The following is a 230,686-nucleotide window of genomic DNA, read 5'->3' on the forward strand; positions in this document are numbered from 1 at the left end:
CGTTTTTACTGCGTCAATGGATGCGGCGGAGTTCCGCCTTCATTGACGGCACTCGGTAGCATGGCAAGCCGCTCTCATGGTCTTGTCATCTACTAACAAATAACAAGATCAAGGCTAGCTCCGTGTCCTGTCACGAGCACTCAAATAACGACAAGGGGAATGATTGTGAATAAATCTCAACTGATCGATAAAATTGCCGAAGGTGCCGATATTACCAAGGCATCTGCTGGTCGTGCGCTGGATGCCGTGGTCGAGGCGATTACCGAATCATTGAAAGAGGGTGATCAGGTTTCACTGGTCGGTTTTGGCACCTTTGCCGTGCGCGAGCGCGCCGCCCGTACCGGCCGTAACCCTCAAACCGGTGCGGCCATTGAAATTGCCGCCGCCAAAACCCCCGCGTTTAAAGCCGGTAAAGCGCTGAAAGACGCTGTAAACTAAGTCATACTGGCTGCTGGAACTTGACTCCAGTCCAGGTCATGATCCGAACAAGGCGCATCTCAAGGTGCGCTTTTTTTCGGATGAGGCGGCAAGCCGTCTATCGGGAGTAACTAACATCCATGTTTTTTGACAAACTTCGAGCCGGTACTCAAGGCACCACCTCCAAGGTGATCCTGGGGTTGATTATTGTATCTTTTGCCCTGGCGGGTGTCGGCAGCTATGTAAACCGGCCTGTACCTGAGGTTGCGGCCGTGGTCAATGGGGACGAAATCAACCTGCAGTCCCTGGAAAACGCCTATCGCAACGAGCGCGCACGTCTGGAAAATCAACTGGGTCCCCAGTTCAGCCAGTTATTAGGCGATCCCCAGTATGTTGAACAAATTCGCCGCTCCGTGCTGGAGCAGCTGGTAGAGCAGCGGTTGATCGATCAAAAGGTACAGGAACTGGGCCTGCGCGCCAGCGATGAGCAGGTACGCAATGCCATTCGCAGCCTGCCCGAGTTCCAGCAAGACGGCGTGTTCAATAATGAACGCTATTTGCAGTTGCTGGCCCGTAGCGGTCTCAGCGCCGAGCAGTTGCGCGACAGCGTACGCCAGGACCTGAGCCGGCAAATGCTGGTGAATACGGTTTTGGGCTCCAGCTTTACCCTGGAGCAGGAAGCCGGCTGGCTGGACCGGCTGAGCCGCCAGCAGCGGGATGGCGAATATGTGCGCCTGCCCCTGGCCAGCTTCATCGATCAGGTTGAACCCAGTGACGCCGAGATTGAAGCCTACTACCAGCAAAATCCCGGTCAGTTCCAGCGGCCCGAGCAGGTCAAGCTTAACTATCTGATGCTGGATGCCTCTGCCTTTTCGACCGATGATATCAGTGAGCAGGAAGTTCGGGATTATTATCAGGCCAACCAGGCCAGCTATACTCAACCCGAGCAGCGCAGGGTCGCCCATATTATGGTGAACAAGGGCGAAGAGGCCGAGCAGAAACTTCAGGATATCGCCGACCGTCTGGCTGCGGGCGAAAGCTTTGCTGAACTGGCCAAAGCGGAATCGGATGACGTCTTTTCAGGCGCCAAGGGCGGCGAACTGGAGTGGATGACTCCCGGCACCATGGATTCGGCGTTTGACAGCGCTGCCTTTGCCCTGGCCAGGGTCGGTGATGTTTCCGGGATCGTGGAAAGCGAGTTTGGTCTGCACCTGATCAGCCTGCTGGAGGTGCGACCTGCCGTGATCAAACCATTGGATGAGGTCAGTGCCGACATCGCCAGGCGACTGGCTCAGGACAAGGCGGCCGACGCCTTCTATGCCCGGGAGCAGAAACTGGCCGAGCTGGCCTTTGAGTTCCCGGATTCACTGGATATGGCGGCCCAGGAGCTGGGCCTTGAGATAGTGTCCACCGACTATTTCTCGGCACAGGATGCCCCGGCCGCCATCAATCATCCCCAGTTGCTTCAGGAGGCGTTCGGCGAGCGCCTGCGAGAGCAGGGCGGTAATTCCGACCTGATTTCCCTGGGCCAGAACAAGGCGGCAGTCATCCATGTCATCGACCGGCGACCGGCTGCGGTACGCGAGCTGGCCGAGGTGCGTGAACAGGTTAGGAGCAGGGTGGCGGCCAGCCAGGCTGCTCAGTTGACCCTGGACGCGGCTATCACCTTGCAACAGGCCTGGTCCGAAGGCAAGCAGGCAGAGTTGCTGGCTCAGTATCAGCTCGAGCCCAGCGTACTGACTGGGGTTACCCGTGATGATAGCGAGCTGGAACCGGGCCTGTTGAACGCCCTCTTTGCCATGGCGACTCCGGCCGCAGCGCCCAGCCTGAGTACCGTTGAGTTATCCAATGGCGACCAGGTAGTGATCCGGCTTGACAAGGTGACCACGCCGGAGGCCGTGTCAGAGAATATGGAGCAAATCCGCCAGGGCCAGAGTGACCTGCTTGCCGACCGTGAATACCGTAGCATGCTGGAATCCCTCAAGGCCGGCGCCGACATCGAGTATCGACAGCTGCCACAAACTGATGGCTTCTGAAAAAAGGCGCTTCGGCGCCTTTTTATCGTTATATGGCCCTTGCCCATGTCAAAGATATGATGATCAAGCCACCTAAAGACACTTGGGATGTTGCATCCCTGTATTCAATTTGATAATAAAGTGTGCCCCCAATGGCGTGGTGCCGTTTTACGCTTAATCTACAAGCATGACCCCAGATGGTGGCAGGTTTTATCCACGGGCATCTTTCGCTATGATGCCCAACTCGGGTAAAGTGTTATAAGCCGATAAGGCGACAGCAGTCGGAGAAATCTTTTGATTAACGTATTCCTGGTTGATGACCATGAGTTAGTGCGCACAGGGATCCGACGCATACTGGAAGATGTCAAAGGGATGAAGGTGGTTGGCGAGGCCAAAAGCGGTGAAGATGCCGTGCAATGGTGTCGCGAACAGCACCCGGATGTCATCCTGATGGACATGAATATGCCGGGCATTGGCGGCTTGGAAGCTACCCGCAAAATTTTGCGTTTCAACCCGGATGTGAAAATTATCGTATTGACCATACACACCGAAAATCCGTTTCCGACCAAGGTGATGCAAGCCGGTGCGGCCGGTTACCTGACCAAGGGGGCCGGACCGGAGGAGATGATCAATGCGATCAGGCTGGTTAACAGCGGGCAGCGCTATATTTCCCCGGAAATTGCCCAGCGGATGGCCCTGAGCCAGTTTTCCAATGAAGAAAATCCATTCAAGCAGCTGTCTGAACGGGAGCTGCAGATCATGCTAATGATCACCAAGGGCCAGCGGGTGACCGATATTTCGGAACAGCTTAATCTGAGTCCGAAGACGGTTAACAGCTATCGTTACCGCCTGTTCAGCAAGCTCAATATCAACGGCGATGTCGAGCTGACCCACCTTGCCATCCGTTATGGCATGCTGGATTCAGAAAAAATATAGCGGCGATGAGCCAGTCTTTTGATGCAAAAGCCTTTCTCAAGGTCGTGACTGAACAACCCGGCATTTACCGTATGTACGACAACGCCGGGGTTGTTATCTATGTCGGCAAGGCCAAAAACCTCAAGAAGCGACTTTCCTCCTATTTTCGTGCCCAGGTCAGCGGAGCAAAAACGCGGGCGCTGGTACGCCAGATCTGCGATGTACAGGTGACGGTGACCCATACCGAAACCGAAGCGCTGATCCTCGAACACAACCTGATCAAGCAGTATCTGCCCAGATACAATGTGTTGCTGCGGGATGACAAGTCTTATCCCTATATCATCATCACCGAGCATGCGCACCCCCGGATCGGTATCCACCGAGGCCCACGTAAGGCCAAAGGCGAGTATTATGGGCCTTATCCCAATGGTGCCGCGGTGCGTGAAAGCCTGCACCTGATGCAAAAGCTGTTTCCGGTACGTCAGTGCGAAGACGGTTATTATGCCAACCGCTCCCGGCCCTGCCTGATGTACCAGCTCAAGCGTTGTGCCGGACCCTGCGTCAAGGGGCTGGTCAGCGAGCAGGAGTACCGTCATCAGGTGATGCTGGCCCGATTGTTCCTGCAGGGCAAGAACCAGCAGATATTGCAGGATCTGGCCGACAGCATGGAACAGGCCAGCCAGGAGCTGCGCTTTGAAGATGCGGCCCGCTTCCGGGATCAATTGCAGGCGCTGAGGCGGGTGCAGGAACAGCAGTCGGTGAGCGGTAACCTGCAGGACGATCTGGATGTGGTGGGGCTGGCTTGCGAGCGTAGCCTGGCCTGCGTACATGTGCTCTTTATTCGTCAGGGCAAGGTGCTGGGCAGCCGGAGTTATTTCCCCAAGATACCACCGGACACCGACGCGCAGGAGGTGCTGCAGAGCTTCCTGCTGCAGTTTTACCTATCTGATGCCGGTGGGCGGCAGGTACCGGGAGAGGTATTGCTCGACCGCAGCCTGGACGATGAAGTCGTTTTAAGCGACACCCTGAGCCAGCATCAAGGGCGCAAGGTGCGCCTGCGTAGCCGTACCCGGGCCGAGCGTGCCCGCTTCATCAAGCTGGCGCATACCAATGCCGAAACGGCGCTGGCCAGCCGGTTGGCCCATAAGAGTACCCTCAGGCAGCGTCTGAGCCAGTTGGAGGAGCTGTTGGAGCTCCGCCCCATTGTACGTATGGAATGTTTCGATATCTCCCATACCATGGGTGAGAAGACGGTCGCTTCCTGTGTGGTGTTCAACAGCGATGGCCCTCAGAAGAGCGAATATCGCCGCTATAACATTGCCGGCATTACCCCGGGAGATGATTATGCCGCCATGGAGCAGGCCCTGAGCCGGCGTTTCCATCAGGCGGATCCGGACAAGCTGCCCGATGTGCTGTTTATCGACGGCGGCCTGGGCCAGTTGGCCCGGGCAGAGGCGGTCATTGCCGAGCAATTGGCGGGACAGCCCAAACAGCCGCTGCTGGTGGGGGTTGCCAAGGGAGTGACCCGCAAGCCTGGGCTGGAAACCCTGATCATGGGCGGCAGCCATGAAGAACGGCATTTACCGGCCGATATGCCGGCACTACACTTAATACAACATATCCGGGACGAGTCCCACCGTTTTGCCATTACCGGCCACCGGGCGCAAAGAGGAAAGGTGCGTAACACCAGCACCCTGGAAGTCATTCCGGGGGTCGGGCCCAAGCGGCGACAGGCCCTGCTCAAGTATCTGGGAGGCCTGCAGGAAGTTAACCGGGCAAGTGTCGATGAATTAGCCAAGGTTCCGGGGATCAGCCGCGAGTTGGCAGAAAAAATACATGATGCATTGCATCACTGAGTTCCATCATGCACCATGTGGCCGCATGCTCCTATGGTTTGATAACAATGATAAATATTCCAAACTCACTGACTTATTTCCGTATCCTGTTAATTCCTGTTTTTATTATTCTGTTCTACCTGCCGTTTGAATGGTCCTATTTTTGGGCGGCGCTGGTATTTACCATTGCAGCGATAACGGACTGGTTCGACGGTTTTTTGGCACGTCAGCTGGATCAAACCACACAGTTTGGCGCCTTCCTGGATCCGGTTGCCGACAAGGTGATGGTGGCGGCGGCCCTGGTGCTGATCACCGAAGACTACAGCAGCATATTGGTGACGGTTCCGGCAATGATCATGATCGCCCGGGAAATCATCATTTCCGCCTTGCGGGAATGGATGGCTGAATTAGGCAAGCGTTCCCGGGTGGCGGTGAGCTGGATAGGCAAATGGAAAGCGACCATACAGATGCTGGCCCTGATCGGCCTTATTTGGCAGCAGAGCATTTACATGATCTGGGGTAGCTACCTGCTGCTCTATGTGGCTACCGGCCTCACCCTGGTTTCGGCCTATGACTATCTGCGGGCTGCCTGGTCGGATCTGACCAGCGAGGGCTAACTTTTATCGATAAAATAGCTCTTTACGCATAAAAAATGTGCGAACAGCCCGAAAAAGCAATATTAAGGTTGACTGACAGGCTCTGCCCATTAAAATGCTTGCCATCTGGAAGCACTTCTTCATGGCGCGTTAGCAAAGCGGTTATGCAGCGGATTGCAAATCCGTTTAGTCCGGTTCGACTCCGGAACGCGCCTCCAGATCACTTCAGTCTGCCCGGATGGTGAAATCGGTAGACACAAGGGATTTAAAATCCCTCGCTGGTAACAGCGTGCCGGTTCAAGTCCGGCTCCGGGCACCATTTAGAATCGACACCTTATCTTCATCCCCATTTTTTGAATCTATCGGTACAACCGACCTTGGTTGATATCACGCTGTATTCTTGCCATTAGTACTCCCCTGAATAGGGATTATTCCGCCTGCTTCATTGCAGCCTGCGGTGGGGTACTGTCGTGTGATTTCTTTTATCTTTTACGGACAAGGAAATCATGCTGTCTTCTAGACTGCCCTGAAATTGAGACATCATATTCTGATTTACAGCCATGTACAGGGTGGAAGATCATGGATGCACTTCGGGTGTTTCGTTGGCGTTGTGTGTTGTTGATGGTATTAAGCATGCCAACAAAGACGGCCGTGGCGGGCCGTCTGCGATGGTTGGGAGTCAATGCCTAAACGATGTCCGGTACCTTGAAAATACGGTGGAAGGCCTCAGCATGTGCAGTATGTGCCTGCTGCTTCTGATGGAAGGCTTTCACCACATCTTCCCGTTTGCAACTACCCTCCCTTAGCGATTGGACTTTTTGATCGTAGTTGTCGCTGGCTTCTCGCAGCTTTTTTCTTTTGTCATGCAGTTCATCCCAGGTCTCGTTAGTTAAATCCACGAATTCTGTCATCCTGTTTCTCCTTCGATGCCGGGACCCTGAAGTCTAGTACAAAAAACAGGACGGGGTTGGGAAGCTACCTTTTTGCGTTGATTAAAAATTCTGCTTTACCTTAAGCCTTTTTTTTTTTATGGTCTTTCCCCAAATTAAAATAACCAAAATCCCATGGCCATCACACAGACAATAACAATCCTTGCCTGTTCTGATTGTTTGATCAAATCCACAGATCTCACCGTTAGTCCTTATTCTCGATGATAGTGTCTTTTATTGAGCAAGCCGTGTTGCTGCTGGCCCTGTGCTGGCTGCTGACCTATAACGTCAGGCTATGGGATGGCCGTCCATGGGCCAGGCGATTGGTTTCCGGGCTCTTGTATGGTTCCATGACCATTGTGTGCATGTGGAATTCTTATGCTATGGCCCCGGGTGTACTGCTGGATGCCCGTGATGTGGTGCTGGCCATGGCCGGGTTATTTGGCGGGCCTGTGGTCGGCGTCATGGCCGGGCTGATGGCGGCGGCCTATCGCTGGTGGCTGGGAGGCGTCGGGGCGCCACCAGGCATACTCCTTATGGCCTGGGCCTCCGGGGCCGGGCTTGTGCTGCGCTATCTCATAGGGCAGGGCTGGCTGAAGCTGAATATCCGCTCATTGTTGCTGTTGAGCCTGGTGATCTATGGCGGTGAACAGCTGTCATACTTATCTCTGCCCGCAGAAATCTGGCTGCAGTCCCGGTCTGTTGTTGTGCCCTTGATGCTGGTGGCGCTGATAGTGCTGCTTGGATTGGTGCTGCAGGATGCTCAAAATCACCGACAGATGGAGTTGACGCTCTCTACCAGTGAAGCCCGCCTGCGGGCCATTACCGGTGCCATTCCCGATCAGTTGTTGGTCATCGACGATGAAGGCTATTACCTGGAGGTGGCTTCGGCAGCGCCGGCCTCCCGGCCAGAGGAGTCGGTGCGTCATCGAGGTCGGCGGGTGCAGGATCTGCTGGTTACGGCGGAGGCCGAGCGGGTCATGGCGTTTATCCGTGACACCCTGGCCAGGAATACCCCCCATTCCATCGTCTATCGGCTGGATGGCCCCGGAGGGGGAAGGGTATGTGAAGGGCACGCCCAGACACTCCACGGTTTGCCCAAGGGGCAGTCGGCGGTGGTGATGATAGTGCGTGATATCACCGAGCGAGTGAAGGCTGAAACCGAACTGCGGGTGGCGGCGGCGGCCTTTGACAGTTCTCAGGGCATGCTGATCACGGATGCCGATAATCGTATCCTGCGGGTGAATCGTCAGTTTACTGAAATAACCGGTTATACGGCCGCAGAGGTGCTGGGCTCAACGCCCGGTATGCTGAGCTCGGGTCGACATACGCCGGCGTTTTACCAGCAGATGTGGAACTGTATCCAAGGCACCGGTAACTGGCAGGGTGAAATCTATAACAAACGCAAGTCCGGTGAAGTCTACCCCCAGTGGTTGACGATCAGCTCGGTAAAAAACAAACAGGGCCAGGTGAGTCATTATGTGGCCGCCATCAGCGATATCAGTCAGCGCAAGGCGGATGAACAGCAGATTAACAGGCTGGCATTCTACGATGTGCTCACCGGCCTGGCTAATCGTCGCCTGCTGGCGGAACGCCTGAAACAGGGGCAGACGAGTGGCCGTCACCAGGTTTCCGGTGCACTGATCTATATTGATCTGGATAATTTCAAGGACATCAATGATCTGTGGGGACACGGTGCAGGCGATCAAACCCTGTTGCAGGTCGCGCAGCGGTTAAGCAATGCGGTACGGGAAACCGATACGGTGGCCCGTCTGGGAGGAGATGAGTTTGCCGTTTTGTTGACCGACTGGCCGCATCAGCCTGGAGGTGAGGAAGGCCGGCTTGAGCAGATGGCTGGTCGCCTGCTGGATACCCTGTTACAACCCTATGTCTTCGAGCAAAACAGTCTGCACCTCAGTGCCAGCCTGGGACTGGTGCTGTTCGACAGTGACCCGCCGCCGCTGGAGGAGTTGTTGCAGCGGGCCGAGCTTGCCATGTACCAGGCCAAGGCGGAGGGAAAGAGCCGTCTGTGTTCTTTTGATGCCGATATGCAGGCCGCGGTAACCCGGCGTTTGCAGCTGGAGAAAGATGTTATTCGCGGACTGGAGCTAAACGAATTTGGCATTTATCTGCAGGCACAGGTGAGCGAACATCAGGGAGTGAGCGGTGCCGAGGCCTTGGTGCGTTGGTACCACCCCGAACGGGGACTGCTGGCACCGGGGGCCTTTATCGAAGTGGCGGAGTCGGCCGGCCTGATGGGGCGGATAGACAGTCGGGTATTGCTGTTGGCTTGCGAGCAGCTGGCGGTGTGGTCGAGACAGCCCGCACTGGCCGAGCTGACGCTGTCGGTGAACCTCAGTGCCTCGGAGCTGTATCGGCCCGGCTTTGTCGAGGAGGTGCTGGATGTACTGGCTCAAACCGGCGCCAACCCGGCACGGTTGAAGCTGGAGTTGACCGAATCCATGCTGCTGAACGATATGCCGACCGCCATCGCCCGGATGACGATGCTCAAGGACAGGGGCGTGCGTTTCGCGGTGGATGATTTCGGCACCGGTTATTCTTCCCTGCTCTATTTGCAACAGCTGCCGTTGGATCAACTGAAGATTGATCAGTCTTTTGTGCGGGCTTTGCCGGACGATCACAACAGCCTGGAGATTGTCCGTACCATCATAGCGCTGGCTCGCTCTCTGGGAATGGAAGTGATTGCGGAAGGGGTGGAAACCCAGGCCCAGCGACAGACTCTGCTGGCCAGCGGTTGCCATTTGTATCAGGGATACCTGTTTGCCCGACCCGAGCCGGCCCAGCTGCTGGAGCAGATGATCGACGCCGATCAGGGGCGGTGCCTGCCCATTTTCGAGCCGGATAATGAAACCGGTTTGCCAGGCTTGGCATAGGCGATGACGGGCGCGTCAGAGCAGGATTTTTTTCCGGGCAGATTCCAACGGTCGCCGAGTCGGGCTATCATTTCAGTAACTTATATTTTGGGCCTGTTATTATCTATGCGTCTGTTTTTCGGTGTGTCTGCTGCCACCTTGCTTTTTGCCGGTTTACTTAGTCCTGCCTCGGCCGAGCGCCTTTCCTCCAACTATGATTACCACAATGCCATCGACCGGGTTGTGGCCTCCTATGGCCCGTTGGCCGAGGTGCGCATGAAGCCCTATTTTATGGGGGCCGGGGTCACTTATCCCCCCCTGGAGGCGGTGCTGCTGGCAACCAAGGAAGAAAAAGCACTGGAATTGTGGGGCCGTAATGCCGGCGGTGATTTCAAGTTCATCCGCAGCTACCCCATTCGCAAGACCAGTGGTGGGCCCGGGCCCAAGTTGCGGGAAGGGGACAAGCAAATCCCCGAAGGCATCTACAAGATCACCGATCTCAATCCCCACAGCCAGTTTCATTTATCCATGAAGCTGAATTATCCCAATAGCTACGATCTGATGCGGGCGGCAAAAGAGGGCCGCAGTCGACCCGGATCCAATATTTTTATTCATGGCAAGGCCGAGTCGGTTGGCTGTTTGGCCGTGGGCGATTTGGCCATTGAAGAGCTGTTTGTGCTGGTCAATACCATCGGCCTGGAGCAGGTATCGGTAGTGATAGCACCGCATGACCCCCGTAGCAGGCCGATGGACGGTATCGCGCCCGAATTGCCCTGGTGGGCGCCGGAGCTGTACGCGCAGATCAGGCAGGAGTTCGAACGCTTTCCTAAAAACGATATTTAATCCACTAGGGCTTCACCCCAAGCGACTTCAGCTTGCTGTACAGGGTGGTACGGCTCACCTTTAGCCTGCGGGCGGCGGCACTGACATTGCCGTTACATTCCGCCAGGGTCTGCGCTATCAGCTGCTCGCCCTGGGTTTTCAAATCCCTGGGGGCGGGGTCCGGGCCATCAAAGGCCGGTAGCTCGGGTAAATGGGCCGGGCCTATCCGGCCGTCATCGGCCAGAACCGCGGCCACTTCCAAAACCTGCTTCAGTTGGCGGATATTGCCCGGCCAAGGGTAATCACAGAGTATCGCCATGGCGGCATCATCCAGCGTGCTTGCCTCCCCCCCTTGCTGCTCGGCCAGCAGCGCCATTACCAGTTGTTTGATGTCATCACGGCTGTATTCCCGCAGTGGTGGCAAGGTCAGGGTAAAGCCATTGATCCGGAAATAGAGATCCTGGCGGAAGCGGCCTTCGCCGACCATGGTGGTCAGCTCTCGGTGGCTGGCGGCGATCAGTTGGAAGTCGACCGGCTCCGGAACATGGCTGCCAAGCGGGGTGACGCTCTTTTCCTGCAACACCCGCAGCAGTCGGGTTTGCGCGGCGAGCGGCAGTTCACCGATTTCATCGAGAAATAGAATGCCGCCGTGGGCGGCGCGCACATAGCCGGGCCGTCCCTGCTTGCTGCCGCCGGTAAAGGCACCGGGCAGATAACCGAACAGCTCGGCTTCCAGCAGTTCGGAAGGCAGGGCGCCGCAGTTAATGGCAACCAGCGGAGCCTGGGCCCGGCTGCTTTGCCGGTGCAGGCGGCGAACCAGGTAGTCTTTGCCGGTGCCGGTCTCGCCCTGGATCAGCAGGGGGATCTGGCGGTCCATCAACTTGAGTGCCTTGCTCTCCAGGGCCGAGCTGGCCAGGGCCGGGGAGCGGGGGGGCCTCCGGCTGCCGGGCTGGCGGCTGAGCAGGGCCATACCCTGGCCGACGGGGGTGAGCTCTCCTTGTTTCAGGCCGGTCAGCATGGCGGGAATATCCAGTTCGTGTAACCAGTTGCGGGCGCTGCGGTTAGCGCCCAGCAACTGTCCGTCTTCGCGCAGGGCGATAATGCCGGACCAGGGCTGCTGCAGGCTACCCGCATCGGGCGCCAGGTTCAGGATCCAGTGGGTATCGTCGTGATTCATCACCAGCGCATTTTCTATCGATAGTGCCATCAGCCGGGCGGTCAGCAGCATATCCTGGCAGTGTTCACCGGCCTCGCTGGAAATATCGATGACCCCCAGCAGTTCGCCGTCGGGTGACAGTACCGGGCTGGCGCTGCAACTGATGCCATGGTTGGCGGCCAGAAAATGCTGCTGACCCAGTATGCTTATTTCCTGCTGCTCTTTCAGGGCGGTGCCGATGGCGTTGGTGCCCATGCTCTGTTCGTGCCAGCTGGCACCGCTGGCCAGGGCCACCTTTTGGGCCTTGTTGCCGAAACGGGGATCGCCGGCGGTAAAGAGGATGGTGCCCTCGGCGTCGGCGAAGATCAGCCGGCAGTGGCGGCCGTGTTGCAACTGTTCGAACAGTGGCAGGCTATTGCCGAGGTAGCGCAGCAAGAGGGCATGCTGTTGTTGCTTGTACTGCAGATCCTGTCGAGACAGGCAGCGGGGATCGCATTGCCCGCCGTGGCTCAAGCCATAATCCCGGCTCCGTTGCCATGAACGTTCCAGTAAATGCAGATCCTGAGGCTGATAAAGCGCAGTGGTAATGGCCATGGTTGATACCTGTTAAAAAACTGAACACCTGTACCGAACACCCTGACCGGTTTGTGGACAGGGGCGGTGCCAACCGGAGAAATTTTTCCCTTAGGTTAGTCTTTTGATGCCATTAATGTAACGGTTTTTTAACCTTTTCATCTTGATCTACAGCAACTGGCACCGGCCTTGCATTTGTCTATTGGCACGCGCTGATCAGCGCATACGTCAGTAAGCTATGTATCTGCAAGGAGAGCCCTATGATTTATCAGCAACCAGGTCAAGCCGGCGCCGTGGTTAATTTCAAGGCCCGCTATCAGAACTTTATCGGTGGTCAGTGGTGTGAGCCGGTGAATGGCCGCTATATGGAAAACGTCTCGCCGGTCAACGGCGCGGTATTCTGTGAAATGCCCCGTTCCGATGCCCGGGATATCGACCTGGCAGTGCAGGCGGCACAACAGGCGTTCGTGGGCTGGAGTAAAACATCAGTGGCCGAGCGCGCTAATCTGATGTTGCGTATCGCCGACCGTATCGAGCAGAACCGCGAGCTGCTGGCAGTGGCGGAAACCTGGGACAACGGCAAGGCGGTGCGCGAGACCCTGGCCGCCGATATTCCGCTGGTGGTGGATCACTTCCGTTATTTTGCCGGCGCCATACGCGCCCAGGAAGGCAGTGCCGCCGAGCTGGACGCCACCACCGCCGCCTATCACTTCCATGAGCCGGTGGGGGTGGTCGGGCAGATCATTCCCTGGAACTTTCCGCTGCTGATGGCGGCGTGGAAGCTGGCACCGGTACTGGCCTCAGGCTGCTGTACCGTACTCAAACCGGCCGAACAGACCCCGGCTTCTATCCTGGTGATGATGGAACTTATCGGCGATCTGCTGCCGCCCGGGGTGATCAACGTGGTCAACGGCCTGGGCAAGGAAGCGGGGGAGGCCATTCTGCGCCACCCGGGCATCGCCAAGCTGGCCTTTACCGGCTCGACCCCGGTCGGCCAGCACGTGCTGAAGGCGGCTGCCGAGCGGCTGATCCCCTCCACCGTGGAGCTGGGCGGCAAGTCTCCCAATATCTTCTTTGAAGACGTAATGCGTTATGAGCCGGAGTTTGTCGACAAGTGTATCGAAGGCATGCTGCTCACCTTCTTCAACCAGGGCGAAGTCTGTACCTGTCCGTCTCGTGCCCTGGTACAGGAAAGCATCTTCGATGAATTCATGGAGCGGGTGCTGGTGCGCGGCCGCGAGATCAGGCAGGGCAACCCGCTGGATACCGAAACCCAGGTGGGTGCCCAGGCCTCCCGTGAGCAATTCGACAAGATCCTCGGCTATATGACCATCGGTCGGGAAGAAGGCGCGCAGATGCTGCTGGGTGGCCAGGCCAACCGTATCGACGGGTTGGAAAACGGCTTCTATATTCAGCCGACCATCTTCCAGGGGGATAACAGAATGCGGGTATTCCAGGAAGAAATCTTCGGTCCGGCGGTGGGGGTGACCCGCTTCAGGGATGAAGCCGAAGCGCTGGCCATCGCCAACGATACCGAGTTTGGCCTGGGAGCCGGGGTCTGGACCCGTGACGTCAATCGGGCCTATCGCATGGCGCGGGGCATACAGGCCGGCCGAATCTGGATGAACTGTTACCATGCCTATCCGGCTCATGCCGCCTTCGGCGGTTACAAGAAGTCGGGAATCGGCCGCGAAACCCACAAGATGATGCTGGATCACTACCAGCTGACCAAGAACCTGCTGGTCAGCTACGACAGTAACCCGCTGGGCTTTTTCTGATAGTGACTGGCGCCGTTAGTGTCCATATCTGACGGTTAAGATGGAGTCAGGATGGGCTAATCTCACGGCAACACGCAGCAAGTACATCCTTGTATGCTCGACGACGGCATCCCTGCCGTCGACGGTTGCCTTTAGTGATTACCTCATCCCTCTTATCTGGCTGACAAGGTATTGGCAGCTAAATAACTGATACCAATACCGCTACATTTCGCGACAGCGATCAGGCGCCGATAAGCAGACCCTCCGCGCCAGGGCCGGAAAATGCTCCTGCCGTTCCGGCATTCCCGCCATCCATGGCGGTCAGTGGCGCGGCGGAGCCCCCAGGGATGGGGTCATGGCGAGTCTGCATTCGGGCCTGATCTCTGTAGCACCATTAGGAACAGTTATTTAGCCTCCAAAAGTACGGTTACCCGGCCGTAAAGGAGAGGACGGCCGATTATTGACCCTCTAAAAAATGAAGGAAGCATCATGACGACAGCAACATTTTATATGCCACCGGTAAATGTGATCGGCGCCGGTGCGGTGGAGCAGGCGGTGGCCGATCTCCGTCAGTCCGGTTTTCGCCATGCCCTTATCGTCACCGACAAGCCGCTGGTGGAGTTGGGTTATGCCGGCCAGCTGCAACAGGCCCTGGCCGCACAGGATATGCAGGCCAGCATTTTCGACCAGGTGCAGGCCAACCCGACCACCGGCAATGTCAGCGCCGGACTGGCGGTATTGCAGCAGAACCGGTGTGACTTTGTGATCTCCTTAGGGGGCGGCTCGCCCCACGACTGTGCCAAGGGTATTGCCCTGGTGGCCAGCAACGGCGGCGATATCCGCGATTACGAAGGGGTGGACAAGTCTGCCCGGCCCCAGCTGCCGCTGGTGGCCATCAACACCACTGCCGGTACTGCCTCGGAGATCACCCGCTTCTGCATCATTACCGACGAAAACACCCATATCAAGATGGCCATCGTCGACAAGCATGTTACCCCCATCATGTCGGTCAACGATCCGCAACTGATGAAAAACATGCCCAGGTCATTGACGGCGGCCACCGGCATGGATGCCCTGACCCACGCGGTAGAAGCCTATGTGTCTACCGCCGCCAACCCCATTACCGATGCCTGTGCATTGCAGGCCATTACCCTGATCGGCAACTATCTGGCCAAGGCGGTAACGGACGGTAGCGACATGGAGGCCCGCAACCAGATGGCCTATGCCCAGCTGCTGGCGGGCATGGCATTCAATAATGCGTCTCTGGGTTACGTGCATGCCATGGCGCACCAGCTGGGCGGCTTCTACGACCTGCCGCACGGGGTGTGCAATGCCATCCTGCTGCCCCATGTGCAGCGTTTCAATGCCGGTGCCGCCAGTGCCCGGTTAAAGGATATTGCTGCCGCCCTGGGCCAGGACGTGGATTATCTGAGTGATGAAGATGGGGCTGCGTGCTGTATCCAGGCGATCGTTGCCCTGGCGGAGAAGGTGGGTATTCCTGCCGGTCTGGCCGGTTTGGGGGTGAAGGAGGAGGATTTCCCGGTACTGGCCACCAACGCCATGAAGGATGCCTGCGGTCTGACCAACCCGATCCAGCCCAGCCATGAGCAGGTGGTGGCTATCTTCAAAGCCGCCTATTAAATAGCCGGGACTCCCCGTTTAAGTCGTCATGCCGGTCCGTTACGCTGGCCGGCATGACGGCGTCGGGGTCTACGGTATGTTTGTCAATGCCCCAGGATCTGGCTGAGGAACAGCTTGGTACGCTCGGATTGTGGATGATGGAAGAAGGTTTCGGGATCGTTTTCCTCGATAACCTGACCTTCGTCCATAAAAATGACCCTGTCCGCCACCGTGCGGGCGAAGCCCATTTCGTGGGTGACGCACAGCATGGTCATGCCTTCTTCCGCCAGCTCGATCATGACATCCAGTACTTCCTTGATCATCTCCGGATCCAGCGCCGAGGTGGGCTCGTCGAACAGCATGATCTCCGGGTTCATGCACAGGCTGCGGGCAATGGCGACCCGCTGCTGCTGACCACCGGACAGCTGTCCCGGATATTTCTTGGCCTGCTCCTGGATCTTGACCCGGGTCAGCAGCTTCATGGCGATTTCTTCCGCCTCCTTGCGTGGTGTCTTGCGCACCCAGATCAGTGCCAGGGTACAGTTTTCCAATACGGTCAGGTGGGGAAACAGGTTGAAGTGCTGAAAGACCATGCCCACTTCCCGGCGTATGGTTTCTATGTTCTTGACGTCATTGGTCAAGGGCGTGCCACGGATAATGATATCGCCCTGCTGATGTTCTTCCAGTCGGTTGAGGCAGCGGATCAGGGTCGATTTGCCCGAGCCTGAAGGGCCGCAGATAACGATACGTTCGCCTTTGGTCACCGTCAGGTCGATATCGCGCAACACATGGAAGTCACCGTACCACTTGTTGACCTTGTGCATGGCGACCATGGTTTCGTGTTTTTCTTGTTCCATTACTTCACTCCTGCTGCCTTCATGCTACCCCTGCCGGGTGAAAAATAACTGTCTGATCAGGTTAACCCAGTCAGCTACGACCGGGCGCGTGATAACCAGAGGGTTGGCGATACTCATATCGCTTACTCAGCGTTTCTTATGGCCGGTATAGAGCTTCTGTTCCAGGTGCTGGCTGTATTTGGACATGCCGAAACAGAATACCCAGAACACCAGACCGGCAAACACATAACCCTCGGTGGAGTAGCCCAGCCAATTGGGGTCTGACAGTCCTGCCTGTACTATTGCCAACAGATCGAACAGGCCGATGATCAGCACCAGGCTGGTGTCCTTGAACAGGGCGATAAAGGTATTCACAATCCCCGGGATCATCATTTTCATCGCCTGAGGCAGGACGATCAGCCCCATCATCTTCCAGTAATTCAGGCCGAGCGCTTCGGCCGCTTCGTACTGGCCCTTGGGAATGGCTTGCAGGCCACCGCGAACCACCTCGGCCATATAGGCAGACTGGAAGAAAATGATGCCGATCATGGCCCTGACCAGCTTGTCGAGGGTCAGTTCCTCGGGGACAAACAGGGGCAGCATCACCGATGACATAAACAGCACAGTGATCAGTGGTACCCCGCGCCAGAACTCGATAAACACTACCGACAGGCTGCGTACGATCGGCATATGGGAGCGGCGGCCCAATGCCAGGACGGTACCGAACGGCAGGGCGGCGACAATGCCCACCACTGCCAGGATCAGCGTCAGGGTCAGGCCGCCCCATTGATGGGTCGATACTATGGCTAAGCCGAAGTAGCCCCCGTAAAGCAGCATAAAGGCGATAAAGGGGAATACCAATACCACGAAGGGGGCGATCCAGCGTTTAGCCGGAGCACTGGGCCAGGCCAGCCAGGCCAGTTGCCCGACAAACAACACAAAGGTCAGGTTGATGCGCCACAGTTCTTCGGTGGGGTAAAAACCGTAGGTAAACTGCTGCAGGCGGTTGGCGATAAATACCCAGCAGGCACCGCCGCTGGTGCAGGCGCTGCGGTCGGCGCCGCTCCAGTCTGCCTTGAGCAGGGCCCAGTCGATGACGGGCACCAGCAGCAGATACAGGATATAAAGCCCGGCCAGGGTCACCAGGCTGTTGAGCGGTCCGGAGAACAGGTTGGCTCGCAGCCAGCCGACCAGGCCGGTACTGGCGAGTGGCGCTTCCCGCGCCGGGATCAGTGAGTCCTTGAACATCTTATCTCTCCACCAGGGCCATACGGGCATTGAACCAGTTCATAAACCAGGATACCGACAAGCTGATGCTCAGGTAGACCAGCATGGTGATGGCGATGACCTCTATCGCCTGGCCGGTCTGGTTGAGGGTGGTACCGGCAAACACCGAGACCAGGTCCGGATAACCGATGGCGGTGGCCAGGGAGGAGTTTTTGGTCAGGTTCAGATACTGGCTGGTCAGCGGGGGGATGATCACCCGCATTGCCTGAGGGATCACCACCAGCCTCAGGGTCAGGCTGTCCTTGATCCCCAGGGCATGAGCTGCCTCGGTCTGGCCATGAGATACGGCCTGGATACCCGAGCGTACAATTTCGGCGATAAAGGCGGCGGTATAGATGCTCAGTGACAGCCAGAGTGCCAGAAACTCGGGGATTACCGTCATGCCGCCGCGGAAGTTAAATCCCCTAAGTTCGGGGTAATGCCATTCCAGCGGCCGGCCCAGGGCAAAAAAGGTCAGCGCCGGCAGTGCGATTATCAGCAGCAGGGATAGCCAGTAGGCCGGGAACCGCTGGCCGGTTGCTTCCTGGCGGCGATGGTTAAAGCGAACCAGCCAGACCGAGGCGGCGATGGCGACGATCAACGCCAGCCAGATAAAATGAAACCCCGCGCCGGGAATGGGCTCGGGCAGATACAGGCCGCGCACATTCAGGAAGAAGGTGTCATTGATATTGAGGCTGTCTCTGGGGCCGGGCAGGGTACGCAGCACCGCGAAATACCAGAAAAACATCTGCAGCAGCAGGGGAAGATTACGGAATACTTCTACATAGGCTGAGGCGAATTTGGCGATCAGCCAGTTGGGTGACAGGCGAGCCACCCCCAGGATAAAGCCCAGAATGGTAGCGAAAATAATGCCGAAGAAAGACACCAGCAGGGTGTTGAGCAGGCCGACGACAAAGGTGCGGCCATAGGTATCGGTTTCACTGTAGGGGATCAGCGACTGGGCGATGGCGAAGCCGGAGGTATCATTCAGAAAACCGAAACCGGTGGTGATGCCCCGGGTAGCCAGGTTGCTTAGGGTATTATCGACGATGACCCAGATGCACCAGGCCACCAGGGCCAGCAGTATCAGCTGGAATATCAGTGCCCGTTTGGCAGGATCACGCCAGAAGCGGACTTGATGAGCATGTGGGGTTGAGGACATAGGCCGCAATCCTCGCAATCAGGGATAAGGAGGGGACTGTGCCGGGCACAGTCCCCGGGCGGTTAACGGACGGGAGGTGCGTACTGCAGCCCGCCTTCGGTCCACAGCGCGTTCAGACCCCGTTCAATCTTCAGGGGTGAACCCTGGCCGACGTTGGCCTCGAACACTTCACCGTAGTTACCTACCTGTTTGATGATGCGGTAGGCCCAGTCCTTGCTCAGCCCCATGCCCTTGCCGAAATCGGCATCGTTACCCAGCAGGCGACGGATATCCGGGTTGTCCGACTTGAGCATCTCGTCGACATTGCCCTGGTTAATGCCCAGCTCCTCGGCGTTGACCATGGCAAAATGGGTCCATTTGACCACGTTGAACCATTGGTCGTCGCCCTGACGTACCACAGGTCCCAGGGGCTCCTTGGAGATGACTTCCGGCAGCGCCATGGCGTCGTCGGGGTTGGAAAGTTTGGTACGCAGGGCATAGAGCTGGGACAGATCCGAAGTCAGCACGTCACAGCGACCCGCCTCCAGGCCCTGTACCGTCTGATCCGAGGTATCGAACACCACGGCCGTATAGCTGATGCCATTCTTGCGGAAATAGTCGGCCACGTTCAGCTCGGTGGTGGTGCCCGATTGGATACAGATGGCGGCGCCATCCAGTTCCTTGGCGCTGGTGACGCCCAGCTTCTTGCTGATAAGGAAGCCCTGGCCGTCGTAATAGTTGACGCCGGTGAAGTTCACGCCCAGATCCGTATCCCGGCTGGAGGTCCAGGTGGTATTGCGGGACAGCACATCGATCTCGCCGGATTGCAGGGCGGTGAGACGCTCCTTGGCATTGAGGGGGATAAACTGCACCTTGTCGGGATCGTTGAAGACGGCGGCCGAAACGGCCCGGCACAGATCCACATCCAGTCCCCGCCATGCGCCCTTGTCATCCGGGTTGGAGAAACCGGCCAGACCGCTGTTGACGCCGCATTTGAGTTCGCCCCGCTCCTTTACGGTATCCAGGGTGGCGGCCTGTGCCTGCTGGGCCAGGCCTAATGCCAGGGTAGTGGCGATAAAGAGGGAGGTTTTTCCTGTTCTTGTCATACGTCACTTCCTTTTGTAGATCTTGGTCGTTTTATTCGATTAAGGCATATGAACCTCCGATGCCCCTATAGAGTATTAGCATAAGTCAAAGGCTAAGGTGTTAAAAAGCCGAAAAATTTTGAGAAGGGTCGTAAAATGGCGACCAGAGCGCAGTGGACTCAAACAGTTACTGTTGTCCGGAATGCTCAGTCGCTGCCGGTGGGGCTTCCCGCAGAGGGGCTCGCCTGTCACTGACATAGCAGTGGCTTCCCTGCATCAGCTTGGCCTGCCGTTTGGCATGGCCGGTGAGGGGCGCAATATCGTCGTGGTTATGACAGTGGCGGCCGTCCGGGTGGACCACGCCGATGGCAATGCCCAGCAGCGGATAAAAGGTCTGCTCGCCATGGCGGGAGCGAGCCTCTATGCCCTGCCGCAACCTGTCTTCGGCGGAGTAAAAGTCGAGGATACCCGCGTCAAAGCGCCGGATGATGATTTCGCACTGAGCTTGCCAGTCACTATGGGCGTCCAGCACGGCGACAAAGTCATCACCGCCCACATGACCGATAAACTGGCCGGCATCGACCAGCACTTCCTGCAGCAGCCGGGCAACCCACTGGATGACCTTGTCGCCCTGGGCATAGCCGTAGACATCATTGTAGGGCTTGAAGTGATTGAGATCGAAATAGGCCACATAGAAGTCTTTGCCTTGCTGCAGTGCCTCGTCGATCTCCCGGTAGATAGGTACATTGCCCGGCAGCAGGGTTAGCGGATTGGCATAGCGGGCATGCAGCAAACGTAGTTCGGTCACCGAGCGCAGCAGGTCGCGCACCGATGCCAGGCCGTAATAACGGCCCTGGCGGGTGATGATAAAATGCTGCTGTCCAGACATGTCGTCATCATCGGTGATCAGGTTGCTGACTCGCTCCAGGGCAGTCTGCCAGTCGACCACCAGGGGGTTGGTATCCATCGCCTGGCGGACGGATTTGTTGGCATAGAGCGCCCGTCCATAGGAACCGGAGTACAGCTCCATGATGTGCTCCCGGCGCACCATGCCCACCGGCAGTCCGTGATCGAGTACCGGCAGGGAATACAGTTTGCTGTTGGCCAGCAGTATCTCGAACACCCGGTGCACCGGCGTATTGATATCCACGGTATGGCCAGGGCGAGCCAGGGTGGCGATAGTTTCCTTGTGGCGGCACAGGCTGGGAGCCTGGCCGGGCGGTGAGTTGGCCTCGGCGACAGGCGTGGATTGCGGTCGGCCCAGATAAAAACCCTGGCAGTTGTGAATGCCCATGCTTTGCAGCTGTTTCATCTCTTCACCGGTTTCTATGCCTTCGGCAATGAGTCGGGACCGCATGCCACGCGCCAGGGTGATCATGCTTTGTACAAATTCCCGCTTGATGGGGTCCTGATCAAGCTTGTCGATAAAATAACGGTCAATCTTCACGAAATCGGGCTGAACCTCCGACCACAGCTTGAGCCCGGAATAGCCGGTCCCGAGATCGTCGATGGCGATCAGGAAGCCGCCTTCCCGATAGCGCTGCACCGCCTGCTGCAGGTCTGCCGGATTATGTATCGGATACTGTTCGGACAGCTCAATCACGATATTTCGGGGGGAAATATCCAGCTTCTCGGCCAGGCGTAGGGTGCAGCCCCTGGGGTGCTGCCGGTCCAGCAGTACATTGGGATTGACGTTGAGAAACAGGTAACCATCCATGTCCATCCGGCGGTAGGCACGCATGGCGGCTTCACGGCAGGCCAGATCCAGCTCCGACAGCATGCCGATACGCTTGGCTTCGGCGAACAGATCGCAGGGAAACTCCAGCGGGTGGCCGGCGGGGCCGCGGATCAGTGCCTCATGACCGATCACCTTGCCCTGGCGCGTATCGACAATGGGCTGGAACAGAGGATGCAGTCGCCCCTGAACAATCAGGGATGCGAGCGAGTCGGTCAGGAAGGCAAAGGCAGTCATAAGTCACCATTTTCATTAAGGTAACTTTAAGTCTATGCCTGCCATATGAATTAATCGTGACAGTGTCACAGTTCCCAGTTGAGGGTGGACCAGTTGCGCTCCCGGGCAATGCGTCCCAGGTGGTCGCCCGGATTGATGGCGAACGGGGTGTCGACAAATTCGAGCAGCGGCAAATCATTGAGCGAGTCGCTGTAGCCGTAGCTGTGGGAAGGGCTGAGGGCCTGTTGCTCCAGCCACTCCTGCAGTCGTACCAGCTTGCCTTCCTGGTAGCTGTATACACCGCGGGTACGGCCGTTATAGACGCCGTCGCAACAGTCGAGCATGATGCCGATGGCATGATTAACGCCCAGGGCCCGAGCTATGGGTTTGACCAGGTGCTCGCCGGTGGCGGAAATAATCACGATTTCGTGATTCTGGGACTGGTGCCAGGCCAGCCGTGCCCGGGCGTCCGGGTAGACCAGCGGCAGTATGTCCTGACGGATAAATTCGTCGACCAGGGGGGCCAGATCCTGTTGTTGCCAGTGACGGATGGGAGCCAGGGTCAGCGCCATATAGGCATCCATATCCATGCGTCCCTGGTAATAGGCAGTCATCAGGGTGCGTTCCTGCTCGAGTATGCCGGCCGGGGCCAGCTTGCGCCGCACAAGAAATTCCAGCCACAGGCTGGCGGTGTCACCGGCAACCAGGGTTTCATCCAGATCAAAAATAGCCAGTTTCATCAGGCAACTTCCTTTAGTTCGGTGCGGTTGAATACCAGTTCCAGCGGGCTGCCGGCCGGCAGCAGGGCATCGGCTCCCCGGTTCAGCCGGTCCACCGTCAGCTGGCAGCCGGCGGCCTGGATACGGTAGCGGATCACATTGCCCAGCAGCTGGTGACCGGTGACCATGGCCGGTACCGGTGACGTCATGGCGGGGCCGTAGTCCCGGCCGGATTCACGAATATAGATGGACTCGGGACGAACGGCCAGCCTGCCATTGATAGTGAGCCCCAGTAACCGGCGGGCCTGCTCGGGGGTGAGCAGATTATAGTTGCCCATAAAGCCGGCAACAAAGTCGTTGGCGGGGCGGGTATAGACCGCTTCGGCGGTACCGGCCTGGACAATCTGGCCCTGGTTCATAACAAAGACCCGATCCGACATTGTCAACGCTTCTTCCTGATCGTGGGTCACGAAGACGGTGGTCAGGTTCAGCTGTTGCTGAATGGTGCGGATCTGCTCGCGCAGATGTTTGCGGATGGGCGCATCCAGTGCCGACAGCGGTTCGTCCAGCAGCAGGATACGTGGCCGTACCACCAGCGCCCGGGCCAGGGCGACGCGCTGGCGCTGGCCACCGGACAGGCTGGCGGGGTAATAGCTCTCTCGGCCATCCAGTCCGACCAGCTCTACCGACTCGGCCACCCGGCGTTTGATGTCATTGACATCGAGTCGTTGCATCTTCAGGCCGAAGGCGATGTTGTCGGCGACCGTAAGATTGGGAAACAGCGCATAGCTCTGAAACACCATGCCGATGCCCCGTTTCTGCGGTTTAAGCCAGGTGATGTCTTCCCCGGCCACCCGTATCTGCCCCTGGTCCGGGGTGGTCAGTCCCGCCAGGCTGCGCAGCAGGGTGGACTTGCCGCAGCCCGAGGGGCCGAGCAGGGTAATGAATTCGCCTTGGCGAATGTCGAAACTGATATTTTTGAATACCGGGGTGTCGTTAAAGGACTTGGTCAGGTTGGCGACTTCCAGATAATGCATCAGGCGCTCCGTTTTTGCAGGTGCAGGGCGAACCAGGTCGCCAGGCCGATAAAGAGGAAATAGGACATCACCATGGCACTGGTAAAGTGGCCGCTGTTGGTGCGTTGACTGTACAGGTAAACCTGCAGGGTTTCGAAGCGGGTGCCCACCAGCATGTTGGCAAACACGAATTCTCCGAACAGGAAAGAAAAAGACAGAAACAGCGCGGCCAGCAGGCCGTTTTTGATATTGGGCAACACCAGCTGCAGAAAGGCACGCGTGGTGCCGGTGCCCAGCAGGTGGGCCGCGTCCATCAGATCCGGTAGATTGATGGCCTCCAGGTTGTTGGCCAGCGCCCGGTACATGAAGGGCAGACTGATGGTGAAGTAGCAGAAGATCAAAATCCAGGGGCCGCCGACCAGGGGCAGGGGACCGCCCGCATAGAGCTGCAGCAGTCCGACCGAGGAGACCACGGGCGGGACCGCGAACGGCAGCAGTATCACTATGTTCATCACGCCTTTCAGCCGAGGGAAGTAGTAGAACACCACAAAAAGGGTCGGCAGTATCAGCAGCAGACTGAACAGCAGGGCGGCCAGGCACACCAGCAGTGAGCGACCGAAAGCGGCCAGGAAACGGCTGTCCGACCAGAGCGTCAGGTACCAGTCCAGGGTAAAGCCGCTGGGCAGGATATGGGCGCCCCACTGGGCTGCCAGTGAATACACCAGGGTGATGACAATGGGAGCGGCGAGCAGCAAAACCAGCCCGGCGACCGTCAGCTGCGCCAGCAGGGGTGCTTGGGGTTGCTTATTCATAACGACTCCGGGTAATGATCCACTGGTTGACGGCGGTAACCACAAATAACAGCAGCATCAGCAACAGCGACAGGGCGGCCGCCAGCTGGGGCTCGAGGAAAATGTCACCGGCCACCAGGGCGGATATCTGTATGGTGACCAGGTTATAATTGCTGGTCATAAGCGCAAAGGTACTGGCGTAGGCACCCAGGGCGTTGGCCAGCAGGATAATAAAGGTGCCCAGTAATGCGGGTGTCAGTACCGGCAATACCACCCGCAGCCAGTATTGCCAGGGCCGGGCCCCGAGCAGGGCGGCGGCCTCGCGCCAGTCTTTCTGAATGCCGTCGAAGGCCGGATAGAGCAGCAGTATGGCCAACGGGATCTGGAAATAGGTATAGAGGATGATCAGTCCGCCGCGGGAGTAGAGGTTGAACCCCTCGATCAGACCGGCGTCACGCAGCAGCAGGGTGACGGCGCCGTTCATGCCGAGCAGCACGATAAAGGCAAAGGCCAGTGGCACCCCGGAAAAGTTGCTGGCCATGGTGGTAAACGCCACCACCGCATCCTGTACCTTGCCCGGTACCTGACGCAGCGCCGCGGTACCCATCAGCGCAATCAGCAGGCCCAGCAGGCTGGACCAGAGCGCCAGATCGATGCTGTTACCGAAGGATTGACGATAGAAGGGCGAGTCGAGGATCTCGTTAAAATTGGCCAGACTCCAGTCACCGTCGGCCTGAAAGCTGTTGATCAGCACCCAGAAGATAGGCGCCAGCTGAAACAGGCCGAACACCACTACAAAGGGCAGCAGCCATAGCAGCGGCAAACTGCGCCGCCAGGCAGCGGGTCTGGTCGCGCCGCAATTAACTCCGGGAGACGCAGGCAGGATCCTGCCTGCGCCAGCGCGATGCTTCATGGTGACGGTCTCTGTCATGCCAGCAGCCCCTCGCATTCGCTTTTCTCGTGCGCAGTCCCCAGCAGACTGGCGATGGTGCCGCATAGATCAAGCTGCCGGGGTCGGGCCTGGGCGTCATGGCTGAAGGCATGGCCTGCCACAAACAGCGGTATGTCCCGTTCTTCCGGCAGAATGCCGCTGTGACTGTTATCCCGGTTCATGCCGTGATCACTGGTGATCAGCACCTGATATCCTTCATCCAGCCAGCGTGGCAGGTAATCAGCCAGCAGCAGATCGAAACGCCGGGCGCTGTTGCGGTACTGGCGCGAGTCCAGGCCGAACTTGTGGCCGGCATCATCGGTGTTCATGGGGTGGATCAGCAAAAAGTCCGGGTCGAACCGGGTTCTGAGGATCTCCGCGTCCTGCAGCAGGTGGCAGTCCGGGTAGTGGTCCTGAGAGTAGAACAGCCCGTACTGGATTGGCAGTTCCGGATCCAGGGTGAAGCGATCCCGCACCGGTTCATAGGGGGCCCGGTTATACAGTTCGCTGACCCAGTGATAGGCTGCCGCCGCCGTGGTCAACCCCGCCCGGCGTGCCAGATTGAATATGCTCTGCTGGTTGCTCAGCCGTGCCATGTCGTTGTTCAGTATGCCGCTGTCCACCGGCCGGGTGCCGGTGAGAATGCACTCGTAAAGGGGGCGGGACACTGCCGGCAATTCGCACTGCATCTTGTAGCCGGTCAGGCGACCGGCTTCGTTCAGACCCTGAAGGTAGCCCAGGCAGTCCCGGGCAACCTCGTAGGCCAGGCCGTCTATCACGACCAGTATGACCTTGTTCATAACTTACCTCTGCTGGTGGATCAGCACGGCTGACTGCCACTGGCGGGAAAGGGTGCGGGTGCTCTTCTCCCAGGCATCATGGTCGGCAATGGGACGTGCTGCGGCATACATGTCGTTGGGCAGCAGCTTTTCCTGTACATCGGCGGGCAAGGTGACGGTGCTGCGGATGGGGCGGGCATAGCCCCGGGCCAGGTTGATTTGGCCCGCATCGCTCAGTATGTATTCCCGGGCCAGCTTGGCGGCATTGGGGTGTTTGGCATATTTGTTGATGATGGTGGCGTAGCCGGAGATCAGCGAGCCGTCACTGGGGATCACCACGGTGAAGCGGTCACGGTCGATTTGATCCCGATAGTTGAGTGCATTGAAATCCCACAGTATTGCCATTTCCACTTCGCCTTTCTCCAGGTTGGCGATATTCGGGTCGACCGGTGACAGGCGGTCCTGCCTGGCCAGCTCGGCAAACAGATTCAGGGCCGGTTTAATATTGGACTCGTTCCCGCCCCGGGCGAAGGCGGCCGCCAGCAAGGCGCTGTTGGCCTGGGCGGCAACACCGACATCACCGACGGTGACCTGATAGTCCCCGTCCAGCAGTTCCTGCCAGGAGGTCGGCGTCTTTTTTACCAGCTCGTTGTTGACGATAAAGGCGATGGTACCGGTGTAGCCCAACATCCAGTGGCCGTCCTTGTCCTTGGCCCAGTCGGGGATCTCGTCCCAGGTGGTGGGCTTGTAGGGCTGGGTGACCCCCTGGCGCACGGCGATGGGACCGAAGGCGGCACCCACGTCACCGATATCGGCGGTGGCATTGTCTTTTTCGGCAGCGAACTTGGCGATTTCCTGGGCGGAGCTCATATCGGTATCCTGGTGATGGATGCCATATATTGCATCCAGATCCCGCCAGGTATCCTTCCAATTGGCCCAGCTGTCGGGCATGCCGACACTGTATACCTTGCCTTCAGCGCGGGCCTTGCTTTCCAGCTCGCTGAGTTCGGTGGCCAGCACCGGGGTGGTGCCGAGGGCCAGGGCAAGCAGGCTTGAGGTTTTCAGTATGCTTTTCATCGGTTCCAATCCTCTGGACTAGGTCAGGTTCGGGGTCGATGTTAGAGGGGTATTGTGTCAGTTTTAAGGCGGTTTTATGGCGATCTTATGTATAAGTGTTTATTTTTTATACATAACCAGGGTCATTTTGCTGTCATAAACCAGTGCAAAGCTAGGATGAATGTTTATTGGACTAGACCAAAAGAGATGGGCGAACAAAGGACAACTCAAAGTGCAACCATTATCCATACCCTGCGGCAACAACTGGCCAGCCAGGCGTTGGTGCCCGGCAACAAGCTGCCGGCGGAGCGGGAGCTGGCAGACTTGTTTGCTACCACCCGGATCACGGTGAAGGAGGCGCTGCATACCCTGGAAGCGGAAGGGCTGATTTATCGGGAAGAGCGACGTGGCTGGTTTGTATCCCGGCCCCGGTTGGTCTATAACCCGGCCAGCCGCTCCCATTTTCATACCCTGGTGGCGGCCCAGAACCGGGTCGCCAGCACCCGGGTGCTGGGTTGCGAAACCGTATTGGCCCCCGCCGAATTGGTACCCGAGATGGCGTTGGCGCCACTCAGCCGGCTGACCCGTATCCGCCGGGTGCGCAGCATCGATCAGCGGCCGGTACTGTACGTCGAGCACTACCTTATCCCCGACTATTTCCCGGCTATTGCCGATCAGGATCTGAGCCAGTCACTGACCAGACTGTATGAAATTCAATATGGATTGCACTACGGCCGTTCCCGGTTTGATATCTGTCCCACTGCCGCCTGTGGTGAGGCGGCGCGGACGCTCAGCCTGGCCGAAGGCAGCCCGGTGCTGGCGGTGACCCGGGTCAACTATGATCAGCATGGCCGCATTATCGACTGTGATCGGGAGATATGGCGTCATGATGCGGTACGTATCCGCATCGACAGCCATCAACGGAATTCCGGTAGCCCTGGCTCACGATCAGGGTCCTGACGGGCCTTGGGCCAGCTCGCCGGTCAGCAGCCTGGCCAGCGGCTGCCGGCTGCGGAACAGGTTGGTCCGGCGGCCTTCCCGGGTCAGGTAGATATGTCCGTCCGCCCCCAGGGCGACGCCCTCGAACTGTCCTCCTTCGTCGAGGATGAAATGACGGCCCTGCCGCTCGATGACGTGTCCGTCCCGCACCGGGTACAGCCAGAGATAGGCCCGCCGGTCCAGCCAGTTGCGGCCATAGCCCAGCAGTATCAGGGTCTGGCTGTCGGCGTCATAGTCGGCGGCGGTGACCAGCATGCGGGTATTCAGCCGCTGTTGCTCGGCCAGCGGCGCGGACGGCGTGGTCGGATCCAACTTATAGAGGGCGGTCTGCTCATCCAGCCAGCGTTTGGTCAGCAACCAGAGCTCGCCGTTGACCCAGGTCAGGGCTTCGGCATCAAAGTTGTGTTGATGCTGAGCGGGCATGAAACTGAGCTGCTCGGCATAGCGTACCGGCAGTATGCGGGAGAGGCTGGCCCCTCGCGTCTCGGCATCGAGCTGATAGATCACCAGATTCTGCCGATGGCCGCCATTGTTGCCGATATCGGCCAGATAGAAGGTGTCGCCGGCAAGCGTGATATCCTCCCAGTCGCGATTGTACACACCGGCCAGCGGCCATACCGCCAGGATCTGACCGGCCGCATCCAGCCTGAATAATTCCTCCTCGTTGCCGCTGTCGTTATGGCTGATAAAGCCGTCCCGCCAGGCGATCAGTCCCGAGGTCTCCGCCAGGCGGCCGGGAAAATCGGCGACCGGTAACAAGGCCAGGCGCGGGCTGTCGGCGGATGCGCAGCCGGACAGTAATATCAATGTCAGCAGTAGCGGAATGAGGTGCAATGGGTATCCTTTGGTTGAATCAGGTATGGGTGACGTAAAGACAGTACTTGCGTGGCGCGTACATGGTTGTCATTTCTGCGCGGTTTGGCAATACAATGGCTGTCCTTTTCTTCGCTTATTATCGATGCTATTCGGAGCATAACAATGGTTTTTAAGGACTGGTCGATATCGGCTGTCACCGCCGGTTTCCTGGCGGTGCTGATCTCCTACTCGGGGCCGCTGATCATCTTTTTCCAGGTGGCGCAGAGTGCCAATATAAACCATGAGATGATGGTGTCCTGGGTATGGGCCATTTCGATCGGTGCGGCGGTGTCGGGCATACTGTTGAGCTGGTGGCTGAAGGTACCGGTGGTGACCGCTTGGTCCGTGCCCGGTTCGGCATTGTTGATCAGCATGTTTCCCGACCTCAGCCTGAATCAGGCGGTGGGCGCCTATATCACGGCGGGACTGATCATTTTCCTGATCGGCATCTCCGGCTACTTCGATAAGTTGATGAGAGCGATACCCAAGGGGATTGCCTGCGGCATGATGGCGGGGATCCTGTTCCAGTTCGGCGTGGGGGCTTTTCAGGCGGTGGAGTCGATGCCGGCGCTGACTTTCATGATGATAGCCGCCTACCTGCTGCTGAAACGGCTGTGTCCTCGCTACTGCATGATATTGGTAATGCTGGTGGGGGTGATCCTGACCATGGGACTGGAGGGGGTCGATCTGAGCGGGTTTGAGTGGAGCCTGGCCGAGCCGGTGTTTATTCGCCCGGAATGGAGTTGGCATACCACCCTGAGTCTGGCCATCCCGCTGGTGCTGGTGAGCATGACGGGACAGTTTCTGCCCGGCATGGCAATTTTGCGCAGTTCGGGCTATCACACCAGGGCCACGCCCATCATAGTGGTGACTGGTGTCATGTCGATGGTGGTGGCGATGTTTGGCGGTATCACCATAGTGATTGCCGCCATTACCGCCGCCCTGTGCACCGGCAGGGAGGCTCATGAATCGCCGGATAAACGCTATGTGGCGGGCATCGCCAATGGCCTGTTTTATCTGCTGGGCGGCTGCTTTGGCGGCAGCATCATATTGCTGTTCACCGCCTTGCCGAAAGAGTTTGTGGCAATCCTGGCGGGATTGGCTCTGATCGGTGCCATCACCAGCAATGTGATGGGTGCCATCAATGACGCTGATCATCGGGAGGCGGCCATGGTGACCTTCCTGGCGACCGCCTCGGGCATGAGCTTCTGGGGGCTGGGGTCGGCGTTCTGGGGAGTGGTGCTGGGGGGCGCGACCTACCTGGTATTGCACAAGGTATACCGGTTGCCGGCCCGGGCCAGCCGCGGCTCGGCGCAGGTGGCGGACTCGTCTAAGGCACCAGACGACGGCGAGCCGAAAGATGTCTGATGCCTTCCAGCACCAGTAGTCCCATCGCCAGCCAGGTGGGGATATAGGTCAGCCACTCGTGGGGGGCTATGCTCTCGCCCAGCAGCAGGGCAACGCCTACCAGCAGCACCGGCTCCACATACCCGAGCAGGCCGAACAGGCTGAACACCAACATGCGGCTGGCCAGGGTATAGCAGACCAGTGCTGCGGCACTCAGTGCGCCCAGAACCAGGATCAGCGGATACAGCGTGGGCTGGGCCTGCAGGGTAACGCCGGGCGCGCTGGCCGCCACAAACCAGCCGGCGGCGGGCAGCATCAGCAGCATGTCCATCCAGAGCCCGCCCAGGTGGTTGTTGCCCAGCTGGCGCCGCAAGACAAAATAGAGCGGGTAACCGATGGCAACCACCAGGGTTTCCCAGGAAAATCCTCCTGCCCGGTATAGTTCATGCGTTACACCCAGGGTGGCACAGGCGACAGCCAGCCGCTGCAGTCCCGTTAACCGGTCCCGATAAAACAGCCTGCCGACCAGCACGATGACCAGCGGCATCAGAAAGTAGCCAAGGGACACCTGCAAGGCCCGACCGGCCAGCGGCGCCCACATAAACAGCCAGAGCTGAATGCCCAGCAAGGCGGATGATGCCAGCAGCCCGGCCAGCAATGCCGGGCGGGCGAGCAGTCGTTGTATCAGCTCCCTGGCCGCCTGCCAGTCACCGCTGTAGAGCATAAACAGGCTCAGGCAGGGAAAAGTCAGCAGCATGCGCCAGCCATACACGGCTTCGCCGTCGAGTGGCGCGAGCAGGCTGGTATAATAGTACAGCAGTGCAAACAGCAGGGAAGATAACAACGACAGCAACAGACCGCGGGACAAGGTTGGCTCCGTATGGGTGAGAAAGGGAAGGGTGCGCGCAAGTATAGGGCGGGTCCCTATAGAAATATATCGTGCTTAAGGTTTATTTAGGTTTTTAATGTCTGGTCAAACCGGTAGTAGCAGTGAAATAAACGGGTGAGTCGTGACGGAATTGACAGCCAATGCCGGTCGGCTATTGAAACCATTCGGGGATGGCGCTGATCAGGGTCTCGTGCATGCGTCGGGTATGGGAGCCGTACCAGTAGATGCGCCGGCAATTCGGGCAGCGGCGCACCTGTCCCGGCAGCATCCGGATCGATTCCGGCACCAGGGTGGCGGCTTCTTCGGCGGTAGCGGTACGCAACGGTTGGTTGCACAACAGGCAGCGGCTGAACAGCTCGGCAGGGGGATGCAACTGACAGGCGTCAATCACCTCCCGTAGTTGCAGCAGTGGCGCCTCGGCGACGAGCAGCAGGGGATGGTGGGGGCGAAGAAAGCGCACCAGGTGGTGATCCCGGGTGAGCAGCACCCGCTGTTCGGCATCGGCCAACGCGACCAGTTCTTTATCTTCGCCGGCGGGATCATAGAGGGTGTCGAAACCCAGTACCCGCAGCCAGCGGGCGAGCCGGCCCAACATGGCATCGGCGAGAAAGCGGGGAGTCGCGCCGGCCTCGTCCATGGCACGCTAGCGGGAGGAAGGATCGGCCGGTTTGACGGGCTGGAAAGTATGGAACAGACACCAGTAGCAATAGATCGCAAGACCTGCGGTGATCATGCCCCAGAGCTGGGCGCCGGACAGCCATTCATACAATGACCAGGCCAGGCAGAACAGGGTAACGGCAATACGCCGCCATAACGGCTGGAAAAAAATCAGATCCTTTTCTTTCATGGTGGTGGTTCTCCAGTACACACTCAATGGCAGTTAACCATCATTCAGTCCTGCTGTCGAATGTGTGTTTCACTTTTGTGATCTTTGAAAAGGAACTTGGGATGATCCCACACAACCTGGGTCATGACATACCGCCGTTACTGCCCGAAGAACTGATCCAAACCCTGGCCGGCAATGACCAGGTTCGTATTGAGCGTATCGTCTCCCGTGGCCATGCTTCGCCCGAAGGCTTTTGGTACGATCAGGATGAGCATGAATTTGTACTGCTGGTGCAAGGGGAAGCCGAGTTGGAGCTGCGGTCACCGGCAGCGCGGATCCGTCTGCAGGCAGGAGACTATCTGCTGCTTTCCGCCCATCGCCAACACAGGGTGAGCTGGACCCACCCCGGGCAGGACACTGTCTGGTTGGCGGTGTTTTATCCGCCGGCCGCCGCGGCCGGCGGAACCATGGCCCCCTAACGCAATCGCTGCAGCAAGGACTCCGTCGGATAGCCGTCGGCAGTCAATCCCAGGGACCGCTGGAAACGGCGGATGGCGCCGATGGAATTGGGACCAATCACGCCGTCGGCACCCTGGGTATCGAAACCGCGTTCAGTCAGGCGGCGCTGCAACTCGATCTTTTCGCTCCGGCTCAGTGCCCGCTCGTTCCTCGGCCAGGGGTGCAGGAATTCCCTGCCTCCGGCAATCCGATCGGCCAGATGGCCGACGCCCATGGCGTAGGAGGTGGCGTTGTTATAGCGGCGGATTACCTTGAAATTTTGGAAGATGGCAAAGGCCGGCCCCTGAGCGCCTGCCGGCACCAGGATGGCGGCCTCACCATGGTCGGGCAGAGCCCGGCCGTCGATGGTGGTAATGCCTTGGCTGCGCCAATAGGCTACCGGTTTCAGGTTGTTTTGATCTGCGTCCGAATAGTCGAAGCCGACCGGCAGCCTGACCTCGATTCCCCAGGGGGCTCCCTGTTGCCAGCCGAACCTTGCCAGGTAATAGGCGGTAGAGGCCAGGGCATCTGTGGGATCATCGGACCAGATGTCGCGCCGGCCGTCGCCGGTAAAGTCCTGGGCATATTGCAGATAGCTGGTGGGCATAAATTGCGTATGGCCCATGGCGCCGGCCCAGGAGCCGCGCATCCGCTCCACCCTGGTATCGCCGGATTGCAGTATTTTCAAGGCGGCGATCAGCTGTTCTTCGGCAAAGGCCCGGCGCCGGCCCTCATAGGCAAGGGTAGCCAGACCTTCGATAGTACTGGTGTTGCCGCGATAGGAGCCGTAATTGGTTTCCATGCCCCAGATTGCCAGCAGCACCTCGGCATCCACCCGATAACGCTGCTCGATGGCGGCCAGGGTGGTGCCCAGCTCGCGTAACTTCTGGCGTCCTGTTGTCACTCTGCTCTGGGAAACGGCGGAGTCCAGGTATTCCCAGATGGGTTTGGTAAACTCCGCCTGGCGACCGTCCAGACGCATGACTTCCTGATTGAGCCGCACATTGGCAAAGGCCTGGTCGAATACCTGTGGATTGATGCCGGCGGCCATGGCCTTGGCCCGGAAGCCGTTGCGCCACTGGGCGAAGGCGGCCGCGGTGGCGGGTGGAACAGGAGACAGACTGGGTGTTGGTCTGCTTGTTGAAGAGGGAAACTCGGCTTGGTTGTTGCTGCCATTGTGACTGGCACAACCGCCAATGAGGCCAGTCAGCAAAAATGCCCCAATATAGATAGGTTTCACGGTTTCTCCTGGCTCCGCTAGATATGTGCGGCAGCATATCCTATGGCAGTAAAAAATAAAGCCATATATCACTGAGTCCTGTTTCGGGAGATGGGTTAGCTACCAAAAGCAGCGAGCAGGGCGCATACTTCTTCATCGCTGACCTGGGGAAACTGTCGATACCACTGGCCCACCGAGTGAAAGCTGGCCGGGGTGATTAAGCAGACGAAATCGTCTACCTTTGCGGCGATGCGTTGGGCCGCCTCATGGGAGCCTACCGGAACCGCCACTACCAGGCGCCGGGGATGCAGCGAGTGCAGTGCCGAGACCGCCGCCGCCATGGTCGCCCCGGTGGCCAGACCATCATCAACCACAATCACCGTATGGTCGGCGACCTCAAGCGGTTGTGCCTGGCCGCGATAGGCTTTTTCCCGGCGGGCCAGTTCGGCGCTTTCCCGCTGGACCACCATCTGTATTTGTGCCGGCGTGATGTCACTGCTGCGCAGCAACTGATGGTTGAGCACCTGGGCGCCACCCGATGCAATGGCCCCCATGGCCAGCTCCGGGTGGTAGGGGAAGCCGAGTTTACGTACCAGCAGCACATCAAGCGGGGCATGGAGGGCCAGGGCTATTTCGTATGCAATAGGTACACCGCCGCGGGGCAGCCCCAATACCATTAATCGGGGCTGGTCCTGGTATGCGGCCAAGGCGCTGGCCAGGGCCTTGCCCGCCGCGCGTCTGTGCTCGAAGTGATGGTCCACAGTGTGTCCCTCTCAACTGGTGTGCGGTACCGACAAGCCGGCTTACCGTCGACTCTCCCATGATTTAACAGTAGCATCTGTTTATAATGCCCGTTTGCCCCGAGGCCGTTGTTGGGGGCGAGTCATCGATTTCAGTCAGGAGCATACCCTGTGAAGTGTCCATCTTGTCAGCAAGTTTTTCGGCCGTCCCAGGTGGTCGACTCCAGGGCCCATGGTGTGGACGTGCGTTTTGGCTGCCCTCATTGTCGGGCCAGGCTGGCGGTAAACGGGCGGGCAACCCGGATCAAGCTGATGGGCTTCGTGCTGATGATGGCGGGCTCGGGCGTCATGTTGTGGGCGCCCGAGCGCTCCTGGATATTCGGCTCCATGGTTTGTATCGCGGGGGCCGTGATGGCGTTCAGTGCCCGCCGCCGGGAACTAAGGCTGCAGTGGCTGGACAGACCCGGCAGCCGGGATAAAGGGTAACCCCTTGGGAAAACGGGCGAGGGTGCGACAATACCCTTGCTTCGGATATGGACCCTCTGGTCCATCGTTCAGGAGTAAAGCCTGTGTATCTGATACGGGACTATCATGAAACGGATTTAAGCCGCCTGGCACTGATCTACCGTGATGCGGTTGTTGCCCAGGGTGGCATGGGCTATAGCAGCGGGCAGGTGGCGGCATGGTCTGAGTTTCCCTGTCGATATGCCGATGAATTCCGGACCATGGTCGAGCGGGGCTATACCCGGGTGGTCTGCCGGCGGCAGACGCCGGTGGCCTTTGCCACCCTGTATCCTGACCATCACCTGGCGCTGCTGTATGTGCTGGCCGAACATAGCCGTCGGGGCCTGGCAGGCCGGTTATGTGCCGACATGCAACAAGAAGCCCAACGTCGGGGGGCTGTGAGGCTGACGACTGACGCCAGCCTGCTGTCCAGGCCGGTGTTTGAACGATGCGGATTCCAGGTGATGGAGCGGCAGGAGGTGACCCGGGATGGGCAGGTCTTTACCCGGTTTGCGATGGCCAAGCTGTTGAGGCTTCCTTAATTCGCGGCCATTAACTCTGGCATTACCCACCACACTTATTTTACCCCGACCGCTTATCTTGCTGGTGCCATCTGGCCATTTATTCCAAAATAGTGGCCACAGGGACAAGCCCGTTTATTTTTGGCGTAGAGGAGATCATCAGTGGCCAAGCCGAAAGACACCTATTATCTAACCGCCCATTGCACCGGCAGCCTGGGCACTGTCGATGTGGTGACCCGTTACCTGCGAGAGCAGGGCTGTTATGTGGTAGAAATGCAGACCTTTGATGATGTGGTCAGCAAGCACTTTTTTATCCGGGTCGAATTCAGGCCACCCGGGGAGCAGACCTTCGATGAAAGCAGCTTTAGGTCCGGCTTTGAATCGCGGGCCGGGACCTTCGCCATGCAATGGCAGCTGACCGCCACCAGCTACCGACCCAATGTGGTAATCATGGTTTCGAAATTCGATCATTGCCTGAACGACTTGCTATATCGCTATCGCACCGGACAGCTGGCCATCGAAATTCCCGCCATTATCTCCAACCACCCGGATCTGCAACGGCTGGCCGACTGGCACCATATTCCCTATTATCACCTGCCGGTAAGCGCCGACAACCGGGCCGAGCAGGAAGCCCAGGTGCTCAATGTGATAGATGAGTGCGAGGCGGATCTGGTGGTGCTGGCGCGCTATATGCAGGTGTTGAGTCCGGAAATGTGCGATACCCTCAACGGCAAGGCCATTAACATTCACCACTCTTTACTGCCCGGCTTCAAGGGGGCTAAACCCTATCACCAGGCTTATGACAAAGGGGTCAAGCTGGTCGGCGCCACCGCGCACTATATCAATAACGATTTGGATGAAGGCCCGATCATTACCCAGGGCGTCGAGGTGGTGGATCATAGCCATTATCCGGAGCAGTTGACCGCCAAGGGGCGGGACATCGAGTGCATTACCCTGGCGCGGGCGGTGCAATACCATATCGAGCAGCGGGTCTTCCTGCATAACGGCAAGACAGTGGTATTTACCAGTTAATCTCCCTACGTTGTTAACAATACTTTTTACCTGGCCGTCGGGCGCTGATATAAGCCCGGCGCGTTTTGTCGTGCCAAGATGATCCCATGGAGTGAATCAATGAAAAGAAATATCCTGGCCTGCAGTTTGGCATTGGCCCTCGCCGCCTGCGCCGGCACCGAGCCCGAGCAGCCTTTCACCCTGACAGTGGCGCATATCAACGACACCCACTCTCACTTCGATGCCACCCCGGGCGAGCTCCGCGTTGAGGGGCAGAACCTGTTTACCCGCTTCGGCGGTCATCCCCGGCTCTTGGCCCAGGCCAATCAATTGCGTCGGCAGGCCGAGGCCAGCGATCAAGGTCTGTTGTTCCTGCATGGTGGTGATGCCTGGCAGGGTACGGGCTATTTCAAACTCAACAATGGCACCATGAATGCGGATGTGCTGAGTCGTATGGAGCTGGACGCGATGGCCCTGGGGAACCATGAGTTCGATCTGGATAATGCCCGGCTGGCGGCCTTTATCGAACAGGTGAGTTTCCCCGTGCTGGCGGCCAACCTGGATGCCAGCGAGGACCCGCACCTGGCCAGCCAGGAAAACCTCAAACCCTATGTGCTCTACGCCTTCAGTGGTGTGGAAAAGCGCCGTATAGATAGCCTGGAAGAGGCGGATGACGATCCTGTGGTCGCGGTCATGGGTCTGGTGCTGGAAGATATGCCCGACATTTCTCCTCATGTCGGGGCATTGCGTTTCGAACGGGAAGTGGCGAGTGCTCAAAAAACCGTGGATACGCTGCAGGCCATGGGGGTCGATAAAATCGTCGCCCTCACTCACCTGGGCCTGGAACGGGATCAGAGACTGGCGCAAGAGGTGAACGGCATCGATCTGATCGTCGGTGGTCACTCCCATACCCTGATGGGGGACTTCAGTAACCTGGGGCTGGCCCGTGACGAACCCTATGCCAGGCAGTTCACCAACCCGGACGGTCAGGGTAAAACCTGTGTGGTGCAGGCCGGTCAATATGCCCAAGCCATGGGGCGGGTCGATATCACCTTTGACGGGCAGGGTCGGCTGGCAGCCTGTGGCGGGCAAAACACCCTGTTGTCGGATAACCGGTTTTATGACGATATCCGCCGGCAACAGCAAGACCGGCTCGATAAGCAGGCCGAAGGGCGGGTGCGCAATTTTGTAATGGCTCAGCCCAATATCGCCTTGGTGGAAGAGGATGCCGCCTTGCGTGAACATATAGACGGTCAATATCGACCCGCATTGGAGCAGGCCTATGGCGCCGTGATCGGCCAGGTGCCCGCCGCCCTGCAGCATGTACGCCTGCCCGGTGAAAAAGGCAGTGACCGTCATGGCTCAGATGTCGCTCCCCTGGTGGCGGCCAGCCAGCTGTATTGGGTGAATCGGCCCGAGGTACAGGCACTGACCGGCCGTCATATCGATTTTGCCCTGGTCGGCGCCGGCAGCGTGCGCAACAGCCTGGAGCAGGGAGAGTTCAGGGAGGGTAATGCCAGCCTGGAATTGCTGCCGTTTGCCAATGCCCTGAGTGTATTGTCGCTGACCGGTCAGCAAGTCGCGGCCCTGCTGATCGATGTGGTGAACCAGAGCCTGCCGGAAGGCGCCCATACCGGTAAGTTTCCTTACAGCAGTGGCCTGCGTTACCAATTCAACGAAACCCAGCCGGGTAAGGGCTATATCGGTCAGCTGGAATATCTCGCGGACGGCCAATGGCAGCGCATTCAGCCGAACAAGCTCTATCATGTGGTGATGAGCAGCTACAGCGCCTCGGGCAATGACGGCTGGGAAGCCCTGTTCCGGGCCCAGGAGATATTGTCCGACCGCCTGGATCTGGCCTACGTCAACAAGCGGTTGACCCTCTTCCCTGTGGCGCGCTTGAGCAAGACCGCGGAGGGCAAGGTGCAGGTGCATTATGCCAACGGTGCCCTGGACTGCAGTGCCGACGGCGTACGTTGTAATACCGACGCCCAGGCCTTTATCGATTATGTCCGCGATCAGCGCCCGGTGCTGACTCCGCTTGCCGAGCCTACCGTTACCCTCAACCGGTTGTAAGGTGCGCCCCATCGGGCGCCGTTAAAAACGGGAGCAGAGCCGGTAGCGCCTATTCGCGGTACCGGCTCAAGTTTATCAAGTACCGCGAATTTTACCCGCAGGGAAAGCCCCGCTGCGTGCCTGTTCGGTAAGGTTCTGGGTACCACATGTAGTTTATTGCGATGCCATCTGCTATTTTTTTTCTTTTGCAATAGAGCACTTACCACGAGTTGGATTCATTCGAAACCTATTGATTGTAAAGGCTTTCTTGAAAGCTTTAATGGCTTTATTATCCGTTTTCCCGATAGATGTTAGACTGACTTTGAGACTCTTTTGAGTTTTCATCATTTAGGAGCAATTATGACCAGATGGGCTATTTTTACGGAACACCGGGCTGTGGTTGGCAGAACAGCCGAATGGTGCCGGCAAGCCAATATCCGGTTCGCCTCCCTGTTTATTCTCCTCTTTAGTTTGTTTGGTCTGGTTTCGTCACCGAGGGCCGCCGAACTGGCCGTCCCCACGGGCCCGGTAGTGTTCTCCGTTACCGGCCAAATCCAAGTGCGTAATGCCGGTGATCAGGCCGACTTTGACTATCAGCTGCTGCAGAGCCTGCCGCAAAATGAGATTCGTACGGGTACCCCTTGGACCGATGGCGAGCATGTCTACCGCGGGGTCCTGCTCAGCGATTTGCTGGCGCGGGTGGGGGCCCGGGGCAAGATCATGCGGGCCAACGCACTCAATGACTACCATGTGGACATTCCTCTTCAGGGGCTGCGTCACTATCCCGTGCTGTTGGCCACCCATCAGGACGGTAAAAAGATGCGCATCCGGGATAAGGGCCCGGTGTGGATAATCCTGCCGCTCAAGGATTATCCCGAACTCAACACCAAAAGGCACCACGAAACTATGGTGTGGCAACTGCGCAGCCTGGATATCCGCTAAATCATGACACACCTCAAGCTGGTGCTGCTGCTTGTTATCTCGCTTGTTTTCGGGGCGAGCTCCATCTATAGCTATAACCGTGATATCGAGGTGGTGCGCTTTGTTTCGGGCACCGTCAAGGGGATTGGCTGGGCTTCCTCAGAGCTTGAAATGGAACTGCTCAAGTTTGACCATGCCCTGGAGCAGCTGGCCTCGGGCGCGGCCGGCGTTGATAACCTGCAGCTGCGTTTCGAATTGTTGTGGAGCCGTATCGATGTCCTGCAAGAGGGGAAAGAAAGTGCTCCCCTGCGTGAGCGGCCCGAGGCCAAGGCACTGTTGGATGCGTTGGAGGTACTGCTGATCCGGCTGGACGAGCGGGTATTCTCCCTGCAGGGCGGTGATATCGAGGGCATCAGGGCGATCCAGCGGGAGCTGGCGACCTTTCGTCAGCAGGCCCGACAATTCAATGTCAGCAGCTTCTCGGGAAGCGATCCCTGGCGCCAGCTTGACGTCACCCATAACCTCAGGGTTCATTCCCTGGGCTACCTGGGTGGTCTGTTGTTGAGTGGTGGGCTGATGTTGTTCCTGCTGTTCCGGGAAAATCGCCGCAACCTCCACCTGGCTTATCACGATGCGTTGACCGGCCTGCCCAATCGGGCGCATTTCTACCAGCAGATGGAACAGGCCATCGACAGGACCAAGCGGGAAAAGGGCAAGCTCGCCGTGCATATGATTGATCTCAATAATTTCAAGGAGATCAATGACGGGCTCGGCCATGAAACCGGGGATCAGCTCCTGTGTATCGTGGCTGAACGGCTGCATCGTTGTGTGAATAATACCGGTACCATAGCCCGTATCGGTGGTGACGAGTTTATCGTTATCCAGGAGCGGGTGAGCGGCCCCGATGATGCGCTGCAGATGGCACTGCGCCTGCGACATGCCCTGAGTCGGGAAGCAGAGATGAAAGGTGCCCACTTGACGCCCTTTGCCAGCATAGGTACCAGCCTCTATCCCGATCACGGCCAGGAAGTGGTCGGCCTGCTCGGTCATGCGGATACGGCCATGTATTATGCAAAGACCGTCAAGAATGGCTCGGCCCGACTGTTTACCACGGATATGGATGAACAGCGCTTGCGTCGCCAGAGGATGGCGGTGGCGTTGAAAAGGGCCCTGGAGTCCGACCAGTTGTGTCTGCATTACCAGCCTATCTTCAGGCTGGATTCACTTGAAGTCGAGTCGGTTGAGGCCTTGTTACGCTGGCAGCCATCGGATTATGGCCGAGTCAATCCGTTGGAGGTCATCCAGGTGGCCGAGCAGCATGGTCTGGCTCAACAGTTGAACGAATGGGTGTTGAATACGGCCTGCCGGCAGCTGGCCTATTGGCATGAGGCGGGATTTAGCCAGCTCAAGGTGAATGTCAATATCAGCCCCAATATCTTTGCCGGCGGCCAGCTGGCCAGTACGGTGGCGAGTACCCTGGCGGCGACCGGGGTACCGGCCGACAGCCTGGTATTGGAAATCACCGAGGATACCAGCCTGTGGGACACCTCCAGTTCCCTGGAGACCCTGGCATCATTGCGTGAACTCGGGGTGGGCATCGCCCTGGATGACTTCGGAACCGGCTATTCTTCTTTCAGTCATTTGCGGCAGTTGCCGATCAACAAACTGAAGATAGACAAATCCTTTGTGCAGGATTTGCCGACCGACCCCAAGGCCGTCAGCCTGGTGAAAACCATCATCGAGTTGGCTCATAACCTGGGAATGAAGGTGACCGCCGAGGGCATAGAAGAGGAAAGCCACCTCCGCATCCTCAAGCAGTTGGGCTGTGATCTGGCCCAGGGCTATTTTTTAACCCGTCCGGCGGCCGCCATTCTGATGACCCAGTATCTGAAGGCCCGGCCCTTGATTCTGCCGCCAGCCGATCGGGACAACCAGATGCGCTAATGCCTGGCTCCGCCTCCGGCAAGGAGGCGGCGGCTGTTGGCCGTTTTCCTCCGCTATCCGTATTTTCATTCCCCTCCTTATATTCCCTGCGGTCGCGCCTCCCACAAGGCCTCCTGCAGGGATGGTCATCAAATATTCGAGTGGGCTCGCCTTGTTTGTCGACAGATATTGCTTGTATTCCCATTTTTCCTGCTACTTTAAAGTTAAGCTGTTTTTTTTGTCGACAAATTGCATGGCTGTCTTGAGTGAAGATCTCACCCCCAGGCTGGTGGAAGCCGTCGTCAACGGCGAACTGACACCGGGTACCAAGCTGTCTGAGCCCGAGCTGGCGCGCCGCTTCGAGGTGGGACGGGGATCTGTGCGCGAGGCACTGCTACGGCTGGAAGGGCTGGGCCTGGTGGAGCGTCTGCCCCGCCAGGGTGCGCGGGTGGTATCACTGACGCCCGAGGGGTTGACCGAGCTGTTTGCGATCCGGGAGGCCCTGGAAGGTATGGCCTGCCGACTGGCGGCCGCGGCCATTACCCCGACCGAGGCCGATGCGTTGACCTGTCTGCTGGACCAGCATCAGCACTATGTCGACAGCCAGGATAGTTATCAGCGTCAGCAAGGGGAGGAGGATTTCCACTATTTGCTGTTCAGGGCCAGCCACAATCACATGCTGGTCACCCTGTTGGGCGATGAGCTTTACCAATTGCTGCGCATGTACCGCCATCGCCTGTCTTGCCGCCATTCGGATCCCCGGCAGGCGCTGCTCGAACATCACCAGATCCTCAATGCAGTATTACAGGGGGATGGCGAGTTGGCGGAGCTGCTGATGCGCCGGCACGTGGCCCGCAGCCGCCGGCACCTGCTGGCGCAATTTCAGGAGGAAAGGCAATGAAGCACAGTTTGTTTCAGGCACTGAAAGACCCCCGGCCGCTGCCCATCGTCGGGGCCATCAATGCCTACAGCGCCATGCAGGCCGAGCAGGCGGGGCACCGGGCCCTGTACCTGTCCGGTGCCGGAGTGGCCAATGCCTCTTTCGGCCTGCCGGATCTGGGCATGACCAGCCTGAGCGAGGTGCTGGAAGATGCCCGGCGGATCACCGGGGCCTGTGACCTGCCTTTACTGGTGGATGTGGATACAGGGTTCGGCGGTGCCTTCAATATCGGACGTACGGTCAAGGAAATGGAGCGGGCCGGCGTCGCCGCCATCCATATTGAAGATCAGGTAGCCCAGAAACGCTGCGGCCACAGGCCCAACAAGGCGATTGTCACCCAGGCGGAGATGGTGGACAGGATAAAGGCGGCGGTGGATGCCAGAATCGATCCCCAATTTGCCATCATGGCGCGTACCGATGCATTGGCGGTGGAGGGCATGGCCAGCGCGGTGGCGCGGGCCCAGGCCTGTGTCGAGGCCGGTGCCGATATGATCTTCCCGGAGGCAATGGAAAGCCTGGAGCAATACCGCAGCTTTTGTGATGCGGTCAAGGTGCCGGTACTCGCCAATATTACCGAATTCGGCAGGACCCCGCTGTTCAGCCAGCGGGAACTAGCCGCCGTCGGGGTGGCCATGGTGCTCTATCCGCTGTCGGCCTTTCGCGCCATGAGCCGGGCCGCCGACACCGTCTATCGCCATATTCTGAGCGAAGGCGAGCAGAGCGGTCTGCTCGCGCAGATGCAAACCCGTGAGCAGCTCTATCAGACCCTCGACTATCATTGCTATGAAGCCAAGTTGGATGCCCTGTTTGCCCAAGGAGGAAAAGATGAGTAATTCAGAAGGACTGCGCGGCCAGACTGCCGGTCAGACTGCGCTTTGCACCGTCGCCCAGAGTGGCTCGGGTCTGACCTATCGCGGCTACGACATAGAAGATCTGGCGGCCAAAGCCCAGTTTGAAGAAGTGGCGTTTCTGCTGTTGAAAGGCAATTTGCCCAATCAGGGTGAACTGGCTTCATTTAAATCCCGGTTGCGGGCCAATCGGGGCCTGCCGGCGGCGCTGCGCACCGTATTGGAGCAAATCCCGGCCTCTGCCCATCCGATGGACGTACTGCGTACCGGCTGTTCCATGCTTGGCAACCTGGAAACCGAGCTGAAATTCAGCGAGCAGCAGGACGCGGCCGAACGCCTGCTGGCGCTGCTGCCGGCCATCCTCTGCTATTGGTATCGCTACACCCACGACGGCCTGCGTATCGAGACCGCGCTCGATGACGACAGCATCGGTGGCCACTTCCTGCATATGTTGCGTGGCAAGACCCCCCCCGAACTGGATGTTAAGGTGATGCACTGCTCATTGGTGCTTTACGCCGAGCACGAGTTCAATGCTTCTACCTTCTCCTCCCGGGTATGCGCCTCTACCCTGACCGACCTGCATTCGGCGGTGACCGCCGCCATCGGCACCCTGCGAGGACCCCTGCACGGCGGTGCCAACGAAGCGGCCATGGCCATGATAGAGCGGTGGAGCACTCCCGAGCAGGCCGAGGCCGAATTGCTGGAGATGCTCAAGCGGAAGGAAAAGGTCATGGGCTTTGGTCACGCGGTCTACAAGGTAAAGGATCCGCGCAATGCCCTGATCAAGGAGTGGGCCAGGCAGTTGGCTCAGGCGGCAGGTGATCGTGTGCTCTACCCGGTGTCGGAGCGGGTGGAAGAGGTGATGTGGCGGGAGAAAAAGCTGTTTGCCAACGCCGACTTCTATCACGCCTGCGCCTATCACTTTATGGGCATCCCCACCAAGCTGTTTACGCCGCTCTTTGTGATGAGCCGGGTTACCGGTTGGTCGGCGCATATCATGGAGCAGCGGGATCATAATCGCATCATCCGCCCCCGGGCCGATTACGTGGGGCCGGGTCATCAGGACTGGTTGCCGATAGAAAAGCGCTAGGATCAGTGATTGGGGAGCCGGGATGGGTGATTGAGAGCTCGAATGCCAACTCCCCATTCCCTGATCCCAGTTCAAATTAAGAGGATACCAAGTTGAGCGCCAATTTCGATCTTAACCAGAGACCCGAGCCGGATCCCCTGCTGGTGGCCATCGCCGACTATGTGGTCAACTCCGATATCGCCTCCACCGAGGCCTACAATACCGCCCGCAACTGCCTGATGGATACCCTCGGCTGCGGCCTGCTGGCCCTGCGTTTCCCCGAATGCACCAAGCATCTGGGCCCCCTGGTGCCGGGTACTTGGGTGGAGCACGGTGCCCGGGTGCCCGGTACGTCTCACGAGCTGGATCCGATGACCGCGGCCTTCAATATTGGCTGTATCATCCGCTGGCTGGATTTTAACGACACCTGGCTGGCGGCAGAGTGGGGACATCCTTCCGACAACCTGGGCGGCATCCTGGCGACGGCCGATTACCTGAGCCGGGTCGCGGTGGCCCAGGGCAGGGCGCCGCTGACCATGAAGGAGGTGCTGACCGCCATGATCAAGGCCCATGAAATCCAGGGGGTGTTGGCGCTGGAAAACAGCTTCAACCGGGTGGGCCTGGATCACGTGCTGCTGGTACGGGTGGCATCTACCGCCGTAGTGACCCGCCTGCTCGGTGGCGGCCGCGAGCAGATTGTCGATGCCCTGTCCCAGGCCTGGGTAGATGGTTGCGCCTTGCGCACCTACCGCCATGCTCCCAACGCCGGTTCGCGTAAATCCTGGGCTGCGGGGGATGCCACCGCCCGGGCCGTGCGGCTGGCGATGATCACCATGAAAGGGGAAATGGGCCTGCCCTCGGTGCTCAGTGCACCCAAATGGGGTTTTTACGATGTGCTGTTCAAGGGGAAGGCATTCCAGGTCAAGCAGCCCCTGGCCAGCTATGTGATGGAAAACGTGCTGTTTAAAATCAGCTTCCCGGCCGAGTTCCACGCCCAGACTGCGGTCGAATGCGCCGTGAGTCTCCATCCGCAGGTGAAAGACCGCATCGACGACATAGACCGCATCCAGATAACCACGCATGAGTCGGCTATCCGAATCATCTCCAAGGTGGGGGCGCTGGCCAATCCCGCCGACCGGGATCACTGCCTGCAGTATATGGTCGCCGTGCCCTTGCTCTATGGAGATTTGGTGGCCGAGTATTACGAGGACAGTTTCCATCTGGGAGATGCCCGCATTGACTGGTTGCGCGACAAGATGGAAGTGGTGGAAGACGCCCGTTACAGTACCGAATACCTGCAGGCAGACAAGCGCGCCATTGCCAACGCCATACAGATCTTCTTCAAGGACGGCACCAGTACCGAGAAAGTCGAGGTGGAATATCCCATCGGTCATCGGCGCCGTCGAGACGAGGGTATTCCCGTGCTGGAACGCAAGTTTATGCGCAACCTGCAGACCCGCTTCCCGGAAGGGCGTTGCCGGCAGATCCTGGATTTATGTCTCGATCAGCAGCGCCTGGAAGCCACTCCGGTCAATGCATTTATGGAACTATTCGTGATTAACTGAGGCGTTGCCCTGTTCGCCAGCCGGTATCCCGGGAGCATGATGGTTCTGGCCCGGGGTACTTGCATGCTTAGCCGTTTTCCCCCCGACTGGGCTCCGTATTGCTCCTTTCCCTCCATTGCCTGTCCGCCTGACATCCACCGTTAAGGCAAGAAAGCCCCGATTTTGCTGAATCCAGCTATCGCTGGTGGTTAATTATTATCTTGTTGATTTACAAATAAATTAAATTGGTTTTTGGCCATTTCAGGCAATAGGTTGATGAGTGTGGTTTTGTGATGTCCATCACAAAATTATTTATTGAGAACAAAACCAATAACATTGTTAACGATAATAAAGTATGTTTGTTTACATTAATTTGTTATTTTGTTTTATTAATTCTGGTTTTTTCACAACAACCTTGGCGATTTGTCAAGCGAGCCTACGGTTCGCTAACAATTGTCGCAGCACACCAACAGGGAGATGTAACCCATGGCTGCACATGAAATGAACAACCCCGAGCTGATGCCATCTACGGACAAGGACAGGGATATCAATATCTGGGATTTCACCATGCTCTGGGCGGGGATGACCATCAACATGGGCGCCTTTACCATGGGCGCCCAGCTCTACCCGGGGCTGTCACCCTGGACCATTATCGGCGCCATACTGGTTGCTTATGCCATTGTCACCAGCATACTGATCCTGGCCGGGGATATCGGTATCCGCTACGGCATTCCCTTCACCGTCTATATCCGCTCCTGCTTTGGCTATCAGGGGGCGAAAATACCCGCAGCCTTCCGTGCCATTCCCGCCTGTTTCTGGTTCGGCTTCCAGACCTGGGTAGCGGCCGTGGCCATCGGCAAGGTGCTGGAGATGTGGATTGGCTATTCCAACACCACCATCCTTATCCTGATCTTCGGGGTCCTGCAGGTGGTCAATGCCATTTACGGCATGAAGGCCATGGCCAAGTTCGACTGGGTTGCCATCCCGGCGCTGACCATACTGATAGGCCTGGTTACCTTCTGGTTGCTGAAAACCAACGATGCCACCATAGGTGATGTGCTGGCCGCACCCTCCCTGGATAACGGCTCCTTCTGGTTTGCGGTGATGGCGATAGCCGGCATCTGGATCACCATGGGCCTGAACAGCCCGGATATGACCCGCAAGCTGGAACGTTCACGGGATCACAGCAGCAACAATTTCTTTATCCGCAATCGCAAGCCGTTTTTCGCCCAGATTACCGGTCTTATCATCATCGGTTCCGGTATCCTGATGGTGGGCATGATCGGCGGTATCCTTACCGGCACCTGGGATCCCATCGAGATCGTGACCAACTCCATGAGCTCGCCCATTGTGCTGATACTGAGCATGCTGACCATTGCCTTTGCCCAGTGGTCCACCAATACCGCGGCCAACCTGATGCCGTCCGCACTGATCTTGATGAATGTCTTCCCCCGGCTGAATTTCGCCCAAGGGGTGGCCATCTCCGGGGCCATCGGTCTGCTGATGATGCCTTGGGTGTTTGCCGATAACCTGCTGTGGTTCAGCGTGATCACCTCGGGCCTGCTGGGACCGGTTGCCGGTATCATGCTGGCGGATTTCTATCTGCTGCGTCGCGGTCAGCTGAACGTCAATGACTTCTATGACCCCAAGGGGCCGTTCGTCTACCAGAACAACTTCAACCTGCGTGCCTTCCTGGTGTACGGCGTGTCTTTCCTGGCCAGCGTCATCTTTATGGATCTGGCGTTTTTTGTCGGCCTGACGGTGAGCGTGGTGGGTTACACCTTGTTGATGAAGCCCATCGCCAAGCCGGCCGTGGAAGCCGAGCTGAAAGCCGAAGTGTAATTTAGTAGAGCGTAAGTCCGTAAGTTTTGACCCCTATACTCGGTATAGGGGTCTTTTTTTTGAGCCTTATCCATGGGGATGGGGTGAACAAGGCCCATATGACATGGGCCTGACGGGAAACGTCGGGGGCTGGCCGCGAGCTAACGGCGGCAGAACAGGTTGATCCGGCCTGCAGCTGGCGAAAGTGGGAATGGAGCCTGCTCAAGTCGGGGGAAATAGGATGCGTGCACCACGTTGGTGTGTTTACTTCCCGGGGGTGCACCATAATGGAGTGTATTGCCCTTGTTGATGCACCACATTGGTGAAAGGTTGTTCCCGTCGTTTTATTCATCCTTTATTTGTGGGTTGTGTTTTTTTCAGTTAATTGATTTTAAAGGTTATTTTATCTTTGGCGCTAATTTTGCTTCTGATTGTGTACCTGTATGACAACAACGATATCGATTATGACTCCCACTGCAGAGCCTGCTCTTGCAACGCATGGCTACGGGCCGGATCGCGAGTGGCGGGCACGCCTGCATCTTGGGCTGGTGCCGAAAGCTGGCAAGACCCGGCTCAAGGAGCTGGATTTTGCTGGCCCCTTGCGTATTCAGCGGCCTTTCTATCCTGAAGGGGGCGTCTGCCACCTCTATGTGCTGCATCCGCCAGGCGGTCTGGTCTCAGGTGATCGGTTGGCGATCCGCGTCCGGGCGAGTGTCGGCAGCCAGAGCCTGCTGACCACTCCCTCCGCCGGCAAGATCTATGGCCGCGACAGCGACGGAGTGGCCCAGGGCCAGTCGGTGCAGTTGCAGCTGAGTGATAACGCCGAATGCGAATGGCTGCCCCAGGAGACCATAGTGTATCGCGGTGCCAATGCGGTACTGGATACCAGTATCGAGCTCTGCGCGGGCGCCCGTTTTATCGGCTGGGATCTTGTCTGTCTGGGCCGGCCCGCCGGCCAAGAAGTCTTTGACGAGGGCAGCCTGAGTCAGACCATCCTCCTGTGGCGCGATGGCCGCCTGCTGCTTAATGAACGGCTGCAGCTGACGGGGGAGAGCCCGCTGCGCCGTAGCCGCGTGGGGCTGAATGGCGGTTGTGTTGTCGGCACCCTGCTTGCAGTGGGGCCCGGACTCGACGAGTCACTGATTACCCGACTAAGAGAGACATTGCCCAGCCCCGATTTTACCGTCACCGAGCGATTGGGCGTGCTGCTGGTGCGCTATCTGGGCGACGATATGAATGCTTGCCGAGACGGTATGTGGCGGGCCTGGGCCTTGATCCGACCAGTGCTGCTGGCGAGGCCAGCCTGCATTCCCCGTATCTGGTTGACCTGAGGAGAGAAAGATGGAGTTGAGTCCGAGAGAAAAGGACAAGTTGCTGCTGTTCACCGCCGCCCTGTTGGCCGAGCGCCGGCTGGCCCGGGGCCTGAAGCTGAATTATCCCGAATCGGTCGCCTATCTATCGGCGGCTATCATGGAAGGCGCCCGCGACGGTCGCACTGTGGCCGAATTGATGGGCAGCGGCCGCAGCTGGCTGACCCGGGAGCAGGTGATGGACGGCGTGGCCGAGATGATCAGGGAAGTGCAGGTGGAAGCCACCTTTCCCGACGGCACCAAGCTGGTCACTTTGCACGATCCCATTCAATAGGAGGCGGCATGATTCCGGGAGAAATTCAACTGGCCGCGGGCGATATCGAGCTCAACGTCGGCCGTGATCGGCGCACCCTGGTGGTGGCCAATACCGGCGATCGGCCCATCCAGGTGGGCTCGCACTACCACTTTGCCGAAGTCAATCCGGCGCTCAGCCTGGACAGGGAGCAGGCGCTCGGCTTTCGGCTGGATATTGCCGCCGGCACCGCCGTGCGCTTCGAACCGGGCCAACGCCGCACCGTGCAACTGGTGGCGCTGGGTGGCCTGCGCCGAGTATATGGTTTCCGGGGCGAGGTGATGGGCCCCTTGGGAGAGCAGAATGACTAATATGAGTCGTGCCGCCTATGCGGATATGTTCGGCCCTACCACCGGCGATCGGGTCCGGTTGGCGGACACTGAGCTGTGGATCCAGGTGGAGCAGGATTTCACCCGCTACGGCGAAGAGGTGAAATTCGGCGGCGGCAAGGTGATCCGTGACGGCATGGGCCAGAGTCAGCTGGGCGAGGCCGATACCCTGGATACGGTGGTAACCAATGCTCTTATTCTCGATCACTGGGGCATCGTCAAGGCCGATGTCGGCATCAAGGGCGGTCGCATTGTTGCCATCGGCAAGGCCGGCAATCCGGATATACAGGACGGCGTCACCATCAATATCGGCGCCAACACCGAAGTGATCGCCGGCGAGGGCATGATCCTCACCGCCGGCGGGGTGGACTCCCATATTCATTACATCTGTCCGCAACAGGCCGAAGAAGCCATCTGCTCCGGTATTACCACCATGATCGGCGGTGGCACCGGGCCGGCAACCGGCAGCAAGGCCACCACTTGCACCCCGGGCGCCTGGCATATTGCCCGCATGCTGCAGGCCACCGACCAGCTGCCGATGAACTTCGGCTTTCTTGGCAAGGGCAACGCCAGTCTGCCCGGGCCGTTGCGGGAGCAGCTGGAGGCCGGCGCCATGGGGCTCAAGCTGCACGAGGACTGGGGCACCACTCCGGCGGCCATCGACTGCTGCCTGTCGGTGGCGGAAGAGTACGATGTGCAAATTGCCATTCATACTGACACCCTCAACGAATCGGGCTTTGTGGAAGATACCCTGGCGGCGTTCAAGGGGCGCACCATTCATACCTATCACACTGAAGGCGCCGGCGGTGGCCATGCGCCGGATATTCTCAAGGCTTGTAGCTTGCCCAATGTGCTGCCTTCGTCCACCAACCCGACCCGACCCTATACGGTCAATACAGTGGATGAACATCTGGATATGCTGATGGTGTGCCATCACCTGGATCCCAATATTCCCGAAGACGTGGCCTTTGCAGACTCCCGTATCCGCAAGGAAACCATTGCCGCCGAGGATATTCTACAGGACTTGGGGGTGATTTCGATGATCTCCTCCGACAGCCAGGCCATGGGCCGGGTTGGTGAGGTGGTGTGTCGCACCTGGCAGACCGCCCACAAGATGAAACAGCAGCGCGGTTTGCTACCGGAAGACCAGGATCTGGGGTGCGATAACTTCCGCGCCAGGCGTTATATCGCCAAATACACCATTAACCCGGCAATTACCCACGGTATCGCTCACGAGGTGGGCTCGCTGGAAGTGGGCAAGCTGGCCGATCTGGTGCTGTGGAACCCTGCCTTTTTCGGCATTAAACCTGCCTTGATCCTCAAGGGCGGCGCCATCGCCTATGCGCCCATGGGGGATATCAACGGCTCCATCCCCACACCGCAGCCGGTGCACTATCGGCCCATGTTCGGTGCCCTGGGCAAGGCCGCTGCAGCCACCAGCCTGACCTTTGTCAGCCAAGCGGCCTTGCAGCGGGATCTGGCCAGCGAGCTGGGGCTGAGCCGAAAATTGGTGGCCTGCAGCAATACCCGCAACATCCGCAAGCAGGAGATGATCCATAACGGCGCCACGCCTGAGCTGGACGTCGACGCCCAGACCTACGAGGTACGCTGTGATGGGGAACTGCTGAGCTGCGAGCCGGCCGAGGTACTGCCACTGGCCCAGTTGTATATGTTGTTTTAACCGGCGAGATAGCGGCCATGTCAGGAGATAACTAAGCCGACCCTTCTGTGCCAGGGGGCCGCAGAAGGGCCCCATGGAAAGGATGGGATTAAGGCGAGCCGGCGTGTTGCTCCTGCCATGGCCTGATTGGCCAACGTGTAACCGGAGTTCAAGAATGTTGAAAATTACCCATAATTTGGGGCAAAGCGCTCAGTCGGCCGAAGACAAGCTGACGCTGACCTTTGAAGTACGGCAGAAGGGGCGTTTTAAAACCGTCAGCGATAATGGTACCGAACTGGGCGTTTTTTTGGAGCGGGGGCAGGTGCTGGCCCAGGGTGACAAGCTGCAAAGCGAAAATGGCCGGGTTTTCGAGGTGGTGGCCCGACCTGAGCCGGTGATCACCGCCCATGCCAGCGACTGGCCCACTTTTGCCCGTGCCTGTTATCACCTGGGCAATCGCCATGTCACTCTGCAGCTGGGCGAGTGCTGGCTCAGGTTCCAGCCCGACCATGTGCTGGAGCACCTGGCGGAGCACCTGGGTCTGCGCCTGGTAGCAAGTGAAGCCCCTTTTCATCCCGAATCCGGTGCCTATCAGGGGCAACATGAGCACAATCATGGACACGACCATGACCACTGACGGCGGCCAGTTGCTGGCGCTTCTGCATCTGTCCAGCCCGGCGCTGCCGATTGGGACTTTTGCCTATTCCAGCGGCCTGGAGTCGGCGATTGAACTGGGCTGGGTCGAGGATGAAGCCGGCTTGCAGCACTGGCTGAGCGGCATGCTGCAGGGGTTGGCCTATCTGGATGTGCCGGTGCTGCTGCGGCTGGCTGATGCCGGAGAGCGGCAAGACAGTGGGCAGCTCGGTTACTGGAGCGATTTTCTGCGCGCCAGCCGGGAAACCCGCGAGCTGCTGTTTGAAGACGAGCAGCAGGCCTCAGCGCTGACTCGTCTGCTCAAGGGGCAGGGGCTGGATGTATCCGCCCTGCCGCCCGAGCCGGCCTTTATGGCGGTATACAGCCTGGCTGCCCGCCACTGGGGCCTGGACCCGCACTGGTCGGCGCTGGGCTGGCTGTGGGGTTGGCTGGAAAACCAGCTGGCGGTGGCCAGCAAGACCCTACCACTGGGCCAGACCGCGGCCCAGCGGCTGCTGTTGACGCTGAAGCCGGCGCTGGTCGAAAGCCTGAAGCTGGCGGAAACCCTGAATGATGCTCAGCTGGGATTGAGCCTGCCCGGACAGGTTCACGCCAGTTGCTTGCATGAAACCCAATATTCCCGTTTATTTCGGAGTTGATGATGACAACACAATGTTTACGCGTGGGCGTTGGCGGCCCTGTGGGCTCGGGCAAGACCGCCCTGTTGCGCCAGCTGTGCCTGGCGCTACGCCAGCACTACAGCCTGGCGGTGGTGACCAACGATATCTATACCAAGGAAGACGCCGAGTTCCTGCTGCGTCATCAGGCGCTGAGCGAAGACAGGATCATGGGCGTGGAAACCGGCGGTTGTCCCCATACTGCCATCCGTGAAGATGCTTCCATGAACCTGGCGGCCATCGATACCCTGCAGGCGCGGCATCCGGATCTGGAGCTGGTGCTGGTGGAAAGCGGCGGCGACAACCTGTCGGCCACCTTCAGCCCCGAGCTATCGGATCTAACCCTCTATGTGATCGATGTCTGCGCCGGTGACAAGATCCCCCGCAAGGGCGGCCCGGGCATCACCAAATCGGACCTGCTGATCATTAACAAGACCGATCTGGCACCCATGGTCAACGCCTCGCTGGAGGTAATGGACCGAGACGCCAAACGGATGCGCGGCGACCGTCCCTTTGTGTTCAGCAACCTGATGCGCGGCGATGGCCTGCAGGACATTATTCACTTTATTCAGCGTGAGGGCATGTTGCGGTCCTTGCCTAACGATTTTGCCATTGAAGGAAAACAAGCATGAAAAGAGTACTGATTGCCTTGGCGGCTTTGGCCCCGGCCCTGGCCTTTGCCCATCCGGGAGCGGAAGCCCATGGCCTGAGCGCAGGGTTCAGCCATCCGTTGCTGGGCTGGGATCACCTGCTGGCCATGGTGGGGGTGGGCATGCTGGCGGTGGCGGGCCAGGATCGTCCGGCCTGGCAGCTGCCGCTGGCGTTTGTCGGCTTTATGCTGGTCGGCGCCTTGCTGGGCCTGAGCGGTCTGGCTATCGGCGGCCTGGAGGGGGGCATCATGCTGTCCCTGGTGGTAACGGGGCTGATGCTGAGCATCGGTCGGGCGCCTCGGCTCCTTATGGCCGCGGGACTTTGCGGCCTGTTCGGCCTGTTGCACGGTAATGCCCATGGCCTGGAGCTGCCCGCCTCGGCGTCGGCCCCTGGTTACTTTGCCGGCTTTGTGCTGGCGACGGGCCTGTTGCATGGCACTGGCTGGCTGGCCGCCGGCAGATGGCATGCCAGCTTGGTCCGGATTGCCGGCGTGGGCATGACCGGCGCCGGGATATTGGCCGCCATCTAAACCGTTATCGTCAGTGTGCCGCCGGAAGCCGGACGTCCTTCCCCTGGCTTCCGGCTTGATACCAGCTTCCGCCCGGCAGCGCTGCCGGTAATTGCCAAAGGCTTCTTTTGAGTCGATAATTTCAGGCACATTAATCGATACAGTAGATCCTTCTATGCTAGACAAATATTTTCACCTGAAAGAGCTAGGCACCAATGTGCGCCAGGAAGTTGTGGCCGGTATCACTACCTTCCTGACCATGGCCTATATCATCTTCGTCAACCCGGCGATCCTGGCCGAGGCGGGTATGGATCATGGTGCCGTGTTTGTGGCCACCTGTCTGGCGGCGGCTATCGGCTGCCTGATCATGGGCCTGCTCGCCAACTACCCCATCGCCCTGGCGCCGGGCATGGGCCTGAACGCCTTCTTTACCTATACGGTGGTGCTGACCGACGGCTACAGCTGGCAGGCAGCACTGGGAGCGGTGTTTTTCTCCGGCTGTATCTTTGTGCTGCTCAGCCTGCTCAAGGTACGAGAATGGATTATCAATTCCATCCCCAATCCGTTGAAGATCGGCATTGCAGCCGGTATCGGCCTGTTTCTTGCTCTTATCGGCCTTAAAAATGCCGGTATTATTGTCGATCATCCGGCTACCCTGGTGGCGTTGGGTGATATTACCAGCCTGCCGGTAGGGCTGGCCGTATTGGGTTTTTTCCTGATCATCGGTATGGCGGCGCGCAATATGCACGGCGCCGTCATGATCGGTATCCTAATCATCACCGGGTTGGGCATCGCCTTTGGTGACATACAGTATCAGGGTATCGTCTCGGCTCCGCCTTCCATCGCCCCCACCTTTATGCAACTGGATATCGCCGGAGCCTTTAACCTGGCCATGCTGTCGGTGATCTTTGCCTTCCTGTTTGTCGATCTGTTCGATACCTCAGGCACCCTGATCGCGGTGGCACAGCGTGCCAGATTGCTGGATGAACAAGGTCGCCTGCCCCGTTTGAGCAAGGCCCTGCTGGCCGACAGCACCGCCTCCATCACCGGCTCCATGCTGGGCACCTCGACCACCACTTCCTATGTGGAAAGCGCTGCCGGCGTGGCGGCGGGAGGGCGTAGCGGGCTTACCGCCGTGGTGACCGGCCTGCTGTTTGTCGCCGCCCTGCTGATTTCGCCCCTGGCGGCTATGGTGCCACCCTATGCGACTGCCGGCGCTCTGGTATATGTGGCGGTGTTGATGATGTCCCAGCTCAGCCACCTGCACTGGGATGATATTACCGAAGCGGTGCCCGCCGTGGTGGTGGTGGCCATGATGCCGTTCACCTTCTCTATCGCCAACGGCATCGCCCTGGGCTTTATCAGCTATGTAGCGGTCAAGCTGTTGTCGGGTCGGGCCGGTGAGATCAGTACCACCGTCTGGGCGATGGCAGTGCTGTTTGTATTGAAGTTTGCTTTCGGGATCTAAGGCAGCCGGGAGAGAGTGGGAGGCCGACCCCGGTGAGGGGGTGGCCACAGGCCATCAGGCACCCGACCTGTCTTCAAAGCTGTGGGAAGGTTGAGGCGATTGGCTCAGGCCATTGAATACCATGCGGATATTATCGCGACGGGGTCGACGCTCCCACAGAGGTCGCTGCTCCTGCGGTAAGCTCGCAATCCGGCAGATGCCCTGGTGGGAGGCGCGACCCCGCGGCGATATGGCCATCAGGCCATCAAGTCTCTTCAACTGTTTTCAGGCAGGTTGTGACAAGGTCGCCGCTCCCTCATTAACAAAAAAGCCCCGAATGTCGGGGCTTTTTAGTGCATAACCGTCTGCAGATCAGAATTCGGCGTTGCGCGGGGTACGGGGGAAGGGGATCACATCCCGTACGTTGCCCATGCCGGTAACATAGGCCACCAGGCGTTCAAAGCCCAGGCCAAAGCCGGAGTGGGGCACAGTGCCGTAACGACGCAGATCCCGGTACCACCAGTAGTCTTCCTTGTTCAGGCCGACTTCATCCAGGCGTGCATCCAGTACATCCAGTATTTCTTCCCGCTGGGAACCACCGATGATCTCGCCGATACCAGGCGCCAGTACATCCATGGCCGCCACGGTTTTGCCGTCCGGATTCAATTTCATGTAGAAGGCTTTGATGTCTTTCGGGTAGTTCTTGACCACCACCGGCGCCTTGAAGTGTTCTTCCGCCAGGTAGCGCTCGTGTTCGGAAGACAGATCTATGCCCCATTCCACCGGGAATTCGAATTTCCGGCCGGAGTTTTTCAGGATCTCCACCGCATCGGTGTAATCGACCTGGGCAAAGTCCTTGGTGACAAAGTCCTGCAGACGGGTAATGGCCTCCTTGTCGATGCGCTCGGCGAAGAAGCTCATATCATCCATGCGTTCGTTCAGAACCGCCTGGAATACATATTTGAGCAGATCTTCGGCCAGGGCGGCGATATCGTTTAGATCGGCAAAGGCCACTTCCGGCTCTATCATCCAGAATTCCGCCAGATGGCGGCTGGTGTTGGAATTTTCGGCGCGGAAGGTGGGACCGAAGGTGTAAATCTTGCTCAAGGCACTGGCGTAGGTTTCGCCATTCAATTGGCCGGATACGGTCAGGAAGGCTTCTTTACCGAAGAAGTCTTCGCCGAAATCAACATCGCCCTGTTCGGTGCGCGGCAGGTTTTGCAGATCCAGGGTGGATACCCGGAACATTTCACCGGCGCCTTCACAGTCGGAGGCGGTGACGATCGGGGTGGCGACCCACACATAGCCCCGCTCATGGAAGAAGCGGTGCACCGCCTGAGCCAGACAGTTACGCACCCGGGTGACGGCACCCATGACGTTGGTGCGCGGACGCAGATGGGCATATTCGCGCAGGTACTCTATGGTATGGCGCTTGGCGGCCATGGGGTAGGTATCAGGATCGTCGACCCAGCCGACCACCTTGACTTCGGTGGCCTGCAGCTCGAAGCTTTGCCCCTTGCCCTGGGATTCGGCCAGGGTGCCGGTGACTTCTACCGAGCAGCCGGTGGTCAGACGAACAACCTCTGACTGGTAATTCGCCACTTCGTTGGGAACCACGGCCTGCAGCGGATTAAAGCAGCTGCCGTCGTGTACGGCCAAAAACGAAATGCCCGCCTTGGAATCACGGCGGGTGCGAATCCACCCCTTAATGGTCAGGGTGCTGCCTGTGGCATGCTTGCCCGCAAGCACGTCTGCAACGGATGCATGGGTCATCTTGATAACGCTCTCCAGCTTTTGATGAAATCGGCACTTGGCCGATCCGGCTATTTACATAGGGGATCTAATGTTACCTGCGTACCGTCAGGACTCAAGTAAAAGATGCCCGGGAAATGTCGTGCCAGGCCCGACCTGGAAGCCAGTCTGTCAATCAAGATTCCCCGCACTTTTTCAGATCCCGACCATAATTACACCAGCACCATGCCCAGGGAGGGGAGATGATGTTGCGTTTGATTATCATATTGCTTGGCCTGCTTTGTCTGCCGGTCCGGGCCGGGGGAGCGCTGTTATGGCATGATAACGGCGAGCTCAACCGTGCCGGGCAAACCCTGACTCAGCTGCTGTTGCCCGAGGCGTCGGAATTTGCGGTGCTCAGCATAGAAGAAAAAGACCGCTGGCTAACCCGGGAATGGCGGCAAGTACTTAGCAGGCGCCAGCAGTTTTTCCAGCTGCCCCTGGCTGCCGAATGGAGTCTGGCAGGTTTTGATCGGGCGCGAGCCAATGGTGAGTTGGCCGGTTATATGGCCCGGCAGGTGCCCGCTTATCCAGGCTATCAAAAGCTGAAACAGCATTACCTTGCCTTGGATAAAGCCCGATCTTATACCCGGTTGCCGCCGGGGCCCGAGGTGCGGCCCGGTGAGCGGGACAGGGCCATACCTGCGTTGCGCCAGCGGCTGGTCGAGCTGGGCTATCGGCTGCCCAAGCCCAGGGGCAGGGCGGATGCGTTGGATCGCAACTTAAGCGAGGTACTGATTAAGGTTCAGCAGGCCCATGATCTGCAAGACAATGGCTGGCTGAATGACGAAACCCGGGCCATTTTAGGTCGTACACCGGCGATGGCCCGGGGCGAGATCAGGCAGAATCTGCGTCGCTGGCTGCTGTTGCCGCCTGAACCTGCCGCCCGCTATCTGCTGGTCAATATTCCTGCCTACCGACTCACTCTATATAACGGTCGGCAGCCTGATCTGAGCATGAAGGTGATCGTCGGTCGCCCGGACTGGCCGACCCCCGAGCTGGCGACGAAAATCAATGCCCTCAAGGTCAATCCCGACTGGACCCCCACCGACAACATAGTGCGGGAAGACTTGCTGCCGGCCCAGCGTCGGGACAGAGGATTTTTAACCCGTAATGGCTTCAGTGCTGTCGTTCCACAGGGAGAAGGCTGGGTGAAGGTGAATCCGGCACACGCGGATCTCGGCCAGCAGGGGGTTCGCCTGGTGCAGGCACCGGGGCCCGGTAATGCCCTGGGCCGACTCAAGTTTGAAATGCCCAATCGTTTTGATGTGTATCTGCACGATACTCCGGATAAGAGCCTGTTCGGTCAAACTGGTCGGGCACTCAGTCATGGTTGCATCCGCCTGGCGGAGCCGGAGAGGCTGGCCGAAAGCCTGGGCTGGCGGGTGCCCGAATACAAACAGACCCGCATCCTGCCGGCCAACGGCGATCTTCCCGTATATCTGGTGTATTTCACCACCTGGGTCAATGGTGAAGACAGGCTGGTGTTTTCGCCGGATATCTATCGAAAAAATGCCGGTGTTTGATTTTGAATTGTATGTATAGAGGAGCTATATCTTATTGAGGCTGCAACCGAGCAGGATCGATACGGACGTTACCAACAGAATTGGCGCGTTTATTACTTAATGAATATGGCCTGATCACGGTGGAATAGGCAGTACCGGGGCACTGGTGTCGGTCACCCAGGTAGGTGCCTTTGTGGACCAGGGAAATAATGTGGGGGAAAGTATCAGTACCCTGTGCCAGGTTGTAAAAAATGACGGCACTCCCTGTTCTTAACTAACCGTCATGAGACTGAATCCGGGCTGATAATACCGCCGTGTGGGCAGATTTATCGTTGCGGGAGAGCCGCTTCCTCAGGGAGGCGGTTTTTGTAGGAGGCCGGATCTCGAGGCGATAAAGGGGGATGCTTCAGATAATAACTGAGGCATGCTAAAAACAACCCAATATTAAATATAAATGGGGGTGTTAATTCCTTCCCGTTTTATTTTTGATGTCTTATTTATAAGACATAAATTCGAAAGAATTTTGCCCGTTTTAAGCCGTATCTGTCGAAAATCTGCGCCTATAAAACCGGTTGTTGTCGTTGATCAAAGCGGTGCTGGCGTTTATACCTAATGTGTAGCAAATAAAAAAATTGGGCCCCGGGGGAATCTCGGATTAAGGATAACCATATAATCGAGCGGACAGGAGGAAAGCCGGATATATGAGTGTTAATCAGCCGAGTTGGCTGTTTCATTCGGGATGTACCCGATAGCAATAAAAAATGAATCAAATATCAATCGAATTGATTCGGTTAAAATAGTCCAAGATGGAACGAGGATATTATTATGTTGATTGTAAAAGAAATGTTTCGCCTGCTGAACGATGAAGAGGGTCTGACCACGGTGGAATATGCGGTAGCCGGTGCCTTGGTAGCTGCGGCAGTGGTGACTGCGTTTACTAACTTGGGGGATAATGTAGGTGAAACCATTACCGGCCTTTGTACCGTTTTAGATAATGGTCAAACTAGTGCAAGTATGGCTAATACAACGGGTTGCTGATAATTGCATACGTTATATTATTTTAAAATTATATAAGGGCAGCTTGTCTGCCCTATTATCTCACCCTAAAACTATGGTGACGCTATGGAACAGCTACCATTGTTTTCCCTGCTCTTGGCCGCCTCCTGGCTGGACCTGACTACCCACAAGATCCCCAACTGGCTGACCCTGCCCTTTATCCTGCTGGCGTTGATTTATCATGGCATTCTCGGAGAAGGCTGGCCGTTTGCACTGACCGGACTGGTCTATGCCTTAATCCTGTTGTTTCCGCTGTTTTTCTTTCGCCTGCTGGCCGGTGGTGACGTCAAGCTGGCGCTGGGTATCGGTGCCTTCCTCGGCTGGAAGTTGTTTCTCGAAGCCCTGCTCTATGGGCTGGTGATCGGCCTGCCGTTGGTACTGGTTTTCGCTTTTTATAAAGTAGGCTGGAATGGCTTCAAACAGACCTTTATGCGCTATGGTTATATTTTGGGCACCAAAAAATACCTGGCGCCGGCGGAGGGCGAGATGGCCGGGCTCAAGGTGCCTTATGGCCCGGCCTTGAGCCTGGGGGCGCTACTTACCGTAGCGCTTAACCACTTCAATCTGTTTACCCTGGTGTAGGAGACCCTTATGTGGCTACCCAAACCCAAGACCCTGGCCGACACCGGTCTGTCCCGTGAACTGCTGCACCGGCTGATATTACGTCATATCCAGGAAGACGGCCCCCAGAGCCTGGCGGCCCTCACCAACAAATTGTGCCTGCGCGGCAGCATAGTGGATCCCCTGTTGCAGGAGTTGAAATCCCTGCAGCTGCTGGAGGTACGTGCCACCGGGCGGGCGGAGGACGCGATCCGCTATGCACTGACCAACAAGGGTCAGTACGAGGCCCAGGAGGTGTCCGCCCGGGATGGCTACATAGGCCCGGCTCCGATCACCCTGGAGGAATACAGCCGGCTGGTGATGAACCAGTCGCTGGGGGAACGTAGCGTGACCCGGGAGCGCTTGCTGGAGGCACTGGATGATCTGGTGGTTTCCGACGAATTAATCGGTACCCTGGGTCCGGCGCTCAACTCCCGACGCCCCCTGTTGATTTATGGCCATGCGGGCACAGGTAAAACCTATCTATGCCGACGGCTCAACCATATTTTTGAAGAAAACATACTGGTACCCTATGCAATAGCGGTACAGAACACCATTATCCCGGTATTTGATCCTCAGTATCATTGGCGAACCGAGCTCAAGGATCCGGAAATAGACGGGCGTTATCTCGCCTGTCGCCGTCCCCTGGTGATGGCCGGCGGTGAACTGCAGCTGGATATGCTGGAGGTACGCTTCGACCGGCAATCCCGGCAATACAGCGCACCCCTGCAATTAAAGGCCAATAACGGTGTCTTGTTGATAGACGATCTGGGACGGCAGGCCTTCGCCGCCGATGAACTGTTCAATCGCTGGATAGTGCCGATGGAAGAACGGCGAGACTTTTTATCCCTGGCCAATGGGCTGCACTTTGATATTCCCTTCGAACAGATACTGGTGTTTTCCACCAACCTGGATCCCGAGTCTATCGCCGACGAGGCATTCCTGCGTCGCCTTGGCTATAAAATTCATCTGCAGGCCATGCCCTTGGAACTTTATAAAAAGATCTGGCATGCCAATCTGGAAAAATACCGCTTGATCGATGCCGAGCAGTTATTCGGCTTTATGGTTGAAGAGCTGCATATGAAAAGCGGCAAGCCGCTGATTGCCTGTTATCCCAGGGATATATTGGGTATTGCCCGGGATATCATGCATTTTAATAACCAAGGCAACCGGCCGCTAACCCGGGAAATTTTACGGCAGGCCTGGAACATGTATTGCGTACACTGACTATACTGACCATACAGAATTTACAATAACAATCAAACCAAGGATTAGGTTATGAAAACACGTACCCTGTTACTCTTTGCGCTGTCGATTATTTTTGGCCTTGGGGCAGCCTGGATGGCCAACAATTGGCTGACCGAGCAAAGCGCAGCCAAGGTGACAACCGGCCCTGTCGGCGCCACCCAGGTGGTGGTGGCGGCGGTGGATCTGGTGCCCGGCACCCAAATCGACCCCCTTCACCTTCAGCTCAAGGAAATCGACTCCCGTCTGGTATCTCCCGGCTCCCTGACCAGCCTGGATCAGGCCCAGGGCATGGTAGCCAAAAACAACCTGTATCGTGGCGATGTGCTGCGCATGGAGCGACTCGCTCCCCTGGGGGAGGGCAGTACATTGTCGGTGTTGCTGGATCCGGGCATGCGGGCGGTGACAGTAAGGGTTAACGACGTGATCGGGGTGGCGGGCTTCCTGCTGCCGGGCAACCGGGTTGATATTCTTTTTACCGATAACAACATGACCCGGACGGTACTGAAAAACCTCAAGGTACTGGCGGTGGATCAGACTCAGCATACCGATGAAAACCGGCCCAAGCTGGTGCGAGCAGTCACTCTGGAGGTCGACCCGGAGCAGGCCGAGAAACTGGTCAATGCCAGCTCCAACGGTCGCATTCAGCTGGCCCTGCGCAACCCGGCCGATACCCAGGACCATGAGGCTCCGGCAACGGTTGCCGTGACAACCAGCAGTCCGGAGGGAGAAGCTGAACCCAAACCCAGGGCCAGGCCGCGTCAGTCTTCGGTGGATCTCATCAAGGGCACCAGCCAACAACAAGTACCAATAAAAAGCTGATCACACGGAGGTGATTATGAATATTCTGCGCTCAGGATTGATGGGGCTGATGCTGCTGGCCGTGCCACTGGCCGGTCAGGCGGGGGGCAGCCTGCAGCAACCAGGCAATGAGGTGCTCCTGCCCATTCACAAATCCCGCTCATTGATGCTGGACAGGCCCGCCAGCCGGGTGTCGGTAGCCAACCCGGCCATTGCCGATGTGCTGGTGCTGCAAGACAAGGAGCTGTACCTGGTCGGCAAGTCGTTGGGCCATACCAACCTGATGGTCTGGGATCTGAACGACCAGCTGATGGATGTGATGGATATCGAGGTCAGCCATGATCTGCAGGGACTGAAAGAGCGGCTCTATCGTTTTTTACCCTCCGAGCCGATCCAGGTGCATACCTCCCAGGGACAGCTGGTGGTCAGCGGCGAAGTATCGGATCTCGACAAGCTCAATTCCGCCTATGAACTGGCTCGGGGTTATGTGGTGGCCGCAGAAGGGGGCGTGGCCCGCTCCGAGGTGCTCAACATGATGAGCGTCGGCGGGGGACAGCAGGTGATGCTGGAGGTCACCGTCGCCGAGGTAGCACGGGACACCGCCCGCAACTGGGACTCCGCCTTTGCACTGAGCGAGCCATCCGGCAACTGGAGCTTCGATCTGCTGCGCGATAGCGTGCCTGCGCTGGCCATTAATGGCACCAACACCCTAGTGGGCAGCTTCGCCAGTGCCGATACGGTGTTTAATGTGGCGCTGGATCTGGCCAAGACCCGCGGCCTGGCCCGGGTGCTGGCCGAGCCCAGGATCACCGCCATCAGCGGTCAGTCGGCGGAATTCCTGTCCGGTGGCGAGTTCCCGGTGCCGGTACCGAATGAAGATGGTATCGCAGTGGAGTTCAAGGAGTTCGGTGTGGGGCTCAAGTTCACGCCTGTGGTACTCAACAGCGGCAAGATCAACCTCAACCTCAATGTGGCCGTTAGCGAACCCAGCATCGCCAACACCACCGAAATCCCCATCTTCGGCAATATCACCGCCCTCAACAAGCGCAGTGCCAGTACCACGGTCGAGCTGGGAGACGGCCAGACCATCGGCATCGCCGGCCTGCTCAGTGAAGATGTCCGTGAATCGGTCAGCCAGCTGCCTTTTGCCGGTGATATTCCGGTATTGGGCAATCTCTTTACCAGCCGTGACTATATCAAGGGAGAAACCGAATTGGTGATCATGGTTACCCCACGCCTGGTGCGCCCCTTCGACAGGCAGCATGTCACCCTGCCCACCGACGGCTTTATCGAGCCGACCGATATGGAATTTTACCTGCTAGGGAAGATGTCTGAACGCAGTCGGGAGCAGCAAGACTCGAGCGCGAATATGGCGCAACAAACCCCTGCCAATACCGGCACCAACCCCGCAGTGAGTGGGGAAGGTGGTATGGAACAAACCTATGGCCAGTCCTTATAGGAGGCGACTATGAAAAGCGCACTGACTCTTTTGCTTGCCGCCGGCCTGCTGGCGGGGTGTGCCAACGAGCGGCACTATGATTTCGCCATGGGCGAGTCCGTCGATGAAATCAATGAACTGCAGATCATGGATCCGGATGCACCTGCGCGTAACGACGGCAAGATAGCCGCCCTGACCCTGAACGGTAATTATGGCGTACCCCTCTACGGTACATACGTGAAGGGGGCCGAGGCACCGGCCGAGGGCAAGACCCAGGTCACCCTTAACTTTGGTAATTAACGCAAGGAGATGAAGATGAACAGGACGCTATCTCACCCAAGGCAAAGCGGCGCCGTGCTCGTCCTGGTGACGGTAGCGCTCTTCGTCTTGCTGGCGTTTACCGCGCTGGCCCTCGACGGCGGCTATCTGGTGCTGAACAAGACCCGGATACAGGATGCGGTGGATTCGGCAGCGCTGAGCGGGGCCGAAACACTCGACAAGGGCGGAAGTCATGATGATGCCCGGCAGGCAGTGGAGGCGACGCTGGCTGCTATTTTATCCGGAGATGGATTCAGCAGGGTTAATATCGATACCGACAACCTGGCGGCGGCGGTGACGGTTGAGTTTTCCCACACTGTATATAATGCGGCCGGAGACAAATTTGAATTTACGCCCACCAATGATGCGGCCGCTCACTATATCCGGGTCACCTTACCCACGGTGCCGGTGGATCAGTTTTTTTCACAGTTGCTTATCGATGTCTGGCAGGTGGGGGCCTCGGCGGTCGCCGGCGCCAGTCCCACTATCCAGGATCCTTGCCAGATTATTCCGTTGATGATGTGCGTCAACGATGCCAACCCGCCGGATCCGGATTACCTGCCCGATGATTATGATTATGGGTTTACCCCTTCCAGTAACAGTGAACGGGGGGATGTGGTGGTCATCAAGGTGCCAACCAATAATACACCGGTTGGGCCGGGGAACTTCCTGGCGGTGGATCTGGGGGTGCCTGGTGCAGATGGTTACCGGGATGGTTTGGCGGGTGCCCTGACCGATGCTTCCTGCATTGCCAAAGGCGATGAGATAACGACAAAAACCGGGAACATGATAGGGCCCACCACGTCAGGCTTGAATACGCGTTTTGGCAAGTACAAGAGCCCGATGAGTGAACCGCTGGATGCCCCTTCCTCCGCCGGTTCTGATGCATTTTATGCGGATTGTGCCGTTCCTAATCTGACCCCGATCAAGTTCCAGTCATCGGACTTTTCATCCACCGATGGCAGCACAGTGTTGAACGATGCTGCCCTGCTGAGCAACCTGCAAAGCTATCCCGACTATGTGAATGAATACAGCAACTATTCAACGGCACCCAATACCCAGCATTGCATGCCGAAACGGCGCATGGTCAAGGTGCCGGTTGGTGACTGCAGTGGCATCAACCAGGGTAAAACGAAAGTCCCTTCCATGGGCACCGCCTGTATGTACCTGATTCAGGAGGTGACGGGTAAGGGGACCGACCAGTTTATAGTTGCCGAGTTTGTTAAAAACTGTACCGCCGAGGGCGTGGGCAACAGTAATTTAAATAATGGCCCCTATCGGTTGGTTCTGTATAAAAATGAAATGGGAGGCGATTCGTAATGATGCGCTTATCCAGTCAAAGAGGGCTGGCCGCCGTTGAGGCGACCATAGTCCTGCCGGTTATGTTGCTGCTGATGATGGCCATTGGCGAGTTTGGCCGCCTGCTCTATGAATACAATACCTTGACCAAGGCGGTCAGGGCAGGCGCACGAACTGCCAGCGTCAGCCCTAACCCGGGGAATTTTGATGTCAGCCTGGTACAGGACAAAACCAGGAACATGATCCTCTATGGTCAGGAAACCGTCGGCACCAAAACCGTCCTGCCAGGCCTGAAGGCCGAAGACATCAATGTTTCTCCAGTTTTGATAGATGGTGAGACCTATGTACAAATCCATGTCAGTTACGATTGGCAGCCGATGTTTGGCGATACATTTAATACTTTTTTCGGGAACACCATTTCATTAAATTTCCCATTGGAAACCAGCATGACCATGAGGGCATTATTATGAATAATCGCCCCCTTAAGTTGCAAAAAGGCACCACGACCGTGGAGTTCGCCATAGTGGGGGCCGTGGTATTTTTAACCATGTTCGCGGTGATGGAAGCCGGCCGATTGCTTTATACCTGGGGCGTGCTCAATGAAGTGTCTCGCCGTGCGGCCCGACTGGCAACGGTCTGCCTGGTTGATGATGTACAAAGTGGCGTGGTGGCGGGTCAGGTTACACAACAATTGGGGGGATCCTTGCCGGGCTTTGTGCCGGCGAACCTGGCTTTCGAATATCTCGATGCCACGGGTAACGCCCTGGCCGCACCGGCGGGTGCGGATTTTAACAGTATCCGTTATGTACGCAGCCTGATAGTCAATTATCAATACCAGATGATATTGCCGTTAACGGTGGATTTGTCCATGTTGGCACCGGATTTCGCCAGTACCTTACGAGCAGAAAGCCTGGGTGTAACCAAATCCGGAGACATTTCATGTGACACCGGAGGAGCCTGATTTATGACAGATATCAAGATAGTCGAACTTGAAAGAGAAGCAACTTATCCGGCTCCCGTGCTTGCCTGCCCCTTGCAGCTGGATGTAATGGATCCTGAGGGGCGGCTCTGGCCCTTGCTCAAGGTGCGACTGCATTCCAGTCAGCTGCAGCTGAAGCGGCTAAACGAGCAGGATCCCCTGCCCAAGAGTGAGCGGCATGTACTGCTGCTGGTTGATAACCCGCTGATGTCTCCGGTATATGAAGAGCTGGAGCGCAAGGTACCGGGAAAACGGCCGCTGATTTTCGTGGGTGATGTCAAAAATACCCAGCTGGTGCGTCGCGCCATGCGCATAGGGGCGGTGGATTTCCTGCCCTACGACTGCGATCCGAGTGAGCTGTGGTCGGCCCTGGGCCGTATTGCCACGCAGTTGAACGCCAGTGCCGAGCTGGCGCCGGTGACTGTGGTGGTCAATGGCAAGTCCGGCTCGGGGGTCAGTTTTATCTGCGCCAACCTGGGCCATGCCTTGAGCAAGCAACGCAAGGTGGCGCTGCTGGATGCCAATTTGCAATATGGCTCGTTAACCGACTACCTCAATATCAAGGATAAACAGGGCAGCCTGGCAGACGCCATGGCCCGGGCGACCGAGCTGGACAGCATGGCGCTGGCGGGTATGGTCAGTCAGGCGAGAGAACAGCTGGATGTACTGCCTTCCAGCTCAGTACCCTTGAGTGAAGAACGGCCGGTCTCTGCCAAGCAGTGTGCCCAGCTGCTGCATCTGGTGCGCAGTCAGTATGGCCTTGTGCTGGTAGATATGTCGCGAGGGCCCGAAAGCTGGAACCTGCCGATACTGGAAAGCGCCGAGCATGTGCTGGTGGTGATGCAGCAGAGTCTGTCGGGTCTGCGGGAGACCATCTATCTGCTTAAACAGCTCAGGCACGAGCTGGGGATTGGCAAGAACAAGATCATCCTGTTGATCAACCGTTATGACAAGAAAAAAGACGTGTCCATAAAGGAAATAGAAAAAGCCACCGAGATCAAGCAGATAGTAACACTTGCCAATGATTTCGCCCTGGCCGAAACCTGTACCGATCTGGGTCAGCTGGTGGTTGAGGTGAAAAGCAATCACAAGCTGGTGGCCATGTTCGAGAGCATTACAACCAGCCTGCTTGCCAAGCCAGGGGCACAGGAAGCAAATAAACCGGGACTATTTAAAAGGTTGCTGGGCAGGCATTCATAAAGGAAATATATCGGCCCGAGGGCACGATCTGCGGCCTGGAGACTCAGGCTCTGAAAAATAATGATAGTGATGGATATCTACCATCACCAAGGGGGTCAAGGATGAACCTGGAAGACTATATTCTCAGCCAAGAAGAAGAGACTCACAAACAGCGGCTGCACAACAAGTTGATGGATATGCTGGACCTGCCCATGTTGCAGACCGTATCCAATGCCGAGGCAGGTGAGCAGATCGAGCGTTTGTGTCTGCAGTTGATGCAGGACTCGCCGACGCCGCTTTCGCTGGAATCCCGCCAGAAAATTATCCGGCAGATCCTTGATGAAGTGCTGGGTCATGGGCCATTGGAGCCGCTGCTGGCCGATCCGAGCGTGGCCGATATCATGGTCAATGGTTGCAACAGTATTTATATAGAGCGACGGGGGCGAATAGAGAAGGTGCCGCTTACCTTTCGGGACGACAGCCACCTGATGGGTACCATAGAGCGGATCGTATCCAGTGTGGGCCGGCGCATAGATGAACTGTCACCCATGGTGGATGCCCGCTTGAAGGACGGCTCCCGAGTCAATGCCATTATCCCGCCGTTGGCCCTGAATGGACCGACCGTCTCCATCCGGCGCTTTACCGTGGAAAAACTGGCCATCGACACCCTGATCGACTTCGGCACCATTACTCCGGCTATCGCCGAGGTGATGGAGGCGGTGGTCAAGGGCAAGCTCAATATACTGATCTCCGGCGGTACCGGCACGGGTAAGACCACCTTCCTGAATATACTCTCGGGTTTTATTCCCGCCAACCAGCGCATCATCACTATAGAAGATTCCGCCGAACTGCAACTGCAGCAGCCTCATGTGGTTCAGCTGGAAAGCCGGCCCGCCAACATAGAAGGCAGGGGAGAGATCAGCCAACGGGATCTGGTGAAAAACACCCTGCGGATGCGTCCTGACCGCATCGTGGTCGGGGAGGTCAGGGGCGCCGAGGCCTTCGACATGCTGACCGCCATGAACACCGGCCACGAAGGCTCGCTGACTACCATCCATGCCAATACGCCCCGGGATGCCCTGGGCCGGCTGGAGAACATGGTGGCCATGACCGGCTTTGATATTCCGATAAAAAATATTCGCTCCCAGGTGGCCTCGGCACTGGATTTGATCATTCAGCTGGAACGACAGGAGGACGGTCGCCGGCGGCTGGTCAGCATGCAGGAGGTGCATGGCATGGAAGGTGAGACCATCACCATGTCGGAAATCTTTACCTTCGAGCGTACCGGTGTCGATAGTGAGGGCAATGTACTGGGCAGGCACAGGCCCACCGGGGTCATGCCCAATTTCTATGACCGCCTGGCCCGCCGTGGCATGGTGCTGCCTCGTAGCCTGTTCGGCGGCGATGATCTGCACAGCGGTATCCTCTAGGAGGCCATATGTCCATCAATACCCTTATTTTTCTCGCCCTGGTCGGACTGGCGGCGGTGACCCTGAGCCTGGCACTGTTTGTTCCGGTCACCCATCCCCGGCTGAATCGTTCTGCCCTGCTCAAACGACGGGTCAAGGCCCTGGCGGACGAAAGCCGGGAACAGGGGCAGGCGTCCATTTTTCGTACCAAGAAGCTGGATGCGCTGTCGCCGCTGATGCGGCAGATAGAAACCCTGCCCGTCATGGAACGGGTGGCCTTTGCCCTCGAACTGGCCGGCTCCAGGCTATACGCGCACCAGCTGGTATTTCTGGTCGGCCTGGTTACCCTGGCATTGACCCTGGGCAGCTGGCTGCTCTGGCATAATTGGGTACTCAGCCTGATGCTGCTGCTATTGCCCGGCTTAGTTACCCACTTCAAGCTGCGGCGTGATTATTATCAGCGGTTGTCTCTCTACGAGCAGCAGCTGCCCGAGGCGCTGGACGTGATGAAGCGGGGCCTGCAGGCGGGCTATTCCTTTGCCGACACCATCAAGCTTATCAGCGAGCAGATGCCCAACCCCATCGGCCGGGAATTTGCCCTGGTGTTTGCGGATATCAACTATCGCAAGGATGTACGCAAGGCGATGACCAGCCTGCTGGAGCGGGTGCCCAGCGTCTCCAATATGGCGCTGATAAGCGCGGTGCAGGTGCAGCGGGAAACCGGCGGTAACCTGGTGGAGAATATCGACAAGCTGTCGCGCATCATCCGTGATCGTTTCAAGTTCAATCGCCAGCTCAGGACCCTGTCGGCGGAGGGGCGTATGTCCGCCTGGGTGTTGGTGCTGACCCCCTTTGCGCTGTTCGCTCTGATCTACCTGACCACGCCCAGCTATGTGGCCGAGCTGTTCGGCACCGAGGAAGGCCATAAGCTGCTTATCTACGGCGCGGTGGGCATGGTGCTGGGTACCTGGTGGATAAGCAAAATCATCAAGATAGAGGTGTGATATGAACGGCTTGATGGAAATGTTCGAGGCAAGCCTTGCCGACCCGCAGATGCGGCAGTGGCTCTTGATAGGGGTGGTGGGCCTGTCGGCCATCACCCTGTTCTGGGGGCTGACCCTGGTGGCCGGTGGGGTGCGTAACCCTTATCGCAAACAGCTCAAAGGTATACAGGAGGCCGAGGCCGACCAGAATACCCTGGAGCAACGGCTGGTGGTGGCCAAGCACAATAACAAGGGGGCGTTCAGTGGCCATCGCATCCGCACCCTGTTGGTACATGCGGGGTTTCAGAAGGAAACCGCCTACCATGTTTTTACCGGCATCCGTCTGCTGGTGGTTATCGCGGCCCTGGTTGGCAGCTTCTTGTTTCTGACCCGCCTGAGCACCCTGCAATTCAAGTTTGTGTTATTGCTGATGGTGGCAATCGGCTACATCGCCTATGTATTGCCCGTATTCGTGGTTGAGCGGCTGGCCAATAATCGTATGAACAAGATGAAGATGGCCATGCCGGACGCGCTCGATTTGCTGGTGGTCTGCACCGAGGCGGGTATGGGGTTCAAGGCGGCATTGCAACGGGTGGCCCAGGAAATCAATCTAAGCCATGAGTCGCTCTCTGAGGAGCTGACCCTGGTTTCCGCCAAGCTCAGGGCTGGCCTGAGCATGCAGCAGGCGTTTGATGAATTTATTTTGCGCACCGGCCTGGAAGACTTCCGCAGCCTGAATGTGGCCATCAACCAGAGTATTCAGCTGGGGACCAGTATTGCCGAAACCCTGAGGGTGTTTGCCGACGAGTATCGCATCAAGCGCAAACAGGAGGCGGAGGAGCTGGCTGCCAAGATCGGCACCAAGTTGATTTTCCCCCTGGTTACCCTGATCTGGCCGTCCTTCTTTATCGTTGCGGTCGGGCCGGCACTGATCAAGGTATTCAGGGTGTTTGGGGGTTAACCACAGCCAAGGCTGTCTTGAGGATAAACAATGAAAAAAACAACCATTGCGCTAATGATACTGCTGTTGACCGGTTGTGCCGCCAGCTCTTCTCAGGACGGCGATATGGCCGGCGGCAAGACCCCGGGGGCAGGGATAATCCGGGCCACCAATGCCGATGAGGCGCGGATGCTGATCTCTCAGGCCCAGACCTCGGGCAACCCGGATTCCATCATCTATGCCTATAATCAGGCGCTGGCCTTCACCGAGTTTGACAAGAGTGATATTTACCTGAGCATTGCCGGTCTTGAGCGGCAGCGCAACAACAACGGTAAGGCCGAGCAGACTTATCGCCAGGCCCTGAGTCACAACCCGAAACGTCAGGATGTGCGCGAGGCACTGGGGCTGCTGCTGGTGGATATGAAACGCCATGATGAAGCCGAGCAGATCTTTAACGAGATAGTGGCGGCGGACAGGCTCCGTCTTGGTCAGAATGCCGCTGTCAACCCTGCCCATTGTGTGACTGATGCCCAGTCTCCCTGGCGCAGTTACAATGCCCTGGGCCTGCTGGCGGACATTATCGAAAAAGGCAGCGAGGCCCGGCACTTTTATCAGTGCGCCCTGACCATAGCCCCCGGCTCGGCCATGGTCTACAGCAATCTGGGGTTTTCCTATTACCTGGACGGTGAATACCCCCAGGCAGAGCGGGCCCTTACCCGGGCGGTGAATCAACAACCCGACTATCAGCGGGCCTGGAGCAACCTGGGGCTGTTGTATTTCAGGTGGGGCCGTCAGCAGGAGGCACTGCAGGCCCTGCGCAAGGTTATGACCCAGGCCGAGGCGCTCAATGATATGGGCTATATTGCCATGATGGAGGGGGAATATACCCTGGCCAGCGGCCTGTTCCAGCGCGCCATCGATTCTTCGCCCAGCTATTATCCCAGGGCGGTAGAAAACCTGGAGCAGGCAAAGACCATGTCTGAGATCAGCAAGCGGTAATGGGAGGCGCGACCCCGCAGCGATAGGGCCGCCAGGCCATCGGGCTTTTCATCTGCCTGCCGGCCTGGTGGGAGGCGCGACTCCGCAGCGATAGGGCCGCCAGGCCATCTGACATTTCATCTGCCTGCCGGCCTTGTGGGAGGCGTGACCCCGCGGCGATAGGGCCGCCAGGCATCGCCGCCCTACAAAGGGCGTCGAGCCCATTATCCCACCACCTGACACATGGCACGGGTCAGCTTGCTCAGCTCGTCGGGCTGGATGATATAGGGGGGCATGATATACAGCAGCTTGCCGAACGGGCGGATCCACACCCCCAGCTCCACCAGCCGTTTCTGTACCTCGGCGACATCGAGTGGCTCGTGCAGCTCAATCACCCCGATGGCGCCCAGCACCCGCACATCGTTTACCCTTGGCAGATCACGGGCCGGAGCCAGCTCTCGTTTAAGCTGAGCTTCGATGGCGGCGATCCGCTGCTGCCAGGGAGAGGCCAATAACAGTTCCAGGCTGGCCTTGGCCACGGCACAGGCCAGCGGATTGGCCATAAAGGTGGGGCCGTGCATCAGTACGCCGGCAGGGCCGTTACAGATGGTATCGGCCACCTTACGGCTGGTGATGGTGGCTGCCATGGTCATGTAGCCGCCGGTCAGCGCCTTGCCGATACAGATGATATCCGGACTGATGCCGGCCCATTCACAGGCGAACAGCTTGCCGGTACGGCCGAAGCCGGTGGCGATCTCATCGGCAATCAACAGCACATCATATTTATCGCACAGCGCCCGGGCCCCTTTAAGGTAGTCGGGATGATAAAGGCGCATGCCGCCGGCGCCTTGCACAATAGGCTCCAGGATCAGCGCCGCCAGCTCGTGATGATGTTCGGCCAGCACGGTTTCCAGTGCGTTCAGCTCGGTGGCATCGAAGGGGCCTTCAAACGGGCTTTGGGGAGCGGGCACAAAGAGATGCTCGGGTAAAAAGCCCTTGTACAGGCTGTGCATGCCGCCGTTAGGATCACATACGCTCATGGCGCCGAAGGTATCGCCGTGATAGCCCCGGCTCAGGGAGGCGAAACGGGTCTTGGGCTGGCCCCGGCCGTGCCAGTACTGGATGGCCATCTTCAGCGACACCTCTACCGATACCGAGCCCGAGTCCGCCAGGAAGAAACGATCCAGTCCTGCCGGCAGCACCCCGGCCAGCGCCTGGCACAGTTCAACCGCGGGAGCATGGGTCAGGCCGCCGAACATCACATGAGACATTTTGCCCAGCTGTTCGCCGGCTGCCCGGTTCAGTTCGGGCACGTTATAGCCGTGCAGGCAGGCCCACCAGGATGACATGCCGTCGACCAGGCGGCGGCCGTCCTCCAGTTGCAGATAGACTCCATCGGCCCGCTCAACCGGGTAGCAGGGCAGGGGCTTGGTGAGGGAGGTATAGGGGTGCCAGAGGTGGTCGAGATCAAATTGCGCGTTTAGTTGATTCATTTTTAGTCAGATGTAAACCGTTGATATTTTTTGTTGTTGACAGGATAACGCCCGTCCTTACACTAGCCAAGCAAAACACCTCTTCATTTTAAGGACATTGGGGACACCATGAGCCGCCAACACTGGACCCGCGAGCAGGTACTCGCCTTATTTGAACGCCCCTTCTTCGATTTGCTGTTTGAAGCCCAGCAGGTGCACAGGGCCAACTTCGATGCCAACGAAGTGCAGGTCAGCACCCTGCTGTCGATCAAGACCGGCGCTTGCCCGGAAGACTGCAAATATTGCCCTCAGAGCGCCCGCTACAACACGGGCCTGGAAACCGAGCGGTTGATGGAAATGGAAAAGGTGCTGGAGCGGGCGCGGGAAGCCAAGGCCAATGGCTCCAGCCGATTCTGCATGGGCGCGGCCTGGCGAAACCCCAAGGAGCGGGACATGCCCTATCTGGTCAAGATGGTGGAAGAGGTCAAATCCTTGGGTATGGAAACCTGCATGACCCTGGGGATGCTGTCGGGCGAGCAGGCCGATCGCCTGGCCGACGCGGGACTGGATTACTACAACCACAACCTGGACACCAGCCCGGAATATTACGGCGACATCATCACCACCCGCACCTATGCGGATCGTCTGAACACCCTGGAAAACGTGCGTAACTCCGGCATGAAAGTCTGCTCCGGCGGCATTGTGGGTCTGGGCGAAAGCCCGGAAGACAGGGCCGGCCTGCTGCTGGCGCTGGCCAACCTGCCACGTCAGCCCGAGAGCGTGCCCATCAACATGCTGGTGAAGGTGAAGGGCACTCCGATGGAAAACCAGGAAGATCTCGATGAATTCGACTTTATCCGCACCATCGCCGTAGCTCGTATCCTGATGCCCCAGAGCCATGTGCGTCTGTCAGCCGGGCGGGAAAAGATGAACGATCAGATGCAGGCCCTGTGTTTTATGGCCGGCGCTAACTCCATCTTCTACGGCTGCAAGCTGTTGACCACCCCCAATCCGGATGAAAACAGCGATATGCAGCTGTTCAAGCGGTTGGGTGTGCGACCGAGCGGTGCCAGCCAGAAGCCGGACCAGATGGCCGAAATTGAGCTGCACGAACAGATTGCCGCTCATAATGAGCCCAAGCCTCTGTATTACGAAGTCTGAAAAAGTTGGAAGCTGTTCGGCGTTGTGTGAAATGACGGTTTTTAATCTGCAGGCAGCAACTGGCCTGCAGTGCTCACATGACATACATACGGCTCTTGGCTGCTTCCAGCTTATAGCTTGAGGAAAACATGCCTTTTAACCTGAGTTTGGCCAACCGTGAGGCGGCGGGACTGAAGCGCCGGCTGGCCACTGTTGACAAGGTGGCCGGGCGCCTGCTGTATGCCGACCAAGGGGCATATCTCAACTTCGCCGGCAACGATTACCTGGGCCTGAGTCAGGCGCCCGAACTGCGTCTGGCTGCCGATGATGCGGCCCGGGAATATGGCGTGGGCGCGGTTGCGTCTCCCCTGGTGGTGGGCCATCACGCGATTCACCGTGCATTGGAAGCCGAGCTGGCCGACTGGCTGGGGCTGGAAGCCGTGCTGTTGTTCAGCTCGGGGTTTTCGGCCAACCAGGCCGTTATCAAGGCCCTGCTTACCAGGGAGCATCTGTGCTGGCAAGACAAGCTCAATCATGCCTCCCTACAGGAGGCTGGTCTGCTCAGCCCGGCCCGGATGCAGCGTTTTGCGCATAACGATATGGCGTCCCTTACCGCCAGGCTTAAGCCGCAGTCCGGGCTGATTATTTCCGAAGGAGTGTTCAGCATGGACGGTGATCTGGGCAACTGGCCCGAGTTGGTTGCCCTTGCCGAGCAGAGTCAAAACTGGTTGATGATCGATGACGCCCACGGTCTGGGCGTATTGGGTCGGGAGGGGCGGGGCACCCTCAGCCACTTGGGTCTCGAGGCGAGCCAGGTGCAGATCATGATGGGTACCTTCGGCAAGGCCCTGGGGGTTAGCGGAGCCTTTGTTGGCGGCAGCCGGGCCTTGATCGACTATCTGCAAAATTACGGCCGCAGCTATGTCTACAGCACCCACCTGCCGCCCCCTCAGGCGGCAGCCATACTGGCGGCGGTGCGGCTGGCCCGCCATGCCGACGACAAGCGGGCCCACCTGGCCGAATTGGTCGAGTGCTTCCGCCAGGGAGTGGCCTCCCTGCCCTGCGAACTGTTGCCCTCGATCACCGCCATCCAGCCGTTGGTGATCGGTGAAGAAAACCGCACCCTGGCACTTGCGGACAGGCTGAAAGCCCTCGGGATCTGGGTCGGTGCGATACGGCCACCAACCGTGCCCCAAGGCTCGGCCCGACTGCGCATAACCTTAAGTGCCGCCCATCAGCGCGCCGACATCGATACCCTGGTGTCCGCCTTGCAGGCCAGCCTATGACCGCCGGAATGGAACAAGTGATAGACAAGGCCCGGGTGGCCGCCGCCTTCGGGCGGGCCGCGCGCAGCTATGAGCAGCATAATGGCCTGCAACGCGTCAGCGGCGAGGCGCTGCTGGCACTGCTGCCCCAAGCCCGGCAGCAGTGCGGGTTGGATCTGGGTTGCGGCAGCGGTTTTTTTCTGCCGATCCTGAGGCCCAAGGTCGAGCAGTTGCTGGCGCTGGATCTGTCGGCTGACATGCTTGAGCAGGCACAAAAGAAGGCCGATATCGTACCCATATGTGCCGATATGGATTCGCTCCCTCTGGTGCCGAACAGCCTGGACTGGATCTTTGCCAACCTCTGTCTGCAATGGAGCGCCGATCCGGCCGCCTGGCTGCAGGGCTGGAGCGAGCGGCTCAAGCCCGGCGGCGTACTGGTGTTCTCGACCTTGCTGGACGGCAGCCTGCAGGAGCTGGCCCAGGCCTGGCGGGCGGTCGATGATCATCCTCATATCAACCGCTTCACCACCCGCGAGCGGCTGCAGGAGCTGCTTGATAACTGCGGCCGGCAGGCCCGGCTGACGGTCGCCGAGGTGCCGCTCAGCTATACCCGGGTAAAGGATTTGCTGCTGGATCTCAAGGGCATAGGCGCCAACCAGGTGAATGGCGAGCGCCGTACCGGCCTGCTGGGCAAGGCCGGTTGGCAACGACTGAATCTTGCCTATCCTAAGAACACGGCTGGCCAATATGTGGCCAGTTACCGACTGGCGTATGGAGTAATATATGGCTAAGGCATTTTTTGTGACCGGCACGGATACCGAAGTCGGCAAGACCCTGGTGACCACGGCACTGATGCGTGCCGCCAAAGAGGTAGGCAAAAAGGTGGTGGGCTACAAGCCGGTGGCCTCCGGTTGTGAGCTGGTGGGCGGTGAGCTGCGCAACAGCGACGCCAACGCCATGCAGCGGGAAGCCTCTATTCCGCTGCCTTATTCGATGGTCAATCCCTATGCCTTTGCGCCGGCCATCGCCCCCCATATTGCCGCCCGGCTGGCCAATGAAAGCATACAAACCGGCCACATCAGCCAGGGCCTGGCGCGGCTGAAGGAAACCGCCGCCGACTGGATTCTGGTTGAGGGCGCGGGCGGTTGGCGGTTGCCGCTCGATGAGCAGCATTTCCTCTCGGACTGGGTCAAACGGGAACATCTGCCGGTGATCCTGGTGGTGGGCGCCAAGTTGGGCTGCATCAACCACGCCCTGCTGACCATTGAAGCCATCCGCCGCGACGGCCTGTCACTGGCCGGCTGGGTACTGAATCGGGTCGATCCGGACATGATGCACTTTCAGGAAAACGCCGACACCCTGAAACACCTGATCTCGGCCCCCTTCCTCGGTGAGCTGCCCTGGCTCAGCGAAGAGGAAATTGACTACCCCGAGAGTTTCCTCGATATCGCCGCGTTGTTGTAGGAGTGGCGACCTCAGTGGGAGGGGCGACCCCGCCGCGATAATCAGTGGCAGGGTACATCGCCCGAGACCCGCTTCCACTATCGCCCCGGGGGCGAGGCTCTTATGCTCCCCCCCTTCTGGCTGCTCTGTACCACAGCGATAACCACAGGTGCCTTCAATAATTCATTCAACCGATCTTGAAATCTGGCCATTCGGACATATTATGTCGACAGACTTTTATCGTTAAGGAAGGCTTATGAAACGCATTCTGCTGTTTATCGCCACCAACCTGGCCGTGGTTTTGGTACTGGGTGTGGTACTGAATATTGTATTTTCCGTGTTGGGTATCGATCGCAGCAGCATTACCGGCCTGCTGGTATTTTGCGCCGTGTTTGGCTTTGGTGGCGCGACCATCTCGCTGTTTATGTCCAAGTGGATGGCCAAGCGTGCCTATGGCGTGCAGGTGATCGAGCAGCCCCGTAACGAAATGGAACACTGGCTGGTCACTACCGTGGCTCGTCAGGCGCAACAGGCCGGCATCGGCATGCCCGAAGTCGGTGTGTACCAGTCTAACGACATGAATGCCTTCGCAACCGGCGCACGCCGCAACGACTCGCTGGTGGCGGTGAGCACCGGCCTGATGTACAGCATGAGCCGCGACGAGGCCGAGGCCGTGCTGGCCCATGAAATCAGCCATGTGGCCAATGGCGACATGGTCACCCTGACCCTGGTGCAGGGCGTGGTCAACACCTTTGTGATGTTCTTCGCCCGTATCGTGGCCAACCTGATCAGCAGTTTCCTCAGCCGTGACGAGGAAGAAGAAGGCGGTGGCATGGGCGGTATTGCCTATTTTGTTACTGTTATGGTGCTGGAGCTGGTATTCGGCATGCTGGCCTCGGTTATTGTGATGTGGTTCAGCCGCCAGCGCGAATACCGCGCCGATGAAGGCTCGGCCCGCCTGGTGGGTAAAGAGAAAATGATCGCCGCCCTCGAGCGCCTGCGCCGTGGTCCGGAAAGCGAGCTGGAAGGTTCGCTCGCCGCCTTCGGCATCAACGGCAAGCAGCACAGCGAGCTGTTCATGAGCCACCCGCCGCTGGAAAAACGCATCCAGGCCCTGCGCGAACTCCGTTAATCCCTCTGTAGTTTGGTCTTTTAACCCCGGCTTGCCGGGGTTTTTTTATGCCGGCAGTAGCCGTCGATCTTTGTGGACCCCTGAGGACGCGCCTCCGACAGGGTCATCTGCCGGGTCTTGTGCTTGTAATGGTGCGTCGATCTTGGTGGGAGGGGCGACCTCGCCGCGATAATCAGTGGCACGGTTCATCGCCCGATACCCGCTTTCACTATCGCTTCGGGGGCGGGCCTCCCGCATGAAAAGTCGACCCCGCTGCGAAAATCTTAGCTACAGGCTCATCAAAATTTGGGGGAGTGGCGCTTTGCCAGCTAGGGTAGGGGAAAGAACCCAACCCAAGGAATAAACTGATGACCCATGTAGTGGTGCTGAGAGGACCGGAACAACCCCTGCTGCCCGGGCTGGACGGCCTGGAGCAGCAAGCCAGGGTGACCCTGGCCACCGACCAGCAGACCCTGCAAACCAGCCTGCCCGAGGCCGATATCCTGCTGGTGACCGACTTTCGCACCGAGCTGCTGGAACGCGCATGGCCCGACCGACCGAAGCTTAAATGGGTGCATGCCACCAGTGCCGGTGTCGACCGGCTGTGTTTTCCGGCCCTGCGTGACAGCAATATCGTGCTGACCAATGCCAGGGGCAATTTCGAGCGCGGCATTGCCGAGTATGTGCTGGGCGCCATATTGATGTTTGCCAAAGACACCCTCACCAACCTGCGCCTGCAGCAAAGCCGCAGCTGGCAACACAGAGAAACGGAAAGCCTGATCGGTAAACAGGTGCTGGTGATGGGGGCCGGCGCCATCGGCGCCGAGGTGGCCCGAATGCTGGGCGCCATGGGTATGCGAGTTACCGGCGTGGCCCGCAGCGCGCGGGTACAACCTCCTTTTGCCCGGGTGTGCGCCCAGGATGATTTGCCGGCACTGTTGCCCCAAGCGGATTATGTGGTAGTGACGGCTCCGCTCACCCCCCGGACCCGGGGTCTGTTTGACCGCACCGCCTTCAGGGCAATGGCTCCCCACGCGCGCTTTATCAATGTTGGTCGCGGGCCGATAGTGGTCACCGACGATCTGCTGCATGCCCTGCAGGCGGAGGAGATTGCCGGTGCCGCCCTCGATGTGTTCGACACCGAACCACTGCCGCCGGAGCATCCCCTGTGGACCCAGCCCAATGTGATGATTTCCGCCCATATGGCGGGAGACGTGGTGGGCTGGGAACGACGGCTGGGCGAGCAGTTTATGGTCAACTTCACCCGTTTCGAGCGGGGTGAGCGGTTACTCAATGAGGTGGACAAGAACAGCGGATTTATTCCCGGCGGGAGGTAAACGATGAACCCAGTGCTGACCCTGAGTGCCCTTGAACTGAACGGTTTGTATCAAGGCCGTGAATTGTCGCCGGTGGAGGCGGCCTCCGCCATGCTGGCTCAGATTGCTCGGCATAACGAGGCGGTGAATGCCTATTGTCTGGTTGACGAGCAGACCACACTGGCCCTGGCACGGGAGTCGGAGCAGCGTTACCGGCAAGGCCGACCGCTCGGCCCGCTGGACGGCGTGCCGGTGGCGGTGAAAGACGTGTTCCTGACGCCCATGTGGCCAACCCGTAAAGGCTCGCACACCATCAGGCCTGACAGCACCCTCAACAAGTCCGCACCGGCGATCAGTGCGCTGATGAGCCAGGGATATGTGCCGCTGGGCAAGACCACCACCCCGGAATTCGGCTGGAAGGGAGTAACCGACAGCCCGCTGTGCGGCGCCACCAACAACCCTTGGGATATCACCAGGACCGCCGGTGGCTCCAGTGGCGGTAGTGCCGCCGCCGTGGCATTGGGTATGGGGCCGCTGGCGCTCGGCACGGATGCGGGTGGCTCCATACGCATACCTGCCGGTTTTTGCGGCATTGTCGGTTTCAAGCCCAGCTATGGCGAAGTACCGCACTGGCCACCCAGCCCTTTTGGTACCCTGGCCCATGCCGGCCCCATGACCCGCACCGTGGCCGACTGTGCGCTGATGATGAATGCGCTGACCCGTGCCGACAGCCGCGATGCCCTGGCCGCCCCCCGGCGCAATATCGATTATCTGTCCGGGCTGGACAAACCGATCAGCGGCCTGCGCATTGCCTTCAGCCCCAACCTGGGCTACGTGGAGGTAGCCCCGGACATTGCCCGGGCCACGGCCCAGGCCGCGGTGCTGTTGCAAGAACTGGGTGCCGAGGTGATTGAAATGGATCCCGGCTTCGGGGATCCCCTGGCGGCCTTCAGCCATCTGTTTTACGGCGGGGCCGCCAATGCCCTGCGGGATCTGGGCCCCAAGGCACGGGCACAGATGGACCCGGCGCTGGTGGAGGTGGTCAGCAAGGCCGAACGCTGCACCATGCTCGATTATCTGGGCGCCATGAATGAACGCATGGCCCTGAGTGAGCGGATGTCGCGCTTCTACGACAAGTACGACCTGCTGCTGACGCCCTGCCTGCCGATTACCGCCTTCGACACCAACCGGGAGGTGCCGGTGGACTGGCCCGCTACCCGCTGGCCGACCTGGACCCCCTTTACCTACCCCTTCAACCTGACCGGCCAGCCGGCAATCTCCGTACCCTCGGGGCTGGCGGCCGACGGACTGCCGATGGCCATTCAGCTGGTCGGTGCCCGCTTCGATGATGCCCGGGTACTGCAGGTAGCCCATGCTTACCAGCAGGCGCTTGGGCTGACGCTGCGCCCGCCCATGCTGGAGTTGGGTTAAGCAGCCGTCATCAGCGGCAATGGCTTGCAGGGCCTGTGTATTGGGTTCGCCTTGACCACAGAAGGAGGTATGATGAGCACCCTGGACGATAAGGATTTCTACGAAAGCGAAGATCCCATCTGGAATCCGGCGCTGCATACCATCCCGGTGCCCGGCATCCGCAAGATGGTTAACCTGGCGGCCAGCATGGACGACGTGATCCACCTGTCCATCGGTCAGCCCAACCTGCCCACGCCGCCCCATATCCTCGATGCTGCCAGTCGGGCGCTGTATGCGGGTCAGACCGGCTACACCATGGACGCCGGCCTGCCGGAGCTGCTGGAAGCCCTGGCCAATTACTATGGCAGGCGATATCAGCGGCCGCTAAGCCCGGAAAATATCCTGGTGACCACGGGCGCCACCGAAGCCCTGTATCTGGCCCTGACCGCCACCTCGGCGCCGGGACGGCAGTTTATCGTGCCCGATCCGGCCTTTATGCTTTATGCCCCGCTTATCCGCATGAACGGCGGTGTGGTGCATCATGTGCCGCTGCGCCCCGAGCTGGGCTATCAGCTGGATCCCCAGGAAGTGATCGATGCCATGGACATCAATACCTATGCGATCGTGCTCAACTCTCCCGGCAACCCCACCGGCACCGTCTATCCCCGGGAAACCGTCGAGGCCATAGTCGAGGAAGCGGCCTATCGCGGTATCTACGTGATCAGCGACGAAGTATACGACCACCTGATTTATGACGGTCTGACCTATCCCAGCGTCTTGTCCTGCTGCAGCGATCTGGATCACGTGATGGTGGTGAGCAGTTTCTCCAAAACCTACAGCATGGCCGGCATGCGGATTGGCTGGCTGATGGCCAGCCAGGGCGCCATCAAGAAATTGCGTCGTTACCATATGTTTACCACCACGGTCGCCAATACCCCCTTTCAATGGGCAGGGGTGGCGGCATTAAACGGCAGCAGCGACTTTATCGATAATATGGTGGCCGAATACAGCAAACGCCGGAACAGGTTAATTGAATGGATCGACCAGGCGCCTTATTTAACGGGTTACCGTCCCCAGGGCGCCTTTTATTTATTTCCCGGCCTGCCTGAAGGCGTAAATGCCGCCAATGTAGCGTTGAGAATGCTCAAGGAAATCGGCGTCTGCACCATTCCCGGCGACGCCTTCGGCAATGCCATGCCCAATGCCCTGCGCATCAGCTATTCCACGACCATCGCCCAACTGGACCAAGCCTTTGAGCGGATGATCCCCTGGCTGGAAAAACAGGACTGGGAGTGAACGTGGATGTCTTGTGATTAATTTCGCACCCATTGTAGAAGGCCCGACCCCGGGATGATTCATCGTGGTGGGGCCGCCATTTCCAAAGGAAGTCAAGATGCCGGCAGGCATAAAAATGGCCAGGCTGATGGCTGTGACTGCTGCTTGAGTCCGATGGCGCAGCAGGGGTCCGTGCACTAATCTGAAATGACTGACTGGTAGTGGAAGGAGCTCACTATGCGTACGTTAATTTCTGCCCTTGTTGCGCTTGTCTTGCTGGGCGCCAGCGGGACGGCACTGGCCCATAATTGCCCGAATGAGATGAAGGCCATAGACGCCAGGCTGGCCGACGATCCCATGCTTTCTGCCGAAGATATGGAAAAAGTAATCGAGCTGCGCGCCGAGGGTGAGGCCCTGCATAACGCCGGCAAGCATGACGAGTCGATGGCGGTACTGGGTGAGGCCAAGGCCATCCTGGATATCTAAGTCATGGGGTTGGTATTAAAACACCTCCACAGCTGATCGCAGTGGAGGTGTCGTGGGGGGGTTCGCTGTGGGAGGCCCGTCTCCGGGGGGATAAGCCACTCGTTCATCGCATCTTGGTCTTCAGGTAATCGCGGCGAGGTCGCCCCTCCCACAGCAAGCCCAAAGCCCGGCAGATTATCCTGTAGAAGGCCCGACCTCGGAGCGATAGTGGAAACCGACTTCGAACAATGAACCGTGCCATAGGTAATCGCGGCGAGGTCGCCCCTCCCACAAAGAACGATGCACCCACAAAAATTGCCTCTACCTCAGGGACCGCTGTCAGCGGCTGAGTTCGCCGCGCAGGCTCTGGCCCATCAGCCGGCGTATTTCCTCCGGCGGCAGGTTTTTGCTCAGCAGGTAATGCAGCTTGGTCAGGGCGGCTTCGGTGGTCATGTCATAGCCGGAGATCACCCCGGCACGGGCCAGCGCGTGGCCGGTGGCGTAGCCTTCCATATTGACGGTGCCGCGCAGACACTGGGTCAGGTTGACGATGATCACCCCCCGCGCGGAGGCCTGTTTGAGCAGGTCGAGCATGGCGTCGTTTTGTGGCGCGTTACCCACCCCGAAGGAGAGCAGGATCAGGGCCTTCACCGGCTGTTGCAGGATATTGGCGAGCACCTCGGCGGCAATACCCGGATACAGGGTCACCACGCCGATGGGTTGGGGCGTGATGGGGCTGACTTGCAGGGCCTTGCCTTCGGCCCGACCCAGGGCGCCGGCCTGCAGCTGGATATGAATGCCGGCATTGAGCAGGGGCGGAAAATTGGGGGAGTCGAAGGCATTGAAACCGTCCGCATGGACCTTGCTGGCCCGGTTGCCGCGGTACAGCTGGTTGTTGAAGAACAGCGTGACCTCGTGGATGGGGTAGTGGGCGGCAATATAGAGGGCGTTGAGCAGGTTGGGCCGGCCATCGGAGCGTAGTTCGGCCAGGGGGATCTGGGAGCCGGTGATGATCACTGGTTTTTCCAGATCTTCCAGCATAAAAGACAGCGCCGAGGCGGTGAAGGCCATGGTGTCCGTACCGTGCAGCACCACAAAGCCGTCGTATTGCTCGTAGTTGGCACGGATGTCGTCGGCGATACGCTGCCAGTCGGCCGGTGACATATCGGCGGAGTCGATCAGCGGGCTGTATTCGTGGATATGGTAGTCGGGCATTTCCGGGCGCCGGAGCTCAGCGGTGTGAGCCAGGCAATCGGTCATAAAGCCGGCCACCGGCACATAGCCCTTGCTGGACTTCTGCATGCCGATGGTGCCGCCGGTATAGGCGATATAGACTGCCTTTTTACTCATCTATGTTTCCTGGTGGCCTCCCACGCCGGGCGTGGGAGGCGGTGAAAGGTTACAGGCCCTGGCATTCCACACAAAGCACATACTGGCCCTTGATATCGTCCAGTTGGCTGATCATATTCAATTCCTGCTCAAGCCGGTTACCGGCCGCTTGCAGGGGCGCCGGCAGCCAGGCGGCGAGGGCGTCGCTCAGGCTGAGCGGGCTGTCCAGGAACAGCTCTTCCAGCAGTAGATCCTTGGCAGATGGTGCCAGACGCACCGGCTTGACCCGGTAACTGGGCAACTCGGCCAGGGTGGCGGCGCCTTGTAGGGCATCGTCCAGATAACCGAGCTCATCCACCAGGCCAAGACGCTGGGCGTCCCGGCCGGTCCACACATGGCCCTGGGCGGCGGCTTCCACCTGCTCGGGGCTCAGGCTCCGGCCCTCGGCAACCAGGCCGACAAACTGGTTGTAGGTGTGCTCCACGCCCAGCTGGATCAGCTCCTTGGTATGTTCGGGCAGGCCCGTGGTCAGGCCACCGCCGACAAAATCCGTGGTGCCCACCCCATCGGTATTCAGGCCGAGCTTTTCAAAGGCTTCTTCAAAGGTGAGGAACAGGCCGAAGACACCGATGGAGCCGGTGAGGGTGGTCGGGGCGGCGTAGATGCGATCGGCATCGGCGGCAATCCAGTAGCCACCGGAAGCCGCGGTGCTGCCCATCGATACCACCAGCGGTTTGCCGCTTTCCTTGAAGCGCAGCAGGGCGGTGCGGATCTGCTCGGCAGAGAAGGCACTGCCGCCGGGGCTGTCGATGCGCAGCACCAGCGCACGGATGTCCGCATCCAGCCGGGCTTCGTTGATCAGTTTGCTCAGGTGTTCATCGCTGATGGTGTTGCTGGCGGGCTCGCCGCTCATGATGGCGCCGCTGGCGGTGATGATGCCGACGGCAGGGGTGCTGTTCTGGGTTTTTTTGGCGCGGTCCAGGTAGGCGTCGATTTCCACGCTGGAGTAGTGATTCAGCTCGCTGTCCCAGCCCACGGTTTCGGCCACGGTTTGCAGCATTTCATTGCGGCTGGCAAGGCGGTCGACCAGTTCCAGGGATTCGGCATATCTGGCCGGATCGCCGTTAACCGCATGAAAACGGGCCAGCAGCTGCTCCTTGCCGGGAGCGATATGGTCATGGGGGATATTGCGCAACCTGGCCACCTGATCCTGGTAGTGTTGCCACAGCTGGTTGAGCCAGCGCAGGGTATCTTCCCGGCTCTCTTTTGACATGTCGTCCCGCAGATAGGGTTCGACAAAGGATTTATAGGTGCCGACCCGGAAGACATGGGGGGTGATGTTGAAGCGTTCGAAGGCCGACTTATAGTGCAGCCGATAGACACCCATGCCCTGAATGGTGACGGCGCCGGCCGGATTGAGCAGAACCTCGTCCGCGTGAACGGCCAGGTAATACTGGCCCTGGGTGTAGTAGTCGGCGATGGCATATACCGGCTTGCCGGAGGTTTTAAAGTGTTCGATGGCGGCGCCGACTTCATCCAGCTTGGTCAGGCTGGACTCGGTCATGTTTTGCAGCCGCAGCACCACGGCGCCGATACGCGGGTCCGTGCGGGCCAGCTCCAGCGCCTCTTTGATCCGGCTCAGGCTGGTCGGCGGCGGTGTGGTATCGCCGCTCAGCCATTTCTGCATCAGCCGACGGGTGTTGGGAATATCGTCCTGTTCCAGTATCGGGCCGGTGAGGGCGAGGGTCAGGGCGGCGTGCTCGGGCAGGGGCACTGCTTCTTCCTTGCCGGTGAAGATCAGGATAACAAACACCAGCATCAGTAGAAAAAGCAGGTTGATAATCAACATACGAATGGCATTCAGCACCCGACCCAGGGTACGGAAAAACCATTTAATGGCAGACCACATAACAACGCCCTAATTAAGAATATTTGGTTATTCAAAACATTATGGCCTTGTCGGCGGAACAATGCCATGGTGAAGGCCCGGTGCCATGTAAACAATTGTTTGAAAATGGTGTTTTAATCCATTAGCCTGAAGCCGTCATTGGTTTTCAGTTTCGGCGGAGGAAGCATGAGCCCTTATCCCCACTTACTGGCGCCCCTGGATCTGGGCTTTACCCGGTTGAAGAACCGGGTGCTGATGGGATCCATGCATACCGGGTTGGAAGAAGAGCCGGGAGGGTTTGAGAAGCTGGCCGCATTTTATGGGGAGCGGGCCCGGGGCGGGGTCGGCTTGATCATCACCGGCGGCATCGCCCCCAATTTCCGGGGGCGGCTGATGGCGCATTCCGCCCAGCTCAGTTTTCCCTGGCAACTGGCCAGACATCGGCTGGTGACGGAAGCGGTGCACCGGGAAGGCGGTAAGATCGCCTTGCAGATACTGCACGCCGGTCGCTATGCCTATCACCCGTTTTTGCAGGCCCCGTCCGCCGAACAGGCCCGTATCAGCCCTTTCAAACCACAGGTGATGAGTGATCGCCAGATCCAGGGCTGCATTGCAGATTTTGCCCATACCGCCGAGCTGGCCCGGCAGGCGGGCTATGACGGGGTGGAGATCATGGGCTCGGAAGGCTATCTGCTCAATCAGTTTATCTGTGCCCGCACCAACCACCGGCAGGATGGCTGGGGCGGCAGCTTCGAACGACGCATTCGTTTCCCGTTGGAGATAGTGCGGGCGGTGCGGGCGGCGACCGGCCCCGACTTTATCATTATTTTTCGGCTGTCGATGCTGGATCTGGTCGAGCAGGGCTCCAGCCTGGACGAAGTGATCGCCCTGGGCCAGGCCCTGGAGCGCGAAGGCGTTAACCTGATCAACACCGGCATCGGCTGGCATGAGGCGCCGGTGCCCACCATCGCCAGTAGTGTGCCGCGGGCGGCCTTCAGCTGGGTCACGGCCCGGGTGCGTGCTGCGCTGATGGTGCCGCTGATCGCCACCAACCGTATCAATACCCCTGATGTGGCGGAGCAGATACTGGCGCAGGGCGAAGCGGATCTGGTATGTATGGCGCGGCCCTTCCTGGCGGATGCGGAGTTCGTCAACAAGGCGGCGGCGGATCAGGGGAGGCTGATCAACACCTGTATCGCCTGCAACCAGGCCTGCCTGGATCAGGTGTTCAAGGGGCAGCGGGCCAGCTGTCTGGTCAACCCGCGCGCCTGTTATGAAACCGAACTGAATTTTGTGCCCACCAGTAGCCCCCGGCGGCTGGCGGTGGTCGGTGCCGGCCCGGCGGGGTTGAGTTTTGCATGCCATGCTGCCGAACGGGGCCATAGGGTGACCCTGTTTGAGCGTGCTGCCGAGATCGGCGGTCAGTTCAACTACGCCAAGCAGATCCCGGGCAAGGAAGAGTTTTATGAGACCTTGCGCTATTTTCACCATCGTTTGCTCCGTGCCGGGGTAAGGCTGCGGCTGAATACCGAGGCGACCCCGGCGTTGCTGGGCGAAGACTTCGATGAAGTGGTGCTGGCCACTGGTATTCGGCCACGCACACCGGAGATTGCCGGTATCGATCATCCCAAGGTGCTCGGCTACCTGGATGTGCTGGCGCGCCATGCTCCCGTGGGCAGGCGGGTTGCGATCGTGGGCGCGGGCGGCATCGGTTTTGATATGGCCGAATATCTGGTGGCGGAGGCGGGCCAGTCCCGGGCCGACTGGCTGGCGCAATGGGGCATAGATGGCCAATATCAACAGGCCGGCGCTCTGATGGCAAGGCCATCCATTGAACCCAAACGGCAGTTGTGGCTGTTGCAGCGTACGCCGGGCACCCCGGGCAGGCGGCTGGGCAAAACGACCGGCTGGATCCATAAGGCCAGCTTGCGACAGCATAGGGTGACCATGTGGGGTGGGGTGGTTTATCAGCGCATCGACGACCACGGGCTGCATATCGAGAAAGACGGTGAGTCCCTGTGCCTGGCGGTGGACAATGTGATCATCTGTGCCGGTCAGCAGCCGGAGCGGCGACTGCAGGCGGGCCTGGAGGCCCGGGGCCTGCCGGTGCACCTGATCGGTGGTGCCGACTTGGCGGTCGAGTTGGATGCCAGACGGGCCATTCGTCAGGGGGCCGAGCTGGCGGCCGGGATTTGACCCTGTGGGCAATAGCTGAATGAGGGTTATTTTCATTTGGCCTTGTGCTAAGGTATCGCCATCGTTGTTAGGAGATCCCGATGGACGCACTCGAATTACTGCTGAATCGTCATTCTTGCCCCCGCCTGGCCGAGCCGGCACCGGCGGGTAAGGCACTTGATGCCATCTTCGACGCGGGCCTGCGCGCGCCGGATCATGGTGCCCTGATGCCCTGGGAATTTATCGTGTTTGCCGGCGAGCAGCGTGATGCCCTCGGGCAAATTCTTGCCCAGGCGGCGCAAAGGCGTGGCGATGCGGAAGATAAGGTAGAAAAAGCCCGCCTGGCACCACTGCGGGCCCCCCTGGTTATCGCTGTGGCCGCCAAGGTCAAACCCAGCGACAAGGTGCCGCCCCTGGAGCAGCACTTGTCCGCCGGCTGTGCGCTGATGGCGATGCAGATGGCGGCCCAGGCCCAGGGTTTTAACGGCATGTGGCGTTCCGGCTGGTTTATCTTCGATCAGTACGTTCATCAGCAGCTCGGCCTGCAGGGCGAAGACCAGCTGGTTGGCTTCCTGTATCTGGGCACCCCCATGGTGGAAGTCCGCAAGCTGCCGGAGCGGGATCCCGCCCAGTTTGTGCGTTACTTCGGGCAGTAATTCCGCCGGAGACCCGACTCGGGGCGATATGGCCAAAAGGCCATTGATACCTGCGGATATTATCGCGGCGAGCTCGCCCCTCCTACAAGGGTCTGTAGGCAGGTGAAGAGCCCGATGGCCTGGCGGCCATATCGCCGCGAGGGCGCCCCTCCCACAAGGGCCTGAGGCAGATGAAGAGGCCCGATGGCCCTATCGCGGCGGGGTCGCGCCTCCCACAAAAAGATCGTCGGTGTTACAGGGGCTGGCCCTTTTGTTCCAGTTGGTCCAGGGCTTCCCGGGTATTCAGATTAAAGAACGCCTCGGTCTCGTCGCTGAAGTCGACCGGCACCAGCTCGTGCTGTTGGTACCAGAGTTGCAGCTTGCGATCGCCGCCATCGAGATAATTGCACAGGGAAGGTAGCAAGGATTGATGCAGCAGGGCGGTGGCGGCATGGATACGTCGTCCGTCGTCGACCACCGCAATCTGATTGTGGTGCTGCACCGCGCGGCACAGGCGATGTGCCAGATCCAGCGGTATCAGGGGGCTGTCACAGGGCACAAACAATACCCATTCGCTGGGCGCATGGACCAGGCCGGCTTCAAAGCCGGCCAGGGGGCCGGCAAAACCATAACCTTCATCCTGGATGACGTGGGCCAGTTGCCGGTAACGGGGCACGTTGCGATTGGCGTTAATCAGCACGGCGGCCACCTGGGGTTTGAGTCGCTCCAGTACATGCTGGGCCAGGGGCTTGCCCCACAGCGGGAGCAGGCCCTTATCGGCCCCTTGCATGCGGCGGCCTTCTCCTCCGGCAAGGATAACAGCGGTAATATCTTTTGGGTCTAGCATGGTGATTCCGTTGATGACAGCTTGCCCTTCAATACTAACCCTTTAACAGGCGGGTTTCTTTATTCCGATTTCGTTTTTCTGTCTTTTGCTGTTGTCTCTTTATCTTTTGGCAACATAATTGGCGAAAAAATCTTTGGTCTCGGTGCTTAAGGTATATTAATGACAACAATAAAATATCCGGATGGCCCGTTCAGCGGTCGTCCCCTGGTCGCTGGGCTGGCGATCCTGGCGCTGATGCTGGCGGCCGCCAACCTGCGTGGCGGCCTGGTGGTAGTGGGTCCCCTGGTGCAGGAGATACGTGATACCTTGCAGATTAGCTCCAGTGGCTTCAGCATGCTGACCACACTGCCGTTGATCTGCTTTGGGGTCATGTCCATCTGCGTACCCTGGCTGACCCGTCGTTGTGCACCTCAACTCCTGGCGATTTCCGGCCTGCTGGTGATCAGCCTGGGGGCTTGGTTGCGGGTAACGGAAAGTTATGGCCTGGTGATGGCCGGTACCCTGCTGCTCGGCTTGGCCATCGCCTTGCTGAACGTACTGATCCCGGGCCTGGTGAAAGCCTTTTTCCCCCGCCAGATGGGGATGATGACCGGCTTGTATTCGGTCACCCTAAGCCTGGGCGCAGGTCTGGGGGTATACCTGGCGGTCCCCTTGATGAACCATTTCGGCAGCTGGCGTTATCCCATGATGCTGTGGGCCCTGTTCCCCCTGTTCAGCCTGCTGTTCTGGCTGCCGATGCTGAAGGCAAGGGGGGTGGGCAGGCCGCAGAATCCGGTCAAGGTCAGCCTGTGGCGTGATGGCCTGGCCTGGTCCATCACCTTCTACATGGGCCTGCAGTCGTTCTTCTTCTATTCCATGGCTACCTGGTTGCCCAAGATCTTGATCGACACCGGCCTGGATGTCGGGCAGGCCGGTAAGGCCACGGCCATGATCAACCTGGTCAGTATCCCGTTCAACCTGTTTATTCCTATCCTTGCGGCCAAAATGCGTAGCCAGCAACCGCTGGCGGTCGCCATCTTCCTGCTGTCCATGACTGGCCTGCTAGGGCTGTGGTGGGATGCGGCGGCGGCTCCCATGCTGTGGGCATCCCTGGTTGGCGCGGGGACGGGGGGAGCACTGAGCCTGGCGTTGTCGTTTTTTGTACTGCGTGCCAGTAATACCGCTCAGGCCACGGCCTTGTCGGCCATGGCACAGAGCATCGGCTATTTGCTGGCGGCGGTAGGCCCCTTTCTGCTGGGTATGCTCAAAGATTTTAGTGGTGTCTGGCAGTCGTCCTTGTTACTGCTGATGGCGCTGCAGCTGATCCAGTTTGGCTGCGGCTGGTATGGGGCGAAGGCCGTTAATGTGGTGCCCGATCAGGTTAAAGCCGGGCAAGCGGCCCTGCAATAACAGAACAGCCCCGACCGATAGGCCGGGGCTGTGTGTTATGTCAGCCATCTATTCAGGCTGATAGGCCGGCATGGGGGCCATGATGTGTACATAGGGGGTATCCCGCCACATTACCCAGGGGCCGCCATTGTTGTGATCCGTGGGCAGCCCTTCCAGCATGGCTGCATCGGGCACCAGTATCATCAGGTGCGGCACCCCAACGGTAATCCATTCGTTGTTGTCGGTGGGGCCGGTGGAGTAGGGGTCGGTATTGCTTTCGGGACTACCGCCCTGCAGCATATAGCCGAATCCCAGACTCCCGGTAGCCGGTGCCGTTTTATTCATCCAGGCGTGTAGCCAGTCCAGCCAGGGAGCGTCCAGGCACATGGGATCGTTGCCGGAGGACGCCGGCATATCCGGCAGGCAGGTCCAGCCATTGGTACCCTGGCGCAGCACCGGCATCTCGGCGGTCATATCGGCCGGCCAGTCCAGTATGGTCGCGGTGGCACTGATGGAAGGTGGCGCCGCGCTCATGGCGCTGGCGATCTTTTCTTCCGGGGTTGCGGCGAGGGTGAATCCACAGGTCATACCGAGCATAACACCCAGCGTAACGCGAGGAAGAGGAACCAATCCGTTCATTGTTATCAGCTCCTTACAAGGTGCTGCCGGCGTTAACCAAAACGGTCAAGGCTAGCTTGGGGCAGCATTTTAGGCTTAGCAGGGCCCGGATAAGCTGTCAATGCCGAACGGCAGTGTGCACGGGCCCGCTGTGCGTCGTCTTTTTTCGTATAAAACCATCGAAACGGGCCGGATCTGCGGCTTAGGGGGGAGTTGGGCTTGCCGACGGTGATGCGGCCCGTCTATGCTGCGCCCCGTTAACCGGTAACGGCATCTTTTTTCAGGAAATCCAGTATGCGACAAACCCTGTTGTTGATTGCCGCGCTCGTCTTCTTGCACGGCTGCGGCAGTACACAAAATATGATCCCGATTGACCCCCCGCCTCCCGAAACAACCGGCTATCGGGCCGAGGGCAAGGCCTCTTTCTATGGCAGCCGACATCATGGGCGAAAAACCGCCAGCGGCGAGAAGTTTAATCAGCATGCCCTCACCGCCGCTCACCGCAGCCTGCCATTCGGTACCCGGGTACGGGTGACCAATTTGCGCAACAACAAGTCAGTGGTGGTGCGTATCAATGATCGCGGTCCTTACAGCCGGGGTCGGATTATCGATCTGTCCGAGCAGGCCGCCAGGGAGCTCAACATGATCAGGGCCGGAGTGGTGCCGGTTGAGATTGTCGCGCTTAAATAGCCGAACCGGGTCAATACTAATAACGATACCCGTGCGGTTTGCCATGATGGGAGGATGCCTTGGTTGCCTGGCCTGCGATTATCAAATATTCAGGGGAAGACGAGCTGAGCTATATCGGCAGCCAGTCCGAGTGGGAGCTGGATGCGGCCTTGTATGCGCTCAGCCTGGAAGAAGGCGACCGTTTGATCGACGGTCAGGGCCTGGTCTATGCATTGGATAAAAACACTCGGCACAAGCTGGTCCCACGACCCAGTGGGGAGTCTGCGACACTGGCGGACATCATCACCCTGGTCAGGAACCACGCTGCCCAGTCCGGTGCCTGTTGTGTCGCCAAGCTGAATGCACGCACCATATCGGAAGCGATAACCCTGGTCGAATCGTTAGGCGATCTCTGAGCCGTGGGCTCAGCCTTCTCTCTGCTGTGCTCGGTGGGCCTCCTGGCTGTTATGTTCCACCGTCTGGGTGTCGATTAACCGTGGCGGCTGACACCGGCTGTTCTGGTCCGGGGTCAGGTAGGGGCGCAGCAGCGGCTCCATGCCTTTCAGCACCTGTACCGGCAGCGCCGAGGTAAAGCGGAACTTGTCCGATTTGCTGCCCGGCACATAGGCGGTCAGGGTGCCGAAGTGGCTTTCTCCCAGGTAGAAAACAAAGGTAGCGGTGCGGTTGCGGGCCTGAGAAGAAAGTACCTGGCCGTAACGGCTGACGGTTTCGATACGGTTGTCGCCGGTCCCGGTCTTGCCGCCCAGGGTCAGGGGCGTGCCGTCTTCCAGCTTAAAGCTGCCCTGCAGGCGCCGGGCCGTGCCCCCTTCCACCACATCTGACAGGGCGTTGCGCAGGGCGGCAGCCACCTCGGCGGGCATGACCCGCTGGCCGTGGGACGGATCCCGTCCCAGCCGGGTTTCATAGGGGGTACCTTCGGCAAAATGCAGGCCGTCGATACGTACCGTCGGCAGGCGTATCCCGTCGTTCAGAATGATGCCCATCAGTTCGGCCAGGGCGGCGGGTCTGTCACCCGAACTGCCGATGGCGGTGGCCAGGGAGGGGACCAGGTGATCGAAGGGAAAGCCCAGCCGTTGCCAGCGTTGATGTATGTCGAGGAAGGCTTCCACTTCGAGCATGGTACGGATCCGGTTGTCGCGGGCGCTGCGGTGCCGGGTTTTGAACAACCAGCCATATACCTCCTGGCGCTGCTCCTGGCTGGCGGCTGCGGCGTCACTATAGCTTGCCTGCGGCTGGTTCTGTAAATAGCCGAGCAGCCACAGCTCCAGCGGGTGAACGCGGGCGATATAACCCTGGTCGGGCAGGCTGTAGGCGCCCGGGCCATAGCGGTGGTACAGGTCGGCAATGCGTTTGTCGGTAAGACTTTCATTGGGCAGCCGCTGATGCAGGAAGGCGGCAAAGGCCTCCGGATCCGCATCCGGCATCAGGTAGCGATGCACCGCTGCCAGCCGCGTCGGGGTGGCTCGGAGGCCGTCAAAGAAGGTATCCAGTCGGGTCTGCTCATCCTTGCCCTGATATTTACGCCAGAAACGCAGTAAAAACACTCGACCTTCCCGATCGGCGAAGCGGCTCAGGTATTCCCGGCGGCGGGGATCCTTGTCATCTGCCAGCAACTGAGTGCGGTTTTCGTTCAGGTGGATGCTGTAGCGCACTATGTCCCTCATCAGGCGGACAAAAGGCAGGTTAATGGACTCACGAAGTGCCTCCATCAGGGTCGGATTGCGGCCATTGTCTTCCTTGCGGAAATTATGGAAGGTATGTATGCCCCCGCCGGTGAAGAAACGTTCGCCGGTGCTGGCAGAGTAGCGGCGGTTGAGTGCGGCCTGCAACATGGGGGCGAGTTCGGCTTGCGGGTTACTCAGCAGGTAGTCGACGGCCCAGCGGCTGAGCAGATCCTGCGGGTCGACCTCGACCTGACGCAGAGCCTCCTTACCGAGTCCGGCATAGCGCTGGTGCAATTCGGCGATGATTTCCAGGTAGGTGGTCAGTACCCGCAACTTGGCGGTCGAGCCGAGTTCCAGTTTGCTGCCCTCATTGATATCGAAGGGTTGATGGGTGTTGTCTGTCTGCACCCGGACCTGAAAGCTGTGGGGGCCGCGTTCAAACAGGGTAAAGCTGTAATTGACCTCCTGGGTCTTTTCCGGCGATAGCAGCCGTTCGCCGTACAGACCTATCTCCCGGGCAAAATCGGGATCGGCCAGCCGATGCAGGTAGTCGGTCACCTGTTGTTGCAGCTCGTCCTGCAAGGTGGTGCTGGCCGACAGATCGAGGCGGTCGAGGTCGTACATGGTTAAACCCAGCAGGCCACCCAAACGGCTACGGGCAACCTGTAAACCCTTGTTGCTGTCGATCGGCACCACCGCCGACGCCTGCCGGAAATCCCGGAAGTTCAGCGGCTGTGCCAGCGCTGCATCGCGCAGCGGCTGACTGATCAGCCCGTCCCGGGCCAGCAGGCGCAGATAGCTGTCGGTCAGTGATGCCAGCTCATCCCGGCCACGGACCAGATAATAGGAGGGACGACGGTGGGCTATCATCAGTGAGAGCACCTGGCGCAACGCCAGTCCCTGTTCATCCAGGGAAATGGTCTGTACATAATCGGGTGTCAGCAGCTGGTTGACCCTGTTGAAGTCGGCGCCATACCAGACCCAGAGGCCATCGCCGACGCCGTGTATTTCACCATAGCCGGGCGCGGCCGCCAGGGGCACTGAGTTCAGATAGGCCAGGGCGATTTCCTGGCGGGCGGCCAGGGTTTCCGGCCCATCCTGATAGGCGCGCACGCTGGCGGAGATCATCTGCCGCAGCTTTTCCTTGGGAGAGACGGTCAGTCCGTTGGGGGAATGGCGATATTTTTCTACCTGGGTGGCCAGGGTACTGCCGCCGGCTGAGTCATCCTGTATATCCAGTGCCCGCCCGACCTGGGAGAGGGCGGCCTTGGCAAAGCGGGGCCAGTCGACCGCCGGGTTGACCTGGGCGTATTCGTTGTTGAGCAGCTCCTTGTTTTCGACAAACAGCAGGGCCTGCAGAACCAAGGGGGGGATGGCGCTAAAATCCGCATAATGACGCCGGGGGTAGCTATGGCGGTAGATGGGTTCGGCGCGGCAATCGTTGATCACCAGCCCGGCCTGGGTTTTTTCCTGATAGGGCGTGAAAAAGCCGCGTCTGCTGTAATCGAGCAGGGCGGGAGAAAACTGCGCCTGCTGCTCTATGATAAAGTCGCGTTGCTGCAGCCGTTCAAGCAGGGTCGGCAATGAACTGTAGCCCAGCCGCTTGTCGAAGGGGCCGGCCCCCGGATAGTGAATGGCATCGCTGGGGCCGGATTCGACACTGTAGGTGAGGGTGCTGGCGTAACGGGACAGCTGCCTGGCCTGTAACTGGGAAGTACGCATCTCATAGGCCACGAGCACAGTGGCGGCGGCCAGCAGGATAAACAATACCAGCCAGATCAACAGGCGCCTGCGGGGCTTGCGCCTGGCCGGTTTGGGCAGGCGAACGTGGGGCACAGCTTCTTCCGTGAAGGCGATAGCGGTTGACTCCCTTTGTTGCTTGCCACCCATATTAGACCCCCAGTGCCATTATTGTTAGCCACCTATTCCAAGCGTAGCCGTACGGCGACGGATCAGGGGGCGTTTTGACAGAATTTATTCGGCATTATGCCGGTTGGATGAGGAGGGCAAGTATACTGATATCACTGAGTTTTTTGGTAGCAGGCGACGATGAAAGTTTGTGGGGGGCACGGTGAATTCGATTGTTTTAACGTATTGTGCCTTGCCCCCTTGTCTTTCTTATACTAAAGCGTGTTCCGTGACTGTTCATGATTTCATGGCCAGTCACGGGACAGGACCAAAGGATCAGGCCTGTTCGGCCCATGTCAGCTGTCGGGCCTGTTGCTGCAGCCGGTACATGGCGCTGTACAGCCCCTGGGGACGGGCCATCAGCTGGCGGTGACTGCCCTGTTCGACCAGTTCACCGTGCGACAATACCAGGATCCGGTCGGCGCTGCTGATGGTCGACAACCGGTGTGCCACCACTATCATGGTGACCTTGCCGTGCAGCTCCCTGAGCGCCCTCTGCACCACCTGTTCGGTTTCGCTGTCGACATTGGCGGTCGCCTCGTCCAGCAGCAGTATCCGGGGCGAGGCAGCCAGCGCCCGGGCGATCACCAGCTGTTGCCGTTGTCCGGTCGACAGGCGGGTACCCCGTTCGCCCAGCCGGGTGTCGAAACCGGATTCCAGTTCGTCGATCAGCGGCAACAGGTGGGCCTGTCGTGCCGCCCGCTCTATCTGTGATCTCGGAAGACCGCGGCCCATGTCGATGTTGTCATACAGGCTGCCGGCGAGGATAAAGGGATCCTGGGGGATCAGGCCGATCCCCTGGCGCAGGGCATGCCGGCTGTATTGGTGCAGGGGCGCGTCATCGATGCACACCTGACCGGCGCCGGGCCGATAGAAGTCCAACAGCAGGTTGAGCAGGGTGCTCTTGCCGCTGCCGGTATGTCCCACCACGCCATAGAACTGGCCGGCGGGAATCTCCAGGTCCAGTCCCCTAAAGACCGGCTTGTCGGCCCGATACTGAAAATGCAGCCGGCGGAAGGCCACCTTACCGGCGGTGATGTGATGGTGCTGCCGGCCATGGGACTGGGGAGTTTGGTGCATCAGCTGGTAGACGCGATCACCGGCCACCATGGCCTGTTGATAGAGGTTGAAGCGCTGGGTGATTTCCGCCAGGGGTTCGGTAAAACGGCCGAGGAAATTGAGGAAGGCATAAAGCACGCCAATCTCGGCTATGCCCGCGGTGTGCTGCCAGCCGAACACCTGAATGATGCCGATCAGCGCCAGCACACTGAGCAGGTCGATGGCGGGCCTGAGCAGTACGGCACCCACCTGGATGGTTCTCATACGGGCTTTATAGTAGCGTTGGTTTAGGGCATCGAAGCGGCGGGCGGCCTGCTCTTGCTGGCCGCAGGCCTGCAGCACCGCCATGCCGGCAATTGACTCGCTCAGCTCGCTGTTGATCTCGGAGCGGAGCTGGCGGCTTTCGGCCACGGCTTTCCCGCTCAGCCGTTGATATAGATAGATGACTCCCACGACGGCGGGGATCAGCAGCAGCGAGACCAGCATCAGCCGCACATCGAGCAGCGCCATGGCGATGATGATGCCCACCAGCAATACCAGGTTGGTCAGCACCACAGACAGGAACTGCACATACAGATCCTTGATGGCTTCGGTGTCGTTGGTGACCCGACTCACCAGGCGGCCCGTCCTGGCCCTGTCGAAGAAGGCCATCGGCAGGCGCAGCACATGGGCGAATACCCGTTGCCGTATATCCAGCACGGCGGCCAGGGCCATCTCGGTAAAGCGCAGGGTCTGCTGATACCTGAGCCAGGCGGCGGCCACCTGGCTGACAATATAGGCCAGCAGCAAGGCGGTGACCGGTCCGGGGGAGAGCGCCCTGGCCAGCAGATAATCATCGATAAAGACCTTGGCCAGCACGGGGCCGGCGACATCGGCGGCGGTGGCCAGCAGCAACAGGGCTATCGCCTTGAACAGCAGCCGCTTGTCCCGGAACACATAGTCGAGCAGCAGGCCGAAGGTGGCCTTGCCCTGGGGCTGTTCAGGCTTCATCAAGCTCGGCCTCCAGTTGTTGATAGGTCCACATGCGTCGATACCAGCCATCCTGGCGGCTGAGTTCGGCATGGGTGCCGCTCTGCAGCATCCGGCCGTGGCTGAGGACCAGGATCTGATCCGCATGCTCCAGTGCCGACAGCCGATGACTGACGATGATGCAGGCCTGATGGCACCGGCTGCGCAAATGCCCGAGGATGGCCTGCTCGGTATGCACGTCCACCGCCGACAACGCATCGTCCAGCACCAATATCGGCGCCTGGCTGAGCAGTGCCCGGGCGATGGACAGCCGCTGGCGCTGGCCGCCGGACAGGGTCAGGCCCCGTTCGCCTACCTGGGTGTCATAGCCGTCGGGCAGCTGGCTGATGTCCTGGTGTACACAGGCCAGCCGGGCGGCCTCGATGATCTGTTCCCGGTCGGCATCCGGTCGGCCGAGGGCGATGTTGTCGGCGATGCTGGCGCTGAACAGGAAGGCGTCTTGCGGCACATAGGCAAACTGGCGGCGCAGGCTGTCCAGGCGGTATTCGGCCAGCCCGTGGCCGCCCAGGCGGATCCGGCCCGGTGCCGTTTCCCAGTAGCGCATCAGTAGCTGTAGCAGGGTGCTTTTACCGGCTCCGGTGGGACCGGCAAGGCCCAGTACCTGCCCCTGCTCCAGGGTAAAAGCAAGCTGCTGGAGGGCGGGCTGTCCACTGCCCGGATAGCTGAAATCCAGATCGGTGACCGCCAGCGCGCAGGAGACGGGCTCCCGCCGCCCGAGATCGGGTACGCTGTCGGGAATGGCCAGCAGGCTGTCGACCCGGGTCAGGGCGGCGCTGCCCCGTTCGACGATGTTGAGCAGCCAGCCGAAGGCGAACATGGGCCAGATCAGCTGCACCAGATACAGGGTGAAACTGGTCAGCAGGCCGACGGTCAGCTGTTGGTGCCAGATAAGCCAGGCACCAAAGCCCACGGTGAGCAGCAGGGCGGCAGACATGGACAAAAACACCACGGGTTCGTACAGCGCCTCGGTCCTGGCCACCCGGAAGTTGCGCTCGGCGGCCTGCTCGGCAATCCGGTCGAAGGCCTGGCTTTCTATCTGTTCCCGACCCATGGCCTTGACCATGCGCACCCCGGCGATTGCCTCCTGGGTCCTGTCATTCAGCACCGAAAACTGCTCCAGGGCCGCCTTGAAGTGGTGATGGATGGCGCTGGAGATGCGGTAGAAACACCAGCCCATTACCGGGAAGGGCAGCAGCGCCACCAGCGCCAGGCGCCAGTCGATAAAGCCGAACATCATGATCAGCACCAGTATCAGGGTGAGCAGGCCGTCGAAGCCGGTGAGCACTCCCTCGCCGGCGGCCATCTCGATGGCGTCGATATCGTTGGTGGCCCTGGCCATCAGGTCCCCGGTATTGTGCCGGCTGTAGAAGGCCTGACCCTGGCGGGTAAGCCGCTGGTAAAAGCGGCGACGCAGCTGGTTGCCGAGCCGGTAGGAAGTGCCGAACAGGATCCGGCGCCAGCCCAGGCGCAACAGGTAGACCGCCAATCCGAGCAGCATGATCCACAACAGGTAGCGGCCTTCGGCCTGGCCGGCGGCGGGGGTGACCAGCCGATCCACCGCCTTGCCGATCAGGTAGGGGATGGCCATGTTCATCACCGCTACCGCCGTCAGCATCACCAGCGACAGGCTGTAGGTGCGCCAGTGGGCCTTGAAGAACCAGCCCAGTTGCCAGAAAAGTTGCATACCTGCTCCGAACCAGAAAATAGCGGGTTAACTAAGGTTAATGCCAGTCAGTAAACGGGATTGGTTGGCTTTCAAGCCGGCCTTCTGCGCCAGGGACGGCGCAGCAGAGCCCCCATGGAGGGGTTTACGACGTGTCGGCGGGGAGGTAACTCATCCCGTTTACGCTTAAGTGACAAGTATTAGTTAACTCAGGCGCATTATTCCTTAAATTTGTGGTCCAGATCGGCTAGAAAGTCCTGCACCCGCCCGGCATTGGCACCGAAATCACTCTTGCCCACCCTCGAGGCGGAGCGCATGTCCACCCGGGTGCCCCCATCCTGCGCCGTCAGCCGGATGGCCACATCGTCCTCGAAGCCGAACCAGCGGCTGCTCACCACGGCTTCGATCTGCATGTTGTCTGCGCCTTGGTCGTCGACCCGTTGCCAGCCTCGTTCACGAACCAGGTCGAGCACCAGCGGCTTGACCTCCCGGGGGGACAAGGGCAGAGTCAGGGGCCCCAGTGTCGGCCATCCGGCCCGCTGTTTTTCCGCCGTTGCCGGCCCGGGGTAGTTAGGGGCGTGGTGCCGGGGGCCGCGCAGACGCGCCGCCGCGTTCAGGACGGGGGGCGATACCAGATCCGTGCTGATGTCGTTGATCACCGGCAGCCTGAGCCCCTGGATCAGCGGGGGGAGCAGCACCAGCAACGGCAGGCAGGCGAGCAGCAGGGCAAACCACTGGCGCTGCCACAGGGCCAGACCCAGTACCGGCAGCGCCAGCAACAGGCCGGCGAGCAACAGCAGCAGGCCCAGGCTGTAGGGCCAGAGTTGCCAGCGGCTGCCGAGGGCCCCGAGCAGGGGCAGTACACAGGCCAGCAAGGCCAGCCAGAACAGGCGGGAGCCGATAAGTGTTTCCATAATTTATCAATAGCTTAGCGGGCGATAACTCAACTATGATCAGGCGCGCTAAGGAAGTAAAGGAGCAATGGGGTATGTACCTGAAAATATGGCTGCTGTTGTGCCTGTTGGTGCCCCAGGCCCAGGCCGCCCAGGCGGTGTTTGCCGGTGGCAGCTTCTGGGTGATGGAAGCCTTGTTTGCCGGGCGTTCCGGGATAGTGTCAACGGAAGCGGGCTGGATGAGCGGCGACAAATATCAGCGGCGGCAGGTGGTGCGGGTTAGCTACGATGATGAGCAAATCAGCTATGGTGATCTGCTGACCCTGTACTGGTCGGCGATAGATCCTTTCGATGCCCGGGGACAATATTGCGATCGGGGCGAGGCCTACAGCCCGGCCATCTATGTGCAAACCCGGCTGCAACAGAAGTGGGCTCAGCAAAGCAGGGCCCATCTGGCATTAATGTCGGGACGGCCGGTTGAGACACGCATCCTGCCCATTGGCGACTTTACTCCGGCCCTGCAGCGACAGCAGGCGTTTGCCCGGCGTCATGGGCTCTTGTATGGCCTGTATCGGGATGGCTGCGGCTACCCGGATGGTACCGGCTTCAGCTTTTCACCTGCTGTAGCCGGTCCTGGGCGTGTTGCTGGAGAATAAAATCGGCTATCTGGTGCGGCTGGTTCAAATCCAGCAGCGGACAGGATATCGGCAGCTCGGGGTGATCGCTGGCCACCGCCACAATCCAGGGGTCCTGCAGGCAGAGCAGGGGCTTGCCGTGGACGGGCCTGTGAATTTCAATCTTGGGGATGGCGGCCTCGCGGAAGCCTTCGACCAGCACCAGATCCAGCGCATTCAGATCCAGTCGAGAAAGAGATTCATTTAGATTTGGTTCTTCGGGGTGCAGATTTTCGAAGGTGAGAATGCTACGATTGGGTCCAGCCAGCAGACATTGTGCTGCGCCGGCATGGCGCAGCTCGTAACTGTCCTTTCCGGGCGTGTCCTGTTCGACATCATGATGGGTATGCTTGACAACGCCGACGGTCAGTCCGTGGTGGCGCAGCAGGGGCAGTAGTTGCCTCAGCAGGCTGGTTTTGCCACTGCCGCTGAAACCGGCAAAGCCCAACAGTGAACAGCGAGTAGGGGATGGCGACATAAGACGACTCGAGCAGAAGAACAAGGCGGATTGAAGGGTCCCATAATGCGGGCTTTTCGACAAGTGCGGCCTGTTGAAGTATTACATCCATGGCCTGCCGCTTGTCAGGCATAATTAAAAGGATATGCATAGCGGTGCGATACAAGATCCAGGGGACAGTGGCGGTATGAGCTTACGTTTATGGGGGCCTATGGCATTGATGCTGCTGAGCCTGGGGGGCCATGCCCAGGAGGTCGAGTATCAGTTGCGAGGGCTGGAGGGGGAGCTTGAAGATAATGCCGAGGCCTACCTCAAGCAGCTGCCCCCGCTCAAGCCCGAGCAGGTTGAGCGCTTTGGTGACGACATTGATATGGCGGTACGCAACAGCCTGCAGGCATTGGGTTACTATAATCCCGAGATCGATATCAGCCCTGCCGAAGACGATCCCGAGCTGTTGGTGATCCGTGTTACACCTGGCGAACCGGTGCGTATACGCGAGCTGGATATACGACTGGATGGCGATGCGGCGGCAGATCCGGCATTCGCCGAACGGCTCGGCAAGCTGAACCTCAGGCAGGGCGATATACTGCACCACGACGTCTATGAGAAGGCCAAGGCCGGCCTGGTGAGGCTGGCGCTGACCCGGGGCTATTTCGATGCCGGCTATCAAAAAAGCCAGGTGCGGGTCTATCCCTGGGAGTATGCCGCGGATGTGGAGCTGGCCTTCGACTCGGGTCTCAGATACAAGTTTGGCGAGCTGAGGGTCGACACGGACCGTCCGGTGGATCGCCTGCTCGCGCCGCTGGTGGATATCAAGCCGGGCGATCCCTACCAGGCATCACGGGTGGCCGAGTTGAGCCGCTCCCTGTCTTCTACCCGTTATTTCCGCCAGGTTGAAGTGCTGCCCATGGTGATCGAGGCCGACGAAAACCAGCAGGTACCGCTGTCGGTGGTGCTGCGCGCCAAGGCCGACAATGAGGTCGAGCTGGGGGTGGGATTTTCGACCGACGAAGGCCCACGGACCTCGGCCAGCTGGGAAAAACCCTGGATCAACAACCTGGGCCACAGCGTCAACACTACTCTCAAGCTGTCGGCCCCCAAGCAGGACATCACCCTGGTCTACAAGATACCCCGGGGCCATCCGCTGAATAACTACTACACCCTGCAGGGAGGCTATCAGCGCCTGGATGAGGACGATACCGAAAGTGATCGTCTGGTGGCCTCGATCCACCGCTGGGACAAGAGTGCCACCGACTGGACCCGGGATGCCTTTATCCGCAGCGAGTTTGAATCCTATACCCAGGGTGAGCAGAGAGACAGCAGTTTCCTGTTGATCCCCGGGGTGTCCTTCAATCGTACCCGGATCCAGGGTGGCCTTGACCCAGTGTGGGGTGATACCCAGTTGGCCACCTTGGAGCTGTCCGAACCCTGGTGGGGTTCGGACACCCGTTTCGTGCGCCTGTGGGGGCGCACCAAGTGGCTGCGTTCCATCGATGAAAAACAGCGGGTCATCGCCCGGGCCGAGCAGGGGGCCGTGTGGGTGGATGAGGTAACCGAGTTGCCCCCGTCGCTGCGCTTCTTTACCGGTGGTGACCTGACGGTACGCGGTTTCGGCTACGAGACCATTACCCCCCTCGATGAGAACGGCGATCGTCTGGGTGCCAAATATGCTTCTGCCCTGAGCCTGGAATATGACTACCGGGTAGCGGAGAAATGGCGGCTGGCTACCTTTGTCGATACCGGTACCGCCACCAACGATTACAGCGAGGCCTGGAAGGTGGGGACCGGCGTCGGGGTACGCTGGCTGACACCCATTGGCTCGGTGCGCCTCGATCTGGCCTTTGGGGTGTCCGAGCCGGATACCCCCTGGCGCATACACTTCACCCTGGGCCCCGAATTATGATCTGGTTTAAACGTGTTTCCCTCGGCCTGCTGGCGCTGGTTGTGCTGTTGCTGGTGTTGGTGGCAGGACTGCTGTTTACCCATACCGGTAACCAGTGGTTGTGGCAGCTGGCCCAGCGGCAGCTGCCCGGCCTGAGTGGCGAGCTGGTGTCCGGCCAGCTGGCCTACGGCTGGCAGTTCAGCCGACTGGCCTATGAGGATGAATCCCTGTCTGTAAAGGCCGAAGCGGTCACCATTGACTGGGAACTGCAACAGGTACTGGATAAGCGCTTCTGGCTTAAACGACTGGATGCCGCCGACCTAGAGGTGAGCATCAAGGCTCTGCCTGCAGGCGGTGATGACCAGTCCGGGGAGCCCCTCGGCGAGATAGCGCCGCCGTTGCTTGTCGATCTCGATGAAATACGTGCCGACCGGGTGAAAATCAGCCTGCCGGGGCAGACCATTGCCTGGCAAAGCCTGCTGGTATCGGCCCGCTGGGATAACACCGGTATGAGGATCACCGGGCCGCAGATGAGTGGCCTGACGATCACCCTGAGCGAGTCGGGCTCGGCGGGATCCGAGCCTGCCCAGGCCGACCCCGGGCAGCCGCTGGCCTTGCCGGAGATACGGCTGCCGTTTCCCCTGCAGGTGGAACAGCTGCGGCTGCTCGACAGCCGGCTGGTGCAAAACGGCCGGGCTCAGGTCCTGTCACGGCTGGAAGTGAATGTTCAGGGCCAGCAAAGCGAACTGACCATAGGCCAGTTCGAGATGGACCATGAGCTGGCCAGCCTGGCACTGACCGGTGAGGCTACCCTGAGCGGAGACTATCCCCTGGCGATGCAGCTGGATGCCGAGCTGCACGAACCCCTGCTCGACGGCCAGCTGGCCGGCCAGCGGTTGGCCCTGACCCTCAGTCAGAGCGTGGCAAGACTCAAGGCCAGGCTGGCCCTGCGGGAGGGCATCGATGCCGATGCCGTGCTGTCGGCTGCTCTGTTACAGCCCGAGCTGCCCTTTGACTTGACCCTTGACTACAAGCAACTGGGTTGGCCCCTCAATCAACCCGCCTGGCGGCTGGAGCAGGGCAAGCTGACACTGGAGGGAAATCTGGACGGTTATCGACTGGGCCTGAACAGTCAGGCCCAGGGGCCGGATCTGCCCGAGTTTGCCGTTGCGCTTACCGGCCGGGGGGATATGTCCCAGCTGACCCTGGCTCCGCTCAGACTCACCCTGCCCGAAGGCGAGCTGGCCCTGGAAGGACGCCTGGGCTGGGCCCGGGGCATCGACTGGGACGGGGTGGTCAACCTGAACGAAGTGGATCCCAGTGTGTTTGTGGCCGAGTTGCCCGGCCGTCTGAACGGGGCTATCAGCAGCCGGTTCAGCCTGGCGGAAGGGCATTGGCAGCTGCGGGCCGAGCCCGATGTCAGTGGCCGGCTGAGGGATTACCCCCTGCGCTTGCAGGGCCGGGTTACTCTGGACGACAGCCTGCAGGGCGAGATCGAAGGGGTGCAGCTGAACAATGGCGACAATGTGCTGACGGTCAATGGCCGTATCGACAGCCAATGGCAGCTGGAGGGGGAGCTCAATGCCCCGGATCTGGCGGTGTACCTGCCGGGCTTGTACGGTTCACTGGCGGGCAGGATTGACGTGCGCGGGGAACGGGATGCGCCCCGGGTATCGCTCGATATCAAGAGCCCCAAGGCCGGTTTCAATGGCAGCAGTGCCACGGATCTGGCCCTGGTTTCTGAGCTTACCCTGGGCAAGGTGGTCGGCGGCAGCCTGAGCCTGACGGCCGCACAACTGCAGTCGGATGAACTCCGCTGGCAGGATCTGCGATTGGAGGCCGACGGCGATCAGCAGGCCCACCGGCTCAGCCTGGCTATCCAGGGCAAGCCTCTGGCGGGTGAACTGGCGCTGACCGGCGGCCTGGACGAAGCGGGCTGGCGGGGAAAACTGGTTCAGGCCCGGCTGGATACCCCCCTGGACCGTTGGCAGCTGGAACCGGCAGTGGATCTCAGCTGGATACAGGCCCAGAGCCAACTCCGGGCGAGTGCCCATTGCTGGCGTTCGGGCGAGGCGTCCCTGTGTATGGATGCGTTGCAGGCCAGTGCCGACCGGGGCAAGGGCGGCTTCAACTTCAACCGGTTCGATATCGCCCGGCTGCAGGCGTTCTTTCCCGATGACTTTTCCTGGCAGGCGGTGTTGGAGGGGCGGGCCGAGTTTGCCTGGCAAGGCAAGCGCCCGCAGCTGAACGCGGATATCCGTGCCACGCCGGGCACCTTTGTCAGCAGGGGGACCCGGGTGGCCTATCAGAGCCTGACCTTCACGGCCAACACCGAGGACAACCGGCTGGCCTCGGAGCTCGATTTTCGTTCGGACAGCCTGGGTAACCTCAGGGTCAACGCCAATGTCAGTGAGCTCAATGGCCGGCGGGGGCTGAGCGGTGATCTGGCCATCGACTCCTTCAACCTGGACTGGCTGGCGCCCCTGTTGCCGGAAGTGCTGCGGCTGCAGGGTACCCTGGCCGGCCAGGGGCGGCTGGACGGCACCCTGAGCAAACCCTTGCTATTCGGCAATATCAACCTGACCGGGGGCGAGGTGGATACCCGTTCGGACATAGTGACCGTGCGGGACTTCAGCAGCCGGCTCGATATCCGTGGTGACAACGCCCTGATCACGGGCACCATGCGGATGGGCCGGGGACGGCTGAATATCGACGGCGAGCTGGACTGGGCCAGCCTGCCGATCAGCGGTGAGATCCGCCTGAAAGGCAGCGAGCTGGGAGCCGGTTATCCGGGCCTGGGCCGGGTCAGGGTCAGTCCGGATTTGCAGATCACCTTGGGCGAGCAGGCCAGGATCCGCGGCGAACTCTTGATCCCCTGGGCCCGTATCGAGGTGAAGAGCCTGCCGGAAAGCGCGGTGGGGCTGTCCAGTGACGTGGTGATAGTGCAGCGGGACGGCGTGATCCAGGAGACAGGGCCCCGCCTGCCGGTGGACATCCGGCTGCAGGTGCGCCTGCTCGAAGATGTCAGGCTGGAGGCCTATGGTCTGAAAACCCGGCTGGAAGGGCGGTTGCGGCTGGTACAGCGACCCGGCCAGACGATGCGGGCCAACGGTGAGATCCGTCTGAACAACGGCAACTTCCGGGCCTACGGCCAGAACCTGTTGATCCGGGAAGGCAGCATACTGTTCAGTGGTCCCCTCGATCAGCCCAACCTGTCGGTGGAGGCCATCCGCAACCCTTCCAGCATGGCCGACAGCACCGTCACCGCCGGGGTCCGGGTCACGGGCAGTGCGGCACAGCCAGAGTTCACCGTGTTTACCGAGCCGCCAATGCCCCAGGTGGAGCAGCTGTCCTGGCTGCTGCGGGGGCGCGGCCTGAGCGGCGGCGGCGAAACGGACAGCAACGCCATGATGCAGTCCATGCTGATCGGGGCCGGCGTCAGCCAGGTCGGGGGTGTGGTGACCGGGGTGGCGGAAAGCCTGGGCCTGCAGGATGTGGTGATCGATACCGAAGGCTCGGGGGAGGGTACAGGGGTGAGCCTCAGTGCCTATGTGCTGCCCGGCTTGCAGATCGGTTACGGGGTCGGGGTCTTTTCCGCCATCGGTGAGGTACGCCTGCGCTACGAATTGTTGCCCAGGCTGTATCTGCAGGCGGCCAGCGGCCTGAACCAGGCGATAGATCTGTTCTATAAATTCGAGTTTTAGGCGGAGTGGGGATATCATGCCCCGCCCTGATGGCGCCATCGGGCAGATTTTGCCGGTTCGCAGTGTTGGAACCCATGCATTTTGCGGCCGGCTTGGGTAAAGTGTGGGCCATCGATGATGGCCCGATCCGAGAGTTCTCCTTACAGCATGAAAACCGAGCAGGTGGTACGGCAAGAAAAGCAGGCGAAGATAATGCTGAGCTGTGCCGCGCTTTATTGTCTGTTTGGCATGCACCTCTACCTGCCCCACCTGTTCGGCATCGGCCTGCAACTGCCCTTCAATATCATCGGCTGGTTTTTTGTCGGCCTGATGACCGCGGTCGGACTGTGGCACTGGCAGCGGCGGCTGCTGACCAGCCGTTTCTGGCTGGGTGCCCTGCTGGCGAGCAGCCTGCTGTGCCTGCCGTTTTTCTATCCCGATCACAATACCGTGGCCGGCCATGCCCTGCCGCGTATGTTGGGTCTGCTGGGGGGACTGCTGTTCTACCTGGCCCTGCAGCAATGCCGTTTCAACGGCAAGGGGCGGCGTTACCTGTTGTATTGCCTGCTGGCGGCGGTGAGCATCGAGATCATGCTGGGCCTGGCCCAGTTCTTCCTGCTGGAGCCGGGCAACCGCTTCGGCTACAACACCGAGGTGCGTTCTCCCTACGGCATCTTCCAACACCGCAACGTGATGTCCAGCTTCATCGCCACCGGCATGGTGTTGGCCATCCATCTCTGGCTGAACGAGGTCAAATCCCCCAGGCGCCTCTTTATTGCCAAATCCTGCTGGTTTGCCGCCGTGCTGGGTTCGGGGGCCATGCTGGTGGTGTTGCTGCAGTCACGGGCAGGCCAGCTGGGGTTGCTGGTGGGGCTGCTGCTGTTGCAGCCGCTGATATGGCAGACCCTGATCAAGACCCGCTCCAAGCGGTTGCTGGCCTGCCTGGCGCTGATCCCGCTCGGGGTATTGCTGGGGGTAGGTGGCCTGGATATGTTCGAGATGAGCAAACGCAGCCTGGCTATCTATACCGAAGCCGATGGTCGTCTCGATATCTATCGGCACGGCCTGCGCATGTGGCTGGACCAGCCCTGGCTGGGGTACGGCTATGGCAGCTTCGAGCATGCCTTCTATCAGACCTACGCCGACTGGCGCGAGCTGACGCCGGGTGCGCCGGCGCTGTTTACCGAAATGGGGCACCCCCACAATGAGTTCCTGCTGTGGGGCATAGAAGGGGGAATCGTGCCCCTGGTTGGGCTGGTATTGCTGAGCCTGCTGGTGTTGCGGCTGCTGTACCGGGTGCCCTTTGCCCAGGCCCTGGCCTGGGTCGGCGTGCTGAGCCCGATCTTTGTTCATAGCCAGACCGAGTTTCCCTTCTATCATTCCCTGCCGCACTGGTTTATGACCCTGCTGCTGGTCTATGTGATCGATGCGGAATACGGCCAGCGTTGCCTGTTGCCCATGCCGCCGCGCTGGAGCCGCTGGCCGGTGCTGGCCTGGCCGCTGGGGGTGATGCTGTTTATGGCAACGGGCCTGTATTCCAGCCAGCAGCTGACCCGCTACGCCCAGGATGAATACCGCACGCCGGCCGAGCTGAAGGCGGTGGTCAACCCTCTGATCTGGTATGACAGGAGCGCCTTTTATCGACGGCATCTGCAGCTGAAGCAGGCATTACTGAGCCAGGACCAGGCCGGGCTGAGGGACTATGGCCGCTGGGCCCGACACTTTATCCTGCATACCCCGAGGGCGGGCATCTACTACAATGCCTCCCTGGCCCTGTGGGCGGCCGGTGAATATGACGAAGCCGAGCGTTTACTGGCCGAGGGCCGGCGGTTGTATCCCAATGTCATGCTGTTGCGACCGGCCAGCATGGCGCGCAGCCGCAAGCGGCTGTCCCATTTAGAGCCCTCTTTGGATCCGACCGAACTGAACAGCCTGATCCCGCTCTACGACAACCTCAGGCCCGCCATCGGCGGGGCCTACTAACCGATCGACAGCCTACAGTCCGATATCCTTTACGCTTTCCATCACCACGAACGTACTGGTTTGTACCACGTGGGGCAGGGTGGAGAGCTTTTCTCCCAGCACCATGCGGTAGGAGACGATGTCCTTGGTACGGACCTTCAGCAGGTAGTCGAAACCGCCGGCAATCATGTGACACTGTTCGACTTCGCCTATCTTGCTGACCGCCTTGTTGAACGCGGTGAGCGCCTTGCTGCTGGTGTCGTTGAGGGTGACCTGGACAAAGGCGATATGGCTGAGGCCGAGCTTGTTCTGATCGACCAGCACCGTATAGCCGGTAATATAGCCCTGCTCCTCGAGCCGGCGCATCCTCAGCTGGCATGGCGTCTTCGACAGGCCGACCCGGGAAGCCAGCTCGGTTACCGTCATCCGGGCATTCTCCTGGAGTTCCTTGATGATCTGCAAATCAGCCCTGTCCAAATTTCCCGTGGTTTCAGCCATTTTTAGTGTTTATTCCCATTGTTACGGTTGAGTGTATGCCAATAGTCTACATAGGTTCGTTTGTTGGTGAAATCGACCATTTATCTTTGCTGAGCCGGAATCCCGGGGAAAGCGTGGGGCGATGGCGCGCTCGGGGTCAATCTCTGGAGCACAATCAGGAGCTGCCATTGAGGGCGGCAGAGACCGGCCTGTGCCGTGTGGGCTGTGTGTTTCGGGCGACTTTTTCAGGCCCTGACGGCGACGGCGAGCCCCGGAATAGACTGAATAGTCGATTTGATATGTTTTTAATTTTTTAGTGGTTAAAAAATTAATTCAGGTATCAATAATAAGTCAAAATGTAATTTATTTTACTTGTATATAGGAAATATGACTCTTTGTTTGTGGGTAGAATGGCGGCTCAAAGAAAGATTGTACCCACACACACAGAAGGAGAAGGGCGGATGAACAATACAGCACCGTCGATGGCCGCTTGCCGGGAAAATATGCGTAGTCACTATCTCGCCGATGAGGCAACGGTTGTCAAATCTCTGGTTGCGAACGCCCTTATCTCCTCCGATGACCGCGCCCGCATCTCGGCGCGTGCCGCCGAACTGGTACGCGATGTGCGTGCCAATTCCACGCCGACCATGATGGAAAAATTCCTGGCCCAGTACGGCCTGACCACCAAAGAGGGCGTGGCCCTGATGTGCCTGGCCGAAGCCCTGCTGCGGGTGCCGGACAAGACCACCATCGATGCGCTGATCGAAGACAAGGTGGCGTCTGGCAACTGGGGTGAGCACCGGGGGCAGTCCAACTCGTCGCTGATCAACAGCTCCACCTGGGCATTGCTGATCACCGGCAAGCTGCTTTCCCCGGTCGACCCTCAGGGTCTGGCGACCACCCTGCGCTCCATGGTCAAGCGTCTTGGCGAGCCGGTGGTGCGCGCCGCGGTTGCTCAGGCAATGAAGGAGATGGGTCGTCAGTTCGTGCTGGGCCGCGACATTCAGGAAGCGGTCAAACGCGCGAAGAGCTACGAGTCTCGCGGCTACACCTATTCTTACGACATGCTGGGCGAGGCGGCCCGCACCGACGCGGATGCGCAACGCTATCACCGCGCCTATTCAAAGGCGATCGCGGCGCTGGCGCCGAGTTGTGTGCATGCCGAGATCCGCAGTAACCCCGGCATTTCGGTCAAGCTGTCGGCGCTGCACGCCCGTTACGAATTCGGTCAGAAAGACAGGGTCATGAACGAGCTGGTGCCCCGCGCCCTGGAGTTGGCCAAGCAGGCCAAAGCCGCCAACATGGGTTTCAATATCGATGCGGAAGAAGCCGATCGCCTGGATCTGTCCCTGGACGTGATCGAGGCCGTACTGTCCGATCCTGCCCTGGCGGGTTGGGACGGCTTCGGCGTTGTGGTGCAGGCGTTCGGCAAACGTGCCGCTCACGTGCTCGACTGGCTCTATGCACTGTCCAGCAAGCTGGATCGGCGCATCATGGTACGCCTGGTGAAAGGCGCGTACTGGGATGCGGAAATCAAGCGTGCCCAGGTGATGGGTCTGGAGGACTTTCCGGTCTTCACCCGCAAGGTCAACAGCGATGTGTCCTACATGGCCTGCGCCAAGAAACTGCTGGGCATGACCGACCGTATCTATCCCCAGTTCGCCACCCACAACGCCCATTCGGTGTCGGCCATCCTCGAGCTGGCCCAGGGTAAGGACTGCTTTGAATTTCAGCGTCTGCACGGTATGGGCGAGTCACTGCACGATGCGGTACTCACCAAACAGGGCACCCGCTGCCGTATTTATGCACCGGTAGGGGCCCACCAGGATCTGCTGGCCTACCTGGTACGGCGTCTGCTTGAAAACGGCGCCAACAGCTCCTTCGTCAACCAGATTGTCGATACCCGTATCAAACCGGAAGATATTGCCCGCGACCCGTTCGATGCGGTCGAGGCGATGGGCGACGCACTGTCCAGCAAGGCGATCTTGCGTCCTGCCGATCTCTATGGTGCCAAACGTCGCAACGCCAAGGGTTGGGATATTACCGATCCGGTAGAGGTGGCCGCGATTGAAGCGGAACGGGATCGCTTCAAGACTTGCCAGTGGACCGGCGGACCCGTGCTGGCCCGTGAGAGCAGCGGTGGCAAGGTAGAAGAAGTACGCAACCCGGCGAAACCCTCGGATCTGGTCGGTCATGTCACCCAGGCCTCCAGCGAGGATATCGAAGCCGCCATCGATGCCGCCCAGTCGGGCTTTAAAATCTGGTCTGCGCTGCCGGTAGAGGAGCGTTGCCAGCGTATCGGTCGCGTGGCCGACCTGTTCGAAGAGCATGCCGGTGAGTTGTTTGCGCTGGCTACCCGGGAGGCGGGCAAGAGCCTGCTGGATGGCGTCGCCGAGATCCGCGAAGCCGTCGACTTTGCCCGCTATTATCCGAACGAAGCCCTTCGCAACCAGGATTTCGGTGCCGGCCGTGGCGTGATCGCCTGTATCTCGCCCTGGAACTTCCCCCTGGCCATCTTTGCCGGTCAGGTGCTGGCGGGGCTGGCGGCCGGTAATGCCGTGATTGCCAAGCCCGCCGGCCAGACCGCGCTGATCGCTACCCGCGCCGTCGAGCTGATGTACGAAGCCGGTATTCCCCGGGAGGCTATTCAGCTGCTGCCCGGCAGCGGCAGTACCGTTGGTGCGGCGCTGACCTCCGACCCGCGCATCAATGGTGTCTGCTTTACCGGATCCACCGCCACCGCCCAGCACATCAACAAGGTAATGGCCGAGTCCATGGCCCCGGATGCGCCGCTGGTCGCCGAGACCGGCGGTCTGAACGCCATGATCGTGGACTCAACGGCCCTGCCGGAACAGGTGGTGCGTGATGTGCTGGCCTCTTCGTTCCAGAGTGCCGGACAGCGTTGCTCCGCCCTGCGTATGCTCTATATCCAGAAGGACATCGCCGATCACCTGCTGGAGATGCTGTTTGGTGCCATGGACGAGCTGCGCGTCGGTGACCCCTGGCAGCTGTCCACCGATGTGGGCCCGGTGATCGACCAGAACGCCAAGCGGGGTATCGAGGCCCATTGCGAGAAGTTTGCTGCCAGGGGTCGCGTACTCAAGCAGTTGCCGGTTCCCGCAGAAGGGCTCTTCGTGGCACCGACGGTGATCAAGCTCGAGGGCATCCATGAACTGGAAGAAGAGATCTTCGGGCCTGTGCTGCACGTTGCCACCTTCGAAGCGAAAGACATCGATAAGGTGGTGGACCAGATCAATGCACAGGGCTTCGGCCTGACCTTCGGTCTGCATACCCGGGTCGACAAGCGGGTGGAGCGTATCGTCAACCGGGTCAAGGTCGGCAATATCTATGTCAACCGCAACCAGATCGGTGCCATCGTTGGCTCTCAGCCCTTTGGTGGCGAAGGCCTCTCCGGCACTGGCCCCAAGGCCGGTGGTCCCCAGTATGTACGCCGCTTCATGACACCTGTCACCGCCGAGGGCGTGGCAACCTCCGCCGCCGAAACGGTGACGGCGGAGCAGCTGCAGACCGCCATCAAGGGTCTGAACGGCCAGGAATGGTCAGTGGCTCGGGATCGTGCGCAGCGCCTGCAGCCGACGTTTGGCGTTGTACCTGCCGCCCTGGACGCCACCACGGAAGAGATGCCGGGACCGACCGGAGAGCTCAACCGGCTGTCATGCCGTCCTCGCGGTGTGGTGCTCTGTCTGGGGCCGGATCTGGCATCGGCCATGAAGCAGGCGGGTATCGCGCTGTCTCAGGGTAATGCTGTGGTTGTGGTCGCGCCGGGTGCCAAGGCGGCACTGGCTTCAGCACAGGCCGCCGGAATTCCGGTGCAGGGGCTGGATGGCCTGTTGCAGCCTGCCGCCCTGGAAACCGTGAGCGGGTTCGAGGCGGTGGCCAGTGCGGCTGACGAGTCAGCGCTGCGCAAATACCGGGTCGCCCTGTCTCGCCGTGAGGGTGCGCTGCTGCCGCTGCTCACCGAGCAGGATGCGGAGCGTTTCGTGATTGAGCGCCACCTCTGTGTCGATACCACGGCTGCCGGTGGCAATGCGAGTCTGATCGCCGCTTCCGAGTAAGCGCCCGGAAGGCTGCTGACGGCCGGGCCCTGACAAGGGGCCCGGCCGTTTTTTATTGCGAGCGGATCCGGATCATACTTGTTCGCCTGCTGATTGGCGCCGGATAAACAAAGGGCTCCCCCGGCCTGGCCGGAGGAGCCCTTAATCGTTTGGCTGTGTTATTCAATGGCGCTTATTGTACCTGACGCATGGCCGCTGAATTGGCTGCCAGCAGGCGATGCACTTGCTGTTCATTGTCCAGCCGCTCGACCAGCACCATGTCCTGCTGCCAGTCGACCCGGGTGCCGGTGGCACTGTACAGGGTGTCGTTGATTTCCGCTTCGGTCAGCTTGTGGTCGGTGGGCGGGATATTTTCCGCGCGGCGGCCGCCGGGCAGGTAGATGGCGCCGGTGGAAAAATCCACGGCAAAGGCGATAACACCCGGTACAATAAAAAACAGCAGACCCACCCCGTTGGCGATGGCCACCACGGGATCGATGCGACCGTTGATCTGGCCCTTGCGCTCGGGATAAAACACGGTACCGCAGGCGGCCAGTTGGCTGCCGATAATACCGGCCAGGGCAATGGCCAGGGTTTTTTGTCTGAAGTTAGCCATGGTTCCATCTGTTCCTTTTATTAGCGAGATGCTCAGTGTATCCGATAATGGTGTTACCTGAATCTGATCCCGCTCGTCAATGATGGTTTTGCCGGGATCCATCGGACAAATACTGACTCGCCGTAAATCGCGGACACAAAAAAGCCCGAAGTTACCTTCGGGCTTTTTTGTTTTTTGGTCGGCGTGAGAGGATTTGAACCTCCGACCCCTGACACCCCATGACAGTGCGCTACCAAGCTGCGCTACACGCCGTCAACCAATGTTGTCGTACTTCCCTTGGGCTGTTCGACGGGGAGGGATTCTAGGGAAGGGTCTGGGTGCTGTCAACCGCTGTCTCGGCCATTGGGGTGCGTTTGCCTGCTATTTACCCAGTCAGCAGCTGAACATCAACCGCTGGCCGAAGGCCGGCTCACTGACCACCCCGTTCTGGTGGGTAATCCGGCCATTGACCAGGGTTGCGTTTTTAATCAATAGTTTATTCATGGTGACTTCATTCCCTTAGCGGCTAACCCGGTTATAATAGCGAATTCTGGTATGGCCTGACGGGCGCACCGATGGCTGCCGGTGATTTATCTTTCAAGGAGACGGTGATGGCAGAAGAAACGATATTCAGCAAAATAATTCGCAAGGAGATCCCCGCCGAGATCCTCTATCAGGACGAACTGGTGACCGCATTCCGGGATCTCTACCCCAAGGCGCCGACCCATATCCTGATCGTACCCAATGTGCTGATCCCGACGGTCAACGAGGTGGAAGCCGAGCATGAGCAGGCCCTGGGTCGGCTGTTTACCGTGGCCCGCAAGCTGGCCGAACAGGCCGGTATCAGCGAGGACGGCTATCGGCTGGTCGTCAACTGCAATCGTCATGGCGGCCAGGAAGTGTTCCATATCCATATGCACCTGTTGGGTGGTCGTGCCCTGGGACCCATGCTTGCACGCTAAGGTAACACAATGAAATTACTTCATGTTTTCCCCCTGTTGCTGGCCGCTGTGTTGACGGCCTGTACCCTGCCCGATCCCTATTCGCGGCAGCCGGCACCGGTCACGCCGGTGACCCCGCAGCCGCCGTCACCGCCACCACCGCCGACCGTGGATGTGCCGCCGCCCGTCAGGCCGCCGCTGATGATCCCCGGTGAACCTGTCTCCCCGGTGACGATACCTGACGCGCCGACCATGCCGGCCCCCCCGGCCAGCAATCAGGCCCTGGCCCGGCTGGCGGACAACCTGGCCAGCCGGCTCAAGTCCAGCCCGCAAATCAACGAGGTACAGGGTGCCGTGCTGCTCGATGATATCCGCAATCAGGTGGGCAGTCCGATGGATACCCGCGCCCTGACTCAGCGGCTGCAGGCCAACCTGAGCAGCCGGTTGTCTTTCGTGGATGGTGACAAAGTCAGCAACCTGCGTCAGCAACTGGCCTACCAGAGCGGGCGGGCCGATATGGCCGCCCTGGTGAGTCTGGGCAAGCAGAGCGGTGCCAGCTACCTGTTGTCGGGCAGCCTGAACCGGGCCGGTGCCGGTTTTACCCTGAGCGCCCAGTTGATGGATCTCCGCAGCGGCGAACTGCTCTGGTCTGACAAGGTTAGTGGACAATAGCCGGCTGCTTGCCCTGCTGCCGGCGGCATTCGATGGCAAGCTAACCCCCCTGGCCGGCGGCCTGACCAACCGCAGCTGGCGGCTGGATACGGGTAACGGCAGCTATTGGCTCAGGTTGGGCTGCCCCCGGCCCGAGTGGCTGGGCATCGACCGGCAGCGGGAGCTTATCGCCCACCGGACGGCCGCAAACGCGGGGTTGGCGCCGGCTATCCGTTTCGCCGAGCCGACGCGGGGGATACTGGTGCTGGACTGGCTGGATGAGCCGTCCTGGTCGTATTTGGAGCCGGCTGCCGCCGCCACCCTGGCGGGGGTGCTGGCCAGGCTGCACGGCTTGTCCCCATCGTTGCCGCCGCTTGAGCTGCGGGGGCAGCTGGCCCGCTACCTGAGCCGGCTGCGGCGGCTACCCGCGGAGATAGCCGCCGTGCTGCCGCTGTTCGAGCGACCGGCCCTCAACCTGCCTTTTACCCCGGTGTTTTGTCATAACGACCTGAGCGGCACCAACCTGTTGGGCCCCCGGCCCTGGTTGATCGACTGGGAATATGCGGCGATGGGTGATGCCGCCTTCGAGCTGGCGGTGGTGTGGGACGGCTTCGGGCTGGATGAACAGGGGGGAAGGAGGCTGGTGGAGCGCTATGCCGAGGCGGGAGGAGACATCAGCCTGGCCAGGGTCAGGGCCCGGTTGCCCTGGGTTCAGCTGATCACCGCCCTGTGGGCGGCACTGCAATGGCAGCAGACCGACGACATCCGCTATCGGGATTATCAACGGCAGGCGACCGCCAGGCTGCCCGACTCACTGAACAGGATTGGGCTGTCAGCCTGATTTCGGCAGGTTGGGGGACAGTCGGGAAACAGAACCGACTCGTCGTGACCTTCTTAATATACAGGAGAAACCATGGGCCCCTTTATTCTTGACTTGCAGGGCTGCGAGCTGGATGCCGAAGAAAAAGAACTGCTGGCGCACCCGACCCTGGGCGGGGTGATTTTTTTCAGCCGCAATTATCACGACAGCCCCCAGCTGCAGGCCCTGGTCAAGGCCATTCGCCGCATCAATCCCGGCCTGCTGTTGACCGTGGATCACGAGGGCGGGCGGGTACAGCGCTTCCGCCGGGGATTTTTCCCCCTGCCGGCGCCCGGCAAGATAGCGGCGCTGGCGGGGCAGGATCGCCAGTCACTGCTGGAGGACTGCGGCTGGTTGATGGCCGCCGAGCTGCTGGCCCATGATATCGACCTCAGCTTTGCCCCCGTGCTGGATCTGGAGCGGGGCAGCGAGGTGATCGGCGACCGCAGCTTTGGCCAGGATCCCGAGCCGGTGATCGCCAATGCCAGTGCCTACATCCGGGGCATGGGTCAGGCGGGCATGAAGACGGTGGCCAAGCATTTTCCCGGCCATGGCAGCGTGCGGGCCGATTCCCACACCGAGAGTCCGGTCGACCCCCGGGAGCTGGCAGACATAGAGCAGGCGGATCTGGTTCCCTTCAGCCGGCTGATCGCCGCCGGCATGATAGACGGCATCATGCCGGCCCATGTGATCTACGAGGCGGTCGACCCGCAGCCGGCCGGTTTCTCGCCCTTCTGGCTCAAGCAGGTACTTCGCCAGAAGCTGGGCTTCGGCGGCCTGATCTTCAGCGACGATCTGACCATGGAAGGGGCGGCGGTGGCCGGCGACTATCCCGAGCGGGCCCGGCAGGCCCTGGCAGCCGGTTGCGACCTGCTGCTGGCCTGCAACAACCGCACGGGGGCGGTGAAGATCATCGACAGCTTGCCCCACGACCTGCGGCGGGATCTCTCCTCCCTGCGCAAGCCGCGCTGCGGCGGCCCCGAGCAGCTGTATAGCAGCCCGCGCTGGCGCGAGGCCGGCGACAGGCTGTTGCGGCTCGGTCGGGATCAGGGCTGGCACGAATAACAGGACGGCGACCGGCCAGGGAGGGCGGTTGCCGAGACTTTATTTTCAGGTAAAACAATCTTGTGGTTTGAATCTCAACTTTTAGAATGAAGACTCCACCCCAAATGGACTGGACGGGGTGAGAATCTGCAGCTATGGCACGCCGCCATAGCTGCAGGTTTTTCTTTTTGTTTAATGAGGTCGTATATGACAAGGATTATTGTAGTGGGCGGTGGTGCGGGTGGCCTGGAGCTGGCCACCAAACTGGGGCGCAAGCTGGGGCGTAAGGGCAAGGCGGAAATCGTGCTGGTGGACAGAAACCGGACCCACCTGTGGAAGCCCCTGCTGCACGAAGTGGCCACCGGTGCCATGGATGCGGGCATCGACGGCCTCAGCTATCGCTCCCAGGCCCATAACCACGGCTTCAGCTTTCATCTGGGCACCCTGACCGACATCGACAGGGACGAAAAAACCATCAAGCTGGCGCCCCTGCTGGACGACAACGGCCGGCAGATGGTGGGCGAGCGGGCACTGAAATACGACATACTGGTGCTGGCCATCGGCTCTGTGTCCAATGATTTCGGTACCAAGGGGGTACGCGACCACTGTATCTTCCTCGACAGCCCCCAGCAGGCCGAACGTTTCCATGGCGAGCTGATGAACCGCTTCCTGCAGTATGCCGAGAGCGACACCGTGGACGAGAAGGTCGATATCGCCATCGTCGGCGGCGGGGCCACCGGGGTGGAACTGTCGGCGGAGCTGTACAACGCGGTGGAGCACCTGGGCGCCTACGGCTTTAAAAAACTCAATCGCAATTGCCTGCGGCTGACCCTGGTGGAAGCCGGCCCGCGGATCCTGCCGGTGCTGCCCGAGCGGATTTCGGCCATGGCCCACAAGGAGCTGAAGGCATTGGGGGTGGACGTGCGCACCGCCACCATGGTGGTGGAAGCCACCGAAGAGGGGCTGATGACCAAGGACGGCGAGCTGATCCCGGCCAACTTGATGGTCTGGGCGGCGGGGATCAAGGCGCCGGCCTTTATGAAGGACATCGCCGGGCTGGAAAGCAACCGCATCAACCAGCTGGTGGTCAAGCCGACCCTGCAGACCACCCGGGACGACCATATCTTCGTGATCGGCGACTGCGCCTCCTGCCCCCAGGGCGACGGCAAGACGGTGCCGCCCCGGGCCCAGTCGGCCCACCAGATGGCCGATCAGGCGTTTGACAACATAGTGGCCCAGCTCAACAACAAGCCGCTCAAGGCCTATGTCTACAAGGATCACGGCTCCCTGGTGAGCCTGAGCCGGTATTCGACGGTGGGCTCCTTGATGGGCAACCTGATGCGCGGTTCCATGATGGTGGAGGGGCGGGTCGCCCGCACCGTGTATATCTCTTTGTATCGCATGCATCAGGTGGCGCTGCACGGCTATATGCGCACCGGCATGATGATGCTGGTGGGCCGCATCAACCGCATGCTAAGACCCAAGCTGAAGCTGCACTGAGGCCGGCAACGCCAGGCGGGGAGGGCGACCTTCCCGCCGCTTCCGCCATCCATGCCTGGCTGGACAGGCAGCACCGAAAAAAAGGCTCCGCGAGGAGCCTTTTGTTTGGCGCATAGATATTTCCCCCGGTCGCTTTTCAAGCATCTTTCATACTGCGGTAAACCCGCAGGATCTTGCTCCGATTGACTCCAATATCTTGCCTGAGGGCGTCGTTCTGCCGCCCATGGAAAATGCAGGACGCATGAAGCCGGGAATGATTATGCAGAAACCGGGAATGAATAAGTGTTAAATGTTTATTTATTGTTCTACTGTGGTTTTTTGTGTTAATAAAATGATAATTATCGCTATTAAATTTTAATTTTTTCCCTGTATAGTGCGTTTGTCATCTGATGGCTGGAAACGGTTTTCCGGCCGGCAGCTATCGCCAAAGGAGCAGATGACCCGCTATTCAAGGAGCACACGCAATGAAATTTACCCCTACCCTGCTGGCCGTCGCCCTGGCCGGCTGCCTGTCTACCCAGGTTCAGGCCGCCCCCGAACTTCCCGTTACCGGCCTGGATACCAGCAGTGCCCAGCTTGAGTCTGCCAATGCCTGGGTGGAAGTCGACCAGGCGGCATTCGAGCACAATATTCGCACCCTGCAGACCCTGCTCGACGGCAAGTCGCAGATCTGTGCCATCATGAAGGCCGACGCCTACGGCCATGGCATCGCCAACCTGATGCCCTCGGTGATGGCCGCCAATATCCCCTGCATCGGCATCACCAGCAACGAAGAAGCCCGAGTGGTGCGGGAAAGCGGCTATCAAGGGCGCATCATGCGGGTACGCAGCGCCACGCCGGCGGAAGTGAGCAATGGCCTGCAATACGAGATGGAAGAGCTGTTCGGCGATATCGAGGCGGCCCGCCAGGCGGCCGAGGTGGCCAAGGCCGCGGGCAAGACCCTGCGTTATCATTTGGGCCTGAATGCCGGCGGCATGAGCCGCAACGGCCTGGAAATGGCCACCGAAGCAGGCAAGCAGGAAGCCCGCGAACTGCTGGCGCTGGAGAACCTGGAGCTGGTCGGCATCATGACCCATTTCCAGTATGAAGACGCGGACTTCGTGCGCGCCGGGCTGGCCAAATTCAATGAACAGTCCCAGTGGCTGATCGAAGACGGCAAGCTGGATCGCAGCAAGCTGACCCTGCATGCGGCCAACTCCTTCACCACCCTGGAAGTGCCGGAAGCCCGGCTGGATATGGTTCGCCCCGGCGGTATCATCTATGGCGACACCATTCCTTCCTATACCGAATACAAGAAGGTGATGTCGTTCAAGACCCGGGTGGCGTCGGTCAACAACTACCCGGCCGGCAGCCTGGTGGGCTATGACGGCACCTATACCCTGGAGCGGGATTCACTGCTGGCCAACCTGCCGATGGGCTATTCCGACGGTTACCGCCGGGTGTTCACCAACAAGGCCTATGTGGTGGTCAACGGCCAGCGGGCGCCGGTGGTGGGCAAGGTGTCGATGAACACCACCATGATCGATGTGACCGATATTCCGGGCGTCAAGCCGGGGGATGAAGTGGTGCTGTTCGGCAAGCAGGGGGGGGCGGAAGTCACCCAGGGCGAGCTGGAAGACGCCAACGGCGCCCTGCTGGCGGATCTGTACACGGTGTGGGGCAACTCCAACCCCAAGATCCTCAAACCCGTGGTCAGCCAGTAACGCATTCACCGCCAGGCCAAAAGCGGGGAGGGCGACCTCCCCGTTTTTTCGGCTATCCATGCCCTATGCGGGCTAACGCGAGCCGGGCTCAGCCGCCCTGGGCAAGGCCGGTTCACACCACTCGGGGTGGATTTAAGCCGGCCCCGCTCCTGACAGCTTGAAAACGCTTGCCAGCGATCGGGTGAGTCTGTACCATTCGCGGCCTTTTTTGTGGTGGGGCAGTGATATGATCGGTTTTGACTATGGCACATCAAACTGTGCGGTCGGTGTTATGGAAGGCAATAACCCGAAGATTTTACCCTTGGGTGATCATGGTCGTTACATAGCGTCGAATCTGTATGCCCCGAGCCGCGATGTGATAGTCAACTGGCTGTACAAACACCTGCCCCCGGCAGAACAAACCACCTTCCAGCGGCAGCGCCAAAGGCAATTACTGAAAGGGCAGGCGGCGTTGAGAGAGCTTGCCTTGGATGGCTACCCGATCGAATTGTCATTCGGCGTGCAGGCGTTAAACAACTACCTGCAGGAGCCCGATGAAGGCTACTACATAAAATCACCGAAATCCTTCCTCGGCGCCAGTGGCCTGTTGCCCCAGCAAATTGAACTGTTTGAAGACATTGTCGCGGCCATGATGAGCAATGTAAAAAGGCTGACCGAAGCCACCCTAGGTAGCGGCGTGACGCAAACGGTGATTGGCCGGCCGATCAACTTTCAGGGGCTGCGTGGTGAGGAGAGCAACCGGCAGGCACTGCAAATACTGACCAATGCCGCAAGGCGGGTGGGCTTCAAGGACGTTGAGTTTCAATTCGAGCCGGTGGCCGCGGGCTTTGAATATGAAGCGAGCCTGGAGAAGGAAACCCGGGTGCTGGTGGTAGATATTGGCGGTGGTACCACGGACTGCTCCATGCTGCTGATGGGGCCCAAACAGGCGGCTGCACAAGACAGGACCGGCGACCTGTTGAGCCACAGCGGTGAGCGGGTGGGCGGCAATGATTTCGATATTGCCTTTGCGCTGAAGGGCATGATGCCGGGCTTCGGCATGGACAGCATGCTGAAAACCGGTAAGGCCATACCGGTCAACAGCTATTGGCAAGCCATGGCGATCAACAACATCAACCATCAAACCGAATTTTACAGTGCCGCCAACGGCCGCTTCCTGCAGCAGCTGATCCGTGACGCCGAGCAGCCCGAGCTGTTAAAGCGCTTGTTTACCGTGCAAAAAAACAAGCTCAGCTACCGGGTGGTCAACGCCGCAGAGCAAAGCAAGATCGCGCTAACGGACTGTCCCCAACAGCAGGTGGATTTATCCGATATCGATGACGGATTCACCGTTGAACTGGACCGGGATGGTTTTGCCAGCGCCTGCCAGCGGGAACTGGCTAAAATTGCCGCGCTGATGCACGATGCCATTGCCCAGGCCGGCTGCCAGCCCGATGTGGTCTTTGTGACCGGCGGTACCGCCAAGTCACCGGTACTGAACCAGTTTCTGCAACAGCAGTTTCAGCATACCCCCATCGTTATCGGCGACCACTTCGGCAGCGTCACCGCCGGCCTGACCCGTTGGGCCAGGATTATTTATTCATAAGAGCAACAATGGCTCTGCTGTAAGGTAATAGAGACGACACGGGGGCAGGCCTTATATTATTTGTTTCCAAATCAAGTTAACTCTGAGAAGGAACTGACTGGGTGTCAGCCACAGAGCTGTGAAATTTAAGGCCTGACCCCACAGGCACAACAATGGGCAGAAAACGCTCGCACTGCGGTGCAACTGAAAGGGATGTCTACAAGTTAAACTTTTCTTGATAATAGGCTACCAATCTGCAGTTACATCTTTATCTGATTCTAATTCTGTTGATGAGGGTACCCCAGTTTTTACCTCCTCTTCTGACCTAAGCGTCAATGCTGGAATCATTTTGATATTTTCACTTTCAACATTAAAGCCACCTTCCCACGCATCTCTATCAGCTTGCCATTCCTCAAAGTGTTCTTTTTGTGAACAGCCCAAAAGAGGAGCAATGGTTAATAATAAAGCTAGCAATTTCATTTGATAATCACCGGTGGATTATATTAGGAAATGCACCTAAGAAAACTGATGTAAATCTTTCGAAGGAGCTGTAATCAAGAAAAGGAATAATTGCTGCATTGCTGGCATATTGAGGTAATTGAGTTCTAGAGTGCAAGTATTGACCTAAATCCCGTCCCACAGGCGTAGGATCAAAGCACCCTGCTTTTGATGACATGTCACCTTGCCATTGCTCCCATCTTACAGACCAAGAAGATCCAGATACCGCTGGCTTTTCTTCTAATCCATGCGCAACGCAAAAACGAACATCAGTCAATATCAAATAGTAAACATCTTGCCCTCGCCACGTGTTCCCTTTTAATGCCGAGGCTTTTGATTCTGGGCTGGTAGAAATTGCTGCGAACTGAAATGTTTGATCAAAAATATTTTTTGACTTGTATAGAAACATGATTTCATTTTCTGTTGGCGCGATAGCTCCAATATATTTCCCCTTAATGGAGTTAGTAGCGAACATATATGGAGGGTTTGCATTAACGCCTATTGCTGGTTGATTGCCCCATACAGTTGAATCATCAGTAAAGTACTCAATTAATTCTGAGCGGAATACTTTCTTAGCTACTGTTGTTTCGAGAGTGTTGATACTTAAAATATCTATTTCCTCAAAGCTTGGTTTTACATCTACTGTTGAAGCACAACCAGCCACAAAGCTTAGCATTGAAGATAACATTAACGTTTTTCTATTTTTATTCATTCTCACCTCGTTTATTAACGTTTTATATGGCTTAACTACCGCCGAGCAAATCGGCTGGAAAGCCGTGCAGTGGACTAGTGCTTTCGGCCACACAGTGACCGAGGGTTTGACAGCTTTTTATAGGTAATTAACTTTTTACCTTACCTAGACAAAATTATTTTAGAGTTGATGTTCACCCGATAAAACGGACACGTTGTTGTTAATATTCTTTTTCGTACTGCTTCGAAGAAGTACTCGGCTATATGGTAATAAGAGCTAAACTCAAGAAAAATCACCGGTACTGAACCAGTTTCTGCAACAGCAGTTTCAGCATACCCCCATCGTTATCGGCGACCACTTCGGCAGCGTTACCGCCGGCCTGACCCGCTGGGCCAGGATTATTTATTCATAAAATAGAGCGGTTGATGTTATCGAGCTATTATTGGCATTTAACTTCCCAATAAATGTTCTTGGTTCCAAAAATGTCTACGTTTCTTCGCACTGATTCGTCTACTATAAAAAATTTATTGCTATGGCAGAGTCGCTCTGCATATTGAGTAAGGTGTTTTTCTGCACTCTCTCGGGACCCGTTTCCTCCGTCATAAGGCAGTGATATGACATAGTGCCCATATGCAGATAATGGCGTCATTCCGGGAGGGACAACGCTATTGAAAGAACACGCTGTAATAAACATTGAAATGGCTAAAGCTATACTTGATTTAATGACAATTATTTTCACAATCATCTGTTATCCGAATGGAGTTTGTAGGTTTAATGTTGTTCGCGTAAAGCGAAGGTGAACGGATCGTTGATGTTTCCGCTTTACCTTAGTATAAAGTTTTCGTTCGATATGATGAAATAGATATGTTTAGTTTTGGTTATTTCACCACAAGCTAGTTCTAGTCATATTCATAAGAGAAACGACTGCGTTTAATGTTATGGGGTCAGGTCTTGCATTTTTCCCATTAGATGGCCGTCCAGGGTAAAAAGCAAGGCCTGATCCCGGTGTCTCACTCTTTGTGCCAGCTATATATCGATGGTAGCGAAGCAGGTTATGAAGCTGTTCACTAACAGGCTTGATATCAACAAGTTACAATTGGTTGTAGTTTTGCTGATAAAGGCGTAGCAGGCAATCACCTAACATCCTGCCCCACCTTGCTGAATGGCAAACGCAGTTCCACCTATATTAACGCGGCCATTGTTCTGCAAGTAGATAGGGAAGGCCCCCTGTTCTCCATTGTCAGTAACATATACCAGCATGACATGGTTATAGTTTTCCTGGATATCCCAGCGGCCGGTAATAGTGCTATTAGAGGCTCCTCCAGCAGTACCGGGCACATACCAGCTCCCCTCTTTATAGTAACTATACCTGCCGTTTCTGCAAAAGTTGATTGTCGTCAGCGTGCTATTAGAGCTGATTGCCGAGCCCGAGTAAGATGTGAGCCTGGACCCGCTCAAACCCTGTTTCCATTGCTGCATGATAGATTCAGCATCGGCAGGTGTTGATACCAGAAAAACACCTAATGCCATAGCGATTGCTGATTGTTTTAAATAAACCATTTCTATTACCTAATATGAATTAATCGTTCGCTTCAGATAGATAAGAACGACGCTTTTATTTAACGATTATCTGGCGAATAACGGCGCATACAGCCTTAGCTCGTCCTGCTCCTGGTGCTTGCCTTCGGGTGTCGGAGTCTTACGGTATTTTGTCATGCCGAATTTTCCTTCTCGATACTCTTTACGCCAACGAGACAACATGAAGGGATGGATGTCCAGTGCTTCGGCAACTTCCTTCACACTCCGGTGTTCTTTATGGCTCCGAGAACAGCTTTTATCTTGATGTACTGCTGGGTTCGCTTTCCTGTTCTGTAAGCTGGCATGGCACACCTCTCTACATTATCGAGGTGTGTCCGTTAAAGCGGGTGAGTTCCATTGTCCGGTGCAACGCTTTGTTATGTGAATATTCTTACCGCCATTTCAATTAATGAATTAAGCCACGAAATGAGGCCGGCCATAAAAGTTTTAATTTGTTCGATTTTATCGATAGCGGATAAGAAAGTGCCAATAACTAAAAACACCGTAAGCCATACCATTTTCTTTTGAATGGACATCTGTTGTTGCTGAATTAGCTTGTTTGCTTCTTCATTTTTTAAGTGCTCTTTAGTTAGTGTGAAATAGTGTATTCCTTTCCCTTTTATCTCATACAACGGATCATCTTGGTTTCCTACCTTCCTCATCTCACCATCTTCAATACACGCATCCAAAATCCAATCTAATGACTTTGACACTTTTTGGTATACCGAATATTCACCTACATAATGATTCCCAAACAAGGCATTAGATAGCTCACTTTTGGTAAAAGCCCCTTGTCTAAGCACATTATCATTATTCATGAGGGTTTCATAAATCTCATACTTGCTTTTCAGCGGCGCTCTTAGTTTTCGTCGAGATCTTAGTTTCCTGAAATATTTAAATAGTCTGTACTTTACGATACTTATATATACGAGCTTTAAAGATCTCAGAATAAACAGATAAATAAGAGTAGAGACAGAGCAGTCCTGCTCTCGGAAATTCCAATATCCGAAGTAATAATTTACGTCGATTCTCGAATATCTTAAATAGTCTGAAGATAGAAGTCCTTCGGAAAACTCAACAGCCCCAGTATTTTTTATCTTGCCAGCGAGAATATTCCCCCACCTTGAGGCATTTTTGATTGGCATGAACTCGCATTTAATCCTAAGCGCCCCATGATTCTTTTTAGGTATCTTTGCGATTTCATCATTTGATGCGTCTGGTACATATATGTGAACTTCGTAAAAATCGTTCTTTTTTGCTTCTTCGTTAGTTAGAGAGAAACGATCCGGACATATATGCTTTGAGAAGTACGCCACCAACAAGAACTTCAGTTTGTCAGTTAGTATGTTCAGGTTCTATCTCCGCAATTTGTGGGTTCACATAACGCCTCAATCAGCAGCCGCTTTAGCTGTCTGTTGTATTGATTTGTTATGCGTATATAAGTGTGAACTCGCTACAGCATTGGAACCAAATGCTGATCGCTTTACCGTACCATCATCATTAAACTCTATATAGTTCAATAGATCTTCTTTGATTGTATATATCACTCGCCCAGACAGAGTAAAGCGCTCCCAGAAATCTTCCTTCCCAAGATTTAAATGTTCCAACATTTTAAATTCAATAAGTAGATTTCTAAATTGCCCCGTGTCAACACTGGTGCACAAACAATTAAAGTACAACAATGCCAACTCATCTGTTGATAGTTGGGCTCTCAATATCCTTGAGTAGTTTTCTTTTTCTTCTTTTGATATGTCTGAATAATCTATAAATTTTAAAATTTGATAAAGCCCTCGAAAGTAGTGACCTACAACATGGTTTTCAGTATCTTGAAACGACTTATAGTTTTCGCTAGATTTTTTCATATCTACTTCATCAGTGTTAATCCAAGAGAGGATCGATGAAAATACTGCTCTACCAACCGAATCTTCTTCATGTATATTCAGGGCACAGCACAACACTTTATCGTTAAACTTTAATGACTCTAAGGTATCAGCATGTATTCTAAGAAGGTTAAAGAATGTAGTTTCAAATACTTGTTTTTTTGAAGGCTGACTTTGCTCATGAAGCGAGTTTGCAGTTCGGCTAAACTCCTCTCTGGCTAACGCAAGTTCTGTTTTTTGAACAATTATGGTGATAATCAGACCAATAAACATTAAAAAGGTAAGTATAGGATTTATAATTCCACCAAAAAAATCTCCAAACTCACCTAACTTCCAATCACTTGAAGGAAGAAAATCTGCTCTTAGCAATAAATTTGCTAAAAACACCATGAACGAAGCAATCAGTGCAAATCTGAAAATCTTATATAGGTTCTTTGTTGTATTGTCATTCGACTTTCCAACCACAGATTCAAACTGTTCACAAACGGTATCATCTACACTGCGAATAGACTTTATTATCCACAAGTTAATTTTCTTTATATTATCGACCAATGTTTATCCTATATGCATAACAATTTTAATACTGCGCATGCGCGTTTTTACTCATCGAACCAGTTGCGGCTTATCTTGGTAGGAAACTGATTTAATGCGGTTTTTATTAATCATCGACTTTGTTCAGGATGATCAAACTACGCATGCGCATTTTGCCCGCGACCGGTGCCTGATATCTATCCGATGCTATTCTGCAACATATTGATTATCATAATGTTGTTTTTATCCTCAGAGTGAAAACACGCATGCCAGACGTATTTTTCGAGCATCCGGCGGTGGTTTCGGGGGGCTTGCTGCGGCGCGTGCAGATAAAGCAAGCACGCTACCGCCGGCTCTTGCGGGCGAACGGGCCTCTCCTGGTGCCGGTTGTGTGAGGCCAGATCGCCATTATTTGGCTGAACTCATATGAAGCCTTTGCATTATAGGCGGCAAAGATTGCGAATTGGAAGAGGGTAAACACAGGGGTAAGTCATCGGCCTGCCTCTTGGTCACAAGTCGCCAGCATAGTCTGCTGATGCTTATTGACGCCCGAGCTAGCGGTTGGCATCGCCAACAGGCGACGCCGGAGTGTCTAAGAGGGCAAAGGGAGCTGCTCAGCCGCTGGCTACGGACAGGCTGCGGCTTGCGTCCCCAGGTTCAACCTTGGAACGCCAAAACATTGGGCTGCCTTGGCTCCTTGCTCTTCATTCGGAACGGCGACAATGATGGATTGAGCTGGATAACCACTGGCAATCAGGCCATTCAACTTTATTGGCGGCGGCCATATTACCGCCGCCAATAAAGGCGATAACGGGAAGTTCTGTTGGGTGCCGGATGTTGCGCCCTCTTAGAATTCGGTGATCACGGTCACGCCGGTTCCTTCGAATTTATCCATGTTCATCAGCGCATCGATCGACTGCTCCAGTGAAATGGTTCTGCCAATCAGCTTGTCAGGGGCGAGTTTTCCCGACTGCATCATGGCGAGCATGGCGTCATAGCGATATGCCTGCATGCCGTGGCTGCCCAGTATTTCAAGCTCATGGGCAATCACCTTACTCATAGGAATGGCCGGCGTACTGTGGTCCGCCAGCATCAGGCCCACCTGTACGTGCTTGCCCCGTTTGCGCAGGTTGCTGATTGAATTGAAACAGGTCGTGGGGTGCCCAAGCGCATCCAGGGAAACATGGGCACCGCCCCGGGTAATCTCGACAACCGCCTCTGCAACATTGGCAACCCTGGTCGCATTGACGGTAGCGACCGCACCCAGCTTGCGGGCCAGCTCGAGTTTTTCTTCCGATATGTCGATTGCAACAACATTGGCGCCTATCGCGTTGGCGATCATGATGGCGGACAGGCCGACCCCGCCACAGCCATGGACCGCCACCCATTGCCCGGCAGAGGTTTTACCCTGATCAACAACGGCACGAAACGAGGTCACAAAGCGACACCCCAGGCTGGCCGCCGTCGCAAAGTCGAGGGTTTCCGGTAGCGCCACCAGGTTTATGTCCGCCTGGTGAATACCCACATACTGGGCAAAGGAGCCCCAGTGGGTGAAGCCTGGCTGAAATTGCGTATCACAGACCTGGTGGTTGCCGGAGTGGCATTCGGGGCAGGCGCCGCAGCCCCCGACAAAAGGAACGGTGACGCGGTCCCCGACTTTCCATTGTGTCACGTCTTTGCCGACCGCCTCGACAATGCCTGCCAGTTCATGCCCGGGAACATGCGGGAGCTGGATATCGGGATCATGACCAACCCAACCATGCCAGTCACTCCGGCAAACACCGGTCGCCATCACCTTGACGACAACGCCGTGTGTTTCCGGTGTTGGATCGGGTACATTCTTGATTTGGGGGGGGGCGGAAAAGCTTTCATAAACAACAGCTTTCATAAAATTCTCCTTTTGTGAAATACCCTTCCAATATAAAGCACAATGGGTGAGGTTACCTTTCTATTTACATTGACAAAATGACAGAATTTGAAATAGCCTTTCCGTATGCGTTGTTTTTTTGCAAGGATTCATCTGGATGGACTCACTTGATAAAGTGGATGCTGCAATAGCCGATAGGTTACAGCTGGACGGGAGGCTGTCTAACGCCAAGCTGGCAGAGCAGCTCGCGCTGAGTGAGGCGTCGTGCTGGAGGCGTCATAAACGTCTCGAGGAAGCGGGCGTAATTGAAGGCTACCAGGCCATTCTTAACCGGCGTAAGTTGGGAGGGGGGGTATTGGCCTTTGTACAACTCAGCTGCACGCAACATAGCGAAGAGGTGACGGCAGAATTTGAGAAGGTCATCCAGGCATGCTCTCGTGTGCTCAGTTGCCACAATACCACCGGGGAGTCGGACTTTCTGTTGCAGGTGGTGGCCCGGGATCTGGATGATTACAGCCAATTCGTAGACAAGGTGCTGAGAAAGCTTCCCGGTGTGTCGAGCATCCGCTCGAATATTTCCTTGCGGGAAATGAAAGCAACGAACAGGTTACCCATTGCAGAGTTGCTTGAACCCTAATTCTGGAAGGTCGGTCAATCCTGCTTGAATCGGGAACCGGCCGGGTAAACCCAACCGCGCCGGGGTCCCTACGGTTTACATTGCTTTCAAATTGTTTCATCGCTCGACACACAATAATGCCGCTTTTGACTAACTGCTACAGACCTCTTTCATCACGTCGTGGGTAGGTGTTCCCGTCGGAATAGTCAGCCACTGTTTTATGAACGGCTTCCTGCTATATAACACAGCCCCTTTTGCCATGGGCTTGGCATGCTCGATAAATAACGGTTCTGAATGGTAGATCACTAAATAACTGATACAAATACCGCTACATTTCAAGACAGAAGTCAGGATTCGATAAGCAGACCCTCCGCGCCATGGCCGGAAAATGCTCCTGCTGTTCCGGCATTTCCGCCATCCATGGCAGTCAGTGGCGCGGCGGAGCCTCCAGGGATGGGTCCACGGCGTGTCTGCGTTCGAGCCTGATTTCTGTAGCACAATTAGGAACAGTTATTTAGCGGCATCGACAGGGTTACTTTATCTCGTTAACAACATTGCCCTGCGTATCTTCAATCCAGAAATACATTGCGTACCCTCGTCCATATGTCCTGTCAGCGCGCAGTCGGTAAGTGCGACCAGCCTCCAAGTCAATGGTCATGTTCACCGCTTGTGAGACCAACATTCTCGGATCTACCATGAAACTCACCCCGAAGGTTGTACTGTATTCAATTCGGTAGGTTCCGGGATTCAGTTTAACGGCGCTGTATTTTGCGCCGTCAATATGGAGGTCATTGAATTTCGCCCAGGTAGCATCCCCCATCTCAACGGTCACGAGGGAGGTTTCGGGAAGATCTGTCGCTGAGACCTCTTGGTAAACTTCTTTCGGTGCCGTTGCACAGGCCGACAAAAATGTTAGCAGCAGAATAAGTACCGGCATGGAAAGCGTGCCGCGCCGTTTTACTTTGTTCACGGCCCCTATCCCTTACACAGTCGGTTCACCTTTATCCAGTATAGAGCGCAAACATGATGCGAGCCTGTTTCGCCGTGACGAGGTATGGCAGCCGGAGCAAGCACCCGGAGAAGCTTGGCTTGCGTTCCCAGGCTCCGCCTGGGAACGAGAAGAGGTTGCTTCCGGTTTCTTGCTTTAGGCTGCTGGCTGATTCAGGGCGTCGCTCAAGGGGAGTCGGCGCCAATCTCCTGCAAGGCCTGCACCAGGGTGTCGGGCTCTTGGGCGCCGGAAATCAGGTACTTGTTGTTGATAATAAATGCCGGCACGGAAGTCACACCGGCCTGCTGATAGGTTACTTCCTCTTCTCGCACCAGGGCACTGTACTGATTCGAGTCCAGTACCTGTTTGGCTGCTGCCGCATCCAGCCCAAGGGCTGCAACGCAACTCAATAGCACAGCGTGATCGGAAACATCCATCGCCTTGCCAAAATATGCCTCGAACAGGGCTTGTTTCATGGCGGTTTGCCGACCCTGCTCGGCAGCCCACTTCACCAGGCGGTGGGCATCGAAGGTATTGCAGGTATGCCGCACCTGTAATTTCTCAAAGTTAAGGCCCAGATCGGTGGCAATCGCCATCATGTGATTTTGATTTTCCCGCATTTCTGCCTCGCTCCGCCCGTATTTTTTGGCCAGGGCGGGCAAGATGGGCTCCCCTTGACCGATGTGGCCGGGGTTCAGCTCAAAGGCATGCCACTGAACGCTGAACTCATACTCCGGTGCCAGCCGTGCCATGGCCTGCTCCAGCCGGGCATAACCGATGGCACACCAGGGGCAGGCGATATCGGAAACGATATCTATCTGAATCTTGTTCATAATGGATCCTGTTCGATTAGAGGAGTTCACGCGTGACCTTGATTATGCGCCCTTCTACGGTGCACTGTATCTTTTCTTCGATCTGGCTGCACTGGGATTCAACCTCGCGTCTCGAGGCCGCCACCACCACAAAGGACCATTCGCTGGCATCGTGCCTGTTGTGTTCACCACTTTCGCAGACCGCCACCGCCGGGTTGCGCCCGAACCGTTCGTGCATGCCGCCCATGCGTTGGCGTTTTTCCTTCAGAGAGCGACACCCCGGCAGCGAAAAGGTGATGGTCAGAATGCCGATATGCATGTCGTGCTCCTTATGCTGTGCTGAACAGACTAGTCTTTTCTAACCATTCAGACCATGCCATTGGGCCAGGCCTTGCGTTTTAACTCTGTGATCATGCTGTTCAGGCGAGCGGATGCAGGCTGAACCAGCCCGCTATCGCGTTAGTGCGGTATTTTTTTTCGGTGGGATGTGTGCCGTTGCGGCGTGGCCTGCGTTCCCACGCGGAGCGTGGGAACGAGAAAGAGATTGCTTCTTTTATTCCATATTCAGCGCCAGTTCGTCCGGGTAGCCGCGTTCGCGGGCCAGGCGGAGGGCTTCCCGCTCTACCTCGGCAGCGCTCTGGCCCTCGGTCAGTGCGAGACTGGGTGACAGCGGCAGGTCTGTCATTTCTATCCAGCCCAGGTCGCCCAGCCTGCCGACGATACGGTCGGCGGCGGTCAGCGCCGAACTGGCCTTGACGATTTCCACCCGGGCATAGTTCATGCCTTCAAAGGAGACATCCGCCGCCCGCAGCCGGGGATCGGTGCCCGGGATCTGCTGGGCGCCGAACAGCGGCTTGCCGGCGGGTTCGGCATCATTGAAGGCGGGCAGCAGGCGTGCCAGGTGGGCGATGGCCCCTCGGGTGCGGCTCTCGATGTCGGGGGATTGCCAGCCTTGTTCCAGCTGGGCCTGATAGGGTTGTGGCAAGCGCGGCTGGGCGCTCTGCTCGCAGCTGGCGACCAGGCCGTTCTTGAACAGGGTAATGCTGTCGGTCATGCCGTGCAGCTGAAAGATACCGTTCGGATAGGGTGTCAGCTGGGCCATGCCTTGGGGGGTGCCCCGCTCGCCGTGGAAGATAACCTCGGGCCATTGTTCCGCGCGGTGCCAGCGGGCGAGATAGGCGGCCTTGTATTCCACCAGGCGCTGGCGCCGGTAACCGGCCATGTCATCGACCTGTCCGGTGCGAAAGCCGCAGGCATTGACCAGAAAGTCCACCCTGAACTGCCGCGCCTGCCCCTGATGGTCGCGGCCGTGCACCAGCCAGCCATCCCGGGTGTGTTGCAGTTCCATGGCCCGGGTATCAAAATGCAGCTCGCAGTGCGGCGAGCCGTTCAGCGCCAGGGTGGCGGTGGCGGCCATGCGGAACAGGCTCCAGCCATATTCCTGCACCAGGATCAGCGGAAACTTGAGGCTATCGGGATCCAGATGATGGGCCAGCGGTATCATCCAGTCGTCAGGGGTTTCTGGTCGGGTCGGCAGGGGGCGATTGGCCAGCGCTTCAAACTGCGCGCGGCTGTAGCAGCGATAATAGTGCTCGGGATCGCCCAGCACCCGGTTGGCCGGATCTTCTGCCACCAGTCGTTGATATTCCCGGGCAACCTGTGCCAGCCGGGGCAGCAGTGCCTCGGCGTTGCCCGCATCGGATACCGGGGTGGCAATGACGGTGGGGCGACGATTGATGCTGTGCGGATAGGCGCGTACCGAGGCGATGGACTGGCGCAGCAGGGTCAGGCACTGCTCGTCGCTGATATCCCTATAGAGGTTGCCGCCGGCATGCAGATGGCAGATAGGCGGTCCGTTGACCAGGCCGTTGCTGGCTTCAATCAGTACCGAATGTATGCCCAGGTCGGCCAGCCGCAGGGCCACGGTGGCACCGGCAACGCCGCCGCCCAGTATGCCGACCCGCAGGGGGCCACCGGCGGTGACGTTGGAAAAATCGTGTTTCATCAAGCCTCAAAAAACAGGGTCGCAGGGTAAAGACAGGGGGCCTGTCCGAAGGCAGATACCTTCCGGGCGAGATATATACCTTCCGCATATGCTGCTGTAAACCCCGGGTTTTATCCGGGTATTGTGCGGCTGTCCCTTGATTGACCCTTTGCTACCCCGCGTTTGCCCGCAGCTCGTTGAGCATATCGCCAACCAGCGACAGCCGGGCCTTGGCATCCTGGCTTGGAATGGCAAAGCGCAACTTGGTCGGCCCCTCCATCTTGTAGATGCGCGGCTGGCTCTGCAGCAGGCCGACCAGATAACCCGGGTCCACCCTGGCATCCTGGGCAAAGCTGATGGTGCCGCCATTGGCGCCGGCGTCGATCTTGTCGATGCCGATCTCGCTTGCCTTGAGTTTGAGCCCGGCCAGCGCCACCAGGTTCTTGCCCGGCTCGGGCAGCAGGCCGAAGCGGTCGATCAGCTCTACCTGCAGTTCGCGCAGCGCGGCCTCGCTGTCGGCGGTGGCGATGCGCTTGTACATCGACAGCCGCATGTTCACATCGGGAATGTAGTCATCCGGCAGCAGCGCCGGCAGCCGCAGCTCGATCTCGGTTTGTGAACGCAGCAGCTGATCCAGCGCCGGCTCTTTGCCCGATTGCAGCGCCTTCACCGCCTGCTCCAGCATTTCCATATAGAGGCTGAAACCGATGGCGGTGATCTGGCCGCTCTGCTCGTCGCCCAGCAGCTCGCCGGCACCGCGGATTTCCAGGTCATGGGTGGCCAGGGCGAAGCCGGCGCCCAAGTCTTCCAGCGCCGAGATGGCCTCCAGCCGCTTCTTGGCGTCTGTGGTCATGCGTTTGGGATGGGGGGTCAGCAGGTAGGCGTAGGCCTGGTGATGGGAACGACCCACCCGGCCGCGCAGCTGGTGCAGCTGGGCCAGGCCCAGCCGGTCGGCCCTGTCCATGATGATGGTGTTGGCGGTGGGCACGTCGATGCCGGTTTCGATAATGGTCGAGCACAACAGCACATTGAAGCGCTGGTGATAAAAGTCGGACATCACCCGCTCCAGCTCCCGCTCGCGCATCTGGCCGTGGGCAACGGCGATGCGTGCCTCGGGTACCAGCTCGGCCAGGGCCTGGGCGCTGTTTTCAATGGTCTGTACCTCGTTGTGCAGGTAATAGACCTGGCCGCCGCGCTTGAGTTCGCGCAGTATGGCTTCGCGCACCAGGGCCGGATCCGACTCGCGTACGAAGGTTTTCACCGCCAGCCGTTTGGCGGGCGGGGTGGCGATGATCGACAGGTCGCGCATGCCGCCCATGGCCATGTTCAGGGTGCGGGGGATGGGGGTGGCGGTGAGGGTGAGGATATCCACATCGGCGCGCAGCGCCTTGATCTGATCCTTCTGGCGTACCCCGAATCTGTGCTCTTCATCGACGATCAGCAGCCCCAGATCCTTGAAGCGCACATCCTGACTGAGCAGCTTGTGGGTGCCGATCACGATGTCGATGGTGCCGTCGGCCAGGCCGAGCAGCGACTTGTCCTGCTCCTTGCCGGTCTTGAAGCGGCTGATCATCTCCACCCGCACCGGCCAGTTGGCGAAGCGGTCGCGGAAGTTGTCGTAGTGCTGCTGGGCCAGCAGGGTGGTGGGCACCAGCACCGCCACCTGCTTGCCGCCGTGTACCGCTACAAAGGCGGCGCGCATCGCCACTTCAGTCTTGCCGAAGCCCACGTCGCCGCACACCAGCCGGTCCATGGCCTTGGGCTGGGTCATGTCGGTCAGCACCGCATTGATGGCCATCAGCTGGTCGTCGGTTTCCTCGAAGGGGAAGGCATCGGCGAACTGGCGGTAGGCGCTCTTGTCGTGGGGGATGGCCTGGCCCGGCTTGGCGGCCCGGCGCGCATAGACATCAAGCAGTTCGGCGGCCACGTCGCGCACCTTCTCGGCCGCCTTGCGCTTGGCCTTGGCCCAGGTATCGTTGCCGAGCCGGTTGAGGCTGGGCTCGTCGGCGCCGCTGTAGCGGCCGATCAGGTGCAGGGCGGTCACCGGCACATAGAGCTTGTCGCCGCCCGCATATTCCAGGGTCAGGTACTCGGAGGTGAGCCCGCCGGCGTTGAGGGTCTGCAGGCCCATATAGCGGCCGACCCCGTGATCCAGGTGCACCACCGGCTGGCCGATGGACAGCTCGGCCAGGTTGCGGATCAGGGTATCGGGGCTGAGCGTGGCGGACTTTTCCCGCCGTCGGCGCTGGATCACCCGGCCACCGAGCAGATCGCCCTCGCAGATCAGCGCCAGCTGTTCACCCAGAATAAAACCTTGGGCGAGGGGGCCAATCAGCAGCCCTTGTGATGCATTACCGTCCAGGAAGCGAGCCAGGCTGTCGCAGGGCGTCGGCTTGAGGCCGCTGTCCGCCAGCAGTTCCAGCAACGCCTCGCGGCGGCCGGCGGTTTCCACCGAAAACAGCACCCGGCCGGGAAAATCCCGGCAGAATGCCTGCAGCCGGGCCAGGGGCGCGCTCTTCTGGTGTTCGACTTCAAGGGCGGGCAGGGGGCTTACCGGGGCATTGAGCCGGTCGCCCTTTTCGGCCACCGGCTCTGCGTTCAGTACCAGCTGGGGATAGGCCTTGAGGGCGCTGTTCAGGGCCTCCGGCGGCAGGTACAGGCTGTCAGGGGCCAGCAGCGGGCGCAGGCTGTCGTGGCGGCGGTCTTCGTAGCGCGACTGCACATCGGCCCAGAAGTCCTCCGCCGGCTGGGTCAGCTCGCCCTGGGTCAGCACCAGGGTGTCGGCGGGCAGGGAATCGAACAGGGTCTCGGTCTGCTCGAGAAACAGCGGGAAGTAATACTCGATACCGGCGGGAAACTGGCCCTGGCTGACCCTGTGATAGAGGGCCTCGGGCTCGTTGCGCAGGGCGAAGCGTTCCCGGTACTGGCCCCGAAAGCGTTCGATGGCGGCGGCATCGGTGGGAAATTCCCGCGCCGGCAGCAGGCGAATTTCGTCGACCTTGTCCCGGGAGCGCTGGCTGTCCGGATCGAAGGGCCGCAGGGTGTCCACCTCGTCATCGAAGAAATCGATGCGATAGGGTTCATCCGCGCCCATCGGGAACAGGTCGAGCAGGGCGCCGCGGGCGGCAAATTCGCCGTGTTCCAGCACCTGCTCCACCGCCCGGTAGCCGGCCTGCTCCAGCCGGGAGCGCAGGCCGTGCAGATCCAGCTTGTCGCCGGTGCGCACCAGCAGGCTGTTATGTTCCAGGTACTGTCTCGGTGGCGTGCGCAGCATCAGGGTGCTGACCGGTACGATCAGCAGGCCCCGGCCCAGGGCGGGCAGGCCATAGAGGGTTTCCAGTCGCTGGGAGATAATATCCTGGTGGGGAGAAAAGCTGTCGAAGGGCAGGGTTTCCCAATCGGGGAACAGGCACACCGGTAGCCGGTTGTCGGCCAGCAGATGGCCGACTTCCTGCTCCAGGCGCTGGGCCGAGGGGGTGTCGGCGACCACCAGCAGTACCAGGTGAGGGTGGCGTTGTACCTGCTGGGCAATGGCCAATGCCAGGCTGCTGCCCGTGAGATTGCCCAGGCTGGCCTTGGGCCTGGGGATCGGGCTCTTGATATCTATTGTTGTCATGGGTCCACTGGAGCTTGTTGCGTCATCCGCGAACCTTTATTATTCCGCAACTCGCGGGTGACGTAAAACCCTTTGCAAAACGGATGATTATACCATGTTTCAACCCCTGATCCTGATGTTGGGTCTCAGGTATGCGGGCGCCCGGGGGCGCCGTAGTTTTGCCTCGTTTGTTTCCTGTTTCTCGACCATCGGCATCCTGCTGGGGGTGGCGGCACTGATCCTGGTGTCGGCGGTGATGAATGGCTTCGAGCAACAGCTCAAGGATCGGCTGCTGGGGGTGATCCCCCATGCCCTGGTGACCAATGATCAGCGCCGGCTGGCCGATCCCGGCCAATATGCCCCGCTGTTTGCCGATCAGCCCAGGGTAAAGGCCAGCGCGCCCTTTATCCAGGCGGAAGCCATGGTGCAGGGGCCCGGCCACCTGACCGGGGTCGAGCTGTACGGGGTGGATTTTGCCGATTTTCCGGCGGACGATCCGCTGCTGACCGGTATGAACGGCCAGGCCCGGGAATTCTTCGAGTACCTGCCCTACGGCCTGGTGATGGGCGCCGGCGTGGCCCGCAGTCTGAACGTGGAGCCGGGGGATCAGGTGCGGGTCACGGTCACCGAAGGCAGCCGCTTTACCCCCCTGGGGCGGGTACCCAGCCAGCGGTTGTTTACCCTGGTGGGTACCTTCAGCACCGGCACCGATGTCGACAACCAGCTGGTGCTGGCGCGGCTAGGGGACGCGGCCAAGCTGCTGCGCTATGGGCCTGAGCAGGCCACCGGGCTGCGGCTGTGGCTGCACGATGCCTTTGAGGTCGATCGGCTGGCGCCGCTGCCGGAGGGGCTGACCCTGGCCAGCTGGCAGCAGAGCCGGGGCGAGCTGTTCCAGGCGGTGGCCATGGAGAAACGGCTGATGAGCCTGATGCTGGCGCTGATCATCCTGGTGGCGGCGTTCAATATACTGTCGTCCATGGTGATGGTGGTGACCGACAAGGAGGCCGAAATTGCCATGCTGCAGACCCTGGGGTTGAGCCGCTTGCGGGTGATGGGGGTGTTCATGATCCAGGGCGGCTTCAGCGGCGTGCTCGGCTCCCTGCTGGGCTTTGGGCTGGGGCTGGTGCTGTGCTTCAACCTGGACGCCGTGCTGGGAACACTCGGCATCAACTTCTATTCGGCGGCGGGCGGTAACAGCCTGCCGGTGCAGCTGGACAGGCTCCAGCTGGTATTTATCCTGTTTTCCACCCTGTTGTTGTGTGTGCTGGCCAGCCTGTATCCGGCCTGGCGGGCGGCACAGGTTCATCCTGCCGAGGCATTGCGTTATGAGTAACCCCCTGTTAGTCGTAGAAAAGTTGACCAAGGCCCATCAGGACGGTGAGCGTGATGTACAGATCCTCGACGGAGTCAGCATGACTCTGAGCGCGGGCGAGAGTTTGGCGGTGGTGGGCAGTTCGGGCTCGGGCAAGAGCACCTTGCTGCATCTGCTGGGCTGCCTGGATGCGCCCACCAGTGGCCGGGTTCAGGTGGAAGGGCAGGATCTGCACCGGCTGTCGGACCGGGCCCAGGCCCGCTTCCGCAACCAGAAGCTGGGCTTTGTCTATCAGTTTCATCACCTGCTGGGGGAGTTTACCGCCCTTGAAAACGCCGCCATGCCGTTGCTGATTGCCGGCGTGGCCGTTGCCGAGGCCCGGGAGCGTGCCCAGGCGCTGCTCTCCCGGGTGGGGCTGGGCCATCGGCTGGAACACAGGCCCTCGGCGCTGTCCGGTGGTGAGCGCCAGCGGGTGGCCATCGCGCGCGCCCTGGTCAATCGTCCCCGGCTGGTGTTGGCCGACGAGCCCACCGGTAACCTGGATGCCCACAGCGCCGCCGACGTCTTTGCCCTGTTGGCCGAACTGCAGGCGGAGTCGGGCACCGGCCTGGTGGTGGTAACCCATGATCTGACGCTGGCGGCACGCCTGGACAGGCAGGCCCGGCTGGTGGATGGCCGGCTGCAGGAGGCGCACTGATGTTTCGTCCTCTCAGCCTGTTCCTGGGCTGGCGTTTCAGCCGGGCCAAACGGCGCAACCGCTTTATTTCCTTTATTTCCGCCGCCTCCATCATGGGTATTGCCATCGGGGTCGGCGCGCTGATCCTGGGATTGTCGGCGATGAACGGCTTCCAGCGGGAGCTGGAGCAGCGGATCCTGGCGGTAATTCCTCATGGCCAGCTGACCACGGCCCAGGGGCCGGTGGATAACTGGCGGGGTATAGTGGCGCACCTGACCTCGGCCCCGGGGATCCTGGCCGCCTCGCCCCATGTGCCGCTGGACGGTTTGCTGAGCAAGGGCTCCAAGCTGAAGGCGGTGCAGTTGCAGGGCATCGAGCCCGGGCTTGAGGCGCAGATCTCGGACCTGTCGGCCTTTATCGAGGGCGGCAATTTCAATGAGCTGCAGCCGGGGGCGCGTCAGCTGATCCTGGGGCAGGCCATCGCCCGGCAGCTGGAGCTTGAGCTGGGTGACACGGTGTCCTTGTTGTTGCCGACACCCGGCAGCCAGGGCTTTGGCTCACCCGAGCGGCACAGCTTCACCCTGGTGGGGATACTGGCCCTGGGCGGCCAGCTGGACACGGTGCTGGGCTATACCCACCTGGAGGATGCCCAGCAACTGCGGGAATTGGGGGAGGGCGTGACCGGATTCCACCTCAAGGTGGATGAGGTGCTGAGCGCGGACGCCCTGACCATGAATGCGGCCATGGCCTTGCCCAGCCCCTTCTATGTGGACAGCTGGATGCGCAGCCAGGGCAACATCTACCGGGATATCCAGCTGGTGCGTACCCTGATGTATGTGGTGCTGCTGCTGGTGATGGCGGTGGCCAGCTTCAATATCGTGTCGACCCTGGTGATGGCGGTCAACGAGAAGAAGGGGGATATCGCCATCCTCAAGACCATGGGCGCCGGGCCCTGGCAGATCCGCGGTGCCTTTGTGGTGCAGGGCATGCTCAATGGGGTGCTGGGGGTGGTGATTGGCGCCCTGTTGGGCGGGCTGCTGTCCCGCCAGCTGTCGGCCCTGGTGCGCTGGTACGAAAATGCCAGCGGTCACCACCTGCTCAATCCGGAGATCTATTTTATCGACTTTATTCCCACTGAGTTCCACTGGGCGGACCTGTGGCTGGTGACGGGTTCGGCGCTATTGCTTATCTTTGTCGCTACCCTGTATCCGGCCTGGCGCGCCGGCCGGCTGTTGCCCAGCCAACTGTTGGGAGAGGCCTGAAGCTCTTTCCTGGTGGGAGCGTCGATTGGCAGGAGGGGGCGATCCCTGTGGGAGCGTCGACCTCGGCGCGATAATATCCGCAGGATATTCAGAGGTCTTGAAGCCAATCGCCGCGATATGCCTTGCTGTAGGAGGGGCGACCTTTGTGGGAGCGTCAACCCCGGCGCGATAATATCCGACGGATATTCAGTGTTCTTGAAACTAATCGCCTCGGGATCGGGCTTCCTGCAACTACATTGATGGCCTTTCGGCCCACTCGCCGCGAGGTCGCGCCTCCCACAGGGTCATCTGCCGGTTTTTGAGCTTGCTGGAGGAGGGACGACCTTTGTGGGAGCGTCGACCCCGGCGCGATAATATCCGAAGGATATTCAGTGGCCTTGAAACTAATTGCCGTGGGATCGGGCTTCCTGCAACTACATTGATGGCCTTTCGGCCCACTTGCCGCGGGGTCGCGCCTCCCACAGAAGCAGGAGCTGCTGCCGGGTTTGGGTTTGCTGTAGGAGCGTCGACCTCGGCGCGATAATATCCGAAGGATATTCAGTGGCCTTGAAACTAATTGCCGTGGGATCGGGCTTCCTGCAATGACATCTTGATGGCCTGGCGGCCAACTCGCCGCGGGGTCGCGCCTCCCACAGGGTCATCTGCCGGTTTTTGAGCTTGCTGGAGGAGGGACGACCTTTGTGGGAGCGTCGACCCCGGCGCGATAATATCCGCAGGATATTCAGTGGCCTTGAAACCAATGCCCCGGGGTGAACTTCCTGCAATTACATCTTGATGGCCTGGCGGCCAACTCGCCGCGGGGTCGCGCCTCCCACAGGGTCATCTGCCGGTTTTTGAGCTTGCTGGAGGAGGGACGACCTTTGTGGGAGTGTCGACCCCGGCGCGATAATATCCGCAGGATATTCAGTGGTCTGATGCCATATCGCTGCGAGATGCCTTGCTGTGGGAGTGTTGACCCCGGCGCGATAATATCCGCAGGATATTTGATGGCCTTGAAACTAATTGCCGCGGGGGCGCGCCTCCTACTGCCTTCTGCTCACTGTTATAAACGGCTCTGGCGCCGGTGTTTCCAGCGGCGCAGCACCGTCCAGCGCCACAGGCCGTGGATCGTCATAAAACCGGTGGCGGCACTGACCAGCCCCAGCACGGCACAGCCCAGCAGGAACGGCGGCCCGGCGGTGCTCATGGCGCTGGTCAGCCAGCTGAGGCTTAACTCGAAATGCTGGTAGTGGTGGGGTTTGTCCAGCAGGAACGAGCCCAGCCGGTAGGAGAAATAGAACATGGGCGGCATGGTAATGGGATTGGTGACCCACACCAGCGCCATCGACAGGGGCAGGTTAACCCGAAAAAAAATGGCCATGCTGGCGGCCAGCAACATCTGAAAGGGGATCGGCATCCAGGCGCAGAGCAGGCCGACGGCAAAGGCGCCGGCGGCGGAGTGACGGTTCAGATGCCACAGGTTATTGTCATGCAGGCGGTCGCCAAGCAATTGTAAGTGCTTGTTATTTTTGATGGTGCCCGGGTCGGGCATCAAGCGTCGTAAGGTTTTTTTTGGCATCTGCTCCAGGTCCGCAATACTTACCCCATGGATAAGCGGCTGTTCTGTTTCTGCTCCGGTGTGTCATCCAGTTTGATCTGGCCCTGGTTGCCACCCTGGGACTGGTGGCTGCCGTTGACACTCTTGTGTCTGCTTGTGCTACGGCGCTTCCTGCTCGGTGGCTGGGTGCTGCTGGGGGTATTATGGATTTTCAGCTATAGCCACTGGCAACTCAACTGGCTGACCCAGCCCGAGTTGACCGTCAGGAGTCACATTATAGCGGGTCAGGTTGTCGCCTCCTACCCCAAAGAAGAAACGACGGGTCGGCTGATTGTTAGGCTGGAAAGCCTGAATGGTCAAGCACTTTCCCCCCAACCCCGGATACTTTTGGCTTGGTATGGGCAGGGACCCATACCGGCACGGGGTGATCGTATCGGTTCTGTCACCCGCCTGATGCCGCCCCACAGCCTGCAGAACCCGGGTGGTTTCAACAGTGCCCGTTGGCTGTTGGGGCAGGGGATCACCGCCCGCGGCTACCTGACTGGTCTGCTGTCCCACGCGCCCGCACCGGTTACGCTGCGGAGCAGGCTATTGAGCCGTTTCGAGGATGCCACCGAGGGACTGGCTGCCCGGCGCTGGCTGCTGGCGCTGAGTTTCGGTGAGCGGGGCGAGTTGGCGCCCCGGGACTGGGACACGCTGCGGGCCCTGGGGGTGAGCCATCTGTTCGCCATTTCCGGCCTGCATATCGGCCTGCTGGCCGCCCTCGGCTATGGCCTGGGCAGCCTGACCGGCCGTGCCTGGCTGGCGGCCCTGGGCGGTGCGGCCCTGGCGCTGATGTATGCCTGGCTGGCGGGATTTTCGCTGCCGACCCAGCGGGCCCTGCTGATGCTGCTGCTCTGGCTTGGGCTCGGCGGCCTGGGTCGGTACTGGAGCGGGCGGCGCATACTGCTGGTGTGTTGTACCCTCTTGTTGGCCGGCCAGCCCTGGCTAATATTCAACCAGGGCTTCTGGCTGTCGGTGCTGGCGGTCGCCGCCTTGCTGGGTTCCCGGCTGCTGTTTCGCCGGCAAGGGCTGGTCGCTTTGCAACTGGCCCTGACCCTGCTGCTGTTGCCCCTGTTGTTGCTGTTGTTCGGCGGCTTCAGCTGGCTGTCGCTGCCCGTCAACCTGGTGCTGATCCCGCTGTTTTCCCTGTTGTTGATCCCGCTGTTGCTGTTGGCCTGTCTGCTGCTGGTACCCGTGCCCGGGCTGGCCCTGCCTTTGCTGGCGTTGCTGGATGGGCTGTTTGTCCGGTTGATGGCGGTCCTGGAGTGGCTGGTAGGCACCCTGTCTCCCTGGTGGCCGCTGTCCGCCTGGGGCCAGGGAGCCCTGTTGTTGCTGGTACTGATGTTGATGGCCGGGCTGCTGCCCGGGGCGCGTCGGCTCTGGCTGCTCGGCCTGTACCTGCTGTTGCTGAAGGCCTGGCCCGGGCCGGTCTGGGAGGTCCGGGTGCTGGATGTCGGCCAGGGGCTGTCGGTGCTGGTCACCCAGGGCGGGCAGGCGCTGCTGTATGATACCGGCAATCGTTTCCCGTCGGGATTCAACATGGCAGACGGTGTAATACTGCCGTTGCTGAACGAACTGGGCATCCGCCGGCTGGATTACCTGGTGATCAGCCATAACGACAGGGATCACAGCGGCAATCGAGACTACCTGGCGCGGACGCTGTCCGTCGACCGACGCTGGGGGGCTTGGCCGGACGGGCAGGGGTGTCGGGCCGGTCAACTGCAACACTGGCAATCCCTAACCCTGGAGGTGCTCTGGCCCGAGCAGCTCAGCGGTCACAGCAACAATGACTCCTGTGTCCTGCGTATCTCCGACGGCCGGCTGGCGGTGTTGCTGACCGGCGATATCGAGGAATGGGCCGAGCAGCGGCTGCTCCGCAGCGGACAACGATTGCAGGCCCAGTTGTTACTCAGTCCCCACCATGGCAGCGGCAGCTCGTCCAGCCCGGCCTTCAACCGGGCGGTGGCGCCGAGTCTGGTGGTGCATACCGCGGGCTTCGCCAACCGCTGGGGTTTTCCTGCGGACGAGGTGGTGGCCCGCTTTGAGCGGCAAGGGGTCGAGCAGTATGTCACCGGTCAGCATGGCATGCTGCATTTCACCGCGCAGGGGGATCAATGGCGCCTTGTTAACCGGTGGCGAGCGGGTCCCTGGTATAATCGGCTCAATGCTTGGTTGAATGGGCGGAAGTCGTTAGAATAGCCGCTTATTTTTCTAGGCAGAGACCTTATGTCAGAACAAGCACACTCCTCATCCTGGCCGGTTTTGAAACGCCTGCTGGGCTATGTGAAGGAGCGCAAGCTCGGCCTGGTGGCCGCCATCATCGGCATGGCCGGTTATGCCGCCGTCGACACCACCTTCGTCTATTCCATCAAGCCGCTGATCGACGAGGGCCTGACCGGCCAGGATCCCGCCGTGCTGAAGTGGATGCCGCTGTTTGTGATCGGCATCGTTTTCCTGAGGGGTGTTTGCACCTTTCTGTCCAACTATTGCATGGCCTGGGTCGGCAACCATGTGGTGATGTCGCTGCAGCAACAGGTATTCGGTAAGCTGATGGCAATGCCGGTGGCGTTTTTCGACCGCCACAATACCGGCACCCTGCTGTCGAAGGTGACCTATGACGCCTCCCAGGTGTCGTCGGCGGCGAGTTCGACCCTGGTGACCCTGGTACGGGAAGGGGCCACGGTGATCGGCCTGCTGGGGCTGATGTTTTATCATTCCTGGCAGCTGTCGCTGATCTTCTTCGCGGTGGGGCCGGTGGTGGGCGTGCTGATCGCCGTTATCAGCCGCCGCTTTCGCCGCATCAGCCGGGGCATGCAGGATGCCATGGGCAATATCACCAGCAGCACCGAGCAGATGCTCAAGGGCCATAAGGAAGTGCTGATGTTCAACGGCCAGCGGGTGGAGGCCGGCCGTTTCCAGGGGGTGAGCAACCGGGTGCGCCAGCAGAACATGAAGATGGTGGCGGCCGATGCCATCGGTACCCCGGTGGTACAGGTGATCGCTTCCTTCGCGCTCGCCGTGCTGCTCTATGTGTCCACCTTCGACGGTGTCCAGGACAGCCTGACCCCGGGCACTTTTACCGTGATCGTGACCTCCATGATGATGCTGATGCGGCCGCTGAAGAGCCTGACCCAGGTCAATGTCTCCTATCAGCGGGGCATCGCCGCCTGCCAGAGCCTGTTTGGCCTGCTCGACAGCGAAGGCGAGCAGGATCAGGGCCGTCGGCCTCTGAGCCGGGCACAAGGGCAGGTGGAGTTCGACCAAGTGACCTTCCGTTATCCGACCAAGGACACACCGGCCCTGAAAGGGGTGAGCTTTACCCTGGCGCCGGGCAAGACCATCGCCCTGGTGGGCCGCTCCGGTTCCGGCAAGAGCACTATCGCCAGCCTGTTGACCCGTTTCTACGATATCGACGAGGGTGAAATCCGCCTCGATGGGGTCGATATCCGGGACTACCGGCTCAGCGATCTGCGCCGACAGTTTGCCCTGGTGTCCCAGCACGTGCATTTGTTCAACGACACCATCGCCAACAACATCGCCTATGCCGCCGAGGGTGAATACAGCCGGGAGCAAATCATCGCGGTGGCGAAAATCGCCTATGCGGACGAATTTATCAACAAGCTGGAACAGGGCTACGACACCCTGATCGGCGAAAACGGCGCCAGCCTGTCCGGCGGCCAGCGCCAGCGGATCGCCATTGCCCGGGCGCTGTTACGCAATGCCCCCCTGCTGATCCTGGACGAGGCCACCTCGGCGTTGGATACCGAGTCCGAACGCCATATCCAGGCGGCGCTGGATAACCTGCGCAAGGACAGGACCTCGTTGGTGATCGCCCACCGCCTGTCTACCATTGAGAATGCCGATGAAATCCTGGTGATAGACGAGGGCCGGATCGTCGAGCGGGGGGATCATCACAGCCTGATGGCCAGCCAGGGAGTCTATGCCCAGCTCAGGGCCATCCAATTCGGGGACCAGTGATGCAGGCCTGGTACCGCACGCCGACCTGGCTGTGGTTGCTGCTGCCCTTCAGCCTGCTGTTCGGACTGATTGCCGGGGTGCGCCGGCGGCTGTTCAGATGGGGGCTGAAACCGGTTTACCGGGCCCCGGTGCCGGTGGTCATAGTGGGCAACCTCAGTGTCGGCGGCAACGGTAAGACACCGCTGGTGATCTGGCTGGTGGAATGGTTGCGCAAACAGGGCTTTCGCCCCGGGGTGATTAGCCGGGGCTATGGCGGCAAGAGCGAGACGTATCCCCTGCGGCTGACGGGCGATACCGGGCCTGAACAGGCCGGCGACGAGCCGGTGCTGATCCATCGCCGCTGCGGTTGCCCGGTGGTGGTGGCCCCCGACCGGGCCGCCGCTGCCCGACAGCTGGTGACTCTGGGGGTAGATATCATCATCAGCGACGATGGCCTGCAGCATTACGCCCTGGCGCGGGATATCGAACTGGTGGTGGTGGACGGCCAGCGCCGCTTCGGCAATGGTTATCTGCTGCCGATGGGGCCCTTGCGCGAAGGTCTTTGGCGACTCGGCGGGGTCACTGCGGTGGTCAATAACGGCGGTCCCGCGGCACCGGGAGAATACCTGATGACGCTGGCGTCGGGGGAGCTTAACGCCGTAGGCGAAGGTGAGGGACCGTGCCCCTCCGTCGGCAGCCAGGTCCATGCCATGGCCGGGATCGGCAATCCGGGCCGCTTTTTTACTACCCTCACCGAGCAGGGCTTTGTACTTGACCGGCGGTTGGCGCTGGCCGACCATAAGGGAGTGACCCCCGCTGCGCTGGCCGAGGTGCAGTCCCGGCCCCTGTTAATGACCGAAAAAGACGCGGTAAAGTGGCGGGGCGGCCATGACGATGCCTGGTTTCTGCCCGTCGACGCCCATCTACCGGGCGAGTTTGAACAATTGCTGTTAACCCGTTTAAAGGAGCTCCACCATGGCCATTGATGCCAAACTGGTAGAAATCATCGCTTGTCCCGTGTGCAAGGGCAAGCTGCAGCTGGACAGGAAGCACAATGAGCTGGTGTGCCGGTTTGACCGCCTGGCCTACCCGATCACCGAAAACATCCCTGTGCTGCTGGAAAATCGCGCCCGTAAACTGGATCTGGACGAGCTGCCCGGATGAGCTTTATCGTTGTAATTCCCGCCCGTTTCAGCTCGACCCGGCTGCCCGGCAAACCCCTGGCCGATATTCACGGCAAGCCGATGATCCAGTGGGTGGTGGAGCAGGCGCAAAAGAGCGCCGCCCATCGGGTGGTGGTGGCCACTGATGATAGGCGAATCGCCGATGCCTTGGCGGGGCTGGAGGTCGAGGTCTGCATGACCGCTGCCGATCATGATTCGGGCACCGAACGGCTGGCCGAGGTGGTGGAAAAACTGGCGCTGCCAGCCGACGAGATAGTGGTCAATGTGCAGGGCGATGAGCCCCTGCTGCCGCCCGAACTGGTGGATCAGGTCGCCGCGCTGCTAGCCGGCAGCCAGGCACCGATGGCGACCCTGGCGACGCCGATCGAGGAGGCCGAACAGCTGCAGGATCCCAATGTGGTCAAGGTGGTGACAAGCAGTGGCGGCCATGCCCTGTATTTCAGCCGAGCGCCCATCCCCTGGGACAGGGACGGCATGGCGAAGGCCGCGCCGGATCTCAGCTTGTGTCTGCGTCATATCGGCATCTATGCCTACCGGGCCGGTTTTATTCAACGTTATATCAGCTTGCCAACTAGCCCGCTGGAACAGCTGGAAAAACTGGAGCAGTTGCGGGTGCTCTGGCATGGTGAACAGATAGCCCTGGCCCAGGCGCGGGTGCTGCCCCCGTCCGGGGTGGATACCCAGGCCGATCTGGATGCCATACGGCGCCTGCTGGCCGCCGGTTGAATGACATAATTTGCTGCAAAAAAAAACATCTCGGGGTAAAGTTCCCCGCATAACGAGAGGGGCGTTACCGGCCCTGAAAACGGAAATATCTGAGGATAAATATGATTACCCTGGGTGAGTACATAGTTAAAAAGCAGTCCGAATACCCCAATGCCACGGGAGAGCTGACCTCGCTGCTGTCGTCCATCCGTCGGGCGGCCAAGGTGGTGAACCGGGAAATCAACCGCGCCGGCCTGGTGTCGGACATCATCGGCGGCAGCTTTGGCCGCGAAAATGCCCAGGGTGAAGTGCAGCAGAAGCTGGATGTATTCGCCAACGATATTTTCAAGGCGGCGCTGGAGGCCCGGGGTGAGGTCTGCGGTATCGCCTCTGAAGAAGAAGACGATTTCGTGGTATTCGACAGCCACACCAGCGCCAACTCCAAATACGTGGTGCTGATGGATCCGCTGGACGGCTCCTCCAACATCGATGTCAACGTGTCCATCGGGACCATCTTCTCCATCTACCGCCGGATCAGCGAACCGGGCGAGCCGGTAACCCTGGAAGATTTCCTGCAGCCGGGGGTCAACCAGATCGCCGCCGGTTACGTGGTGTATGGCTCATCCACCATGCTGGTGTATACCACCGGCAATGGCGTGCATGGCTTTACCTACGATCCCTCTCTCGGCTCCTTCGGCCTGTCCCACGAGAATATCCGTATCCCCGAGCAGGGCCAGATCTACTCCATCAATGAAGGTAACTACATCAAGTTCCCTGAAGGTGTGAAAAAGTACATCAAGTTTTGCCAGGAAAAGGACGAGGAAAGCAAGCGGCCCTATACCTCCCGCTATATCGGCTCCCTGGTATCCGACTTCCACCGCAATATGCTCAAGGGCGGCATCTATATCTACCCTTCCGGTACCAGCGCTCCCAACGGCAAGCTGCGGCTGCTGTATGAGTGCAACCCGCTGGCGTTTCTGGCGGAGCAGGCCGGTGGCCAGGCGACCGACGGCTACCGTCGTATCATGGAAATCAAACCGACCGAGCTGCATCAGCGCACCCCCTACTTTGTCGGTTCCAGCCGCATGGTGGACAAGGCCGGTGAGTTTATGAGCCAGTATTCGAGCCCGGAGACGGAATAACCCCGGGTCCGGATCAACAAGGCGCTTCGGCGCCTTTTTTTATGGCTTATGCTTACCCTGTGCACTGGATGGAGCCATAACCATGTGGAACAGAGACAGCTGTCTGCCGCTGCTGGGGGTGTTGGTCGCCGATGCGGCGAGTCTGGGGCTGCATTGGCTATATGACAGGGGACGTATTGCAGATGTCGTGCAACGGGAAGGCGGCTGTGTGTTTCTCACCCCCGATGCGGCCGATTATCAGGATGCAGCCGGATACTTCGGCTATCCCGATAAAAGCTCCGGGGATCAGTCCGGCTATGGTGAAACGGCCCTGCTGGCCGCCGAGGTGATGGCGGCCGAGGGAGGTTGGAACAGCGCTGCCTATCAACGGGCCTTTGTACGGCATTTCAGTGCCGGTGGCCGTTATCAGGGGTATATCGACAGGCCGACCCGGGCCCTGCTCGAGACCCTGCAGGGGCCGGCCGAAGACTGGCCGCTTGAGTCGGGTTGCGACGATGAGCAGACGCCGGCCCTGGCCACGGTACCGGCACTCTGTGCCTGCTATCCGGAACCGAGTGACCTCGCACTCAAGGTCAGGGATGCCGCCGCCGTGAGCCATCGCCTGCCCGAGGTTCAGCAGGCTGCCCAAGCCCTGGCTCACAGCCTGAACCTGCTGTTGCGGGGGGCTCCCCTGGCTCAGGCGCTGCAGGTTATGGTGGACGATCTGCCGGGGGCATGGCAGGAGAGGGCGAGGGCGGCGTGCGAGGGCCGGCCGGGCCTCGATGAGTTGGCCGAACAATGGGGAACCGGCTGTGCTTTACATGAGAGTATCCCCGTATCCCTGGCACTGATCCGGCGTGCCGACAGTTATTCCCGGGCGATTACCGACAATATCCTGCTGGGGGGGGACAGCTGTGGCCGGGCCTTGCTGGTGGGTGCCCTGGCCGCCGCCCACTGGGGAGTTGGCGAAAAAGGCATTCCCGTGGGCTGGTTGTTACGGTTGAACGAACACCAGAGGATTGCCCGGCTGCTGGGCCGGCTGACTCCGCTGCATAAATAGGCTTCGGCTTGATCCAGAGCAATGTTGTGCCCTTTTAAAGACCTTGAGCTGCCCCTATATTATCAATGAGGTCAAAAAATAGACGCTCAAGGAGGTTTCAAATGGCAATTAAACGTTTGTCATCATCCAGGCTGGCACCCTGGAACTGGTTCAAGCATGAGCAGGATGAGCCCCTGACCATGGTGGGCAACGAGCAGGAACTGCATCCCCTTGCGCGTTTGCAACAGGATATGGAGCGCCTGTTCGAGCGCAACCTGCGCCGGTTCGGGAGTGATCTGCCACTGGGTGACTGGCCGGCTTTCAGTCAGCTCAAGCCCAGCATCGACATCAGTGAACGGGAAGGTTGCTATCTGATCAGTGTGGAAATTCCCGGTGTGAAAAAAGAGGATGTTACCCTGACCCAGGAAGGAGACAGGCTGGTCATTCGCGGAGAGAAGAAGCACGAGCATGAAGAAAAAAGTGACACCCTGCACCGGATCGAGCGCAGTTATGGTCATTTCCAGCGGGTGCTGACACTGCCCGCCGATGCCAGGACCGAGGATATCAGTGCTCAGTTCAAAGATGGGGTCTTAAAGGTAGAGGTGCCGCGTCAGGCCAATGCGGAGCATGCCTCCAAGCAGATCAATATTATCCAGCAATAAACACAAGGCCGGCATTGGCCGGCCTTGTTTTGCTATGCCATGGTCAATGGCGTTATTTCTCAACCTGGGACTTGAACTCGCGTTCGGCGGCGCCGGTATAAAGCTGACGCGGACGGCCGATCTTCTGCTTGGGATCGGAGATCATTTCGTTCCAGTGTGACATCCAGCCGACGGTACGGGCCAGGGCGAAGATCACGGTGAACATGCTGGTGGGAATACCGATGGCTTTCAGGATGATGCCCGAGTAGAAGTCGACATTCGGATACAGCTTGCGCTCAACGAAGTAGGGGTCGGACAGGGCAATGCGCTCCAGCTCCATGGCCACGTCCAGCAGCGGATCGCTGATCTTCAGATCATCCAGTACTTCGTGGCAGGTTTCGCGCATCACGGTGGCACGGGGATCGAAGTTCTTGTACACCCGGTGGCCGAAACCCATCAGGCGGAAGGGATCGTCCTTGTCCTTGGCGCGCTCGATAAACTCGGGAATACGGTCAACCGAACCGATTTCCTCGAGCATCATCAGGCAGGCTTCGTTGGCGCCACCATGGGCCGGACCCCACAGGGAGGCAATACCGGCGGCGATACAGGCGAAGGGGTTGGCGCCACTGGAGCCGGACAGGCGTACCGTACTGGTAGACGCGTTCTGCTCGTGATCCGCATGCAGGGTAAAGATACGGTCCATGGCCCGTTCAACAATCGGGTTGACCTTGTATTCTTCGCAGGGCACGGCGAACATCATGTTCAGGAAGTTGCCGGCGTAGCTCAGCTCGTTACGCGGATAGACAAAAGGCTGGCCGATGGAATACTTGTAGGCCATGGCAGCGATGGTCGGCAGCTTGGCGACCAGGCGATGGGCGGCAATTTCCCGGTGCTCCGGGTTATTGATGTCCATGGGCTCATGGTAGAAGGCTGACAGGCCGGCGATTACCCCGCAGACGATGGCCATCGGGTGGGCGTCACGACGGTAGCCCTTGAAGAAAGAAGAGAGCTGCTCATGGACCATGGTGTGGCGCATGATATTGCGATGGAAATCGTCATACTGCTTGGCGGTAGGGGCCTCGCCGTACAACAGGATATAACAGACTTCCAGGTAGTCTGCATTTTGAGCCAGTTGGTCTATGGGATAGCCGCGATGCAGCAGGATGCCCTTGTCACCGTCGATATAGGTGATTTCGGAGCGGCAGGAGGCTGTCGCCATGAAACCGGGATCGAAGGTAAAGTAACCGTGTGAGCCCAAGGAACTGATATCGATTACATCGTATCCAACAGTACCTGATGAAATAGGAAGCTCAATGGGATCCTTGCCGGGCAGATGCAGGGTGGCCTTTTGGTCAGCCATAACACGTCTCCTTGTTTTTTTATAATAGGTCCACGGGTCCGAATTGTTATGCACTTTTTATGGGAAAGTAAGCAGCAGCACGTCCCATGGTTCGGCCATATTGAAAACAGAACAAGGGGGGAATGTCAATTTTAGTCGTCCTGCCCATCAGCCGTAAACCCGGTTGTGGGATCAGCTTTACATATTTGGCAATTGTTGCCGAGCCTGCGTTGTATTTATTTCCCCCCCTCCTTATACTCGGCACCCGAGGGTATAGGATGCAGTTGTGGCCGTGCCTCAGATGCAGATAATGAAGGTGCAGTGACCGACCGGTCGCGGTGCCTGATTATGCTTTTCGTGTCACACCACATTTCCATATACCCGGGCAAAACTGTTAAAACAATAACTAACGTGCTCCATGGAGCTAGTGGGCAAGACCGTGACTAAAAAACAGAGACCTGTAAACCTCGACCTACGGACTATTCGCCAACCTGTCACAGCAATCGCATCTATCCTCCACCGGGTTGCCGGTGTCATCACGCTATTTGCGCTCGCCATCCTTATCTGGCTGCTCAGTTACTCGCTCTCTTCCGAGCAAGGGTTCCTGGCGGTCGTGGATATTCTCGACGGTTTCTTCGTCGGATTTATCCTCTGGGGTGTGCTGACTGCATTGGCCTATCACATAGTGGGCGGCGTACGCCATCTCATTATGGATCTGGGCTACTGTGAGGAGCTGGAGTCTGGTGCACAGAGTGCCAAGATAGCGTTCGGTGTGACCATCTTTCTGTCACTGTTGGCGGGGGTGTTGGTATGGTAACTAATTCTGCAACCTTCGGACGCAGCGGCGTGCACGACTTTATGTTGATCCGCGCTACTGCTGTAATTCTTACCTTATATACCATTTATCTGGTTGGCTTTATCGCCTTCAACGACATTACCTATGATGTCTGGACCGGCTTTTTCGCCAAAACCTCGACCAAGGTATTCACCCTCCTGGCGTTGTTCAGCGTGCTGATGCACGGCTGGATCGGTGCCTGGCAGGTACTGTCCGACTACATCAAGCCCGCCTTGTGGCGTGGTGTAGCCCAGTTCCTGGTGGTGGTTTTGTTGTTGGTCTATCTGCTGACCGGCATCGTCGTACTGTGGGGTGTATAAGGTGACTATTGCAATTCGCGAATTCGACGCCGTAGTAATTGGCGCCGGCGGTGCAGGTATGCGCGCCGCCTTACAAATAGCGGAATCCGGCAAGAGCTGTGCGCTGTTGTCCAAGGTTTTCCCGACTCGTTCACATACTGTATCCGCCCAGGGCGGGATCACGGTCGCGCTGGGCAATGCCCACGATGACGACTGGCAGTGGCACATGTACGACACCGTCAAGGGCTCCGATTACATCGGTGACCAGGACGCCATCGAGTTTATGTGCGAAACCGGACCCGAAGCCATCCTCGAGCTGGAGAAAATGGGTCTGCCCTTTTCCCGTTTCGACAACGGTCGCATCTATCAGCGTCCCTTCGGTGGTCAGTCCAAGGCCTTCGGTGGCGAGCAGGCGGCACGTACCGCCGCTGCCTCGGACCGTACCGGTCACGCCCTGCTGCACACCCTCTACCAGCAGAACGTCAAACACCAGACCACAGTGTTCTCCGAATGGTATGCCCTGGATCTGGTGAAAAACCAGGACGGCGACGTAGTCGGTTGTACCGCCATCGATATCGAAACCGGTGAGGTCGTCTACTTCAAGTCCAAGGCCGTGGTTCTGGCCACCGGTGGTGCCGGTCGTATCTATCAGTCCACCACCAATGCCCATATCAATACCGGTGACGGTGTCGGTATGGCCCTGCGTGCCGGGGTTCCGGTGCAGGACATGGAAATGTGGCAGTTCCATCCCACCGGTATCGCCGGCGCCGGCGTGTTGGTGACCGAAGGTTGTCGTGGCGAAGGCGGCTATCTGCTGAACAAGGACGGCGAGCGCTTCATGGAGCGTTACGCGCCCAACGCCAAGGACCTTGCCGGTCGTGACGTGGTGGCCCGTTCCATGATGATCGAGATCCGTGAAGGTCGCGGCTGCGAAGGTCCCTGGGGACCACATATCAAGCTGAAGCTGGATCACCTGGGTCAGGAAGTGCTGGAATCCCGCCTGCCGGGCATCTGCGAACTGTCGCGGACCTTTGCCCACGTGGATCCGGTCAAGGAACCCATCCCGGTTATCCCGACCTGTCACTACATGATGGGTGGCGTGCCGACCAACGTGAATGGCCAGGCCCTGAAGCTGGATGCCAACGGCAACGAAGTACCGGTCAACGGCCTGTTCGCGGTCGGCGAAATCGCCTGCGTTTCCGTGCACGGCGCCAACCGCCTGGGTGGCAACTCGCTGCTGGATCTGGTGGTATTCGGCCGCGCCGTGGGCAAGCACCTGACCTCGGCCCTGAATGAAATGGGCGAGAGCCGTAGTGCATCCGAGTCCGACCTGGATGCCTCCCTGGCCCGCTATAACCGTTGGGAAAGCACCCGCAACGGTGAAGATCCGGTTCAGATCCGCAAGGACCTGCAGCGCTGCATGCAGAACAACTTCTCGGTATTCCGTGAAGGCGATGCCATGGCCGAAGGTCTGGCCGAGCTGAAGGAAATCCGCGAGCGCCTGAAAACCGCCCGCCTGGATGACACCAGCCGCGACTTCAACACCCAGCGCATCGAGTGCCTGGAGCTGGACAACCTGATGGAAACCGCTTACGCCACCGCCGTGGCCGCGAACTTCCGTACCGAGAGCCGTGGCGCCCATTCCCGCTTCGACTATCCGGAGCGGGACGACGACAACTGGTTGTGCCATTCACTGTACAATCCGGAAAGCGAGTCCATGGCCAAGCGTGCCGTGAACATGTCACCGAAAACCCGTGAAGCTTTCCCGCCGAAAGCACGGACCTACTAAGGGGAGGGGATGATGCAAGTTACTATTTCTGTTTACCGCTACAATCCGGAAACCGACTCCGCTCCTCATATGAAGGACTACCGGCTGGACGTGTCCGAAGGCTCCGACATGATGGTGCTGGATGCCCTGCTGGCCCTCAAAGAGCAGGATCCGACCCTGGCTTTCCGTCGTTCCTGCCGTGAAGGCGTGTGTGGCTCCGACGGCCTCAACATGAACGGCAAGAATGGCCTGGCCTGTATTACCCCCCTGTCTGATCTGCTCAAGAAAGACAACAAGGTGGTAATTCGTCCGCTGCCCGGCCTGCCGGTGGTGCGTGACCTGGTGGTCGATATGACCCAGTTCTACACCCAGTGGGAAAAGGTCAAGCCCTTCCTGATCGCCGATGACAAGCTGCCGCCGGCGCGGGAGCATCTGCAGTCACCGGATGAGCGCGCCAAGCTGGATGGTCTGTACGAGTGCATCCTGTGCGCTTGCTGCTCCACGTCCTGTCCTTCCTTCTGGTGGAATCCGGACAAGTTTATCGGCCCGGCCGGTTTGCTGGCCGCCTACCGCTGGTTAATTGACAGCCGCGACACCGCCGCCGACGAGCGTCTGTCCGAACTGGATGACGCCTTCAGCGTATTCCGTTGTCATGGCATCATGAACTGCGTGAACGTATGTCCCAAAGGCCTGAACCCCACCAAGGCCATTGGTCATATCAAATCCATGCTGCTGAAACGGGCCGTTTAATCTGCCCAAGCTGTAAACCAGGCCGCCCATGGGCGGCCTTGACTCGACGCCCAGAATGACAGTTTTACTGTCGAGAAGTTAAAGGGATAATGATGCAAAATGGCGTAATGCAAGCCTGGCTGGAATCCTCTCACCTGGCCGGTGCCAATGCGACCTATGTAGAAGACCTGTACGAGGCCTACCTTGCTGATCCTGACTCCATTTCCGATCAGTGGCGCAGCGTGTTCGACGCTTTGCCGGCGAGCGATGGATCTCCGGAGCAACCCCACTCGCAAGTAAGAGATTATTTCCGCCGTCTGGCCAAAGACACCTCCCGCTATGCTACCCCGGTCAGTGATCCCCACACTGATGCCAAACAAGTGAAAGTCCTGCAGCTGATCAACGCCTACCGTTTTCGTGGCCATCAGAATGCAAACCTTGATCCCCTCGGGTTGTGGAAGCGTGACACCGTTGCCGAGCTGGACCCGGCCTTTCACAACCTGACCGGCGCCGATCTGGATGCTACCTTCAATGTGGGTTCCTATGCCATCGGCCAGGAAACCATGAAGCTGAAGGATCTGGTTGCGGCGCTGAAAAAGACCTACTGCGGCTCCGTCGGTGCCGAGTACATGCACATTACCAGCACCCGGGAAAAACGCTGGATCCAGAGCCAGCTTGAGCCTGTGGTGGGTGAGCCCAAATACACAGCCGAAGATAAACAGCGGTTTCTGGATAACCTGTCCGCCGCCGAAGGCATGGAAAAATATCTGGGGGCCAAGTTCCCCGGTGCCAAGCGCTTCTCCCTGGAAGGCGGCGATGCGCTGATCCCCATGACCAAGGAGCTGATCCGTCGCTTCGGCGAGAAGGGTGGCCGGGAAGTTGTGATCGGTATGGCCCACCGTGGCCGTCTGAACATGCTGGTCAACGTGCTGGGCAAGCGGCCCCAGGATCTGTTTGATGCCTTTGCCGGCAAGTACGAAGTACAAAGCTCGGGTGACGTGAAATACCATATGGGTTTCAGCTCCGACTTTGAAACCTCGGGCGGCACAGTACACCTGGCGCTGGCGTTCAACCCTTCGCACCTGGAAATCGTCAACCCTGTGGTTATCGGCTCGGTGCGTGCGCGCATGGACCGGCTCGACAACCCGGACGGCCGCCAGGTACTGCCGATTACCATTCACGGTGACTCGGCCTTCGCCGGCCAGGGTGTGGTTGCCGAAACCTTTAACATGTCGCTGACCCGCGGTTACGGGGTGGGTGGCACAGTGCGTATCGTGATCAACAACCAGGTGGGCTTTACTACCTCCAACCCGCGCGATACCCGCTCTACCGAATACTGTACCGATATCGCCAAGATGGTACAGGCGCCGATTTTCCATGTGAATGCCGACGATCCCGAAGCCGTGGTACAGGTGACCCAACTGGCCCTGGATTTCCGCAACGAGTTCGGTCGTGACGTGGTCATCGATCTGGTCTGCTACCGCCGCCATGGTCACAACGAGGCCGACGAGCCGAGTGCGACCCAGCCGCTGATGTACCAGAAGATCAAGAAGCACCCGACGCCGCGCAAGATTTATGCGGACAAGCTGATCGCCGAGGGCACGGTTTCGAGCGAGGATGTGACCTCCCTGATCAACGAATACCGGGATGCCCTGGATCACGGTGAATGTGTGGTCAAGGAATGGCGGCCGATGGAGAAACACTCCGTTGACTGGTCGCCCTACCTGGGCCACGAGTGGGACATGCCCTATGACTCCAGCTATGAGCTGGACAAGCTGAAGAACCTGGCCGAGCGGGTGACCGATTACCCCGAGAGCCATAGCCTGCAGCGCCAGGTGGGCAAGATCTATGCCGACCGTAAGCTGATGGCCAAGGGCGAGAAGCTGGCGGATTGGGGTTTTGCCGAAGTACTGGCCTACGCCACCCTGTGCGACAACGGCTATGAGGTCCGCCTCACCGGCCAGGACTCCGGCCGTGGTACCTTCTTCCACCGTCATGCGGTACTGCACAACCAGAACGATGCCAGCACCTATACCCCGCTGTGCCACCTGTCCGAGCAACAGGGTCAGTTCCAGGTTTATGACTCGGTGCTGAGCGAAGAGGCGGTGATGGCCTTCGAATACGGCTATGCCACTGCCGAACCGGAAGGCCTGACCGTGTGGGAAGCCCAGTTCGGTGACTTTGCCAACGGTGCCCAGGTGGTGATCGATCAGTTCCTGAGCTCCGGCGAGCAGAAATGGGGCCGGATGTGCGGCCTGACCCTGCTGCTGCCTCATGGCTATGAAGGCCAGGGACCCGAGCACTCCAGCGCCCGTCTGGAGCGTTATCTGCAGCTGTGTGCGGAACACAACATGCAGGTGTGCGTGCCCACTACCCCGGCTCAGGTATTCCATATGCTGCGCCGTCAGGTATTGCGACCGATGCGCCGTCCGCTGGTGGTCATGACGCCCAAGTCGCTGCTGCGTCATCCGCTGGCTGTTTCCGAGCTGGAAACCCTGGCCAGCGGCAGCTTCCAGAATGCCATCGGCGAGATCGATGACCTGGATCCCAAAGGTGTCAAGCGCGTGGTGCTGTGTTCCGGCAAGGTGTATTACGATCTGCTGGAAGCGCGCCGCAAGAACGAACAAACGGACGTGGCGATTATCCGGATTGAGCAGCTGTATCCCTTCCCGCAGGAAGAGGTCGCCGCCATTCTGGCCGACTACCAGCATGTGCAAGACTTTGTCTGGTGTCAGGAAGAGCCGCAAAACCAGGGAGCTTGGTACTGCAGCCAGCATCATTTCTGGGCTGCGATCCCGGCTGGGGCCAACCTGCGTTATTCCGGACGTGCCGCTTCGGCATCACCGGCCGTGGGTTACACCTCTGTTCACTTACAACAACAAAAAGCGTTGGTCGAAGACGCACTGACGTTGACTCAAGCATAACCGCACATAGGACATATTGATGACCATCGAAATCAAGGTTCCCGACCTTCCAGAATCTGTCGCCGATGCCACCATTGCTACCTGGCACAAGCAGCCGGGTGACCGGGTTGAGCGCGACGAAGTAATCGTCGACATCGAAACCGACAAAGTCGTACTGGAAGTACCTGCGCCTGAAGCCGGTATCCTGGAAGCCATCATCGAAGATGCCGGCGCAACCGTGCTGGGCCGTCAGCTGATCGGCAAACTCAAGCAAGGCGCCGTTGCCGGTGAGGAAACCAAGGACAAGCCGGCTGCCGCAGACGGCGAAGCCAAGGCCGATGCGAAAGCTGATGCCGACGGCGATGCCCTGAGCCCGGCAGTACGCCGCCTGGTGGCCGAGCACAATATCGATGTGGCCAAGCTGGCCGGCTCCGGCAAGGGTGGCCGGATCACCAAGGAAGACGTGGAAGCCTTTATCAAGGGCGGCAACAAGCCAGCCGCAGCTCCGGCTGCCGACGCCAAGGCTCCGGTCGTGCCTCTGGGTGAGCGTACCGAGAAGCGGGTACCCATGACCCGTCTGCGCAAGCGGGTGGCCGAGCGTCTGCTGGAAGCCAAGAACACCACCGCCATGCTGACGACCTTCAACGAAGTCAACATGGGCCCCATCATGAGCCTGCGCAAGCAGTATCAAGAGGTGTTTGAGAAGCGTCATGGTATCCGTCTGGGCTTTATGTCTTTCTATGTGAAGGCGGTGGTCGAGTCGCTCAAGCGTTATCCGGAAGTGAACGCCTCCATTGACGGCGACGATATCGTCTATCACAACTACTTCGATGTCAGCATTGCCGTGTCCACCCCCCGTGGCCTGGTAACGCCGGTACTGCGCGACTGCGATCGCCTGAGCCTGGCCGATATCGAAAAGAGCATCAAAGAGCTGGCCATCAAGGGTCGTGACGGCAAACTGACCGTGGACGACATGACCGGCGGTAACTTCACCATTACCAACGGTGGTGTATTCGGCTCCCTGATGTCTACTCCTATCATCAACCCGCCGCAAAGCGCCATCCTGGGTATGCACAAGATCCAGGACCGGCCGATGGCGGTGAACGGCAAGGTGGAAATCCTGCCGATGATGTACCTGGCTCTGTCTTACGATCATCGTCTGATCGATGGCCGTGAGTCAGTGGGTTACCTGGTCTCCATCAAAGAACTGCTGGAAGATCCGACCCGCCTGCTGCTGGACGTATAACCGATAATAACAATGAGGTCGGGCCTGCAGCCCGACCCACTTTTATGTCCTGAACCCAACACAACAACGGAATACGCAACATGAATTTGCATGAATATCAGGCAAAACAACTGTTTGCCGAATACGGACTGCCCGTATCAGAAGGCTACGCATGTGATAATCCCCAGGAAGCGGTAGAAGCAGCCAGCAAGATTGGCGGCAACATGTGGGTAGTCAAGTGCCAGGTTCACGCCGGTGGCCGTGGCAAGGCGGGCGGCGTCAAGCTGGCCAAGACCAAGGAAGAAATCCGTGAATTCGCCGAAAACTGGCTGGGCAAGAATCTGGTGACCTACCAGACCGACGCCAACGGCCAGCCGGTTGCCAAGATCCTGGTTGAATCCTGCACCGATATCGACAAAGAGCTGTACCTGGGTGCGGTTGTTGACCGTGGCACCCGTCGCGTGGTGTTCATGGCATCCACCGAAGGCGGTGTAGAAATCGAGAAGGTAGCGGAAGAGACTCCCGAGCTGATCCACAAGGCTGCCATCGATCCCCTGGTTGGCCCTCAAGCCTACCAAGGCCGTGAACTGGCGTTCAAACTGGGCCTGAAAGGCGACCAGATCAAGCAGTTCACCAAAATCTTCCTGGGCCTGGGCCAGATGTTCCTGGACTACGATTTTGCCCTGCTGGAAATCAACCCCCTGGTGATCACCACTGCCGGCAACCTGCACTGCCTGGACGGCAAGATCAACATCGACTCCAACGCCATGTATCGTCAGCCCAAGCTGCGTGAAATGCACGATCCGTCCCAGGACGATGCCCGTGAAGCCCACGCTGCCAAATGGGAACTGAACTACGTCGCCCTGGACGGCAACATCGGTTGCATGGTTAACGGCGCGGGCCTGGCCATGGGTACCATGGACATCGTCAACCTGCACGGCGGCAAGCCGGCCAACTTCCTGGATGTGGGCGGCGGCGCCACCAAGGAGCGGGTAACCGAAGCCTTCAAGATCATCCTGTCCGACAGCAATGTCCAGGCTGTTCTGGTGAACATCTTCGGCGGTATCGTACGCTGTGACATGATCGCCGAAGGCATTATCGGTGCGGTGAAGGAAGTGGGCGTTAAAGTACCTGTTGTGGTTCGTCTGGAAGGCAACAATGCCGAAGCCGGAACCCAGAAACTGGCCGAGTCCGGCCTGAACATCATCGCCGCGACCAGCCTGACCGACGCTGCCGTCCAGGTCGTTAATGCCGCACAGGGGAAATAACAACATGAGCATTCTGATCAACAAAGACACCAAGGTTATCTGTCAGGGCTTTACCGGTGGCCAGGGCACCTTCCATTCCGAGCAGGCGCTGGCATACGGCACCCAGATGGTCGGCGGCGTGTCTCCCGGCAAGGGCGGCTCCACCCACCTGGGCCTGCCGGTATTCAACACTGTGCGTGAAGCGGTCGAAGCCACTGGCGCCACTGCCTCCGTTATCTATGTGCCGGCGGCCTTCTGTAAAGATGCCATCCTGGAAGCGATCGATGCGGGTATCCAGCTGATCGTGACCATCACCGAAGGCATTCCTACCCTGGATATGCTGGACGTGAAAGTGAAGCTGGACGAAGCCGGCGTGCGCATGATCGGTCCTAACTGCCCGGGCGTGATCACCCCGGACGAGTGCAAGATCGGCATCATGCCCGGTCATATCCACAAGAAGGGCAAGGTGGGTATCGTTTCCCGCTCCGGCACCCTGACCTACGAAGCGGTCAAGCAGACCACCGACGAAGGTTTCGGCCAGTCCAGCTGTGTGGGCATCGGTGGTGATCCCATCCCCGGTTCCAACTTTATCGATATCCTGGCCCTGTTCGAGAAGGATCCGGAAACCGAAGCCATCGTGATGATCGGTGAAATCGGCGGCAGCGCCGAAGAAGAAGCGGCCGCCTACATCAAGGCGAACGTGACCAAGCCGGTGGTTTCCTACATCGCGGGCGTGACTGCGCCTCCCGGCAAGCGTATGGGCCATGCCGGCGCCATCATTTCCGGCGGCAAGGGCACCGCAGACGAGAAGTTCGCTGCGCTGCAGGACGCCGGTGTGAAAACCGTACGCTCCCTGGCCGATATCGGCAAGGCACTGCGTGAAGTGACCGGCTGGTAAATTCTAGCTGGAAGCTGAAAGAAAAAAGGAGCCGAGAGGCTCCTTTTTTATTACATGAAATTACCCGAACGGTAGCTTGGCGATGAGCGAAGCGAATCCCAACCATGGATTCTGCTCACCCCTCACCAATAATCACATTCGTTCGGCCCGGCTCCAGGGATCCGGCTTTCTGCTGAATTCACCGTGACGCCAGTTATTGGCCAATTGACGGAAATGATCACCGGAGACGTGGATCAGGTCTCTGTGATCACCGCTTTCCAGGTAGATGTCTGCCATTTCAAGCAAGGCTTCATCGACCAGGGTATCCAGTGCGAAGGGTTCGCCCATCGCCGGAATAGCCCCTTTATCACAATCCTTGAACATCCGGATGAGTTCTTGTTCCGATGCCAGCCTGACTTCGCCGTGAACCAACTGGTTAAAGCGTTGCAGGTCGACCTTGTCGGCTGCGGGGATCACCGCCATCATCCGCTGACCACCTTCGTTCTCAAGGATGACCGCTTTTGCCATCTGGGCCAGAGGAATGTGACTGGCGATGGCACTTTGAGCGGCGCCCTCTGAATAGGCATGGTGCACCATGTCGTAGGGGATCTGCTGGCTGTCCAGGTATTGCTTCAGTGCAAGCGACATACCCATAATTACCTCCCGAAGGCGTGCGTACACAGGTACAGGCTGCCTCCTCTGTCGTGCCCACTGAGTATAGTAGCAGTTGAATAAATTGCTCGCTAAATGACCAATCTCCAGATGATTGGTTTACCTTAATAATAGCCCATCGGGACCCGAAGCGGCGTACAGGCCAGGCTGGACGCAGTGCCGGGCACAAACCCGAATAAAGGCTCCGGGAGGCTCCCCAGCGGCCATCATCGGTTTGCATCACAGAGGGAGGCGCCTGGGTCATGCCCACCTTTAACGGGGCCACCCGTGTCTGAACCGGATTTACAAAATTATTGCAGAGATAAATGCATCCTGGTGCACTCCAGGCTGCTACACATTCTTGGTTATTCAGGTCATAACATTGGCTTATGACTTGCCCTTAAACCGGCATTGGACAGCAAAGCGCCAGCCAGTAAAGATTGAAGTCCATCTCAATAATGAGGGAACCATGATGAGAAAAACCGCCTTACTCTTTGCCGCCGGCCTGACGCTGACGACCATGACTTCGGCCAGCGCCAGAGACTGGAGCCAGATCCGCATTGCCGTGGAAGGCGCCTACCCGCCATTTTCTTCCATGACCGAAAACGGGGAAGTGGTTGGCTTTGATGTGGATATTGCCAGAGCCCTATGTAACGAATTGCAGGCCCGTTGCGAGCTGATAAACCAGGACTGGGACGGCATGATCCCCGGCTTGCTGGCTCGCAAGTTTGACGCCATTGTGGCGTCCATGTCGATCACCGAAGAACGCAAGAGAAAGGTGGACTTCACCAACAAGTATTACCAGATACCCGCTATTTTTGTGGGCGCCAAAGGGACTGAGTTTTCCCTGACCCCGCAAGGTCTTGATGGCAAAACCGTGGGGGTACAGCGGGCCACCACCCACGACAAGTACATCAGCGACAACTTCGGCGACAATGTCGATATTAAGCGTTATGGCTCTCAGGACGAAGCCTATCTGGATCTGTCCAGCGGCCGGCTCGATCTGCTGTTGGTCAATCAGCTGGCGGTGCGCCAGGGCTTTCTCGATCTGGACGCAGGCAAGGACTTTACTCAGGTGGGTGAGCCGGTGACCGACCCGCGCTGGTACGGAGAAGGGGTTGGCATTGCCGTACGCAAACAGGACAAGGCGCTCAGGCTGAAACTCAACGATGCCATCAGCGCCCTGCGTGCCGATGGTCGTTACCAGGAAATTAACGATCGTTATTTTCCGGTCGATATCTACGGCCCCGGGCAGCCTTAAGCGTTCGGCGCTACTATGCGAATGCCCTGCTCGCGGATCCAGGCCAGGGTTTCGTCCAGAAAGGCACTGGCCAGACGGCTGCGGGGCTGAAATGCCGGAAACAGCACGTCAATCCGAAAGGGCACCATGGGGCTAAAGGGGCGGCTGATCAGCCCCTGTGCACGGGCCGCCCCGGCGGTAAAGGGATCCACCAGGGCGATGCCGGCTCCGGCTGCCACCAGTGCTGCCTGACTGGCCACCAGTGAGGTGTGAATGCGGGTAATGGGCCGGGCGGCTGCTTCTGTCAGCAGGCGCTGAACGCGGTCGCTGGGATCCAGGTGTGGCTCCAGCTGGATCAGCGTCTGGTCGTGAAGGTCTGCCGGCGTCACCTTGGGTTTGTCAGCCAGCGGGTGATCCCGGGGGAGCAGGCAGACACACTCAAACACCCATGGAATGTGCTCCAGTCCCTGTTCTGCGCCCATCATGTCGGCAAAACCAATGTCGCTCTGGGTGGCCCGGGTCTGGGCCAGCACATCGGCGGAGCGGTGAGTTACCAGCCTGACGTTGACCCCGTCAAAGCGGCGGCAGAAACGTGCGATCACCTGGGGCAGCAGCGACACCGAAAACGCCGGCAACGCCGAGATCACCAGCTGCTCGCCTCTGTGCTCGCGAATGCCGGCGGCGGCCTGCTCCAGCCGGTCAAGGCCGATAAAGGCCTTGTCCACTTCCGCCAGAAAGGCTCTGGCTTCACGGGTGGCGAGTAATCGGCTCTTGTGGCGCTCGAACAGGCTGAAGCCCAGCGTGGATTCCAGTTGGGACAGCAGCCGGCTGACCGCCGGCTGGCTGATATGAAGCAGGCGGGCGGCATCGGTGACGGTGCCGCTCAGCATGATGGCACGAAAGGCGTTGAGCTGCTGAAAGGTTAACATGCATAACATTCCCTGATGATGTGAATCATATTATGCGCTGCATGTTATGAATTGCCAGCAATATGCTCGGGATTGGAGGTATCGATATGTGGGATCTGGTCATCGTTGGCGGTGGCGTCTGTGGTCTGGCCCTGGGCTATGGCGCCAGTCGCCGCGGCCAGCGGGTACTGGTGCTGGACGACCGGGACGCTCTGGCTCGCCCTTCCCGGGGCAATTTTGGTCTGATCTGGGTGCAGGGCAAGGGCGTCGGTTTCAGCGACTATGCCCGCATTACCCAAGCCTCGGCCCGGCTTTGGCCCGGCTTTGCCGATGAACTGCAACAACTGACCGGGGTGGATTTGGAATACCGCCCCAGCGGCGGGCTCGATTTCTGCCTGAGCCCGCAGGAAGTGCTTGAGCGCGAGGCCGGCCTGGAGGCGCTCCATGCCGATACCGGGCTGCAAACCCGCATGCTGAATGCCACCGAGCTGGCATGCTTCCTGCCCGGAGTCGGGCACGTGCCGGGCGCCTCCTGGTGCGACATGGACGCCCACGTTAATCCGCTGATGCTGCTGCTGGCTCTGGCGCAAGGTATTGAACGGCGGGGGGGCAGTGTACGGCGCGACGAGGCGGTGCAGCAGGCGGAGGCGGGCAGTGACGGTGTTCACCTGTTGCTGGACGGTGGCAAGGAAATTCATGGTCGGCACCTGTTGCTGTGTACCGGCCTGGGGGGCGAGGCACTGCGCGACTCTCTGGGAGTGACGTTGCCGGTACGGGGAGTAAAGGGACAGATTCTGGTGACCGCCCGCCAGCCGCCGCTGTTGCCCTTTGCCACCGCACACCTGCGCCAGACCGCCGACGGCACAGTGATGTGCGGTGACTCCTGGGAAGAAGGGGACACGGGTAATCAGACCCAGACACTGGTGCTGGGCAAGATTGCCCGTACCGCTACCCGGCTGCTGCCGGCGCTTGGCCAGGCGCGCATGCTGCGGGCCTGGGCCGCCACCCGGGTGATCACCCCGGATGGCGCTCCCCTTTATCAGCCTTCGGCCCGGTATTCAAACGTGCATGCCGTGGCCTGCCACAGCGGCGTGACGCTGGCCGCCTGGCACGCCCTTGAACTGGCCGGCCTGCTGGCGCAACACAGCGGTGCGCCGCTGCTATCAATGACCACGGAGAGATTTGATGTGGAAACCAACCCAAACCACCGCCACCGTATTGGTTCGCATTGATGACGAGCCCTGCCGGGTGCCGGCGGGCAGCACCGTGGCCTCGGTGTTGCTGCAACAGCGTAAGGTTATCTGGCGAGAGGGCCGGGCGCGCACGCCTTTGTGTCTGATGGGCGTGTGCTACGAGTGTCTGGTATGGGTGGATGGCGAACAGCGCCAGGGCTGCCAGGTGCCGGTGGCTGCCGGCATGGACATTGATACCGGAGGCGAACATGCAAGTTGATCTGCTGGTGGTGGGCGCGGGGCCGGCGGGCATGGCCCTGGCCACCGACGCGGCCTGCATGGGCCTGAACGTACTGGTGGTGGATGAACAGGCGAGCCACGGAGGCCAGATCTACCGGGCCTGGGAAAGGCAAAGTGACGGAACACTGGCGCTGATGGGGCCGGATTACCGCCGTGGTGGCGAGCTGGTCACGGCTTTTCGCCGGCAGCCACTGCACTATTGGCCGGGCACCCGGGTCTGGGCCATCGAGTCCGGTTTTTGCGTGTCCTTGTTGCGCGATGGCGTGGCCAGCCAGGTGCGAGCCGAACGAGTGGCCGTGTGCACCGGTGCCATGGAGCGGGCCTGGCCCTTTGCCGGCTGGACCCTGCCCGGTGTGGTGAACGGGGGCGGTGCCCAGATCCTGCTGAAGGAGCAGGGGCTGATGGCCGAGCCGGCGGTATTGGCAGGCACTGGCCCCTTGTTGTATTTGCTGGCCTGGCAGTATCTGCAACGAGGCTGCGCACCGCTGGCGGTGGTGGATCTGACCCCCCTGCGCCACTACCGTCGTGCCCTGGCCGCCTTGCCCAAGGCCCTGCGCGCCGGTCACTACCTGTGGCAGGGGCTGCGTTACCAGTGGGCGCTGAAGCAGGCCAGGGTGCCCCTTTACCTGGGGGCCTGCAGGCTTGCCGCCGAGGGTGATCACTGGGTACGTGCGGTGCGCTTTGAGCACCGGGGGCGGAAGCACCATATCGACACCGATACCCTGCTTACCCACTTCGGCGTGATCCCTCATACCGCGCTGTCGGCCGGAGCCGGTTGCCCCCTTGATTGGAGTCCGCAGCGACTGTGCTGGGAGCCTCGCCAGCAAGACGGCCGTACCCCGGTGCCCGGTCTTTACGTGGCCGGTGACGGCGTCGCCATTCTGGGCGCGCGCCAGGCGGCCTGGCGTGGCCGGCTGCTGGCTCGCGAGCTGGCGCGGGAATTAAACATTCAGCCGGTTATCAACGAGGACGAGGCCCGGCAGCTGCAGGCCAGCATGGAACAGGATGCGGCCATACGGCCTTTTCTGGAAGCGCTGTATCGGCCCGATGAGCAGGCCCTGGCCGAGGAAGACGATGCTACTTTGTTGTGCCGCTGTGAAGGGATAAGCCTGGGACGAGTGCGGGGGCTGGCCGCCCAGCACAACCTGGACATGAACGGACTGAAGGCCTTTAGCCGATGCGGCATGGGGCCCTGTCAAGGCCGCCAGTGCGGCCCCCAGGCGGCCATGGTGCTGGCGGCGAAGCAGGGCAGGGAGGTGGGTGAGCTCGGCGTGTTTACGCCCCGCTGGCCCGCCGCCCCCCTGACCCTGGCACAGCTCGCCAGTCTGGCGGAGCAAGAGCCGGACTGAGTTACGCCGGCTTGACGGTGTCCACCCGGCTCGTCACTTCGCCGTTGGCCAGCCGGGTGGTGATAACATCATCCTTGTGCAGTTGGCTGACGTCGGTGATCACGCTGTTATTGTGCAGGGTGATGCTGTATCCCCGGGAGAGGGTGGCCAGGGGGCTCATGGCGTGCAGCCGCGAGCCGGCCAGGGCCAGACGGTGGCCCAGTGCGCCCAAACGGACGGTCAGTGCTCCGTGCAGCCGTTGCTGTAGTGCATTAAGCCGCTCTGTGCCGTGGGCCAGACGCTGGCCTGGGTGCTGGTGTGCCAGCCGCAGTGCCGCCCGTTCTGCCCGCTGGCCGGCCTGTTCCAGACGCCGGCTCATGGCCCGCATCAGGCGCAGTTGCAGCTGGTCGAGCTGCTGACTTTGTTGCTGTAGTCGCTGACGCGGGTGCTGGCGCTCCAGCCGGTGCTGCAGCTGGCGCAGGCGGCTCTGCCTGTCACCGAGCAAGCGCTGCATGGCCAGCTCCATCCGTTGCCCGCCCTGTTGCCACTGGCGCCGCTGCACATCGCTGTCCTGGCTGATCAGCTCGGCCGCGGCCGACGGGGTGGGGGCCCGCAGGTCGGCCACCAGATCGGCCAGGCTGATATCGGTTTCATGACCCACGGCACTGACCACCGGCAGCCTGGAGTCGGCGATGGCGCGGACCAGGCGTTCGTCGTTGAAGCTCCAGAGATCTTCCAGTGAACCGCCGCCCCGGGCCAGGATCAGCAGGCAGCATTCCCGGCGGCGGTTGGCGGTGGACAGGGCCTGCACCAGTTGCGGCACGGCGGCATCCCCCTGTACCTGGCTGGGATAAACGATGACCTCGAGTCCGGGCGCCCGGCGGGCCAGTACGCTGATGATATCCCGCAGTGCGGCCCCGGTGGGAGAGCTGATGATGCCGATGCGTCTTGGGTGGGCGGGCAGGGGATGCTTGCGTTCGCTGTCAAACAGGCCTTCGGCCCCCAGCCGAGCCTTGAGGGCCTCGAACTCTTGCCGGAGCAGGCCTTCGCCGGCCGCCGCCATGGTTTCGGCTACCAGCTGGTAGTCTCCCCTGGGCTCATAGAGGGTAACCCGGGCAAAGATCAGTATCTGATCGCCATTCTTGGGCCGTATCTTCACGCTGCGATTGTTGCCCCTGAACATGGCACAGCGTACTTGGGACTGGCTATCCTTGAGGGTAAAATACCAGTGGCCCGAGCCGGGCATGGCCAGGTTGGAGATCTCGCCGGTTAGCCAGACCGTTCCCATTTCGCCCTCCAGCAGCAGGCGGGCGTGACGGTTGAGGCGTGTCACCGTATAGATATCTGTTAACTTTTCCTGGTGCAAAATGGTCCCTTGACAGTATTTTTATATAAAAATAATTGGCTTTGCCCGTTATTTTGCTCTTAATTACACAAAATAACAAAATATCGCTTTACCCGAAGGGCCGACATATCTACAATTTGTCGGCAATATTTTTCCCCAACCATTATGGTGAATATTGCGATGCTTAGGATTGCCCAAGACGCCCTGACCTTTGATGATGTATTATTGGTCCCCGCCCATTCTTCCGTCTTACCCAATACGGCAGATCTCCGTACCCGTTTGACTCGGGACATTCATCTTAACATCCCTATCGTTTCCGCCGCCATGGATACTGTGACCGAGGCCGATCTTGCGATTGCCCTGGCTCAGGAAGGGGGCATCGGCTTTATTCACAAAAATATGTCGATCGAAGAGCAGGCCGCTCAGGTACGCAAGGTCAAGAAATTCGAGAGCGGAGTGGTGTCCGACCCGGTCACCGTCCGTCCGGATCTGACCATTGCCGATATTCGCGAGCTGACCCTGATGAACGGTTTTGCCGGCTATCCGGTGGTCACCGCCGAGGGGGAGCTGGTGGGCATCATTACCGGACGGGACGTGCGTTTTGTGCACGATCTGGGCAAAAAGGTCCATGAGGTGATGACCGAGAAAGAGCGTCTGGTGACCGTTACCGTAGGCACACCAAGGGATCAGGTCGAATCTCTGATGCAGCAGCACCGTATCGAGAAAGTGTTGGTCGTGAGCGAACAGGGCCGGCTGACCGGCATGATCACCGCCAAGGACTTCCAGAAAGCCGAGCGTAAACCCAATGCCTGTAAAGACGAGCAGGGCCGTCTGCGGGTAGGCGCTGCAGTGGGCGCGGGCGAAGGCAACCAGGAACGCATCGAAGCCCTGGTCAAGGCGGGCCTGGATGTGCTGCTGATCGATTCATCCCACGGCCACTCTGATGGTGTACTAAACCGTATCCGCGAAACCCGTGCCGCCTACCCGGATCTGCCGATTATCGGTGGCAACGTGGCCACCGCCGCCGGTGCCCTGGCATTGGTCGAAGCCGGCGTCAGCGCGGTCAAGGTAGGTATAGGTCCCGGCTCCATCTGTACTACCCGTATCGTCACCGGTTGCGGCGTGCCGCAGATCACCGCCGTGGCCAATGCGGTCGAGGCCCTGAAGGATCTGGATGTTCCGGTCATCGCCGATGGCGGCATCCGTTTCTCCGGTGATATCGCCAAGGCGCTGGCCGCCGGCGCCAACTGCGTGATGATGGGCTCCATGTTCGCCGGTACCGAAGAATCACCCGGTGAAATCGAATTGTTCCAGGGACGCTCCTTCAAGTCCTACCGTGGCATGGGCTCACTGGGCGCCATGACCAAGGGCTCAAGCGACCGTTATTTCCAGAGCGACAATGCCGCCGACAAGCTGGTACCGGAAGGCATCGAAGGCCGGGTTCCCTACAAGGGCAAGCTGAAGGAAATCATTCATCAGCAGATGGGTGGCCTGCGCAGCGCCATGGGTCTGACCGGCAGTGCGACCATTGATGACCTGCGCACCAAGGCGGAATTTGTTAAGATATCCGGCGCGGGCATCCAGGAATCTCATGTGCACGATGTGACCATTACCAAGGAAGCGCCCAACTACCGTATGGGTTAATCCCGGAAAAGCAGCAAACGGGGGAGCAATCCCCCGTTTTTATATTGCCGTTTGTCTACCCCCCCACAAGCGGCGTCTGTAATCAGTAGGAAGACAATGACCAAAAATATCCATGATAACCGGATCCTGATCCTGGATTTCGGCTCCCAGTACACCCAGTTGATTGCCCGTCGCGTACGCGAACTGGGTGTTTACTGTGAATTGTGGGCCTGGGACGTCAGCGAAGCCCAAATCCGTGAATTTAATCCAAATGGTATTATCTTGTCCGGGGGGCCCGAGTCGGTTACGGAACAAGGCAGTCCGCGTGCTCCCGAGTATGTATTCAATGCCGGCGTACCGGTATTCGGTATCTGCTACGGCATGCAGACCATGGCCGAGCAGCTGGGCGGCACTGTGGCCGGCTCTACCGAGCGGGAGTTCGGTTATGCCCAGGTACAGCGGGTAGCCGATTGCGCCCTGTTCGCCAATATTGAAGATGCCGTAGACGAGCAAGGCAATGCCCTGCTGGATGTGTGGATGAGCCACGGTGACAAGGTGGTCGCCCTGCCGGAAGGTTTCACCAAGGTAGCGCAAACCGGTAACTGTCCGTTTGCGGCCATGGCCGATGAGTCCCGCCACTTCTACGGTGTGCAGTTCCACCCGGAAGTGACCCATACCCGCCAGGGCGCGCGCATGCTGGAGCACTTCGTGCGCACCATCTGCGACTGCCCGGCGCTGTGGACCCCGGCGACCATCATAGAGGATGCGGTCGAGCGTATCCGCGAACAGGTGGGTGACGATGAGGTGATTCTGGGGCTGTCCGGCGGGGTAGACTCCTCTGTGGTGGCCATGCTGGTGCACCGCGCCATTGGCGACAAGCTGACCTGTGTGTTCGTGGACAACGGCCTGCTGCGCCTGAACGAAGGCGAGCAGGTGATGGAGATGTTCGGTGACCACTTCGGCCTGAACATCATCAAGGCCGACGCCGAAGAGCGCTTCCTGTCCGCCCTGGCGGGTATCGACGAGCCGGAGGCCAAGCGCAAGACCATTGGCCGCGTGTTCGTGGAAGTATTCGACGAAGAGTCCAAGAAGCTGAAGAACGCCCGCTGGCTGGCCCAGGGCACCATCTACCCGGATGTGATCGAATCAGCCGCTTCTGCCACCGGCAAGGCGCATGTGATCAAGTCGCACCACAACGTGGGTGGCCTGCCCGAAGACATGAAGATGGGGCTGGTCGAGCCGCTGCGCGAACTGTTCAAGGACGAAGTGCGTAAGGTGGGTCTGGAGCTGGGTCTGCCCTACGACATGCTCTACCGTCACCCCTTCCCGGGCCCGGGCCTGGGTGTGCGGGTACTGGGCGAAGTGAAGAAGGAATACTGCGACCTGCTGCGCCGGGCCGACGCCATCTTCATTGAAGAGCTGCGCAAGCACGATCTGTACAACAAGGTCAGCCAGGCCTTCACCGTGTTCCTGCCGGTGCGCTCCGTAGGCGTGATGGGCGATGGCCGCAAGTACGACTGGGTAGTGTCTCTGCGGGCCGTGGAAACCATCGATTTCATGACCGCCCACTGGGCCCACCTGCCATACGACTTCCTGGGGCATGTGTCCAACCGCATCATCAACGAGATCGACGGCATCAGCCGCGTGGTGTACGACATCTCCGGCAAGCCGCCCGCCACCATCGAGTGGGAGTGAGCGGTTTAACCTAGAAAATACATTTAAAAGGCGCCTAGGCGCCTTTTTATTGCCCTCCCTAAACCGCCTCAATAGGCTGTGATTATTCCTGGTTTAGGCTAAGGATTTAATTTCCCACATGAAAACGGTACTACTTATTAACTATAGGTAAGCCATGGAAACGTTTTAATATTCTGTTAATTCATTTTCCAAAGCATTTATATATTTATTCACGTCATATATAGAATGATTATTGAGCATGGCTTTATATTTTTGCTGAAAATACAGACGGTGGCTGTCCGAATTGCTTACTAAACGCCGTAGTGTAAGCGCTATGGCTTTCGTAGCCGCTTGCTAGTGCCACCTGGGTGATTGGTATTCCTTTTAGCAATAGCGTGAGTGACGACATTAACCGCAGTTGTTGACGCCATTTACCAAAGGTCATGCCAGTCGATTGAAGAAAACGCCGGTGAAAAGTCTTATCGCCCATTGCCAGTCTGTCAGCCCACTCGGTGGCGGTGGTTGCATCGCCCGGGTTGTTCAGTAGTGACTGACACACTCGCTGTATCGGGCTGTCAGCATCGCCCGCAGGCCACGGGAGATGAAACGGAAGGGCAGGCTGGGTGTGTATTTCCTCGACCAAGAGCTCGCCCAGCAAACGTATGCGGGTAGAAGATATGGCCTGTTTGTCGGCCTGGGTCAATGCCATTATCAGCTCTCGTAGCAGACCGGAAACATGTATCACACAATCTCTCTCTGGCAGGCGGGCGCAAATATCATTGTGCACGAACAAACCGTGTGCTTGCAGCGCCACGGGAACAACCAGACTGTGCGCAACGCCTGACCGTAACCAGACCGCTGCGGTGGGAGGAACCAGCCACTGACCGCTTTCTGCTTCCACACGCAGCAAACCACGATCTGCATAAATCAGATGACCGTGCGAATGCGTGTGCAAGGGAACGATATGGCCGGCAGGGTAGTGCACCGCCACACCAAATATCGGCAGACCGCTTGCTTCTTCCAGGCTGAGGTCAAGTGCATGATTGCCGTCTTCAGGAGAGGAAAAACCCATGCGAGAGGAATTTGTCCAAATAGATAAAGAATATGTCTATTTTTATGTAGTTAGACAAGGTGTGCAAGTCTAATATTGGGTTCAAGCAATTTACCGGATTTCATTACCCATGTTCGATTTTGAACTTTCGCAACAACGACTAACGCTGGCTCTTGGTCGGGGTCCGCACGTATTCGTTCGTGCTATGACCCATCCTGATTTCCCCTGACCCCGACCATCGTCAGCTTGTTTCGAGCCAGGGGAATCAGGCGTTAACAGATTCTTTTGGAGTGTTTTTAATGCTGGCTGATCCTTCCCGGAAATACCATCCTATTTCCCCAGTCAATCTTGCCGATCGTCAATGGCCGTCCCGTACCCTGACGCAAGCGCCGATCTGGCTGTCCACTGATCTGCGCGATGGCAATCAGGCACTATTCGAACCAATGAACCGCGAGCGCAAGCTGCGCTTGTTTCATGAACTGGTGCGGATCGGTTTTAAAGAAATTGAAATAGGCTTCCCCGCAGCCTCGCACACCGACTTCGAGATTGTGCGTCACCTCATTGATGCGGGCCAGATCCCTGAAGATGTTACCCCCATGGTGATGACGCAATTACGCGATGATTTAATCACCGAGACGGTACGCAGTGTGGCAGGTGCGCGGCGTGTGATCGTGCATGTCTATAACGCCATCGCACCCGCCTGGCGTGACATCGTGTTCGGCATGAGCGTGCCGCAGATGATAGACATGGTGGAACGCCACATCATGCTGCTTAAGCGGCTGACGGCCAACCACCCAGAAACGGAATGGGTTTTGCAGTACTCTCCTGAGACATTCAGCATGGCTGAGCAGGAGGTTGCGCTGGCCATGTGTAACGCCGCTATTCGCGTCTGGGATGCCGGGCCGCAGCGGCGGATGATCATCAACCTGCCGACCACGGTAGAAGTCTCCACGCCCAATGTCTTTGCCGATCAGATCGAATGGATGGATCGGCGGCTGGAGCGGCGTGAGCACATAGTGCTGTCCGTGCATCCCCACAACGACCGGGGCACGGGAGTGGCCTGTGCCGAGCAAGCCATGCTGGCCGGCGCACAACGAGTCGAGGGATGCCTGTTTGGCAACGGTGAACGCAGCGGCAATGTCGATATTGTGACGCTGGCGTTGAACCTGTATACGCAAGGCATCGCGCCAGGATTGGATTTTTCCGACATTGCAGCGGTTGCCCGTGTGGCTGAGGAATGTACCGCATTGCCTATTCATCCGCGTCATCCATATGTGGGCGATCTTGTATTCACGGCGTTCTCAGGCTCTCACCAGGATGCCATCGCCAAGGGGTTTGACGCGCAGAAGGCTGATATGCCTTGGCGTATTCCTTATCTACCGATTGACCCCCAAGACCTGGGCCGCACTTACGACAGCATTGTGCGCGTTAACAGCCAGTCGGGGAAGGGCGGTATCGCGTTTTTACTGCAACGGGATCACGGCATCACCATGCCACGTCGTATGCAGGTGGAATTCAGCTCCATTGTGCAGGCTTTGGCCGACACCAGTGAAACGGAACTGAGCAGCGAGCAAATTTGGGATCTGTTTGAGCACACTTATCTTGCTTCGATACGGAAACAATCCAGCTTCACCTATCGCGGCCATCGTCTGTACGGACATAAGGACGGGCAGGGCATTACCCTGGATATTGCGGATGCGAATGGCAATATCAAAACTGTCGAGGGAGCAGGCAAGGGGCTGATTGCGGCCACTGTAGCGGCGTTGGGACTGCCGTTGCGTATTGATAGTTATGAGGAGCGCAGCCTGGGCGCGGGTTCTGATGCAGAAGCACTGGCTATTGTAGAGGCAGCCATACCCGGCGTTCCCGGGTCACGCTTTGGCGTGGGGCGACATTTGAACATTGTTACTGCTTCGGTATTGGCAGTGCTAAGCGCGGCGGCCAGATTTTCGACGTTAAACGAGACGGCCAGCTGAGTTGCATTCCAATTAACATGAAAACCGCCTCAAGTGAGGCGGTTTCTTTATCACGCTGGGTTAAGGTATCAACCAGTTGGCTGTAGCGCCTTGATCGGTGGTTGCGGGTGTTGCCTGGCTTGGGCCAGATCGTAGTTCACCTGCATGGCGAGCCAGGCTCGGGCCGTGCTCACTCCCGCCATTTCCAGACGAAGAGCAAGGTCAGGGCTGATCGCCGCTCGGCCGTTCAGTACACGGGACAGAGCTACACGGGACATGCCCAGTCGCTCAGCCGTTTCCTTGACAGACAGGCCCAGCTCACCTTTCAACTGGTGTAATCTGAAGGAGGGAACGTTGAGGTCGTCCGGACCAGCGGCAACGTCCAGTAACGCCAGGATACGACTTAGTTTGGCCGCATGTGCCGCTTGAATGCCTCGGGTCGTCCCAGTCTTGTAGAAGGCTTCAAGCCCTTTATGTTGGAATCCTGTGATTTCATCCCAAGTTTATAAAAATTCTGCACGTGGTATTTTACTTGGTATCGAAGAAGGGTGTCCTTGTCAGTTTCTGATATTTAACGAATGAAAGTAACTGTTGATAATGGAGTGGAAATCACTCGTTAGGTAAAAGCTGGCACTAACCGGCATAAAATGACACTTAAGCCCATGTTTTAATGGGATTTTTGTTATGAGGTTTCCCTTGGGGTTTGTAAAAGCTGGAGCATGCCCGGCTTGCCCGCCATTTAGTGTGAAGCGGTAAGTTGCTGCACGGAGATCAGGTAATCTGGCTAAGGGAAACGCACGCCGGGTTAGCATCAGTGGCCGCTGGCAGATGTTCGTCAGCTTAATACTAACCGACACGACGTTTTCTCTCTGCGTCCAGCAGTGTTTGTTTGCGCTCCAGTCCCCAGCGATATCCACCCAGGCTGCCGTCCCCTCTTAAGACCCGATGGCAAGGGATCAGCACGCCAATACGGTTTTTGGCACAGGCCGATGCGACCGCCCGTACCGCCTTGGGGTTGTCGATGTGTGCAGCCACCTCGCCATAGCTGAGAACATCGCCTTCCCGGATGCTCAGCAGGAACTGCCACACCTTCATTTGAAACGCCGTGCCGCGCATATCCAGGGGCAGCTCCGGCCGGGGAGCGCCTTGGCTGATATGCCGATCCAGTGCTTCCACCCAGGCATCGAGTTCGGGGGCATCTTGCGCAGGGGAGGGGCGTAACTCAGCATGAGGAAACTCCGCCTTCAGATGGGCGAGCAGTGATGTTTCATCATCACCAAACTGGGCAAAACAGACGCCTTTATCCGTTGCTGCCATGGCCATCAGGCCCAGGGCAGTGGTTCGGCAGGCGTAGATGATGCTCTCGCCTGCGCCGCCTGTTCGATAGGCCCTGGGGGACATGCCGATATTGCGGCTCGCTTCGCCGTAGACACGGCTAATGGAGCCAAATCCAGAGGAGAAAATCGCGTCAGTCACGCTGTCACCTTCCTTCAGGGACTGCTTGAAATGCCGCATTCGAACCGCGTCCTGGTAGGCTTTGGGGGAAATCCCCAGGGCCTGCTTGAATATTCTTTGCAGCCTTGATGGTGACAATCCGGCTATCTCGGCCAGGTGAGCCAGTGTCAGCCGCTCATCGGCATGCTGTTCAATGTAACGGGCGATCTCCACCAGTCGTTCAACGCGTGATATTCCTTCAGCAGGCCGGCAGCGCTTACAGGGCCTGAAACCGGATAGCATGGCGCTTTCCACGGTCGGGAAGAATCTCAGGTGCTCGGGTCTCGCCGAGCGCGTAGCGCAGGACGGCCGGCAGAAGACGCCGGTCGTGATGACCCCATAGAAAAACTGGCCATCACGGGACTTGTCCCTGGCAGCTATCGCTTGCCTCATTTCCTGTTCAGATGGCATCGACATGGCATGAACTCGAGTTAGACCTTGATAACCGTTATATGACCTTATTTTGCCTGGCGCTTCCATCCGATTATTGCCGGGTTATCGTTAACGCCGATATTTTACAGACCCTGTGATACCGGAGTTAACGTTGCCCCCTGGGCGACAATGGCGGTTTTGAGCCGCTGAGATGTTGACCCAGGAGCAAGCTCCCTATGGGCCTTACCTTCGAGAGCAGCCCGGGGCAGCTTGTTCGCGATAGAATTGGAAACGGCAGGAGCAACCAACCCGCTGCTGGTCACCTTGCGGGTTCCTGTCCCGGCGATATTGCTTGGCTCCCTGTTCCTCAACGAGCAGGTGAAGGCTGTCCATTTGTTATGGATTGCTCATTTCCAGGAATGGTCGTCACTCCCACTAAGGTGGGAGTCCATGTGTTTCTGCAGATCGGTTGTGGTGATCCGGGCCGTGCTCCTTGTCCTGGAACTCCGTCTTCGCGGAGATGACGGGATAACTCCCAGTCGTGACGATGGATGATGGGCCGGCCCAAGTTGAAGCTAGGGGCTTTACCCGTCGGCGCCAGATGCCTTTATTGATCAGATGCTGTAACAGCAATCTGTGTATTGGTGGTCGGTGTGAGCAGCGGCGTCAGTTGTTCCGGAGTTGAGCCAAACCAGTAGTGAATATGCTCTGCTGCGATCAACAGCGGCATGCGGTTGTGATATTGAGCACACAGTTCGTCCGGCTGGGTGGTGAGCGTAACCAGCGCCGGGCTGGCTTCGTGCTCGCGTGCCGGGTACCAGATGCCGGCCATGTAGAGCTCATCGCCGCTGGCATGTTCGAACCGGTATTTTTGTTTTCTCGGCCCGCCTTCATCCCGCCATTCATACCAGCCCGAGCAGGGCACCAGGCAGCGGTGCTCGGCAAAGGCGCGGGCGAAGGTTTTTTTGCCGGTCACGGTTTCCGCCTTGGCGTTGATCAGCCAATGCGTGGCCCACTCCGGCTTGATACCCCAGTGGGTGTTCAGCTGCTGTAAGCGGTCATCGAGCCAGGCCACCGTGGCCACTGTGTGGGTGGGGCGCACATCATCATTGGGCGGAGTGTTGAACGCAATGCCCAGCCTGGCGCCGACCTGGGTGCTTAGCTCGATATCCAGTGCAAATCTGCCACACATAGCGTCCTCCCAATGTTTTGAGTGTAGACCCGCCAGCAGGCTTCATTTGGTGATCTTGTCGAAATGCCGCACTCAAAATATACTGTTCATATATACAGTACATAAAGGTTTGAACATGGATGCAGTGACTCCCCTTGGGCCCCACCAGCAGCGTAGCCGTCAGCCGTTGCCGCTGATCCTGGAACGGGCCCAGTGCGGTTTTCCCAGTCCGGCCCAGGATTATGTGGAGCAGGCGATTGATCTCAATGATCTCTGCATCAAGCATCCGGCCGCCACCTATCTGGTGCGGGCCGGGGGCGAGAGCATGCTCAATGCCGGCATTCGGCCGGGAGATGTGCTGGTGGTCGATCGCAGCCTGGAAGCTCGGCACGGCGATGTGGTGATCGCCGCGGTGAACGGTGAGATGACCTGCAAATACCTGGCGCTCAGGCCCCGGGTGCGGTTGGTGCCGGCCAACAACCGATTTCGGCCCATCGAGTTTGCCGATGGCGAAACCCTGGACGTATTCGGTGTGGTCACCAATGTCATCCATGCGTTCCGGCGGCCATGATCAGCTACGCCCTGGTGGACTGTAATAACTTCTATGCCAGCTGCGAGCGGCTGTTCAGGCCTGATTTGCGTGGCCGGCCGGTGGTGGTGCTGTCCAACAACGACGGCTGCGTGGTGGCCCGCTCCGCCGAGGCCAGGGCCATGGGCATCAGAATGGGCGAGCCCTATTTCAAGATAATGGCAGAGTATGAACGGGCGGGTGGCATGGCCTTTTCGAGTAACTATACCCTGTATGCGGATATCTCCAGCCGGGTGATGCGAGTGCTGGAAATGCTGGCGCCGGCGGTGGAGGTGTACAGCATCGACGAGGCCTTTCTGGATTTGACCGGTGTTGCGAATGCCATGGAGCTGGTGGCGTTTGGCAAGCAGGTGAGGGCAAGGGTTGAGCAATGGGTAGGGATTACCGTGGGGGTGGGCATAGCGCCGACCAAGACCCTGGCCAAGCTGGCCAACTACGCGGCCAAGAAATGGCCGGCCACCGGCGGGGTGGTGGATCTTAGCGCCCGGAATCGGCAGCGCAGGCTGATGGCGATCACGCCGGTGGAGGAGGTATGGGGCATCGGCCGGCGGCTGACCCGGCAGCTGGTGGCCCAGGGGGTAACCACAGCGCTGGATCTGGCCAAAGTGCCGCCCAAACTGGCTCGAAAGCAGTTTTCCGTGGTGCTGGAGCGCACCATCATGGAGCTGAACGGCATTGCCTGCATTCCCTGGGAAGACAGCCCTGCCCCCAAGAAGCAGATCATCAATTCCCGCTCCTTTGGTGAACGTGTCACCGAATATCAGCCCATGCGGGAGGCGGTGTGCCAGTATGCGAGCCGGGCCGCCGAGAAGCTGCGCCAGCAGCGGCAAACCTGTCGGCTGGTGCAGGTGTTTATTCGAACGTCACCGTTCGCCGAGAACGAGCCCCGCTACAGCAACCATGCTTCGGTCGAATTGACGCTGCCCACGGCCGATACCCGTGATATGGTGGCTGCCGCCGTGCGGGGGCTGGAGGCGATCTGGAAAGACGGATGCCGTTACCAGAAAGCCGGGGTGATGTTGTGTGATTTCTGGCCGCCCGGTACTTATCAACCGGGGCTGTTCGAGCAGGTCAATGAGCGGTTGCACAGTGTCGAGCTGATGCAGGTGATGGACGCCATCAACCAGTCCAGGCGCGGCAGGTTGTTCCTGGCGGGAGAAGGGATCAACAAGCCGTGGCAGATGAAGCGGGCACGGTTGTCGCCAGCCTATACCACCCGCCTGGGTGACATTCCTGTGGTGCTCTAATAAGAGAGGCTATATCGCTGAGTGGCTGGCATATATCATTGCATCTGGTGTGATGTGCATCACGTATTTTAGGGTTCAACGTCTGACGGTATTAACGACGGTATTTTGTGGAAAACTACAAATGCTGACAGACTCCAAGCTGAGAAACCTGAAACCCCAGAACAAGGTGGCCGATCGTGATGGCCTCTATGTGGATGTAACGCCCGCCATCACCGTCTCGATCCGTTATAATCACTCAATCTATGACCACCAGGAGACGATCACTTTTGGCCATTATGGCGAGGGTGGAATTACCCTGGCAGAAGCCCGGGAGCGACTGGTTGAGGCCAAGCGGATGGTGGCCGATGGTAAGCCACCGATCTTGCTGGCTCCGGTACGGATGAGTGATTTGCTTCATGTCACCTGGGATGAAATCGATTTCGAGGCTTCTACTCAGAGTAGACCGGCTGGCAGGATGAAAGCCGGGCGGGCCTATGTAATCTGCATGGACAGGATTGTTTCATTTATAGTACACCCCGCTAAAATTTATTATTTTTAAAATCAATAAATTAGAAAAAACCACCGTCAGTATGTTGCTTGAGTGTTACATTTGGTGTGGTCTGTTCACTTTTTACACCCAATAAATCTTTTATTTTCAAGGTGATAAGATGCCGGCCCGATATTTGCGGGTTAGTATGTGTTCCTATACTGAACATAATTTACTCATTCCCCAGTGGCAGCCCTGATTGTCGGCTGGAGGTGCTACTCGAAGGAGCAAGGTTATTACTCCATACTGTTGCGTTGCTTACCGCTGATTTGGGTTCACCAAACTGCGTGGTGTGCACCTTGTCCCACAGTGCCTGAGCAATAGCTGTGTAGCATAGGAACACACCCTAGTCTGGTAGTGTGTTTGTCCGGCTCGAGAAGCATTGTTTTTCGCCAACCGAGATCACCGGAAAGAGATTTACTGCTTGACTGTAAGTATTTGATAACTGGAGGTTTATACCATGAATATGGTATCCCGGACCGCAGCCTTAGCGATGTTCATGTCGCTGGCACTGACTGGCTCTTTTTCCGCACAGGCAGTCAATGTGGTTAAAAACCTGGATTTGCCCGCGACCTTGGATATGTCCATTGATGGAGGCTGCAGCAATAGGGGTCCCGATATCGTGCTGGGCCCAACTATTACACTGCATAATGTCCCTGTAACGGTTTACTTTGACGGTGGTGGTAGTCATGACCAGAGCGTAAGGGAGCAAGTTGACCTCACGCTGGAATTATCGGGTGAAATTGTACTGCCGAAGCAGGGAGCTGCAGTTAATGGTGTCACCGGTAATCCAAAAATTTCCGTAGTGGTAAATGGTGAAACCTGGTTTGGTCCCGTGCGGTGTAATAAGTTGGAATAAATAATCATTCATCGAGTATTCACGTGAAAAGGTAGAAAACGGCGGTAAAAACCGGCTAGTTTTCAGTTAACCAAAACAAAAAATTAACCAAGACAACCGCCGTCATTATACATGCTAAGCTGACGACGAGCCCTGCCGACAGGCACTGCTCAATAAAAACAGCCCCTATGTTTAGGGGCTGTTTGTTTCAGGTGAAAGGGCGCCGCCGGGCTAATGCCGAGCACTTAAGGGGGCCTGACAGCCCCCGGTCATTGTGGTTTTCAGGCTGGCTTAGGCCCTCTGCTGGCGCTTCTCGCGCTTTTCCTGGCGTTTTTCCTTCAGGGATTTTTCCGCTTTCTTCTTCACTTTTTCCTTGCTCATCACCATGCTCCCGTTACTTGCATCCGTCGGGGACACGCCGCTATGTTCCTCCCGGATCATGACTCACCCCCCAAACTCCTTGAACGCTCGGGCGATGAACGAAAAAGGCTGCGGGATATTCCCGCCACGGCAGGGTAAAGGCTTCAAGGCATGGTCTCCTTCTGGTTGCCCGGTCGAACAAGACCGGATTGACACGATAGGTGCTTGACTGATTTCAGATGAAGAGGCCGGGTGGCCCGGAGGCGCCCGGCTCAAGCCGGACAGGGGGTAACGCAGCCTGGCAAGGAAGGAAAAACACCGTGCATAAACACCTCTCCGTAAACAGTCTGATTATGCAACTAATTAAAAAATATATAAAAAATTCAACTCACACCCTAGCCCAGGCACGCTGCCAAAGCAAGCCTGTAGGGGGCTGGTGTCAGGCGGTTTTTCTTGGGTGCCGCCGGTCAGCGGTACAGGCATCCAGCTCACGGAACAGGCTTTGCAGCGAGTTATATACCTGCTGGTTGCCCTTGTCGTAGAGACGTATTGGACTCGCCGTGCCCTGATGGATCTGGATCACATCCCTGAACCGGTAACTGGTGCCACCGGGCCTGGCGGCCACCGACAGGTTGAAGTCGAGGATATTCCTGAACGGGATCACGCCATACTGGCGATAGGTAAACGGGCTGCTACCGGTGGCCATGATGCGATCGTTGCCGGCAAATTGGATCAGTCGGGGCTCGGTGTCGGGCCGGGCTGTAGCCGGGGGAGAAATATGCCCGTTGACACAGTCGGTAATCGGCTCCTTTGCAAAGGTATTGGCCGAGGAGAAAGAAATGGTATCTATCACCCGTTGCCCGGTCTTGTCGGAGAGGGCGGTCGACACTCCCGGCGTGTTGGGAGGGATACTGGTAAACATGGGCAGGTTCAGGCCCGAACAAGCGCTGGTTGAGATGGCCGCCGCCATTAAGAGTGCGAGATTTTTCATCTTCCCTGACCTGTTGATGGTTCTTGTTGTGACGCCGTGGCGTTCGTCTGCTGTCCTGCATCTGCTCCAAGCGTCGCATGTTATTAATCTTAGTCAGCTTGAGCGGGCCGCGTCATGGTTATTTATGGCGGGGAGCTCGGGATTCGTCCGAACCGGTCAGAAATCTTTATATGAAACTATTGGCCTGAGGACCGTCAACCGGTAGAATATGCCCGCTTTTGAACCCGGTCGCAGCCTACCCGGATAAAACAAGGACTCACAATGAAAGCGTTAGTAATATGCTCCGGCGGATTCGACTCCGTCACCCTGGCCTGTCGGCTGGCGGCAGAAGGTGCCCTGGGCGCCCTGTTGACCTTCGATTACGGTCAGCGCCACAAGAAAGAAATCGATGCCGCCCGCCTGTGTGCCGAGCGGCTGGATGTGCCCCACCATGTGCTGGATATCGGCAATATCGGCCGCCAGCTGAGCGGCTCAGCCCTGACCGACGATATTGACGTGCCCCACGGCCATTACAGCGAAGAAAACATGAAGGTGACAGTGGTGCCCAACCGCAACGCCATCATGTTGACCATCGCCTTCGGAATCGCCTCGGCCCAGGGTCTGGATACGGTGGCCATCGCCGTTCACGGCGGCGATCACTTTATCTACCCGGACTGCCGGCCCGACTTCATCCGGTTGTTTGCCGAGATGCAGGCCAAGGCGCTGGAAGGGGTCGGTGAGGTGGCGTTGTACGCCCCTTACGTGGACGCCGACAAGACCGCCATCGCCCGAGACGCCGCCCGTTACGGGGTGCCGGTGGCAGACACCTGGTCCTGTTACGAGGGCGGTGAGACCCACTGTGGCCGCTGTGGCACCTGTGTCGAGCGCATCGAGGCCATGACCCTGGCGGGAGTGGTCGACCCGACCCCCTACCAGGATGGCGCATACTGGCAGGCAGCGGTGGCGAGGGTCAAAGCATGTTCACAATAAGGAAAGAGTTTCACTTTTCCGCCTCTCATCAGCTCAAGCAGATGCCGGCGCATCATCCCTGTTCCCGTCTGCATGGCCATAACTATGTGGTGGAAATCGAGCTGAAAAGCGAAACCTTGGACCAATACGGCTTCGTACGCGACTACCTTGAACTGAAAGCCTTCAAGGACTATATCGACGACCACCTGGATCACCGGCATCTGAACGAAGTGCTGGGGGATGAGTGCACCACCGCCGAGCGGCTGGCCAGGCATCTGTTCGAGTGGGCCCACGGGCACTGGCCGGAGGTGAGCGCCGTCAGCGTCTCGGAAACCCCCAAGACCTGGGCCGAGTACCGCCCATGACCATTGCCATCAGTGAAATCTTCGGCCCCACCATTCAGGGGGAGGGGGCCTTGATCGGCATGCCCACCCTCTTTGTGCGTACCGGCGGCTGCGACTTCCGTTGCAGCTGGTGCGATACCCTGTACGCGGTGGAGCCTCGTTTCAAGCGCGACTGGACCCCCATGAGCGCCGAGGCCATCATGGCCGAGGTACGCCGGCTGAGCGGCGACAAGCCGCTGCTGATCACCCTGTCCGGCGGCAACCCGGCATTGCAGCCCCTGGGCGGGCTGCTGAGCCTGGGCCAGGCCCAGGGCTATACCTTCGCCATGGAAACCCAGGGCAGCCGGGCCCAGGACTGGTTTGCCAAATTGGATCACCTGACCCTGAGCCCCAAGCCGCCGTCCTCGGCCATGGCCTTTAACAAGGAACGCTTCGATGCCTGCCTGGCGGCCGCGGGGCCTCAAACCCGGGTGAGCCTGAAACTGGTGATCGCCGACGAGGAGGATTATCGCTGGGCGAGGGCGCTGGCCGATCAATATCCGCAGCTGCCCCTGACCCTGCAGCCCTGCAATCCGGCACCGGCCACCCCGGAGGCGCCGGAGCTGGAGACCGATACCGAGGCGCTCAATGCCCGCCTACGCTGGCTGGTGGACAGGGTATCGGAGGATGCCTGGTACCGGGCCCGGGTGCTGCCCCAGCTGCATGTGCTGATCTGGAACAACGAACGCGGGGTCTGAGCCCCGCTATTTCCTGTTTTTAGCTTTTCTTTCCACACAGGCCCGTGACGGCGGGAAGCGGGCGCTTTTACACTTGGTGTTTATGGTGTCACTTGATACCATGGCCATCTAAAAGTCTAAACGTGTATATGTTCAGGTGGTTGGCTTTATTCTCTGACCCGGAGCAGCCAAGATCTCATGGTGGTGCAGGCCGGTACATCACGCCGGCACGCAGCGAGTACATCCATGTATGCTCTGTGGCGGCATCCCTACTGCCAAAGGCCGGCTTAGCTGTATCCGGCCGGCACCTTAGTGTTGCTCACCTGAATTTTTTCGCATACCCCAAGGAGCATTCATGCGTCGTACCTTCCTCAAGCTGCCGCTGCTGGCCCTGGCCGCCTGTTCGTTTTCGTTCTCCGTGCTGGCCGCCGATCCCGATAACAGGCACATCGTGATCGGCACCACTGTCGGTGACTTTGCCGATATGGTGACCGAGTCGATCAAGCCCCAGCTCGAAGCCCAGGGCTATAGCGTCGAGCTGGTGGAGTTTACCGACTATGTGATGCCCAACCTGGCTCTGGCCGAAGGGGCGCTGGATGTGAATTGCTTCCAGAACCAGCCCTACCTGGATACCTTCAGCCAGGATCGCGGCCTGAGCCTGAGCCCGATCACCCAGGTGCCCACCGGTCCCATGGGCTTGTACGCCGGCAAGCTGAACAGCCTGGACGAGGTCAAAGCCGGCAGCACGGTCGCCCTGCCGAACGACCCGTCCAACCAGGCCCGGGCCTTGCTGATGCTTGAAGACATGGGCTGGATCAAGCTCAGGGAAGGCATAGAGCAGTTGCGTGCCAGCGAGTTCGATGTGGTGGAGAACATCAAGGGTATCAAACTGGTGCCGCTGGAGGCGGCGCAATTGCCCCGTTCGCGGGAGGATGTGGATTTCTCGGTGATCAACGGCAACTATGCGGCTTCCAGCGGCATCGCCTTTACCGAGGGGCTGTTCCTGGAACGCAGCTACGACTTTATCAACTGGGTGGTGGTGCGCAGCGAAGACAAGGCACAACCCTTTGTGCAGGACCTGATCGCCGCCTACAACTCGGACTCCTTCAAGGAATACGTGGTCGAGCGCTTCGAGGGCTACAAGTACCCCGAAGCCTGGGGCCAGTAAGCGCGGACAGGCGTTATGCACCGTTCCTGGCAGTTTGACATTCACGGTCGCCGTATGGCGGTGATGGAGTGGGGCGACCCCCAGGCCGTGCCTGTGGTGGCGCTGCACGGCTGGCTCGACAACGCGGCCAGCTTTACCCTGCTGGCCCGGCGGTTGCCCCAGGTGCGGCTGATCGCCCTGGATCTGGCGGGCCATGGCCATTCCGCTCACCGGCCCACCGGCCAGCCCTATTACATCTGGGACAATGTGGCCGATGTGCTGGCCCTGGTGGATGAGCTGGGACTGGAGCGGGTGGCGTTGCTCGGCCATTCCATGGGAGCCGGGGTGGCCACCCTCTTTGCCGGCGCCTTCCCCGAACGGGTCGGCCAGCTGTTCCTGCTGGACGGCCTCACCCCGCTCGATTATCCGGCCGACCAGTTGCCGGGACAGATGGCCGACGCCCTGCTCAAGGGGGCGCGTCTGAGCCGGCGCTCGTTGCGGCCTTATGCCAGCTTCGAGCAGGCGGTAGCGGCGCGTATCAACAGCCGCTGGCCGGTAAGCCGGGAGGCGGCCCGCCTGCTGCTGGAACGGGGCTTGCGGCAGGAGGCCGATGGCTGGTACTGGCGCAGCGATCTGGCGCTGACCCAGCCGTCGGTGGTCCGGTTGTGCGAGCAGCAAATCACCGCCTTTCTGCGCCGGCTCACCATGCCGGTGTTGCTGGTGATGGCGGAGCAGGGGATCGGCATGGCGCGGGTCGAGCCTTGGCTGGGACTGGTGCCGGACCTTGAGCTAAAAATACTGGCCGGCGGCCACCATCTGCATATGGAAGAAAAGCCAGCCGAGCAGATTGCCGGCTGGCTTTTCGAGGGGCTGGGCCGGGATGAACCCGGCCCCGGCAGCGCTGTTGATCAGTAGCCCAGGTAGGCGGCGGCGACCATCAACCCCCAGCAGAGTACGTAGATGGGCGCCATGATGGGCACAATGACCGGCAACCACTGGGCGTAGGAGACCCGGCCCAGCGCCAGCATGGCCAGGATGCCGCCCGCGGTGGGAATGAACAGGTTGGTCAGGCCATCGCCGATTTGAAACGCAGAGACCATCAACTGCCGGCTCATGCCGATCAGATCCGCCAGCGGGATCAGGATCGGCATGGTGATCAAGGCCTGGGCCGAGCCGCTGGGAATAAACAGGTTGATTACCCCCTGAATAATACTGGTCACCACGGCGGCAAGGGCCACGGGCATGCCTTCCAGCACCGAGCTCAGCGATTTGACGATGGTGTCAATGACCTGGGCATCCTGCAAAATCACTGGGATCGAGGCTGCCAGGCCAATCACCAGCGCGCCCGAGGTGACCGAGGCCGCGCCTTCCATCATCCGCTTGACCAGTTGGTTGGCACTCATGCCCGCCGCAAAGCCGATCACGATCGCCATCATCAGGAAGATGGCGGTAATTTCCTTGATGTACCAGCCGCGGCTGAACACGCCGGTCAGTAGAGCGCCCAGACCTGTCAGGAAGATGGCGAGGGTCATCAGGTCCTGGCGTGACAGCCGGTATTCCTGCAGTGGCTTGCTCATCTCGACTGGCTGCTCATCATGGAACTCCATCTTGACCACGCGCAGACAGATATAGGCCGACAGCATGGCCAGCGCCGCCAGCACCATCAGCAGACGCAGACCCCAGCCCGAGAACAGCGGCAGTTCGCCAATGTTCTGGGCCACACCCACGGTATAGGGGCTGATCGGCGACAGGGCAAAACCGATGCCGATGCCGCCAACGGCCATGGTCACGCCCACCAGCCGCGAGCAGCCGATGGCCGAGGCCACCAGCACGCCCACGGGCACCAGCGCGATATTATTTTCACCGCCCACGGCCACGCCGAAAAAGCCGTAGATAAAGGTACCCAGCACGATGATCAGATTGCGTCTCCTGGTGCTGTTGCCGGCACCGACCTTGTTGGCGGCAACACCGACCACGTTTTCCAGTGCGCCCGTGCACTGCAGCACATGAAAGAGGCCGCCGGCGATAAACACGATAAACAGGAACTGGGAGGCATTGATCATGCCCCGGGGAATGGCCAGGAACAGCTCGAAGAAGTGCAGCGGGGCCGTTTCAGCAATCAGCTGGAAGGAGCCGGGAATAACCCGGCTCCTGCCGTCCACGATTTCGCGGGCGAACTCACCGGCCGGAATAATGAAAGTCAGCAGGTATACCCCGACCAGCACCATGAAGATTAACACCATGGGATCGGGAAACTCGTTAAACCACCTGCGTTGCTTGTTATCGCTCCCGGCACGGGGGTGGGGCTGGTTCATGTCTCTCTCCTTGAAAATGAAGGGCATTGGCAATTGAACGCCATTATCAGGGCTGTACCGATTGTTCGAAATAACGGGAGATCAGCTTCACCAGAAAGGTGGAGGCCGCCTCCATACAGTCGTCGTTAAAGTCGTAATGGGGGTTATGCAGGCTGCAGGGCCCTAGTCTGGCGCCGGCCTCATGGCCGTTGTCGCCGTTGCCGACCAGGAAGTAACAGCCGGGCACCTGCTCCAGAAAGTAGGCGCAGTCTTCACTGCCGGTCAGGGGCGCGGTGGACGCCTCGACGTGGTCGTCGCCGAACACCGCCCGGGCGGTGTCGACCGCGAGTTGGGTCATGGCCGGATCATTGATCAGCACCGGGTAGCCGCGCTGGTAGTCGATGTCGCACTGGCAGTCGAAGGCCTCGGCCTGGGACTGGGCCAGGGTGCGAATACGACGTTCCAGGGTGTTGCGCACCTCGGGATCCAGGGTGCGAATGGTGAGCTCCAGCTCGGCGGTGTTGGGGATCACGTTGGCGGACGTGCCCGCTTGCATGCGGCCGACGCTGATCACCGAGACCAGACTGGGATCCACATTGCGACCCACAATGCTTTGCAGGGCCAGTACGGTGGCCGCCGCCGGCAGGGTGGGGTCCCGGGACAGCTGGGGCAGGGCGCCGTGACCGCCCTTGCCGACGAAGGTCAGTTTGGCCGTGTCCGACGAGGCCATAAAGGCGCCTTCGCGAAAGCAGAGCTTGCCTACAGGCACACCGGGGAAATTATGCAGCGCAAAGAGCGCATCGCAGGGAAAGCGCTGGAACAGGCCTTCCTCCAGCATGCGTTGGGCGCCGCCACCGCCGCCCAGCTCCTCTGCGGGCTGGAAAATCAGGGTTAAGGTGCCGCTGCCGGGCAGTCCCTGTTCCCGATGCCGGCGCGCCATGGTTTCGGCGACGCCCAGCAGAATGGCGGTATGGCCATCATGGCCACAGGCGTGCATCTTGCCCGCCACCTGGCTGGCCCAGGGTAGTCCCGTTGCTTCCTGAATGGGCAGGGCATCCATATCCGCGCGCAGTCCCAGGCGCAGGCCCGGCTGGTCACCCCAGCGCAGCACGCCCACGACGCCGGTGACAGCGATGCCGGTATGGATCTCGTAGCCCCATTCCTGGAGTCGTTCCGCAACCAGCTGGCTGGTTGAGAACTCTTCAAAGCCCAGCTCCGGGTGCTGATGGATCTGGCGTCGCCAGCCCTTCATCTGGTCGAGACCTGGCTTAATGTCTGCGTTCACTGTCATAATACTCACCGGCTGACATGGTTTTTCATCTGTGTTTCACCATGGTGTCAGCCGTGAGTGATACTGTAAAGGCAACAAATGTTGTCTGGTGACAACCTGAGGTAATCAGTTGATATGAAAGATCATCAGCTCAAGGCCTTGCTGAAGGTGGCCGAGGAGGGCTCGATTCGCGGTGCGGCCAGGGCGCTGCACCTGAGTCAGAGTGCCTTGACCAAGGCCTTGCGCGAGTTGGAGGCCGATCTGGGGGCAAAGCTGCTGATCCGCAGCTATCGCGGCGTCGAGTTCACACCTGCCGGCCAGACGCTGCTGACCCGGGCGCGTCTGGCGCTGTCCACCCTGGACAAGGCGCGCGATGAGATCCGCTGGCTGCAGGGAGGGGCAGGGATTCAGGTCACGGCGGCGGTGACCACAGCCATTGCCTCGACCGCGCTGCCGACGGTGCTGAACGAGTTTGAACGTGAGCTGCCGGATGTTAGCCTGAGGTTTGTCGAGGGCATGCTGACTACGGTACTGCCCGGGTTGCTGGAGGGGCATTTCGACTTCGCCATTGCTGTGGCCGAGCCTGAACAGTTGCCCTATGAAATCGCCTTCGAACCTCTGACTCGTATTTTTTCCGAGCCGGTGGCGCGGGAGGGGCATCCGCTACTGGCAGCCACCGACTGGTCCCAGATGCTGGACGCCCGCTGGGTACTGAACCTGACCACCGGCAGCTCGGCCCAGCAACTGGTGAGCTGGCTCGACACCCAGGGGGGACGGTCACCGCGTATTGTCCGCTGCGACTCGCCCTTGCTGATGATAGAGCTGATTCGCCGGACCGACCTGGTGGGCTTTGGCCCACGGGTCTTTTTTGAAGATCCGCTCGCCGGCTGCGGGTTGTCCTGCTTTAACGCACTGCCCCGGTTTCCGGCCCATGCCCTTGGCATACTCAAGCTCAGGGGAGTGCCCCTCAACCTGGGCGCAGAGCGGCTTGCCGCCCTGTTCAAGCGTCATATCAACGAGCAGGTGCTGGTGCCTCAGGGACTGACAAGCTGAGCCGGTTCACGGGCGCGCGCAGCAGGCGCGGGCCAGGATATAAAACAAGCCAAATGCGGTAGTGCATGACGCCCGGTCACAGCGGCAGGGTATCCTGGGGCCGAGCAGATTGCCGGCTGGCTGGGCGAGCGGTTGGCTGTTGCCGGATAAGCATCACCGGGGGGCTGTTACGCCTTCACCACCGCCTGCTCCGGTTGCCATCAGAACGGCAGTTCATCCTGGCGCGGCGCTGCCGCCGCTTCCTGTTCGAGCTGCTTCTTACGGGCGGCGGCGAGGATCCGCCGCCGGCGATCATGACACAGGCGGATGACTTCCCGTTGCTGCCGGGGCGTCATCTGCAACCAGTTGAAGCGCTCTTCCCGGTTGCGCAGGCAGCCCTTGCAATAGCCCCTGTTATTGACCTGACATACACCGATGCAGGGGCTCTGCACGGTGAAAAACTCCAGCTGCTCCATCGGCACCTCCTGTTCCCATAATGGAGCATTTCTGACCTGCATTACAACAGATCTCTTAACCGATACCAGGCCATGGCCAGCACCAGGGCCGGGGTGCGCAGCAGGCGTCCGCCGGGAAAGTCCCTGTGGGGGATGCGTCCGAACAGATCGAAACGCTCGGCACAGCCGGCCACGGCCTCGGCCATCAGGCTGCCGGCCATGCCGGTCAGCGCCAGGCCGTGGCCGGAAAAGCCCTGGGCATAGTAGATATTCCGTTCAAGCCGGCCGAAGTGGGGTGCCCGGTTGAGGGTGATGCCCACATAGCCTCCCCAGGTGTATTGCTGGCGTACGTCCGCCAGCTGGGGAAACACGGCGCGCAGGCGCCTGCCCATGGCGGCGGCCAGGTTGGGCGGATCCAGCCGGGAATAGCTGACCCTGCCCCCGAACAGCAAGCGATGGTCGGCGCTCAGGCGAAAGTAGTCCAGCACGAAGTTGAGATCTGCCACCGCCATGTGATTGGCGATAAGCGCCTCGGCGCGCTCGCGGCCAAGCGGCTCGGTGGCGGTGATATAGGTGCCGACCGGCATGAGCTTGCGCTCGATTTCCGGTGCCAGTCCCTGCAGGTAGGCATTGCCGCACAGCAGCAGCTGACGGCAGCGTACCCGGCCCTTTTCCGTGTGGGCCACCGGTGCGGCGCCCCGCTCGATCCGGGTCACCGGACTGTGCTCGAAGAAACGGGCCCCGGCCCGGGCCGCGGCCCGGACCAGCCCCAGGGTATAGTTGAGCGGGTGTACATGGCCGCTGTTGGGGTCATAGAGGCCGCCCAGGTAGGCATTGGAAGCCAACTGCCGGTTTAGCTGGTGCCGGTCCCACAGCTGCAGCCCCCGGTATCCGAAGTCGCGCTCCAGTTCGGTGGCCCAGGCCTCCAGCTCGTGCATATGGCGGGGTCTCACTGCCGCATGCAGGTGGCCGTCGGCCAGATCGCAGTCGATCCCGTGGTCGCGGATGCGCCGGCGCATCAGGGCCATGGCTTCGATGGAAATATCCCACAGGGCGCGGCTGGTCTCCATGCCCACCAGGCGGGTCAGCCTGGACTGTTCGCAGGCATAGCCGAAGATCATCTGGCCGCCGTTACGCCCGGATGCCCCCCAGCCGACCCGGTTGGCGTCCAGCACCGCCACCGAGTAGCCTTTTTCCGCCAGCGTCAGCGCGGCGGCGGCCCCGGTGATGCCGGCCCCGACGATGCAGACATCCACATCCAGGTTTTCCTCAAGGGCCGGGTAGCTCAGGGGCAGGTTGAGGGAGGCGGCATAATAGGAGTTGGCATGGGCGGCGTGCATGGGATCCCTTGTGTTCAGACCAGATGTTGATACCACTGGTATTCCAGCGGGGTGACATGCTGATCGAACTCGGCCAGTTCATGGCGCTTGTTGATCAGATAGGCACGATGAAATTCCTTGCCCAGATACTGAGACAGCCGGTGGGACTGGGCGAACCTGTCCAGGGCGTCCTGCCAGCGATAGGGCAACAGCGCCAGGTCCAGCTTGTTGGCATCGTCCTGTATGGGCGAGGGGGGCCTCAGTTGTTCGCTGATGCCGTGGTCGATGGCGGCCAGGATGGCGGCGGTCACCAGGTAGGGATTGGCGTCTGCGCCCGCCACCCTGTGCTCCAGCCGGGTACTGTTTTTGTCACCGGAAGGAATGCGCAGGGCCACGGTTCGGTTATCAAAGCCCCAGCTGGCGTGCAGCGGCACATACATATGGGGCTGCAGGCGGCGATAGGAATTGGCATTGGGGGCAAACAGTGCCATGGATTCGGGCAGCATGCTGCAGGCGCCGGCGATGGCCTGGCGCAGCAGATCATGGTTGTCGGCGAACACGTTATTGCCATCCTTGTCGAGCAGACTGACATGGATATGCATGCCCGAGCCGGCCTGGCCATTGTAGGGCTTGGCCATGAAGGTGGCGTACATGCCCTCCTTGATGGCAATGGCCTTGATGGCGCGCTTGAGCAGTATGGCCTGATCGCAGGCATCGACGGCGTTGTTCTGGTGGGTCAGGTTGATTTCAAACTGACCCGGGGCATATTCAGCCACCGCATTGTCGGCGGGGATGCGCTGCACGGCACAGACTTCGGCGACCCGGACCAGGAAGTCCTCCCAGCTGTCCAGATCGTCGAGGGAATAGACCTGGGTGTCGTGCATGCGCTCATCCGTGCCCGGCAGGATCGGGGGCTGGGGCAGGCCATCGGCCCCTTCCTTCTGATCTACCAGGTAGAACTCCAGCTCAACCGCCACGCAGGGGAACAGCCCCTTGTCTTCCAGGCGTTTCAGCACCTTCTGCAGCACATGGCGCGGATCGGCAAAGAACGGGGTGCCGTCAAGCTCTTCCATGGTCATCAACACCTGGCCCGAGGGGGTCCTGTGCCAGGGAACGGGCGCCAGGGTATGGGGCAGCAGCCGGCAGGTACGATCGGTGTCGCCTTGGGCCAGGCCCAGCCCGGTTTCCTCGACGGTCTGGCCGGTAATGTCGAGGGCGAACACGGAGGCGGGCAGGCTGATGCCGTCCCGCAGGGCTTTTTCCAGGGCGCTGACTTGGATACGTTTGCCCCTGAGTACCCCGTTGATATCACAGAGCATCAGGTCGACGGATTGAAAGTCGGCCCAGGGAGGCCGGTTCTGGATTTGATCGCTGGCTGGCTTGTCCATGATGTGTCCTTAAGAAAACGCCCATCCCCAATAAAGCTAAGCCTTGCCGTTGAACTTTAATATACCAATGTCGATTAATTATGATCCGGATCCCATTGGCTCGTACGGCGCCTGTCATTTAGCTTGAATTTCGTACAAGTTATTGATTCGTATATTCTAACCAGTATGAACTATGCTAGCCCTAGCGGATAACTCAGTTGAGTGTGCATCATGAGTGTTCAAGATCCTGATAAGCAAGACATGGAAAAATTACGGTTATGGATGCGCCAGCATGCCATCACCGAGGTGGAATGCCTGCTGCCGGATTTCACCGGCAATGCCCGGGGTAAGATCCTGCCCGCCGACAAGTTCCTCAAGGAGAGGGGGATGCGCTTGCCGGACAATATTTTTCTGCAGACGGTCAATGGTGACTGGCCGGATGATACCAGTATCGACTGGACCGAGCAGGACATGGAGCTGAAGGCGGATATCAGGACCCCCCGGCTGGTGCCCTGGGCGACGGAGCCGACCGCCCAGGTGATCCATGACTGTTTCGATGCCGAGGGCGAACCGGTGGAAATGGCACCGCGCAGCGTGCTGCGCCGGGTGCTGAAGCTCTATGAACAAAAAGGCTGGCAACCGGTCGTGGCGCCGGAGCTGGAGTTCTTCCTGGTCAAGAAAAACGAGGACTGGGATTACCCCCTGGAACCGCCCATCGGCCGCAACGGTCGACCGGAAACGGCGCGCCAGTCATACAGCATCGATGCGGTCAATGAATTCGATCCCATCTTCGAAGACATGTATGACTACTGCGAGGCCCAGGAGCTGGAGGTGGACTCCCTGATCCACGAGACGGGGGCAGCCCAGATGGAGGTCAACTTCATCCATGGTGATGCCCTGGACCTGGCCGATCAGGTATTCCTGTTCAAGCGCACCATGCGCGAGGCGGCGATGCGCCATCATGTCTATGCCACCTTTATGGCCAAGCCGATGAAAAACGAGCCCGGCAGCGCCATGCATATTCATCAGAGCCTGGTCGACAAGGACGGCAACAACCTATTCGCCAACCCGGACGGCAGCCACAGCGAGTTGTTCCTGAATTATATCGGCGGCCTGCAGCGCTATGTACCCGCCGTCGTGGCCCTGTTTGCCCCCAATGTGAACTCCTACCGGCGGCTGGCCTTCGGTGACTCGGCGCCGCGCAACATGTCGTGGGGGGAAGACAACCGCACCGTCGGCCTGCGGGTGCCCCGTTCGGGCGGTAGTGACAGGCGCATCGAAAACCGCTATGCGGGCGCCGATGCCAACCCCTATCTGGCCCTGGCGGCCAGCCTGGCCTGTGGCTATCTGGGTATGACCCAGGGTATCGAGGCCACGGCGCCGGTACAGGGCAGTGCCTATAATATGCCCTTCGGCCTGCCTCGCAGCCTGGAGGAGGCGCTGCTGGCACTGGAGCAGAATCATGAACTGCGGGACGTGCTGGGCCAGCGTTTTGTCGATGCCTTTATCGCGGTCAAACGCAAGGAATATGAGGCCTTCTTTACCGTGATCAGCGCCTGGGAGCGGGAGTTTTTGCTGCTCAATGTGTGAGCGGCCGGGCACGAAATAATTTGCGGAGACCCGATTCCCGAATCGGGTCGGTATGAGTATGATGTGCCGCCCTTAAATCAGATGTCATTACCTACAAGGATGGAGATGCCCATGGCAAGTTTGAACAATGGTTTTCGCCTCGCACTGCTGGCTGCCGGGCTGGTGCTGGGCAGCGGTGTACAGGCCCAGGAAGCACCCCAGGTGAATTTCTACAACTGGTCGGACTATATCGCCGAGGATACCCTGGCGAATTTTACCGCCGAGACCGGTATTGCCGTGACCTATGATGTATTTGATTCCAACGAGGTGCTGGAGGCCAAGCTGCTGGCCGGTAATACCGGCTTTGATCTGGTGGTGCCGACCGGCGACTTTATGGGACGTCAAATTATGGCTGGGGCCTTTATGGCATTGGACAAGTCCAAGCTGAGCAATTATGGCAACCTGGATCCCAAGATCATGGCCCTGCTGGCCGACAAGGATCCCGGTAACCAGTATGGCGTGCCGTACCTGTGGGGCACCACCGGCATCGGCTATAACGTGGACAAGGTCAAGGCCGCCCTGGGCGAGGATGCCCCGGTCAATTCCTGGGATCTGGTGCTGAAGCCGGAAAACCTGGCCAAGCTCAGCCAGTGCGGCGTGGCGTTTCTGGACGCCCCGACCGAAATTTTTTCCACCGTACTCAACTATCTGGGCAAGGATCCCAACAGCACCACGCCCGCCGATTACTCGGGAGAGGCCACCGAGCTGATGATGAGCCTGCGCCCGCATATCACCTATTTCCACTCTTCCAAATATATCAATGACCTGGCCAACGGGGATATATGCGTGGCGGTCGGCTGGTCGGGCGATATCCTGCAGGCCAGAGACAGGGCCGATGAAGCGGAACAGGGCGTCAAGGTCGCCTATTCGATCCCCAAGGAAGGCGCACTGATGTGGTTCGATATGCTGGCCATCCCCAGGGATGCCCGGCACCCGGATAATGCCCATCAGTTGATCAACTACCTGTTGAAGCCGGAAGTGATCGGCGCGGTCAGCAACTATGTCGCCTATGCCAACCCCAACTTGCTTGCCCGGGAGTTTGTGGAGGAAAGCATACTGAACGACACCGGCATATATCCCACCGCCGAGGCTGCTGATCGCCTGTTTACCGCCAAGCTGTTGCCGCAGCGCGTAAACCGGGTGATCACCCGCGCCTGGACCCGGGTAAAAACCGGACGTTAAACAGCCTGGGTGTCGGGACTTACCGGCACCTTCTTACAAGAGGGAGTAGGCACAGTTGCCTGATAATACCCATCATCAAGACTCGTTTGCCGACAAGGCAACACCCGAGGCCTTCCTGGAAATAAGGGGCCTCAGCAAACTGTTCGATGGCTATGCGGCTGTGGATGATGTCAGCCTGACCATCCGCCGTGGCGAAATCTTTGCCCTGCTCGGCGCTTCGGGCTGCGGCAAGTCGACCCTGCTGCGCCTGCTGGCGGGGTTTGAACGGCCCGAGCAGGGCCAGATCCTGCTGGATGGACAGGATATCGCCGCCGTGGCCCCTTATGACAGGCCCATCAATATGATGTTCCAGTCTTATGCGCTGTTTCCCCATATGACGGTTGAGTCCAATATCGCCTTCGGCCTGAAGCAGGAAGGCCTGCCCAAGGCCGAGATCGCCGAGCGGGTGGCAGAGATGCTCCGGCTGGTGCAGATGAGCGATTATGCCAGACGCAAGCCTCACCAGTTATCCGGCGGCCAGCGGCAACGGGTGGCGCTGGCCCGCAGCCTGGCGAAGAAGCCCAAGCTGCTGCTGCTGGATGAGCCAATGGGTGCCCTGGACAAGAAACTCAGGGAAGAAATGCAGCTCGAGCTGGTAAATATCATAGAGCAGGTGGGGGTAACCTGCGTGATGGTAACCCATGATCAGGAAGAGGCGATGACCATGGCCGGGCGCATTGCCATCATGAACCGGGGCCGGCTGATCCAGGTCGGCAAGCCGCTGGATATCTATGAATACCCCAGTTGCCGCTACAGCGCCGAGTTTATCGGTTCGGTCAACCTGTTTGATGGCGTGGTGGCGCGGGATGAGCCGGATACCTGCCTGGTGTCCTGTCCCGAACTCGAGCACCCGGTCCTGGTCAACCATGGCCAGTCGGTGGCCGAAGGGCAGGCGGTGACGGTAGCGATACGGCCAGAAAAGCTGCAGCTCTGTGACCAGGCCCCGTCCCGGGATGACAACTGGCTGAGCGGAGAGGTGGAAGACATCGCCTATCTCGGCAGCCTGTCGGTCTATCATATCCGGCTGGCCTCGGGGAAACGCATCATGGCGACCCTGCCCAACCGTCACCGCTCGCACAAGGGCAACCCGACCTGGGGGGAGCGGGTTCATTTGCGTTGGGAGGCGGACAGTTGTGCCGTCCTTCAGGATTAGGGAGTTTTGACCATGTCTCTCTTGCCCCGGTTCCGTGGCCGCCAGCTGGTGATTGCGCTGCCCTATGCCTGGCTGCTGCTGTTTTTTCTGATCCCGTTCCTGATTGTGCTCAAGATCAGCCTGTCTGAGTCGGTGCTGGCGATCCCACCCTACAGCCAGATGCTCAGCTTTGCCGACAACCAGCTGCAGCTGTTGCTGAACTTCAACAACTACCTGTTTTTACTGAGTGACAGCCTCTATATCCAGTCTTATCTGCAGTCCCTGCAGGTGGCCGGCGTCTCGACCCTGCTGTGCCTGCTGATCGGCTATCCGCTGGCATGGGCGATAGTGCATTCCCGGCCGTCGACCCGCAACATGCTGTTGATGCTGGTGATCCTGCCGTCCTGGACCTCGTTTTTGATCCGGGTATATGCCTGGATGGGCATCCTGGGTAATAACGGTTTTCTCAACAACCTGTTGCTGTTCCTCGGGCTGATCGACAGCCCCCTGCAGATCCTCAATACCAATACCGCCGTCTATATCGGCATCGTCTATGCGTATCTGCCCTTTATGGTCTTGCCCCTGTATACCGCCCTGATGCGGCTGGATTACTCCCTGGTGGAAGCCGCCGCCGACCTGGGCGCCAGGCCCTGGAAAACCCTGCTGACGGTAATCATTCCCCTGACCCGCGGGGGTATGATCGCCGGTGCCATGCTGGTGTTTATTCCGGCGGTGGGGGAGTTTGTTATCCCGGAACTGCTGGGCGGCCCGGATACCCTGCTGATCGGCCGGGTGCTGTGGCAGGAATTTTTCAACAACCGGGACTGGCCGGTGGCGGCGGCGGTCGCCAGCATCATGTTGCTGCTGCTGATGGTGCCCATCATGTGGTTCCATCATAGCCAACGCAAAGAGCTGGAGGGCCAGTGATGCCTCAACTACGCGGAGACATCACGATGTGGTTCCACGCCATGTCATACCGGCAACGTAAAGAGTGGGAGGACAGGCCATGAACCAGATACCCGCCAGCCGTTCCTGGCTGCGCCGGCTGATCCTGCTGCTGGGCTTCGGATTTCTGTACCTGCCGATGCTGCTGTTGATTATCTACTCCTTCAACAGCTCCCGGCTGGTAACCGTCTGGGCCGGCTGGTCGACCCGCTGGTACGGGGAACTGTTTGAGGATCCGATGATCATCCAGGCGGTCCTGCTCAGCCTGACCATCGCCTTCTTTGCTGCCACGACCGCCGTGGTACTGGGTACCCTGGCCGGTTTTGTGCTGACCCGAATGGGCCGTTTCAGGGGGGAACACGGCTTTGCATTCATGATCACGGCGCCCCTGGTGATGCCGGAAGTGATCACCGGCCTGTCCCTGTTGTTGCTGTTTGTGGCCATGGGAGACTGGCTGGGCTGGCCAACCCAACGGGGCAGCACCACCATCTGGATTGCCCATGTGACCTTCTGCTCGGCCTATGTGGCTGTGGTGGTCAGCTCCCGGCTGAGGGAGCTGGACAGTGCGGTGGAAGAGGCGGCCATGGATCTGGGGGCCCGACCCCTGAAGATCTTTCTGGTCATTACCCTGCCGATTATCGCCCCGGCCATCGTCGCCGGCTGGCTGCTGGCCTTTACTTTGTCGCTGGACGATCTGGTGATAGCCAGCTTTGTGTCCGGGCCCAACGCCAGCACCCTGCCGATGGTGGTTTTTTCCAGCGTGCGCCTGGGGGTGAGTCCCAAGATCAACGCCCTGGCCACCATCATTATCCTGATTGTGTCCCTGGTAACCTTGATTGGCTGGTGGTTGATGGTGAGGGCGGAAAAGCGTCGCCGGCAGGAGGCGGCGCTGGCCCGCAGTGATTAGGGGATGCTTCCCATAAAGCTGTTCAATTAAGGGGAGGACTCTCCTTTTCAACTTAAGTGAACGGCATTGGGTGTTTCCCGGCCTTTTTTGATGTATCTATATAGATAATCAAACATAAAAACGCCGGGAGCGAAGAGAATGCAGCTAGGCTTGTTGTTATGTGACCATACGGATAGCGACTTCAGCCGGGTCGGCGGTGATTATCCAGACCTGTTTCGGGAGTGCATAGCGGCAGTGGCACCAGAGGCACAATTACAGGTCTATGACGCGAACCAACATCAGTTGCCCGACGAAGGCACCCGGTTGGATGGCTGGATTATCAGCGGTGCTCGCTTCGATGCCTTTGGCCAGTACCCCTGGCTAGAGCGGCTGAAGGCCTGTGTTCGGCGCTTGCTGGAGCAGGGGCAGCGTATCGCCGGAGTCTGTTTCGGTCATCAGCTGCTGGCCTTGATGCACGGCGGCGAGGTGGGCCGGGCCCCGGTAGGGTGGGGCATAGGCACCCATGATTACCGCTGGCGACAGCAAGCAGAGGGACACCGGCCGGCGGAGGGGTTCAGGTTGCTGGTCAGTCACCAGGATCAGGTGCTGAGCCTGCCGGAGCGGGCCCGGGTACTGGCCGGCTCGGATTTCTGCCCCAATGCGGCCTTTACCCTGGACGATCGGGTGATAGGGGTACAGGGACACCCGGAGTTTACCCCTGCCTATTCCCGTTTCCTGATCGAGCAGCGCAAGGCGTACTTCAGCGGCAGCCTGTATCGACAGGCGATAGATTCACTTGAGCATGAGCATCATGGTTATGAGGTGATGCGCCTGTTGCTGGATTTCCTCACTTCACCTCAATCGGGAGGCAAGCAATATGGATATAGGGATCCCCAAGGAAATTAAAAACCACGAATACCGGGTAGGGATGACGCCCGGGGGGGTAAAAGAGCTGGTCAGGGACGGTCATACTCTGCTGGTTGAAACTCAGGCGGGGGCCGCCATCGGCTTGAGCGATGAGCAGTACCTGGCTGCCGGGGCCGAGATCGTGCCCGATGCCGCCACCTTGTTCGCCCGGGCCGAGATGATAGTCAAGGTCAAGGAGCCTCAGGCCGAGGAGTATCAGCGGCTGAAGCCGGGCCAGGTATTGTTTACCTATCTGCATCTGGCCCCGGATTTGCCCCAGACCCAGGGCCTGCTGGATGCCGGCTGCACCGCCATCGCCTATGAAACCGTGACCGACCGCAGCGGTGGCCTGCCGCTGTTGGCGCCGATGAGCGAGGTGGCCGGGCGTATGGCGATACAGGCCGGCGCCCACTGCCTGGAAAAGGCCCGCGGTGGCAGGGGCGTGCTGCTGGGCGGGGTGCCCGGTGTACCGCCCGCCCGTGTGCTGGTATTGGGTGGCGGGGTGGTGGGGATCAACGCGGCCCGCATGGCCCTGGGTCTGGGGGCGGATGTCACCCTGGTGGACAAGTCCCTGGCCCGTCTGAAAGAACTGGATAGCCTCTACGGCCCGGCCCTGAAGACCCTGTATTCAACCTCAGACGCGATTGAGGGCGAATTGCCCTGGGCGGATCTGGTGGTGGGAGCCGTGCTGATCCCCGGTGCCGCGGCGCCCAAGCTGATCACCCGTGATATGCTGGGGTTGCTGCCCCATGGGGCGGTATTGGTGGATGTGGCCATCGATCAGGGCGGTTGCTTCGAAACCAGCAAGGCGACCACCCATCAAAACCCCACCTACACGGTGGATGAAATAGTGCATTACTGTGTGGCCAATATGCCCGGTGGTGTGGCGCGTACCTCCACCTTTGCCCTCACCAACGCCACTCTGCCGTTTGTCCAGGCACTGGCCAACAAAGGCTGGCGGCAGGCACTGAAGGAGGATCCCCACCTGGCCGCCGGGCTCAATGTGCATAAGGGGCAAATCGTCTATCAGGCGGTGGCCGAGGCGCATCAGTTGTCCTTTACCCCCCTGGAGAAGATCCTGAAGGGGTAAGGCTCCCCACAGGGCGAATCCCCCAAACGGGTGGAATCGCCACCTCATTCGCCATCCCGGCTGCTCCCTGGGTTAAGCTTCGAGAACGCAGGGAGGAGCCTTATGAAACATCATCCACTGTTATTGCCCACCGTGCTGGGTCTGGTGGCTCTGGCCGGCCCCGGGGCCGCCGCCGATCCCGTGCCGCCCCTGCAGCTGGCTGGGGCGTACCAGCGGCAAGAGGTGCCTGCACGGTACTGGGTCAGCGAAAAGCTTGATGGGGTGCGTGCCTATTGGGATGGTCATGCCCTGATCTCCCGACAGGGCAACCGCTTCAATGCGCCAGACTGGTTTACCGCCGGCTTTCCCGGACAGCCACTGGATGGTGAGCTGTGGATGGGACGAGGACGCTTCGACGAACTTTCCGGTGCGGTGCGCCGCTATCGGCCCGACGAGCAGGAGTGGCGGCGGATCCGCTTTATGGTCTTTGACCTGCCCGCCAGCGAGTTGCAATTTGACGGGCGACTGCTCACCTTGCAGGCGCTACTCAACACCCGGACATGGCCCCATATTGCCCTGATTGAACAGCGTAAGGTCGCCGACGAAGCGACGCTGATGGCCTGGCTGGCCGAGGTGGAGACAGGGGGCGGAGAAGGGCTGATGCTGCACCGGGGCGATGCCTACTATCGGGCCCGGCGCACCGATGCCTTGCTGAAACTCAAACGCCACCAGGATGCTGAGGCGGTGGTGGTCGCCCATCTGCCTGGTAAGGGAAAATATAGCCGGCTGCTTGGTGCCCTGCTGGTGGAAACCCCCGACGGCCGACGCTTTCGCATCGGCACCGGCCTGACCGATCGGCAGCGTCGTTCTCCCCCCGCCATCGGCAGTACCATCAGCTATCGGTACCGGGGCGAAACCCGCAAGGGGATCCCCCGGTTCGCCAGCTTCCTGCGGGTAAGAGACGAAGAGCCGGCGAAGGAATAACGGCTGGCGCCGGGTCGCTTTTTCAGCTGGCCGGGTGACTCACTCCGGCGCTCCCCCAGGCGAACAGTGGTGTGGCTGCCCCGGGTCGCGGCGTATTCATGTGCGGTCTCCGGTCGATGGTGCCGCATTCGGAGCACTTATTTGGGATACAGTGTCCGGAAAAGATCATATAGTGACTGTGATAAACATGAGTCGCAGGTGAGTGAATATATAGCCGAAGGAGGATGGGATTGGTATGTGCCTGATCGCCTTTTCCTGGGATCCCGGTGGGGATATGCCGTTGCTGTTGCTGGCCAACCGGGATGAATTCTATGACAGGCCCACGGCGGTGGCGGACTGGTGGCCGGGCCACGATGGCATCTGGGCGGGACGGGATTTACAGGCGGGGGGTACCTGGCTGGGGCTGACCCGTAACGGCCGCTTCGCCGCCCTGACCAACTTTCGCAATGGGGTGCCGCAGCATGCCCAGGCACCGTCCCGGGGCGGGCTGGTTGCGGGGTTTCTTGAGAGTGACGTCAGCCCGGAGCACTACAGTCGGCAGCTGATGCCCCGGGCCCATCAATATAACGGTTTCAACCTGGTAGTGGGCGATATCTACGGCGTAACCGGCCCTGCATCTGTCTGGTATTGCGGCAACCAGGCAGGGGCCGAGGCGCGCAGCCTGCCGGCGGGGCTCTATGGTTTGTCCAATGCGGTGCTCGACACCCCCTGGCCAAAATTGCAACGACTGAAGGCCAGGCTGGCCGGGCTGGACAGCGATCACCGGGAGCTGGTGCAGGTCTGTATGGGTTTTTTAAGCGATCCCACCCGGGCTGATGAGGCCGAACTGCCGATGACCGGCATTTCCCGTGAGTGGGAGCTGGATCTGTCCTCCATCTTTATCGTGGGTCCGGACTATGGTACCCGGGCCCAGACAGTGGTGCAGGCCTATGCCGACGGCACCCTGGAAGCGACCGAGCGCAGTTTCAACGGCGCGAACCAGGCCCGGGCCCTGCAGCCGGACGCTGTGCGCTGCATGCGGTGTGCCGTGGCCCCGGGTCCGGAGCTGTCCCCAGAACCATGATTACCCGCCTGCTGGCCGACCTGGTGCTGGTGGTGCACCTGCTGTTTATCCTCTTCGCCCTGCTGGGAGGCCTGCTGCTGCTGTGGCGTAAATGGTTACCGCTTATCCACCTGCCTGCCGCCGCCTGGGCCATGCTGGTCGAGCTGCAGGGACGAACCTGTCCGCTTACCCCGCTGGAAAACCACTTGCGGCGGCTGGCCGGGGAAAGCGGCTATGAGGGGAGTTTTATCGACCATTATCTGATGGCCATCATCTATCCGCCCGGTTTGACGCCGGGCATTCAGCTGTTGCTGGGGCTGCTAGCCCTGGGCGTCAACCTGCTGATTTATGGCTGGGCTGTCCATCGCTTGTCCCGGCGGGCGAGAGGGGCCTAAGCTTGCGATTCCGGCAAGCATAGCCACACTTGTGTTGACCGGTCGGCACAAGTGTGGCCATGGGAGACACACCTCACCGGGTACCAAGGATCTCGTCATGAAAGAGCTGTTTATCGCCAATAAAAACTATTCATCCTGGTCGCTGCGACCCTGGGTACTGATGCGAATGCTGGATATCCCCTTTAACGAGCACCTGGAGCCTTTCGGATCCGGTTCCAACTGGTCGACCTTCCGGCGGTTTTCTCCTACCGGCAAGGTGCCCTGCCTGGTGGATAACGGTGTGGTGGTGTGGGACAGTCTGGGGATCACCGAATATCTGGCCGAGCATTATCCCGGCGTCTGGCCCAGGCAGGCAGAGGCCAGAGCCTGGGCCCGCTGCGCCGCCGCCGAGATGCATTCCGGCTTCTTTGCGCTGCGCAATCAGTGCCCGATGAATTGTGGGCTGCAGCTCGAAATGAACGGGGTGGACGCCGAGCTGCGGCAGGATATCGACCGACTGAACGAGCTGTGGCAGGAAGGGCTGGCCCGTTTCGGTGGCCCCTGGCTGGCGGGGGGAGCATTCAGCGCCGTGGACGCATTCTTTGCGCCGGTGGCCTTTCGGGTGAGCAATTACGGGCTCAAACTGGTGCCCGCTGCCGATGATTATGTGCGGCAGCTGCTGGCACTTAAACCCATGCAGGACTGGCTGGACGCTGCCCTCCTCGAACCCTGGCGCGAGCCGGGGCATGAAGCCGAGGCGCGCCAGGCGGGCAAGATACTGGCTGATCGACGGTTGCCCGTCGGTTCATCAACAGGCATGGCCTGAGGAGGCACAATGACACCGGGCGGGGTGCGGCGGCAGGCTGCCTGGGCCCGTTGTATCAACGACTGCGCGCGGGGCGGTGAGCGGGATGAGCCACACCGCTGCTTCCGTCGGAATAGCAGCTTCCATGGATGAGGTAGTTGGCCGCTTGCTGGACGGCCATCAGACCCTGGGCCGACTGGGCATTGCGCTGCTGCTGGGCATGTTGATCGGCATCCAGCGGGGTTGGCAGACCCGGGACAGCCAGGCCGGGATGCGTATCGCCGGTATACGCACCCATGCCCTGGTTGGCCTGTTGGGGGGGCTGACGGCCCTGCTCTCCCTGCACTTCGGTGGCTGGATCTTTGCCGTGTCTCTGCTGGGGGTATTTGGCATCTGCTTGGTCGCCTATCGGGTGCGCAGTCAGCAGGTGGCCGACTATAGCGTGACCGGCGCCATCGGGCTTATCCTCACTTTCTGTTTTGGCGCCGTGGCTTTGGTGGATGACCCGGCCATCGCCGCCGCCGCAGCGGTGATCACCGCCTTTATCCTGGATAATAAACAGGAGATCCATGGTTTGTTGCACAAGTTGCAGCAGCATGAGCTGGACGCCGGCCTGAAATTGCTGTTGATTTCGGTGGTGATGCTGCCGCTGCTGCCGGATCTGGACATGGGGCCAGGTCAGGCCATCAATCCCTACCAGATCTGGTGGATGGTGGTGCTGATCGCCGCCATTTCTTTTTTGGGTTATTTCGCGGTGCGGGTCGGCGGCACCGAGAAGGGGATCCTCTTTACCAGCCTGTTTGCGGGCTTGAGTTCTTCCACCGCCCTGACCCTGCACTATGCCCGTTTGTCGCGGGTAAATCCCCGGCTCAATCCTTTGCTGGCGGCGGGTATCTTACTGGCCTGCGGCACCATGTTTCCCCGCATCCTGGTCTATTGCGCCCTGATTAATCCGCAGTTGTTGCCGGCCCTGCTGCTGCCGGTGCTGATGATGACAATGCTGCTTTATGTGCCGGCGGTATTTATCTGGCTGCATCACCGTAAGCAGGTAACCCTCGATCAGCCCAGGCTCAGAATGAAGCCGCTGGACCTCAAGCTGGCCGTCGGTTTTGGCCTGTTGATCATGGTGATTATGGTGCTTGGCGAATGGCTCAAGAACTGGCTGGGCAGCACCGGTATCCTGCTGCTGGCCATGGCTTCGGGGATTGCCGATGTGGATGCCATCACCCTGTCGCTGACGCGGATGTCGCTGTCGAGCGTCGACTTTGCCACCGCCGTGCTGGGCATAGTGCTGGCTGCGTCAGTCAATAATATCGTCAAGTCGTTGTTGGCCCTGACCGTCGGTGGACGGGTGTTGGGTGCCAGGGTAGGGGGACCCATGCTGCTTTCGATGGCTGGTGGCGTGCTGGTTGCCTGGTGGTTTTAAATAACTGTTCCTAATTGTGCTACAGAAATCAGGCTCGAACGCAGACTTGCCGTAAACCCCTCCCAGGGGGCTCCGCCGCACCATCCTTGGCGCGGAGGGGCTGCTTATCGAATCCTGACTTCTGTCTCGAAATGTAGCGATATTTGTATCAGTTATTTTAACAGGATCAATGAATGCCCAATGCCCATCTGTTATTGGCCACCCTGCTGGCGATGATTGCCTTCGCCGGCAATTCGGTGCTCTGCCGGCTGGCGTTCCAGGGTACCGAAATAGATGCGGCCAGCTTTACCGGCATGCGACTGCTGTCCGGCGCCCTGGTGCTTTGGCTGCTGGTGGTGCTCAACGGCAGGAAAGGGGCACTGAAGGCGGGCAGCTGGTGGTCGGCCTTGGCGTTGTTCCTGTATGCGGCCACTTTTTCTTTTGCCTATCTGTCGCTGGCCACCGGTACCGGTGCCCTGTTGTTGTTTGGGGCCGTGCAGGTGACCATGATAGGGGCGGGCCTGTGGCGGGGGGAACGACTGAACCGCTGGCAGAGCCTGGGGCTGGGATCTGCCTTTGCCGGCCTGGTGGGTCTGTTGTTACCGGGGATCTCGGCACCGCCCTTCGCAGGCGCCGTTATTATGTTAACCAGCGGGGTGGCCTGGGGCGTCTATTCATTGCGTGGACGGGGTGTCACCGATGCGACCCGGGTCACGGCCGGTAATTTTATGCGAGCCGTCCCCCTGGGGGCGGGGTTGTTCTTCGCCTGGTTACCCTGGACCAGGCTGGATGCCATGGGGCTCTGGTATGCCGTCCTGTCCGGCGGTTTGACCTCGGCCTTGGGCTATGCGCTCTGGTATCGGGCATTGAGTGGGTTGAACGCCACCCAGGCGGCCACGGTACAGCTGAGTGTGCCAATAATTGCGGCCCTGGGAGGCATACTGTGGCTGAGCGAACCCTTGACCCTGCGCTTTCTGCTGGCCTCGGTAGCGGTGCTGGGTGGCGTCGCCCTGGTTATTTTCGGGCGTGGCTAAGATCAGGTGCCCGGGATGAGTGACGCAGAAAAGAGGAGGGCGCCCTGAGGGGCGCCCTGGTTGTCTAGGCGGGTAACAGGGTCTGGTGCAGATCCTGTATCACGCCTGCGGCGGCGTCATCATTAACCAGGAAACAGAGGTTATGGGGGCTGGCGCCGTAGCAGATCATACGGATATTGACGCTTTCCAGCGCCTGAAATACCCGGCTACCGGTCCCGCTGACTTCACTCATGCGGTTGCCGATCAAGGCCACCAGGGCCAAGCCATGTTCCACCTTCAGATGGCAGTGTTTACCGAGTTCCGCCTGCACTTCATCGGTCAGCAGTTCGGCCCCCGCATCCAGGGTCAGGGACACGCTGACTTCCGAGGTGGTGATCAGGTCGACGGAAATCTTGTGTCGGGCCAGGATGCCGAACACCTCGGCCAGGAAGCCGTGGGCCTGGAACATATTCAGGCTGGTCAGGGTCAGCAGTACCTGATTGCGGCGCAGGGCCAGGGCGCGAAACAGCGGCGCCTGGGGGGTGGCGTTGCGGATCCAGGTGCCGCCCGCTTCCGGTGCCTTGCTGGAGCCGACAAATACCGGGATCTGTCGGCGTACCGCCGGCTGCAGGGTGGCTGGATGCAGAACCTTGGCGCCAAATGTTGCCATTTCCGAGGCTTCGCTGAAGCTGATTTCCGGAATGGCGCGGGCCTCGCTCACCAGGCGGGGATCCGTGGTGTAGATACCGGGCACATCGGTCCAGATCTCTACGGCGGATGCCTCGAGGGCTTCACCCAGCAGGGCGGCGGAAAAGTCGCTGCCGCCGCGACCCAGGGTAGTGGTGCGGCCATCGCTGGCGGCACCGATAAAGCCCTGGGTGATCACCAGTTGCTTTTCGCACAGGGGCTGCAATTCGGCGACGGCAGACCGGGCCAGGGCATCCAGATCGGGTGCGGCGCGGCTGAATCTGTCATCGGTATGCATGATCCGACGTACATCGAACCAGACAGCAGGAGTACCCCGTTGGCGCAGCAGCTCGACAAACAGGCGGGTGGACATCAGCTCACCCTGGGCGACGATCTCGTCGTTCAGGGCCTTGCTGGGGCTGATCGCGGCACTGTCCGACAGCTCCTTGATATGGTGCAGAATTTCTTCGATATGACGGCTCAGCATCTCGGGGTTGCCGAGGCTGGTCAGTATGCCTTGCTGGATGTCGGTCAGCTGTTGCAGCAGCTCGGCCCGGTGCGCCTGCTGATGCTCTCCCGATGCCAGGGCAACCAGTAGGTTGGTAACCCCGGAACTTGCGCTTAACACCGCCAATCGGGTGTGGGGGTTTTGTTCGAGGATAGCGGCGCAGCGGCTCATGGCTTGATGATCGGCAACGCTGGTCCCACCAAACTTGGCGACTATAAGTTGATTCAAGTGCAGCTCCTTGAAGTATGCATGCGAAAAATAAATAACAACGGGGGAACGACTGCAGACACGAGAAAGGTCACGTAGAAGCACTCCACCCATAGGTGACAACCCGAAGGATTCAGCCTCCGTAGCCGATGGTAACAAACACCCCTTTGTTACCACCTCGGCGTTGTCTCCCCTGACCGGCTATCCTGGGAGTGGGTGCTCCTCCTGCCGGCTGCCTGAACAACGCGCCTCTTCTTTGCCCGATAACGGGCTTCCTATAACTACTGACTCACGGTACGAGTGTCAATGGTCGACAGGAAAAAACTCAGTTTAAATCAGATTTTTTAGCATTATCTTCGAACGACGCTGGTAGTTGTACAGCTGTTGCTTGCCCATCGGCAGGGCCGACACATCCACCGGATCGAAGCCGCGTTCCCGGAACCAGTGAATGGAACGGGTGGTCAGGATAAACAGCGCATTCATGCCCCGTTTCTTGGCTTGCTCCTCTACCTTATGCAAGAGCATATCGCCCCGGCTGGAACGGCGGTAATCCGGGTGGATGGCGACACAGGCCATTTCCGCCATGCTTTCTTCCGGGAAAGGATAGAGGGCGGCGCAGCCGATGATGGCGCCGTCTTTTTCGATAATGGTGAACTGGTCGACTTCCATTTCCAGCTGTTCCCGTGAGCGCCGTACCAGTATGCCGTCTTCCTCCAGCGGCCGGATCAGGTCCAGTATGCCACCGATATCGTCGATACGGGCCTGACGGGCCTGCTCGGCACTCTGGCTGACAATTTGGGTGCCGAGCCCGTCCCGGGTAAAGAGTTCCTGGATCAGGGCGCCGTCCTCCCGGTAGCTAACCAGGTGGCTGCGCGGCACGCCACCGCGGCAACTGGCGATGGCCGCCCGCAGGTAGCGCGCGGTGCCTGACATCTCGTCGCCTTCGTTAAGTAGTCGTTGCAGGGCGGCCTCTGCCTGCTCCGGGAACAGCTCGGGCATGGCCACGCCTGACTCGTCCAGTACGCCACGTTGGGAGCAAAAACCGATCAGCTTGTCGGCCTTGAGTTCGATGGCCAGGCGTTTGGCCAGCTCTTCCGAAGACAGGTTGAAGCTCTCGCCGGTCACCGAAAAACCAATGGGGGAGATCAGCACGGTACCGCCATGGGACAACTGGTGGTGGATGGTATCGGTGTGGATACGACGTACCCGGCCGGAATGCAGGTAATCCACGCCGTCATCGACGCCGAGGGGCTGGGCGATAACAAAATTGCCGGTGACCACGTTGATGCGGGCATTCTGCATCGGGGTATTGACCAGCCCCATGGACAGCCGGGCCATGATATCCATCTGCAGCCCGCCGCAGACATCCTTGATGATGCGGAAGCTGGCTTCATCCGTCACCCGTGTTTGTTTGTGAAATACCCCTTCCAGGCCGGCTTCGGCCAGGCCGTTGTCAATCTGCGGGCGGGCGCCGAACACGATGACCAGGCGGATCCCCAGGCTGGTGAGCAAGGCGATATCACTGATGATATTGGGAAAGTTTTCCTGGGCGATGGCTTCGCCACCCAACATGACCACAAAGGTTGAGCCCCGATGCAGATTGACATAGGGACTGGATTGACGAAATGCCTTGACCAAAGCAGCATCGTTGTCGCGCACGGGTTTTCCTTCACTGGAGACTGGACAGGTGCTAATGATCGTGAAAAATCATGCAAAAAACAACATTAAATATTTAGTTTTTTGGCAGGGGGTCGGTTGCTGTTTGCTGGCGGTATTGCCATGTATGACTCAGTTTGATGGGTTTTTTTGAAAATCTGGCTGGTCGCGGAGGTGTAATTTTATATTCACTTTCGAGCCGGCATGCCGGGGCATGGATGCGCTGTGGCCGGCCGGGGTGAACTGCAAAAATGGGATGGGTGCCCAAGAAACGAAAATTTATTTATTTTGCTTTATGTTACTATTTTTTTGTCGGGATCCGCGCGGGATCCCGGACCGAAAATAACTATAGCTAAAACAACAAAAGCGAGAAAAAACAATGCAAAGGAAACTGTGCCTGGCTGGGTTAGCGGGGCTTGCGGCACTGGCGAGCGGGCCAGTGCTGGCGGCCGAGGGGCGGCTGGATCTGACCGGCTCGGCGGTGGGTATATTCGCGGTATTTATCTTTGTACTGGCGTATATCCTGGTGATGAGCGAAGAATATCTGCATCTGCGCAAGTCCAAGCCGGTGCTGGTGGCGGCCGGTATCATCTGGGCCGCCATCGGCTGGACCTACATCAACCATGATATTCCGGGGCTGACGGAAGAAGCCTTCCGCCACAACCTGCTGGAGTATGCCGAGTTATTGCTGTTCCTGCTGGTGGCCATGACCTATATCAACGCCATGGAAGAGCGGCGGTTGTTTGATGCGTTGCGGGCCTGGATGGTGCGCAAAGGCTTCAGCTACAAGAGCCTGTTCTGGCTGACCGGCCTGTTGGCCTTCTTTATCTCCCCGATTGCCGATAACCTGACCACGGCCCTGCTGATGTGTGCCGTGGTGGTCAAGGTCGCCGAAGGCGACAAACGCTTTATCAACCTTTGCTGTATCAATATCGTGATCGCGGCCAACGCCGGCGGTGCCTTCAGCCCGTTCGGCGATATTACCACCCTGATGGTCTGGCAGGCGGGCATCGTCAAGTTTAACGAATTTTTTATCCTGCTAATCCCGGCGCTGGTGAACTACCTGGTGCCGGCCATTGTGATGAGCCTGTATGTGGAAAACCGCCATCCCGCGGCCATGTACGAGGATGTCGAGCTCAAGCGCGGCGCCATCCGTATCGTTCTGTTGTTCCTGCTGACCATTGCCTCTGCCGTTGCCTGCCACAGCCTGCTGCACCTGCCGCCGGTGCTGGGCATGATGACCGGCCTGGGTTACCTGCAATTCTTTGGTTACTACCTGCGCCAGACCCTGCCCAGTTCCCTGTCGCGCAAGCGTGTCCTTGCCCAGAAGCGGGGTGACGACGAAGCCCTCCGGCGCCTGGGCAGTGTGGTGCCCTTCGATGTGTTCAGCCGGATTGCCCGGGCCGAGTGGGATACCCTGCTGTTCTTTTACGGGGTGGTAATGTGTGTCGGTGGTCTGGGCTTCATGGGCTACCTGGCACTGGTCTCGGATTTGCTCTATACAGGGTGGAATGCCACCTATGCCAACATAGCGCTGGGCCTGTTGTCGGCAGTGGTGGATAACATTCCGGTGATGTTTGCGGTGCTGTCCATGGAGCCGGATATGTCTCATGGCAACTGGTTGCTGATCACCCTGACTGCGGGGGTGGGCGGCAGCCTGCTTTCTGTCGGTTCGGCCGCCGGGGTAGCGTTGATGGGCCAGGCCCGGGGCATGTATACCTTTTTCGGCCACCTGAAATGGGCTCCGGTGATACTACTGGGCTATATTGCCAGCATCCTGGTGCATCTCTGGCTGAATGCCGACAGCTTTCAGGTTTACGGTTAGGTTAGGGGGCATATGCCGCTCTTAGGCTTTACCGTGGGAGCGCCTCCCACCATGGCCCCGAGTTCGGGGTTCCCGCCACCGGCTTAACGTGTTACCACCAGAGGGTGGTGATGCCGAGCATGATAAACAGACCGGCGCTGAGGCCATGTATCCATTTAAGCGGGATCCTCTCGGCGCCTTTTTTGCCGATGATCACCACGGGGACATTGGCCAGCAGCATGCCCAGGGTGGTGCCGATAATCACCCACCAGTAGCCATCGACGAAGCGGGCGGCCAGCAGAACGGTTGCCAGTTGGGTCTTGTCGCCCATTTCAGCGAGGAAGAAGAGTACGAAGGTGGTGAGCAAGGGGCCTAGGCGGCGGAAGCTGCCGGTTTCTTCTGCCAGCTTGTCGGGAATCAGCATCCAGACCGCCATGATAAAAAAAGAGGCAGCCAGCAGGGCGCGCAGCCAGTCGGGGTCCAGCCAGTGTTGGAGCCAGGCACCGACCCAGCCGGCCATAGCATGATTGATCAGGGTGGCCAGCAGTATGCCGGTGATAATGGGTACAGGACGTCGGAAACGACAGCTGAGCAGCAGGGCCAGTAGCTGGGTTTTGTCACCGATTTCAGCGATGGCGACGGCCAGGGTTGAGGTGGATAAAGCTTCCAAAACGATACCAAAGGGGACAGGATTATATTCAACCATTGAGCAGGCCATGCCGCCCGTCCCCGGTATCGACATCAGCCTGTCAAAGGTCTCGTCAAACCCGTTTGGGTCACAGCCACCATGGTGATTTTGCACCAATTATGTTGATGACTGTCTCAATGAGAGACTACTCCCCCTTGTGCAGGAAGGGGAATTCTAGCGGGGGATAAAAGAAAATCAAGTGGTGGCGTTAGCCATAATGTTTGTCGGTTAAGCGTAAAACGGGATTAATTCGCTTTCCGCCGACACGCCGTAAACCCATCCCTGGGGGCTCTGCTGCGCCGTCCATGGCGCAGAAGGTCGGCTTGAAAGCCAACCAGTCCCGTTAACTGACCGGCATTACGGCGTCAGCCGCCCACTTTTTTCACCTGGAAACCGGCGTTTTCCAGCAGGTTTTTCACCTGCTCCAGGCGGTCGCCTTGGATCTCCACCACACCCTGCTTGATGGCCCCACCGGTACCTAGCTGCTTTTTCAGCAGGCTGGCGGTGTCTTTGAGCCGGTCGGCGGGCAGGCCGTAGATGCATACCACCCCGGCGCCTTTCCGCCCCTTGGTTTCCCGCCTAATACGCAGGATACCGTCGTCGGGGTAAGGGCTCGCATGCGTGGTATGGGATGAGGCTCCCTGTCCGGATTGCCAGTCGGGGTCCGTACTGTATACCAGTTTTGTCATCAGCGGCTCTCTATAATCAATTGCAGTAACTCGCCTTCCAACAGGGCTCGTTTGACCAGGGCCAGGCCACCTATGGTCTGTTCATCCTGGAAGTGGGCTTTCACGATGGGCAGGTCTTGGTGGAAGCTGGGCAGAGACTGGTGCGCGATGGCCCTGCCGATCAAGGGGAACAACAGGCTGTCGGCGGCGCACAGTTCCCCGGCGAGCAGGATTTTCTGAGGATTGAACAGGTTTACCATGATGGCCAGGGCCTGGCCCAGATACTCGGCGGCCCGCTCCAGCACATCTCTGGCGAGTCGATCGCCGTCGAGCGCCGCCTGGCACAGGTTGGCCATGGTCAGCGGCTGATTCTTCAGCCGGCTGTCGAATCCCTGCTCAAGCATGCGTCCGGCTTGCTTGAGCAGGGCGGCATCAGCCACCATGGTTTCGAGGCATCCGAAATTGCCACAATGACAGCGGTCGCCCAGGGCATCGACGCGAATATGGCCTATTTCCGCCACGTCCCTTCCCAGGCTGCGGAAGATGCGACCTTCGGTGATGATGCCGGCACCGACCCCATGACGCACGCTGATCAGCACCGAGTCCAGGCAATCCCGGGAGGCGCCGAAATAATGCTCGGCCAGAGCCTGGGTACGGACATCATTGCCGATGAATACCGGCAGTCCCAGGGCTTCCTTAAGCAGCCGGGCCAGGGGCACGTCGGCCAGGGGAAAGCTGGGGTGATAAATCACCTGGCCATGCACGGCGTCGGTCAGCCCCGGCATGGTGAGGGCGATAGCGACCAGCGTCAGCTCCCGCCGCTGCCCATCGATGAAATCGCTGATATGCGCAATCAGGCTATCGAGCAGGGCGGTCCGGTCCTGGTGGGGAAAGTCATGGATCTGCCGGGCCAGCACCTGGCCGTCCAGGCTGTACAGACAGAGCTGTAATTCTTCCCGACCGAGCTTCACCGATACCAGATGAAAGGCATGGGTCACAGTGGTCAGGGAGATGGCGCGGCGGCCGCCGGTGGAGGCCTGATGGGCCATTTCCCGAATCAGGCCGCATTCGATCAGGGTGCGGGTGATCTTGGTGACGCTGGCGGCCGCCAGGTGGCTGAGTTCGGCGATCTTCACCCGGGAGATGGGGCCCTGGCTGTCGATCAGCCGATAGACGGCCGCACAGTTGACTTGCTTGATAAGGTCGACGTTGGCTATTTGTCCACGGGTCATTTATGGCTGCGCTTTGTAGGTTCCGTTTACCAGAGTGGCGCCGACCTTATAGTCCCGATCAAACGCCACCAGATTGGCCACCTTGCCCACCGCGATAGAGCCGAGTCTGTGCTCGACACCCAGGGCGCGGGCAGGATAGAGGCTGGCCATACGCAGCGCCTCGTCCAGGGAAAGGCCGACATCCACCACCAGGTTTCTGACGCCGGTCATCATGGTCAGCGCTGAGCCGCCGAGTGTACCATGCCGATCGACGCATTGCCCGTCTCTCAGATAGACGGTGGCGCCGCAGAAGTCGAACTGGCTGAAGCCGGGGCCGGCCCCGGCGGCGGCTGTGGCGTCGGTCACCAGGCACAGCCGTTCGCCCAGTACCTTGTGGGCCAGGCGTACGTTGGCGTAATGCACATGGAAGCCGTCGACCACTATGCCCGCATACACATGGGGATGATCGTAGACGGCGCCGACAGCGCCCGGCTCCCGGCCGTTGAGGGTCGGGGTCATGGCGTTATACAGGTGAGTGGCAAAGCCCACACCGGCGTCGAAGCCGGCCATGGCCTGTTGATAGCTGGCGGCGGTATGGCCCATGGACACCAGGATGCCGGCCGCCCGCAGACGAGTGATATGCTCCGGTAGATTGCACTCCGGTGCCAGTGTGATTTTTTTTATCACATCGGCATTGGCGCAGAGGAATGCCAGCATGGGCTCATCAAGGGCTCGGATCAGTTGTTCCGGGTGAATGCCTTTGCGTTGGACATTGGTGTAGGGACCTTCCAGGTGCAGTCCCAGCACCTGGTTCCGATGACGACTCATGTAGTCCCGGGTTACGCTGACCGCTTGTTGCATATCCTGATCCGGCGAGGTGATCAGGGTTGGCAGGAAGCTGGTGGTGCCTGATTTGAGGTTGGCCTGATGCATGGTGGAGAGGGTATCCAGGCTGATTGCATCATTAAACATCACGCCGCCACAGCCGTTGAGCTGTAGATCGATAAAACCGGCACTGAGCAGGGCCCCTGCCAGGGAGCGGCGCGGCGTGCTGGTGTCTAGCCTATCCTGAGGCAGGACAGCGGCAATGGTTTCACCCTCGATTAACAGGGCATGTTGTGGCAGCCACTGACTGCCGTCAAACAGGGTGCAATCGGTTAAGGCAAACATACAACCTCTTATAAATGTTTGATATTTTCCGCTTCCAGCTCTTCGAAGTAACGCACTGTCTTGACTTTCAGCTCCATGGTCGCGGCCTGATCACAGACCATCAGGCTGCGGGGATGCAACTGCAGCGCCGATATGGTCCACATATGGTTGACGCCGCCTTCTACCGCCGCCTGCAAGGCCAGGGCCTTGTTGTGGCCGGTGACCAGGATCAACACTTCTTCCGCGTCCAGCAGGGTACCGACCCCTACCGTCAGCGCCATGCGCGGTACCTGGTTTGGATCGTTGTCGAAAAAACGGGAATTGGCGAGTCGGGTGTCTTCGGTCAGGGTTTTTATCCGGGTACGAGAGGATAGGGAAGAGGCGGGCTCATTGAAAGCAATATGACCATCGCTCCCCACGCCGCCCATAAACAGGTGAATTTTACCATACTGTCTGATCTTGTTTTCGTAGCGGGCGCATTCGGCAACCAGATCGGGGGCATTGCCATCCAGCATATTGATGTTGGCGGAGTCGATATCGATATGCTCAAAAAAATGTTGATGCATAAAGCGATGGTAGCTCTGGGGGTGCGTTTTGGCCAAACCCACGTATTCGTCCATATTGAAGGTGACCACATGGCGGAAGCTGAGTTCACCGGCCCGGTGCAGTTCGACCAGTCGCCGATAGGTGGCCAATGGCGTGCTGCCGGTCGGCAGGCCCAGCACAAAGGGCTTGTCCCGGGTGGGGGCGAAGGCATTGATGCGGTCGGCGATATAGCGTGCCGACCAGAGGCTGACATCGGCGGCGGTGGGCTGGGGGATAAGACGCATGGTAATCCTCGGTATGGTTAGTAATCATATTTTACATGGTAAATTAAGTGGCGCTTTGGTGTCATCATAAATGATATTAAAGGGGGTGGTAAGGAGATCCATATCACACATTACGCTAACTTAATTTGCGATGAGAAGTAAACTGGGTAGACTGGCTACAGCCATGAAGGCGACAACACACTTATGCACCTAGGTGGATAACAACTTAAGGAGATCTACCGTGAACCTGCTGGGTTATTTACAGAAATTGGGCAAGGCCCTGATGCTGCCCATCGCCACACTGCCGGTGGCGGCCTTGCTGCTGCGTTTGGGACAACCGGACTTGTTGGGCATTCCCTTTATTGCCGAGGCGGGTGGCGCCATCTTCAGCCAGTTGCCATTGCTATTTGGTCTGGGCATTGCTGTCGGCCTGTCCAAGGATAATGCCGGGGCGGCGGCCCTGGCCGGCGCCGTAGGCTATTTTGTGCTGACCGGGGCGGCGAAGACTATCAACAATGAGATAGATATGTCGTTTTTTGGCGGTATTATCGCCGGTATCATTGCCGGTCATTGTTATAACCGCTTCCATATGACCAAGCTACCAGATTATCTGGCTTTCTTCAGCGGTAAGCGGCTGGTGCCGATCATGACCGGACTGGTGGCCCTGCTGGCGGCATTTATTGCCGGTTTTGTCTGGCCTGTTATTCAGCATGGTATCGACAGCTTTGGCCTGGCGGTATCCACATCGGGGGGGCTGGGCCAGTTTTTTTACGGGCTACTGAACCGGGGCTTGATCCCCGTGGGCCTGCATCATGTGGTGAACTCCATTTTCTGGTTCGGTCTGGGAGAGTGTCTGAAGGTAACCTATGAGGTGGCCGGCAGCGTGCAGAATATCTGTCTGGATCCGGCCCTGGTGAGTAACCTGACGGTCGGTGGCGCCGTACCCGGTGTCGACGGTGGCGCTATTACCCAGATCGCGTCTGAGGTGACCAGGGGTGACCTGCATCGCTTCTTTGCCGGTGATCCGACCGCGGGTGTGTTTATGGCCGGTTTCTTCCCGGTGATGATGTTCGGCCTGCCTGCCGGAGCGCTGGCGATGATCCTGGCGGCCCCCAAAGACAGGCGGGCTCAGGCTGCAGGCCTGCTGGTCTCCGTTGCCGTGACCTCGTTCCTGACCGGTATTACCGAGCCCCTGGAATTTACCTTTATGTTCCTGGCTCCCTTGCTGTACGGTATTCACGCTGTGTTGACCGGCCTGTCTCTGGTGGTGGTGAACCTGTTTGGTATCCTGCATGGTTTCGGTTTCTCCGCCGGCCTGTTCGATCTGGTGCTGAACTGGGGCCTGGCCACCCGTCCCTGGGTACTGCTCAGCATCGGCCTGGTGGTGGGGGCTGTGTACTTTGTGGCCTTCTACTTTGCCATCAAGCTGTTCAACCTGAAAACCCCGGGCCGTGAGGGTGACGAGGCCAAGCCCGCCTTTGCAGGAGGGCGCAAAGAAGTCGGCTCCGATAAATCGGAACTGGCCCGTCAATATCTGGATGCCCTGGGCGGCAGTGAAAATCTCACCGATATCGATGCCTGTATTACCCGCCTGCGGCTGACCCTGAAAGACAGGACCCTGGCCGATGAAGCCCGGCTGAAAGCCCTGGGCGCCAAAGGGATAGTGAAGCTGGGAGACAACAACCTGCAGGTGATCCTGGGCCCCCTGGCCGAAATCATTGCCACCGAAATGAAGTCCTTGCCGCCAAAGGCATAAGCGCCGGTGGCAAAAGCCTCAACCAGAGGAGCCGGGCATCAGGCCCGGCTTCCCCTCTAACCAGCGTCATCATTCATTCACAGTCACATTTCCGCCAGGCTCATCCTGTATTTAATGCCAAGCCGGTGAAAACCAAAGCCGGAACTCATCAATCGAGTCTTGTCGTCTCTGTAAAATACCAATCTGGTATATCTTTTGCTCAGTCAACGGAGGTCATGGGGCTGACTGTCACTACAAAAAAAAACCTTGTCATGGACGCGCTTTTGACCTGAGTGGACTCAAAAGGTTATACACAGCCGAGGGGGTCCTTGTTACTGCTGGGTTTGCGTCACTTATCCACCATTTCTGTGGATAAGCTTGTGGATTAGCTAGATAAAACCGGTGCAAAGCCAGGTGTGGCAAGCCTTCCGGAAAAAAAGGTAAAATATTCGCCAAATAAAAAGATCAATTAAATCAAATGCTTAAATATTTCAAGTGTCAAGAGAGGCGGTGACGTATGGGCAGCCAAAGGGGGATCAGCAGCGAAAGCTAAGGCTGTGGGTTTTTATCGGGAAAGGATCTGATTGCGGTGGATAAATCAAGTACTACGGAGCAAAAATTGGCTCCCCCTGCTGGACTTGAACCAGCGACATACGGATTAACAGTCCGCCGTTCTACCGACTGAACTAAGGGGGAATCTCGTAAAGAGGCTGCGCATGGTACGCACCGGGCGCCGGTGGGTCAAGGGAAATATCCCGTTAGTTTGGTGGAATAGCGGCAAAGCCAAGTTTTTACTTAAATTCTTCCCTGTTCAGGGGGTAAACTGGCCTGAGTATGTAATGGAGAATGGTGATGAGTAAAGCATTCCAGCTGGTCAGCCAGTATCAACCGGGCGGCGATCAGCCCAAGGCCATAGCTCAGCTGTTGGAGGGCATCGACGCCGGCCTGGCCCATCAGACCCTGCTGGGGGTGACCGGCTCGGGCAAGACCTTCACCATGGCCAATGTTATTGCCACCCTGGGGCGGCCCACCATGATACTGGCGCCCAACAAGACGCTGGCGGCCCAGCTGTACGGCGAGATGAAGGAGTTCTTCCCGCACAATGCGGTGGAATACTTTGTGTCCTACTATGACTACTACCAGCCGGAAGCCTATGTACCCAGCACCGATACCTTTATCGAGAAAGACGCTTCCATCAATGACTATATAGAGCAGATGCGGCTGTCGGCCACCAAGGCGCTGATGGAGCGCCGGGATGTGGTGATCGTGGCCTCGGTATCGGCGATCTACGGCCTGGGCGATCCCCAGTCCTACCTGAGCATGATGCTGCACCTGCGAACCGGCGACCACCTGAACCAGCGGGATATGCTGCGGCGGCTGGCGGAGCTGCAATACAGCCGCAACGATGCGGCCTTCCAGCGGGGTACCTTCCGGGTACGCGGTGAGGTGATCGATATCTTCCCCGCCGAATCCGACAACGAGGCGGTTCGGGTGGAGCTGTTCGATGACGAAATCGAGCGCATCAGCCTGTTCGATCCGCTCACCGGGGCGGTCAGCAAGCAGCTGGCGCGCTGCACCATCTATCCCAAGACCCATTACGTCACCCCGCGGGAAACCCTGCTCTCGGCGATGGAGCTGATCAAGACCGAACTGCAGGCGCGCAAGCAGCAGTTACTGGCGGCCAACAAGCTGCTGGAAGAACAGCGCATCAGCCAGCGCACCCAGTTCGATCTGGAGATGATCCAGGAACTGGGCTACTGCTCGGGCATCGAAAACTACTCCCGTTACCTGTCGGGGCGGGGGGAGGGGGAGCCGCCGCCCACCCTGTTCGATTACCTGCCCGGCGACGGCCTGCTGATTATCGACGAGTCCCATGTCACCGTCCCCCAGATAGGCGGCATGTACAAGGGCGACCGTTCGCGCAAGGAAACCCTGGTGGAATACGGCTTCCGGCTGCCTTCGGCGCTCGACAACCGTCCCCTGCGCTTCGAGGAATTCGAGGCGCTGATGCCGCAAACCGTGTTTGTATCGGCCACACCCGGCCCCTATGAGCTGGACAAGTCCGGAGACCAGGTGGCCGAGCAGGTGGTGCGGCCCACCGGGCTGCTGGATCCCGAGCTGGAGGTACGGCCGGTGGCTACCCAGGTGGACGACCTGCTGTCTGAGGCCCGGCTCCGCGCCGAACGGGACGAGCGGGTGCTGGTCACCACCCTGACCAAGCGCATGGCGGAAGATCTTACCGAGTACCTGATTGAACACGGCCTGCGGGTACGCTATCTGCATTCGGACATCGATACCCTGGAGCGGATGGAGATCATCCGCGACCTGCGCCTGGGGATGTTCGATGTGCTGGTGGGCATCAACTTGCTGCGTGAGGGCCTGGATATGCCGGAGGTGTCGTTGGTGGCGATCCTGGATGCCGACAAAGAGGGCTTCCTGCGCTCCGAGCGCTCGCTGATCCAGACCATAGGCCGGGCGGCTCGTAACCTGAGCGGTAAGGCCATCCTCTATGCGGATCGCATCACCCGCTCGATGGCCGCCGCCATCAATGAGACCGAGCGCCGTCGCGAGCTGCAGCATGCCTTCAACCAGCAGCACGGCATTGAGCCCCAGGGACTCAACAAGCGGGTCAGCGATGTGATGGACCTGGACGGCACCCGTCGGGTGGGGTCGAAGCGGGCCAAGGACAAGCCCCTGGCGCCGACGCACCTGCCGACACCCAAGGAGCTAACCCAGCAGATTGCCCAGCTGGAAAAGGAGATGATCAATCATGCCCAAAACCTGGAATTCGAACAGGCGGCTGTGGCGCGTGATCGCATCCACACACTGCGCGAGCAGCTTATTCGCAGCTGAGGGGAAGGATCTGGCAGTATCAGGCCCGGCTTTCTGTGTTAATGCGCTTCAAATCCCCGGGGAGTAAGCAAGGGCGCAGCTGGTAGGCCGGGATGGGGAGCGAATCCCAGCCTACAGCCTTCGGGACCTGGCTGTTACTGGCCTGCCTGGGGGAACTGATAGGCCTGGGTGCCCCACAGCGGCACGGTCGACATGGAATGCTTGTAGCTGCCGCTGGTCTCCTTGGTGCTGTAGGCGATATACAGCAGCGTCTGGCTCCGGTCGTCAAAGATGCGTCTTATTTTCAGGCTTTTCAGGAAGATGCTCTTGGACTTCTTGAACACGATATCGCCGCTTTTCGAGCGGTCTATGGTGTCGATCATGGCTTTGGTGATTTCACCGGTCTGGCGGCAGCTGATCGACATGTCCGAGGGATCTGCCAGATCCAGATCTGCCACTATGTTCGACATATGGCAGGTCACCCCTGGTACGTCCGGATCGGTCAGCACCTCTATCTTGATATCCTTGGTGGTGAACAGCCCCAGGGACACGTCACCCACCTCATTGTTGTCACAACCCAGCAACAGGGCAGACAGGCAGACCAGGGTGGCCGTTTTTTTGAACATATCAGCGTCCTTATCAAAAATGAATATCGCGCCCTCTGGTTGAATTACAGCCAGCCCTTGCGCTTGAAGAAGAAATAGGTGCCGCAGGCGGACATCAGCATCAGCACCAGCGACATGGGGTAGCCGTATTTGAAGCCCAGCTCCGGCAGTATCTCGAAGTTCATGCCGTAGATGCTGGCGATCAGGGTCGGCGGCAGGAACACCACGGCGGCGACCGAGAAGATCTTGATCACCTTGCTTTGCTCCAGGCTGGTAAAGCCCATGGCGGCCTCCAGCTGGAAGTTGATCTTGTCAAACAGGAACTGGGTATGGGGCAACAGGGATTCGATGTCGTAGAGCATTTCATCAATCCATTTGCGCTGCTCGTCACTGGCGCTCTGACGTAGGGAGCGCCTCAGGAAACGCAGCGCCCGCCGGGTATCGTACAGGGCCAGCCGGATATGGCCGTTGCCGTCTTCCTGCATCATCAGATCCGACATTGTCTTGTGCAGATCATCGACCTGCAGCACTTCCTTGGCGGTGCCCTCCAGGGTCTTGTAGCCATCTTCGATCAGATCCGAGATATATTCGATCTTGTGCTGGAAGATTTCCAGCAGCAGGTCGGCGGCGTCTTCCACCTCCAGCCGCTCCTGGCGCATATAGTGGCGCAGCAGGCGCATCAGCCCCAGATCGTCTTCCCGAAAACTGATCAGCAGCTCCTTGCGCAGGGTAAACAGCACATTGATGCCGTCTATATGCTTGCCGAGGCGCTGGGGAAACAGCGAGTGGATATGCAGGCCGTCCTTGTCGCGATAGAAGCGGGCCGAGGCCTCGATATCGTCCAGTTCATCCAGTTCGGGCGCTTCTTCCTCGAACAGGCGGCTCATCCACTGCTGCTCCTGTTCGTCGGGCTTGTGAATATCCAGCCACAGGGTGTGTTCGGGCAGGGCGTCTGCTACCGTCAGCGGCTGTATTTCGAAGGTTTTACCTTTTAACAGATAGGCGGTGATCATCACGGGTTCCCATCACTTTGTTTAGCCGCAATCATATAGTGACCGACGCCGGCTGTCAGGTTATCGACTATTTATGGTTGTTTTTTAATGACATGGCGACAAGTTAGACGGTTTTTTAATCAACCGACTTGCCTTTCAGCAGTTTGCGTATCCAGTGACGGTTGGGGGCCAGGTCGGCCAGCAGCTCCCGGGACAGGGGATAGGGCTCGTCCAGCAGCTGGGCGGTCAGCACCTCGGCCAGCAGGGGGGCGGAACAGAGCCCCCGAGATCCCAGCCCCGACAATACATAGAGCCCCGGTACATCGTCGGCCAGCGGAGCCAGCTGCTCCGGCCTCTGATGCAGCCCCTGGTAGTCGGCGAGCTGCGCCTCCCTGTTGGCGGCGGCGCCCACCAGCGGCAGGTGATCCCGGCAGGCGGCGCGAATGCCGACCCGGCCGGCACCGGTATCCGGGGTCAGGCCCTGTAGCACGGGCAGGGTAGCGGTCAGCCTGTCCAGGTTTTGCTGTTCTTCAGCCGGGCGGTAGTCCAGGCTGGTCTGGTTGCGGCCGTAGCTGGCGCCGATACAGTGCCGGCCCTGCCAGGACGGGGTCAGGTAGCCTTCATAGCAGACCACCGTTCTGAGTGCGTCCAGGGGGGGCTGGCTGGGTTGATGGTTGACCTGTCCCCTGACCGGATATAGGGCCAGTTCCCGGGTCTGCGGCCACTGGGTCAGCTGGTGGCCGCTGGCCAGTACCAGGTTATCGGCCCGGTATTGTCCTTGGGTTGTGTCCACCACGAAACCGGTACCGGCCGCCTCGAAGCCGGTGACCCGGGTATGGTAATGGCAGTCGAGCAGCCCGGTCTGTTCGGCGGCACCGATAAAGGCCCGGGTCAGCTCGGCAGGGCAGACCCAGCCGCCGAGGGGGTAGTTGACGCCAGGCAGCGCCACCTCCAGGCCGGTTTCCCGGCTTACGGCGTCGGCATCCAGCTCCTTGACCAGTTCGGCAGGGAAGCCCCCGGCCAGCAGCTTGTCGATTTTGGCGGCGCTCTTGGGATCGTGAGCAAGCTGCACCACGCCACACCAGTCGTGGGCGAAGCCTGCCTGGTCGGTCAGCATGGACAGGGCCCGACGACCATAGAGGAAGGCCTGCAGATAAAACCGGCTCAGGCTGTCATGGTTGCCGTTCAATAACGGATAGATGGCACCCTGATGATTACCCGAAGCCCCATTGGCGGGAGCGGCCTGTTCAACCAGGGTGACCCGGTGACCGCGGCGGGTCAGGGCATGGGCCAGCGCCGCGCCGGCAATGCCGGCGCCGACGATCAGGGTACTGTCACCCTGGCCCGGACGGCGCCAGTACCAGGGCGCGGCATAGGGCTGGCGTTGGTCTACCCGGCGATGGCCGGCCAGCATGTCCCGCTTGCGGCCGAACCCCTTGACCTTGGCCATTTCGAAGCCGGCGGCCAGCAGGCCGCGGCGTACAAAACCGGCCGACGTGAAGGTGGCCAGGGTAGAGCGGGGCCGCGCCAGCCGGGCCAGCTGGTCGAACAGCGTAGGGGTCCACATATCGGGGTTCTTGCTGGGGGCGAAGCCGTCCAGATACCAGGCATCCACCTTGCCGGCGAGGCCCGCTTCCATCTGGGGGAGCAGCTCGGCAACGTCGCCCAGCCACAGGTCCAGGCTGGTGTCTTCATCCAGCCACAGTCGGTGGCAGCCGGATACCGGCAGGGGATAGGCTGACACCAGCCGCTGACTGAGCTCGGCCAATTCGGGCCAGTGGGACAGGGCCTTTTTCAGATCCGCCCTGCTCAGGGGAAACTTTTCCACACTGATGAAATGCAATCTTTTGGTATTACCATTAGCATGGTCCCGGCGATAGTGGCGAAAGGCCTGCCAGGTGGCGAGAAAATTCAGGCCGGTGCCGAATCCGGTTTCGGCAACCACGAACTGGGCCCGGTCATGGTCGATAAAACGTGCGGGCAGTCCGTTCTGGCCGAGAAAAACATAGCGTGTTTCCGCCAGACCATTATCATTGGAAAAGTAGACATCATCGAATGCTTCGGCCACTGGTGTGCCTTGTTCATTCCAGTCAAGGCTTGCAGTTGTAACAATGTGGGGGGACACTGAACCTCCAGGGCCGTTAAATCGGTCATTTTATGTGAGAGCAGACCAGTTTGACCAGGCTTTATGGTTAGAATTGGCGCCAAATTGATATTACGGGACAGATACATGAGAAGAGCAGTCATTACCGGGATCGGTGTGGTTTCCAGCATAGGTAACAATAAGGAAGAGGTCCTGGCTTCCCTGAAAGCAGGCCGCTCCGGTATCACCTATTCCCAACAGTTTGCCGACTACAAGCTGCGCAGTCAGGTATGGGGCAACATCAAGATGGATCCGGCGGAGCATATCGACCGCAAGGTGATGCGCTTTATGGGTGATGCAGCCGCTTTCGCCTATCTCTCCATGCAGCAGGCGATTGAAGATGCCGGCCTGGACGAGAGCATGGTGTCCAATGAGCGCACCGGCCTGGTGGTTGGCTCGGGCGGTGCTTCCTCCAAAAACCAGATCGAAGCCTGCGACATACTACGGGAAAAAGGCGTGCGTCGGGTTGGTCCCTACATGGTGCCGAGAACCATGTCGTCCACCACCTCCGCCTGTCTGGCCACGCCCTTCAAGATCAAGGGTGTTAACTACACCATCAGCTCCGCCTGTGCCACTTCCGCCCACTGTATCGGCAACGCCCTGGAACAAATCCAGCTCGGCAAGCAGGACATAGTGTTTGCCGGCGGTGGTGAAGAGGTGGACTGGACCCTGGCACTGCAATTTGATGCGATGGGCGCCCTGTCCAGCAAGTACAATGACACCCCCGAGCAGGCTTCCCGTACCTATGATGCGGGCCGTGATGGTTTTGTCATCTCCGGCGGCGGCGGCATAGTGGTGGTTGAAGAGCTGGAGCACGCGCTCAAGCGCGGTGCCCATATCTATGCCGAAATCACCGGTTACGGCGCTACCTCCGACGGTTACGACATGGTCGCTCCCTCGGGCGAAGGCGCGGTACGCTGCATGAAGCAGGCCATGGCCACAGCCCCGCAGGAAGTGCAGTATATTAATACCCACGGCACCTCCACCCCGGTGGGCGATGTCAAGGAGCTGGAAGCCATTCACAGCCTGTTTGGCGACAAGGCCCCCTATATCTCCGCCACCAAGGCCATGACCGGTCATGCCCTGGGCGCCGCCGGTGTGCACGAAGCTGTGTATTCCCTGCTGATGCTGGAGCACGGCTTTATCGCCCCCAGCATTAACATTACCGAGCTGGACGAGAAGGCCAAGGGTCTGCCGATCGTCACCGAGTGCAAGGAGGTGGAGCTGGATACCGTGATGTCCAATAGCTTCGGCTTTGGCGGTACCAATGCCAGCCTGGTGTTGAGCAAATACAAGGGCTGATATAGGTCCGGGTAATGGTCATTGATAAAGAAGGGCGCCTCGGCGCCCTTCTTTGATTCTCAGGGGCAGAATCCTGCCTTATCTGTCGGCTCTGTTGAGCCAGGTAATAAAGCCGCCGGCGCCGAGGGTGCCGAAGCCGAAGCCGAGCAAGGCGCTGGCCAGGATATCGGCAGGCCAGTGCAGGCCGAGCAGCAAGCGGGAGTAGCAGACGGCGATGGCCCAGGCAGCCAGGGTGGCGACCAGCCAGCGCGTGCGTTGCCGCCAGCTCAGCAACAGGCAGAAAAAGCTGGCCAGGGTCATGGCGGCGATGGCGTGCCCCGAGGGAAACGAATAGTTGACTTCCTCGCCCCAGTGCAGCTTGAGCCAGCCCGGGATCTGCCGTTCCGGTACCTGGCTCAGGCCCTGTCGTAACAGTTGTTCCCGCACGCTTTCCCGGTTGGCATAGAAGCTGTCGGCATTCGGCAAGCGGCCCTGCTCGACCAGCCAGAGCACATAGGGTCTGGGTTCCTTGAAATAGAGTTTGGCCAGGGTCTTGGTGACGAAGGCGCCGCCCAGGGCGATAAACAGGCACAGGAAAAATACCAGCAACTGATGGGGTGTCCGGTGCCAGCGGAACAGGGTCAGCAAGCTTAATAGCAGCAGGGTGAGCAGGATGCCGGCCTTGCCCACGGTCAGGGTTACGGCATAGGCCCACAGGGCAGGCGCCTTGTCCAGATCGAGCAGCGGAAACCAGCTCCAGTGCCAGTGATACCCCAGGCTGGCCACCGCCACCGGTAACACCAGGATCAGGAACAACAGGCCAAACTTTTTCGACAACATGTTCAGACTCGCATGACAAGGGGCTGGTGAGTCTAGCAAATCCCGATCCCGATGGCAGCTGAAGCCGGTGGCGAGACGGGTTACAATGCAGTCCATTGACCCAAGGGAGACAGAGATGAAGCTGCTGGCCGATGAAAATATGCCCTATGTACATGAGTTATTTGACGAGTGGAGTCAGGTGACAACCTGCCCAGGGCGCAACATGAGCCCGGAGCAGGTGGCTGAGGCCGAGGTGTTGCTGGTGCGTTCCATCACCCAGGTGGATCAAGCCCTGCTAGCCCAGGCCCGGGGGCTGAGCTTTGTCGGCACCGCGACCATCGGCTGTGATCATATCGACACCCGTTATCTGGCCGAGCGGGATATCACCTTCGCCAGCGCCCCCGGCTGTAACAAGGTCGCGGTCGGTGACTATCTGCTGGCGGCCCTGCTAAAGGTAGCCGAGCACAAGGGCTGGCAGCTGTCGGCAAAGCGGCTGGCGGTGGTGGGGGCCGGCAATACCGGCTCCGAAGTGGCGGGGCGAGCCCGTGCCCTGGGGATGGAAGTGCTGCTCTGCGATCCGCCCCGGGCAGCGCGGGAAGGCGGCGACTTTGTCGGCCTGGAACAGGCGCTGGCCGCTGATATCGTCAGCTTCCATGTGCCCCTGATCCATGAGGGAGAGCACCCCACCTGGCACCTGTTGGATCGGGAACGCATTGAGGGGTTAAATTCCGAGCAGGTGTTGGTCAATGCCTGTCGTGGTGATGTGTGGGACAACCGGGCCTTGCTCGACCGGCAGCAAGGCCCTTCGCCGCTGACCCTGGTGATGGATGTCTGGGAGCATGAGCCGGCGCTGCTGGCCGAGCTGGTGCCCCATACCCTGATTGCCACGCCCCATATTGCCGGTTACAGTCTGGAAGGCAAGGCCAGGGGCACCTTCGCCCTGTTTCAGGCCCTGTGTCAACAGCGGGGCAGGGCGGTGACCTCGGGGTTCGAGCATTTACTGCCGCCGCCGCCGGTGGCCCAGCTGGCCCTGGGCCAGGTGCCGGATCAGGCCATGCTCGGTCGTCTGGTGCGTCTGGTGTATGATATCGGCGCCGATGACCACCGGTTTCGGGCGGCCCTGGGCAAGCCGGATTTTTTCGACCGCTTGCGTAAAACCTACCCGGAGCGCAGGGAGCTGGGCTCACTGACCCTGACATACCCGGATCAAGGCGTCCAGAGACGGCTGGCCGGGCTGGGCTTCAATACCTGAAGGCAGAGGGAGCAATAACCTGATGATACCTAGCAGACGATGGTCTTCTGTTGTCGGCCTGGCCTTGTACCTGTCCTGGGTACCGGGCACCGGCGCCCAGACACTGACCCTCGGGCCGGAGAGGGCGGTTGCCGGCGGGGAAACGGCCGTGGCTACGAGTGCTAGCCGCTATGGCCCCGTCGGCCGTCGAGATAACCTGTGGACCATTGCCGAACGGTATACCCGCCCCCCGGCCAGTGTTCATCAAACGGTGGTGGCCATCTACCATCTTAACCCCCAGGCTTTTCTGAACGGTGATATCCATCGCTTGCTCCGGGATGCCTACCTTGTGCTGCCCGGCCAACAGCAGGTGCTGTCCCGTTCGCCCCGGGCCGCGGAAGCCGAGTATCGCCGGCTGAGCCTGGGGCAGCCCAGTCTATCCAGGCCGGCCACCGCTACCCTGGTGCCTGCCGCCGTACCCGAGGAGGCGACGGTCGGGGGGCAGCCGCAAGAGGTGTCTGCCGGCAGCCAGCGGCAGGACGAGGTGCAGAGTCGGCTGCTGGACGAGCTGCGTGAACAGCTGACGCTCTCCAATGCCCAGCTGACCGAACTGAACCAGTTCAACCGGCAGCTGCGGCAGCATGTCAGCGCGCTCAGCGACGAGGTGCAGGAGCTAAAGGTGACCCGGGAGGCGCCACCGGCGAGCGAGCCCGGCTGGTCGGTAGTCCTTGCCGATAACAAGCCGTATCTGTTACTGGTGTCGTTGCTGATCCTGCTGCTGTTGTTCAAGCGGTGGGGCAGGCAGCAACCGGCTGCGGCGCAGCCGGCGGCCATGCAGGGAGAGCCTCGGATGGGCGCAGGCCAGGACCGCTTGACGATTCGGCTCCCGCCGACGGCGCCAACGAGTCACCCCGAGGAGCTGAGCAGAACCGCGGAGGCGCCTGTCAGCCTCGGCCTTAATCTGGTGGACACGTCCAGCCGCTATGTTCCGAGCCTGGACGACCCACGGCCGGCCCCCAGCGCTCATCCCGATGCCGAGCGAACGGCAGCCACGGAGGATATTTCGGCACCGGTGTCCGAAGCGGTACCTGAGCCGGTTATGGCAACCAGGGGCAAGGCGGCGCCTGCAGGCCTCGCCGACAAGGAGGTGGAGTTCAGGCTGGAGGTAGGGCTCGACGAATATGCCGCCGTGCTTGGACACCAGGAGGTGGACGTGGATCAGGATGAAGGGGGGATAGGCGCCAAGCTGGATCTGGCTCGGGCCTATATCGAAATCGGTGAACAGGGTGGTGCACGAACCCTGTTGAAACAGGCGCTCAAACGCGGCACTGCCGAGCAGCAGCAGGAGGCGAAAAAACTGTTGCAGCGCCTGTAAAAAACCGGCTTAACAGGTATAATTGCCGCCATTTTTTGACCTTGGAATCGATTATGCGAATCGCCCTGGGAATAGAGTATGACGGCAGCCGCTATTACGGCTGGCAGCGTCAACGGGAAGTACCCAGTGTCCAGGAAGAGGTGGAAAAAGCCCTCTCTAAGATTGCCGATCATCCGGTGGAGGTGCAGTGCGCCGGCCGTACCGATGCCGGTGTCCATGGCACTGGTCAGGTGGTGCACTTCGATACCCATGCCAGCCGCCAGCCGGGCGCCTGGACCCTGGGGATGAATGCCAACCTGCCGGCCGGTATTGCCGTGCGGTGGGTCAAGGCGGTCGACGACGATTTTCATGCCCGTTTCAGTGCCACCGCCCGGCGTTACCGCTATATTATCTTCAATCATAAGATGCGGCCGGCCATCCACGGCCATGGGGTCAGCCATTATCCCCAGCCGATCGACGCGGAAAAGATGCACCATGCGGGCCAATGCCTGCTGGGAGAGCGGGACTTCAGCGCCTTCCGGGCGGTACAATGCCAGTCCAAGAGCCCCAACCGCAATGTGATGCACCTGAACGTCAAGCGTTACGGCGAGTACGTGGTGCTGGATATCAAGGCCAATGCCTTCCTGCATCATATGGTGCGTAATATTACCGGTACCCTGCTGGAAGTGGGCATGGGTAATGCCGAGGCGGGCTGGGTACAGGAAGTGCTGGAGGGGCGGGATCGCAACCTGGCGGGGGTCACCGCCAAGGCCGGCGGCCTGTACCTGGTGTCGGTCGATTACCCCACGCATTTCGGCTTGCCGGAAACAGTACCGGGCCCCTTGTGGCTGCCTGACTATTTATAGACAAGGCGTGCGGGTAGCTGGGCCCCGCACCGCCAGTTTTTTATCAACCTGAACGCAGTTCTGTGGTTTAATGCGGACCATGCAGCCGCTGGACGACAATGCCAGACTGCGCGATAAATTTGCATAAACGCTAAGGATTTCCATGAGTTGGCTAGAGA

At 59.1% G+C, this 230,686-nt stretch carries 199 protein-coding genes, 4 tRNA genes, 2 pseudogenes and 2 riboswitches (1 of these 207 cut by a window edge); of the genes and pseudogenes, 133 read left to right on the top strand and 72 right to left on the bottom strand.

Going from position 1 to position 230,686, the window contains the following annotated elements; all coding sequences use genetic code 11:
* The first annotated feature begins 165 nt into the window (after nt 1-165).
* From hupB to DCS96_RS02045, 7 genes are all read left to right on the top strand, one after another.
* On the top strand, nt 166-438 hold the full coding sequence (gene hupB, locus DCS96_RS02015) for a nucleoid-associated protein HU-beta (RefSeq protein WP_116474491.1): 273 nt from the start codon (nt 166-168) through the stop codon (nt 436-438).
* Nucleotides 439-557: 119 nt separating this feature from the next.
* Nucleotides 558-2,453 (top strand): SurA N-terminal domain-containing protein, encoded by a 1,896-nt coding sequence (locus DCS96_RS02020; RefSeq protein ID WP_116472691.1) that lies wholly within the window; start codon nt 558-560, stop codon nt 2,451-2,453.
* A gap of 273 nt (nt 2,454-2,726) precedes the next feature.
* Complete coding sequence (gene uvrY, locus DCS96_RS02025) at nt 2,727-3,368, top strand: UvrY/SirA/GacA family response regulator transcription factor (RefSeq protein WP_116472692.1); 642 nt, start codon at nt 2,727-2,729, stop codon at nt 3,366-3,368.
* A gap of 5 nt (nt 3,369-3,373) precedes the next feature.
* Nucleotides 3,374-5,203 carry an excinuclease ABC subunit UvrC gene (uvrC, locus tag DCS96_RS02030; RefSeq protein WP_116472693.1) on the top strand — a complete coding sequence of 610 codons (1,830 nt, stop codon included), beginning with the start codon at nt 3,374-3,376 and terminating at the stop codon, nt 5,201-5,203.
* Between the two features lie 47 nt (nt 5,204-5,250).
* On the top strand, nt 5,251-5,799 hold the full coding sequence (gene pgsA / locus DCS96_RS02035; protein WP_116472694.1) for a CDP-diacylglycerol--glycerol-3-phosphate 3-phosphatidyltransferase: 549 nt from the start codon (nt 5,251-5,253) through the stop codon (nt 5,797-5,799).
* A 123-nt stretch (nt 5,800-5,922) separates the two neighbouring features.
* A tRNA-Cys gene (locus DCS96_RS02040) sits at nt 5,923-5,996 on the top strand.
* A gap of 14 nt (nt 5,997-6,010) precedes the next feature.
* Nucleotides 6,011-6,097, top strand: a tRNA-Leu gene (locus DCS96_RS02045).
* Nucleotides 6,098-6,464: 367 nt separating this feature from the next.
* Here the strand turns inward: DCS96_RS02045 and DCS96_RS02050 are convergent.
* Nucleotides 6,465-6,689 (bottom strand): hypothetical protein, encoded by a 225-nt coding sequence (locus DCS96_RS02050; protein WP_116472695.1) that lies wholly within the window; start codon nt 6,687-6,689, stop codon nt 6,465-6,467.
* Between the two features lie 239 nt (nt 6,690-6,928).
* On the opposite strand from DCS96_RS02050, the gene DCS96_RS02055 reads away from it, so the two are divergent.
* Both DCS96_RS02055 and DCS96_RS02060 read left to right on the top strand, forming a co-directional pair.
* A complete protein-coding gene (locus tag DCS96_RS02055) occupies nt 6,929-9,601 on the top strand; it encodes an EAL domain-containing protein (RefSeq protein WP_116472696.1) in 2,673 nt (890 codons plus the stop codon).
* A 105-nt stretch (nt 9,602-9,706) separates the two neighbouring features.
* Complete coding sequence (locus DCS96_RS02060) at nt 9,707-10,423, top strand: L,D-transpeptidase family protein (RefSeq protein WP_232818163.1); 717 nt, start codon at nt 9,707-9,709, stop codon at nt 10,421-10,423.
* A 4-nt stretch (nt 10,424-10,427) separates the two neighbouring features.
* Here the strand turns inward: DCS96_RS02060 and DCS96_RS02065 are convergent, their stop codons facing one another.
* Entirely contained in the window at nt 10,428-12,152 is a 1,725-nt protein-coding gene (locus DCS96_RS02065) for a sigma-54-dependent Fis family transcriptional regulator (protein WP_116472697.1), read from the bottom strand.
* Nucleotides 12,153-12,391: 239 nt separating this feature from the next.
* Between DCS96_RS02065 and exaC the strand changes: the two genes are divergently transcribed.
* Together exaC and yiaY are read left to right on the top strand one after the other, a co-directional pair.
* On the top strand, nt 12,392-13,909 hold the full coding sequence (gene exaC / locus DCS96_RS02070; protein ID WP_116472698.1) for an acetaldehyde dehydrogenase ExaC: 1,518 nt from the start codon (nt 12,392-12,394) through the stop codon (nt 13,907-13,909).
* 468 nt (nt 13,910-14,377) lie between these two features.
* Nucleotides 14,378-15,529, top strand: coding sequence for an L-threonine dehydrogenase (gene yiaY / locus DCS96_RS02075; protein WP_116472699.1), 1,152 nt, complete (start codon nt 14,378-14,380; stop codon nt 15,527-15,529).
* Nucleotides 15,530-15,612: 83 nt separating this feature from the next.
* Here the strand turns inward: yiaY and DCS96_RS02080 are convergent, their stop codons facing one another.
* From DCS96_RS02080 to DCS96_RS02130, 11 genes are all read right to left on the bottom strand, one after another.
* Nucleotides 15,613-16,365: an amino acid ABC transporter ATP-binding protein gene (locus tag DCS96_RS02080; protein ID WP_456300726.1), complete on the bottom strand. Its 753-nt coding sequence runs from the start codon at nt 16,363-16,365 to the stop codon at nt 15,613-15,615.
* Nucleotides 16,366-16,491: 126 nt separating this feature from the next.
* Complete coding sequence (locus tag DCS96_RS02085) at nt 16,492-17,592, bottom strand: amino acid ABC transporter permease (protein WP_116472700.1); 1,101 nt, start codon at nt 17,590-17,592, stop codon at nt 16,492-16,494.
* A 1-nt stretch (nt 17,593) separates the two neighbouring features.
* Entirely contained in the window at nt 17,594-18,772 is a 1,179-nt protein-coding gene (locus DCS96_RS02090) for an amino acid ABC transporter permease (protein WP_116472701.1), read from the bottom strand.
* A gap of 62 nt (nt 18,773-18,834) precedes the next feature.
* Nucleotides 18,835-19,857: an amino acid ABC transporter substrate-binding protein gene (locus DCS96_RS02095; protein WP_116472702.1), complete on the bottom strand. Its 1,023-nt coding sequence runs from the start codon at nt 19,855-19,857 to the stop codon at nt 18,835-18,837.
* 166 nt (nt 19,858-20,023) lie between these two features.
* The gene (locus tag DCS96_RS02100; RefSeq protein ID WP_116472703.1) at nt 20,024-21,808 is read right to left on the bottom strand and encodes a GGDEF domain-containing protein; all 1,785 of its coding nucleotides are present in this window, start codon (nt 21,806-21,808) and stop codon (nt 20,024-20,026) included.
* A gap of 65 nt (nt 21,809-21,873) precedes the next feature.
* Nucleotides 21,874-22,527: an HAD family hydrolase gene (locus tag DCS96_RS02105; RefSeq protein ID WP_116472704.1), complete on the bottom strand. Its 654-nt coding sequence runs from the start codon at nt 22,525-22,527 to the stop codon at nt 21,874-21,876.
* Nucleotides 22,527-23,543: an ABC transporter ATP-binding protein gene (locus DCS96_RS02110; protein WP_116472705.1), complete on the bottom strand. Its 1,017-nt coding sequence runs from the start codon at nt 23,541-23,543 to the stop codon at nt 22,527-22,529. The genes DCS96_RS02105 and DCS96_RS02110 overlap by 1 nt, the downstream gene beginning before the upstream one ends.
* Complete coding sequence (locus tag DCS96_RS02115) at nt 23,543-24,334, bottom strand: ABC transporter permease (protein ID WP_116472706.1); 792 nt, start codon at nt 24,332-24,334, stop codon at nt 23,543-23,545. The genes DCS96_RS02110 and DCS96_RS02115 overlap by 1 nt, the downstream gene beginning before the upstream one ends.
* A complete protein-coding gene (locus DCS96_RS02120; RefSeq protein WP_408646005.1) occupies nt 24,327-25,199 on the bottom strand; it encodes an ABC transporter permease in 873 nt (290 codons plus the stop codon). Before DCS96_RS02120 ends, DCS96_RS02115 begins: the two co-directional genes overlap by 8 nt.
* Before the next feature lie 41 nt (nt 25,200-25,240).
* Nucleotides 25,241-26,044, bottom strand: a complete 804-nt coding sequence (locus tag DCS96_RS02125) for an alkaline phosphatase family protein (RefSeq protein ID WP_116472707.1) — start codon at nt 26,042-26,044, stop codon at nt 25,241-25,243.
* Nucleotides 26,045-26,047: 3 nt separating this feature from the next.
* On the bottom strand, nt 26,048-27,100 hold the full coding sequence (locus DCS96_RS02130) for an ABC transporter substrate-binding protein (protein WP_116472708.1): 1,053 nt from the start codon (nt 27,098-27,100) through the stop codon (nt 26,048-26,050).
* Between the two features lie 186 nt (nt 27,101-27,286).
* Between DCS96_RS02130 and DCS96_RS02135 the strand changes: the two genes are divergently transcribed.
* Nucleotides 27,287-28,039: a UTRA domain-containing protein gene (locus tag DCS96_RS02135; protein WP_116472709.1), complete on the top strand. Its 753-nt coding sequence runs from the start codon at nt 27,287-27,289 to the stop codon at nt 28,037-28,039.
* On the opposite strand, the gene DCS96_RS02140 is transcribed toward DCS96_RS02135, so the two are convergent.
* Nucleotides 28,028-28,912, bottom strand: a complete 885-nt coding sequence (locus tag DCS96_RS02140) for an SdiA-regulated domain-containing protein (RefSeq protein ID WP_116472710.1) — start codon at nt 28,910-28,912, stop codon at nt 28,028-28,030. The genes DCS96_RS02135 and DCS96_RS02140 overlap by 12 nt on opposite strands.
* Before the next feature lie 144 nt (nt 28,913-29,056).
* Between DCS96_RS02140 and DCS96_RS02145 the strand changes: the two genes are divergently transcribed.
* Nucleotides 29,057-30,301: a benzoate/H(+) symporter BenE family transporter gene (locus DCS96_RS02145; RefSeq protein ID WP_198649899.1), complete on the top strand. Its 1,245-nt coding sequence runs from the start codon at nt 29,057-29,059 to the stop codon at nt 30,299-30,301.
* Here the strand turns inward: DCS96_RS02145 and rarD are convergent.
* The 3 genes from rarD to DCS96_RS02160 all read right to left on the bottom strand — a co-directional run bounded on the left by rarD (nt 30,264) and on the right by DCS96_RS02160 (nt 32,016).
* The gene (rarD, locus tag DCS96_RS02150) at nt 30,264-31,148 is read right to left on the bottom strand and encodes an EamA family transporter RarD (protein WP_116472711.1); all 885 of its coding nucleotides are present in this window, start codon (nt 31,146-31,148) and stop codon (nt 30,264-30,266) included. The genes DCS96_RS02145 and rarD overlap by 38 nt on opposite strands.
* Before the next feature lie 172 nt (nt 31,149-31,320).
* A complete protein-coding gene (locus DCS96_RS02155; RefSeq protein WP_116472712.1) occupies nt 31,321-31,806 on the bottom strand; it encodes a Mut7-C RNAse domain-containing protein in 486 nt (161 codons plus the stop codon).
* A 6-nt stretch (nt 31,807-31,812) separates the two neighbouring features.
* A complete protein-coding gene (locus DCS96_RS02160; RefSeq protein WP_116472713.1) occupies nt 31,813-32,016 on the bottom strand; it encodes a hypothetical protein in 204 nt (67 codons plus the stop codon).
* A gap of 101 nt (nt 32,017-32,117) precedes the next feature.
* Between DCS96_RS02160 and DCS96_RS02165 the strand changes: the two genes are divergently transcribed.
* Nucleotides 32,118-32,474: a cupin domain-containing protein gene (locus tag DCS96_RS02165; RefSeq protein ID WP_116472714.1), complete on the top strand. Its 357-nt coding sequence runs from the start codon at nt 32,118-32,120 to the stop codon at nt 32,472-32,474.
* Here DCS96_RS02165 and DCS96_RS02170 read toward each other — a convergent pair.
* Entirely contained in the window at nt 32,471-33,733 is a 1,263-nt protein-coding gene (locus tag DCS96_RS02170) for a lytic murein transglycosylase (RefSeq protein ID WP_116472715.1), read from the bottom strand. The genes DCS96_RS02165 and DCS96_RS02170 overlap by 4 nt on opposite strands.
* 95 nt (nt 33,734-33,828) lie before the next feature.
* Nucleotides 33,829-34,473, bottom strand: a complete 645-nt coding sequence (locus DCS96_RS02175) for a phosphoribosyltransferase (protein WP_116472716.1) — start codon at nt 34,471-34,473, stop codon at nt 33,829-33,831.
* Nucleotides 34,474-34,623: 150 nt separating this feature from the next.
* Between DCS96_RS02175 and DCS96_RS02180 the strand changes: the two genes are divergently transcribed.
* The 20 genes from DCS96_RS02180 (at nt 34,624) to DCS96_RS02275 (ending at nt 55,197) form a co-directional block, all read left to right on the top strand.
* A complete protein-coding gene (locus DCS96_RS02180) occupies nt 34,624-34,938 on the top strand; it encodes a hypothetical protein (protein ID WP_116472717.1) in 315 nt (104 codons plus the stop codon).
* A gap of 83 nt (nt 34,939-35,021) precedes the next feature.
* Nucleotides 35,022-35,498, top strand: coding sequence for a GNAT family N-acetyltransferase (locus DCS96_RS02185; protein ID WP_116472718.1), 477 nt, complete (start codon nt 35,022-35,024; stop codon nt 35,496-35,498).
* Between the two features lie 141 nt (nt 35,499-35,639).
* A complete protein-coding gene (gene purU, locus DCS96_RS02190; protein ID WP_116472719.1) occupies nt 35,640-36,509 on the top strand; it encodes a formyltetrahydrofolate deformylase in 870 nt (289 codons plus the stop codon).
* A gap of 99 nt (nt 36,510-36,608) precedes the next feature.
* The gene (locus DCS96_RS02195) at nt 36,609-38,564 is read left to right on the top strand and encodes a bifunctional metallophosphatase/5'-nucleotidase (RefSeq protein ID WP_116472720.1); all 1,956 of its coding nucleotides are present in this window, start codon (nt 36,609-36,611) and stop codon (nt 38,562-38,564) included.
* 339 nt (nt 38,565-38,903) lie between these two features.
* Nucleotides 38,904-39,485 carry a molybdopterin-dependent oxidoreductase gene (locus DCS96_RS02200; protein ID WP_116472721.1) on the top strand — a complete coding sequence of 194 codons (582 nt, stop codon included), beginning with the start codon at nt 38,904-38,906 and terminating at the stop codon, nt 39,483-39,485.
* Nucleotides 39,486-39,488: 3 nt separating this feature from the next.
* Complete coding sequence (locus DCS96_RS02205; RefSeq protein WP_116472722.1) at nt 39,489-41,408, top strand: putative bifunctional diguanylate cyclase/phosphodiesterase; 1,920 nt, start codon at nt 39,489-39,491, stop codon at nt 41,406-41,408.
* A gap of 232 nt (nt 41,409-41,640) precedes the next feature.
* Complete coding sequence (locus tag DCS96_RS02210) at nt 41,641-42,288, top strand: GntR family transcriptional regulator (protein WP_116474496.1); 648 nt, start codon at nt 41,641-41,643, stop codon at nt 42,286-42,288.
* Nucleotides 42,285-43,160, top strand: a complete 876-nt coding sequence (prpB, locus tag DCS96_RS02215; RefSeq protein WP_116472723.1) for a methylisocitrate lyase — start codon at nt 42,285-42,287, stop codon at nt 43,158-43,160. The genes DCS96_RS02210 and prpB overlap by 4 nt, the downstream gene beginning before the upstream one ends.
* On the top strand, nt 43,153-44,265 hold the full coding sequence (gene prpC / locus DCS96_RS02220; protein WP_116472724.1) for a bifunctional 2-methylcitrate synthase/citrate synthase: 1,113 nt from the start codon (nt 43,153-43,155) through the stop codon (nt 44,263-44,265). The genes prpB and prpC overlap by 8 nt, the downstream gene beginning before the upstream one ends.
* Nucleotides 44,266-44,357: 92 nt before the next feature.
* Nucleotides 44,358-45,809: a bifunctional 2-methylcitrate dehydratase/aconitate hydratase gene (locus DCS96_RS02225; RefSeq protein WP_116472725.1), complete on the top strand. Its 1,452-nt coding sequence runs from the start codon at nt 44,358-44,360 to the stop codon at nt 45,807-45,809.
* Nucleotides 45,810-46,274: 465 nt separating this feature from the next.
* Nucleotides 46,275-47,630 carry a cytosine permease gene (locus tag DCS96_RS02230; protein WP_116472726.1) on the top strand — a complete coding sequence of 452 codons (1,356 nt, stop codon included), beginning with the start codon at nt 46,275-46,277 and terminating at the stop codon, nt 47,628-47,630.
* Between the two features lie 443 nt (nt 47,631-48,073).
* Entirely contained in the window at nt 48,074-48,940 is an 867-nt protein-coding gene (locus tag DCS96_RS02235) for an urease accessory protein UreD (RefSeq protein WP_157953554.1), read from the top strand.
* Between the two features lie 10 nt (nt 48,941-48,950).
* Entirely contained in the window at nt 48,951-49,253 is a 303-nt protein-coding gene (locus tag DCS96_RS02240; protein ID WP_116472728.1) for an urease subunit gamma, read from the top strand.
* 8 nt (nt 49,254-49,261) lie between these two features.
* Nucleotides 49,262-49,582, top strand: coding sequence for an urease subunit beta (locus DCS96_RS02245; protein ID WP_116472729.1), 321 nt, complete (start codon nt 49,262-49,264; stop codon nt 49,580-49,582).
* A complete protein-coding gene (gene ureC / locus DCS96_RS02250) occupies nt 49,575-51,281 on the top strand; it encodes an urease subunit alpha (RefSeq protein ID WP_116472730.1) in 1,707 nt (568 codons plus the stop codon). The genes DCS96_RS02245 and ureC overlap by 8 nt, the downstream gene beginning before the upstream one ends.
* 154 nt (nt 51,282-51,435) lie before the next feature.
* A complete protein-coding gene (gene ureE / locus DCS96_RS02255) occupies nt 51,436-51,897 on the top strand; it encodes an urease accessory protein UreE (protein WP_116472731.1) in 462 nt (153 codons plus the stop codon).
* A complete protein-coding gene (locus tag DCS96_RS02260; protein WP_232818165.1) occupies nt 51,863-52,552 on the top strand; it encodes an urease accessory protein UreF in 690 nt (229 codons plus the stop codon). Before ureE ends, DCS96_RS02260 begins: the two co-directional genes overlap by 35 nt.
* Nucleotides 52,553-52,554: 2 nt before the next feature.
* Nucleotides 52,555-53,202 (top strand): urease accessory protein UreG, encoded by a 648-nt coding sequence (ureG, locus tag DCS96_RS02265; RefSeq protein WP_116472733.1) that lies wholly within the window; start codon nt 52,555-52,557, stop codon nt 53,200-53,202.
* Nucleotides 53,199-53,750, top strand: a complete 552-nt coding sequence (locus tag DCS96_RS02270; protein WP_116472734.1) for a HupE/UreJ family protein — start codon at nt 53,199-53,201, stop codon at nt 53,748-53,750. The genes ureG and DCS96_RS02270 overlap by 4 nt, the downstream gene beginning before the upstream one ends.
* Nucleotides 53,751-53,904: 154 nt before the next feature.
* On the top strand, nt 53,905-55,197 hold the full coding sequence (locus tag DCS96_RS02275) for an NCS2 family permease (RefSeq protein ID WP_116472735.1): 1,293 nt from the start codon (nt 53,905-53,907) through the stop codon (nt 55,195-55,197).
* A 351-nt stretch (nt 55,198-55,548) separates the two neighbouring features.
* Here DCS96_RS02275 and asnS read toward each other — a convergent pair whose 3' ends face one another.
* Complete coding sequence (gene asnS, locus DCS96_RS02280; RefSeq protein WP_116472736.1) at nt 55,549-56,949, bottom strand: asparagine--tRNA ligase; 1,401 nt, start codon at nt 56,947-56,949, stop codon at nt 55,549-55,551.
* A 224-nt stretch (nt 56,950-57,173) separates the two neighbouring features.
* Here asnS and DCS96_RS02285 point away from each other — a divergent pair, with 224 nt between their 5' ends.
* From DCS96_RS02285 to DCS96_RS02355, 15 genes are all read left to right on the top strand, one after another.
* Nucleotides 57,174-58,493, top strand: a complete 1,320-nt coding sequence (locus DCS96_RS02285) for a L,D-transpeptidase family protein (protein WP_116474497.1) — start codon at nt 57,174-57,176, stop codon at nt 58,491-58,493.
* Nucleotides 58,494-59,297: 804 nt separating this feature from the next.
* The gene (locus DCS96_RS02290; protein WP_116472737.1) at nt 59,298-59,510 is read left to right on the top strand and encodes a Flp family type IVb pilin; all 213 of its coding nucleotides are present in this window, start codon (nt 59,298-59,300) and stop codon (nt 59,508-59,510) included.
* An 84-nt stretch (nt 59,511-59,594) separates the two neighbouring features.
* Nucleotides 59,595-60,110, top strand: a complete 516-nt coding sequence (locus tag DCS96_RS02295) for an A24 family peptidase (RefSeq protein ID WP_116472738.1) — start codon at nt 59,595-59,597, stop codon at nt 60,108-60,110.
* Nucleotides 60,111-60,119: 9 nt separating this feature from the next.
* Nucleotides 60,120-61,355, top strand: a complete 1,236-nt coding sequence (locus DCS96_RS02300; protein WP_116472739.1) for a P-loop NTPase family protein — start codon at nt 60,120-60,122, stop codon at nt 61,353-61,355.
* Between the two features lie 51 nt (nt 61,356-61,406).
* Nucleotides 61,407-62,195, top strand: coding sequence for a Flp pilus assembly protein CpaB (gene cpaB / locus DCS96_RS02305; RefSeq protein ID WP_116472740.1), 789 nt, complete (start codon nt 61,407-61,409; stop codon nt 62,193-62,195).
* Nucleotides 62,196-62,211: 16 nt separating this feature from the next.
* Nucleotides 62,212-63,633, top strand: a complete 1,422-nt coding sequence (locus DCS96_RS02310) for a type II and III secretion system protein family protein (protein WP_116472741.1) — start codon at nt 62,212-62,214, stop codon at nt 63,631-63,633.
* A gap of 9 nt (nt 63,634-63,642) precedes the next feature.
* Nucleotides 63,643-63,912 (top strand): addiction module component, encoded by a 270-nt coding sequence (locus DCS96_RS02315; RefSeq protein ID WP_116472742.1) that lies wholly within the window; start codon nt 63,643-63,645, stop codon nt 63,910-63,912.
* A gap of 15 nt (nt 63,913-63,927) precedes the next feature.
* The gene (locus DCS96_RS02320; RefSeq protein WP_157953555.1) at nt 63,928-65,250 is read left to right on the top strand and encodes a pilus assembly protein TadG-related protein; all 1,323 of its coding nucleotides are present in this window, start codon (nt 63,928-63,930) and stop codon (nt 65,248-65,250) included.
* The gene (locus DCS96_RS02325) at nt 65,250-65,699 is read left to right on the top strand and encodes a TadE/TadG family type IV pilus assembly protein (protein WP_116472744.1); all 450 of its coding nucleotides are present in this window, start codon (nt 65,250-65,252) and stop codon (nt 65,697-65,699) included. Before DCS96_RS02320 ends, DCS96_RS02325 begins: the two co-directional genes overlap by 1 nt.
* Nucleotides 65,696-66,190, top strand: a complete 495-nt coding sequence (locus tag DCS96_RS02330) for a TadE/TadG family type IV pilus assembly protein (RefSeq protein WP_116472745.1) — start codon at nt 65,696-65,698, stop codon at nt 66,188-66,190. Before DCS96_RS02325 ends, DCS96_RS02330 begins: the two co-directional genes overlap by 4 nt.
* A 3-nt stretch (nt 66,191-66,193) precedes the next feature.
* Nucleotides 66,194-67,408: an AAA family ATPase gene (locus DCS96_RS02335; RefSeq protein ID WP_116472746.1), complete on the top strand. Its 1,215-nt coding sequence runs from the start codon at nt 66,194-66,196 to the stop codon at nt 67,406-67,408.
* A gap of 101 nt (nt 67,409-67,509) precedes the next feature.
* Entirely contained in the window at nt 67,510-68,817 is a 1,308-nt protein-coding gene (locus DCS96_RS02340; RefSeq protein ID WP_116472747.1) for a CpaF family protein, read from the top strand.
* 8 nt (nt 68,818-68,825) lie between these two features.
* Complete coding sequence (locus tag DCS96_RS02345) at nt 68,826-69,800, top strand: type II secretion system F family protein (RefSeq protein WP_232818166.1); 975 nt, start codon at nt 68,826-68,828, stop codon at nt 69,798-69,800.
* Between the two features lies 1 nt (nt 69,801).
* The gene (locus DCS96_RS02350; protein ID WP_116472748.1) at nt 69,802-70,740 is read left to right on the top strand and encodes a type II secretion system F family protein; all 939 of its coding nucleotides are present in this window, start codon (nt 69,802-69,804) and stop codon (nt 70,738-70,740) included.
* 30 nt (nt 70,741-70,770) lie between these two features.
* On the top strand, nt 70,771-71,718 hold the full coding sequence (locus DCS96_RS02355; protein ID WP_116472749.1) for a tetratricopeptide repeat protein: 948 nt from the start codon (nt 70,771-70,773) through the stop codon (nt 71,716-71,718).
* A 203-nt stretch (nt 71,719-71,921) separates the two neighbouring features.
* On the opposite strand, the gene bioA is transcribed toward DCS96_RS02355, so the two are convergent.
* Nucleotides 71,922-73,190, bottom strand: coding sequence for an adenosylmethionine--8-amino-7-oxononanoate transaminase (bioA, locus tag DCS96_RS02360; protein WP_116472750.1), 1,269 nt, complete (start codon nt 73,188-73,190; stop codon nt 71,922-71,924).
* 108 nt (nt 73,191-73,298) lie between these two features.
* On the opposite strand from bioA, the gene bioB reads away from it, so the two are divergent.
* From bioB to DCS96_RS02405, 9 genes are all read left to right on the top strand, one after another.
* Nucleotides 73,299-74,330 (top strand): biotin synthase BioB, encoded by a 1,032-nt coding sequence (gene bioB, locus DCS96_RS02365; protein WP_116472751.1) that lies wholly within the window; start codon nt 73,299-73,301, stop codon nt 74,328-74,330.
* 128 nt (nt 74,331-74,458) lie between these two features.
* Entirely contained in the window at nt 74,459-75,595 is a 1,137-nt protein-coding gene (gene bioF / locus DCS96_RS02370) for an 8-amino-7-oxononanoate synthase (protein WP_116472752.1), read from the top strand.
* A gap of 8 nt (nt 75,596-75,603) precedes the next feature.
* Nucleotides 75,604-76,365 carry a malonyl-ACP O-methyltransferase BioC gene (gene bioC / locus DCS96_RS02375; RefSeq protein WP_116474499.1) on the top strand — a complete coding sequence of 254 codons (762 nt, stop codon included), beginning with the start codon at nt 75,604-75,606 and terminating at the stop codon, nt 76,363-76,365.
* Nucleotides 76,358-77,038: a dethiobiotin synthase gene (gene bioD / locus DCS96_RS02380; protein ID WP_116472753.1), complete on the top strand. Its 681-nt coding sequence runs from the start codon at nt 76,358-76,360 to the stop codon at nt 77,036-77,038. Before bioC ends, bioD begins: the two co-directional genes overlap by 8 nt.
* 235 nt (nt 77,039-77,273) lie before the next feature.
* On the top strand, nt 77,274-78,149 hold the full coding sequence (gene htpX / locus DCS96_RS02385; RefSeq protein WP_116472754.1) for a protease HtpX: 876 nt from the start codon (nt 77,274-77,276) through the stop codon (nt 78,147-78,149).
* 347 nt (nt 78,150-78,496) lie between these two features.
* Complete coding sequence (locus tag DCS96_RS02390) at nt 78,497-79,465, top strand: D-2-hydroxyacid dehydrogenase (RefSeq protein WP_116472755.1); 969 nt, start codon at nt 78,497-78,499, stop codon at nt 79,463-79,465.
* A 3-nt stretch (nt 79,466-79,468) separates the two neighbouring features.
* The gene (locus DCS96_RS02395) at nt 79,469-80,875 is read left to right on the top strand and encodes an amidase (RefSeq protein ID WP_116472756.1); all 1,407 of its coding nucleotides are present in this window, start codon (nt 79,469-79,471) and stop codon (nt 80,873-80,875) included.
* A gap of 72 nt (nt 80,876-80,947) precedes the next feature.
* A complete protein-coding gene (locus tag DCS96_RS02400; RefSeq protein WP_116472757.1) occupies nt 80,948-82,150 on the top strand; it encodes a pyridoxal phosphate-dependent aminotransferase in 1,203 nt (400 codons plus the stop codon).
* 216 nt (nt 82,151-82,366) lie between these two features.
* A complete protein-coding gene (locus tag DCS96_RS02405) occupies nt 82,367-82,615 on the top strand; it encodes a hypothetical protein (protein WP_116472758.1) in 249 nt (82 codons plus the stop codon).
* A 318-nt stretch (nt 82,616-82,933) separates the two neighbouring features.
* On the opposite strand, the gene ansA is transcribed toward DCS96_RS02405, so the two are convergent.
* Complete coding sequence (ansA, locus tag DCS96_RS02410) at nt 82,934-83,944, bottom strand: asparaginase (RefSeq protein ID WP_116472759.1); 1,011 nt, start codon at nt 83,942-83,944, stop codon at nt 82,934-82,936.
* Between the two features lie 49 nt (nt 83,945-83,993).
* Nucleotides 83,994-85,832 (bottom strand): signal peptide peptidase SppA, encoded by a 1,839-nt coding sequence (gene sppA, locus DCS96_RS02415; RefSeq protein ID WP_116472760.1) that lies wholly within the window; start codon nt 85,830-85,832, stop codon nt 83,994-83,996.
* 165 nt (nt 85,833-85,997) lie between these two features.
* Between sppA and DCS96_RS02420 the strand changes: the two genes are divergently transcribed.
* Together DCS96_RS02420 and DCS96_RS02425 are read left to right on the top strand one after the other, a co-directional pair.
* On the top strand, nt 85,998-88,007 hold the full coding sequence (locus DCS96_RS02420; protein WP_116472761.1) for an NADPH-dependent 2,4-dienoyl-CoA reductase: 2,010 nt from the start codon (nt 85,998-86,000) through the stop codon (nt 88,005-88,007).
* A gap of 80 nt (nt 88,008-88,087) precedes the next feature.
* Nucleotides 88,088-88,642 (top strand): NAD(P)H nitroreductase, encoded by a 555-nt coding sequence (locus DCS96_RS02425; RefSeq protein ID WP_116472762.1) that lies wholly within the window; start codon nt 88,088-88,090, stop codon nt 88,640-88,642.
* A gap of 232 nt (nt 88,643-88,874) precedes the next feature.
* Here the strand turns inward: DCS96_RS02425 and mobA are convergent, their stop codons facing one another.
* Nucleotides 88,875-89,468 (bottom strand): molybdenum cofactor guanylyltransferase MobA, encoded by a 594-nt coding sequence (gene mobA / locus DCS96_RS02430; protein WP_116472763.1) that lies wholly within the window; start codon nt 89,466-89,468, stop codon nt 88,875-88,877.
* 159 nt (nt 89,469-89,627) lie between these two features.
* Here mobA and DCS96_RS02435 point away from each other — a divergent pair, with 159 nt between their 5' ends.
* Entirely contained in the window at nt 89,628-90,857 is a 1,230-nt protein-coding gene (locus DCS96_RS02435; protein ID WP_116472764.1) for a CynX/NimT family MFS transporter, read from the top strand.
* 48 nt (nt 90,858-90,905) lie between these two features.
* On the opposite strand, the gene DCS96_RS02440 is transcribed toward DCS96_RS02435, so the two are convergent.
* A complete protein-coding gene (locus DCS96_RS02440; protein WP_157953556.1) occupies nt 90,906-91,475 on the bottom strand; it encodes a hypothetical protein in 570 nt (189 codons plus the stop codon).
* Between the two features lie 273 nt (nt 91,476-91,748).
* Here DCS96_RS02440 and DCS96_RS02445 point away from each other — a divergent pair, with 273 nt between their 5' ends.
* Nucleotides 91,749-92,144: a septal ring lytic transglycosylase RlpA family protein gene (locus tag DCS96_RS02445; RefSeq protein WP_116472766.1), complete on the top strand. Its 396-nt coding sequence runs from the start codon at nt 91,749-91,751 to the stop codon at nt 92,142-92,144.
* A 59-nt stretch (nt 92,145-92,203) separates the two neighbouring features.
* Nucleotides 92,204-92,539: a DUF4144 family protein gene (locus tag DCS96_RS02450; protein ID WP_116472767.1), complete on the top strand. Its 336-nt coding sequence runs from the start codon at nt 92,204-92,206 to the stop codon at nt 92,537-92,539.
* A gap of 9 nt (nt 92,540-92,548) precedes the next feature.
* On the opposite strand, the gene DCS96_RS02455 is transcribed toward DCS96_RS02450, so the two are convergent.
* The 4 genes from DCS96_RS02455 to DCS96_RS02470 all read right to left on the bottom strand — a co-directional run bounded on the left by DCS96_RS02455 (nt 92,549) and on the right by DCS96_RS02470 (nt 100,381).
* Nucleotides 92,549-95,698 carry a transglycosylase domain-containing protein gene (locus DCS96_RS02455; protein ID WP_116472768.1) on the bottom strand — a complete coding sequence of 1,050 codons (3,150 nt, stop codon included), beginning with the start codon at nt 95,696-95,698 and terminating at the stop codon, nt 92,549-92,551.
* 294 nt (nt 95,699-95,992) lie between these two features.
* A complete protein-coding gene (locus DCS96_RS02460; protein ID WP_116472769.1) occupies nt 95,993-97,765 on the bottom strand; it encodes an ABC transporter ATP-binding protein in 1,773 nt (590 codons plus the stop codon).
* Nucleotides 97,755-99,488, bottom strand: coding sequence for an ABC transporter ATP-binding protein (locus tag DCS96_RS02465; protein WP_116472770.1), 1,734 nt, complete (start codon nt 99,486-99,488; stop codon nt 97,755-97,757). The genes DCS96_RS02460 and DCS96_RS02465 overlap by 11 nt, the downstream gene beginning before the upstream one ends.
* A 197-nt stretch (nt 99,489-99,685) precedes the next feature.
* Nucleotides 99,686-100,381, bottom strand: a complete 696-nt coding sequence (locus DCS96_RS02470) for a DUF1499 domain-containing protein (protein ID WP_116472771.1) — start codon at nt 100,379-100,381, stop codon at nt 99,686-99,688.
* A 74-nt stretch (nt 100,382-100,455) separates the two neighbouring features.
* Here DCS96_RS02470 and DCS96_RS02475 point away from each other — a divergent pair, with 74 nt between their 5' ends.
* The gene (locus DCS96_RS02475) at nt 100,456-101,016 is read left to right on the top strand and encodes a peptide-methionine (S)-S-oxide reductase (RefSeq protein WP_116472772.1); all 561 of its coding nucleotides are present in this window, start codon (nt 100,456-100,458) and stop codon (nt 101,014-101,016) included.
* Here DCS96_RS02475 and mobB read toward each other — a convergent pair.
* The gene (gene mobB / locus DCS96_RS02480) at nt 100,967-101,512 is read right to left on the bottom strand and encodes a molybdopterin-guanine dinucleotide biosynthesis protein B (RefSeq protein WP_116472773.1); all 546 of its coding nucleotides are present in this window, start codon (nt 101,510-101,512) and stop codon (nt 100,967-100,969) included. The genes DCS96_RS02475 and mobB overlap by 50 nt on opposite strands.
* Before the next feature lie 166 nt (nt 101,513-101,678).
* On the opposite strand from mobB, the gene tamA reads away from it, so the two are divergent.
* From tamA to DCS96_RS02495, 3 genes are all read left to right on the top strand, one after another.
* Nucleotides 101,679-103,394 (top strand): autotransporter assembly complex protein TamA, encoded by a 1,716-nt coding sequence (tamA, locus tag DCS96_RS02485; RefSeq protein ID WP_232818167.1) that lies wholly within the window; start codon nt 101,679-101,681, stop codon nt 103,392-103,394.
* Entirely contained in the window at nt 103,391-107,077 is a 3,687-nt protein-coding gene (gene tamB / locus DCS96_RS02490; protein ID WP_232818168.1) for an autotransporter assembly complex protein TamB, read from the top strand. The genes tamA and tamB overlap by 4 nt, the downstream gene beginning before the upstream one ends.
* A 147-nt stretch (nt 107,078-107,224) precedes the next feature.
* Complete coding sequence (locus tag DCS96_RS02495; RefSeq protein ID WP_116474501.1) at nt 107,225-109,039, top strand: PglL family O-oligosaccharyltransferase; 1,815 nt, start codon at nt 107,225-107,227, stop codon at nt 109,037-109,039.
* Between the two features lie 12 nt (nt 109,040-109,051).
* Here DCS96_RS02495 and DCS96_RS02500 read toward each other — a convergent pair whose 3' ends face one another.
* A complete protein-coding gene (locus DCS96_RS02500) occupies nt 109,052-109,516 on the bottom strand; it encodes an Lrp/AsnC family transcriptional regulator (protein WP_116472775.1) in 465 nt (154 codons plus the stop codon).
* A 440-nt stretch (nt 109,517-109,956) separates the two neighbouring features.
* On the opposite strand from DCS96_RS02500, the gene putA reads away from it, so the two are divergent.
* Nucleotides 109,957-113,571, top strand: a complete 3,615-nt coding sequence (gene putA / locus DCS96_RS02505) for a bifunctional proline dehydrogenase/L-glutamate gamma-semialdehyde dehydrogenase PutA (RefSeq protein ID WP_116472776.1) — start codon at nt 109,957-109,959, stop codon at nt 113,569-113,571.
* A gap of 172 nt (nt 113,572-113,743) precedes the next feature.
* On the opposite strand, the gene DCS96_RS02510 is transcribed toward putA, so the two are convergent.
* Both DCS96_RS02510 and DCS96_RS02515 read right to left on the bottom strand, forming a co-directional pair.
* Nucleotides 113,744-114,166 carry a hypothetical protein gene (locus tag DCS96_RS02510; protein WP_116472777.1) on the bottom strand — a complete coding sequence of 141 codons (423 nt, stop codon included), beginning with the start codon at nt 114,164-114,166 and terminating at the stop codon, nt 113,744-113,746.
* Nucleotides 114,167-114,341: 175 nt separating this feature from the next.
* A tRNA-Pro gene (locus DCS96_RS02515) sits at nt 114,342-114,418 on the bottom strand.
* Nucleotides 114,419-114,756: 338 nt separating this feature from the next.
* Here DCS96_RS02515 and hinT point away from each other — a divergent pair.
* The 7 genes from hinT (at nt 114,757) to yegD (ending at nt 122,428) form a co-directional block, all read left to right on the top strand.
* The gene (hinT, locus tag DCS96_RS02520) at nt 114,757-115,107 is read left to right on the top strand and encodes a purine nucleoside phosphoramidase (RefSeq protein ID WP_116472778.1); all 351 of its coding nucleotides are present in this window, start codon (nt 114,757-114,759) and stop codon (nt 115,105-115,107) included.
* A gap of 9 nt (nt 115,108-115,116) precedes the next feature.
* Nucleotides 115,117-115,758: a penicillin-binding protein activator LpoB gene (locus DCS96_RS02525; RefSeq protein WP_116472779.1), complete on the top strand. Its 642-nt coding sequence runs from the start codon at nt 115,117-115,119 to the stop codon at nt 115,756-115,758.
* Nucleotides 115,748-116,578 (top strand): choline kinase family protein, encoded by an 831-nt coding sequence (locus DCS96_RS02530; RefSeq protein WP_116472780.1) that lies wholly within the window; start codon nt 115,748-115,750, stop codon nt 116,576-116,578. Before DCS96_RS02525 ends, DCS96_RS02530 begins: the two co-directional genes overlap by 11 nt.
* 72 nt (nt 116,579-116,650) lie before the next feature.
* Nucleotides 116,651-117,661, top strand: coding sequence for a beta-N-acetylhexosaminidase (gene nagZ / locus DCS96_RS02535; RefSeq protein ID WP_116472781.1), 1,011 nt, complete (start codon nt 116,651-116,653; stop codon nt 117,659-117,661).
* Nucleotides 117,662-117,847: 186 nt separating this feature from the next.
* Complete coding sequence (locus DCS96_RS02540) at nt 117,848-119,140, top strand: NAD(P)/FAD-dependent oxidoreductase (protein WP_116472782.1); 1,293 nt, start codon at nt 117,848-117,850, stop codon at nt 119,138-119,140.
* Between the two features lie 464 nt (nt 119,141-119,604).
* Nucleotides 119,605-120,843 (top strand): alanine racemase, encoded by a 1,239-nt coding sequence (gene alr / locus DCS96_RS02545; protein ID WP_116472783.1) that lies wholly within the window; start codon nt 119,605-119,607, stop codon nt 120,841-120,843.
* Between the two features lie 226 nt (nt 120,844-121,069).
* On the top strand, nt 121,070-122,428 hold the full coding sequence (gene yegD, locus DCS96_RS02550; protein ID WP_116472784.1) for a molecular chaperone: 1,359 nt from the start codon (nt 121,070-121,072) through the stop codon (nt 122,426-122,428).
* Nucleotides 122,429-122,653: 225 nt separating this feature from the next.
* On the opposite strand, the gene DCS96_RS18490 is transcribed toward yegD, so the two are convergent.
* The 7 genes and pseudogenes from DCS96_RS18490 to DCS96_RS02575 form a co-directional block, all read right to left on the bottom strand.
* Nucleotides 122,654-122,887 carry a hypothetical protein gene (locus tag DCS96_RS18490; protein WP_157953557.1) on the bottom strand — a complete coding sequence of 78 codons (234 nt, stop codon included), beginning with the start codon at nt 122,885-122,887 and terminating at the stop codon, nt 122,654-122,656.
* Nucleotides 122,888-122,894: 7 nt separating this feature from the next.
* Complete coding sequence (locus DCS96_RS18495; RefSeq protein ID WP_157953558.1) at nt 122,895-123,617, bottom strand: hypothetical protein; 723 nt, start codon at nt 123,615-123,617, stop codon at nt 122,895-122,897.
* 1,116 nt (nt 123,618-124,733) lie between these two features.
* The gene (locus DCS96_RS02555) at nt 124,734-125,156 is read right to left on the bottom strand and encodes a hypothetical protein (protein WP_116472785.1); all 423 of its coding nucleotides are present in this window, start codon (nt 125,154-125,156) and stop codon (nt 124,734-124,736) included.
* Nucleotides 125,157-125,315: 159 nt separating this feature from the next.
* Nucleotides 125,316-125,479, bottom strand: a pseudogene (locus tag DCS96_RS18750) (transposase); the annotation flags it as partial.
* Nucleotides 125,480-125,551: 72 nt separating this feature from the next.
* Nucleotides 125,552-125,992, bottom strand: a complete 441-nt coding sequence (locus tag DCS96_RS18500; protein WP_157953560.1) for a hypothetical protein — start codon at nt 125,990-125,992, stop codon at nt 125,552-125,554.
* A gap of 570 nt (nt 125,993-126,562) precedes the next feature.
* On the bottom strand, nt 126,563-127,606 hold the full coding sequence (locus tag DCS96_RS02570) for a putative phage abortive infection protein (protein WP_116472788.1): 1,044 nt from the start codon (nt 127,604-127,606) through the stop codon (nt 126,563-126,565).
* Nucleotides 127,607-128,432: 826 nt separating this feature from the next.
* The gene (locus DCS96_RS02575) at nt 128,433-129,473 is read right to left on the bottom strand and encodes a zinc-dependent alcohol dehydrogenase family protein (protein WP_116472789.1); all 1,041 of its coding nucleotides are present in this window, start codon (nt 129,471-129,473) and stop codon (nt 128,433-128,435) included.
* A gap of 136 nt (nt 129,474-129,609) precedes the next feature.
* Here DCS96_RS02575 and DCS96_RS02580 point away from each other — a divergent pair, with 136 nt between their 5' ends.
* Entirely contained in the window at nt 129,610-130,089 is a 480-nt protein-coding gene (locus tag DCS96_RS02580; protein WP_116472790.1) for an Lrp/AsnC family transcriptional regulator, read from the top strand.
* A 511-nt stretch (nt 130,090-130,600) separates the two neighbouring features.
* Here DCS96_RS02580 and DCS96_RS02585 read toward each other — a convergent pair.
* The 5 genes from DCS96_RS02585 to mfd form a co-directional block, all read right to left on the bottom strand.
* Nucleotides 130,601-131,038 (bottom strand): hypothetical protein, encoded by a 438-nt coding sequence (locus DCS96_RS02585; RefSeq protein ID WP_116472791.1) that lies wholly within the window; start codon nt 131,036-131,038, stop codon nt 130,601-130,603.
* A 203-nt stretch (nt 131,039-131,241) separates the two neighbouring features.
* On the bottom strand, nt 131,242-131,889 hold the full coding sequence (locus DCS96_RS02590; protein WP_116472792.1) for a DsbA family oxidoreductase: 648 nt from the start codon (nt 131,887-131,889) through the stop codon (nt 131,242-131,244).
* Nucleotides 131,890-131,905: 16 nt separating this feature from the next.
* Nucleotides 131,906-132,187, bottom strand: a complete 282-nt coding sequence (locus DCS96_RS02595; RefSeq protein ID WP_116472793.1) for a DUF503 domain-containing protein — start codon at nt 132,185-132,187, stop codon at nt 131,906-131,908.
* Nucleotides 132,188-132,421: 234 nt separating this feature from the next.
* On the bottom strand, nt 132,422-133,873 hold the full coding sequence (locus DCS96_RS02600; protein ID WP_116472794.1) for an FAD-dependent oxidoreductase: 1,452 nt from the start codon (nt 133,871-133,873) through the stop codon (nt 132,422-132,424).
* A 151-nt stretch (nt 133,874-134,024) separates the two neighbouring features.
* Nucleotides 134,025-137,468, bottom strand: coding sequence for a transcription-repair coupling factor (mfd, locus tag DCS96_RS02605; protein WP_116472795.1), 3,444 nt, complete (start codon nt 137,466-137,468; stop codon nt 134,025-134,027).
* 94 nt (nt 137,469-137,562) lie between these two features.
* On the opposite strand from mfd, the gene DCS96_RS02610 reads away from it, so the two are divergent.
* Genes DCS96_RS02610 through lolE form a run of 3 tightly spaced genes read left to right on the top strand, consistent with a single transcriptional unit; the run spans nt 137,563 to nt 140,697 of the window.
* Nucleotides 137,563-138,780, top strand: a complete 1,218-nt coding sequence (locus DCS96_RS02610; RefSeq protein WP_116472796.1) for a lipoprotein-releasing ABC transporter permease subunit — start codon at nt 137,563-137,565, stop codon at nt 138,778-138,780.
* Complete coding sequence (lolD, locus tag DCS96_RS02615) at nt 138,773-139,456, top strand: lipoprotein-releasing ABC transporter ATP-binding protein LolD (protein WP_116472797.1); 684 nt, start codon at nt 138,773-138,775, stop codon at nt 139,454-139,456. The genes DCS96_RS02610 and lolD overlap by 8 nt, the downstream gene beginning before the upstream one ends.
* The gene (gene lolE, locus DCS96_RS02620) at nt 139,456-140,697 is read left to right on the top strand and encodes a lipoprotein-releasing ABC transporter permease subunit LolE (protein ID WP_116472798.1); all 1,242 of its coding nucleotides are present in this window, start codon (nt 139,456-139,458) and stop codon (nt 140,695-140,697) included. The genes lolD and lolE overlap by 1 nt, the downstream gene beginning before the upstream one ends.
* Nucleotides 140,698-141,739: 1,042 nt before the next feature.
* On the opposite strand, the gene DCS96_RS02625 is transcribed toward lolE, so the two are convergent.
* Nucleotides 141,740-142,255, bottom strand: coding sequence for a DUF2062 domain-containing protein (locus tag DCS96_RS02625; protein ID WP_116472799.1), 516 nt, complete (start codon nt 142,253-142,255; stop codon nt 141,740-141,742).
* Nucleotides 142,256-142,282: 27 nt separating this feature from the next.
* Between DCS96_RS02625 and DCS96_RS02630 the strand changes: the two genes are divergently transcribed.
* The 8 genes from DCS96_RS02630 to DCS96_RS02665 all read left to right on the top strand — a co-directional run bounded on the left by DCS96_RS02630 (nt 142,283) and on the right by DCS96_RS02665 (nt 150,944).
* Nucleotides 142,283-144,475, top strand: coding sequence for a DNA internalization-related competence protein ComEC/Rec2 (locus DCS96_RS02630; protein ID WP_116472800.1), 2,193 nt, complete (start codon nt 142,283-142,285; stop codon nt 144,473-144,475).
* 27 nt (nt 144,476-144,502) lie between these two features.
* A complete protein-coding gene (msbA, locus tag DCS96_RS02635; RefSeq protein WP_116472801.1) occupies nt 144,503-146,254 on the top strand; it encodes a lipid A ABC transporter ATP-binding protein/permease MsbA in 1,752 nt (583 codons plus the stop codon).
* The gene (gene lpxK, locus DCS96_RS02640; protein WP_116472802.1) at nt 146,254-147,219 is read left to right on the top strand and encodes a tetraacyldisaccharide 4'-kinase; all 966 of its coding nucleotides are present in this window, start codon (nt 146,254-146,256) and stop codon (nt 147,217-147,219) included. Before msbA ends, lpxK begins: the two co-directional genes overlap by 1 nt.
* Complete coding sequence (locus DCS96_RS02645; protein ID WP_116472803.1) at nt 147,209-147,397, top strand: Trm112 family protein; 189 nt, start codon at nt 147,209-147,211, stop codon at nt 147,395-147,397. Before lpxK ends, DCS96_RS02645 begins: the two co-directional genes overlap by 11 nt.
* Nucleotides 147,394-148,143, top strand: coding sequence for a 3-deoxy-manno-octulosonate cytidylyltransferase (kdsB, locus tag DCS96_RS02650; protein ID WP_116472804.1), 750 nt, complete (start codon nt 147,394-147,396; stop codon nt 148,141-148,143). Before DCS96_RS02645 ends, kdsB begins: the two co-directional genes overlap by 4 nt.
* 101 nt (nt 148,144-148,244) lie before the next feature.
* A complete protein-coding gene (fbp, locus tag DCS96_RS02655) occupies nt 148,245-149,264 on the top strand; it encodes a class 1 fructose-bisphosphatase (RefSeq protein ID WP_116472805.1) in 1,020 nt (339 codons plus the stop codon).
* 82 nt (nt 149,265-149,346) lie between these two features.
* A complete protein-coding gene (locus DCS96_RS02660; protein WP_116472806.1) occupies nt 149,347-150,303 on the top strand; it encodes an ADP-ribosylglycohydrolase family protein in 957 nt (318 codons plus the stop codon).
* A gap of 101 nt (nt 150,304-150,404) precedes the next feature.
* Nucleotides 150,405-150,944, top strand: a complete 540-nt coding sequence (locus DCS96_RS02665) for an Hsp20/alpha crystallin family protein (RefSeq protein ID WP_157953561.1) — start codon at nt 150,405-150,407, stop codon at nt 150,942-150,944.
* Between the two features lie 52 nt (nt 150,945-150,996).
* Here DCS96_RS02665 and DCS96_RS02670 read toward each other — a convergent pair whose 3' ends face one another.
* Nucleotides 150,997-152,283 (bottom strand): citrate synthase, encoded by a 1,287-nt coding sequence (locus tag DCS96_RS02670; RefSeq protein WP_116472808.1) that lies wholly within the window; start codon nt 152,281-152,283, stop codon nt 150,997-150,999.
* Nucleotides 152,284-152,680: 397 nt separating this feature from the next.
* On the opposite strand from DCS96_RS02670, the gene sdhC reads away from it, so the two are divergent.
* From sdhC to sucD, 8 genes are all read left to right on the top strand, one after another.
* The gene (gene sdhC, locus DCS96_RS02675) at nt 152,681-153,079 is read left to right on the top strand and encodes a succinate dehydrogenase cytochrome b556 subunit (RefSeq protein WP_116472809.1); all 399 of its coding nucleotides are present in this window, start codon (nt 152,681-152,683) and stop codon (nt 153,077-153,079) included.
* Nucleotides 153,073-153,417, top strand: a complete 345-nt coding sequence (gene sdhD, locus DCS96_RS02680) for a succinate dehydrogenase, hydrophobic membrane anchor protein (RefSeq protein ID WP_116472810.1) — start codon at nt 153,073-153,075, stop codon at nt 153,415-153,417. Before sdhC ends, sdhD begins: the two co-directional genes overlap by 7 nt.
* Before the next feature lies 1 nt (nt 153,418).
* The gene (sdhA, locus tag DCS96_RS02685) at nt 153,419-155,185 is read left to right on the top strand and encodes a succinate dehydrogenase flavoprotein subunit (protein WP_116472811.1); all 1,767 of its coding nucleotides are present in this window, start codon (nt 153,419-153,421) and stop codon (nt 155,183-155,185) included.
* Nucleotides 155,186-155,197: 12 nt separating this feature from the next.
* The gene (locus tag DCS96_RS02690; RefSeq protein WP_116474502.1) at nt 155,198-155,914 is read left to right on the top strand and encodes a succinate dehydrogenase iron-sulfur subunit; all 717 of its coding nucleotides are present in this window, start codon (nt 155,198-155,200) and stop codon (nt 155,912-155,914) included.
* Nucleotides 155,915-156,006: 92 nt separating this feature from the next.
* On the top strand, nt 156,007-158,817 hold the full coding sequence (gene sucA, locus DCS96_RS02695; RefSeq protein ID WP_116472812.1) for a 2-oxoglutarate dehydrogenase E1 component: 2,811 nt from the start codon (nt 156,007-156,009) through the stop codon (nt 158,815-158,817).
* Nucleotides 158,818-158,836: 19 nt separating this feature from the next.
* Complete coding sequence (odhB, locus tag DCS96_RS02700; protein ID WP_116472813.1) at nt 158,837-160,042, top strand: 2-oxoglutarate dehydrogenase complex dihydrolipoyllysine-residue succinyltransferase; 1,206 nt, start codon at nt 158,837-158,839, stop codon at nt 160,040-160,042.
* Nucleotides 160,043-160,122: 80 nt separating this feature from the next.
* Entirely contained in the window at nt 160,123-161,289 is a 1,167-nt protein-coding gene (gene sucC, locus DCS96_RS02705; RefSeq protein WP_116472814.1) for an ADP-forming succinate--CoA ligase subunit beta, read from the top strand.
* A 4-nt stretch (nt 161,290-161,293) separates the two neighbouring features.
* Nucleotides 161,294-162,166 (top strand): succinate--CoA ligase subunit alpha, encoded by an 873-nt coding sequence (gene sucD / locus DCS96_RS02710; RefSeq protein WP_116472815.1) that lies wholly within the window; start codon nt 161,294-161,296, stop codon nt 162,164-162,166.
* A gap of 132 nt (nt 162,167-162,298) precedes the next feature.
* On the opposite strand, the gene DCS96_RS02715 is transcribed toward sucD, so the two are convergent.
* Nucleotides 162,299-162,799 (bottom strand): aminoacyl-tRNA deacylase, encoded by a 501-nt coding sequence (locus DCS96_RS02715; RefSeq protein WP_116472816.1) that lies wholly within the window; start codon nt 162,797-162,799, stop codon nt 162,299-162,301.
* A 466-nt stretch (nt 162,800-163,265) separates the two neighbouring features.
* Between DCS96_RS02715 and DCS96_RS02720 the strand changes: the two genes are divergently transcribed.
* The gene (locus tag DCS96_RS02720; RefSeq protein ID WP_408645995.1) at nt 163,266-164,057 is read left to right on the top strand and encodes an ABC transporter substrate-binding protein; all 792 of its coding nucleotides are present in this window, start codon (nt 163,266-163,268) and stop codon (nt 164,055-164,057) included.
* Here the strand turns inward: DCS96_RS02720 and DCS96_RS02725 are convergent.
* Nucleotides 164,054-164,965: a LysR substrate-binding domain-containing protein gene (locus tag DCS96_RS02725; protein WP_198649901.1), complete on the bottom strand. Its 912-nt coding sequence runs from the start codon at nt 164,963-164,965 to the stop codon at nt 164,054-164,056. The genes DCS96_RS02720 and DCS96_RS02725 overlap by 4 nt on opposite strands.
* An 86-nt stretch (nt 164,966-165,051) precedes the next feature.
* Here DCS96_RS02725 and DCS96_RS02730 point away from each other — a divergent pair, with 86 nt between their 5' ends.
* The 3 genes from DCS96_RS02730 to DCS96_RS02740 are packed head-to-tail and all read left to right on the top strand — an operon-like array spanning nt 165,052 to nt 167,765.
* On the top strand, nt 165,052-166,176 hold the full coding sequence (locus tag DCS96_RS02730) for an NAD(P)/FAD-dependent oxidoreductase (protein WP_157953562.1): 1,125 nt from the start codon (nt 165,052-165,054) through the stop codon (nt 166,174-166,176).
* Nucleotides 166,130-166,396, top strand: coding sequence for a (2Fe-2S)-binding protein (locus tag DCS96_RS02735; protein ID WP_116474504.1), 267 nt, complete (start codon nt 166,130-166,132; stop codon nt 166,394-166,396). Before DCS96_RS02730 ends, DCS96_RS02735 begins: the two co-directional genes overlap by 47 nt.
* A complete protein-coding gene (locus DCS96_RS02740; protein WP_198649902.1) occupies nt 166,386-167,765 on the top strand; it encodes an NAD(P)/FAD-dependent oxidoreductase in 1,380 nt (459 codons plus the stop codon). Before DCS96_RS02735 ends, DCS96_RS02740 begins: the two co-directional genes overlap by 11 nt.
* A 1-nt stretch (nt 167,766) precedes the next feature.
* Here the strand turns inward: DCS96_RS02740 and xseA are convergent, their stop codons facing one another.
* Complete coding sequence (gene xseA / locus DCS96_RS02745; protein ID WP_116472820.1) at nt 167,767-169,110, bottom strand: exodeoxyribonuclease VII large subunit; 1,344 nt, start codon at nt 169,108-169,110, stop codon at nt 167,767-167,769.
* 159 nt (nt 169,111-169,269) lie between these two features.
* Between xseA and guaB the strand changes: the two genes are divergently transcribed.
* Entirely contained in the window at nt 169,270-170,733 is a 1,464-nt protein-coding gene (gene guaB, locus DCS96_RS02750; RefSeq protein ID WP_116472821.1) for an IMP dehydrogenase, read from the top strand.
* Nucleotides 170,734-170,829: 96 nt separating this feature from the next.
* A complete protein-coding gene (gene guaA / locus DCS96_RS02755) occupies nt 170,830-172,407 on the top strand; it encodes a glutamine-hydrolyzing GMP synthase (protein WP_116472822.1) in 1,578 nt (525 codons plus the stop codon).
* 244 nt (nt 172,408-172,651) lie between these two features.
* On the opposite strand, the gene DCS96_RS02760 is transcribed toward guaA, so the two are convergent.
* A complete protein-coding gene (locus tag DCS96_RS02760) occupies nt 172,652-173,458 on the bottom strand; it encodes an AraC family transcriptional regulator (protein WP_116472823.1) in 807 nt (268 codons plus the stop codon).
* Nucleotides 173,459-173,736: 278 nt separating this feature from the next.
* On the opposite strand from DCS96_RS02760, the gene DCS96_RS02765 reads away from it, so the two are divergent.
* Nucleotides 173,737-175,413 (top strand): 2-isopropylmalate synthase, encoded by a 1,677-nt coding sequence (locus DCS96_RS02765; RefSeq protein WP_116472824.1) that lies wholly within the window; start codon nt 173,737-173,739, stop codon nt 175,411-175,413.
* A gap of 68 nt (nt 175,414-175,481) precedes the next feature.
* Here DCS96_RS02765 and DCS96_RS18910 read toward each other — a convergent pair whose 3' ends face one another.
* The 3 genes from DCS96_RS18910 to DCS96_RS02785 form a co-directional block, all read right to left on the bottom strand.
* Nucleotides 175,482-175,883, bottom strand: coding sequence for a HigA family addiction module antitoxin (locus DCS96_RS18910; RefSeq protein ID WP_116472825.1), 402 nt, complete (start codon nt 175,881-175,883; stop codon nt 175,482-175,484).
* A gap of 355 nt (nt 175,884-176,238) precedes the next feature.
* Nucleotides 176,239-177,366, bottom strand: a complete 1,128-nt coding sequence (ada, locus tag DCS96_RS02775; protein WP_332870191.1) for a bifunctional DNA-binding transcriptional regulator/O6-methylguanine-DNA methyltransferase Ada — start codon at nt 177,364-177,366, stop codon at nt 176,239-176,241.
* Nucleotides 177,367-177,865: 499 nt separating this feature from the next.
* Nucleotides 177,866-178,450, bottom strand: coding sequence for an SOS response-associated peptidase (locus tag DCS96_RS02785; protein ID WP_116472827.1), 585 nt, complete (start codon nt 178,448-178,450; stop codon nt 177,866-177,868).
* 115 nt (nt 178,451-178,565) lie between these two features.
* Here DCS96_RS02785 and umuD point away from each other — a divergent pair, with 115 nt between their 5' ends.
* The 4 genes and pseudogenes from umuD to DCS96_RS02805 all read left to right on the top strand — a co-directional run bounded on the left by umuD (nt 178,566) and on the right by DCS96_RS02805 (nt 181,650).
* Nucleotides 178,566-179,000, top strand: a complete 435-nt coding sequence (gene umuD, locus DCS96_RS02790) for a translesion error-prone DNA polymerase V autoproteolytic subunit (protein WP_116472828.1) — start codon at nt 178,566-178,568, stop codon at nt 178,998-179,000.
* Complete coding sequence (gene umuC / locus DCS96_RS02795; RefSeq protein ID WP_456300734.1) at nt 179,000-180,265, top strand: translesion error-prone DNA polymerase V subunit UmuC; 1,266 nt, start codon at nt 179,000-179,002, stop codon at nt 180,263-180,265. The genes umuD and umuC overlap by 1 nt, the downstream gene beginning before the upstream one ends.
* Before the next feature lie 121 nt (nt 180,266-180,386).
* Nucleotides 180,387-180,623: pseudogene (locus DCS96_RS18755) on the top strand (Arm DNA-binding domain-containing protein); the annotation flags it as partial.
* Nucleotides 180,624-181,251: 628 nt separating this feature from the next.
* Complete coding sequence (locus tag DCS96_RS02805; RefSeq protein WP_116472831.1) at nt 181,252-181,650, top strand: hypothetical protein; 399 nt, start codon at nt 181,252-181,254, stop codon at nt 181,648-181,650.
* 778 nt (nt 181,651-182,428) lie between these two features.
* Here the strand turns inward: DCS96_RS02805 and DCS96_RS02810 are convergent.
* The gene (locus DCS96_RS02810) at nt 182,429-182,980 is read right to left on the bottom strand and encodes a hypothetical protein (RefSeq protein ID WP_157953563.1); all 552 of its coding nucleotides are present in this window, start codon (nt 182,978-182,980) and stop codon (nt 182,429-182,431) included.
* 261 nt (nt 182,981-183,241) lie between these two features.
* Between DCS96_RS02810 and queC the strand changes: the two genes are divergently transcribed.
* The 5 genes from queC (at nt 183,242) to DCS96_RS02840 (ending at nt 187,050) form a co-directional block, all read left to right on the top strand.
* Nucleotides 183,242-183,949, top strand: coding sequence for a 7-cyano-7-deazaguanine synthase QueC (queC, locus tag DCS96_RS02820; protein ID WP_116472834.1), 708 nt, complete (start codon nt 183,242-183,244; stop codon nt 183,947-183,949).
* Nucleotides 183,937-184,293 carry a 6-carboxytetrahydropterin synthase QueD gene (queD, locus tag DCS96_RS02825; protein ID WP_116472835.1) on the top strand — a complete coding sequence of 119 codons (357 nt, stop codon included), beginning with the start codon at nt 183,937-183,939 and terminating at the stop codon, nt 184,291-184,293. Before queC ends, queD begins: the two co-directional genes overlap by 13 nt.
* Nucleotides 184,290-185,009, top strand: a complete 720-nt coding sequence (queE, locus tag DCS96_RS02830) for a 7-carboxy-7-deazaguanine synthase QueE (RefSeq protein WP_116472836.1) — start codon at nt 184,290-184,292, stop codon at nt 185,007-185,009. Before queD ends, queE begins: the two co-directional genes overlap by 4 nt.
* A 334-nt stretch (nt 185,010-185,343) precedes the next feature.
* The gene (locus tag DCS96_RS02835) at nt 185,344-186,156 is read left to right on the top strand and encodes a MetQ/NlpA family ABC transporter substrate-binding protein (RefSeq protein WP_116472837.1); all 813 of its coding nucleotides are present in this window, start codon (nt 185,344-185,346) and stop codon (nt 186,154-186,156) included.
* Nucleotides 186,157-186,171: 15 nt separating this feature from the next.
* Nucleotides 186,172-187,050, top strand: coding sequence for an alpha/beta fold hydrolase (locus DCS96_RS02840; protein ID WP_116472838.1), 879 nt, complete (start codon nt 186,172-186,174; stop codon nt 187,048-187,050).
* On the opposite strand, the gene DCS96_RS02845 is transcribed toward DCS96_RS02840, so the two are convergent.
* On the bottom strand, nt 187,044-188,450 hold the full coding sequence (locus DCS96_RS02845; RefSeq protein WP_198649905.1) for a YfcC family protein: 1,407 nt from the start codon (nt 188,448-188,450) through the stop codon (nt 187,044-187,046). The genes DCS96_RS02840 and DCS96_RS02845 overlap by 7 nt on opposite strands.
* 46 nt (nt 188,451-188,496) lie before the next feature.
* Nucleotides 188,497-189,720 carry a M20 aminoacylase family protein gene (locus DCS96_RS02850; protein WP_116472839.1) on the bottom strand — a complete coding sequence of 408 codons (1,224 nt, stop codon included), beginning with the start codon at nt 189,718-189,720 and terminating at the stop codon, nt 188,497-188,499.
* Nucleotides 189,721-189,834: 114 nt separating this feature from the next.
* Between DCS96_RS02850 and DCS96_RS02855 the strand changes: the two genes are divergently transcribed.
* Nucleotides 189,835-190,752 carry a LysR substrate-binding domain-containing protein gene (locus DCS96_RS02855; RefSeq protein WP_116472840.1) on the top strand — a complete coding sequence of 306 codons (918 nt, stop codon included), beginning with the start codon at nt 189,835-189,837 and terminating at the stop codon, nt 190,750-190,752.
* 200 nt (nt 190,753-190,952) lie between these two features.
* Here DCS96_RS02855 and DCS96_RS02860 read toward each other — a convergent pair whose 3' ends face one another.
* The 3 genes from DCS96_RS02860 to DCS96_RS02870 are packed head-to-tail and all read right to left on the bottom strand — an operon-like array spanning nt 190,953 to nt 193,893.
* A complete protein-coding gene (locus DCS96_RS02860; RefSeq protein ID WP_116472841.1) occupies nt 190,953-191,207 on the bottom strand; it encodes a DUF1289 domain-containing protein in 255 nt (84 codons plus the stop codon).
* 41 nt (nt 191,208-191,248) lie between these two features.
* Complete coding sequence (locus DCS96_RS02865) at nt 191,249-192,526, bottom strand: NAD(P)/FAD-dependent oxidoreductase (protein WP_116472842.1); 1,278 nt, start codon at nt 192,524-192,526, stop codon at nt 191,249-191,251.
* Between the two features lie 14 nt (nt 192,527-192,540).
* Complete coding sequence (locus DCS96_RS02870; protein ID WP_116472843.1) at nt 192,541-193,893, bottom strand: glutamine synthetase family protein; 1,353 nt, start codon at nt 193,891-193,893, stop codon at nt 192,541-192,543.
* Between the two features lie 240 nt (nt 193,894-194,133).
* Between DCS96_RS02870 and DCS96_RS02875 the strand changes: the two genes are divergently transcribed.
* The 13 genes from DCS96_RS02875 to DCS96_RS02935 all read left to right on the top strand — a co-directional run bounded on the left by DCS96_RS02875 (nt 194,134) and on the right by DCS96_RS02935 (nt 207,304).
* Entirely contained in the window at nt 194,134-195,462 is a 1,329-nt protein-coding gene (locus DCS96_RS02875; RefSeq protein ID WP_116472844.1) for a glutamine synthetase family protein, read from the top strand.
* A gap of 111 nt (nt 195,463-195,573) precedes the next feature.
* The gene (locus tag DCS96_RS02880) at nt 195,574-196,683 is read left to right on the top strand and encodes an extracellular solute-binding protein (RefSeq protein ID WP_116474506.1); all 1,110 of its coding nucleotides are present in this window, start codon (nt 195,574-195,576) and stop codon (nt 196,681-196,683) included.
* A 55-nt stretch (nt 196,684-196,738) separates the two neighbouring features.
* Nucleotides 196,739-197,875 carry a putrescine ABC transporter ATP-binding subunit PotG gene (potG, locus tag DCS96_RS02885; protein ID WP_116472845.1) on the top strand — a complete coding sequence of 379 codons (1,137 nt, stop codon included), beginning with the start codon at nt 196,739-196,741 and terminating at the stop codon, nt 197,873-197,875.
* A gap of 12 nt (nt 197,876-197,887) precedes the next feature.
* Nucleotides 197,888-198,781: a putrescine ABC transporter permease PotH gene (gene potH, locus DCS96_RS02890; RefSeq protein WP_116472846.1), complete on the top strand. Its 894-nt coding sequence runs from the start codon at nt 197,888-197,890 to the stop codon at nt 198,779-198,781.
* Between the two features lie 79 nt (nt 198,782-198,860).
* Nucleotides 198,861-199,706: an ABC transporter permease subunit gene (locus DCS96_RS02895; protein WP_116472847.1), complete on the top strand. Its 846-nt coding sequence runs from the start codon at nt 198,861-198,863 to the stop codon at nt 199,704-199,706.
* Nucleotides 199,707-199,844: 138 nt separating this feature from the next.
* Entirely contained in the window at nt 199,845-200,591 is a 747-nt protein-coding gene (locus DCS96_RS02900) for a glutamine amidotransferase-related protein (RefSeq protein ID WP_116472848.1), read from the top strand.
* Nucleotides 200,563-201,681 carry an alanine dehydrogenase gene (gene ald, locus DCS96_RS02905; protein ID WP_116472849.1) on the top strand — a complete coding sequence of 373 codons (1,119 nt, stop codon included), beginning with the start codon at nt 200,563-200,565 and terminating at the stop codon, nt 201,679-201,681. Before DCS96_RS02900 ends, ald begins: the two co-directional genes overlap by 29 nt.
* Before the next feature lie 102 nt (nt 201,682-201,783).
* Nucleotides 201,784-202,644 (top strand): DNA ligase, encoded by an 861-nt coding sequence (locus DCS96_RS02910; RefSeq protein ID WP_116472850.1) that lies wholly within the window; start codon nt 201,784-201,786, stop codon nt 202,642-202,644.
* A 235-nt stretch (nt 202,645-202,879) separates the two neighbouring features.
* The gene (locus DCS96_RS02915) at nt 202,880-203,707 is read left to right on the top strand and encodes an NRDE family protein (RefSeq protein ID WP_116472851.1); all 828 of its coding nucleotides are present in this window, start codon (nt 202,880-202,882) and stop codon (nt 203,705-203,707) included.
* The gene (locus tag DCS96_RS02920; RefSeq protein WP_116472852.1) at nt 203,704-204,081 is read left to right on the top strand and encodes a DUF2784 domain-containing protein; all 378 of its coding nucleotides are present in this window, start codon (nt 203,704-203,706) and stop codon (nt 204,079-204,081) included. The genes DCS96_RS02915 and DCS96_RS02920 overlap by 4 nt, the downstream gene beginning before the upstream one ends.
* Nucleotides 204,082-204,178: 97 nt before the next feature.
* On the top strand, nt 204,179-204,886 hold the full coding sequence (locus DCS96_RS02925; RefSeq protein WP_116472853.1) for a glutathione S-transferase family protein: 708 nt from the start codon (nt 204,179-204,181) through the stop codon (nt 204,884-204,886).
* Nucleotides 204,887-205,010: 124 nt separating this feature from the next.
* A complete protein-coding gene (locus tag DCS96_RS02930; protein ID WP_116472854.1) occupies nt 205,011-206,291 on the top strand; it encodes an MgtC/SapB family protein in 1,281 nt (426 codons plus the stop codon).
* A 173-nt stretch (nt 206,292-206,464) separates the two neighbouring features.
* Complete coding sequence (locus DCS96_RS02935) at nt 206,465-207,304, top strand: DMT family transporter (protein WP_116472855.1); 840 nt, start codon at nt 206,465-206,467, stop codon at nt 207,302-207,304.
* Between the two features lie 64 nt (nt 207,305-207,368).
* Here DCS96_RS02935 and lysC read toward each other — a convergent pair whose 3' ends face one another.
* On the bottom strand, nt 207,369-208,706 hold the full coding sequence (gene lysC, locus DCS96_RS02940; protein ID WP_116472856.1) for a lysine-sensitive aspartokinase 3: 1,338 nt from the start codon (nt 208,704-208,706) through the stop codon (nt 207,369-207,371).
* A 70-nt stretch (nt 208,707-208,776) separates the two neighbouring features.
* Nucleotides 208,777-208,947, bottom strand: a riboswitch (Lysine riboswitch).
* A 68-nt stretch (nt 208,948-209,015) separates the two neighbouring features.
* On the bottom strand, nt 209,016-210,344 hold the full coding sequence (gene argA, locus DCS96_RS02945; RefSeq protein WP_116472857.1) for an amino-acid N-acetyltransferase: 1,329 nt from the start codon (nt 210,342-210,344) through the stop codon (nt 209,016-209,018).
* A 376-nt stretch (nt 210,345-210,720) separates the two neighbouring features.
* Here argA and nhaD point away from each other — a divergent pair, with 376 nt between their 5' ends.
* Nucleotides 210,721-212,166 (top strand): sodium:proton antiporter NhaD, encoded by a 1,446-nt coding sequence (gene nhaD, locus DCS96_RS02950; protein ID WP_116472858.1) that lies wholly within the window; start codon nt 210,721-210,723, stop codon nt 212,164-212,166.
* A 91-nt stretch (nt 212,167-212,257) separates the two neighbouring features.
* Here the strand turns inward: nhaD and DCS96_RS02955 are convergent, their stop codons facing one another.
* The 5 genes from DCS96_RS02955 to nagB all read right to left on the bottom strand — a co-directional run bounded on the left by DCS96_RS02955 (nt 212,258) and on the right by nagB (nt 216,691).
* Nucleotides 212,258-212,815 (bottom strand): TMEM165/GDT1 family protein, encoded by a 558-nt coding sequence (locus DCS96_RS02955; RefSeq protein ID WP_116474507.1) that lies wholly within the window; start codon nt 212,813-212,815, stop codon nt 212,258-212,260.
* A gap of 3 nt (nt 212,816-212,818) precedes the next feature.
* Nucleotides 212,819-212,999, bottom strand: a riboswitch (yybP-ykoY riboswitch).
* Between the two features lie 199 nt (nt 213,000-213,198).
* Nucleotides 213,199-213,522, bottom strand: coding sequence for a translation initiation factor (locus DCS96_RS02960; protein WP_116472859.1), 324 nt, complete (start codon nt 213,520-213,522; stop codon nt 213,199-213,201).
* Nucleotides 213,522-214,733, bottom strand: a complete 1,212-nt coding sequence (locus tag DCS96_RS02965) for an ROK family transcriptional regulator (RefSeq protein ID WP_116472860.1) — start codon at nt 214,731-214,733, stop codon at nt 213,522-213,524. The genes DCS96_RS02960 and DCS96_RS02965 overlap by 1 nt, the downstream gene beginning before the upstream one ends.
* Nucleotides 214,734-215,882, bottom strand: a complete 1,149-nt coding sequence (nagA, locus tag DCS96_RS02970) for an N-acetylglucosamine-6-phosphate deacetylase (RefSeq protein ID WP_116472861.1) — start codon at nt 215,880-215,882, stop codon at nt 214,734-214,736. It abuts the gene before it with no gap.
* Nucleotides 215,883-215,890: 8 nt separating this feature from the next.
* A complete protein-coding gene (gene nagB, locus DCS96_RS02975; RefSeq protein ID WP_116472862.1) occupies nt 215,891-216,691 on the bottom strand; it encodes a glucosamine-6-phosphate deaminase in 801 nt (266 codons plus the stop codon).
* A 220-nt stretch (nt 216,692-216,911) separates the two neighbouring features.
* Between nagB and nagE the strand changes: the two genes are divergently transcribed.
* Nucleotides 216,912-218,426: an N-acetylglucosamine-specific PTS transporter subunit IIBC gene (gene nagE, locus DCS96_RS02980; RefSeq protein WP_116472863.1), complete on the top strand. Its 1,515-nt coding sequence runs from the start codon at nt 216,912-216,914 to the stop codon at nt 218,424-218,426.
* A 599-nt stretch (nt 218,427-219,025) separates the two neighbouring features.
* Here nagE and DCS96_RS02985 read toward each other — a convergent pair.
* A tRNA-Asn gene (locus DCS96_RS02985) sits at nt 219,026-219,101 on the bottom strand.
* A gap of 156 nt (nt 219,102-219,257) precedes the next feature.
* Between DCS96_RS02985 and uvrB the strand changes: the two genes are divergently transcribed.
* Nucleotides 219,258-221,258, top strand: a complete 2,001-nt coding sequence (gene uvrB / locus DCS96_RS02990; RefSeq protein WP_116472864.1) for an excinuclease ABC subunit UvrB — start codon at nt 219,258-219,260, stop codon at nt 221,256-221,258.
* Between the two features lie 134 nt (nt 221,259-221,392).
* Here uvrB and DCS96_RS02995 read toward each other — a convergent pair whose 3' ends face one another.
* The 3 genes from DCS96_RS02995 to mnmC form a co-directional block, all read right to left on the bottom strand.
* A complete protein-coding gene (locus tag DCS96_RS02995; protein WP_116472865.1) occupies nt 221,393-221,863 on the bottom strand; it encodes a CreA family protein in 471 nt (156 codons plus the stop codon).
* A 44-nt stretch (nt 221,864-221,907) separates the two neighbouring features.
* A complete protein-coding gene (gene corA / locus DCS96_RS03000; RefSeq protein WP_116472866.1) occupies nt 221,908-222,855 on the bottom strand; it encodes a magnesium/cobalt transporter CorA in 948 nt (315 codons plus the stop codon).
* 115 nt (nt 222,856-222,970) lie between these two features.
* Entirely contained in the window at nt 222,971-224,959 is a 1,989-nt protein-coding gene (gene mnmC / locus DCS96_RS03005; protein WP_116472867.1) for a bifunctional tRNA (5-methylaminomethyl-2-thiouridine)(34)-methyltransferase MnmD/FAD-dependent 5-carboxymethylaminomethyl-2-thiouridine(34) oxidoreductase MnmC, read from the bottom strand.
* Nucleotides 224,960-225,064: 105 nt separating this feature from the next.
* Here mnmC and fabB point away from each other — a divergent pair, with 105 nt between their 5' ends.
* Nucleotides 225,065-226,279 (top strand): beta-ketoacyl-ACP synthase I, encoded by a 1,215-nt coding sequence (gene fabB, locus DCS96_RS03010; RefSeq protein ID WP_116472868.1) that lies wholly within the window; start codon nt 225,065-225,067, stop codon nt 226,277-226,279.
* Nucleotides 226,280-226,357: 78 nt separating this feature from the next.
* Here the strand turns inward: fabB and DCS96_RS03015 are convergent, their stop codons facing one another.
* Complete coding sequence (locus DCS96_RS03015; RefSeq protein WP_116472869.1) at nt 226,358-227,098, bottom strand: phosphatase PAP2 family protein; 741 nt, start codon at nt 227,096-227,098, stop codon at nt 226,358-226,360.
* Between the two features lie 115 nt (nt 227,099-227,213).
* Here DCS96_RS03015 and DCS96_RS03020 point away from each other — a divergent pair, with 115 nt between their 5' ends.
* The 4 genes from DCS96_RS03020 to accD all read left to right on the top strand — a co-directional run.
* Entirely contained in the window at nt 227,214-228,329 is a 1,116-nt protein-coding gene (locus tag DCS96_RS03020; RefSeq protein WP_116472870.1) for a 4-phosphoerythronate dehydrogenase, read from the top strand.
* A 22-nt stretch (nt 228,330-228,351) separates the two neighbouring features.
* The gene (locus tag DCS96_RS03025) at nt 228,352-229,683 is read left to right on the top strand and encodes a FimV/HubP family polar landmark protein (protein ID WP_116472871.1); all 1,332 of its coding nucleotides are present in this window, start codon (nt 228,352-228,354) and stop codon (nt 229,681-229,683) included.
* A gap of 53 nt (nt 229,684-229,736) precedes the next feature.
* Nucleotides 229,737-230,528, top strand: coding sequence for a tRNA pseudouridine(38-40) synthase TruA (truA, locus tag DCS96_RS03030; RefSeq protein ID WP_116472872.1), 792 nt, complete (start codon nt 229,737-229,739; stop codon nt 230,526-230,528).
* Nucleotides 230,529-230,670: 142 nt separating this feature from the next.
* Nucleotides 230,671-230,686, top strand: the 5' end (the start) of a protein-coding gene (accD, locus tag DCS96_RS03035; RefSeq protein WP_116472873.1) for an acetyl-CoA carboxylase, carboxyltransferase subunit beta. Its footprint extends 848 nt past the window's final position; the window shows 16 of its 864 coding nt (coding positions 1-16); its start codon is at nt 230,671-230,673; its stop codon lies off the right edge, out of view.

This window comes from Zobellella maritima (assembly GCF_003075035.1).
GTDB lineage: Bacteria > Pseudomonadota > Gammaproteobacteria > Enterobacterales > Aeromonadaceae > Oceanimonas > Oceanimonas maritima.

What these genes read in the sequence shown, in the direction of transcription:
- DCS96_RS02020 (WP_116472691.1), top strand. Translation starts at nt 558, where the DNA reads ATGTTTTTTGACAAACTTCGAGCCGGTACTCAAGGCACCACCTCCAAG.
- uvrC (WP_116472693.1), top strand. Translation starts at nt 3,374, where the DNA reads ATGAGCCAGTCTTTTGATGCAAAAGCCTTTCTCAAGGTCGTGACTGAA.
- pgsA (WP_116472694.1), top strand. Translation starts at nt 5,251, where the DNA reads ATGATAAATATTCCAAACTCACTGACTTATTTCCGTATCCTGTTAATT.
- DCS96_RS02050 (WP_116472695.1), bottom strand. Translation starts at nt 6,689, where the DNA reads ATGACAGAATTCGTGGATTTAACTAACGAGACCTGGGATGAACTGCAT.
- DCS96_RS02055 (WP_116472696.1), top strand. Translation starts at nt 6,929, where the DNA reads ATGATAGTGTCTTTTATTGAGCAAGCCGTGTTGCTGCTGGCCCTGTGC.
- DCS96_RS02060 (WP_232818163.1), top strand. Translation starts at nt 9,707, where the DNA reads ATGCGTCTGTTTTTCGGTGTGTCTGCTGCCACCTTGCTTTTTGCCGGT.
- DCS96_RS02065 (WP_116472697.1), bottom strand. Translation starts at nt 12,152, where the DNA reads ATGGCCATTACCACTGCGCTTTATCAGCCTCAGGATCTGCATTTACTG.
- exaC (WP_116472698.1), top strand. Translation starts at nt 12,392, where the DNA reads ATGATTTATCAGCAACCAGGTCAAGCCGGCGCCGTGGTTAATTTCAAG.
- yiaY (WP_116472699.1), top strand. Translation starts at nt 14,378, where the DNA reads ATGACGACAGCAACATTTTATATGCCACCGGTAAATGTGATCGGCGCC.
- DCS96_RS02080 (WP_456300726.1), bottom strand. Translation starts at nt 16,365, where the DNA reads ATGGAACAAGAAAAACACGAAACCATGGTCGCCATGCACAAGGTCAAC.
- DCS96_RS02085 (WP_116472700.1), bottom strand. Translation starts at nt 17,592, where the DNA reads ATGTTCAAGGACTCACTGATCCCGGCGCGGGAAGCGCCACTCGCCAGT.
- DCS96_RS02090 (WP_116472701.1), bottom strand. Translation starts at nt 18,772, where the DNA reads ATGTCCTCAACCCCACATGCTCATCAAGTCCGCTTCTGGCGTGATCCT.
- DCS96_RS02095 (WP_116472702.1), bottom strand. Translation starts at nt 19,857, where the DNA reads ATGACAAGAACAGGAAAAACCTCCCTCTTTATCGCCACTACCCTGGCA.
- DCS96_RS02100 (WP_116472703.1), bottom strand. Translation starts at nt 21,808, where the DNA reads ATGACTGCCTTTGCCTTCCTGACCGACTCGCTCGCATCCCTGATTGTT.
- DCS96_RS02105 (WP_116472704.1), bottom strand. Translation starts at nt 22,527, where the DNA reads ATGAAACTGGCTATTTTTGATCTGGATGAAACCCTGGTTGCCGGTGAC.
- DCS96_RS02110 (WP_116472705.1), bottom strand. Translation starts at nt 23,543, where the DNA reads ATGCATTATCTGGAAGTCGCCAACCTGACCAAGTCCTTTAACGACACC.
- DCS96_RS02115 (WP_116472706.1), bottom strand. Translation starts at nt 24,334, where the DNA reads ATGAATAAGCAACCCCAAGCACCCCTGCTGGCGCAGCTGACGGTCGCC.
- DCS96_RS02125 (WP_116472707.1), bottom strand. Translation starts at nt 26,044, where the DNA reads ATGAACAAGGTCATACTGGTCGTGATAGACGGCCTGGCCTACGAGGTT.
- DCS96_RS02130 (WP_116472708.1), bottom strand. Translation starts at nt 27,100, where the DNA reads ATGAAAAGCATACTGAAAACCTCAAGCCTGCTTGCCCTGGCCCTCGGC.
- DCS96_RS02135 (WP_116472709.1), top strand. Translation starts at nt 27,287, where the DNA reads ATGGGCGAACAAAGGACAACTCAAAGTGCAACCATTATCCATACCCTG.
- DCS96_RS02145 (WP_198649899.1), top strand. Translation starts at nt 29,057, where the DNA reads ATGGTTTTTAAGGACTGGTCGATATCGGCTGTCACCGCCGGTTTCCTG.
- DCS96_RS02155 (WP_116472712.1), bottom strand. Translation starts at nt 31,806, where the DNA reads ATGGACGAGGCCGGCGCGACTCCCCGCTTTCTCGCCGATGCCATGTTG.
- DCS96_RS02160 (WP_116472713.1), bottom strand. Translation starts at nt 32,016, where the DNA reads ATGAAAGAAAAGGATCTGATTTTTTTCCAGCCGTTATGGCGGCGTATT.
- DCS96_RS02165 (WP_116472714.1), top strand. Translation starts at nt 32,118, where the DNA reads ATGATCCCACACAACCTGGGTCATGACATACCGCCGTTACTGCCCGAA.
- DCS96_RS02195 (WP_116472720.1), top strand. Translation starts at nt 36,609, where the DNA reads ATGAAAAGAAATATCCTGGCCTGCAGTTTGGCATTGGCCCTCGCCGCC.
- DCS96_RS02200 (WP_116472721.1), top strand. Translation starts at nt 38,904, where the DNA reads ATGACCAGATGGGCTATTTTTACGGAACACCGGGCTGTGGTTGGCAGA.
- DCS96_RS02205 (WP_116472722.1), top strand. Translation starts at nt 39,489, where the DNA reads ATGACACACCTCAAGCTGGTGCTGCTGCTTGTTATCTCGCTTGTTTTC.
- DCS96_RS02210 (WP_116474496.1), top strand. Translation starts at nt 41,641, where the DNA reads ATGGCTGTCTTGAGTGAAGATCTCACCCCCAGGCTGGTGGAAGCCGTC.
- prpB (WP_116472723.1), top strand. Translation starts at nt 42,285, where the DNA reads ATGAAGCACAGTTTGTTTCAGGCACTGAAAGACCCCCGGCCGCTGCCC.
- prpC (WP_116472724.1), top strand. Translation starts at nt 43,153, where the DNA reads ATGAGTAATTCAGAAGGACTGCGCGGCCAGACTGCCGGTCAGACTGCG.
- DCS96_RS02230 (WP_116472726.1), top strand. Translation starts at nt 46,275, where the DNA reads ATGGCTGCACATGAAATGAACAACCCCGAGCTGATGCCATCTACGGAC.
- DCS96_RS02235 (WP_157953554.1), top strand. Translation starts at nt 48,074, where the DNA reads ATGACTCCCACTGCAGAGCCTGCTCTTGCAACGCATGGCTACGGGCCG.
- DCS96_RS02240 (WP_116472728.1), top strand. Translation starts at nt 48,951, where the DNA reads ATGGAGTTGAGTCCGAGAGAAAAGGACAAGTTGCTGCTGTTCACCGCC.
- DCS96_RS02245 (WP_116472729.1), top strand. Translation starts at nt 49,262, where the DNA reads ATGATTCCGGGAGAAATTCAACTGGCCGCGGGCGATATCGAGCTCAAC.
- ureC (WP_116472730.1), top strand. Translation starts at nt 49,575, where the DNA reads ATGACTAATATGAGTCGTGCCGCCTATGCGGATATGTTCGGCCCTACC.
- ureE (WP_116472731.1), top strand. Translation starts at nt 51,436, where the DNA reads ATGTTGAAAATTACCCATAATTTGGGGCAAAGCGCTCAGTCGGCCGAA.
- DCS96_RS02260 (WP_232818165.1), top strand. Translation starts at nt 51,863, where the DNA reads ATGAGCACAATCATGGACACGACCATGACCACTGACGGCGGCCAGTTG.
- ureG (WP_116472733.1), top strand. Translation starts at nt 52,555, where the DNA reads ATGACAACACAATGTTTACGCGTGGGCGTTGGCGGCCCTGTGGGCTCG.
- DCS96_RS02270 (WP_116472734.1), top strand. Translation starts at nt 53,199, where the DNA reads ATGAAAAGAGTACTGATTGCCTTGGCGGCTTTGGCCCCGGCCCTGGCC.
- DCS96_RS02275 (WP_116472735.1), top strand. Translation starts at nt 53,905, where the DNA reads ATGCTAGACAAATATTTTCACCTGAAAGAGCTAGGCACCAATGTGCGC.
- asnS (WP_116472736.1), bottom strand. Translation starts at nt 56,949, where the DNA reads ATGACCCATGCATCCGTTGCAGACGTGCTTGCGGGCAAGCATGCCACA.
- DCS96_RS02285 (WP_116474497.1), top strand. Translation starts at nt 57,174, where the DNA reads ATGTTGCGTTTGATTATCATATTGCTTGGCCTGCTTTGTCTGCCGGTC.
- DCS96_RS02290 (WP_116472737.1), top strand. Translation starts at nt 59,298, where the DNA reads ATGTTGATTGTAAAAGAAATGTTTCGCCTGCTGAACGATGAAGAGGGT.
- DCS96_RS02295 (WP_116472738.1), top strand. Translation starts at nt 59,595, where the DNA reads ATGGAACAGCTACCATTGTTTTCCCTGCTCTTGGCCGCCTCCTGGCTG.
- DCS96_RS02300 (WP_116472739.1), top strand. Translation starts at nt 60,120, where the DNA reads ATGTGGCTACCCAAACCCAAGACCCTGGCCGACACCGGTCTGTCCCGT.
- cpaB (WP_116472740.1), top strand. Translation starts at nt 61,407, where the DNA reads ATGAAAACACGTACCCTGTTACTCTTTGCGCTGTCGATTATTTTTGGC.
- DCS96_RS02310 (WP_116472741.1), top strand. Translation starts at nt 62,212, where the DNA reads ATGAATATTCTGCGCTCAGGATTGATGGGGCTGATGCTGCTGGCCGTG.
- DCS96_RS02315 (WP_116472742.1), top strand. Translation starts at nt 63,643, where the DNA reads ATGAAAAGCGCACTGACTCTTTTGCTTGCCGCCGGCCTGCTGGCGGGG.
- DCS96_RS02320 (WP_157953555.1), top strand. Translation starts at nt 63,928, where the DNA reads ATGAACAGGACGCTATCTCACCCAAGGCAAAGCGGCGCCGTGCTCGTC.
- DCS96_RS02325 (WP_116472744.1), top strand. Translation starts at nt 65,250, where the DNA reads ATGATGCGCTTATCCAGTCAAAGAGGGCTGGCCGCCGTTGAGGCGACC.
- DCS96_RS02330 (WP_116472745.1), top strand. Translation starts at nt 65,696, where the DNA reads ATGAATAATCGCCCCCTTAAGTTGCAAAAAGGCACCACGACCGTGGAG.
- DCS96_RS02335 (WP_116472746.1), top strand. Translation starts at nt 66,194, where the DNA reads ATGACAGATATCAAGATAGTCGAACTTGAAAGAGAAGCAACTTATCCG.
- DCS96_RS02340 (WP_116472747.1), top strand. Translation starts at nt 67,510, where the DNA reads ATGAACCTGGAAGACTATATTCTCAGCCAAGAAGAAGAGACTCACAAA.
- DCS96_RS02345 (WP_232818166.1), top strand. Translation starts at nt 68,826, where the DNA reads ATGTCCATCAATACCCTTATTTTTCTCGCCCTGGTCGGACTGGCGGCG.
- DCS96_RS02350 (WP_116472748.1), top strand. Translation starts at nt 69,802, where the DNA reads ATGAACGGCTTGATGGAAATGTTCGAGGCAAGCCTTGCCGACCCGCAG.
- DCS96_RS02355 (WP_116472749.1), top strand. Translation starts at nt 70,771, where the DNA reads ATGAAAAAAACAACCATTGCGCTAATGATACTGCTGTTGACCGGTTGT.
- bioA (WP_116472750.1), bottom strand. Translation starts at nt 73,190, where the DNA reads ATGAATCAACTAAACGCGCAATTTGATCTCGACCACCTCTGGCACCCC.
- bioB (WP_116472751.1), top strand. Translation starts at nt 73,299, where the DNA reads ATGAGCCGCCAACACTGGACCCGCGAGCAGGTACTCGCCTTATTTGAA.
- bioF (WP_116472752.1), top strand. Translation starts at nt 74,459, where the DNA reads ATGCCTTTTAACCTGAGTTTGGCCAACCGTGAGGCGGCGGGACTGAAG.
- bioC (WP_116474499.1), top strand. Translation starts at nt 75,604, where the DNA reads ATGGAACAAGTGATAGACAAGGCCCGGGTGGCCGCCGCCTTCGGGCGG.
- bioD (WP_116472753.1), top strand. Translation starts at nt 76,358, where the DNA reads ATGGCTAAGGCATTTTTTGTGACCGGCACGGATACCGAAGTCGGCAAG.
- htpX (WP_116472754.1), top strand. Translation starts at nt 77,274, where the DNA reads ATGAAACGCATTCTGCTGTTTATCGCCACCAACCTGGCCGTGGTTTTG.
- DCS96_RS02390 (WP_116472755.1), top strand. Translation starts at nt 78,497, where the DNA reads ATGACCCATGTAGTGGTGCTGAGAGGACCGGAACAACCCCTGCTGCCC.
- DCS96_RS02395 (WP_116472756.1), top strand. Translation starts at nt 79,469, where the DNA reads ATGAACCCAGTGCTGACCCTGAGTGCCCTTGAACTGAACGGTTTGTAT.
- DCS96_RS02400 (WP_116472757.1), top strand. Translation starts at nt 80,948, where the DNA reads ATGAGCACCCTGGACGATAAGGATTTCTACGAAAGCGAAGATCCCATC.
- DCS96_RS02405 (WP_116472758.1), top strand. Translation starts at nt 82,367, where the DNA reads ATGCGTACGTTAATTTCTGCCCTTGTTGCGCTTGTCTTGCTGGGCGCC.
- ansA (WP_116472759.1), bottom strand. Translation starts at nt 83,944, where the DNA reads ATGAGTAAAAAGGCAGTCTATATCGCCTATACCGGCGGCACCATCGGC.
- sppA (WP_116472760.1), bottom strand. Translation starts at nt 85,832, where the DNA reads ATGTGGTCTGCCATTAAATGGTTTTTCCGTACCCTGGGTCGGGTGCTG.
- DCS96_RS02420 (WP_116472761.1), top strand. Translation starts at nt 85,998, where the DNA reads ATGAGCCCTTATCCCCACTTACTGGCGCCCCTGGATCTGGGCTTTACC.
- DCS96_RS02425 (WP_116472762.1), top strand. Translation starts at nt 88,088, where the DNA reads ATGGACGCACTCGAATTACTGCTGAATCGTCATTCTTGCCCCCGCCTG.
- mobA (WP_116472763.1), bottom strand. Translation starts at nt 89,468, where the DNA reads ATGCTAGACCCAAAAGATATTACCGCTGTTATCCTTGCCGGAGGAGAA.
- DCS96_RS02435 (WP_116472764.1), top strand. Translation starts at nt 89,628, where the DNA reads ATGACAACAATAAAATATCCGGATGGCCCGTTCAGCGGTCGTCCCCTG.
- DCS96_RS02440 (WP_157953556.1), bottom strand. Translation starts at nt 91,475, where the DNA reads ATGAACGGATTGGTTCCTCTTCCTCGCGTTACGCTGGGTGTTATGCTC.
- DCS96_RS02445 (WP_116472766.1), top strand. Translation starts at nt 91,749, where the DNA reads ATGCGACAAACCCTGTTGTTGATTGCCGCGCTCGTCTTCTTGCACGGC.
- DCS96_RS02455 (WP_116472768.1), bottom strand. Translation starts at nt 95,698, where the DNA reads ATGGGTGGCAAGCAACAAAGGGAGTCAACCGCTATCGCCTTCACGGAA.
- DCS96_RS02460 (WP_116472769.1), bottom strand. Translation starts at nt 97,765, where the DNA reads ATGAAGCCTGAACAGCCCCAGGGCAAGGCCACCTTCGGCCTGCTGCTC.
- DCS96_RS02465 (WP_116472770.1), bottom strand. Translation starts at nt 99,488, where the DNA reads ATGCAACTTTTCTGGCAACTGGGCTGGTTCTTCAAGGCCCACTGGCGC.
- DCS96_RS02470 (WP_116472771.1), bottom strand. Translation starts at nt 100,381, where the DNA reads ATGGAAACACTTATCGGCTCCCGCCTGTTCTGGCTGGCCTTGCTGGCC.
- DCS96_RS02475 (WP_116472772.1), top strand. Translation starts at nt 100,456, where the DNA reads ATGTACCTGAAAATATGGCTGCTGTTGTGCCTGTTGGTGCCCCAGGCC.
- mobB (WP_116472773.1), bottom strand. Translation starts at nt 101,512, where the DNA reads ATGTCGCCATCCCCTACTCGCTGTTCACTGTTGGGCTTTGCCGGTTTC.
- tamA (WP_232818167.1), top strand. Translation starts at nt 101,679, where the DNA reads ATGAGCTTACGTTTATGGGGGCCTATGGCATTGATGCTGCTGAGCCTG.
- tamB (WP_232818168.1), top strand. Translation starts at nt 103,391, where the DNA reads ATGATCTGGTTTAAACGTGTTTCCCTCGGCCTGCTGGCGCTGGTTGTG.
- DCS96_RS02495 (WP_116474501.1), top strand. Translation starts at nt 107,225, where the DNA reads ATGAAAACCGAGCAGGTGGTACGGCAAGAAAAGCAGGCGAAGATAATG.
- DCS96_RS02500 (WP_116472775.1), bottom strand. Translation starts at nt 109,516, where the DNA reads ATGGCTGAAACCACGGGAAATTTGGACAGGGCTGATTTGCAGATCATC.
- putA (WP_116472776.1), top strand. Translation starts at nt 109,957, where the DNA reads ATGAACAATACAGCACCGTCGATGGCCGCTTGCCGGGAAAATATGCGT.
- DCS96_RS02510 (WP_116472777.1), bottom strand. Translation starts at nt 114,166, where the DNA reads ATGGCTAACTTCAGACAAAAAACCCTGGCCATTGCCCTGGCCGGTATT.
- hinT (WP_116472778.1), top strand. Translation starts at nt 114,757, where the DNA reads ATGGCAGAAGAAACGATATTCAGCAAAATAATTCGCAAGGAGATCCCC.
- DCS96_RS02525 (WP_116472779.1), top strand. Translation starts at nt 115,117, where the DNA reads ATGAAATTACTTCATGTTTTCCCCCTGTTGCTGGCCGCTGTGTTGACG.
- nagZ (WP_116472781.1), top strand. Translation starts at nt 116,651, where the DNA reads ATGGGCCCCTTTATTCTTGACTTGCAGGGCTGCGAGCTGGATGCCGAA.
- DCS96_RS02540 (WP_116472782.1), top strand. Translation starts at nt 117,848, where the DNA reads ATGACAAGGATTATTGTAGTGGGCGGTGGTGCGGGTGGCCTGGAGCTG.
- alr (WP_116472783.1), top strand. Translation starts at nt 119,605, where the DNA reads ATGAAATTTACCCCTACCCTGCTGGCCGTCGCCCTGGCCGGCTGCCTG.
- yegD (WP_116472784.1), top strand. Translation starts at nt 121,070, where the DNA reads ATGATCGGTTTTGACTATGGCACATCAAACTGTGCGGTCGGTGTTATG.
- DCS96_RS18490 (WP_157953557.1), bottom strand. Translation starts at nt 122,887, where the DNA reads ATGAAATTGCTAGCTTTATTATTAACCATTGCTCCTCTTTTGGGCTGT.
- DCS96_RS18495 (WP_157953558.1), bottom strand. Translation starts at nt 123,617, where the DNA reads ATGAATAAAAATAGAAAAACGTTAATGTTATCTTCAATGCTAAGCTTT.
- DCS96_RS02555 (WP_116472785.1), bottom strand. Translation starts at nt 125,156, where the DNA reads ATGGTTTATTTAAAACAATCAGCAATCGCTATGGCATTAGGTGTTTTT.
- DCS96_RS18500 (WP_157953560.1), bottom strand. Translation starts at nt 125,992, where the DNA reads ATGAATAATGATAATGTGCTTAGACAAGGGGCTTTTACCAAAAGTGAG.
- DCS96_RS02575 (WP_116472789.1), bottom strand. Translation starts at nt 129,473, where the DNA reads ATGAAAGCTGTTGTTTATGAAAGCTTTTCCGCCCCCCCCCAAATCAAG.
- DCS96_RS02580 (WP_116472790.1), top strand. Translation starts at nt 129,610, where the DNA reads ATGGACTCACTTGATAAAGTGGATGCTGCAATAGCCGATAGGTTACAG.
- DCS96_RS02590 (WP_116472792.1), bottom strand. Translation starts at nt 131,889, where the DNA reads ATGAACAAGATTCAGATAGATATCGTTTCCGATATCGCCTGCCCCTGG.
- DCS96_RS02595 (WP_116472793.1), bottom strand. Translation starts at nt 132,187, where the DNA reads ATGCATATCGGCATTCTGACCATCACCTTTTCGCTGCCGGGGTGTCGC.
- DCS96_RS02600 (WP_116472794.1), bottom strand. Translation starts at nt 133,873, where the DNA reads ATGAAACACGATTTTTCCAACGTCACCGCCGGTGGCCCCCTGCGGGTC.
- mfd (WP_116472795.1), bottom strand. Translation starts at nt 137,468, where the DNA reads ATGACAACAATAGATATCAAGAGCCCGATCCCCAGGCCCAAGGCCAGC.
- DCS96_RS02610 (WP_116472796.1), top strand. Translation starts at nt 137,563, where the DNA reads ATGTTTCAACCCCTGATCCTGATGTTGGGTCTCAGGTATGCGGGCGCC.
- lolD (WP_116472797.1), top strand. Translation starts at nt 138,773, where the DNA reads ATGAGTAACCCCCTGTTAGTCGTAGAAAAGTTGACCAAGGCCCATCAG.
- lolE (WP_116472798.1), top strand. Translation starts at nt 139,456, where the DNA reads ATGTTTCGTCCTCTCAGCCTGTTCCTGGGCTGGCGTTTCAGCCGGGCC.
- DCS96_RS02625 (WP_116472799.1), bottom strand. Translation starts at nt 142,255, where the DNA reads ATGCCAAAAAAAACCTTACGACGCTTGATGCCCGACCCGGGCACCATC.
- DCS96_RS02630 (WP_116472800.1), top strand. Translation starts at nt 142,283, where the DNA reads ATGGATAAGCGGCTGTTCTGTTTCTGCTCCGGTGTGTCATCCAGTTTG.
- msbA (WP_116472801.1), top strand. Translation starts at nt 144,503, where the DNA reads ATGTCAGAACAAGCACACTCCTCATCCTGGCCGGTTTTGAAACGCCTG.
- lpxK (WP_116472802.1), top strand. Translation starts at nt 146,254, where the DNA reads ATGCAGGCCTGGTACCGCACGCCGACCTGGCTGTGGTTGCTGCTGCCC.
- DCS96_RS02645 (WP_116472803.1), top strand. Translation starts at nt 147,209, where the DNA reads ATGGCCATTGATGCCAAACTGGTAGAAATCATCGCTTGTCCCGTGTGC.
- kdsB (WP_116472804.1), top strand. Translation starts at nt 147,394, where the DNA reads ATGAGCTTTATCGTTGTAATTCCCGCCCGTTTCAGCTCGACCCGGCTG.
- fbp (WP_116472805.1), top strand. Translation starts at nt 148,245, where the DNA reads ATGATTACCCTGGGTGAGTACATAGTTAAAAAGCAGTCCGAATACCCC.
- DCS96_RS02660 (WP_116472806.1), top strand. Translation starts at nt 149,347, where the DNA reads ATGTGGAACAGAGACAGCTGTCTGCCGCTGCTGGGGGTGTTGGTCGCC.
- DCS96_RS02665 (WP_157953561.1), top strand. Translation starts at nt 150,405, where the DNA reads ATGGCAATTAAACGTTTGTCATCATCCAGGCTGGCACCCTGGAACTGG.
- DCS96_RS02670 (WP_116472808.1), bottom strand. Translation starts at nt 152,283, where the DNA reads ATGGCTGACCAAAAGGCCACCCTGCATCTGCCCGGCAAGGATCCCATT.
- sdhC (WP_116472809.1), top strand. Translation starts at nt 152,681, where the DNA reads ATGGAGCTAGTGGGCAAGACCGTGACTAAAAAACAGAGACCTGTAAAC.
- sdhD (WP_116472810.1), top strand. Translation starts at nt 153,073, where the DNA reads ATGGTAACTAATTCTGCAACCTTCGGACGCAGCGGCGTGCACGACTTT.
- DCS96_RS02690 (WP_116474502.1), top strand. Translation starts at nt 155,198, where the DNA reads ATGCAAGTTACTATTTCTGTTTACCGCTACAATCCGGAAACCGACTCC.
- sucA (WP_116472812.1), top strand. Translation starts at nt 156,007, where the DNA reads ATGCAAAATGGCGTAATGCAAGCCTGGCTGGAATCCTCTCACCTGGCC.
- odhB (WP_116472813.1), top strand. Translation starts at nt 158,837, where the DNA reads ATGACCATCGAAATCAAGGTTCCCGACCTTCCAGAATCTGTCGCCGAT.
- sucC (WP_116472814.1), top strand. Translation starts at nt 160,123, where the DNA reads ATGAATTTGCATGAATATCAGGCAAAACAACTGTTTGCCGAATACGGA.
- sucD (WP_116472815.1), top strand. Translation starts at nt 161,294, where the DNA reads ATGAGCATTCTGATCAACAAAGACACCAAGGTTATCTGTCAGGGCTTT.
- DCS96_RS02715 (WP_116472816.1), bottom strand. Translation starts at nt 162,799, where the DNA reads ATGGGTATGTCGCTTGCACTGAAGCAATACCTGGACAGCCAGCAGATC.
- DCS96_RS02720 (WP_408645995.1), top strand. Translation starts at nt 163,266, where the DNA reads ATGATGAGAAAAACCGCCTTACTCTTTGCCGCCGGCCTGACGCTGACG.
- DCS96_RS02725 (WP_198649901.1), bottom strand. Translation starts at nt 164,965, where the DNA reads ATGTTAACCTTTCAGCAGCTCAACGCCTTTCGTGCCATCATGCTGAGC.
- DCS96_RS02730 (WP_157953562.1), top strand. Translation starts at nt 165,052, where the DNA reads ATGTGGGATCTGGTCATCGTTGGCGGTGGCGTCTGTGGTCTGGCCCTG.
- DCS96_RS02735 (WP_116474504.1), top strand. Translation starts at nt 166,130, where the DNA reads ATGTGGAAACCAACCCAAACCACCGCCACCGTATTGGTTCGCATTGAT.
- DCS96_RS02740 (WP_198649902.1), top strand. Translation starts at nt 166,386, where the DNA reads ATGCAAGTTGATCTGCTGGTGGTGGGCGCGGGGCCGGCGGGCATGGCC.
- guaB (WP_116472821.1), top strand. Translation starts at nt 169,270, where the DNA reads ATGCTTAGGATTGCCCAAGACGCCCTGACCTTTGATGATGTATTATTG.
- guaA (WP_116472822.1), top strand. Translation starts at nt 170,830, where the DNA reads ATGACCAAAAATATCCATGATAACCGGATCCTGATCCTGGATTTCGGC.
- DCS96_RS02760 (WP_116472823.1), bottom strand. Translation starts at nt 173,458, where the DNA reads ATGGGTTTTTCCTCTCCTGAAGACGGCAATCATGCACTTGACCTCAGC.
- DCS96_RS02765 (WP_116472824.1), top strand. Translation starts at nt 173,737, where the DNA reads ATGCTGGCTGATCCTTCCCGGAAATACCATCCTATTTCCCCAGTCAAT.
- ada (WP_332870191.1), bottom strand. Translation starts at nt 177,366, where the DNA reads ATGGAAGCGCCAGGCAAAATAAGGTCATATAACGGTTATCAAGGTCTA.
- DCS96_RS02785 (WP_116472827.1), bottom strand. Translation starts at nt 178,450, where the DNA reads ATGTGTGGCAGATTTGCACTGGATATCGAGCTAAGCACCCAGGTCGGC.
- umuD (WP_116472828.1), top strand. Translation starts at nt 178,566, where the DNA reads ATGGATGCAGTGACTCCCCTTGGGCCCCACCAGCAGCGTAGCCGTCAG.
- DCS96_RS02805 (WP_116472831.1), top strand. Translation starts at nt 181,252, where the DNA reads ATGAATATGGTATCCCGGACCGCAGCCTTAGCGATGTTCATGTCGCTG.
- DCS96_RS02810 (WP_157953563.1), bottom strand. Translation starts at nt 182,980, where the DNA reads ATGAAAAATCTCGCACTCTTAATGGCGGCGGCCATCTCAACCAGCGCT.
- queC (WP_116472834.1), top strand. Translation starts at nt 183,242, where the DNA reads ATGAAAGCGTTAGTAATATGCTCCGGCGGATTCGACTCCGTCACCCTG.
- queD (WP_116472835.1), top strand. Translation starts at nt 183,937, where the DNA reads ATGTTCACAATAAGGAAAGAGTTTCACTTTTCCGCCTCTCATCAGCTC.
- queE (WP_116472836.1), top strand. Translation starts at nt 184,290, where the DNA reads ATGACCATTGCCATCAGTGAAATCTTCGGCCCCACCATTCAGGGGGAG.
- DCS96_RS02835 (WP_116472837.1), top strand. Translation starts at nt 185,344, where the DNA reads ATGCGTCGTACCTTCCTCAAGCTGCCGCTGCTGGCCCTGGCCGCCTGT.
- DCS96_RS02840 (WP_116472838.1), top strand. Translation starts at nt 186,172, where the DNA reads ATGCACCGTTCCTGGCAGTTTGACATTCACGGTCGCCGTATGGCGGTG.
- DCS96_RS02845 (WP_198649905.1), bottom strand. Translation starts at nt 188,450, where the DNA reads ATGAACCAGCCCCACCCCCGTGCCGGGAGCGATAACAAGCAACGCAGG.
- DCS96_RS02850 (WP_116472839.1), bottom strand. Translation starts at nt 189,720, where the DNA reads ATGACAGTGAACGCAGACATTAAGCCAGGTCTCGACCAGATGAAGGGC.
- DCS96_RS02855 (WP_116472840.1), top strand. Translation starts at nt 189,835, where the DNA reads ATGAAAGATCATCAGCTCAAGGCCTTGCTGAAGGTGGCCGAGGAGGGC.
- DCS96_RS02860 (WP_116472841.1), bottom strand. Translation starts at nt 191,207, where the DNA reads ATGGAGCAGCTGGAGTTTTTCACCGTGCAGAGCCCCTGCATCGGTGTA.
- DCS96_RS02865 (WP_116472842.1), bottom strand. Translation starts at nt 192,526, where the DNA reads ATGCACGCCGCCCATGCCAACTCCTATTATGCCGCCTCCCTCAACCTG.
- DCS96_RS02870 (WP_116472843.1), bottom strand. Translation starts at nt 193,893, where the DNA reads ATGGACAAGCCAGCCAGCGATCAAATCCAGAACCGGCCTCCCTGGGCC.
- DCS96_RS02875 (WP_116472844.1), top strand. Translation starts at nt 194,134, where the DNA reads ATGGAAAAATTACGGTTATGGATGCGCCAGCATGCCATCACCGAGGTG.
- DCS96_RS02880 (WP_116474506.1), top strand. Translation starts at nt 195,574, where the DNA reads ATGGCAAGTTTGAACAATGGTTTTCGCCTCGCACTGCTGGCTGCCGGG.
- potH (WP_116472846.1), top strand. Translation starts at nt 197,888, where the DNA reads ATGTCTCTCTTGCCCCGGTTCCGTGGCCGCCAGCTGGTGATTGCGCTG.
- DCS96_RS02895 (WP_116472847.1), top strand. Translation starts at nt 198,861, where the DNA reads ATGAACCAGATACCCGCCAGCCGTTCCTGGCTGCGCCGGCTGATCCTG.
- DCS96_RS02900 (WP_116472848.1), top strand. Translation starts at nt 199,845, where the DNA reads ATGCAGCTAGGCTTGTTGTTATGTGACCATACGGATAGCGACTTCAGC.
- ald (WP_116472849.1), top strand. Translation starts at nt 200,563, where the DNA reads ATGGATATAGGGATCCCCAAGGAAATTAAAAACCACGAATACCGGGTA.
- DCS96_RS02910 (WP_116472850.1), top strand. Translation starts at nt 201,784, where the DNA reads ATGAAACATCATCCACTGTTATTGCCCACCGTGCTGGGTCTGGTGGCT.
- DCS96_RS02915 (WP_116472851.1), top strand. Translation starts at nt 202,880, where the DNA reads ATGTGCCTGATCGCCTTTTCCTGGGATCCCGGTGGGGATATGCCGTTG.
- DCS96_RS02920 (WP_116472852.1), top strand. Translation starts at nt 203,704, where the DNA reads ATGATTACCCGCCTGCTGGCCGACCTGGTGCTGGTGGTGCACCTGCTG.
- DCS96_RS02925 (WP_116472853.1), top strand. Translation starts at nt 204,179, where the DNA reads ATGAAAGAGCTGTTTATCGCCAATAAAAACTATTCATCCTGGTCGCTG.
- DCS96_RS02930 (WP_116472854.1), top strand. Translation starts at nt 205,011, where the DNA reads ATGGATGAGGTAGTTGGCCGCTTGCTGGACGGCCATCAGACCCTGGGC.
- DCS96_RS02935 (WP_116472855.1), top strand. Translation starts at nt 206,465, where the DNA reads ATGCCCAATGCCCATCTGTTATTGGCCACCCTGCTGGCGATGATTGCC.
- nhaD (WP_116472858.1), top strand. Translation starts at nt 210,721, where the DNA reads ATGCAAAGGAAACTGTGCCTGGCTGGGTTAGCGGGGCTTGCGGCACTG.
- DCS96_RS02960 (WP_116472859.1), bottom strand. Translation starts at nt 213,522, where the DNA reads ATGACAAAACTGGTATACAGTACGGACCCCGACTGGCAATCCGGACAG.
- DCS96_RS02965 (WP_116472860.1), bottom strand. Translation starts at nt 214,733, where the DNA reads ATGACCCGTGGACAAATAGCCAACGTCGACCTTATCAAGCAAGTCAAC.
- nagA (WP_116472861.1), bottom strand. Translation starts at nt 215,882, where the DNA reads ATGTTTGCCTTAACCGATTGCACCCTGTTTGACGGCAGTCAGTGGCTG.
- nagB (WP_116472862.1), bottom strand. Translation starts at nt 216,691, where the DNA reads ATGCGTCTTATCCCCCAGCCCACCGCCGCCGATGTCAGCCTCTGGTCG.
- uvrB (WP_116472864.1), top strand. Translation starts at nt 219,258, where the DNA reads ATGAGTAAAGCATTCCAGCTGGTCAGCCAGTATCAACCGGGCGGCGAT.
- DCS96_RS02995 (WP_116472865.1), bottom strand. Translation starts at nt 221,863, where the DNA reads ATGTTCAAAAAAACGGCCACCCTGGTCTGCCTGTCTGCCCTGTTGCTG.
- corA (WP_116472866.1), bottom strand. Translation starts at nt 222,855, where the DNA reads ATGATCACCGCCTATCTGTTAAAAGGTAAAACCTTCGAAATACAGCCG.
- fabB (WP_116472868.1), top strand. Translation starts at nt 225,065, where the DNA reads ATGAGAAGAGCAGTCATTACCGGGATCGGTGTGGTTTCCAGCATAGGT.
- DCS96_RS03015 (WP_116472869.1), bottom strand. Translation starts at nt 227,098, where the DNA reads ATGTTGTCGAAAAAGTTTGGCCTGTTGTTCCTGATCCTGGTGTTACCG.
- DCS96_RS03020 (WP_116472870.1), top strand. Translation starts at nt 227,214, where the DNA reads ATGAAGCTGCTGGCCGATGAAAATATGCCCTATGTACATGAGTTATTT.
- DCS96_RS03025 (WP_116472871.1), top strand. Translation starts at nt 228,352, where the DNA reads ATGATACCTAGCAGACGATGGTCTTCTGTTGTCGGCCTGGCCTTGTAC.
- truA (WP_116472872.1), top strand. Translation starts at nt 229,737, where the DNA reads ATGCGAATCGCCCTGGGAATAGAGTATGACGGCAGCCGCTATTACGGC.